The sequence below is a fragment of the Roseateles agri genome (assembly GCF_034043675.1).
GTDB lineage: Bacteria > Pseudomonadota > Gammaproteobacteria > Burkholderiales > Burkholderiaceae_C > KK5.
The window spans coordinates 111,790-335,677 of sequence record NZ_JAXCLA010000002.1; the positions used below are offsets into that span (position 1 = coordinate 111,790).

Here is a 223,888-nt window from a genome sequence, read left to right on the forward strand (position 1 = left end):
CGGGAAGATCACGAAGTCGGCATTGGCCCAGCCCTCGGTATCGCTGGGGCTGGTCAGCACGGTGAAGATGCTCGGGTCCGGATGGTCGAAGCTGATCGAGCCGATCGTCATGAAGTGCGCGGTGTCGTACTTGTACGGGCTCAGGTTGCCGTGCCAGGCGACGACGTTGAACGGCGTGTGCGCCTGCTCTGCGGTCCAGAGGCGGCCGCCGAACTTCTTGACGATCTCGTAGGCACCCTCTTCCGCTTCATAGGCGGCGACGGGGGCGAGGAAATCACGCGGGTTGGCCAGGCCGTTGGAGCCGATCGGGCCCAACTCGGGCAGGCGGAAGGCGGCGCCGTGGTTCTCGCAAACATAGCCGCGCGCGGGCCCGTCCACATCGATCTTGAAGACCAGGCCACGCGGAATCAGCGCGATCTCGCCCGGCTTCACATCGAGCAGGCCCAACTCGGTGGTGACGCGCAGCGCGCCCTGCTGCGGCACGATCAGCAGCTCGCCATCCGCGTCGACAAAGGCGCGGCGGCCCATCGACCGGTTGGCCAAGTACAGGTGCACGGCGATGCCGACCTGGGCGTCCGGGTCGCCATTGACGGCAAAGGTGCGCAGGCCGTCAACGAAGTCCAGCGGCTCGGTGGAGGCATCGGGGATGGCCGTCGGTGCCCAGCGCAGCGGATCCGGAGGCACGGACTGACCCTCGGCGGCGCCGCTCTTGAGGAAGCGGTGCTCCAGCGGCCGGTAGCCGCCGACGACGACCGAGGGCCGGCGGCGGTACATCCAGGTGCGCAGGTTCTCGGCGCGCGGCGCGGTGAAGGCGGTGCCGGACAGCAGCTCGGCGTAGAGGCCCAGCGCCACCTTCTGCGGGCTGTTGCGGCCGACCGGTAGCGCGCCGGGATGCGCCTCGCTGGCGTGCTCGTTGCCGAAGCCGGATTGATATTGCAAGGGACTCATGGGTTCACCGTGTTGTCTCGGGCGAGGGACAGTGCTTCGTCGAGCACGGCCCGGTCGCCGATGTGGTTGGCCAGGATCAGCACCAGCTTGGCGAGCAGCATGTCGGCCTGCTCGTCGCTCATGTTGCGCTGGCTGTCGATCAGGGCGGCGTAGAAGCCGTCGGGATCCGGGATGTTGGGCGTCAGGATCAGCGGCATAGCGCGCGCTCCAGTGCGGCATGCACCTTGTTCGCATCGAAACGGCGCCAGCGGGCGGCGACGACACGATCGGGGCGGATCAGGTAGCAGGTGCCAGGTCTTGCGTCATAACGCTCCCGGCCGACGGCATCGAGCTCGACGACCGGCAGCTCGGATGACACCGGCCCCGCGCTCAGCAGGGAGAAGCCCTCCGCCAGCCGAGTGAGCAGCCAGCCGCCGTCCTGAGGTGCATCGACACAGGGGCTGCCCGGCGCGGGGCCGCCGTCGAACCGGTCTTCGTCCGGGGTGTTCAAGGGCGAGCGGGCGTAGGGCGTGGGCATGGACAGGCGCCCGCTGTTGACGAGAGGCCGCGCGAAGGGCTGCGTGCGAGCCAGTTCCAGCACTGCATTGCGCAGGCGCAACGAGCTGCGGCTCTTGGGGCTGATGAAATCCGTCGAGCGGGTGGAGTGGCCGATGTTGTCGTCGGCCGCGGCCGCGCGCTCGGCGTGATAGCTGTCCAGCAGCGACTCGGGCGCACGGCCCGCGATCACGGCGGCGAGCTTCCAGGCCAGGTTATCGGCATCCTGCATGCCGCTGTTGGCGCCGCGTGCGCCGAAGGGCGAGACCTGGTGCGCCGCATCGCCCGCGAACAATACGCGGCCGTGGCGGAAATCCTTCATCCGCCGGCAGGCGAACTGGTAGACCGAGACCCACTCCAGCTCGAACTCGGCCTGCGGCCCGAGCATCGCGCAGATGCGTGGAATCACCCGCTCGGGCTTCTTCTCCTCGGCCGGATCGGCATCGCGGCCGAGCTGGAAATCGATGCGGTAGACGTTGTCGGCCTGCTTGTGGAGCAGCACCGACTGGCCGGGATGGAAAGGCGGGTCGAACCAGAACCAGCGCTCCGTCGGGAAATCGGCCTTCATCACGACGTCGGCGATCAGGAAGCGGTCGTGGAAGACCTGACCCTCGAAGTCCAGGCCCAGCAGCCGGCGCGTATCGCTGCCGGCGCCGTCGCAGGCGATCAGCCAGTCGGCCTCGAGCGTGAACGTCGCATCGGGCGTCTCGACCTGCAGTTCGACGCCGTCGGCCTTGCTCGTCAGGCCCACCAGCTTGTGCTTCCAGTGCAGCGCCACCAGCGGCTCGCGCAGGCAGGCGTTCACCAGCGCTTCCTCCAGGTGGTACTGCTGCAGGTTGATCATCGCCGGCTGCTTGTGCTGCGGCTGCGGCAGCAGGTCGAACTGGTAGGCCAGGCCCTCGCCATGGAAGACCTTGCCGATCTGCCACTTCACGCCCTGCTCCACCAGCGCTTCGCCCACGCCCAGGCGGTCCAGCAGTTCCAGCGTGCGCTTGGCGTAGCAGACGGCGCGCGAGCCGAGGCTGACGCGGTTGTTGTCGTCCAGCACCAGCACCGGCACGCCGCGCTTTGCCAGGTCCAGCGCGGCGGTGAGGCCGACCGGGCCGGCGCCGATGACGACCACCGGCCGGCGCTGCGGCGTGCAGCGTTCATAGGCGTACTCGGGCGCCTGGTAGGTCTTCAGCATCGCAGGATCAGTCGCGCTCGAGCGCCTGCCACATGGCGAGGTCGCGCTCGGCCGTCCAGATGCGTGGATCGGGGTAGCCGGTGGCCTCGTCGTAGGCGCGGGTCACGTCGAAGGGCATGCAGTGCGCGAAGATCACCCACTGGCCGTACTTCGGCGCCAGGCGCTCGTAGGTTTCGCGGTAGACGGCCTTGAGGTCACGGCCGGCGCCGGCACCTGCCTTGACGCTGGCGTACAGCTCACTGACGAAGGCCTTGGTGCCGGCCAGCCCGGCGCTGACTTCGTCCGGCGTGCGCAGCGCCGGGCCGCGGCCGGGCACCAGCTTCTCGGGCTGCAGCGCGGCGATATTGTCCAGCGTCTGCGGCCAGTCCTGGAAGTAGGCGTCGCCGGCATAGGGTGTGGCATCGAACTCGACCAGGTCGCCGCTGAACAGCACCTTGTCCTGCGGCAGCCAGACGACCGTGTCGCCCTTGGTGTGGCCGCGGCCGAGTTGCAGGATCTGCACCTCCAGCTTTCCGAACCACAAGGTCATCTTGCCGGTGAAGGTGATCGTGGGCCAGGTCATGCCGGGCGGCACCGATTCGACGTTCTGGAACAGGCGCGGGAAACGGCCGATCTCGCTGGCCTTGTCCTGCTCGCCGCGTTCGACGATCAGGTCATAGGTGTCCTGGCTGGCGATGATGTGCTCGGGCTGGTAGGCCGAGGCGCCCAGCACGCGCACCGCGTGGTAGTGGCTCAGCAGCACGTACTTGATCGGCTTGTCGGTGACTTCACGGATGCGGCGGATCACGTCTTGCGCCATCACCGGCGTGGCCTGGGTGTCGATCACCATCACCGCGTCGTCGCCGACGACGATGCCGGTGTTCGGGTCACCCTCGGCCGTGTAGGCATAGGCGTGATCGGAGAGCTTGTCGAAGCTGACCTTCTTGATCTCAAGGTCGGCATGCGAGGCGAAGGTCTTCATCGGATTTGTCTCCTGGGATGTCCTGGGCGCGATCCGGATAATTTAATCCAATACAAATTGATTTGTCTATTCCTAATTTTCTGATTCAATGACGGCATGGACGAAACGACTCCCGGCCCACGCGGCATCCAGAGCATCGAAACGGGCGGCCAGTTGCTGATCGCGCTGGCCAATCACGGCCGGCCGATGGCGCTGAAGGACCTGGCCGCGGCGGCGGACATGCCACCGGCCAAGGCGCACCCGTACCTCGTGAGCTTCATCAAGCTCGGCCTGGTGGAGCAGGAGGCAGTCAGTGGACGTTACGGCTTGGGGCCGCTGGCGCTTCAGCTGGGCCTGATCAGCCTGCAGCAGTACGAGCCGGTGCGGCTCGCGACGCCGCGCATCGAGGAACTGGCCGTCCTGCTGGGCCACACGGTGGCGATCGCCGTCTGGGGCAACCGCGGGCCGACGATCGTGCGCGTGGCGGAGGCGCCGAGCCCTGTGCACATCAGCATGCGCCATGGCACGGTGATGAGCCTGACGGGCACGGCATCGGGCCGGCTGTTCGCCGCGCATCTACCGGCAGCCGTCGTGAAGGGCAAGCTCGCCGGCGAGCGCATGCCGGACGCGGCGCTGCTGGCCGCCGTGCGCCGGAACGGCCTGGCCGATTCGCAGGATGGCGTGGTGCAGGGTGTCAGCGCGCTGGCGGCACCGGTGTTCGACGATGCGGGGCGCATCGTGCTGTCGCTGACCGCGATCGGGCCCAGCGGCAGTTTCGACCTGCGCCTGGACGGCGCCCTCGCACCGCAGTTGCGGCAGGCCGGCGAGGACTTGTCGCGTCAGCTCGGCTGGCGGCCGGCGGCGGATTGAAGCGAGACGCCTTCGCGCAGGCGTTCGAGGATGGCGGACTCTTCCTCGGGGGAATAGAAGTACGGGTACAGCGAACGGGTCTGGCCGATCAGTTCGGGGCGACCGCCGTAGGTTTCGACCTGCTCTTCCACGTAGCTGAAGTCCAGTGTCATCAGCACGGCCGGCGCCTGCACGCGCGGATTCGGCCGCGCCTCGGCGCAGACGCGGAAGCCCAACATGCGGCGGTAGTAGGCGACGTGGCGCGGATTGACCTCGATCACCAGCCACTCGGCGCCCTGGACATGATGGGCGTGGATGTAGGCGGTATGAAACAGCGCGGCCAGCACGTGCTTGGAAGGCGCCTCGTTCTCGTCCAGCGCAAGCTGCGTGAACTCGCACAGCGAGCGACCGGCATCGCGCATCGCGGCAATCTCGTCGGGGAAGACCAGGTCGGCGGCCAGGCCGTGCTCGGAATCGCTGCGGATGCCCATGGTGCCGACGATCTTCTGGTCGGCCTCGGCGCGCAGTGTCAGCAGGTGGCGTTCGATCTCGGGAGCGACCTCGCTGCACTGGTAGCCGCGCTGCGCGTAACGGCGCGCGGTCAGCGCGCGGGCGGCGCGGCGTTGCAGCAGATCGTGGGCAGCGTGGATCGCGAAGCCCTCGATCAACTCGCCGGTCACCGGGTTGAAATGCGGTGCAGCATGGCCGGGGCGGAAGGCACGCGTCCGGAGCGCCGGCAGACCCGCCAGGCAGACGGCCGAAGAGGCGTCAAGCGCCGGAATGGCCGGGGCCTGTTGGATCATCGGCAGCATCGCGCCGGGGGTGTTCATGAACCGCATCTACTACTTCCTTCCTCTCTTGCGGCGCGCCCATGCATCAGTACGAGCATCGGTGCGCCAGCTCTCCATTCAATGCTTGCCGCGAGTCCCCCGTTGTTCGGCGGCGCCACGTATACAAACAAACCTTCCGTCCCTGCGATCCAGCCCTTCTCTGGCATATCGGACAAGCCGTACCAGACTCAAGCGGCCAGACGATATTCCTCTTTCAACTTCACCAACATCTCGCTTTCCCTCTCAGACGATAGGAATAGCGGATTGAGGCTACGCACGTGTGCGGTCATCGCCGGATGGCCCGCGTAACGCGCGATCTGCTGCTCCCCACTGCACCGGCAAGCTGTTGTTCCAAGGCTTTGTCGGTCCGCATGGTGTCCTTGTGCAATGCCGCGTGTTTTAGTGAAAAGTTCCGAATTGGCGGGAGTCTATCTGCTCGACCCCCCTGAATGGGGGTAGAAAAGTCAACTCCAACAAATTACCAAAGAAACTTACATTTGCTATCCGGTATTTCGGAAAAAACCTCTTTAAGGCGACAGGCCGACCGGCCCATGTCCTGCAACGGTTTTGTGACATTCCCCAGGGAAATCACCCGAAAGCGACGCGCGACTGCAAGCGGATGCAGATGTTTCGACGTGCCAGGCCTGTAACGATGCGCAGCGATGGCGGCGCCCGTTGCCCAAGAATCCCGCAATGCGCCGTCAACACGGCTGAGGATGCAGGGCCGCCGACAAGCGTCTAGGCAAAAAAGCAAAGGCCGGCGCCTTTTGCAAGGGCCGGCCTCTTCACAAAATGCCGCACGAGGCGGCGCGCGTCGTCAGACCTTCGCGGCCTTGGCGGCGGCGTGCATGTTCGCCAGGCGGTTCATATTGCCCATCGAGACGCGGTGCATCTCGATCAGCGAGAGGATGCCGCTGCGGAACAGCTGCACCACCTTGTCGTCCGGCAGCTCGCCCATCTTCTTCTCGTCGACGGCCAGGAAGCCTTCGACTTCCATCTTCTCGCCGTCCGGCAGCGTGGCCTCGAAGCGCATGTCCTGCAGCAGGCCGGCGTCGACGATCTGCTCGCAGATCAGGCGGGTGCGCTCGGCTTCGGTCTCGAAGTTTTCGAGGAAGGTCCGGGCGTTCAGCAGGAACTCGGTCGGCTGGCCGTCGGCCGCAAACAGCGCGGTGCCTTCGGTCTGCGAGAAGCCGTGCCACTGCTCGTCATAGCAGACGGCGAGCTGGTCCTGGCCGTCGATGCGGGCCATCGCGAACGGATAGCGGCGCAGGTAGGCGGGAACGTAGTTGCCCTTCCACTTGTCACCGTCGACGAACAGATTGATGTCCTTCTTCAGACTGGTCACGGCCAGCGGGGCGACGATCATCTTGCCGTCCGCGGACGACTGGTCATTGACGCGGACGAAGACGACCGGGAATTCCTTGCATGCATCGGCGAACTCGACCACCGTCAGGAACAGCGAGTTCTGCGTCGCGGCACGCGAGGTCACCAGCGCATCGGTGCGCAGGCGCAGGTTCTTGTGACCGACGCGGTCCAGCGGGACCAGGTTGCCGTAGAGAGGGGGGTTGCTCATTTAGTCGTTCGCTCCATCGATGGCCAGTCGGCTGACCAGCACTTTGTCTACACGCTTGCCATCGAGGTCCACGACCTCGAATCTCCAAGCATTCCATTCCACCACGTCGGCCGTGCGCGGCAAACGCCCCAGCAGCAGCATGATCATGCCGGCCAGCGTGTTGTAGCGCCCACGGTCCTCCTCGGGCAGTTCCTTCAGGCCCAGGCGGTCCTTCAGTTCGGTCACCGGAATCAGGCCGTCCAGCAGCCAGCTTCCGTCCTCGCGCTGCACCGCCCAGGAATCGCCATCGCTCGGCGCATTGAATTCGCCGGCGATCGCCTCCAGCACGTCGCGCACCGAGATCACGCCCTGCACCTCGCCGTACTCGTCGACGACGAACACCAGCGGCGCGTCCGAGGCGCGGAACTGCTCCAGCAATTCCATGCCCGACAGGGTCTCCGGCACGAACACCGGCGATTCGAGATCGTCGACCAGCGACAGCGGCTGGCCGCTCAGCGCGCGCTGCAGCAGCGCCTGCGCGGAAATCACGCCGATCACGTCGCTGACGTCGCCGCGGCAGACCGGATAGCGGCTGTAGCCGTGCGCCTGCAGCACCGCCAGCACCTGCTCGGCCTGATCGTTCGCATCGAGCCAGGCGATCTCGGCACGCGGGATCATCATCGAGCCGATCTGGCGCTCGTCCAGGCGGAACACGTTGCGCACCATCTGGTGCTCGTGCTGCTCGATCACGCCGGCGTCCAGGCCTTCCTCGAGGCTGGCGGCGATTTCCTCTTCCGTCACGCCACGCTGCGCATTGGTGCGCAAGCCCATGGCGTTCAGCAAGGTGTCGGTCGTGACCGTCAGCACCCGCACCAGCGGCCGCGCCACCAGCGACAGGAATTCCATCATCGGCGCCACCAGGCGCGCCGCGGTCTCCGGATAGATCTGGCCGATGCGCTTGGGCACCAGTTCGCCGAACAGGATCGTCAGCACCGTGATGATGCAGACGACGAGGCCTGTGGCTGTCACCTCGGCCGCCCGCTGGCTCAGCGGAAAGGTCTCGATCAGCCAGTGCGACAGCGGCCCGGAGAAGGCCGCATCGCCGACGATGCCGTTCAACACGCCGATCGAGGTAATGCCGATCTGCACCACCGACAGGAACTTGGTCGGGTTGTCATGCAGGTCCATCGCGGCCTGCGCCCCCGCCTCCTTGTCCTCCACCATCACCTGCAACCGCGCTTTTCGGCTGGCCGTCAAAGCCATCTCCGACATCGCAAACAAGCCGTTGACCAGAATCAGGAAGAGAACTAGCGCCGTGTCCATTGACTGCGCATCAGGCCTGGAGCTTGCCCTGGCGATGCGCCTTCGGTTGTAAAGAAGGCCGCAAGCGTATCAGAAGCCCGTGTCATTTCAGACAGCACAATCCCCGTATGAACTACCTGATCGGCGACATCCAAGGCTGCTGCGGCGCGCTCGACGCCCTGCTGAAAAAGATCGACTTCTCCCCTTCGCGTGACCGCGTCTACCTGCTCGGCGACCTGATCAACCGCGGGCCTGCATCGCTGGCCACACTGCGCCTGATCCGGGATTTGGGCGATGCCGCCGTCTGCCTGCTCGGCAATCACGACCTGCACCTGCTGGCGATGGCCCACGGCGTGCGCAAGCCCCACAAGGGCGACACGATCGCCGAGGTGCTGGCCGCGCCCGACCGCGAAGCGCTGCTCGACTGGCTGAAGCGCCGCCGCATGGCCGTCCACGAGCAGGGCTGGCTGATGGTGCACGCCGGCGTCGTGCCCCAATGGAACCTGGCGCTTACGCTTCAGCTCGCCGGCGAGGTCGAGGCGCTGCTGCGCAGCCCCGAACTGCCCGACTTCCTCCACACGATGTACGGTGACGAGCCGGATCGCTGGTCCGCTGATCTGAAGGGCTATGCCCGCGCCAAGTTCACCATCAACGTGCTGACCCGGCTGCGCTTCTGCGACGCCACCGGCCGGATGGACTTCAAGACCAAGGACGGCGCCGACGGCGCGCCCGCCGGCTTCACCCCCTGGTTCGACGCGCCTGGCCGCAAGACCGCCGGCGTGCCGATCGCCTTCGGCCACTGGTCGACCCTCGGCTTCCTCGAACGCCCGGACCTGCTCTCGCTCGACACCGGCTGCGTCTGGGGCGGCAAGCTCAGCGCCGTGCGCGTCGACGGCGGGCGGCGCGAGCTGATCCAGGTCGACTGCGAGCAAGCGCAGAAGCCCGGCTAGAATTCGCGTCCTCAAGCGCCGGAAGCGTGGGAGAGCGGTTTAATCCAACGGTCTTGAAAACCGTCGAAGGTGTGAGCCTTCCGTGAGTTCGAATCTCACCGCTTCCGCCAAAACGCTAGTCCAACACTAGCGATCAATCGGCGCACGCGAGCGCCGCAGTGCCTCGCGATCCTCGACCTCCCGTTGCCGCGCGATGAGTTCGCCTTCGTTCGGGTCGGCCGCGCTGTGCATGGCCTCGCTGCGGCGGCGGGCGTCAGCAGCGCCCGTGAAGCTGCTTTGCGCGTCGACGGCTTCCTTGCTGATGGTCCAGTCAGCGGCGGAGTAGTTGCCCCGGCCCTTCTGGCATTGCCGTGCGCGGCGGATTTCATCCTGGACGAAGCGCTTGGATTCCGGGCTCAGGGTGATCGAGCTGGCCTTCGTTTCCATGCCGGCGATGTCGCCATTCGTCGGGCAGACGTTGGACGATGCCAGGGGCAGCTGTTCACTGCGCGCGGGTGGGATCGAGGCTCGACGCGTCGGCGCGGCTGCACTGGCATCCGTCGCGGTGTCGATCACGTTTCCCTGCAGTGATCGCGGCGTCATCGGCGCGCCCTTGGATTGGCAGGGCTGGTCGGAATACTCCAGCTTGCCGTCGACGGAGCACTTCCAGACCTCGGCCCGTACGGGCGCCGCGACGGCGATGGTGAGCATGAGCCCGGCGATGGCAGCTTGAACATTCGGCATGACTTGTCTCCCTGGATAGCGTCAAACGTACCAGGGAGAACAAGCGTTGACGCCGAGATTCCTCTCGTCGCTCGCCCTTGCAGTTCATCGGCCCCGGCCGGCGGTCCGTCGCCTTGCGATGGCGGCGCGCGGGCCACGCGCAGAAACTGCAATCACTGACTCAACAGAACAAGCCGGAGCCCACCATGAACACCACCGCCAAAGCCCTGATCTTCGCCATCGTTTCCGTCGCCAGCGCCGCAGCGATCGGCATGGGCCTGGCGGACCACGCGGCCCAGTCCACGGTGGCCAACAAGGCCGGTGTTGTCAAGCTGGAGCGAGTGGTGATCGTCGGCAAGCGCGTCCACGTCGTGGCCCAGTTGCCGCAAGTCGTGATCGAAGGCCGCCGCTCGGCAGCCTGAACTCAAGCGCGAACGACGGCGCCCGGCGTGACCCGGGACGGGGCTTCGGCATCGACCTGGGCGCCGAACGATTCGAAATCCCTCGGCACCATGCGCAGATCGCGCATGGTCGCGACTTCCAGGACCGTGAACGCCCGCACGCGGGTGGCAGGCCGATCGCTGGTGCGTAGCGCGCGTCGAGCCCGGTGGGCAAGGTCGAGCGCCGCATGAAGCAGGCGGGCGGCGGGTGAACGGTAGGTAGTGAGCGTCATGGCTGTGTCCTGAAGGAAGAGAAGCTGAGCTCACTGTCGTCGGCCCGTGTATCAAGCTCGCTTCAACGGCCACCCTTCGTGTTGCGTTCTTGTAGGCCATGTTGAAATGCGCCCGCATCAAGCAAGCATCTTGGGAGGAGCGGCGATGACGTGGGCTGGGCGATTCTTGGGTCTTGTTCTGGCCACGGTCTTCTTCCAGGCAGGCGCCTCGGCTCAGGACGCCACCGTCCACCAGGCCCAGGTCGAAGCGCGGATCCTGGCCGCACCGCAGGCAGTCACGGGAAGCGACGGCCAAAAGCACCTCGCCTACGAACTGCGGATCACAAGTTTCCAGGACGACGACGATCCGCTGAGACTGACACGGCTCGCAGTCTTCGCGGATGCCGGCGCGGTACCGCTGACGGTCATCGAAGGCGCCGCGCTCCAGCGGTTGCTCAATCACGCCGTCGCAGAAGGCAGCCCGGGCGACGGCGTCGCGATCGGCTCGGGTCGCTCGTTGACCCTCTTCCTGTGGCTGACGCTGCCCCAGGGACGACAGCCGGGCAGGCTGCGGCATCAACTGAGCTTCCTCACCGCGAAAGGCATCGTGCAACGCGCCGACGACGTGCAGACAGCCGTGGTCGGCGGCGCCCCCATCAGCATCGACGCGCCCCTGCGCGGCGGCCTCTGGCTGGCCGTCGAGGGGCCGGGCAATGCACTGTCGCATCACTGGGGCAGCCCGGTCGCCATCGATGGCCGACTCTCGGTGCCGCAGCGCTACGCCATCGATTGGTTCGGGCTGGACGAGGGGCGTCACTCGCTGCGCAGCCGGCATGAGAACCTCGCGTCAAGCGTGGACGAGGACTGGTTCGGTTACGGAAAGGATGTCCTGGCAGTGGCCGACGGCATCGTCGTCGATGCCCGCGATGGCCTCGCCAACGGCAAGCCGCTCGCCCCGCAGGAGGAGCCGCAGGACCTGACGGCCAGGACTCTGTACGGCAACTTCGTCATCCTGCGGATCGCGCCCGGCGTCTATGCCCATTACGCCCATCTCCAGCAGGGCAGCGTGACGGTGCGCATCGGGCAGCGCGTGCGGCGCGGCGCCATCGTCGGGCGGCTCGGCCAGACCGGCAGCGCCGGCGCACCGCACCTGCATTTCCACCTCAGCGACCTGCCTACGTTCGAGCGATCGGAAGGATTGCCCTTCGTCATCGACCGTTTCACCTGGCTCGGGCAGGGCAAGATCGAGGAGAGCTTCGATCCGACGGTGACAGCGAGCCCATCCGCAACCCAGGCGGCGGCACCACGCAGAAATGCAATGCCGCTCGACGGCGACATCGTCACTTTTCCGTGATGTTCCGGAGTGCTACTTGCCGGCCGGCGGTTCCCAGAGCTCGACGCGATTGCCCTCGGGATCGGTGACCCAGCCGAATTTTCCGTACTCGGACTCTTCGACCTTGTCGTCCACCGCGCAGCCCTCGGCCCGCAGCGCCGCCAGCAGCGCATGCAGGTCATGCACGCGGTAGTTGATCATCAGCGATGCGCCTTGGCCGAAATAGCTGCTGCCTTCCTCGAACAGCGTCCAGGCCGTGGAGCCGACGCCGTTGGGGTTGTCCGGCGACTGCCAGCTGAACTTGGCACCGCCCCAGGGCTGCAAGGGCACGCCCAGGTGATCGCGATACCACTCGCCCAGGGCCTTGGGATCCCTGGCCTTGAAGAAGATCCCGCCGATTCCGGTCGCTCGCTTCATCGATGTCTCCGCTGGCAATGATGGCGAGCGGACTCTAACCCCGATCGAACGGTTTTCAGTCCTTGTCAGCTTTCCTCGCCAGCACGCTTGTCGGCCTCCGCCACCTGCACCTCGGCGGCCGGCACGGCGCGGCCGGTGATCACCACCGTCGGCAGTTGCTCGACCATGGCCACGGCCCGCTCGGCCGGTGCGTGGGTGCGGAGCCCCTCGACGACCACCCGTTCCAGCTTGATCACCTCCGGCTGGGGCGTGCTGGTGAACACATTGGCCAATGCCACGCCGATCGAGGCGGCGCTGGCGACGGCGATGACGGCGGCGATCAGGGAGGTGGCGTTGGCGTTCATGGTGGGCTCCGGTTTCGGGGACGACTGGAATTGATCCAGTGATTGCAGTGTCTGCATCACGCCCCGCCCTCGCCAGCGCCGCGCGACGAAACGCCGCTTCGGCTGCGCCAGATGCCGTAAAGGCTGACCGTTAGCAGCCGGCCACGGTCATCGCCACCCCGTCGCTGCGCGGATCGTGGGCGCCTTGCAGCGTGCCGTCTTCGCCGATGGCGATCGCGCCCGGCTGCCCCATCAGCGGGCTGCGGCGCCCGACCAGCGCCAGCTCATGTCCCCGGCGCCGTAGCTCGGCCGCGACCTCCGGTCCCACGTCCTCCTCCAGCTTCAGCGAATCCTGGCTGTCGGAGAAGGTCCGGCCGAGCAGGAAGCGCGGCGCGGCCAGCGCCGCCGGCGGGTCCATGCGGTGGTCGATCAGCCGCGTCAGCACGGCCGCCAGCGTCTGCGGCTGGCCGTCCGCCCCCTGGGTGCCGTAGAGCAGCCGCACCTTGCCGTCGCGGCGGTAGATGCCGGGGTTCAGCGTGTGGAATGGCCGCTTGCCCGGCGCGAGCGCGTTGGGATGCGCGGGGTTCGGGGAGAAGGCTGCCCCGCGGTTGTGCCACAGCAGGCCGGTGTCGCCGGCCATCACGCCGCTGCCCCAGTCGTAGTAGATCGTCGCGAGCAGCGAGACGCTGTTGCCGGCCGCATCGGCGGCACCCACGTAGACCGTGTCGCCGTGCTGGTGGACCTGGGGCCAGGGCAGCGCTCGGTCCATGCGGATGGCCGCCGCGCGGCGGTCCAGGTGGCTGTCCGACAGCAGTTGCGCCACCGGCACCTCTGCATGTTCGGGATCGGCCAGCCAGCGATTGCGGTCGATGAAGGCCTGCTTCACCGCCTCGACCAGCAGGTGGTAGTGATCGGCGCCGCCCTGAGGCAGCGCCGCAAGCTCGAAGCGTTCGAGCACACCCATGATCTCCAGCGTCGTCAAGCCCTGCGTCGGCGGCCGGTGGGCCAGCAGTTCGCCGCCGCGGTAGCGCACGGCCAACGGCTGCTCCAGGCGCGCCCGCGTGCGCCCCAGGTCGGCGAGGCCCAGTGGCGAGCCGGCTTCGCGAAGCCCGGCAGCGATGCGCGCGGCGAGCCGGCCCTCGTAGAAATCTCGGGCACCACGCTCGGCGAGCGTCTCCAGGGTGCCGGTCAGTAACGGGTTATGTGGACGGATGAAGCCGGCGGGCGGCACCTCGCCCCGGTGCAGCGCGGCCGGAAAGACACCGGTCAGTTCGGCAGCGTCGCGCAAGCGGAAGTCCAGCCAGAAGCGCTCGGACGCCGTGATCTCGAAACCGTCGCGGGCCAGTGCAATCGCCGGCGCCAGCAGTTCAGCCCAGCTCCTGCGCCCGCCCCGCTCGGCGCGGCTGATGAGCCAGGCTTGGTGCAGCGCATCGACGGCCCCGGCCGAGGTCAGCGCCGAACGCGGGCCGCGCACGGGGATCGCGCCGCTGCCGTAGCCACCCAGCTCCGCGGCGGCCTGGCCGATGCCCGAGATCGCCTGCACGCCGCCCTTCGCATCGCCGATCAGCAGGAAGGCGTCGCCGCCCAGGCCGCAAAAGTGCGGCATCGTCACGCACAGGCTGAGCACGGTGGCGATGGCCGCCTCGATCGCGTTGCCGCCCTGGGCCAGCAGATTCGCGCCGCAGCGCGTGGCCACGGCGTGCGGGCTGGTGACGATGCCCTTCATGGCTGCGCCGGGGCCAGGCCTTGCGCGTGCGCGCAGATCGCGCCCGGTGTCGTGATCCACAGCTCGTCGCGCCGTTCGACGATGTGCCGCAGCGCGCGCCGCAGGTGGCGCAGCCGGTGCGGCTGGCCGACGATGTACGGGTGCAGCGCGATGCCCATCACCAGGCTCTGGCCGGCACTCTGCGCCAGCATCTCTTCGAAGTGGTCGATGATCAGTTCGGCGAAGGCGGGGCCCTCCATCTGGCGCCCCATGATCATCGGGATGTCGTTCAGCTCCTGCGGGTAGGGCACGGACCAGAGCGTGCGGCCGCTGCGCGTGCGCATCGGCACCGGCCGGTCGTCGTGGCACCAGTTGAGCGTGTAGTCGTAGCCTGTCTCCGCCAGCAGGTCCGGCGTCAGCGGGCTCTCCGATATCCAGGGCGAAAGCCACCCGCCCGGCAGCCGCCCGCCCTGCAGAGCGGCCAGCCGCTCGCGGCAGCCGGCCAGCAGCGCACGCTCGTCCTGCTCGCCCAGGTCCGACTGACGGAAGGAATTGCTGTGCCCGTGGCCCACCAGTTCGTCCCCCCGTTCCACCACCGCCTTCAATAGTTCCGGGCAATGGTCGACCAGCGCCGTGTTGACCAGCGCCGCAGCCGGCAGGCTCAGCGTGTCGAACAGTTCCAGGCAGCGCCAGGCGCCGACGCGATTGCCGTATTCGCGCCAGCTGTAGTTCAGCACGTCCGGCTGCGGCGAGGCGGGGCCGATACCGGCACCTAGACCCTGGCCGAAGGCGAAGTGCTCCAGGTTGAAGCCGATGTAGACGGCGAGCCGCCGGCCGCCGGGCCAATGGAAGTCCGGCCGTGCGCCGATCGCGCGGTAAGGGAAGCGGTCGTTATCGGGAACAGGGGCGAAGGCGCTCATCGCCGGTGCTTCGCAGGTTCCGTTCCATCGGCACGGCGCGGCGGCGAGTGCGCCAGCGCACCAGTTGCGCGCGGACCATGCGCGCGCGGCGGGCCGCGGCGCCCAATCTCAGTGCAATGCGTACATTCGAAACGCTCGATTGCATACAAATCGATTGGCACGGCGCTTGCGACACCGCCTGCCATATGAATGCAGATGCATCCACGGCCGTCCGGCCCGCCGCCATCGAGCTCGTCAGCCTCAGCAAGCGCTACGGCGATGCCAAGCCCGCCGTGGACGGCATCAACCTGCGCATTGCCAGCGGCAGCTACTGCTGCCTGCTGGGGCCCTCGGGCTGCGGCAAGAGCACGACGCTGCGGATGATCGCCGGCCACGAGTCGGTCAGCAGCGGTGACGTTCTGCTGGAGAACCGCAACATCACCGACCTGCCCGCCGCGGCGCGCGGCACCGCAATGATGTTCCAGAGCTTCGCGCTGTTCCCGCACCTCTCGGCGCTGGACAACGTCGCCTTCAGCCTGAAGATGAAGGGCGTCGCCAAGGCCGAGCGCCATGCGCGGGCGCAGGAGCTGCTGGCGCGCGTGGCCATGGGCGCGCTCGCGCAGCGCAAGCCGGCCGAACTCTCCGGCGGCCAGCAGCAGCGCGTGGCGCTGGCCCGCGCGCTGATCACGCAGCCCAAGGCCTTGCTGCTGGACGAGCCGCTGTCCGCGCTGGATCCCTTCCTGCGCATCCAGATGCGGGCCGAGCTGCGCCGCTGGCAGCAGGAGCTGGGCCTGACCTTCATCCACGTCACACACTCACAGGAAGAGGCGATGGCGCTGGCGGACACCATGGTCGTGATGAACCACGGCGTGATCGAACAGCAGGGCTCGCCGCACGAGATCTACAACCGGCCGGTCAACGAATTCGTCGCCCGCTTCATGGGCGGGCACAACGTGATCGAGACGCCGGCCGGCAAGGTCGGCGTGCGCACCGACCAGACGCTGATCGCCCGCGCAGGTGCCCCCGAGATCGCCGGCCTGCCGGGCATGCCCGCGCTGGTCACCGACGTCGAATACCAGGGCACCTACGTGCTGCTGGGCCTGCGCAAGCCCGGCGCGTCCCAGGCCGTCGTCAGCACGGCCGAGTTCTCGGTGATGTTGTCCGAGGCGCGCTTCGCCGCAACGCCTTTCGCCGTCGGCGACGAGGTGCAGCTCGCCTGGACACCCGAATCCGCCCACCCCTTGCAGTCCTAACCTTCCATCCACACGGAGCCCGCCTGCCATGAACGATCACGACAACAACACCCGCCGCACGCTGCTGAAAGGCACGGCCGGCATCCTCGCCGCCGGCATGTTCCCGGCCATCCACGCGCAGGAGAAGGTGGTGCTGCGCTACATCGGCACGGCGGTGAACCAGGACAAGCAGATCGCCGAGAAGTTCAAGGCCGACACCGGCATCGAGATCCAGTACGTGGCGCTGACGACCGACGACGTCACCAAGCGCGCCGTCACCGCGCCGAACAGCTTCGACCTGATCGACACCGAGTACTTCTCGCTGAAGAACATCGTGCCCACCGGCAATCTGAAGGGCATCGACACGAAGAGGATCAAGAACGCCGACAAGATCACCCCGCTGTTCACCAAGGGCGAGGTGGCGGGCAAGAAGGTCGGCGACCAGGGCACCGCGCCGAAGAAGACCATCTTCCTCGAAGGCGAGAAGAGCAAGGTGTTCGCGAAGGCGCCGACGCAGTACATGTCGCTGATCCCGACCGTCTACAACGCCGACACGCTGGGCATCCGCCCGGACCTGATCAAGCGCCCGATCTCTTCCTGGGCCGAACTGCTGAACCCGGAGTTCAAGGGCAAGGCCGCGATCCTGAACATTCCGTCGATCGGCATCATGGACGCAGCGATGGTCGTCGAGGCGATGGGCCTCTACAAGTATCCCGACAAGGGGAACATGACGAAGAAGGAGATCGACCTCACGATCAAGACCCTGATCGAGGCCAAGAAACAGGGCCAGTTCCGCAGCCTGTGGAAGGACTTCAACGAGTCGGTCAACCTGATGGCCTCGGGCGAAGTGGTGATCCAGTCGATGTGGTCGCCGGCCGTCACCGCCGTGCGCACCAAGGGCATCGCCTGCACCTTCCAGCCGCTGAAGGAAGGCTATCGCGCCTGGGCCTCGGGCTTCGGCCTGCCGGCCACGCTGTCGGGGAAGAAGCTCGATGGCGCCTACGAATTCATCAACTGGTTCCTCGACGGCTGGGCCGGCGCCTACCTGAACCGCCAGGGCTACTACAGCGCCGTGCTCGACACCGCCAAGGCCAAGATGGAAGCCTACGAGTGGGACTACTGGATGGGCGGCAAGCCCGCCGCGCAGGACATCAAGAGCCCGCACGGTGACCTGCTCGCGAAGAAGGGCGAAGTGCGCGACGGCGGCTCCTACGAGGCGCGCATGGGCGGCATCGCCTGCTGGAACGCCGTGATGGATGAGAACGCCTACATGGTCCAGAAGTGGAATGAATTCGTCGCAGCATAAACATGGAGCCCCTCGTCCAGCCTTGCCCCGCTGAACGCGGGCAAGTCTGGCCGGTCCCCCGAGGGGACGGCGAGGCTCGCGGCGTCGAGCCGCGAGCACCTCGCCATGTGGGCCGGCTTGGGAGCGGCCCGGCGCTCGGCCCGCCAACGCAACATCACGGACGACTGACTTGACGACGCTAACGCGCAAACCGAGCGGCAGAGGCATAGCGGCCTGGTGGCAGGCCCTGCCCCTCACCGCCGTCTTCGCCCTCTTCTTCCTGCTGCCGCTGGCCCTGGTGCTGATGGTGTCTTTCTGGGACTACAACCAGTACGAGATGCTGCCCGGCTTCACACTGAAGAACTACCTGAACGTGTTCGAGGGCTGCCTGGGAGGCGGCGACGGCGGGGACATGTGCGTCACCTTCAAGACCTATCTGTCGACACTGAAGTTCGGCGTGATGGTCTGGGCCTTGACGCTGGTGATCGGCTTCACCGTCTCCTACTTCCTTGCCTTCCATGTGCGCTCGACCGGCGCGCAGGTCGTGCTGTTCGTGATCTGCACGATCCCGTTCTGGACCTCCAACGTGATCCGCATGATCGCCTGGGTGCCGCTGCTGGGCCGCCACGGCCTGGTCAACGACGTGCTGCAGCAGCTGGGGCTGGTGCAGCAGCCAATCGAATGGCTGCTGTTCTCGAGCTTCTCGGTGGTGCTGGCCTTCGTGCACCTGTTCACCACCTTCATGATCGTGCCGATCTTCAACTCGATGATGCGCATCGACCGCAGCCTGCTCGAAGCCGCGGCGGACAGCGGCGCCAGCGCCTGGCAGACGCTGTGGAACGTGATCGTGCCGCTCAGCCGCACCGGCATCATCATCGGTTCGATCTTCGTCATCACCATCGTGATGGGCGACTTCGTGACCATCGGCGTGATGGGCGGCCAGCAGATCGCCTCGGTCGGCAAGATCATCCAGGTGCAGACGTCCTACCTGCAGTTCCCGCTGGCGGCCGCCAACGCGGTGATCCTGCTGAGCGTGGTGCTGATGATCATCTGGGCGCTGACGCGGATGGTCGACATCCGCAGGGAGCTCTGACGATGAAGGACGGCAAGCGCGGCGCGGGCTTCCTGCTGCTGGCAATCTTCTTCGCGGCCTACGTGCTGTTCCTGTACGGGCCGATGCTGGTCATCGTGGTGCTGAGCTTCCAGGGGCCCGAGGGCGGGCTCACCTTCCCGATGCGCGGCTGGTCGACGCACTGGTTCCATCAACTGGCCGAGGGCCTGGGCACCGTGGACATCAGCGCGGCGCTGCTGCGCTCGCTGGGCGTGGGCGCGGCCGTGATGGCGCTGACGGTGCTGCTGTCGGTGCTGGCGGGCCTGGCCTTCCGCAAGAAGCTGCGCGGCGGCAGTGTGCTGTTCTTCATCGTCGTGGCCAGCCTGATCATGCCGTCGATCATCGTGTCGCTGGGCATCGGGCTGGAGTTCCGCCTGCTGGACGGCGCCGTCAAGAAACTGCTGGAGCAATGGGGTTGGCAGGAGACGCTGGACAACTACGGCAGCGCCTTGGGCCTCTACACCTCGGTGCTCGGCGCACACCTGAGCTGGACCCTGCCCTTCGGGCTGCTGATCATGTTCGCCGTCTTCAACCGTTTCAATCGCAGCTACGAGGAAGCAGCGCGTGACCTCGGCGCCACGCCCTGGCAGAGCTTCCGCCACGTGGTGCTGCCGCTGATCGCGCCCTCGGTCGTCGGCATCGGCATGTTCGGCTTCACGCTGAGCTGGGACGAGATCGCCCGCAGCTCGCAGGCGATCGGCGACGTCAACACGCTGCCACTGGAACTGCAGGGACTCACCACCACCGTGACCACGCCGGCGATCTATGCGCTGGGCACCCTGATCCTGCTCGTCTCCTTCGTCGTGATGGGGCTGGCGGTGGGCTTGTCGGCACTGCTCAACAGGCGGCGCCGTGCTTGAAGACGAGATCTACGAGCGGATGGTCGACACCATCCGCAACCACCGGCTGCCGCCCGGCACCAAGCTCGTCGAGGACAGGCTGGCCACGGCCTTCGGCGTCTCGCGCACGCGCATCCGGCCGGTGCTGGTGCGGCTGGCGAACGAGCGCATCGTCACGATGGCCCTGAACCGAGGCGCCAGCGTGGCCCAGCCCGACGAGGCGGAGGCGCGCGAGGTCTTCGAGGTGCGGCGCCTGATCGAGCCGACGCTGCTCGCGCGCTTCGTCGAACGCGCCCGGCCCGCCGACATCGCGCAGCTCGCCCGCTGCATCGCCGACGAGGAGGCTGCGCGCGCCGCCGGCGACCTGCGCCGGGCCGTGCGCTGCTCGGGCGATTTCCACCTGCTGATCGCGGCCGCCAGCGGCCAGCAGACGCTGGACCGCATCCTGCGCGAACTGGTGTCGCGCACCTCGCTGGTCCTGATGGCCTTCGCGAGCCGGCCGCAGGCCGAGGGCTGCGGTTGCACCGCTCACCGTGCGCTGCTGGCCGCGATCCGCCTGCGCGATGCCGAGGCGGCGGGGCGGCTGATGCTGGAGCACCTGGCGCAGCTCGAAGCGCAACTCCAGTTCACGCCGGAGGAGCCGGCGGCGCCGGACCTGCTGGCGCTGTTCGCCGGGGCCTGAGGCGATGAGTGCCCTGCTGCTGATCAATCCGAACACCTCGTCGGCCATCAGCGAGCTGCTGCGCACGCACGCGCAGGCGGCCGCAGGGCCGGGGGTCGAGGTGCGCGTGCAGACGGCCCGCTTCGGCGCACCCTACATCGCCTGCGAGGCCAGCTACGCGGTTGCCACGCACGCCGCGCTGGACGGCTGGGCGCGCGCGCTGGTGCCCGGCGAGCGGCGCTTCGACACGGTGCTGATCGGCTGCTTCGGCGACCCCGGCCTGCACGCGCTGCGCGAGGCCGCCACGGTGCCGGTCACCGGCCTGGCCGAGGCCTCCTTCATCGCCGCGGCCCGGCTCGGACGCTTCGCCATCGTCACCGGCGGCGAGCGCTGGAAGCCGATGCTGGAGCGCCTGGCGCTGGGCCTGGGCTTCGGTGCCGCGCTGGCCGGCGTCGAGGTGGTGACGGCCACCGGCGCGGAACTGGCCGCCGATCCGCTCATGGCGCAGGAGCTGCTGACCGAGGCCTGCGCGGCGGCGCTGCGCCGCTTCGACGGCGTGCAGTCGCTGATCCTCGGCGGCGCCGGCCTGGCGGGCCTGGCGGCGCGGATCCAGCCGGACATCGCCGTGCCGGTGATCGACAGCGTGCTCGCCGGCGTCAGCCATGCGCTGGCCCTCGCCGCGCAGCCGGCTCCCGCGCCGCAGGCACTCCCGGCCTTCGACTTCGCCTGGCGCGGCGTCTCGCCGGAACTCGGAGCCACGGGAAGGTCTTAGATTCGCGCGACACTGCGGCACTCCGTTCGAGACCACAACAGGACCGCCGCATGACCATCGCCAGCCCCAACCTCAATCCCGTCATCGCGCTGCTGGGCCGCCGGCTGCGCCTGGCCGTCATCGGCGGCGGCCCCGGCTCCTTCATCGGCGCGATGCACCGCCAGGCCGCGCGGCTGGACGACGGCTACGAACTGGTCGCCGCCGCGCTCTCGTCGGACCCCGAGAAATCGGTGCAGGCCGGCGTCTCGCTGGGCCTGCCGGCCGAGCGGGCCTACGCCAGCGGGCTGGCGCTGCTGCAGGCGGAAGCACAGCGCACCGATGGCGCCGACGTGATCGCGATCATGACGCCCAACGACAGTCACTTCGAGCTGTCGGTGACGGCTCTGAAGCTGGGCTTCGACGTCATCTGCGACAAGCCGATGACCAACACGCTGGCCGAGGCACGCGAGCTGCACGCGGTGCAGCAGCAGAGCGGCCGCGTCTTCTGCCTCACGCACAACTACACCGGCTACCCGATGGTGCGCCAGGCCCGCGCGATGGTGGAAGCCGGCGAACTCGGCGAGCTGCGGCTGATGCAGGTCGAGTACGTGCAGGGCGGCCGCGCCGACGAGAGCATCCCGCCCGGCCAGAACAAGAAGCGCTGGAAGGAGGACGGCCGCGGCGGCCCGTCGCTGGTGATGGGCGACATCGGCACCCACGCGCACAACCTGCTGCGCTTCGTCAGCGGGCTGGAAGTGGCCGAGGTGGCGGCCGAGATCGGCCCGATCGTGCCCGGCCGCGTCGTGCACGACTACGCCGGCGCAATGCTGCGGATGGAAGGCGGCGCGCGCGGCAGCTTCTGGGTCACGCAGACGGCGGCCGGCGTCGAGAACTGCCTGCGCCTGCGCATCAGCGGCAACCGCGGCACGCTCGAATGGATGCAGGAGGTGCCGCAGGAGCTGCTGTTCAAGCCGCTGGGCGCACCGCAGCAGAAGCGCACGCCCAACGGCCCCGGCACCCTGCCCTTCGCCGCCCGCTCCTGCCGCATCGTGGCCGGCCATCCGGAAGGCTTCCACGAAGGCTTCGCCAATCTCTACAAGGACGCCGGCGAGGCCATCGCCGCGCGCCGTGCTGGCGCCGCACCCGACCCGCTGGCCCTGCACTTTCCGAACGCGCTGGACGGGCTGCGCGGCGTCGAGTTCGTCGACGCGGTGATGCGCTCCAGCGAGGCCAATGGGGCGTGGATGAAGCCGGGCGCTTGAAGCTCAGGCGCTGAGGATCCAGCCTTCCAGCGGATCGACATCGGCAGGCCAGCCGTAGCGCGGCTGCGCCGAGGCCCAGGCGGCCTGCATCAGGCACAGAACGGCATCGAGCCGGTCGCCGCTGGCGTCGGCCACCAGGTCGTCGCGCTGCGCATGGCTCAGCTTCAGGCGCAGGCCCAGGCGCACGCTGCGGCCCTGCTCCAGCGCCTCGACCAGGTCCTTGCGGGCGATCAGGCGCTCGGGCGTCTGCTTGGCGCGCTCATCGCTCTTGTAGCTGCGGCGGCCCAGTAGCTCGCGGGCCAGCAGGCCGGGATAGGCCTCCAGCGCCACGCGCTGTGGGTCACCGGCTTGCAGGCCTGGCAGCTCCGCGCCCGCGGCCAGCAGCAGCGGCACGCCGGCATGCAGCATCCAGGCGACGGGCGGATTGACCCATTTCATGCTGGGCGAGGCGCCGGCCGGCCCGTCGCAGGCGCGGTGCGCGAACTTGGCGCCGACCGGCCGCGCGGCACAGAACGCAGCGAAAAGCTCGCGGATCTCGGCACGCGGCAGCGCAGCGTAGTGCGCCATCAGCGCCAGCCACTGCTCGGGCCAGCCGAGCGCACGGACCAGCTCGCGCGGCAGGCAGAAGGGGAAATCGAAGCCGCCCAGCCAGTGGCCGGGCCGGGCCAGCCACTCGCCGAAGCCGGCCAGGGTGTCGAAGTGCTGCAGGCCGTCCAGGCGCACGATGGCGCCGTGGCGGCTGCCTAAAGCGAGGGTGATCGGCTTGCGCCGCGTCGGCGCGCTGCTGAAGTCGACGCCAAGCAACACCGGCCTGTCCGGGTTCGTTGTTTTCATCGGCGCACTGTACCGACAGCGGCCGCAGGGCCCGGCAGTGTGTAGCATCGACACCGCAACTCCGGCGTTTTCGCGCTGTCTGGCTGCCTGGATGCATGAACCCCCTTCCCCGATGAATCGCGCCTCGATCCCCGCAACGGTCTCCACCGATACCTACGATGAGCGGCTCGCCTCGGCGCAGATCGAGACCGATGCCGGCCGCTACCAGATGGCCACGCGGCTGCTCGACGAAGCGATCGCCGCCTGCCCGCCGGCCGAGTACGGCCGCCGCGCCCACGCTCTGGCGCTGCTGGCCCACCACTACCCGCGCCTGGGCAAGCTGCACGCGAGCGTGCGCTGCGCCAGCGAGGCGCTGGCCATCTGCGAAGCCCATGGCGGCGACGAATCGGTACGCGCCGACGCGATGAGCGCGCTCTCGTACAGCTACGCGCAGTTCCTGATGGGCCGCGACGCGCTCGAATGGGGACTGCGCGCGCTGGCCGTGGCGCGCGCCGCCGGCAACCGCAGGAGCGAGGCCTGGGCGCTGAACCGCGTCGGCGTGGCCTATTCGAGCCTGGACAACCAGCGCCAGGCCTGCGAGACGACTAGCCAGGCGCTGACGATCGCCAAGACCCTGCCGGACGGCGCGCAGGCCCTGTCCTTCTCCTGCCTGAACAACCTCGCCTACTGCTGGCTCTACCGCGTCAAGGAGGCACGCCGCGCGGGCGAGCCGAATTCGCCGGCGCTGCGCGAGGCGCTCGACCAGGCGCAGGCGCTGTCGGAGCAGGCCACGCTGGTGGCGCGCGAGGCGGGCAACCCCTTCCAGGTGGCCGTGGCCGTGTCCAACCTGGTCGATGCGCTGCTGCACCGCCAGGCCTTCAACGAGGCCGAGCCGCTGCTGGCCGAGTTCGAGGCGCTGTCGCAGCAGAACGGCTACCTGTCGCTGGAACTGCAGGCGGCGGCGCAGCGCGCGCTGATCCGCATGGCGCGCGGCCAGGTCGCCGGCGCCATCGCCGAGCTCAACAGCCTGCTGCTGCGCGACCACGAGGGCGGCCTGCCGCCGAAGCTGCGCCGCATCCTGATCCACGCGCTGTACGAGGCGCACAAGGCCTGCGGCGAATACCGCGAGGCGCTGGGCTACCTGGAGCAGCACATCGAGCTGGAGCGCCAGATCGCGCGCGACACGCAGACCCTGCAGAACGAGATCATGCAGATCCGCAACGAGGTGGACCAGGCGCAGGCCCGTGCCGAGACGGCGCTGCAGGCCGCCGCGCACGAGCGCGAGCGCGCCCGCCACCTCGAGACCGAGCAGCAGCAGTTGCGCGCCCAGGCGATGGCGCTGGACCGCGCCGCGCACGAGGACGTGCTGACGGGCCTGCACAACCGCCGCCATGCCGAGTACGCGCTGCCGCTGCTGGTGGAGGGCGCGCGCCAGGCCGGCTCGCAGATCTGCATGGCGATGCTGGACGTCGACCACTTCAAGCAGGTCAACGACCGCTTCGGCCACGGCGTCGGTGATGCGGTGCTGCACCAGCTCGCGGCCCTGCTGCGCAGCAAGATGCGCGGCGCCGACCTGCTGGCTCGCATCGGCGGCGAGGAGTTCCTCGTCGTGATGGTGGGCACGACGATCGACCTGGCCCTCGCGATCTGCGAGCGCCTGCGCGAAGCCGTGGCCGCATGCGACTGGGAAGCCACCGCGCCGGGCCTGGCCGTGCGCGTCAGCATCGGCCTGGCCGGCGACCGGCCGCCACCCGAGGCGCGGCTGCTGCTGGACCGCGCGGACGCGGCGCTCTACGCGGCCAAGCGCGGCGGCCGCGACCGCGTGCACGTGGATCACGATGCTGTAAACCCGGAATGACGACGAACAACCCCATCCTCGCCGAGGTGCTGCGCGGCAGCGCCGTCGAATCCCTTCACGCCGGCGCGCTGGCTATCGTCGATGCCGGCGGCGCCGTCCACACGGCGCTGGGCGACGTGGACCGGCCGATCTTCCCGCGCTCCGCCGTCAAGGCGCTGCAGGCACTGCCGCTGGTGGCCAGCGGCGCAGCGGAACGCTTCGGCTTCGGCGACGAGCAGCTCGCCATCGCCTGCGCCTCGCACAGCGGCGAGCCCGAGCACGTGGCCACCTCGGCCGGCATGCTCGCCCGGCTGGGCCTGGACGCCGACGCGCTCGAATGCGGCACCCAGTGGCCCAGCCGCGAACCGGTGCTGCGCGGCATGCTGGCACGCGGCGAGCAAGCCACGCCGCTGCACAACAACTGCTCCGGCAAGCACGCCGGCTTCGTCTGCGTGGCCTGCGCGATGGCGCTGGCGCAGGGCCGCGAGCCGGCCGAGTTCGCGCGCGGCTATGTGGCACCGAATCACCCGGTGATGCGCGAGGTGAGCGCGGCACTGCAGGCGACCACCGGCTTCGATCTGGCGAAGGCGCCGCGCGGCACCGATGGCTGCTCGATCCCGACCTATGGCATCCCGCTGCGCGCGCTGGCGCTGGCCTTCGCGCGGCTGGGCACCGGGCAAGGCCTGAGCCATGAACATGCGCGCGCCGCGCAGCGGCTGCGCAAAGCGGTGGCGGCCGCACCGTTCATGGTCGGCGGCAGCGCGCGCTTCGACACGCTCGTGATGGAAGCGCTGGGCGAAAGGCTGTTCTGCAAGGTTGGTGCCGAAGGCGTCTACTGCGCCGCCCTGCCCGAGCTAGGCCTGGGCGTGGCGCTGAAGATCGACGATGGCGCCGTGCGGGCGGCGGAGGCGGTGATGGCCTCAGTCGCGGAGCAGTTGCTGACCTTGCACGACGCTCAAGCCGCACTGCTGCGCGGCTACAGCAACATGCCGCTGAAGAACTGGAACGGGATCGAGGTCGGCACGGTGCGGGCCACGGTTGCCGCTCTCACTGCTGTTCCCAACCGCCACCCAGCGCCAGGAACAATCTGACCTGATCCTGCGCCAGCTCCGCATCGGTGCTGGCCAGCGTGACGTCGGCGCCGATCAACGTGCGCTGCGCGTCGAGGCTGCTGGCGTAGGGACGGCGGCCGGCCTCGAAGTAACGCTTCTGTTCGGCAGCGAGTTCGGCCGCCTTGTCGCGGGCGATCCGTTGTGCGTCGCGGCGTTCGAGGTCGCGGCGGTAGCGGCTCAGCGCCGTCTCGGTTTCGGCCAGCGCCTGCAGCACGACACCGTCGAACTGCGCCAGTGCCGCCTGCGAATCGGCCTCGGCCATCTTCACGCGGGCCTTCGCGCCCTGGTCGGGAATGGTCCAGCTCAGCAGCGGGCCGATGCCGAAGGTCTGAGTGGCCGGCTGGCCCAGGTGTTCGGCGATGCCGACGAGGCCAGCCGAGGCGCCGATGCTGATGCTCGGGTACAGCGAGGCCGTCGCCACGCCGATGCGCGCGCTGGCCACCGCAGCCTGGCGCTCGGCCTGGCGCACGTCGGGACGGCGCTTCAGCAGCGCGGTGCCGTCGCCGACGGGCAGCGGCGCGATCAGCTCGGGCAAGACCGCGCAGCGCACGCTGGCAGGGTCCAGCTCCTGCGGCGTGCGGCCCAGCAGCGCGGCGAGGCGGTAGAAGCCCGCTTCGCGCTCGGCGTCGAAGCGCGGCAGGCCGGCGCGCTGCGCCTCCAGCAGCCCTTCGGCACGCAGCACGCTGCTGTCGTCGCCGCGGCCGGCGTCGTCCATGCGGCGCGCGAGCGTCAAGGTGCGCTGCGCCAGCAGGAGCGAACGCTCGGCCACAGCCTTCTCCGTCTGCGCGTGGCAGACCTGCAGATAAGCCTGCACCGTCTGCGCGACGACGCTGACGCGGGCCACGTCCTGCGCGGCCTCGACGGCCTGCAGGTTTGCCTCGGCCGCTTCCTCGCCGCGCTTGAGCTGGCCCCACAGGTCGAGCTGGTAGGACGCATGCAGCGCCAGCTCGCCCTCGTTGGCGACCGGCAACTGTTCGGACAGCAGGTAGGCCTCGCCCGATTCACGCGCGCGCTTCACGGCGGCGACGGTGCCGACGTGCACGTTGCGCTCGGCATCCACCTGCGTGACCAGCGCGGCAGCGCGACGCAGGTGCGCCTCGGCCGCGCGCAGCGAGGTGTTGGCCTGCAGCGCCTGCGCCACCAGCGCATCCAGCTCGGCGCTGCGGTAGAGCCGCCACCACTGCGGCGGCAGCGGGTCGAGGCTCACGGTACCGGCCTGCGCCTGCTGGAACGAGGCCTGCGCGGCCGGGCGCTTCACCGCCGCGTCGGCCGGCACCTGATAGTTCGGACCGACGGTCGTGCAGCCGGCCACCAATGCAGCGGCGACTGCCAGCAGCAGCGGTCGCAGGACGGCGGGCTTCACGGCCGGCCTCCCTGTTGTTCCAGCACCGAGACGGTGGCGGTGCGGCCGATCGTCGGCCGTTCGCCGGCAGGCCAGGCATCGACGGCGATGCGCACCGGCACGCGCTGCGCCAGCCGCACCCAGTTGAAGCTGGGGTTCACGTTGGGCAGCATGTTGTTGCCGCTGGTGCGGTCGCGGTCCTCGATGCCGGCGGCCACGCTCTGCACATGGCCGCGCAAGGTCGCGTCGCGGCCCATCAGCCGGATGCTGACGGCTTGGCCCGGCTGCAGGTGGTCGATCTTGGTTTCCTCGAAGTAGCCATCGACGTAGACGGCGCCGCCGTCGACGACCGACAGCACCGGCCGGCCCGTGGCCACGTAGTCGCCGACGCGCGGCGCGCGGTCGTTCAGGTAGCCGTTGACGGGGCTGCGCACCGTCGTGCGTTCGAGGTTCAGCTCGGCCGTGTTCAGCGCGGCCGTGGCCGCCGCCTCGCTGGCCTGCGCCGCGGCCTGCTGGGCCTGGGCCAGCGCCACCGCGGCCTCGCCCTGATGGACCTTCAGGTCGCCCTGCTCCACCGTCTCCTGCGCGACCAGGTCGGACAGCTTGCGGTTGCGCGCGGCCTCGCGCTGCGCCTGCTCCAGCAGTGCGCGCTGGTTGGCCAGCGCGGCGCTCGCCTGGCCGCGGGCGGCGCGGCTCTGCGCGACGGCGGCGCGGGCCTGCGAGACGGCCAGCTCATAGCGCGCCGGATCGATGCGGAACAGCACGTCGCCGGCGTGCACGGCCTGGTTGTCGCGTACCTGCACCTCGGTGACGAGGCCGCCCACGTCGGGCGCGACCTGCAGCACGTCGGCGCGCAGGTGGGCATCGCGGGTCCAGGGTGTGTCGGCGTAGCGGGCCCAGACCTCGCGGCCGGCCAGCGCGGCGACGGCCACGACCACGAGCGTCAGCGCCACAGGCGCCAGCTTGCGGGCCATGCGGCCCAGGGACGATGAGTTTGATGAAGCTTTCATGAGGACCATCCAGCGCTCCAGCGCACGACGGCGCAGAGCACGATCACGTAGAGCGAGACATTGAAGAGCGAGCGGTGCCAGACCCAGCGGTACACGCCGAGCCGCCCGAAAACCCAGCGCAGGCCGGCCACGCCGATGTAGGCGAGCAGCAGCGGCAGCGCGAGCGCGGGCAGGTAGATGCCGTAGAAGGTGAGGTCGCCGATCATGGGGAAACAACTCCAGGGTTGGGCGAGGCCGCGTTCGCCGAATTCGCCAGGGTCAGGCGCAGTTCGACCAGTGCCTGCAGCGCGTCGCGGCCTTCGGGAAGGCCGGCGGCCAGCCCGTCGATCGCCGCCTCGATGCGCCCGCGCAGCACGGTGCCGGCCTGCAGCGGTTGGCCGACCGGCAGGCGCAGGCGCCGGCTGTAGTGCAGCTCCAGCGCATCGAGCACCGCCTGCACGCGGCGCGCAGCCTCGGGCGCGAGGCCCGGCAACTCGCGCTGCAGCAGCACCGCGCTGAAGCCGACGCGCAGTTCGGCCAGGCCGTCCGTGCCCTGCAGCCCGGTGCTGGCGGCCAGCCGGGGCAGCAGCTGCGAGAGGCGGTCGATCATGCGGGCGCGCAACGAGGCGATGTCGCTGCCGTGGCGGCCGCCGGCCGTGCGGGCCAGGTCGGCCCAGCTGGCGCGCAGCAGCCGATGCAGGCTCAAGGTCGCGCCGAAGGGCCGCGTCAGCAGGGTCCACACCAGCGCCAGCAGGTTGCCGGCGATGCTGGCGACGCTGCTGTTGACGAAGGCGCTGAAGTCCGCGTTGTAGGCATCGCTGAGGCCCAGGCCGGTGGCGAGCGTGACGCTCAGGCCCATCGCGGTGATGGCGAAGGCCGGCCGCGTCACCAGCGTGCCGATGACGAGGAAGATCGGCGCCAGCACAAGCACCAGCGTCTCGAACTCGTGCGCCGAGGGCATCACGACGAAGAGCAGCAGCACGCCCAGCACCAGGCACGCCGTATTGACCCAGAAGAAGGCGAGCTGCGAGGGCGCGGGCTCGTCCTGCGCGGCGAAGAAGCAGCAGCAGACGGCGCACATGATCACGGCGCCGGCGCCGTCGGCCCAGCCGCTGAAGATCCAGCCCAGGCAGGCCAGGAAGGTGACGGTGCAGACCGACACGGCCGAGAAGAGCTGCATGCCGTGGTCGTGGTGGCGCACGGAGGGGCTGAAGGTCCAGCGCTCGTAGGCCGGCACCCAGGCGGGATCGAGCCGGCCTTCGTCCATCATCCGCTGCAGCGCGCGGCAGTCGCGCCAGAGCTGAACCAGGCCTTCGAGCCGCATCAGCACGTGCCGATGCAGCAGCGGCAGCGCGGGGCCATCGGCCGGGCGGCGGCGCAGTGCCTGCTGCAGCTCGGTGCCGGCAGCGTCGGTGGCAGCCGAGGGCGGTGCGGCGATCCAGTCGGCGATCCCATCCATTTGCGCCGCCAGGCCCGCAGCGATGCCGCCGGGCTGCGCACCCAGCGCCCGCACCGCATCGCTGACGGAAGACAGGGTCGGCAGCAGCAGCGAAAGCCGCATGCGTAGCTCGCGGGCGATGCGGACGAGGTCGTCGCTGTCGGTGTCGTGGCGCAGGTGGCTGATGAACTGGTCCATCGCCAGCACGTCGGCCGCCAGCCGGTGCGCGCTGGAGAGGCTGCGCGCGTCGCGCGGCTGACCGTGGGCCTCGCTACGCAGCAGGCCGGTGGCCCAGATGCCGGCGTCGTCCAGCCAGGCGCGGAAGCGCGCCTGCAGCACCGGCGCCGCCTTGCCCGGCAGCACCAGCGCGGAGACGAGGCTGGCGCAGACGATGCCCAGCAGGATCTCCTCGGTCCGCGCCACGGCGAAGGTGAACACCTGGTCCGGCGCCTGCACCATCGGCAGCGCGATCATCGGCAGCGTGTAGGCGGCCAGCATGTAGACGTAGTTGCTGGGCAGCCGGTCGAGGAAGGACAGGTACAGCAAGGTGCCGGTCCACACCGAGATGAACAGGCTCAGCAGCACCGGCGTGTCCACCAGCAGCGGCAGCACCAGCACCGCCACGCTGGCGCCGATCAAGGTGCCGAGCACGCGGTACAGGCCCTTCGAGCGGGTCGCGCCGGTCAGCGGATTCGAAACGACGTAGACCGCCGCGAACGCCCAGTAGGGCCGCGGCAGGCCCGCCGCCAACGCCAGGTAGAAGGCCAGCATCGCGGCCAGGAAGGTCTTGCCGGAGAGCAGCCATTCGCGCGCGCTAGGCAGGTGCGAGAGCGCGCGATCGAGGCGGGCTTCGAAGCCGCCGATGGGGTTTGCTGCCGATGATTGCATGATGAAGGGAGGCTTCGGTGCTCAGCGGGCGCCGGTGAGCCAGGGATCGCGGTCGTCGTCGGGGAAGACCTCGAACAGGAAATCGAGAAAGGCGCGCGTCTTGGCCGGCAGGTACTTGCGCGAAGGCATGGCCGCGAACACCGAGATCTGGAACAGATGCCAGCCCGGCAGCACCCGCTCCAGCCGGCGCTCCGCGATCGCCTGCGCGACGGCGTAGCTGGGCATCGCGGCGATGCCCAGGCCGGCGGTCGTCGCGGACATCGTGATGTCGATCTGGCCGGTGGACAGCGGCGCGTTCAACGGCGTGAACTGGAAGGGCTTCGCGCCCTCCAGGCCGCGGTCGGGCTGCAAGGTCATGCTCTCGGTCAGCGGCGAGACCATCATCTCGTGCTCGCGCAGCTCTTCGGGCGCAGACGGGCGGCCATGGCGCGCCAGGTAGGCGGGCGAGGCGCAGAGGATCATGTGCGAGCGCGCCAGTCGCCGCGCGACGAACTCTCCGCCGTCGATGTTGTCGCCGCGCGCGGTGATCAGGCTGACGTCGAAGCTCTCATCCAGCGACTCCACCGGCCCGGGTGCCGACAGGCCCACCGTCAGCTTCGGATAGCGGCGCCGGAAGCCGACCAGCAGCGGTGCAAGCTGGTAGGTCGCGAAGGCCGAGGGCGCCAGCACCTTCAGGTGGCCGCTGAGCGAATGGCTGGCGGAGCGCACCGAGTTCTCGGCCTCTTCCAGCTCGCCGAGGATGCGCCGCACCTGCTCCAGGTAGGACTCGCCGGCCTCGGTCAGCACCAGGCGCCGCGTCGTGCGGTTGATGAGCCGCGCGCCCACGTGCGCTTCGAGATCGTTGATCAGCCGCGTGACGACCGAGGGCGAGAGGTTCATCTCGCGGGCCGCAGCGGCGAAGCCTTGCCGGTCGATCACACGGCAGAAGACTTGCAGGCTGTGGAGGCGGTCCATGAAAGCGGCAGACCCGGCCTGCAACGGGGCGGGCCGGGTCTGCCGGGGCCTGATGTTGCAGTCAGGACAATGACTGTTGAATCAGGTGCAACTTTAGATTCCCGCGCCCACAAGAACAATCGGACGTCAGGCAATGGATAGTTGCCATATCAGCAAGTATCGAGCGCTCGGGGCAATGATTGCCCCGGGGCGTTCAGGCCTTCCTGCGGCGGCTCAACTGGCGCCCACCCACGGCGAGCAGGCCCACGGCCAGCAGCGCGGCGCTGGTGGGTTCCGGCACCGGTGCAGCCAGCGCGATCGATACGTTGTCGATCGAGATCGAGCCCGGGTCGGTCGTCACGTAGGCGCTGCCGTTGTTGAACAGCGAGATCGCGATCTCGCCGGACACCGGCGCCGTGAACAAGGTCGTGACCTTGGTGAAGTCGATGACGTCGCCGTAGGGGCCGCCGACCGGCACGTTGTACGAAGTCTCCTGGTAGACCGTGGCGCCACCGTCGGAGAACATCACGTCCAGCAACGGTGCCTTGCCGCCATCGGAATCGGCGACGTACAGCGTCAGCGCGTAGGTCTGGCCGGCAACGAAGTTGTCGACGATCTGCGTGATGCCGGCGCGGAAGCCGGTGGTGATCGGGTCCAGGCCGACGTACTGGTTGCCGAAGGGCGTGACGCCGTAGGAGTTGCCGTAGTTGTCGATCAGGTCGCCGTTGACGAGCGCGATCGGGCCGTGGAAGGTCTTGATCCAGTCGGCGATCGTGCCGGTGGACGTGCCCGGACCGGCCAGCTGGTTGTCCTCGAAGCTGCCGTTGAGGATGGTCGGCGCGTCGGCGGCCGAAGCGGCGGCGGCCAGCGAGGCCAAAAGGAGGGCCAGGGAAACGGAAACGGTTTTCTTCATGGTCTTGGAAGCTCTGAAACGAATACGAGAAGAAGTCGGCGGCGCGGGTGCGCGCTTTCGACGATGACGGCGACCGCAGGTCGTGCGGATCACCGGTCAGGCCGCCACTTGAAAGCCGGGCGGCCCTTACTGCGCAGGCATCGAGATGAGTGCTCTTCTGGCTGTGCCGCGACGGGTCACGGCAACGACGAGGACCTCCTGTTGATTCACGAGCCAACGGCGAAATTCGACTCGCCTCGCAGCGAGTGCTTCCGCTCTTTGTGAATTAGTGCCGGAAAGTGTAGAAATGCCCGGAAGGGGCAACTTCCGGGCAATCCCGCTTGCTGCGGGCAGGCTCTACATGTCACGCGTGCGCGCGGCCTGCAGGGGGCCGTCCGCACTGCGCACAGTCGTCGCAACCGAGGCGGAGCCGCCTCGTAACGACCGTTCAACCGCCGACGTAGACGTACTTGAACAGAAACACCGCAGCAATGATCCACAGCATCCAGTTCACCTCGCGAGCGCGGCCGGTGAACAGCTTCAGCGCGGCGTAGGTGATGAAGCCGAAGGCCAGGCCGTTGGCGATCGAATAGGTGAAGGGCATCGTCAGCGCGGTGACGGTGGCGGGGATGACTTCCGTGGTGTCGGCCCAGTCCAGTTCGGTCAGCTCGCGCAGCATCAGGCAGGCGACGAAGAACAGCGCCGGCGCCGTGGCGTAGGGCGGCACCACGCCGGCCAGCGGCGCGATGAACAGGCAGGCCAGGAACAGCAGCGCCACGGTGATCGCCGTGAGTCCCGTGCGGCCGCCGGCCTGGACGCCGGCAGCGCTCTCGACGTAGGCCGTGGTGCTGGAGGTGCCCAGCAGCGCGCCGGCGAAGATGGCGCCGCTGTCGGCCAGCAGCGAGCGGTTGAGCCGCTCCATCTTGCCCGGCACCAAGAGGCCCGCGCGCTTGGCCACGCCCATCAAGGTGCCGGTGGCGTCGAACAGCTCGACCAGGAAGAACACCAGCACGACGTTCAGCACGCCGCCGGTGAAGGCAGCCTTGATGTCCAGTTGCAGGAAGGTCGGCTCGATCGAGGGCGGCGCCGAGAACAGGCCGTGGAACTGGTTGCCGGCGAAGAAGAAGGACGCGATCGTGACGGCGACGATGCCGATCAGGATTGCGCCGGGCACCTTCAGCCGGTCCAGCACCGCGATCAGCACGAAGCCGAGCACCGCCAGCACGGCCGGCGCCTTGTGCAGGTCCCCGAGGGTGATGAAGGTGGCCGGCGAGGCGGCCACGATGCCGGCGCTCTTCAGCGCGATCAGCGCGAGGAACAGGCCGATGCCGACGGTGATCGCATAGCGCAGCGAGACCGGGATCGCGCGGATGATCAGCGCACGCAGGCCGAACAGCGAGACCAGCAGGAACAGGCAGCCCGAGACGAACACGGCCCCCAGCGCCGCCTGCCAGGTGAAGCCCATGTGCAGCACGACGACGTAGGCGAAGTAGGCGTTGAGGCCCATGCCGGGCGCCAGCGCGATCGGGTAGTTCGCGTAGAGGCCCATGATCGTCGTGCCCAGCGCGGCGATCAGGCAGGTGGCCACGAACACGGAGTCCTTGGGCATGCCGGCATCGCCGAGGATGGAGGGGTTCACGAAGATGATGTAGGCCATCGTGAGGAATGTGGTGAGGCCAGCCACCAGCTCGGTGCGCACCGTGGTGCCGTGTTCCTGCAGCTTGAACACGCGTTCGGTCCAGTTCATCGGGATCTGTCTCCGTTGTCTCTTCGGATTTGTCTCAAGGTCCGCGCAGGCGGCACCAAGGAGCCGGGCGTCTTCTGTCTCGCCACTGTCCCGGACGGACCGGGGCCGATGATCCGCGCGCCGCATGCACGCCGGCATACGCTGCGGCGTATAGGCTCTATGCAGCGCGGATGATGACTCGGGCAAACCCCGAGAAACAAAGACTAGGCCAGTTTGAACACGGCCACTGACTTCGACAACTGGTCCGCCTGCTGCTGCAGGCTGGCCGCGGCGGCGGCGGACTGCTCGACCAGGGCGGCGTTCTGCTGCGTCATCTGGTCGAGGTTGGTGATCGCCAGGCCGATCTGGCTGATGCCGCTGCTCTGCTCGTGGGTGGCGTGGCTGATCTCGCCGACGATGCCGCTGACCCGCTGGATCGAGGCGACGATGTCGCTCATCGTCGAGCCAGCCCGCTCCACCAGTTGCGCGCCGTTCTCGACGTTCTCGCCGCTGATGCTGATCAGGGACTTAATCTCCTTGGCCGCCTCGGCGCTGCGCTGGGCCAGGGTGCGCACCTCGCCCGCCACCACGGCGAAGCCGCGGCCCTGCTCGCCCGCCCGCGCCGCCTCCACGGCCGCGTTGAGCGCCAGGATGTTGGTCTGGAAGGCGATGCCGTCGATCACCGAAATGATGTCGCCGATGCGGCTGGACGAGGCGCTGATCTTGCCCATCGTGCTGACCACCTCGCCGACGACATTGCCGCCGCGCTGCGCCACCTCGGCGGCGTCGCGCGCGAGCCGGTTCGCCTCGCGTGCGGATTCGGCGTTCAGGTTGACGCTGGCGGTGAGCTGCTCCATCGCCGAGGCCGTTTCTTCGAGGTTGGCGGCCGTCTGCTCGGTGCGCATCGACAGGTCCTGCGCGCCGGCCGCCACCTCGGCCGAGGCGGTGGCGATGCTGTCGGTGGCGCCGCGCACGCTGCTGACGACGCCGGCCAGCGAGTGCTGCATGTCGCGCACGCCGCGCATCATCGCGGCGGTCTCGTCGCGGCCATCCACCGAAACGTCGCGGCTCAGGTCATGCCCGGCGATGCGGCCGGCATGCTCGACCGCCCCCTGCAGCGGCTGCACGATCGAGCGGATGTTGAAGACCGTGTAGGTGCCGATCGCCGCGACGGACAGCGCCATCACCAGCGCCAGCGAGGTGCGGATCTCGCGCTCGGCGGCGTCCAGCGCGCGCACCTGCTCGGCCGAATGCTTGTCGATCATCTCGGTCATCGTGGCCAGCGTCTTGTCCATCGCGCGCACCGGGGCCTTCAGCGGCTCCATCGACTTGTTGGCCGTGGCGGTGTCCGGGAACTCGCCCTGCGCGATGCGGCCGGCAATCGCCTCGTAGCCGCTGCGGTACTGCTGCAGCGCCGTCGCCATCTCGGCGGGCAGGCGGCGCACATCGAGCGGGATGTCGAGCTTCTCGATCGCGCTGAGGCCCTGGGCGACCTTGCCGTAGGTCTCGGTCCAGTCGGCGCGGTATTTCTCGACGGCCTTGGCGTCGGCCAGGTTGATCAGCGTGTCCTTCTCGTAGCGCCGCAGATTGCCGACGCCGGCGCGCACGCCGGCGAGCTGCGTCAGCGCCTCGACGTCGTTGTCCACGTAGTGCGTCAGGTTGTCCTTGGCGCGGCTGAGGCTCAGCAGGCCGTAGCCGCCGATCAGCAGCATGGCGGCCACCGCCAGCGCGCTCAGCAGGTACAGGCGGGCACGGATGGAGTAACGGCGCAGGCTCGGCATCGCTCGCTCGCTTTCAGCAATATCGTCGGCTCCCCGCGATCGAGCCTAACAGCAAGCCTCGACGGATAGAAGCCCTGAGGAGCCTGTCGGACTTGGGCATGGCCCTGCGTTGTGCGACACAGCCCGCAGGCAAGGCGCACACCGCAAGCCGGGCTCGTGCCCGGCGAGGATGGGCAACGCCGAATGCGGGCTGTGTCGCACAACCCTTCGGGCCGCCGCCTGGGGCTGCCATGCGGCGTTGCCCGCTCGTTGTGTGGCCTGCCACACCGCCTCGCGTGCGCCTTGCCTGGCTGCCCCAGGCGACGGCGCAGGGCCATGCCCAAGTCCGACAGGCTCCTCTAGCGCCAGAGCTGTTGCATCAACGCGGCGAATTCGGCCGCGATCGCCGCGTCCTTCGGATGCCGGCCCTGGCTGAGCACCTGGCGGCCGGCGACGAAGACATCGCGCACGACCTGACCCTGGCCGCCGGAGAACACCAGGCCGTCCAGCAGGTGTTCGGTCGACAGGCCCAGCAGGCCCTCGGCCTGCTCGTCAAGCACGAGGAAGTCGGCCCGCGCACCGCTCTGCAGGCCCCAGGCGGCGAAGCCGGCCGGCGCGGCACTGCCCGCACGCGCGGCCTCGAACAGGCGCGCCGCCGTGCTGGGTGCGCGCGGCGGATCGGCGGCGACGTTGCGGCGCTGCAGCGCCAGGCGCTGGCCATACTCGAGCCAGCGCAACTCCTCCGGCCAGGCGCGGGTGACATGGCTGTCGGAGCCGATGCTGACGGGCACGCCGGCCGCGAGCCAGCCCGGCAGGTCGATCAGGCCGTCGCCGAGATTGCCCTCGGTGCCCGGGCAGATCACGACCGAGGCGCCGCGGGCCGCCACCTGCGCGATCTCGTCGCGCGTCGCGTGCGTCGCGTGGACGAGATGCCAGCGCGTGTCTGGCGCCGCCTCTTCGCAGAGCCAGGCGATCGGCCGACGGCCGGTGTGGGCCAGGCAGTCGCGCACCTCCTGCTGCTGCTCGGCAATGTGGATGTGGATCGGGATGTCGCGATCGCCGACCCGGCTGCGCAGCGCCGCGATGTCATCGGGGTTGGCGGCGCGCAGCGAGTGCAGCGCCACGCCGGCGTTGACGAGCGGCCGGCGCGCCGCCTCGATGCGCCGCGCGGCGGCATCGACCCAGGCGGCGTCGGTGGCGAAACGGCGCTGGTCCTCGCGCAGGCCCGCCTGGCCGAAGCCGCTGCGCGCATAGAGCACCGGCAGCAGGGTCAGGCCCAGCCCCGCCGACTCGGCCGCCTCGGCCAGCGCCCAGCTCATGGCCAGCTCGTCGTCCGCATGGGGCCGGCCATCAGGCTGGTGATGCAGGTAGTGGAACTCGCAGACCTGCGTGTAGCCGCCCTTCAGCAGCTCCACGTAAAGCCGCGCAGCGATCGTGCGCAGTTGCTGCGGGGAGAGCCGCAGCGCCAGGCCGTACATGCGGTCGCGCCAGGACCAGAAGTCGTCGTCACCGTCGCGGCGCTCGGCCAGTCCGGCGAAGGCGCGCTGGAAGGCATGGCTGTGGGTGTCGACCAGACTGGGGATCACCGGGCCGGCCAGCACCTGGGAACCGTCGGCCGGCGCGTCCGGCTCGATGCGCTGCCAGTGACCTCCGGCATCGGCGCTCAGCCGGACCTTGTGCTGCCAGCGCCCGTCGACCCAGGCCGCAGGCGCCCAGTAGGTCACCCCGGTCATCGGGCCGCGGGCTTGTAGGCCAGCAGCGTGGACAGCAGCCGCTGCAGCAGCGGCTGCACCTGGCCAGCCAGCGCTTCGTCGTAGCCGTAGGACTCGTCCTCGCTCATGTAGCAGCGCCAGCACATCTCGAGCTGCACGGCGTGCTGGCCGAGATCGGGCCGGCCGTAGTGGCGCGTGATGTAGCCGCCCTTGAAGCGGCCGTTGACGACCTGCAAGTAGTCGTCCTGCGCGGCCAGCAACTCCGACAGCGCCTGCGTGATCGCCGGGTCGCAGGAGCGGCCGTCGACGGTGCCGAGGTTCAGCGCCGGCAAGGTGCCCTCGAACAGCCAGGGCAGTTGCGACTTGATGCTGTGTGCGTCGAACAGCAGCACGTAACCGTGCAGTGACTTGAGGCGATCGAGCTCGGCCTGCAGCGCGTTGTGATACGGGCGCCAGTAGGTATCGATGCGGCGGCGCTTCTCGGCGGCATCGGGCTCGCGGCCCGGCTGGTACAGCGGCTCGCCGGTGAAGAAGCGGGTCGGGCACAGCTCGGTGTTGGACGCGCCGGGGTACATCGGTGTGTCCTCAGGCGGGCGGTTGAGGTCGATCAGGAAGCGCGAGTAGCGCGGCACGATGAGACTCGCGCCCAGCGCCTCGGCGATGCCGCCGTACAGGCGCTCCAGGTGCCAGTCGGTGTCCTCGGTGCGGCCGGCGCGCGGCTGGACATAGCGCTCGGCCTGGTCGTCAGGGATCACGGTGCCAACGTGCGGCATGCTGATCAGCAGCGGCGCGGTGCCGCGCTGGAATCGGAAAACTTGGTTGCTGCTCATGAGGGCTCGGGTTGGGTGCGCCCGCCGCGCACTCTGAGGCGCAGCGGGTTGCGGCCGAAGTAGTAGGCCAGTTCGTTCGGGTGCTCGATATCCCAAGCGCAGAAATCGGCGCGCAGGCCGGCGGCGAGCCGGCCGCGATCGGCCAGGCCCAGCGCACGCGCGGCGTTGACGGTCATGCCGCGCAGCGCTTCTTCCGGCGTCAGGCGGAACAAGGTGCAGGCCATGTTCAGCATCAGCAGCGGAGACAGCGTGGGCGAGGTGCCGGGGTTGTGATCGGTGGAGACGGCCATCGGCACGCCGGCTTCGCGCAGCGCGGCCACCGGCGGCAGCTTCGTCTCGCGCAGGAAGTAGTAGGCGCCGGGCAGCAGCACCGCCACGGTGCCGGTCTTGGCCATCGCCTGCACGCCCGCCGGGCTCAGGTGCTCCAGGTGATCGCAGGACAGCGCATCGAACTTGCAGGCGAGCTGGGTGCCGCCCTGGTCGCTCAGCTGCTCGGCGTGCAGCTTGACGGGCAGCTTCAGCGCGCTGGCCGCCTCGAACACGCGACGTGTCTGTGCGGGTGTGAAGCCGATGCCTTCGCAGAAGGCGTCGACGGCATCGACAAGACCTTCTGCCTGCAGCGCCGCCATCCAGTCGCAGACGGCGGCCACGTAGTCGTCCTGGCGGCCGGTGTACTCGGGTGGCAACGCATGCGCGCCCAGGTAGGTGGTGACGACGTCGGCCCCCTGCAGGCGACGGGCGACGCGCAGCGAGCGCGCCTCGGCCTCCAGGCTGAGCCCGTAGCCGGACTTGATCTCGACGGTGGTGACGCCCTCGCCCGCTAGCGCATCGAGCCGGCGCTGCGCCAGCGCCAGCAGTTCGCCCTCGCCCGCGGCGCGCGTGGCGGCCACCGTCGAGCGGATGCCGCCGCCGGCGCGGGCGATCTCCTCGTAGCCGGCACCGTGCAGGCGCATCTCGAACTCACGGGCACGCTGGCCGCCGTAGACCAGGTGCGTGTGGCAATCGACCAGGCCCGGCGTGACGACGGCGCCGCCGAGGTCCCGCACGCTATCGTGCGCCGGCGCCGCGCTGGCATCGCCGACCCAGGCGATGCGCTCGCCCTCGGTGAGCAGCGCGCCGTTCTCGATCCAACCCCAGGGCGCGGGGCCATCCAGCGAGGCGAGCCGCGCGTTGTGCCAGAGCACGCGTTCGCTCATTCGTTAGGGCTCCAGGCCATCCACCAGGCCGCACCGCTGCCCTCGAAACGCATCGGCTGCGCCGCCGGCTCTTCGCACCAGGCCAGGCTCAGCGGCGCCAGCGGCATGCGCCGGCCGCCATGGTCCAGCACGCCGCCATCGGCCGTGAACAGCAGCGCCAGCCGGCCGGCCAGCGCGCACGGCGCATCGGCCGGCTGCACCTCGACACGGCCGTGGCTGCGCAGGTGCATCAGGTTGAAGTCCAAGGTCGGGCCCTTGATCAGCTCGCAGTCGGGCCCCAGCGAGCCGTCGAAGCTCAGCAGCTCGCTGCCGGCGGAAAGTTCGTAGTCGTAGAGCCGCACGCCATTGCCGCGCAGCACGGCGAACCAGCGCTGCACACCGGGGAAGCTGGAGAACGGGCCATCGGCCTCGATGTCCGCCACGCTGACGCGCAGGATCCAGTCCGACGGATGCGGCCAGGCCAGCAGCTCGCGCGTGCGGCCCCCGCCGTTCTTCCAGGCCTGGGGCTGGACGTCGTCGGCGCTGATGCAGCTCCAGCTCATGCTTGAAATCCACCTTCGAGTAAATAGGTCGAGCCGGGGTGCGAGAGCTTCACCGAGGTCACCGCCACGCCGCGGCTGAAGGTGCGGCGCTTGACGACCAGGCAGGGCTCGCGCTTGGAGATGCACAGCAGCTTGGCCTCCAGGTCGGAGGGCAGCAGCGCCTCGATGGTGTACCGCGCCTCGGACAGCGGCGCAACCTTCAGCAGATATTGCGTCGGGGTCGTCTGCTGGAAGTCAACGTCCAGATACTCCGGCGCGGTGGCCGGGTTGACCAGGCGGTCTTCGCACTGGATCGACTTGCCGTTCTCGAAGTGCACGACGACGCTGTGGAACAGCTTGTCGCCCGCGCGCAGGCCGAAATCGCCGGCCTGCTCGGCCGTGGCCGCCACCGTCTCCAGCAGGTGCACGCGCAGCTCGTGCTTGCGGCCGCGCGCCTGCACCTCCTCGGCCAGGTCGCGCACGGTCAGGGTGGACGAGATCCGGTGCAGGTCGGCCACGAAAGTGCCCACGCCCTGCATGCGCTGGATCAGTCCGTCTTGATAGAGCTCGCGCAGCGCGCGGTTGACCGTCATTCGACTCACCTTGAACAAGGAGACCAGGTCCGACTCGGACGGCAACAGGTCTCCCGCCACCCAGCGACCTGAGGAAATTCCCTCGCGCAAATGGTTTTTGACCCGGAGATATTGAGGCGCCGGATCCGCCGTCGACAGTGCTTCAGACATGGTGCGAAATCGTATTTAACGGTATTTGACTGCACTTGTCTATACAAGTAGAGTCAGGATCAAGCGGGACAAAAAAGCCCGTCACTAACGGAGCCAGCGCCATGACGACATCGCCCCCCAATGCCACGCCGCGCCCCGTGCGCGCGCCTACGGGCACCACTCTGCATTGCAAGAGCTGGACCACCGAAGCCGCGTACCGCATGATCCAGAACAATCTGGATCCTGTCGTCGCGGAGAACCCGGACGCCCTGGTCGTCTACGGCGGCATCGGCAAGGCCGCGCGCAACTGGGATTGCTTCGAAGCCATCCTTTCCTCCCTGAAGGAGCTGAACGAGGACGAGACGCTGCTGATCCAGAGCGGCAAACCGGTGGGCGTATTCCGCACACATGCCGATGCGCCGCGCGTGCTGCTGGCCAACTCGAACCTCGTGCCGGCCTGGGCCACCTGGGAGCACTTCAACGAGCTCGACCGCAAGGGCCTGATGATGTACGGCCAGATGACGGCCGGCTCGTGGATCTACATCGGTTCGCAGGGCATCGTGCAGGGCACCTACGAGACCTTCGCCGAAGCCGGCCGCCAGCACTACGGCGGCTCGCTGAAGGGCCGCTGGGTGCTCACCGCCGGCCTGGGCGGCATGGGCGGCGCACAGCCGCTGGCCGCGACCTTTGCCGGCGCGTGCTCGCTGACCATCGAGTGCCAGCAGTCGCGCATCGACTTCCGGCTGAAGACCCGCTACGTGGACGAGCAGGCCGCGGACCTCGATGACGCGCTGGCCCGCATCGCCAAATACGCGGCCGCCGGCGAGGCCAAGTCGATCGCGCTGCTGGGCAATGCCGCCGACGTGCTGCCGCTGCTGGCCGCGCGCTGCCGCGCCGACACCGCGATCAAGCCCGACCTGGTCACCGACCAGACCTCGGCCCACGACCTGATCAATGGCTATCTTCCGGTGGGCTGGACCGTCGAGCAGTGGAAGGCCGCCGCGGCCGATCCGGCGCAGCATGCGGAGCTGAAGGCCGCCGCGTCGCGCGGCTGCGCGGTCCATGTGCAGGCGATGCTGGACTTCCAGGCCATGGGCATCCCGACGGTGGACTACGGCAACAACATCCGCCAGGTCGCCTTCGACCAGGGCGTGAAGAACGCCTTCAACTTCCCCGGCTTCGTACCCGCCTACGTGCGCCCGCTGTTCTGCGAGGGCAAAGGGCCGTTCCGCTGGGTCGCTCTTTCAGGGGACCCGGAAGACATCCGCAAGACCGATGCGAAGCTGAAGGAGTTGTTCCCCCACAACGAGAAGCTGCACCGCTGGCTGGACATGGCTGGCGAGCGCATCGCCTTCCAGGGCCTGCCCGCGCGCATCTGCTGGCTGGGCCTGGGCGAGCGCCACATCGCCGGCCTCGCCTTCAACGAGATGGTGAAGAGCGGCGAGCTGAAGGCACCGATCGTCATCGGCCGCGACCACCTGGACAGCGGCTCCGTCGCCAGCCCCAACCGCGAGACCGAGAGCATGAAGGACGGCTCCGACGCCGTCTCCGACTGGCCGCTGCTCAACGCACTGCTGAACACCGCCGGCGGCGCCACCTGGGTCAGCCTGCACCACGGCGGCGGCGTCGGCATGGGCTACTCGCAGCACAGCGGCGTCGTGATCGTCTGCGACGGCACGGAAGCTGCTGCACGACGCATCGAACGCGTGCTCTGGAACGATCCCGGCACCGGTGTGATGCGTCACGCCGATGCGGGTTACGAAAGTGCAGCAGCCTGTGCCCGCGAACAGGGCCTGAAGCTGCCGATGCTGGGCCGCTGAACAAGAAAGCCATGACGACTTCCATCGACATCATCCCCGGCGAGCTGAACCTCGCCCAGCTGCGCGCCATTCGCACAGGCGGCGTCGCGCTGCGCCTGCACGCCGGCGCCACCGAGGCGATCGAACGCAGTGCCGCCCTCGTGCAAGCCGCCGCGGCCGGCGACTCGCCGGTCTACGGCGTCAACACCGGCTTCGGCAAACTCGCCTCCAAGCGCATCGGCAAGGACGAGCTGGCCGCGCTGCAGCGCAACCTCATCCGCTCGCACTGCGTCGGCGTCGGCGCGCCGCTGGCGCCCGGTGTCGTGCGGCTGATGCTGGCGACGAAGGCGGCATCGCTGGCGCGCGGCTACTCGGGCGTTCGCATGGAAGTCGTGCACTGCCTGCTCGATGCCTTCAATGCCGGCCTCGTGCCCTTCGTGCCGGCACAGGGCTCGGTCGGCGCTTCGGGCGACCTGGCGCCGCTGTCGCACATGACCTTGGCACTGATGGGCGAAGGCGAGATGCTCGTCGACGGCCAGCGCCGCCCGGCGATGATTGAGCTAGAGAAGGCCGGCGTGAAGCCGCTGGTGCTGCAGGCCAAGGAGGGCCTGGCGCTGATCAACGGCACGCAGACCTCCACCGCGCTGGCGCTCGACGCGCTGCTGCGCTTCGAGGTGGTCTTCGAATCGGCGCTCGTCAGTGGTGCGCTGAGCCTGGACGCCGCACGCGGCAGCGACGGCCCCTTCGATCCGCGCATCCACGCGGTGCGCGGCCAGCCGGGCCAGATCGAGACGGCCGCCGTCTACCGCCAGTTGCTGGCCGGCAGCGCGATCCGGCAATCGCATCGCGAAGGCGACGAGCGCGTGCAGGACCCGTATTGCCTGCGCTGCCAGCCGCAGGTGATGGGCGCCTGCCTGGACCAGGGCCGCTACGCGCGCGACGTGCTGCTGCGCGAGGCCAATGCCGTCACCGACAACCCGCTGGTATTCAGCGATGACGGCGCGATGATCTCCGGCGGCAACTTCCACGCGGAACCCGTGGCGCTGGCTGCCGATGCCCTCGCCTGCGCCATCGCCGAAGTCGGCGCGATCGCCGAGCGCCGCATCGCGATGCTGATCGACACCGGCGTCTCGCGCCTGCCGCCTTTCCTGACCGGCAATGCCGGCCTCAACAGCGGCTTCATGATCGCCCACGTGACGGCCGCCGCGCTGGCCAGCGAGAACAAGTCGCTCGCCCATCCGGCCAGCGTCGATTCGCTGCCGACCTCGGCAAACCAGGAAGACCACGTCTCGATGGCCACCTTCGCGGCCCGGCGCCTGGGGCAGATGCTGGACAACACCGGCCACGTCGTCGCGATCGAGCTGCTGGCCGCCGCGCAGGGCATCGAATTCCTGCGTCCGCTGGTGAGCTCGGCAGCGCTGGAAGACGCTCACGCGCTGCTGCGCAAGACCTGTCCCCCGATGCCGGACGACCACTACCTGGCGCCGGACATCGAGCACGCAAAGACGCTGGTCGACGCGGGCGAGTTCGCCGCGCTGGGGCGTCGCGCGACCGGCTTCGCGTCCCTGGGCTAGTACCTGCCGCCTGCGCCAGCGACACGCAGGTAGACGTAGGCAATCCAGGCGACCAGGGCCCTGCCGGCCACAGCACGCAGGCCGCGGGCCGGCTGTTCGCGCACCTCGACCGAGGCGGCGAGCGCCGTCTCGATCTCGGCCCGCAGCGCGCCGGCGAAGCCCTCGTCCAGCACCAGCACGTTGGCTTCCAGGTTCAGCAGCAGCGACAGCGGGTCGATGTTGGAGCTGCCCACCGTGGCCCACTCGCCGTCGATGACCGCCACCTTCGCATGCAGGAAGGCCGGCGAGTATTCGTGGATCTGCACGCCATCGCCCAGCAGCTCGGCGTAGAGCGCATGTGCGGCGACGGCAGCGATGCGGTAGTCCACCTTGCCCTGCAGCAGCAGCCGCACGCGCACGCCGCGCCGCGCCGCCGCGCACAGCGCCTGGCGGAAGCGGTGGCCAGGGTAGAAGTACGGGCAGATCAGGTCGACGCTGGTGCGCGCGAGCCGGATCGCCTCGACGTAGGCGTGCTCGATCGTGCGGCGCTGGCGCAGGTTGTCGCGCAGCACCACGGCCACGCGCACGGGGCTCAGGTCCCGCCCACCGGGCGGCGGGTCGCGCGGCATGCGCAGGCTGCTCAGCAGGTTGCGCATGCGGCGCACCGGCGAGCCGCTGCGCGCCACCGCCAGCATCTCCTCGCCGAAATCGCGGCCCAGCCAGGCGCGGGTCCAGACGGCGCGCGCCGCTTGCGCTACCGGCGCCACCGCGTCGCCGCGCAGCTCCACCGCGAAGTCGAGCCGCGGCTCATCGCTGCGGCCGTGATGGATGTCGAGCCGGTCCTCGATGATGTTGACGCCGCCGACATAGGCCACCTCGCCGTCGACGACGCACAGCTTCTGGTGCAGGCGCCGCAGCTGCCCCGGCTGCAGCCAGCGCCACCAGCGGTCCAGCGGCCGGAACACCGCCAGCGCGACACCGCTGCCGCGCAGCGCCTCGGTGAGCCAGGCCAGCGGCGCCTTGGAGCCGAAGCCATCGACCACGACGCGCACCCGCACGCCGCGCGCTGCCGCGGCGCGCAGCACCCGTACCAGCTCCTCGCCAGCGGCGTCGTGGTTGAAGATGTAGGTGGCGAGCCAGACCTCGCTGATGGCGGCCTCGATGCGCGCGCACTGCGCCGGGAAGAGCTGGTCGCCGCCGCGCAGCAGGCGTACCTCGTTGCCGCCGCTGAAGCTCGGGTAGGCGGGGCCGTACCAGCTGGCGATGCGGGACAGTCGCTGGCGTTTCCCCATGCCCTATTCGAGTTCCAGCTCGACGACCAGGGGCAGGTGGTCGGACATGCGCGCCCAGGCCGGCCCGCGCGGGACCTGCATGGCCGCGCAGCGCAGCCCGCGCATGTAGACGCGGTCCAGCGCGAATAGCGGGAAGGACGAGGGAAACGTCGGCGGACGCGGCCGGCCGTGCGGCGGCTGCGCGCGGCGCAGGCCGTGCTTGTGCATCGGCGTGTCGAGCTTCTCGCTCCAGTCGTTGAAGTCGCCGGCAATCACCAGCGGCGCATCGGGCGGGATCTCAGCTGCGATGTAATCGGCGAAGCGTTGCACCTGGCGCACGCGGCCGCCGTGCATCAGGCCCAGGTGGGCGACGACGGTGTGCACCTCGACACCGTTCCACTGCACCGGCACGTGCAGCAGGCCGCGCTGCTCGAAGCGGTGGTCGGACACGTCGTGATGGCCGATCTCGCCGAGGCGCCAGCGCGACAGCAGCGCGTTGCCATGCTCGCCGTCCTTGGTGACGGCATTGGTGCGGTAGGCCACCTCGTAGCCCTCGGGCGCCAGGAACTCGGCCTGCCCCTCTTCAGGCCAACCGAAATAGGTGTGGTCGAAGTCCTTGGCGTGGCGGTGGTTGAACAGGCGCACCTCCTGCAGGAACACGAGGTCCGCTTTCAGCGCCTCGACGCCCAGGCCCAGGTTGTGGATCTCCAGCCGCTTGCGCGGCCCCATGCCCCGCACACCCTTGTGGATGTTGTAGGTGGCGATGCGCAGCCGCGGCCGGGCGAGGTCCGCCGGCGGGGCATCGACGGAATCGGCGAACTGGGTCTTCAGCGGTTTCGTCATGACCTGAATCGGGGCAATTGAAGTACCGCCTCCGCGTTCGAAGGCGAAAAGCACAGATCGGCGGCCTCGGCCCAGGGCAGCCAGCGGTACTGCAGATGCTCGCGCGGCGCCAGGCGCACGGCGCTTGCCTCGGGCACGGTCAGGCCGAACACGTGCTCCAGGTTGTGGGTGACGCCGGGCGCGTAGCGGTGGCGCCAGACGGGGTAGATCTCGTAGTGGTTGGCAAGCTGCCAGTCGACCAGTTCGCCGCCCTCGATGCCCGTTTCCTCGAAGACCTCGCGCCGGGCCGTCTCGACGAGCGGCTCGTCGATGCTGTCCTTGGAGCCGGTGACGCTCTGCCAGTAGCCGGGCTTGTCGGCCCGCTCCAGCAGCAGCACCTGCAGGTCGGGGGTGTGGATCACGACCAGCACCGATTCGGGGATCTTGTAGGGCTTGTTCTCGTTCTCTTGCATGACGGTGGTCAGGGCTGCGCCAGCGATTGGCCCAGGCGCTCGGCCTCGGCGGTGATCTGCGTGGCCAGCGCCAGCAGTTCGTCGCGGCGGATGTGTTCGCGGTTCAGCAGCTCGGCCATCTGGCGGCCGACGTCGGCCAGCGTGCGCAGGCCCTGCGTGGCGGCGCCGAGATCGGGGCCTGGGCCTGGATCGGCGGCGACATCGACGGCCACGGGCTCGGGGCCCGTGTGAGTGTCGAAGCGGGCCAGCGCCTCCAGTTGCGCCGGCAGGCGGCTCTGGCCCAGGGTGGACTCCAGGCGCTTGCGCTGCTGCTGGTGGTGCCAGCTGGGGCCCAGCTCGCCGTGCGCCTGCATCAGGTCGGCCAGACGGCCATGGGCCGCGGCTTGCAGCGCGCGCGACTGAATCGCCTCGGCCAGGGTCAGGGTCTGGCCGGCCCAGCCGAGCGCGACGTCGTCGCGGGTGAGTTCGCTGAGCAGCAGCGCGGCCTGCGCCTGCAGCCAGCGGTAGCCGCTGCGCTGCGCCAAGTCCAGCGCCTGCTGGGCCAATTGCATCGCTGGCGCGGTGCCGCCGCTGTCGCGGGCGCAGCGCGCCTGCTGCCAGATGGCCTCGGCCTGGTAGTCCTTGTGGCCGGCCTCGACGGCCGAGGCCACGGCCACCTGCAGGGTGGACAGCGCCGCCTGCGGCCCGGTCGTGGCGCGCAGACTGGCCGCGCGGTTCAGCGCGATCTTGGCGCGCATGTAGGGGTCGTGGGCAAGGCAGGGGCCGTAGTGCAGCTCCGCCTGGTCCAGCACGCGGCCGCCGCGTGCCCAGTCGCCCAGCGCGAAGCACAGGTGGGCCAGGCCGATGCGCGCCAGGCAGGCGCTGCGGGAATCGTCGTCGGCCAGGTCCAGCGCCTGGCTCCAGGCATTGCAGGCTTCCACGTAGTCGCCGCGCTGGTAGTGCATGCGCCCCAGCGCCTCGCAGAACTCGGCCGCCTCGCCGGCGGCAGCGCTGCCCTTCTTCGATCGGAGCTGGGTCAGCGCGACCTGCAGCTCGTCCTGCAGCTCGGCGCCGCGGCCCCAGCGCTCGAGGATGAAGAAGGCGCCCAGCAGTGCAGCACGGGCCCCGGCCGGATCGCCGCGCCGGCGCATCAGCGCCTGCAGGCGCGGCAGCACCAGGCTGGGCCGGCGCAGCACCACGCGCTCCCAGCGCGTCGCGTCGCTGCTGCCGGCGGCGCGCGCCGTCCTCGTTTCGGGATCCGTCATCTGCATGGGTATCGGTGGGACAAGGTCAGCAAGCATAGCCGCCACCAATGACAAGGGCGCCCCGCGGGGCGCCCTTTCTTCAGCCTTGCTGACGAACGCTCAGGCGGCCGTGCCGGCGCCCGCGTTGCGCAGGCGGATGTGCAGTTCGCGCAGCTGCTTCTCGTCCACATAGCTGGGCGCGCCGGTCAGCAGGTCTTGCGCACGCTGCGTCTTCGGGAAGGCGATCACGTCACGGATCGAATCGGCCTTGGTCATCATCGTGACGATGCGGTCCAGGCCGAAGGCCAGACCGCCGTGCGGGGGCGCGCCGTACTGCAGGGCATCCAGCAGGAAGCCGAACTTGAGGCGCTGGTCCTCGGGGCTGATGTTCAGCGCCTCGAAGACCTTGGCCTGCACCTCGGCGCGGTGGATACGCACCGAGCCGCCGCCCAGCTCCCAGCCGTTGAGCACCATGTCGTAGGCCTTGGCGATGCAGTCGCCCGGGCTGGTCGTCATCAGATCCTCGTGGCCGTCCTTCGGGGCGGTGAACGGGTGGTGAACAGCGGCCCAGCGCTTGTTCTCTTCGTCTTCCTCGAACATCGGGAAGTCGACGACCCACAGCGGTGCCCAACGGTCTTCGAACAGGCCCGTGGACTTGCCGAACTCGCTGTGGCCGACCTTCAGGCGCAGGCCACCGATGGCGTCGTTGACGACCTTGGCCTTGTCGGCGCCGAAGAAGATCAGGTCGCCGTCCTTGGCGCCGGTGCGCTTGAGGATTTCGGCGATGGCTGCGTCATGCAGGTTCTTGACGATCGGCGACTGCAGACCTTCACGACCCTTGCCGGCTTCGTTGACCTTGATCCAGGCGAGGCCCTTGGCACCGTAGATCTTGACGAACTCGGTATAGGCATCGATCTCGCCGCGGCTCATCGAAGCACCGCCGGGCACGTTCAGCGCCACGACGCGACCGCCCTTGGTGGTGGCGGGGGTCGAGAAGACCTTGAAGTCCACGTCGCCCATCACATCGGTCAGTTCGGTGAACTCGAGCTTGACGCGCAGGTCGGGCTTGTCCGAGCCGAAGCGGTGCATCGCTTCCGAGTACTTCATCACCGGGTACTCGCCCAGGTCGACGTTCAACGCCTTCATGAAGACGTGGCGGATCATGCCCTCGAACATCGCGCGGATCTCTTCTTCCGTCAGGAAGGATGTCTCGATATCGATCTGCGTGAACTCGGGCTGGCGATCAGCGCGCAGGTCTTCGTCGCGGAAGCACTTGGTGATCTGGTAGTAGCGGTCGAAGCCCGCCACCATCAGCAGCTGCTTGAAGAGCTGGGGCGATTGCGGCAGCGCGAAGAAGTGGCCGTCATGCACACGGCTGGGCACGAGGTAGTCGCGCGCGCCTTCAGGCGTGCTCTTGCCCAGCATCGGCGTTTCGATGTCGACGAAGCCGTGCTCGTCCAGGTACTTGCGCACTTCCATGGCCACGCGGTAGCGCAGCATCAGGTTGTTCTGCATGTAGGGGCGACGCAGGTCCAGCACGCGGTGCGTGAGGCGGGTCGTCTCGGACAGGTTCTCGTCGTCGAGCTGGAACGGAGGCGTGACGGACGGGTTCAGCACCTCGATCTCGTGGCACAGCACTTCGATCTTGCCGCTGACGAGGTTGGCGTTTTCGGTGCCGGCCGGGCGGGCGCGGACCTTGCCGACGATCTTCAGGCAGAACTCGTTGCGCACGTCGGAGGCGATCTTGAACATGTCGGCGCGGTCCGGGTCGCAGACGACCTGAACGATGCCTTCACGGTCGCGCAGGTCGATGAAGATCACGCCGCCGTGGTCACGGCGACGGTGGGCCCAGCCCATCAGGGTGACGGTTTGATCGAGCAGCTTCTCGCTGACTTGGCCGGCATAGCAGGTACGCATGATTTCTTCTTTCGGGGATCTTGATCGGGAGGCGGCAGGAGTCGCCGCTGAACGAAGGCGTTGGGTGGGCGCCGGGCCCTCAGGACTGAACGCGTGCCGGGGCGTTCAGCCCGGCAGATTATTGGGAGGGCCGTCGGGCGGCACGACACCCATCGAGATGATGTGCTTCAGGGCCGCATCCACGCTCATCGAGAGCGGCTTCACCTGCGAGCGCGGCATCATCAGGAAGAAGCCGGAGGTCGGGTTCGGCGTGGTCGGCACGTAGATGCTGACGTGCTCCTCCACCAGCGCCGCGGCCACCTCGCCGCCGGGCTTGCCGGTGACGAAGCCGATGGTCCACGAACCCGCGTGCGGGTACTGCACCAGCACGGCCTCGCGGAAGGCGTTGCCGTTGCTCGAGAACAGGGTGTCGGACACCTGCTTCACCGAGCTGTAGATGTTCTTGACGATGGGGATGTGCGTCAGCAGCCGGTCCCACTGGCGCAGCGCCCACTGGCCGAAGATGTTGGCGACGAACATGCCGGTCAGCAACAAGGTGCCGACGACGACCACGAGCCCCAGGCCCGGCACGTCCAGCAACCGCTCCAGCGGATCGTGGAAGACCGGCGCCACCGCCTGCGTCGCGCCGACCAGCGCGCCGAAGATGCCGTTGATGATGCCCAGCACCCACAGCAGCACCCAGATGGTGACCGCCAGCGGCATCCAGACCAGCAGGCCCGTGATCAGATATTTCTTCACGACGCGCTCAGTCCTTGGCCGCGGGAGGGGGAGTCGGCGCGGGAGCCGGTGCCGGTGCCGGGCTGGCGGCAGCCTCGGCGGGGGCCGGAGCCGGTGCGGTGGCGGTGCCGCTGTTGGCACCGCCACCATTGCCGCCGCGGAAGTCGGTCACGTACCAGCCCGAGCCCTTCAGCTGGAAGCCCGCCGCCGTCACCTGCTTGGAAAAGGTCTCGGCGCCGCAGGCCGGGCAGGTGCTCAGCGGGGCATCGGAGATCTTTTGCAGCACGTCCTTGGCGTGACCGCAGGAACTGCAGCGGTAGGCGTAGATGGGCATGGGGCTAAACCGTTGATCGAAAACCCGAAATTATAGTTCGGGGTGGTGACAGGCTCAGACGGTCGGCTCGTCCGCCAGGCCGGCCACGTGCAGCTTGTGGTCCTTGCGATCGCGCATCACTTGCGGCATCAGCGAGCCGACGATGATGCCGACGAAGGCCGCGATCAGGCCGGCGAGCTGGCCGGGGAACGTTTCGCCCAGGGTGCTGACCTGCGGCAGGAAGACGATCCAGACGCCGATGCCGGCCACCAGCGAGAAGATCGCGCCCTGCGTGGTCGCACGCTTCCAGTACAGGCCCATCACCAGCGGCACGAAGGCGCCGACCAGGGTCACCTGGTAGGCCGAGGACACCAGGTCGAAAATCGGCGTGCCCTTCATCACGATCGCGTAGGCCAGCACCAGCGCGGCGAAGATCACGATGGTCGTGCGCATGGCCAGCAGCTGCTGGCGGTCGCTGGTGTGCGGGCGGATGTTTTTCAGGATGTTCTCGACGAAGCTGGTGGACGGCGCCAGCAAGGTGGCCGAGGACGTGCTCTTGATCGCCGACAGCAGCGCGCCGAAGAACAGGATCTGCATGATCAGCGGCATCTTGCTCAGCACGAACAGGGGCAGCAGCTTCTGGTACTCGCCCTGCACCAGGTCCAGCGCCTGCTGGCCCATCACGACGACGGCGGCGGAGACGATAAACATCGGAACCGCGGCGAAGAGGATGTAGCTGGCGCCGCCGATCATCGCGCCGTTGCGGGCGGTCTTCTCGTCCTTGGCCGACATCACGCGCTGGAACACGTCCTGCTGCGGGATGCTGCCCAGCATCATCGTGAGGCCGGCGCCGATGAACATGACCACATCGGTCAGCTTGGGCTCGGGCAGGAACTTGAACAGGTCCTTGTTCTGCGCCATCGCGAAGACCTTGTCGGCGCCGCCGGCCAGGTCGGCAGAGAAGATCGCGATGATCGACAGGCCGACGACCAGCACGATCATCTGGATGAAGTCGGTCCAGGCCACGGCCAGAAAGCCGCCGATGACGACGTAGATCAGCACGGCCAGGGTACCGACGATCATGCCCATGGTCTCGCTCATCGCGCCGTTGGTCAGCACCGAGAACACCAGGCCCAGCGCGGTGATCTGCGCCGCCACCCAGCCCAGGTACGACAGGATGATGGTGGCCGAGCAGAACACCTCCACGCCCTTGCCGAAGCGCTGGCGGTAGAAGTCGCCGATCGTCAGCAGGTTCATGCGGTAGAGCTTGGTGGCGAACAAGGCACCGACCAGGATCAGGCAGGTGCCGGCGCCGAAGGGGTCCTCGATGATCGCGTTGAGGCCGCCCTGCACGAACTTCGCCGGAATGCCCATCACCGTCTCGGCGCCGAACCAGGTGGCGAAGGTGGTCGTGACGACCATGATCAGCGGCAGCGAGCGGCCGGCGATCGCGAAATCGCTCGTGTTCTTGATCCGCGTGCCGGCCCACACACCCAGGCCCAAGGTGCCCAGCAGGTAAAGAACGACGAAGACGATCAGCGTGATGTTCATGTTGTTGGAGAAGATCGTGCGGCGGCCGCGACGGGCCGCATTATCGTCAATACATATGGAGATATCGCTGGGCCAGCAGGGTCAGAACGACCCCGGCGACGCCTCCGGCCAACACCCACAACAGGGCCTGCAGCATCCGGTTGGTGCGGCGCTGCTCATGCAATAGCAATGCCAGGTCGCGCTCACGCTCCGGCGCGACCTGCAGCTTGAGCGCGTCGTGCACCAGGCGCGGCAGCGCGGGCATCAGCTGCGCATAGCGCGGCGCTTCCTTCTTCAGCGAATTCAAGAGCGCGCGCCAGCCGACCTGCTCGTTCATCCAGCGCTCCAGGAAGGGCTTGGCCGTGGCCCACAGGTCCAGCTCCGGATCGAGCTGGCGGCCGAGGCCTTCGACGTTCAGCAACGTCTTCTGCAGCAGCACCAGCTGCGGCTGGATCTCGACGTTGAAGCGGCGCGAGGTCTGGAACAGGCGCATCAGCACCTGGCCCAGCGAGATGTCCTTCAGCGGCCGGTCGAAGTGCGGCTCGCAGACGGTGCGCACGGCGCTCTCCAGCTCGTCCACGCGGGTCTGCGGCGGCACCCAGCCGGACTCGATGTGCAGCTCGGCCACGCGCTTGTAGTCCCGCTGGAAGAAGGCGATGAAGTTCTGCGCGAGGTAGTCCTTGTCCACCTCGGTCAGCGTGCCCATGATGCCGAAGTCCAGCGCCACGTAGCGGCCGAAGGTGGCGGGCTCGATGCTCACCTGGATGTTGCCCGGGTGCATGTCGGCGTGGAAGAAGCCGTCGCGGAAGACCTGGGTGAAGAAGATCGTCACGCCGTCGCGGGCCAGCTTGGGGATGTCGATGCCGGCGGACTGCAGGCGTTCCAGCTGCGAGATCGGCACGCCCTTCATCCGCTCCATCACGATGACCTCGGAGCTGCACAGCGACCAGATCATCTCCGGCACCAGCACGAGGCCCAGGCCGTCCATATTGCGGCGCAGTTGCGCCGCGTTGGCCGCCTCGCGCACCAGGTCCAGCTCGTCGTGCAGGTAGGTGTCGAACTCGGCCACCACCTCGCGCGGCTTCAGGCGCCGGCCATCGGCCGAGAGCCGCTCGATCCAGCGGGCGAACACGCGCAGCAGCGCCAGATCGTCGTCGATGATGTCCAACATGCCCGGACGCAGCACCTTGACGGCCACCTCACGGCCGTCCTTCAGCGTCGCGAAATGGACCTGCGCGATGGAGGCGCTGGCCACCGGCTCGACATCGAAGCTGGCGAACAGATCCTCGACCCGGCTGCCGAAGGCCTTCTCGACCAGCGCGCGCGACACCTCGGCCGGGAACGGCGGCACGCGGTCCTGCAGCCGCGACAGCTCGGCGACGATGTCGGCCGGCAGCAGGTCGCGCCGGGTGGACAGCACCTGGCCGAACTTGACGAAGATCGGCCCCAGGTGTTCCAGCGCCATGCGCAGGCGAACGCCGCGCGGTGCCTCCCAGTTGCGGCCGACAGTGAAGGCGCGGCGCAGCCAGACGAAGCGCCGGCGCCGGAAGCCGGACAGCGCCAGATCGTCCAGGCCGTAGCGCAGGACCGTCCAGGCGATGACGAACAGCCGGGCGACGAATCTCATCGGGGGCGCAGCGAGGACGCACTGCGCGCCAGGCCGGCGAGCGCCTGCGCCACCGCCCTGCCCCAGCGCGCCAGCTGGTGCGCCGGCGCCGGGCCGACCAGCGCGGCCAGGTCATCGGCGATGTCCCAGCGCAGGTTGGCGATCAGCCAGTTGATCTCGCCGGCGAAGGCGGCGTCACCCTGCACGCTGACCTTGGGCCGTTCGCCGGTCAGCGCGCCGAGCGCCGCCAGGGCGGGGTTGGAGGCGTCCAGGCCGATGCGCAGCGCGTCGGCGGGCGCGGCATCGAGCCGTTCCCACAGGCCGGCGGGCGTCACGGCCAGCACCAGGTCCGGCGCCGCGGGCAGCAGGCCCGGCCAGTTCTCCAGGTGCAGCACGACGGCGCGACCGGCAAAGGGCGCCAGGCGGGCGGTGGCCACGCTCTCGCGCGAGATCACGTGGTTCAGCAGCAGCACCAGGCGATCCTGCACCGCCGGTGCCACGAGGGCAGTCCATTCTTGAAGCATGGCGGGATTGTAGGCAGGGCCATCCTGTCGCCGGAGGAAAGGACGGCCGGAGCGCCCCGCTGAACCGTCATCGAATTGAGAGAGAATCTGCGCCCACGGGAGGGGTGGGCGGCCGCCACGCCGCAATAGGAACCTGAGGGACCCAGGAGAGATGTTCGAGGACCGAAGCTACAAGAGGACGTTCTACAGCGCACCGCAGTCGGTTGAATCCCTCGTCGCCGCGTTCCTCGAGCCGGGCCTCATCGTCCTGTGCTTCCTGTCCGTCAACGCCTGGTTCGGTGAGCCGGTGCTGCGCTCCACGCTGACCCTGTGCCTGCTGGTCTTCGCCCTGACCTTCCCCGGCCGCAACCGCTTTGCCGAGCACCCCGCCAGCGCCACCATCGACGTCATCTCGTCCTGGACGGTGCTGCTGGTCATCCTGGCGCTGTGTGGCTACGCGACGAACAGCCTCGGCTATTTCGAGGAGCCGGTGCTGCTCTGGTGGGCCGGCCTCACGCCGCTGGTGCAGGTGGCGGCGGTGGAGATCGGCCGCCAGGTGCGGCGCTGGCACTCGCGCAAGGCCGCCTCGCGGCGTTCGGCCGTCATCATCGGCGCCGGCGCGCTGGGCGCGAAGGTGGCCCATGCGCTGCGCGACATCGAAGGCGTCGAGTTCCTGGGCTTCTTCGACGACCGCTCCGAGAGCCGCCTGCATCCGGAGGCCGCGACCGAGCTGCGCGGCTCGCTCGGCGAGGTCAGCGACTTCGTCCGCGCCAAGAGCGTGCGCGAGGTCTACATCACCTTGCCGCTGGGCTCGCAGCCGCGCATCGTGCAACTGCTCGAGAACATCCAGGGCACGACCGCCTCGCTCTTCTTCGTGCCCGACGTGTTCGGCATCAGCATCATCCAGGGCCGGCTGCAGGACATCAACGGCGTGCCGGTCGTCGGCATTTGCGAGACACCGTTTACAGGCACTAACGAATTGGTCAAGCGGATCAGCGACATCGTTCTGTCCTCGCTGATCCTGCTGCTGATCTCGCCGATCCTGCTGGCCGTGGCGATCGGCGTGAAGCTCAGTTCCAGCGGGCCGGTGATCTTCAAGCAGCGCCGCAACGGGCTCGATGGCGAGGAGATCATCGTCTACAAGTTCCGCTCGATGCGCACCCAGGACAACGGGCGCGACGTCAAGCAGGCGATCAAGGGCGACCCGCGCGTGACGCCCTTCGGCGCCTTCATTCGCCGCACCTCGCTGGACGAGCTGCCGCAGTTCGTCAACGTGCTGCAGGGTCGCATGAGCATCGTCGGCCCGCGCCCGCACGCGGTGGCCCACAACGAGGAATACCGCAAGCTGATCAAGGCCTACATGGTGCGCCACAAGGTCAAGCCGGGCATCACTGGCTGGGCGCAGGTCAACGGCATGCGCGGCGAGACCGACACGATCGAGAAGATGCAGGCCCGCGTCGAATACGATCTGGAGTACCTGCGCAACTGGTCCCTGGCGCTCGATCTGCAGATCATCCTCCGCACGGTGCGGCTGGTGATCTCCGACCGGCATGCGTATTAATACCGCTCGGGGCCCGGAACTTTGCTCGCAATCCCCTGGTGCCCCTCAGGCACGGGGGCTGGTGCAGACAAGCCCGCCGCCACACTGCCGCCCGGCATACCTGCCGTCACCGCATCGAGGAATTTCATGGTTCACGCAATGACCCGCAACAAGACATCGAGGCTCGCCCGCATCGGCCTGGGCCTGAGCCTGGGAGTGGCGGGCACCGTCGTGCATGCAGACCCGAACCCGTACTACCTGGGCGGCTCGCTGGGCGTCACGCGGGTCTCCAACGTCTACCGCACGTCCACGGACGAGAACAGCGACACCGTCACCACGGCCAGCCTGCTTGCCGGGGTCGACCAGCAGATCGGCCGCCAGCATCTGACGGCTGATGCCACGTTGCAGCAGAATCGCTACGCTACCAACGACATCCTGAACAACAACGGCTACACGCTGCGCAGCAACCTGGACTGGGCCACGGCTGGGCGCATCTCCGGCACGCTGAGCGCCAGCGCGACGCGCCAGCTCGCCAACTACAACGCCGCAGGCGTCAGCCAGCCGGTGTTCGAGAAAAACATCGAGAACGACCGCCGGTACCAGGCGCTGATCCGCATCGGCCTGGTCACGCGCTGGTCGGCCGAGGCGAGCTACACACACAACAGCCAAGAGTTCAGCCTGATCGAATACAGCGCGCTGAACTTCAGCCAGAACGCGGGCTCGCTGGGCCTCGTCTACCGGCCCAGCGACCTGCTACGCCTGGGCCTGGCGTTCCGCCACACGGAAGGCGAGTATCCGCAATATCCGCTCAGCATCGGCGGCGGCGTCTTCTCCTTCTATGTGGACGACACCTTCAAGCGCAACGACGTGGATTTCACCGGAACCTGGCAGCCCACCGGGTCGAGTAACGTGACCACCCGGCTCAGCTGGACCAACAACCGACATGACCCGGCCGAGAGCCTCAGCTATCGGGGACTCACCGGCTCGCTCGGCTGGAACTACAGCCCTGGCGGTCGCTGGACCTTCTCCGCCCAGCTCACCCGTGACACCGGCGAGCAGGCCACGTTGCTGGGACCGAGCCAGAACCGCGTCGGCAACAGCGTCCAGCTCAACACCAGCTACGACCTGACCAGCAAGATCGCGCTGACCGGCTCAGCCAGCGCGCGCCGCGGTACCTACCGCAGCATCACCGACGCTCCGGACGCCTTTGACAACGACCACAGCGTCAGCCTCGGCACGCGATTTGCATATTCCCGCTCGCTGTCGCTGAGCTGCCAGGCCTATCGCACCGGCCGCTCCAGCAGCGTCAGCTACAACAATTTCAATGCGACCGGGGTGGGCTGCACCGCGCAGGCGCTGGTGTACTGACCCCTTCTGCGCAAGGACCCCATGAGCTCAGCACCGACGATCCTCCTCACCGGCGCCACCGGCTACATCGCCTCGCACACCTGGTTGGCCCTGCTGGCCGCCGGCTTCGAGGTGGTGGGCGTCGACGACTTCTCCAACAGCTCGCCCGAGGTGCTAAACCGCCTTGCCAAGCTCGCCGGCAGCGCGCCGGTATTCGAGGCCGCGGACGTCTGCGATCGCGAGACCATGCTGGCCGTGTTCGCGCGCCACCAGCCTGATGCGGTGGTGCACTTCGCGGCCTACAAGGCCGTCGGCGAATCGACCGCCAAGCCACTGGACTACTACCGCAACAACGTCGGCGGCCTCGTCAACATCTGCGAGGTGATGCTGCGCAACGGCTGCCGGCGCATGGTCTTCAGCTCCAGCGCCACCGTCTACGGCGTGCCCGAAAGCCTGCCGCTGCGCGAGGACGCAGCGCTCTCCGCCGTGAACCCCTACGGCCAGACCAAGCTGATCGGCGAGACCATCCTGCGCGACCTCGGCGCCGCCGACACCGCCTGGCAGACCGCCTGCCTGCGCTACTTCAACCCGGTCGGCGCGCACGAGAGCGGCTCGATCGGCGAAGACCCGCGCGGCACGCCGAACAACCTGATGCCCTACGTGGCGCAGGTGGCCGTCGGCCGCCGCCCGCGCCTGTCGGTGTTCGGCGGCGACTACCCGACGCCCGACGGCACTGGCGTGCGCGACTACATCCATGTGGTCGACCTGGCCGAAGGCCACGTCGCCGCGCTGCGCTTCCTGCTGGGCGGCAAGGAATCGATCACTTGCAATCTCGGCACCGGCCGCGGCTACAGCGTGCTGGACCTGGTCAAGGCCTACGAGAAGGCCAGCGGCAAGCCCGTGCCCTACGACATCGTGCCGCGCCGGCCCGGCGACGTCGCCGCCTGCTATGCCGACCCGGCACTGGCACGCGAGCGCCTGGGCTGGGAGGCGCACCACGACCTCGACCGCATGTGCGCCGACAGCTGGCGCTGGCAGAGCATGAACCCGCTGGGCTTCGAAGCCAGCTGACCGACAATCCCCGGCGGCCAACCCAGCCGCCTTTTTGCTTTTAGAAGACCTGCACGATGAGCAAGATCGAAGTCCAACCCGTCATCATGGCCGGCGGCAGCGGCACGCGCCTGTGGCCGCTGTCCCGCGCCGGTTATCCGAAGCAGTTCCTGGTCCTGGCCGGCAACACCAGCCTGTTCCAGCAGGCCACCACGCGGCTGGCCGCACTGGCCGATAACGCGATCACCGTCGCCGGACCGGTGGTCGTCGGCAACGAAGAGCACCGCTTCATGGTGCTGGACCAGCTGCGCGAGGTGCAGCTCGACCCCAGCGCGGTGCTGCTGGAGCCGATGGGTCGCAACACGGCGCCGGCATTGACGCTGGCCGCGCTGCAGGCGCTGGAAGGCGGCACCGATCCGGTGCTGGTCGTCACCCCGGCGGACCAGACGGTCACCGATGCCGCCGCCTTCACGGCCGCGCTGCGCCGCGCTGTCGCCGAGGCGGCCGAAGGCGCGATCGTCATCCTGGGCATCACGCCCGACCGCCCGGAAACCGGCTACGGCTACATCCGCACGCAGGAAGACGCCGCGGGCCTGGCCGTGGCGCAGTTCGTCGAGAAGCCCGACGCCGCCACGGCGCAGCGCTACGTCGACGAAGGCAACTACTTCTGGAACAGCGGCATGTTCGTGCTGCGCGCCAGCGTCTGGATGAAGGCGCTGGAGCGCTTCAGACCCGACATCGCCGCCGCGACCCGCGCCTCGTGGACGCCTCGCCAGAACGATGCCAAGTTCGTCCGCCCCGGCAAGGCCGAGTTCGCCGCCGTGCCCTCCGAATCGGTCGACTACGCGGTGATGGAGCGCTGCCCCGGCAGCGAGTTCCCGCTGCGCATGGTGCCGCTGGCCGCCGGCTGGAACGACCTCGGCGCCTGGGAAGCCGTCTGGCAAGTGGCCGACAAGGACGAATCCGGCAACGCCTTCAAGGGCGACGCGATCTTCAGCGACAGCCGCAACTCGCTGGTGCATGCGACGAGCCGCCTGGTCAGCGTGGTCGGGCTGGACGACGTCGTCGTCGTCGAGACGGCCGACGCGGTGCTGGTCAGCGACCGCGCGCGCAGCCAGGACGTGAAGAACATCGTCAAGAAGCTGGAAGCCGAGAAGCGCGGCGAGCAGACGCTGCACCGCAAGGTCCACCGCCCCTGGGGCTGGTACGACAGCATCGACAACGGCCCGCGCCATCAGGTCAAGCGCATCATGGTCAAGCCCGGCGCCTCGCTGAGCCTGCAGATGCATCACCACCGCGCCGAGCACTGGATCGTCGTCTGCGGCACCGCCGAGATCACCAACGGCGACAAGGTGATGCTGCTGTGCGAGAACCAGAGCACCTACATCCCGCTGGGTCAGACGCACCGTCTCGCGAATCCGGGCAAGGTGCCGCTGGAGATCATCGAAGTCCAGTCCGGCTCCTACCTGGGCGAAGACGACATCGTCCGATTCGAAGACACCTACGGGAGGAAGTAAACCTATGACCATTCTTGTCACCGGCGGCGCCGGTTTCATCGGCAGCAACTTCGTGCTGGACTGGCTGAAGCAGTCCGACGAGCCCGTCGTCACGCTCGACGCGCTGACCTATGCCGGCAATCTCGAGAACCTCGCCTCGCTGGACGGCGATGCGCGCCACAGCTTCGTCAAGGGCGACATCTGCGATCGCGCGCTGATCGACCAGTTGCTCGCCACGCACAAGCCGCGCGCCCTCGTCCACTTCGCCGCCGAGAGCCACGTGGACCGCTCGATCAGCGGCCCCGGCGCCTTCATGCGCACGAACATCGAAGGCACCTACACGCTGCTCGAAGCCGCCCGCGCCTACTGGTCGGGCCTGGGCGATGAAGCGAAGGCCGCCTTCCGCTTCCATCACGTGTCGACGGACGAGGTCTACGGTTCGCTGCAGGCCGACGATCCGCAGTTCGCCGAGACCAAGGCCTACGAGCCCAACAGCCCCTACTCGGCCAGCAAGGCCGCCAGCGACCACCTGGTGCGCGCCTGGCACCACACCTACGGCCTGCCGGTCATCACGACCAACTGCTCGAACAACTACGGGCCCTATCACTTCCCCGAGAAGCTGATCCCGCTGATGATCGTCAACGCCCTCGCCGGCAAGCCGCTGCCGATCTACGGCGACGGCCAGAACGTGCGCGACTGGCTCTACGTCACCGATCACGCCAGCGCCATCCGCGCGGTGCTGGCCGGCGGCCGGCTGGGCGAGACCTACAACGTCGGCGGCTGGAACGAGATGACGAACCTGGAGATCGTCAACACGGTCTGCGAACTGCTCGACGAGCTGCGCCCCGATGCCACTGGCAGCTACAAGCGCCTGATCACCTACGTGAAGGACCGCCCCGGCCACGACCGCCGCTACGCGATCGACGCCCGCAAGATCGAGCGCGAACTCGGTTGGCGCCCCGCCGAGACCTTCGCCACCGGCATCCGCAAGACGGTGCAGTGGTACCTGGACAACCCCGAGTGGGTGCAGCGCGTGCAGAGCGGCGCGTACCGTGAATGGGTTCAGGCTCAGTACGCCCAGGCATGAAGCTCCTCCTCCTCGGAAAGAACGGGCAGCTCGGCTGGGAGCTGCAGCGCGCGCTGAGCCCGCTGGGCGAGGTGGTCGCGCTGGATCGCCACAACGGCGGAGATCTTGCGAACACCGCTGCACTGCTGGCTGCCGTGCGCGCCGCCGCGCCCGACGTCATCGTCAATGCCGCCGCCTACACCGCGGTGGACAAGGCCGAGTCCGACGCCGACGCTGCGCGCCAGATCAACGCCACCGCTCCCGGCCTGCTGGCTGAAGAAGCCGCGAAGCTCGGCGCCCTGCTGGTCCACTACAGCACCGACTACGTGTTCGACGGCAGCGGCGATCAGGCACGCAATGAAGACGCCTCCACGGCGCCGCTGAGTGTCTACGGCAGCACCAAGCTCGCCGGCGAAGAGGCCATCCGCGCCAGCGGCTGCGCCCACCTGATCCTGCGCACCAGCTGGGTCTTCGCGGCACGCGGCGGCAATTTCGCCAAGACCATGCTGCGGCTGGCCGCGGAGCGCGAGCAGTTGAAGGTCATCGCCGACCAGATCGGCGCGCCCACCGGTGCCGACCTGCTGGCCGACCTCAGCGCGCACATGATCGTTGCGACCCGGGCCCGGCCCGCGCTTGGTGGCACCTACCACGCGGCGGCGGCGGGCGAGACCTCCTGGCACGCCTACGCGCAGCACGTGATCGAGTTCGCCCGCGCGCGCGGCACTGCCGTGAAAGTGGCGCCGGAGCAGATCCTGCCGATCCCCACGACCGACTACCCCACGCCGGCCCGCCGCCCGCTGAACTCGCGCCTGGACACGGCGAAGCTCGCACGCAACTTCGGCCTGCGCCTGCCGCCCTGGCAGCAGGGCGTGGACCGCATGCTCAACGAAATCCTCTGATCAGGAAGGCCCCGACCATGACGACGAAGACCCGCAAAGGCATCATCCTCGCCGGCGGCTCAGGCACGCGGCTGCATCCGGCCACGCTGGCCCTGAGCAAGCAGCTGCTGCCCGTCTACGACAAGCCGATGGTCTACTACCCGCTCAGCACCCTGATGCTGGCGGGCATTCGCGACATCCTGCTGATCAGCACCCCGCAAGACCTGCCCCGCTTCGAAGCGCTGCTGGGCGACGGCTCGCGCTGGGGCATCAACCTCAGCTACTGCGTGCAGCCCAGCCCCGATGGCCTGGCCCAGGCCTTCATCCTCGGCAAGGACTTCATCGGCGGCGCGCCGAGCGCGCTGGTGCTCGGCGACAACATCTTCTACGGCCACGACTTCGCCACGCTGCTGCGCGAGGCGGACGAAACGCCGACCGGCGCCTCCGTCTTCGCGTATCACGTGACCGACCCCGAACGCTACGGCGTGGTCGAGTTCGACGCGGCCAAGAAGGCCCTGTCCATCGAGGAAAAGCCCAAGGCCCCGAAGAGCAACTACGCCGTGACCGGCCTGTACTTCTACGACGAGCAGGTCTGTGACATCGCCGCCGCCATCAAGCCCAGCCCGCGCGGCGAGCTGGAGATCACCGACGTCAACGCCCAGTACCTGCGCCAGGACCAGCTCCAGGTGGAGATCATGGGCCGCGGCTACGCCTGGCTCGACACGGGCACGCACGACAGCCTGCTCGAAGCCGGCCAGTTCATCGCCACGCTGGAGAAGCGCCAGGGCCTGAAGGTCGCCTGCCCCGAGGAGATCGCCTTCCGCAGCGGCTGGATCGATGCTGAACAGCTCGCCGCGCTGGCCAAGCCGCTGGCCAAGAACGGCTACGGCCAGTACCTGCAGAAGATCCTCACCGAGACGGTGTACTAATAATGAAAATCACCCCCACCGCCCTGCCCGAAGTCCTGATCGTCGAGCCCAAGGTCTTCGGCGACGCCCGCGGCTTCTTCACCGAGAGCTGGAACGAGAAGGTCTTCAACGAGGCCGTCGGCGCTGCTGTCGGCTTCGTCCAGGACAACCACTCCCGCTCGGCCCGCGGCGTGCTGCGCGGCATGCACTTTCAGCTGGGCGAAGACGCCCAGGGCAAGCTGGTGCGCTGCGTCGCCGGCGCCGTGTTCGACGTGGCCGTGGACATGCGCCGCAGCAGCCCCAATTTCGGCCGCTGGGCCGGCGTCGAACTCACGGCCGAGAACCATCGCCAGCTCTGGGTGCCGCCCGGCTTCGCGCACGGCTTCCTGGTGCTGAGCGAGACGGCGGACTTCCTCTACAAGACCACGGCCTACTACGCGCCGCAGGCCGAAGGCAGCCTGCGCTGGGACGATCCGACGGTGGGCATCGAGTGGCCCGACCTCGGCATCGCGCCGCTGCTGGCGGACAAGGATGCGAAGGCGCCGGCGCTGGCCGACGCCAAGACCTTCGACTAAGGTCTTACCGCCCGGGTGTACCACGGCCAATGCCGTGGTGCTCGATGCCCAGCGCCTTCATCAACGAAGGCTCGTACTGGTTCCGCCCGTCGAACACCACCGGCTGCTTCAGCGCAGCCTTGATGCCGTCGAAGTCCGGGCTCTTGAATTCCTTCCACTCGGTGACGAGCAGCAGCGCATCGGCGCCTTCCAGCGCCGCGTCGGCCTTGTCGGCGAAGCTCAGGCCCGGGCGTTCGCCCAGGATCCGCTTCGCCTCGGTCATCGCCACCGGGTCATAGGCCGACAGCGTCGCGCCGCGGCTGAGCAGTTCCTCGACGATCACCAATGCCGGCGCCTCGCGCATGTCGTCGGTGTTCGGCTTGAAGGCCAGGCCCCACAGCGCGAAGCGGCGGCCCGTGAGGTCAGCACCGAAGCGCGTCACGACCTTGTCCACCAGCACGCGCTTCTGACGCTCGTTGGCCTCTTCCACCGCTGTCAGCACGCGCAACGGAATGCCCTCGTCCTGCGCGGCACGCACGAGCGCCTTCACGTCCTTCGGGAAGCAGGAGCCGCCGTAGCCCGCGCCGGCATAGAGGAAGCTGTAGCCGATACGTGGGTCGGAGCCAATGCCGCGGCGCACCAGCTCGATGTCCGCGCCGACCTTCTCGGCCAGCAGCGCCAGCTCGTTCATGAAGCTGATCCGCGTGGCCAGCATCGCGTTGGCGGCGTACTTCGTGAACTCCGCGCTGCGCAGGTCCATCACCTGCATGCGATCGTGGTTGCGGGTGAAGGGCGAGTACAGCGCGCGCATCAGCAGCGTGGCCTGCTCGTCGTCGGAGCCGACGATGATGCGGTCCGGCTTCATGAAGTCCTCGACCGCCGCGCCTTCCTTCAGGAACTCGGGGTTGCTGACGACGCCGAACTGCACCTCGACGCCACGCTTGGCCAGCTCCTCGTCGATCGCGGCCTTGACCTTGTCGGCCGTGCCCACCGGCACCGTGCTCTTGTCGACGATGACCTTGTAGTCCGTCATCCGCTGGCCGATCGAGCGCGCGGCGGCGATCACGTATTGCAGGTCGGCCGAGCCGTCTTCATCGGGCGGCGTGCCAACGCCGATGAACAGGATGGTGCCGTGCTGCACGGCCATGTCCACATTGGTCGTGAACTGCAGGCGGCCGGCTTCGACGTTGCGGCGCACCACCTCCAGCAGGCCCGGTTCGTGGATGGGGATCTCGCCCTCGTTGAGGATGCGGATCTTCTCCGGGTTCACGTCCAGGCAGACCACATGGTTGCCCATCTCGGCCAGGCAGGCGCCAGTGACGAGGCCCACATAGCCAGTGCCGATCGCAGTAACTTTCATCGAACTCTTTCGCTCAAACCTTGTAATAGTCGCGGTACCACGTGACAAAGCGTTGAATGCCCTCGGGCACCGGCGTCGCCGGGCGGAAGCCAGTCCATTCGGCCAATTCCTCGACATTCGCGTGCGTGGCCGGCACGTCGCCGTCCTGCAGCGGCATGAAGTTCTTTTGCGCCTCGCGGCCGGTGGCCTGCTCGATCGCCTCGATGAATTCCATCAGCTGGATCGGCGCATGGTTGCCGATGTTGAACACGCGGTAGGGCGCGTTCGAGCGGGCTGGGTCGCTCTTGATCGGGTCGTAGTCCGGATCGGCCGTGGCCGGGCGGTCCAGCACACGCACGACACCTTCGGCGATGTCGTCGATGTAGGTGAAGTCGCGGATCATCTTGCCGTGGTTGAACACGTTGATCGGCTTGCCTTCGAGAATGGCCTTGGTGAACAGGAACAGCGCCATGTCCGGACGGCCCCAGGGACCGTAGACGGTGAAGAAGCGCAGCCCCGTGGTCGGCAGGCGGAACAGGTGGCTGTAGGTGTGCGCCATCAGTTCGTTGGCCTTCTTCGTCGCCGCATACAGGCTCACCGGATGGTCGACGCTGTGGTGCTCCGAGAACGGCATCAGCGTGTTGCCGCCGTAGACGCTGGAACTGGACGCGTAAGCCAGGTGCTGCACGCCGCTGTGCCGGCAGCCCTCAAGAATGTTGGTGAAGCCGACGATGTTGCTGTCGATGTAGGCGTGCGGGTTCTCGATCGAGTAACGCACGCCGGCCTGCGCAGCCAGGTGGACGACGCGATCAAAGCCGCCTTCGGCGAACAGCTTGGCCATGCCGGTGCGGTCTGCGACGTCCATCTGCACGAACGAGAAGCCCGGCTTGCCGGCCAGTCGAGCCAAGCGGTTGTGCTTGAGCCGTGGATCGTAGTAGTCGTTCAGATTGTCCAGGCCGACGACCTGATCTCCACGCGCCAGCAGGATCTGGCTGACATGCATGCCGATGAAGCCGGCGGCGCCGGTGACGAGTACTTTCACGAGCGATCCCTTGTTGGTCCTTGGCAGCTCGCGGAGTCACGAGCGCCGGCAACTATTGTCACCCAGGGGAGTGACCGCCGGCGCCGCCCGCTGCGCCTTACGTCACGCTCCCTCGACACAATGGCGCCTCTAGAATCCGCGAGCCCCGGGTGGAACCCCGACAACGGCGCCCCGGCCCTTGTGTCGCATATCGCAGTCAACGTCTGATGAAAAACCAATCACCGCGCATAGAGCTCATGGGCTGCAAGATCGACAACCTGTCGATGGAAGAGACGCTCCAGACCATTGAAGGCTTCATCGCCAGCGGCGAGCCGCACCAGCACGTTGTCGTCAATGTGGATAAGCTGGTCAAGGCCCAGAAGGATCCGGCACTCCGTCAGATCATCAACGACTGCGCGCTCATCAACGTCGACGGCATGCCGGTGGTCTGGGCCTCTCGCCTGTTGGGCAAGCCGCTCAAGGAGCGCGTGGCAGGCGTTGACCTGTTCGAAAGCCTGATGCGGCGCTCAGCCGAAAAGGGCTGGCGGGTTTACCTGCTAGGAGCGAAAGAGGACATCGTCTCTCGCGTCCGCGACATCTACGCCAACAAGTACCCCGGACTGGTCTTCGCCGGCTATCGAAACGGTTACTGGAAGCCTGACGAGGAAGGCGCCATCGTGCAGCAGATTGCCGAGGCCAAGGCTGACCTGCTCTTCGTCGCCATCAGCTCTCCGAAGAAGGAGCAGTTCCTCGGCGCTTACCAGGCGACCATGAAGATTCCGTTCGCCATGGGCGTAGGCGGCACCTTCGACGTCGCCGCTGGGAAGGTCAAGCGTGCACCTGTATGGATGCAGAAGGTCGGATTGGAGTGGTTCTATCGATTCCTGCAGGAGCCACGCCGCATGTTTCGGCGCTACTTCATCGAAGACATGGCTTTCTTCGGATTGCTGTTGAAGGAATGGCGAAAACAAAGCAGTTGAACCGCCCCGAGAGGGGCACAACTCCTTTCTAATCAATCGTCAACACAATGGCGGCAGAATTCGCGCCGCAGTCTGTCCATTCTCAGAAGATCGCAGTTGCGCCTGCTTGGAGTGCCAGCATGAAGTTCTCGCTCGATCGCGTCGTCGCTCACTGGACCTTCGCCCGAACCGCATGCGTGCTGTCGGCCTTCATCGCAGCGTCAGCACTAGCGGCGACACAGGGCCTGTCGGTGACCACGATACGCGCCGGCACGGGCCTGTCAGAGGCCGATGAACCCGCCTGTGTGCCTGGTGAAGGCGATTTCATGGATCGTCTGCCTCTGCATGCGCGCCGCGTAGCGCCGCGCGACTGCGCAACCGTAGATAGCAAGACGCCTCAGTTTTCCTGGGCTCAGCCGGGAGACCGGGACCCATCCATACCGTGGGCCTTCACACTGCGCCGAGCAGGAAGCCACGAACTCGTCGCAGTGCGCACCATCCCCGTGCCGCGTATTTCACTCAGCCAGCCCAAACTTGCCCCTGGCAACTACGAATGGGACGTTGTCTACACGACCAAATCGGGTCGTCAAACGCGCAGCGGCGTGCGGCGGTTCCAAGTCGCTGGTGATGTACCGGTCGACTGGCCATCTGGTGCCGATGTGGCAGCCCGTGTCGCCGAGCGCCCCCATCCGAGAATGCTGCCGACGGGAACGAGCTTTGCACGCATCGGCGATTTGGCCAAGAAAGGTGAGTTGAAGGGCGCCTTTGCGGGTTTGACCAACACGGCCATGGCCGCCGCCACCGCCCCACCCCTGGTTGAGCCCACTGCCGGCCGCTCGGCCTATGCAACAGAAGCCGCCTATGCAGCCGCAGTCAACAACTCCAAAAATCTGCTCGCGCTTGAGCGGCGTCGAATTGAAGCGCTCGGGCTGCTCGGCCGCTTCGCAGGAAATGACAGCTATACGAGCAAGGGAGTAGCGCGGTTGATGTCGCTGGCAACTTGGAATCCCGACGGAATCACCAGCGAAGCGGCCCAGGATCAGTCGAATCGCGAGATTTACCTCGCGCTGGCGCAAGGACTGGATCTCTATGCCGAGCAACTTGGCCCGAGCGACGTCGCGCTGATCGTGAAGGCGCTCAGGAGCCGTTTGGCTCAGGCGCGCAGAAGCCAGTCAGCGGTTGACACCTATCCGTACAACCCCCACCCACTCACGGCTGGCCAGTACGTATTGGAAGCACTGCTGTATTCGGTCGGCACGCCAGGCTTCCCTGAAGCGTCCGCGTGGTTGTCCGAAGCCTACGAAGACCTCATCAACACCACAGACACCTTCATGACCGATGACGGTGGTTACGGCAATGGCGTGGCCTATGCGTGGTATGCGATGACAACGCTGCCCTATTCGATGGCGGCTTTGAAGATCATGGCCGGAGTTGACTTGACGCAGCATCCCGCCGTCGCCCAGTTCGGCGAGTTTTTGATCGCCTTCACTGCCCCAGCCGGCTCGCACATGAGCGCGTTCGGTGACGGTGCAGAGTTGACCGACAACTATCAGCGCTTTGCATGGGAGAGTTTCCGACTCTACGCCGCACTGATGCAGAAGCCGATGTACGACTGGTACTGGCGCTTCGCTGCAAGCAACGTCAACAAGACCGCCTATCCAGGAGCCTGGCCGTTCATGGTCCTTGGCTCGGAAGCCAAGACTGCTTCTACACCTAAAGCACCCACCCGCCAGTCCTGGGTCTTTCCCGATGCCGGTATGGCGGCCCTGCACTCGGACAGCGCCAGCCCGCAGCGCACCAGCATCTACTTCAGATCTAGCCGCTTTGGCAGCTTCAATCACTCACACGCAGACCAGAACAGTTTCGCGCTGGTCTCTCACGGTCGGAGTCTGCTGGTGAGCGGCGGCTACTACCCGTACTACATGTCCCCTCACCATGCGAACGTCACGCGAGCGACGCGCTACAAGAATGCATTGACCTTCGATGGCGGTATTGGCCAGGCTGAGCCTGTTACCGCGCCAACATCACCTGGACGGCCGTTGGAATCCATGGAAGCTAGCGGTCGACTGACAAACGCTTTCGACAACGGCGAGTGGGCCATAGTCACCGGTGACGCAACGAGGGCCTATCAGGGCTATGACAACCGAACCAAGGCCTGGGTGCCGCTCCTTAGCAATGCGATACGCACCGTGGCCTATCAGCGTCAGTTGCGGGTCGTGGTCATCTATGACTGGGCAACCAGTGGAAAGCCGCGGCGCTGGGAGCTGAATTTCAATGCACTGAACTCGATCGCAGTCGACGGCGGCACGGCGAGGATCACAAACGAGACGAGTTCGGCATGCATGGAAGTCTATGGGCCGGATGGCGCGTTTGCCACGACGAAGGGGTTCGCCATTGCACCCGAGGTCCCCTCGCCCGATCAATATCAGTTGCGCTTCACTGCAGCCGTCGCCAGCCAACAGTTGGGCGCTGTAACCGTTATCCGAGAGGATTGCCGCCCGCTCAAAGTTTCGGTGGACTGGAATGGAACTACTGCGAGTGTCAGCCTGGGCACTGAAAACGCGGCCTCGTTCAGTCGAGGCGAAGTGACGCTTCGCTAAGTCCTATCTACCCAATCGCGCGCCGGCTGACAACCGGCCACCTCAAGATCCCCGACGAACATGTCAATTTCGATGAGCCCATGGACTGCACTGCGAGCCGATGTCCACCGTCAATGCGGCCGATTCGGCTACGGTCTTCTGATAAGGGCGGCCCTGTCGAATCGAACATTTCGACCCGTCATGACGCTCAGGTTGTGCCAAGGCATCGCGGAATCTAGGCAGCCCCTTCGCTCGACGCTACCCGTCTTCAAACTAATGCATCGATTCACCACGCATTTGGCTGCCATGGATCTGCCCTGGAGTACTCAGATCGGGGCAGGTTTGGCGCTCACTCATGGCTGGGCTCTCGTCGTAAACGGTGGGGCCAAGATCGGATGCAACGTCACGCTGTTTCATGGCGTCACCCTAGGCCGCCGCGACAGAATTTCTCAAGACGGTGTTCGTGTGACCGAATATCCCGTCATTGAAGATCAGGTCTGGATCGGCCCCCATGCCATCGTCGTTGGCGGCGTCACCATCGGTCGCGGCAGCAGGATCGGCGGTGGTGCATTCGTTGCCGAGAATGTGCCACCATACTCGATCGTGATGGGGAATCCGTCGGCAATCGTGAAGAGCGGCTGTACACCAGACGTCATGAACCCGGCGCCCATCTGAACGTCACAGGCTAGTGCTCAGCTGAATCAGATGTTCCGCCAACTTCCAGAACTGTCAGCCACGATTGATTCCCCGCCACCTCGGCCTCAACGACGCAGCAGGTTGCAGCTTCACGTTGTAGATAGGAGCCCGAGTACCAGCCCTGCGGCATCGAGTCATCGCCGCGAACCAGCCACGCTTGACAATGCGCAGGTAGCGTCATAGTCAGAGCGCGATTCCCGACGGTAGCGACCAGCTCTTGTGGCTGCAAACGCACCTGGACGCCAGGTGCGAAGTGCCATGTCCATCGTGCTCGGTGCCCCGCTCGACATTCAAAGGTGTCAAGCACTTCTAGGCGTCGCTGCGTGGCTCGGTAATGCCACTTGCGTCGATGCGTGACCGGATCTTGAAGGCGTGAATAGCCATCGTGCTCTGCTTCGAGAATTTGCTCATGGTCGCCCTCGAACCACGCCTGCGTCGTGGTTCGAGCATGCCTGATCCACATGAACGGTCCGGCACTCAAGGATTGCTCCTCGTCGTCCAGCATCACGGTGTTGTGAGCCGCGGTCGAACGGAAGAAACGTCGCCACTCCGGATGAGCGCTGTAACAGCCAGTACCGGGGTCGACCAGGAAAGCCCGAGCTCCGACAGACAGCGTGAAGGAAAGCGCATCTGCATGCCCGTGAGCAGCGATCGACAGATAGCCGAGAGGGCCCACATCCGCGACGATGCGAATGGCATCGGATTGATCTCCAGCATCTCCAAGTACGACATAGCCGCCCCGGCGGAAATCGCGCCGTGGCGCCAGGCTGCCGGGCTGCAGCTCATTCCAGAGCGAGGGGCCATTCGGCCCCAACCACCAGAGCAGGGCATCCGGTTGCGCACCAGCACTTGTCTTGAAATCTGCCCGGCCTCTCAGCACGGCCGACACAGCCATCAACTCGCGCCACACAGGGCGCTCCGAAAGCGTCAGCTTCAGCGCCGCTCCATCGTCGGCATCCCCGAACTGAGGCAAATTGCCCGCCGCATCGGCGACATGAGCAGGAAATTCCACAGCACTTTCCAGGCGTTGCCAGAACTGGCTCGAGAACCGGTCTCTCGATTCGATCGGAACCAGTGCTGCTGCCAGGAAAAGCTCGTTGACAAAACTCTGGTAGGCAAATGCCTGTTCACGATTGACACCATCCTCCGTGTACTGCCGAGCCATCTCTCGCTCCAACAGCGCATGCGAGCGAGCCTGCCAAGCGGCACTCTCCGGCCACAGAGGCCATGTTTGCGCCGCAACAAACCAACCGGCGGCCTCGCCGACCAGATGATTGTTTGCGGAGGAATACAAGGAGAGATGACGCGAGATAAATCGTTGCTGGAGATACAACGCCTCATAGAAGCGCTCAAGCAACGCTGCATCTGCCTCGAATAGCAGACCTTCGGCACCGCCCGTCGCCCGCCAAATCCAAGCCCAATTGATCAGACGCAGCGCCGGCTCCAAGGCACTAGCCCAATGAGGGCCTCGTGGATATGGATTGGCATCGAGCCAAGAAATGAGTTGCTCACGAAGGCCTGCCAAATAGCGCGTATCGCCACTAATGAGCCAGGCTTGAACGAGCCACGGCCATTGCTGATGCCGCGCAGGTTCCCATACGCCTTTGATGTCGAACCCTGCTGCGTGCCCACCGATCGGCATCGTCGGGCCATAGACGAGCGGCAGGCTGATGCCCGTCAGCGGATCTTGCAACCATCTCGGCGGATGACCGATCTTCGCTGCGTGCTTGCTGAAAACATCAAGCTCTCCGCATAGGACAGCGTCGGCTCGGCGTAAGTACGAGGCAGCATCGATTGTCTCGACCTGCCCGCACCAGGGCTGCAGTTGGGCCGGCGTTGCTATGCGCGACGGAACTCGCACTTCTGGCAGCCATCCCGCCTTCTCCGTGTAATTGCGCACCTGAACGAATACTCTGTGCGCAAGCTCGCGGGCAGACATCAGGCGCAACCGCCTCCAGTACCAAGCCAGCCCAGTTCCACTCGAAGCCATTGCTAGAGCCTCCCCGCGCGCCTGCGTACACCGAGGCTCTCATAGAGGACGCCAAGCTTCCCGATCACTTGATCAGCCGCATAGCGCTCAAGAACTCGCGCCCTCGCTTGGACGCCAAGACGTCGACGCAAATCCCCGTCGCCCATCAGTCGACCAAGGGCCATCGCAAGCGAATCGACGTCGCCAGGTTGCACAAGCAGCGCATGGACTCCCTGCTCGACCGCCTCGGGAATGCCTCCCACCGGGGTAACAACAAGAGCCTTGCTTTCGGCCATTGCTTCCAGCATTGCCATCGGCAATCCCTCGTCGTACGACGGCAGCGCAAAGATGCCGGCGCGGGCCAGTTGATCACGCTTCTCGTCCGGTCCGAGCCAGCCGCAGATCTCGACCGCTTGCGCCACGCCCAGCGCACCTGCGCTTGCGCGCAAGGCGTCGAGATCGCCATCGCCACCGACTGCCAACTGGGCTGGCGTTCCGGCGCGCCGTAACTGCGCCACAGCATCGAGCAGATCAAACGTGCCCTTGGCTCGCGACACGCGGCCAAGATAGAGCACTCGATGAGGATCCACTGAATCAATTGCAGGCACAGCCGTCACAGACACTGGATTCGCAATGACCTCGACCCGTCCGCACGCGCCCAGGGACCGTGCTACATCCGCCCAACTTTCGGACAATGCAACGACCACCGAACTGCGCGTCAGGACCTCGCGGATACGGAGTCCTGTCCTATCACCTTGATGCGTAGTCGCATATTTAGCGAATCCGCCGCCGTGTAAATGGAAAATCGTAGGAACGCCAAAGCTGCGAGCCATCGAGAGGTAGCGGGACTTGCGCTGGAAGCTGGCGTTGGAAGCCGAATGCACGTGAACAATGGCAACGCGGCGCAACAGCAGTTGCCAGAACAGCGCAAAGCCCGCGCCTAACGCGCTCGTCAGCTTGCGCAGCCTGCTGTCCTCACTGTGCGAGACCAAGTAGCGAATCGGGAACTGATCGAACAGACCGGCCTGCTGATAAGCAGAGATGACCGAAGCAATACCACCCTTGCCGCGTGGGTCCGTGCCGATCATGACAACATACTTTGCCATCACGACGACTTGAGTTTATCTAGAACCGCGCCATCTTCGACGGGCTTCCATTTGCCGTCGCTGAAATACACCCAGCGGCCCCGGAATGAATAGAAGCGGTTGTCGACCTCCGCCCGCTCAAGCACGTTCTGCACTCCATTGACAACCACGCACTTCGACGGCACATCACGCGTAACCACGGCATTGGCCCCGATACGCACGTCGTCACCGATGGTGACTTTTCCAATAATCTTAGCCCCTGCCCCGATATAGCAACGAGTGCCGATGCGAGGTGCGCCAAACCGCTTCGCATCGCCCAGCGTATTCGATCCGATAGTCACCTGCTGAAAGATCACGCAGTCTTGACCTATAGACGCAGCTCCGGACACGAAGATGCTTTTCATGCCGTGTGGAAAGCAGGGCTCATTTGCGAACTTCGAATTCCACGCGATGGAACTGTTGTTCTCGTACTGAAGCCAGCTGTAGAGGGCGACGCGTAACCTATGAAGAATTCGAAACAGTGATTCAGTCGCGCAGCAATCCTTAAGTCGCCACTCGGTCCGATACAAGGTCCGTACGATCAGCCTCGCCAGCATTGCTGAACCTCCAATAAATCTCAGTGCGATCGCCATTCCTGAGATACCCACTTGAACTTGCCACTCGCCAAGGGAGGAATATCGTCGACCACGCGCAACCGGATACCGATTCTTTCGGTGACATGAGAAGCAATGTTGGCCAGCAATGCCTGGCCATCGGCATCGACGAATTCCCCATCTGGCACGACACGTACCTCCCAGATACCTCGCTCGGTTTGCGCCACCTGCGCCTTGCGAATGTTGGCCAACCCTTTGAACGCAAAAGTGATGATGCTGGCGCTGACCGGCGTGCCGTCGGCATCGTAGAGCTGGTCCTCAACCTTGCCGGAAGAAAGTTCAATCACCGGGTAGTGCCGACCGCACGGGCACGCTTCCTTCACCCACTTTGCCCGATCTGAGATCCGGTAGCGCAGCAATGGCATGACATGGTTTCGCAAGGTCGTGCCGACAATGTTTCCGAAGTCGTCGGTCGGCTGACCGGCGTCGTCAAGTATCTCGACGTAGGAATACTCCGGATTCAAGTGATATCGCCCATGCTCACACTGGCACGCGAAGGCGACACGCTCAGCCATGCCATACGAATCGAAAACGGGGCATCCAAGAGTCCGCTCGACTAGTTCTCGCTGCACGCCGAAGAGCGGCTCGGATCCTGTCACAACCGCGCGCAATCCGGAGCGCGCCACTGGACCGTCGACCATCCGACACAGTTCATAAATCGCTGAGGGATAGGCGCGCAACATGACAGCGCCGCGCGCGTGGACGGCTTCGAGCATCGACGCAGCTCTTGAACGATTCACGTGCCGCGTCGATAGCAACAGCTGCCGCCCGAATCGATCCCACAACCAAAAGGGTGGCTGATCCTGCGCTGGCCGGACGACTTGCTCCCCTCGCAGAACAGCTTGTGCCGAACCGTTGTGCCATCCCGCCCAGGACCAGCATTGCAAATGGAATGCCTCTTCCCAGACTACGGAGTCTATGCTGCGGAAAATTTCCAGAGGCGAACCCGAGGTACCGCTCGTCTTTCCCTGCGGCCACCAAAAACGACGCCGACCGTCATTGGGGTAATAGCGATCCCGGCCGCTGACCAAATCAGGTTTCGAAACGACGGGAACATGCGCCCGGAGCCAATCAAAAGGATCAGCGTCAGTAGGGAGTGACGGAAGATGCTTGTAGGCCGGCAGACGACGTCTGGCCGCAATGATCGTCTCCCTCAACAACGCTGCCTGAATTGCACGAGACTCCGATACCGGTTGCCTCTCCCTGGACAACAGCTTGTGCGTCCGGCCCCACGCCAATGGGTTGCGACGCACAAGGTGACGCGCCAGTAGTGAAAGTTGCTTGACTAGAGACAAGGCGTGTTCTCCATTGCTCGCGCTGGAATGCGGCCCGCCGTATCAAGCAACCGTGCTATGGCGCGTGAGCGCAGCGCGATAGGCTTGCTCTGTCGTGGCGGCAATCTGGCGCCACGATAGCGAACCCGAGCGTAGAGACAGCGCAGCGGCGGCCATCGAGCGCCAGCGCTCACGGTCAACAAGCAAGGACTTCATCGCTTCCGCGAGTTGATCGACGTCTCGCGGCTCGATCAGAACTCCATTGACTCCGTTATGAACCAATTCGGGAATGGAGCCGACGCGCGAAGCAATGACCGGGCGCCCATAGCCAAGCGCCAGCGCTGCGACACCACTCTGGGTGCCGTCGACATATGGCAGAACAACTGCGGTGGCCTCAGCAAAGAGCCGCTGCACATCTGGCTCGCTGATGTATCGATCCATGACTACAAACGCGCCCGGAGTCTGCTGCAGTTGAGGCAGGTTTGCTTGCAGATCTGAACCTCTTCCCGCGATGACACCGACGACGGGAAGCCCCTGTTCGTGAAGACGCTGGACAGCTTCCACGAAGTAGCGAAGTCCCTTGTATTCATGGATACGCCCGAAGAACAGAAAGTGCCCCAACTGCAACGGCTCGGTCAGAAGGATTTCATGGGGTGGGCCCAGTGGTCCGTGGGGTATCGAATAGATCCGCCCAACCAGCTTAGGCTGCATGCGCTGCAACTGCGCAACGAGCGAAGTACCGTGCGCGAACATCGCATCGACGCGGCGTCGCACCAAAGCCCTGTAAACGCGATAGCGGGAGAAGCGCAGCCGTCGTGCGTCCTGCCCGGAATGATTCGTTGGATCGTGGACTGTCATCAGCCAGGGATAGCGCCGTAGCATGGGCATCGCAAAGACCAGTTCGTCGCGCAACTCCTCCTGAGTATGCACAACCTCCGGCGAAAACTCCTTCACTGCCCGGACGATGCGGCGCGTGTTGCGGACGACGTCGGTAATAGCCTTCGGTCGGTCAAGCGTGACGATGGAAAGACGCGCCCTCGCAAATTCAACCTGCAGACGCTCGCCAAGCTCGTTGCGCGCATTGTCGGCGTAGAGAATTAGCAGGACATCATTGGACTCGGCCAATGCCGCCGCAAGATGGGCCGAATACTCAGCGAAGTGCAGGGCGAGGAAGGCGACCCTCATCGCAGCCTCTGGCCCAGCATGTAGGCACCCGGCAGCGGCACCTCGCGCGGACTGGTCAGCGGGCGAGCGCCACGGTCAACGACGTAAACCAGCAGCATCATGAAGGCGAAGAACTCTCCGCCCAGAACTGAATTCGGCTGCAGCGGCACCTCAACCATCGACCGCATGAAAAAGACGAGCATGAATGCCAGCGATCCGCCGCGGCTTGGGCCTGCAGCACGCCAGGCATAGGCGCACATCACGCCAAAGAACCACAAATAGGCCAACAAACCGATGGACCCAGAGCGACTGAACACCTGGAGAAACTCGTTGTGTGCGTGTGTCGCCCCAGTCAGGCCTGTTCGAAGCCGCGTTTCCAGGCCCCAGAAATCTCCGCCATTTCCGAAAATGGGGCTGTCCAGTCCCGACTGGATCGCGAATTTCCAGATATAGACGCGACCGGTGGCAGTGGACAGATCGTCCATGGCGCGCGCATTGAGCCGCCGGCTGAGCCCGCCGAAGATGTCAGGATCGGCAATGCTGACCCACACGCCCAAGGTGACGAAGACCAGCACAAGAATCAGCGACAACATTGCCGTCAGTTCACCGCGGCCGGCGCTGCCAGCCTTGCTCGCCTTGATCTTTTGAAGCCAACGCCACAGCAGCACGAGACCCACGCCCAGCGCAGCAGCCCCGATCGCAGCCTTCGATTGGCTCAGCACCATCGTCACCGCGGCAGCGCCCAAAAGCAGCCAATGCAGCCATTTCCGCTGCGCCGGCTCGCAGACCTCGATCATGAGCAGAGCAAGTGCAACCGACCCAAGCGTATTCGCCGTCGCAGTGATGCCCCAGAGACGCATGCTGAAACCAGGAATGAGCCCGAGATATCCGGGCTGCATCGCCAGGCTCGGATAAACCGCGCCAGCCACCAGACTGCCGAGAACCAGGACTGACAGGGTTTGCTTGACGACGACAACTGGATCGATCGCCGAGTACTGCATCCAAAGCAGCAGGGCCAAGAAAATGAAGAGTGGATAGACCAGAGAAATGTGGAAATAGTGCGCGTCCGTAAACACAAACGGCACGATGCTGAAGCAGACGTAGAAACACAACAAGGACCAAACTGCATCGCTGGGCGGCTTCCGGCCCCCGGCCGCGTACCGATTGACCGGCAGGCTCTTCCACCAGGGCCTGAACAGCCAGGCAACGCAGAGAGCCGTTGCGAAGCCCAGTGCCAATGCCAGCAGAATTTTGGCCCCAATAAAGCCGCCCACGTCACCCTGAGCCTCGATGGCAAGTGCATCCGCGATCAGTCGAAGCGATCGGCCTGACATCAGAATCGCCATCGCACTCGCGATGACCAGCATCCACATCAGAACCTGAAACATTCGCCCGGGCAGGGAGCTGGCTAGATGGCCGATGACCACTGTGGCACCAACTGCAAGCAGTCCGAGTCCGAACGCAATGAGCAGGTAGATGGAAAAAACGATCGCAATGTCCATCGCGGTCCCTTATAGATTGCCGTGTTGTGACGGATGCACCAGCCTCAGACGCGCCAACAGCCGACGTCCAGTAGCTGATCGTTCCAGCAACTCGGCGCTCGCTGGTGACACAACCCAGCGCGGAAAAAGCACGACCAGCACGAACACCAGAATCAGCGTCAGCACCACGCTGACGAGTTCCTGTTGAAGGTTCGAGCCCGGCAGGCGAAACCAAGTCGACAGCGGGAGCGCTGCTGCCACGGCAAGCAGCGCTGGACCACGCAAACTGGCCCACATGTCTGCACGGCTGATGGCGCCCACCCGTACCACGACGAGCAGTTGTTGGGCACAACGGGCCAAGTAGGCTACCGACACCGCCCAGCCTATGGCATTGACGGTATGACTGTGAGCAACAAACAGGCCCACGAGCATCAACGCAAGGCACAGAGCTTGTGACCTAACCACCTCGCGTTGATGCCCTGTCGCGGTCAAGACCGAACTGGTCACGGTACTGAGAGCCATCGCAACCATGCCAGGACTCAGCGCTGCCAATACAGCGCCGGCAGCCAGCCACTTGTGTCCGAAGACAAAACTGACAAGAAAGTCCGCATGTGCCCACACATAGGCATAGAGCGGGGCGACAGCAAACCCGATCATCGAGAGTGCGGTCAAGTACAGACGGCGTATCTTTGCTTCGTCCCGTTCAAGCGCTGATGCTGTCGAGAACAAAAGAACCTGCAGCGTTTGCACAAGTTGCAGCGCAGGCTGGCGCGCAAGTACCGAGGCGGCATTGAAATTGCCTAGTGCACCGGCACCCATGCCGCCGACAACGACGCCACTGGCATTGTCGACAGCCCAATTGAGCACGTTGATACCAGCGACTTGCCGTCCCAGAGCGCCCGCCGCGCAGGTCGCAAATGGATTCACCAGTCGCAGTGAATACTTGACGTAATACTGACCAATCAGGATCTGCAACAAGGCCTGCGTATACCAAGCGCCCAGCAAGGACCAGACACCAAAGCCGCACCACGCGAGGACCAGACCGACGCCAGGATAGGCGATGACATAGGCGCCGGTCGTCGCGTACTGCAACTCGCGAAAGCGCAAATCGCGCCGGAGCCTGGCATGCGACGCCGCATAGGGGCCAATCAATAGATAGGCAGGTGCGGAATAGCGCACGACTTGCCCGACCAGCGGATTGGCGAGCCAGATTTCCAGTGGGAAAGAACAAATAAATACGCCGACGCCACACAGCAAACCGGCAAGCATCATTCGGCTGTAGGCGATAGCCACTTCCTGCTCGGCAAAGCTGCTTTGAATCAGCGACCAGCCAAAGCCCTGATCAACAACAAGAGCAAGCACACCATTGAGCAGCGATACATAGCCGAACGCGCCGACCAAGTCGGGGCCAAGCTCGCGCATGATGAAAACTTGCGCGACAAGCTGTGCACCGACCCGAACCAGCGTCCCGAGATAGTTGCTCTTAATGGCCGCGAAGACCTTGCTCGTCAGGGTCATGGGCCCAACCCGTGCGTACGCGGTTCGCTCTTGGCCGACGAGGCCAATCAGCGGCTGCCGGCGCTGATGCCGAACACACGCGGCAGCCAAGCTGGATCAAAGGCATTACGCAGATCCTGCACGAAACGATTCTGCAGCGCATATGCGGCTGACGTGTCATTGCTGATGCTGGAAACGCGAACAAGCATGCCGTCAGCGATGATGCCTCGCAGTCCATACCTCATTTGCATCATTTTCTGATCCTGAGCTGAGAGCGCCACGTAGTCTCCGACCGTGAACCAGAAGGTGACAGGTTCAACGCGAGAACCCAACTTCGCCACCATGTGCCGTACCGGCAATTCCCGGCCGGTGACGGGGATGCTGCCGTTCACGTTGCTAAGAATTTCAAAACCTTGAGCGGGATAGCAAACATCCGGTCGGTGAGCGCGAGTTCCGTCGGACTGATCGCCACCATACGCGACAGACACCATGATGCGATTGCCCGAGCCATCAACGTAGGTGCGAGTCAGAACTTGGTTGTACAGCTTGTCGAGCATGGCCTGCACGTCCGGGGAGATGATCATCACCGGCTGCTGATCATCGACGCGCCAATTGCCAAATGCAGCCGGAAAAATCTTGTCGAGATCGACCTTGGCCTGGGAGTCGGCCCAATACGTATGCGGCCGCATCCAATGACCAAATGCCGCACCGCTCAAGAGGAGTGCACAGACCAAAAGTGCGCGCAGACGATAAGAGTTCATACAGCAACGACCCTGCGTTCCACGAAGAAGAAATTCAGCACGCGGTCGTAAAGCAGCATGAACATCAGCGCCACGAGGAACAGAACCATTCCCGCAAAGCCGTGCACGAAGCCCTGACCTGCTTCGTCACCAAAGTAGTAGGTCACCAGAACCAGGATGATCACCCGCACAACGTTGGCAACGAAAGCCGTGGGTATGAGGGCCAGGGCCAGGGCTACATTCCGACCGACGGACTTGTACTGCATCAGATTCATGTAAAGCATACCCAGTGCCTCAAGCGTGAACATTGAGTTCAGGCCTGCGCAGGCGTCAGCCACGAGCAACTGGTACTGGCCCACGGTCAAAGTCACACCGGAACGCCCGACGGGATAGCCCGCGTCATACAACAGCGAACTGGCAACCACCGAAACGGCAGATTTGAGCGGCGCCGTCACCGCGGCGACCAAGGCCGAGGGCAGCGGAATCATGAATATTAGGAAGAACAGCGGGAACCAAATCGTCCGCAATCCCGCAGGCCCCTTGAAGATCAAGGCAATTGCCGCAAGCACGACGATTTGCGATCCGATGCCCAGAAGCCAAACGTCCTGCGAATAGCCAACAGCGAAAGCGAAGCACCCCAAGACCAGCAAGGGATATCCGAGCCAGGGCGCGCCGGGCGAAGACAGTTCCGCAAGTTTGTGCCGGGCATTGAAAATCAGCCATAGGCTCACGGCAAGAATGATGGGCCCATGACCCTGCTCATCCGTTCGCCAGACGGTTTCGCTGAGATCGATGTAGGTCGGCACATACATCAGCAGCATGCCCACCAGTACAGCTGCTGCAGCTACCCGGTCCAAACTATCGGGCAGCCAAGGAACCGGCTTGATACTCTGAGCCATGGTCGAGGTCCGCGCCTGCACGCCGTCAATGTTCATTGAAGATCGCGCCGGCCAATTGGACGGAACCACCCTCAAAATTGGCAACCAGATCCTGCAGACCAGCCACCTTGGAGCTGCCCTTGCGAGCAACGACCAACGCAGCGCCGCAACGTGCAGCGATGACTGCCGAGTCAGCACCATAGCCCGCAGCTGGTGTATCGACGACGACTTGATCGAACTTGCTGCAAAGCTCGCGCATTAGCAGGCCAAAGGCGGGACGCTCGACCAGTTCCGAAGGATTGGGCGGTAAGGGGCCACCCGGCAGAACGAACAAATTCGTCACGCCATCGACCTGCTGAATCAAGTTTGATTCGGTCCGTCCCGACAAGACAGTCGAGAGTCCGCTGGTATTGCGCAGGCCGAACACCTCATGCTGGCGCGGGCCTCGCAAGTCTGCATCCACCAGCAGCGTACGGCCGCCGAGTTGGGCCATGACGATCGCGAGGTTGGCAGCGAAGAAGGTCTTGCCGTCGCCAATAGCAGGGCTCACGATAGCCAATGCCGCGCGCGGCTGACGCGTCGGATCAATCCGCATCGAAACCTGGCTTCGGATCGCTCGAAATGCCTCAGCTTGAACCGAAAACGGCTGATTCAGGGTAACCAGTTCCGGGTTGTTGTTGCGCTTGTCGGCAGCAGCGAGCGGATAGTGAAACTGCTGCGCAAGCGCGCTCAACACATCGTCCTGGCTGACCAGTCCCAAGGCAATCGCGGCTTCGCCAAAACGAACGCCCTTTTCGCGCTGATAACTTAGAACACGCTCGACTTCCTCAGTTGTCAGATTGCGTGCATCGCGAATGATGTCGCCGATGCTGCGTTCCTGCACGGCACTGGCCGGAGCGTCTTGGGTTTCAGTGTTTGAGGTCATCATGTTCGCTCGTTGGGGGCCGGCAATTGGCCAAGCAGCCGCTGTTGCATCAGACTATTGCGTGGTCCGCGGAACATGCGCTTTGCATTCGGCCGCGGAATCGTGCCCAGGACAGGCAGACCAATGGCCTGCACGACGTCTGCAGCGCTGCGGGTGCGGCGATCGCTCAGTTCGAGCACAAGCATCACGGCAGTTGCCAACAGCACGCCGACAAACACCGCCAGCATCGTGTTCAGCAAAACTCGCGGCGAACTCGGTTGGACAGGCGGCACAGCCGCTGTCAGCACCGACACATTGCTCTGCGTGGCTTGGCTTTCAAGGCTGGCCTGATTCAGACGCTGTGAGATCAGGTCATAGGCGTGTTGTGCATTCTCCGCATCGCGCACGAGCACCGCCCCCTCGTCCCGCAGCGCCTTCATCTGCTGGATCTTCTGGCGCTGTGCTTCGATCGAGGCACGTAGTTCACTGACACGTTGCTGATTGATGCTGTTGCTGACACCGACGCCGCTGGTGACCCTTTTGGTCTCCGCTTCGACTCGCCGCCGTGTCTCCTCGACGTTGGCCTTTGTCTCGACGACTTGCGGGTAAGAGTCGCCATACCGTGCACTGAGTTCCTTCAGTCGGGCTTCGCCACGGGCGAGATCGGACTTGAGCGTGCCAATCAGTGCGCTGTTCAAGACTTCCTGCATCTGGTCTCCGGACGAACCCGCAGCGGCTTGACGGCTGCCGGATTCCGAAGCAAGCGCCTGCACGGCAACCAGTTGGCTCGACAGTTCGTTCAGCCGTGTGTTCTCCACATCGAGCCGCTCGTCGGTCGCGATGATGCCTTTCTCGGTCTGAAAGGCGGAAACCTTCTTCTGCGCAACTTCCAGCACATCTCGGGCCTCTTTGGCCCGCTGATCAAAGAAGTTTGAATACTGCTTGGCAGGATCAACTTTCAATTCCAACGCCGTCTGCATGTACGCCTGGACGAACGCGTTGGCCAGACCTGCAGCGAAGCGCGGATCCTGGGCTTGATAGGAGACGTTGATGACATTGGACTCACGGCCGGGCTTGACGTCTAAGGCCTTCTGGAACGTGTCACTGAGCCACTGCTCAATCGTTCCTTCCCCGTCCGTTTGCTCTTGCCACTGCGCACGAATCTGAGGATTTTCATTCAGCTTCAAGTTGCGCACGACCCGGAACGCAACGCGGTCGCTCTGAATGATGTCAATCTGAGTCTGAATCAATCCTGGATTCATGCCGTTGTACAGCACGGCCGCCAGGGGATCAGGCTTGACGTCGAGAACAACCGAAGCAACCGCGGTGTACTTCTTCGGCAGTACAAGGCTGACACCGACGACCAGCACGATCACACCAAAGAAGATCGACAGGCAGATCTTCCAGCGCGCGCGCAGGATCGCAAAAAACTGAGAAATGCTCATTGGTTACCTCACGCGCTCAGAACAAGCTTTCCTTGACGTACACGACATCGCCATCCTTCAGCGCCTCGTCCATCGTCGGCTGAATGGACTGCACCTTGCCCTCGGCGTCCTTGCGGTTCACACGGATACCGCGCTCGGTGCCGCGCTGGGTCAGGCCGCCGCCGCTGGCGAGTGCCTGCATCAGCGTCATACCGCGTTCCAGGCGCATCGGGCCGGGGCGTTGAACTTCGCCGTAGATGTAAACCAGCGGTGCGCGGTCGACCCACAGCACGTCGCCGTTCTGGATCAGCACGTCGTTGGCACGGCCGCCGGGGGCGAAGATGCCGGGCAGGTCGACCTCGACGCGATACGGTTGGCCGTTGCGCGTGCCGGTGAGCACCATCACATCGGCACCCGTCTGCGTGATGGCGCCGCCGGCATTGGCCAGCAGGTCGGTCAGGTGCATGTCGGCGGTCTCGATCGGGTAGCGGCCCGGACGGTTGACCTGGCCGAGCACGCTGGCCTGGTTGCCCTTGACGGCCAGCACGAGGATGGTGACCTGCGGGCTCTTGACGAAGTTGCCGTTCTTCAGGCCGTCCGCGATGAGCTTCTCGGCCTGGCCAACGGTCAGGCCACCCAGGCGGATCACGCCCAGCAGCGGGAAGGACAGCGTGCCGCCCTCGGACACGTGCGTTTCGAGCAGCAGGTCCGGATTCTGGAAGACGGTGATGCGGATCACGTCGCCCGCGCCGAGCTTGTACTCGGCCGTGGGGCCGGCCAGCGGTGCGGCAGACGAAGTCTGCTGCTGTTGAGCCTGCGCGCTCAGCGGGCCCGCCGCCAGCAACGAGGCCACCAGCAGGGCTGCCAACGGCGCACCTGATCGACGGAGCTTGCGGGTCATCATCGTCATCGTCATCCTCATTTCAGGCCCATGCCCTTGGTAATCGCAGAACTGTCGAGCCCGCTGGCCGCAGCGGAGGCGGGCTCTGCGGCGGGCGCAGCGACCGGGGCCGACGCGGTTTCGGTCGCAGGCGCCGCGACCGGTGCGCTCGCTGCTGCACCTGCAGCACCCGGCGCACCTTCGGCGAACTTGCCCACGTATTCGATCTTGGCAGCCTCGCGCAAGGCCTTGATGTCCTTCTGCACCAGTTCGCCCTTGCGCTGGTTCATCAGGAAGGCTTCGATCGCGGGCTTGGCGTGCGCTTCGTCGACCGGCTGGCTGCGCGAGCCGACCAGGAACAGCACGGTTGCGCCATTGGCCGTCTGGCTGAGCGCCGAGTCACCGTCCTTCATGCGGGCGATGGCATCCAGGCTGTTCAGCGGCAACTGCTCGGCGGCGCGGACGGCCTGGTTGCCGTTGAAGCGCAGGCCCGTGCCCTTCAGGTACTCGACGAATTCGGCGACTGACTTGGAGGCGCGCAGCTTGGCCTGGATGTCCTGGACCTGCTGCGGCTGCGCCTCGATCTGCAGCTCTTGCAGGCTGTAGATGCGGCGATCCTTGAAGAGGTTCGGCTTCTCGTTGTAGTACTTGCTGACTTCATCGGCGCCCGGCTTTGCGACGGCTTCGCCGACATGTTCCACGTAGGAGCGGGCAATGATTTCGCGCTTGGCCGCTTCGATCTGCTGCACGACGCGCGGATCGCGGTCGAGCTTCAGGTCCTGCGCCTTCTGCACGGCCAGTTCCTGGTCGATCAGACGTTCCAGGACTTGGCGGCTCGCTGCCTCGGCCTGCTCGGGCTTGAGGCCCTGCTGGCGCTGCAGCACGAAATTGATCTGGTGAACGGTGATCTCTTCCTTGTTCACCTTGGCTGCCGTCTGCGAGGCCTTGTCGGACTTCTTGTCTCCGCAGCCAGCCAGCAGGACGGCCACGGCGGCGACTGCCAGCAGGGTGACGGCGCCGCTACGCAGCGTGCGGCCTTTGTTGCTCAGATTCATAACCTTACCTTGTTCTACTCAGCAAGACGTCGAAGCGACGCTCTCCACACACACCGATGTTGCACCACAGCAGACCGCCCTCTGGAGCCGATCGAGTGTAGCTTTTCAATTCCACGGAATTGAGTCACCGGGCCGATGATTGGCTGCGGAATACCCGGAGGTTTTCGCAGCGCCAGACCACACAGACCCGCGATCGTCGCTGGAGTTCCTGACATCCCCGTGAATCCGGGGAGGGGAAAACGCTAGGTAGAACCTGAGCCCCTCAAGCTTGGGGGTTGGTCAGCACTTGATGCCGGCGTGCAACGCGACGACGCCGGCGCTGAGGTTGTGCACGTCCACATGGCCGAAGCCGGCCGTCTTCATCATGGCCTTCAGCTCCTGCTGGCCCGGATGCATGCGGATCGATTCGGCCAGGTAGCGGTAGCTGTCGGCATCGCCGGCGACCAGCTTGCCGATCTGCGGCAGCACCTTGAACGAATACCAGTCGTAGGGCTTGCGCAGCGGCCGCGCCACCTTGGAGAACTCCAGCACCAGCAGCCGGCCGCCGGGCTTGAGCACGCGGCACATCTCGGCCAGCGCCTGGTCCTTGTGCGTCATGTTGCGCAGCCCGAAGGCAACGCTGACGAGATCGAAACTGGCGCTCTTGAAGGGCAGCTTCTCCGCGTCGCAGAGACCGGTGGGCAGCACCAGGCCTTCGTCGAGCAAGCGATTGCGCCCCTGGCGCAGCATGGCCTCGTTGATGTCGGTGTGCACCACCATGCCGGTCTCGCCGACCTTGCGGGCGAAGGCGCGCGAGAGGTCGCCGGTGCCGCCGGCAATGTCGAGCACCCGCTCACCGGCCTTCAGATTGGCGACGGCGACGGTGTAGGTCTTCCAGGCGCGGTGCATGCCCATGGACATCAGGTCGTTCATGACGTCGTACTTCGACGCCACCGAATCGAACACGCCGCGCACACGGGAAGCCTTGTCGCGTTCCTCGACGGTTTCGTAGCCGAAATGGGTGCTGCTCATAGGTCGGTCGATTCCAGCGAGGAGTTCAGTGATGGTGGTGGCCGCAGGCGCCGCCGGAGGGCTTGGCCGGGGTCGCAACGTCGCGGGAGGCGCCGGCAGCTTTCAGCCGCATCTCGTACTGCAGCCACAGCTCGGCTTCGCGCGCACCGAGGCTGTACAGGTAGTCCCAGCTGAACAGGCCGCTGTCGTGCCCGTCAGAAAACTGCGGCTGGATCGCGTAATGCCCCACCGGCGCCAGGCCGGTGATCAGCACGTCGCGCTTGCCGGTCTGCAGCACTTCCTGGCCCGGGCCGTGACCCATGACTTCCGCCGACGGACTGTAGACGCGTAACAGTTCGAAAGGAATGCGGAAGCGCGCACCGTCGGAGAACGCCACCTCCAGCACGCGCGATTGCTGGTGCACGGTGATTTCGGTGGGTGTGGGAGATGAGGCGCTGAGACCGGCCATGGCGGGCGGATGGATTGCTGCGGAAACGACCTCCAGTGTAGCCGTCTCGCTCGCGCACAATGACGCCATGCACCGTGCCCTGTTCGCCTTCGCCGCCCTGAGCCTGGCCGCCTTCGGGGCGATGGGCGCCGAGTGCGTGAAGACGCTGCGCTGGAACGACGATCCGCCGTTCAGCATGCGCGCAGCGGACGGCGAGGTCGTGGGCATCCACGTCGAGCAGGTGCGCGAGGCGCTGCGCCGCATGGGCTGCGAGGTGCGCCTGGTCGAGATGCCTTGGGCGCGCGCCTTGACGGAACTGCAGGCCGGCCGGCTTGATATCGTCACCGGCGCCGTCCGCACAAGCGACCGGGAAGCCTACGCCTGGTTCGCCGCGCCCGGCCCGCAGTCTCGCAACGTGTTGTGGATACGGGTCGATCCGACGAAAACCTGGCGCATTGCCCGGCTCGATGATCTGCGGCAGAACGGCTTCAGGCTCGGCGCGCAGATCGGCGTGCGCTACGGCGACGACTACGACGACCTGATGCGCGACCCGGAGTTCGCCGCCACCGTGCGGCACGTGTCCACGCGCCGCAACCTTTGGCTGATGGCCAGCGCCGGCCGGATCGACGGCCTCATCGCCGACGAGATCACCGGCCGCACCGAACTGGAGCAGATGGGCCTGCAGGACCGCATCCGCAACAGCGGCATCGTCATCACGCGCCGCTCGCCCGCCGGCACGGCCTTCAGCAAGAAGTCGGTCGACCCGGAATTCGTCGAGCGCTTCAACAAGGTGAACGAAGCGATGGTGAAGGACGGCAGCCTCGCCGCGATCTTCCAGCGCTACGGCGCGGCACCCTGAGCCGTACAGGCTCTCACCTCATTTCGTCGCACGCAGCGCCGTTCAGCGGCGAAATCCGTGCACTCATCCGACCGACAACGCATTCTGTCGGCCCGGCCTTGGACCGATCGCAGCGGCCACCTAACCTCGAATTCGATCAGACAGCAAACCCGCCTCTGGTCGGCATTATTCAAATCGAGGAGTCCTCATGAAAAACGTGAAACCTGCTCTCGCTGTCATCGGTCTGCTGGGCGCCGCGGCCACCATGACTTTCTCCACCCCCACTGCTTTCGCGCAGCAGGCCGCATCAGGCCTGCAGCGCGTCGAGATCAGCGGCCACAAGCTGCCCGACCTCACCCGCCACGATGTCAGCAAGGTCTGCCCGAGCGCGGCGCAGTCGCTGCAGGAGGCGCTGGCCCTCACCGCCTATCGCGAAGGCACGGCCGCCACGGTGCGGATGCAGTTCAGCCTGAAGGGCAATCAGATCGAAGACGTGAGCGCCACCAATGGCCCGTGGGAATACCGCAGGGCAGCGCGCCACGCGGTGGGCAAGCTGGACTGCGTGGACACCGCCAGCACCAATCAGCCGCAGCAGTTCAGCTTCCTGATCAGCTTCAACGCGCCGGAGGAAGAGCGCGCAAGCCGCAGTTCAACTGTCGCGCTGCTGGAGCGCTGAGGCGATCCGCGCGTCCAGCGCCGCCAGCGGCAGGGCCAGACGGCTCTCCGCGCCGCCCGGCACCTCGCGCCGGGCGGTACCCCAGACCGGGTTCGGGAAGTGACTGTCCCAGTCGAAGCGGGCGATCACGTGCCAGTGCAGGTGCGGCACGACGTTGCCCAGTGTCGCGAGATTGATCTTCGTCGGCTGCAGTGCGGCGCGCAGTTCGCGCTCGATGCGGGTGACCGCGTCCATGCATTCGTGACGCTCGGCATCGGACAGATCGCTGAACTCGGCCACGTGCGCGGTCCAGATCAGGCGATAGAAGGCGGGGAAGTTCGCGTCCTCGGTCGCGCGGATCACGCGCCAGTTCGCCGACTGGGCGACGGGAACCCCGCCGCTGGTGTTGCACAGGGGGCAGTTCGCGCTCATCGAATGGATCCTGACGAAATGAATAAAGAGTGAAGCAAGCCGATAGGCCGGATTCTGTGCAAGACCTGACCCTTGCGGGCCCGGTCCCGTGACCGCCATTCCTCTTGGCCGGGCATCACTGCCCGGCTCGGTGCCACCTACCCGCCAGCTCTGCGAGCCGCATCAACGCTGGCCTACTTGGTGTTGCTGCGCGTAGAGATTGCCCGTTTCACCTGAAATGGGCTTTGGCCCATTTCAGGTGGCTTCGGCCTTGCGGCCGAAGAGCACCCGTTACGGAACCCATTCCAACTCGTCTCTGTTGCTCTGATCCTCGGCTTTCGCCGGACAGCCGTTAGCTGCTACGCCGCTCTATGCAGTCCGGACCTTCCTCCAGCCCCTTGTTTCCAAGATCGGGCCAGCGGCGGTCTGGCTTGCTTCACGGGCGCATTATCGTCTAAGGCTCAGCAGTGCCGCAGCCATCAGGCCGACGCCGGCGAGTTGCAGCGTGTCGAGCGCATGGCCGTAGACGAGCCAGTCCACCAGCACCGCGCCGCCTGGATAGACGAACTGCAGCACTGCTACCTGCGCCGCCGACAGCCGCGCCATGCCGGCGTACAGCAGCACGTAGGCCAGGCCCGTGTGCAGCAGGCCCAGGCCGATCAGCCAGCCCCAGGCAGGCCCGGCCGCGGGCAGGCCGTGCAGCAGCGGCCACCAGGCAAGCACCAGCGCGCCGACGGCGCACTGCCACCAGGCCAGCGCGAACGAACTGGCGCCTCGGGCCGCCGAGCGGGCGATCAGCGTTACGCCGGCATAGCTCAGCGAACCGCCCAGACAGAGTGCCAGGCCGGTCATGTACTCGGGCGACCAGGCCTCGCGCGCCTCGAACAGGCCGGAGGCCAGGGCCAAGCCGGCGAGCGCCACGGCCGCTGCCAGCATCTGACGGCGCGACACGCGCTCGCCCAGCAGCAGCGCCGCCAGACCGATCACCCACAGCGGCTGCACATGGAAGACCACCGTCGCCACGCCGATCGGGCAATGCTCGATCGCAGCGAAGAACAGACTCCAGTTCAGGATCATCAGCAGGCCGGCCGCCAGCGCCATCGCGCAGAAGCGCGGCGCCAGCCTCAGTTCGCCCAGTTGCCCGCGCCAAGCACCCCAGGCCGTCAAGGCCAGCCCGCCGAACAGACAGCGGAACCAGACCGCCGCCAGCGGCGGCTGGCCGGCACGCTCCAGGAACACGCCCACCGTGGCCAGCAACAGGCCGCCGGCCACCATCAAGCCCTGGCCGGCACGGGCCGCGGGCATGCCATCAACTGCTGCGAGCGCTGCGGAATTCGTCGTCATGCCGGCATGCTGAAGGCCGGTCGACGAACGGTAAAGCGGATAGTTCGAAGCATTACCATCTGGTTTCCGAATGATTGAGCGAGCCACACCATAAACACGCCGATGCGAGACCTGCAGATCGACTGGCTGCGCGCCTTCGTGGCCGTGGTCGATGCCGGCTCGCTGTCGGCCGCGGCGCCGCTGGTCCATCGCTCGCAGCCGGCGGTCAGCAGCCAGTTGCAGAAGCTCGAAGACACGCTCGGGCGCCAGCTGCTACGCCGCGGGCCGCGCCACCTGTCGCTCACGCCGGCCGGGCAGGAACTGCTGGGCTTTGCGCGGCGAATGCTGGAACTGCACGCGCAGGCCTGGCAGACGCTGCAGGACCGGCCACTGAGCGGTCGCGTGCGCCTGGGCGTGCCGGACGACTACGCCGCCAGCTACCTGACGCCGGTGCTCCGCCAATTCGCGGGGCGCCATGCGGGCGTGGAGATCGAGCTGTTCTGCGAGCAGTCGACGGTGCTGATCCCGCGCATCGGGCGCGGCGAGCTGGACCTGGCACTGGTCTCGCGTGACCGCGCCTCCCGCGGCACCTTGCTGTTCCTGGAACCGCTGGTGTGGGTGGGCGCGGCACAACATGAAGCCTGGCGGCGCGAGCCGCTGCCGGTGGCCGCCTACGAGGACGGCAGCCAGGCTCGTAGTGGCGCGCTGGGCGCGCTGAAGGCGGCCGGGCGGGCTTACCGCGTGGTCTACAACAGCGCCAGCATGGCCGGGCAGTTGGCTGCTGTGGAGAGCGGCCTAGCGGTCGCAGCGCTGACCCGCTGTTGCGTGCCGCCCGGCCTGCTGGTGCTCGGCGAGCGCCAGGGCTTGCCGGCGCTGCCGGCCATGCAGGTGGCGTTGCTGCGCAGCGCCGGTTCGCGGCGAGATGCGGCCACGCAGGCGCTTTACGAGCTGGCGCTGCAGACGCTGCGCCAGCAGCCGGTGGACGGCTGAGCGCCTGCGGCTACTACTCCTCGTCCTCGCTCGGCGTCTGGTCGTCGTCCTTCGCCGCCTGGCGGGCGAGCTTCTCGCGCAGCGGCTTCAGCTCGTCGATCAAGGCCTCGGGCGGCTTCGGCGACGCGAGCCGTAGGGTCGGCGGCGGCAGTGCACTCAGGTAGTTGGGTCCGAGCCAGTACTGCTGCTCCTGGCGGCGCGCGATCGTGAGGCCCATGCCGAAGACAAGCAACACGCCCAGCACGATGGCCAGGCGGCGCCGCGCGCGCGGCCAGACGACCACCGCATGCCACCAGATCAATGCGGCGGAGCCGACCGCCATGACGACCTCCTCCACCGCCATCAGCCGCGGCAGCGAGAACGCATAGGCAAGACCCGGCACCACGATGCCGATGACGTAGACCGCGAGCAGCCAGGCCAGCACACGGCGCAGGTGGGTGCCGAACGGGAAGCGATGCTGGAACAGCTGCGTCACCAGCGCCCACAGCGCTGCCCAGGCCACGACCGCGCCGAGCGGCCCCAGGACCGGCGTGGCGTAGTCGATCAGCGGCGTGCCCGGGTCGGAGCCGAGCCATTGCTCGAAGACCAGCGACAGCAGCCACAGCGGCAGCGCGATCGCCAGCCATAGTGCGCTGGGCTTGACGACGCGGTGCTGGTGGCGCTCCAACGGCAGTTCGGGCGGCAGCGGCTCGGCCGTGCTGCGCCAGCGCAGCTGCGTGACGCCCAGCTGGAACAGTGCCGCGCCGCCGAGAGCCGACACCTCGCCAGCAGCCAGCCGGCGGTCGCCGTGCCAGCCGCCGTTGACGCTGGGCAGCAGGCGCAGTTGCGGGCCGGTCTCGTCGGTCCAGTCCAGTTCGGCGTGGGCGCCGGCCATGTGTGCGTCGTCGAGCACGACATCGCACTCCGGCGAGCGGCCGATCGTCGCGGGCCAGCCGTGGATCTTGTGGACGCTGCGCACCTGGCCATCACGGCCCAGCACCTCGATCACTGCGGCGCGGCTCATTGGGGAGCCTTGGCCTTGTTCGTCGCCGTCCAAGCGAAGCCCTCCAGGTAGTGCGCGGTCAGTTTCAGCGCGTTGTCGAACGAGACGCCGCGGGCATCGAAGCGGCCCAGCGCGCCTTCGGTGGACGAGTCGACGGTAGTGACCAGGATGCTCAGGTCGTTGAGGCCGTCGAGCTTGCGATAGGCCCGCAGGCACACGACCGCGCGCAGCGGCAGGCCCTGGCGATCGATGAAATCTTCCTTGCAGAAGGGCGCGGTGCGGGTCTTGTCGCTGCGGCCGATCGCCTCGTTGCGGAAGCTGCCGGAGTACTGCTTGGCGAAGCGCAGCGCGCCGAGCTTGCGGCCGTCGTAGGCCTCGTGCGACATCTCCAGCCAGCCGGTCTGCATCGAGCCGCTGATGAACAGCGCATGCTCCATGCGGCATTGCGAACGCTGGAACTCCAGGCCCTTGGTGTCGTCCGGCGTACCGCGGCCCCAGCAGCGCATGAACTGCTCCTGCGGCACCGGCAGCTGATAGTGCGCATGGCCTGCTGATTGCCACGGCTGCGCGATGAAGCGCTGCGTCAGCTCGTCCTGATAGGCCATCAGTTGATCGCGCACGCGGCTCCAGACCGGTTTGGTGATCGGCTTGGCATCGCGGCTGCGCTCGTAGAGCGCCTGCGCGTACTGGCCGGGCACGAGGAAGCTCATCTGCTGGGCGAACACCATCATCGACACATTGATGCCGACGACGCGACCGGTCTCGTCCACCACCGGGCCGCCACTCATGCCGGGGTTGATCGCGCCCGAGTAGTAGATCAGGCCATCGAAACTGCGCTCCACCAGGCCGTTGTAGGTGCCCTCGACGACGGCGAAGGCCACGTCGTGCGGGTTGCCCATCGAATAGATCCTGTCCCCCTTGGAGAGCGGATCGCTCTTGACGCGGAAGCCCAGTTCGCCGCGACCGGACAGGTTCTTGGCTTCGGCCGGCACGGCGCGCAGCAAGGCCAGATCCCGACGGATATCGAAATCAAGCAGCTCGAGCTGCCCTTCCTGGCCGTCCGTCGTCGCGTAGCGCAACCGGTAGCGTTCCGGCTCCAGCGCGAACTGGCTGATGACGTGGTAGTTCGTGATGATCCGGCCATCCTGGCTGACGAGGAAGCCGGAGCCGACCGAGGCCTGGCTGTCCTGCGTCTTCAGCAAGGTGCGGATCTGCAGCAGCTGGGAGCGAGCACCGTCGTACAGGCGGCGGGCCGCGGCGGAGACGGCCACCGGTGGCGTACCAGCCGCCGCCGAAGCCGCCTCGGCGGGTGGCGGCGCGGACACCGGCGCCGGTGCAGCCATCACAGCTGCAGCGGACAGCCAGCTTGCGATGAGGAGCAAGAGCCGCATGGGCATGGATGAGATGGACATCTGCTGAGAGGGCAATCGGTACTCCTGCGTTCGGATCCGGCGCGGTCAGTTGCCGGCGTCGGGCCAGAACTGCACCTTGTTGGGCTGCAGTTCGGGTGAGAGCACGAAATGCTCGGCGTGCTTCCTGAACAGGCGGGTGGAAGCCGCCGTCTTGCCCAGCATACCGGCTTGGCGCAGCGCCTGCGCCGCCTCGCCGAGTTCGACCCGGTCGCCGCCGCGCAGCTGCGGCACGGCCTGGAGGATGGCCTCCACCTCCGCCGGCAGCACGGGCTCGGCCACTGGTTGTAACTGCTTGGACACTTGCGCTGCGACCGGCTCGGCAACCTTGGCGCGTGAAGCGCGCTTGCGTGCCGGCTTCTTCGCTTCTACGACAGGCACGGGAACGGGGGCGGGGGCAGGCGCTGGAACAGGCGCGAGTACAGGCACGGGGACAGGCGTGGAAACAGGAGCCGGCACGGGCACCGGCTTGGGCATCGCCTTCTGCACAGGCTTCGGTGCCGGCTTGGCCTGGGCGCGCTTGGTCGCGGCCTTGGCGTCGCGGTGCGACAGGTCGTCGTACTCGTCGTAGGCGGCCTGCACGCCCTCGCTGGTCTTGCCCTGCTGGCCGAAGCCGCGCAGCCAGGCGCCCTTCTCGCGCAGGCGGCCGACCAGCGGCGTGAAGTCGGAATCGGAGGACACGATGACGACGACGTCGGGCCGCTCGGCGATCATCAGGTCCATCGCATCGACGGCCAGCGCGATGTCGGTCGAGTTCTTGCCGACCGACAGGTTCACCATCGGCCGCAGCGACAGGCGCTTCATGAAGCCAGCGTTGTGCTGCGCATGCTCGGCCGTGCAGTAGGCGCGGCGGACGTGGACGGCGCCGTAGTCGCGCAGCGTGATGTCGAAGGCCTGGGCGATGACGTCGGGCGAGACGTTGTCGAAATCGACCAGCAGCATGATGCGACGCGGGCGGCCGCTCACAGCAGCCTCCAGCTCAGGCTTTCGCCGCCGCGCAGCGGCTTCAGTTGCGCATCGCCGAAGGGTACGGCCTCGGGCAGCGTCCATTCCTGCTTGGCCAGCGTGACGGTGCCGGTATTGCGCGGCAGGCCGTAGAAGTCGGCGCCATTGAAGCTGGCGAAGGCTTCGAAGCGGTCCAGCGCGCCCATCGCCTCGAAAGCCTCGGCGTAGAGCTCCAGCGCCGAAAGCGCAGTGAAGCAACCGGCGCCACAGACCGAGTTCTCCTTCAGCTGCGAGGCGTGCGGAGCGCTGTCGGTGCCGAGGAAGAACTTCGTGCTGCCGGACGTGGCCGCCTGGATCAGCGCCAGGCGGTGCTCTTCGCGCTTCAGGACCGGCAGGCAGTAATAGTGCGGGCGCAGGCCGCCGGTGAAGATCGCGTTGCGGTTGTAGAGCAGGTGCTGCGGGGTCAGCGTGGCGGCGGTGTACTTGTCGGCCCCGGCGACGTACTGCGCGGCTTCCTTGGTCGTGATGTGCTCGAAGACGACCTTCAGCTCGGGCATGTCGCGGCGCAGCGGCGTCATCACGCGGTCGATGAAGACGGCCTCTCGGTCGAACACGTCGATGGCCGGATCGGTCACCTCGCCGTGGACCAGCAGCAGCAGGCCTTCCTTCTGCATCGCCTCCAGCGTCTTGTAGGTCTTGGCGATGTCGGTAACACCGGCATCGCTGTTCGTCGTGGCGCCAGCGGGGTAGAGCTTCAGCGCGACGACGCCGGCATCCTTGGCGCGCTTGATCTCGTCGACCGGCGTGTTGTCGGTCAGGTAGAGCGTCATCAGCGGCTGGAACGAGGTGCCGGCCGGAACCGCGGCGAGGATGCGCTCGCGGTAGTGCGCTGCCTGGGCCGCCATCGTCACCGGCGGGCGCAGGTTGGGCATGACGATGGCGCGGGCGAACTGGCGCGCCGTGTAGGGCACGACGCTCTGCATCGCGGCTTCGTCGCGCAGATGCAGGTGCCAGTCGTCGGGTCGGGTGATCGTGAGGGTGGTCGATGCGGTGCTCATGGCGCCGCATTGTCTCCTCAATGCTGGAGGATCTTGGCCAGGAAGTCCTTGGCGCGGGGCGAGCGCTCGTCCGGCTTGCTGAAGAAGTCGGAGCTGGTGCAGTCCTCGATGATCTTGCCGGCGTCCATGAAGATCACGCGGTTGCTGACCTTCTTGGCGAAGCCCATCTCGTGGGTGACGCACATCATCGTCATGCCTTCCTGCGCGAGCTTAACCATCACGTCGAGCACTTCACCGACCATCTCGGGGTCCAACGCCGAGGTGGGTTCGTCGAACAGCATCACGATCGGGTCCATCGACAGCGCGCGGGCGATCGCCACGCGCTGCTGCTGGCCACCGGAGAGCTGGCCGGGGAACTTGTCCTTGTGAGCCGACAGGCCGACGCGGTCCAGCATCTTCAGGCCGCGCGTCTTGGCGTCGTCCGCGCTGCGGCCGAGCACCTTGATCTGGGCCAGGGTCAGGTTCTCGGTGACGCTGAGGTGCGGGAACAGTTCGAAATGCTGGAACACCATGCCCACGCGCGAACGCAGCTTGGGCAGGTTGGTCTTCGGGTCAGTGATGGAGGTGCCGTCGACGATGATGTCGCCCTTCTGGATCGGCTCCAGCGCATTGACGGTCTTGATCAGCGTGGACTTGCCCGAGCCCGAAGGGCCGCAAACGACGACCACCTCGCCCTTGGCGATCTTGGTCGTGCAATCGGTCAGCACCTGGAACGGGCCGTACCACTTGGAGATGTCTTTGATTTCAATCATGGTGGTTCAAATCCTCAGCGGATGATCGCGATCTTCTTCTGCAGACGGCGCACCAGCATCGACAGCGAGAAGCAGATGACCAGGTAGACCAGCGCGGCCAGCAGGTAGGTCTCGACCGGGCGGTTGATGTTCTTGCCAGCCGACTCGAAGCCCTTCAGCAGGTCGTAGGCATTGATCGCGTAGACCAGCGAGGTGTCCTGGAACAGCACGATGGTCTGCGTCAGCAGCACCGGCAGCATGTTGCGGAAGGCCTGCGGCAGCACGACGAGCTGCATCGTCTGCCGGTAGCTCATGCCCATGGCGTAGCCGGCGAAGACCTGCCCGCGCGAGACCGACTGGATGCCGGCCCGCATGATTTCCGAGTAGTAGGTCGCCTCGAACAAGGTGAAGGTGATCAGCGCGGAACGCTCCGAGCCGAGCTCGATGCCATAAGGCCGGACCAGGTTCGGGATCAGCAGGTAGAACCACAGGATCACCATCACCAGCGGCACCGAGCGCAGCGTGTCCACATAGATGGCAGCGGGCGCTTCGAGCCAGCGCTTGCCGGACAGGCGCATCAGCGCCAGCAAGGTGCCGAGCAGGATGCCGCCGATCATGGCGGTCAGCGTCAGCTGGACGGAGAACAGGAAGCCCTTGCTGACCCAGTTGCGCAGGAATTCCCAGTCGAGGAAGGAGAAGTCGAGATGCAGCATGTCACTTCGCTCCCAGGATGCCGGGCACGCGCACGCCGCGTTCGATCAGCTTGGCCGCGCGATTGATCGCGAAGCCGGAGATGAAGTACAGCAAGGTAACCGGCAGGAAGATCTGCAGGAAGTTCGACTGCTCCGACGCCTGCTGCGCGTACTGCGCCAGCTCCGGAATGCTGACCGCGAAGGCCACGGCCGAGTTCTTGACGATGTTCATGCTCTCGCTGGTGAGCGGCGGGATGACGATGCGGAAGGCCATCGGCAGCAGCACGTAGCGGTAGGTCTGCGGCAGGGTGAGGCCCATGGCAAGGCCCGCGTAACGCTGGCCCTTGGGCAGGGTCTGGATGCCGGCCTTGACCTGCTCGGCGATCCGCGCCGAGGTGAAGAAGCCGATGGCAACGATCACCAGGATCGCCGACGGCACGTCGCGCAGCACGGTGAACAGCTGCGGCATCACATGGTACCAGAGGAAGACCTGGACGATCAGCGGGATGTTGCGGAAGAGCTCGGTCCAGATCTCGCCGATCATCGCGAGCTTGCGGTTCGGCACCGTGCGCAGCACGCCGATCAGCGAGCCGACGGCCAGAGCAACCGCCAGGCCGGCGATCGACACGTACATCGTCCAGCCCCAGGCGTGAATCATCGCGTCCAGGTAGGTGTCATAGCCCGGCGCGCCGAAGCATTTCGGCGCCGCCTCGTTCGTCACCATGTCGGTGCAATAGAGCTGCCAATCCCAATTGGTGGCCATCGTCCAAACTCCCCGCTACAAAAAGCGGGTGCGCAAGGGCACCCGCTGTCGTCGTGCGGCGCGCTGCCCCATGGCGGCGCGCCCGTTCATCACCGCTTACTTCTTGACGTACTCTTCGACCGGCTTGTCGTTTGGGTTCGCCCAGGCGTTCTTGGTCGCCTCCGTTGCCGGCAGGCCGACGCGGGTGTTCGTCGGGGGGATCGGCTGAACGAACCACTTGTCGTACAGCTTGGCGATCTCGCCGGACTTCATCATGGCCTTGATGCTGTCGTCCACGGCCTTCTTGAAGGCCGGGTCGTCCTTGCGGATCATGATGGCGATCGGCTCGACCGACAGCACTTCGCCGACGATCTTGTAATCGGCCGGAGCCTTGGACTTGGCGATGTTGCCGGCCAGGATCTGGCCGTCCATCACGAAGGCATCGGCGCGGCCCGATTCGAGCAGCAGGAAGCTGTCGGCGTGGTCCTTGCCGAAGACTTCCTTGAAGTCGACCCCGTTCGCGCGCTCATGTTTGCGCAGCAGTTGCACCGAGGTGGTGCCGGTGGTGGTCGCGACGGTCTTGCCGTTCAGCTGCGAGATCGAGGTGATGCCCGAGTTGGCCTTGACGGCGATGCGCACTTCCTCGACGTAGGTCGTCACGGCGAAGGCGATGTCCTTGGCGCGAGCCGAGTTGTTGGTCGTCGAGCCGCACTCGATGTCCACGGTGCCGTTCTGCACCAGCGGCACACGGTTCTGCGAGGTCACCGGCAGGTACTTGATCTCGAGCTTGGGCATACCCAGCTGCTTCTGCACGTCGGCCAGCACATGCTGGCAGATCTCGACGTGATAGCCGACGTACTTGCCGTCGCCCAGCGTGTACGACAGCGCGCCGGAAGACTCGCGCACACCCATCGTTGCCGCGCCGCTGTCCTTGATCTTCTTCAAGGTGTCTTCAGCGTGCACCGCCCCGGCCAGCAACGCCAGGCCAACGACGAGCAGTGTTTTCTTGTACATAGAACGCTCCAAAGTCAGTAACAAATCAAGGGAGAGAGCAGACCACGGGCGCTGACCGCCCCGAATACGGGTTTGCACTCATTTTGGTCGATTGACCATATGCGAAAGACGCATGACGCAATGTACATGCCACCATGCCGAAAACGCGTGCGCTGAGCCTTGGAGTTAGGGTCAGCCGACGGGGTCTTAGGCCGTGCGCGGCGCCATGTCGGACAGGAAATCCCACAGCGCCAACGCCGCTGGCTTGTTGCGGCGGGACTGCTCCGGCCGCTCGCGGTAGATGCGAAGCTCCATGCTCAGCTCGTACTCACCCGCCGCTGCCGCGCGGGCCAGGGTGCCGGCCTTCACTTCCTTCTTCACCGAGCTGGCGGGCAGGAAGGTCAGGCCGTGGCCCTCCATCGCCATCGCCTTGAGGCTCTCAGCCATGTCGGTCTCGTAGATCGCGTCGAGGTTCAACGGCGTCGCCGATTCCTTGGCGATCAGTTCGACCAGCCGCCCGAGGTAGGCGCCGCCGGCATAGCTGAGGAACGGGATCTTTTGGCCCGGATGCCCCGGCAGCCGGAACAGCGGTTCACCTTGCGGGCCCGCCTTGGCATAGGCCGCCAGCGTCTCGTGGCCCAGCGAGGCCATCTGGTAGCGCTCGGGATCCAACTGCAGCGGTTGGCTCGCGTGGTGATAGACGATCAGCAGATCGCAGTTGCCTTCGCTGAGCTGCAGCATCGCGTCGTGGACGTTCAACGCATTGAGCCGGCTCTTCAGCGCACCGAAGCGCTGGCGCAACTCCATCAGCCAGTGCGGGAAGAAGCTGAAGGCCAGCGAATGCGGGACGGCGAACTCGATCATGTCCTGGCTGGCGGACTGATGGCTGCGCAACATGTTGCGCGTGGACTGCAGATTCCCCAGGATCTCCACCGCCTGCGCCAGCAGCGTCTCGCCGGCGCCGGTCAGCCGTGTCGGATAGGAGGATCGATCCACCAGATCAACCCCGGCCCAGGCCTCGAGCGCCTGGATGCGGCGCGAGAACGCCGGCTGGGTCACATGTCTCAGCTGAGCGGAGCGCGAAAAGCTGCGCGTCTCGGCCAGGCTGACGAAGTCTTCAAGCCATTTGGTTTCCACGCGCAGGAGTGTAGTCGTGCCGTTGTAGGACGACCTCCAGCGACGAAGCTGCGACCGTTACCAGACTTACCCGAACACCCAGTCATTACCCCCTCAACTCGAGGGGATGATCAAGCCGTCAAACATGTAACGGATGATTAAAGTCACACGCAAGATCATTTTCAACCGACCACCTCGGGAGCGAGCCTGTGAAAACCATCAAAACCGCGCTGGCCTGTTTGACGCTGGCCACCGCGTTGCCGGCTGCGGCGACGGTCGTCGTGAACTTCGACACAGAGGCTGCCCAGAATCTGTCGGCCTTCGTCGATGCGACGAAATTCACCTACGCGCAAGGCGCCGTCACGATCGGCGGCGTGCCGTCCCCGATCACTGGCCCGGTGACCAACGACGCCGTGCTGCTGGCGGCCAGCAAGACCGTTGGCGGCCGCGGCTCCTTCTACGGCAGCACCGACCCGACAGCGCCACCAACGTCAAACGTCGGCGCGCTGACGCTGGTTGCGGACTCCTTTCTGATCAGCATTGCCGATGGCTTCAACGGCCTGTTCACGATCGACTTCGCCGGCCAGGGCGAAGCCCACCTGGCGGCATTCGACCGCGCCGGCAACATGATCGGCGACCCGTTCGCCTCAAGCAGCACAGACAACAGCGGCTGCGTCTATCAGTCCGATTCCGACTATTCGTGCAACTGGAAGACGCTGAGCTTCGACCTCGGCGCTGACACACAGATCTACTCGGTCGAGGTGTTCGGGGCCAGCGACCTCGAGTGGTTCGACAACATCACCATCGCCCACGTCGGCCCGAACGACACGGACACCGTGCCCGAGCCGGGCACCATCGCGCTGAGCTTGGCAGCACTAGGCGCGCTGGGCTGGAGCCGCACGCGCATCGCCTTGCGCCGCTGAGTTTCCGCCCTTAGGCGAGTTGGCTCGGCCAGCCGTCAGCGCCGCTCAGCTGCAGCCGCCACATCCGCGTGTAGACGCCCTGCTTCGCGAGCAGATCCTGGTGATGACCGCGCTCGACGATGCGGCCGGCCTCCAGCACCAGGATCTCGTGCGCGTCGACGATCGTGGACAGGCGGTGCGCGATCACCAGCACCGTCTTGTTCCGGCCGACCGATTCCAGCTCCGCCTGGATCGCACGTTCATTGCTCGAGTCCAGCGCCGAGGTCGCCTCATCGAAGATCAGTAGCGGCGGGTCCTTCAGCAAGGTGCGGGCGATGGCGACGCGTTGCTTCTCGCCGCCGCTGAGCTTCAGACCCCGCTCGCCCACCATCGTGTCATAGCCCTTCGGCGTGGCGGCGATGAAGCCGTGCACATGAGCCGCGCGTGCCGCCGCCTCGACCTCCTCCCGCGATGCGCCAGGCCGGCCGTAGGCGATGTTGTAGGCCACCGTGTCGTTGAACAACACCGTATCCTGCGGAACGATACCGATCGCGCGGCGCAAGCTGGCCTGCGTGATCGCGCGCAGATCCTGCCCGTCGATCGTGATCGCGCCGCCGTCGACGTCGTAGAAGCGGTAGAGCAGGCGGGCAAGCGTGCTCTTGCCCGAACCGCTGGGCCCGACAACGGCCACCTTCTTGCCAGCAGGGATCTCGAAAGACACATCGTGCAGGATCGGTCGCGTCGGGTCGTAGGCGAAGTTGACGTGCTCGAAGCGCACCGCGGCGCCGACAACATCCAGCGGCAGCGCAGACGGCACATCGGCCACCTCACGCTCGCGCTCCAGCAGGCGGAACATCTTGTCCAGGTCGGTCAGGCTCTGCTTGATCTCCCGGTAGATCACACCGAGGAAGTTCAGCGGGATGTAGAGCTGAATCATGAAGGCGTTGACCATCACCAGGTCGCCCAGGCTCATCGTGCCGGACACGACACCCTGCGTCGCCCGCCACAGCATCGCCACCAGCGCCAGCGCGATGATCAGTTGCTGGCCCGTGTTCAGCATCGACAAGGTGGACTGCGACTTCAGCTGAGTCCGTCGCAGCCTCTCCAGGCTTTCGTCGTAGCGACGCGCCTCGAAGTCCTCGTTGTTGAAGTACTTGACCGTCTCGTAGTTCAACAGCGAATCGATCGCCCTGCTGTGCGCCACCGAATCCAGCTCGTTCAGCAAGCGACGGTACTGGGTGCGCCACTCGGTCACCTTGACCGTGAACGTGATGTAGAAGGCCAGTGCCGCAAAGGTAATCCAGGCAAACCAGGCATCGAACTTGACGCCCAGCAAGGTCAGCACCAGCACGACCTCGATCAAGGTCGGCACGATGCTGTAAAGCGAATACGAGATCAGCGACTGCACCGCGCGTGTGCCGCGCTCGATGTCGCGCGTCATGCCGCCGGTCTGCCGTTCGAGGTGGAATCGCAGGCTCAGGTCATGCAGGTGCCGGAACACCTGCAGCGAGATCGAGCGCGACGTCCCCTCGGTTGCCTTGGCGAAGATCAACTCGCGCAATTCGGTGAACAGACTGGTCGACAGCCGTAGCCCGCCATACGCCAGCAGCAATCCCAGCGGAACGACGGCCAGGCTCTCGGCCGAGCCGGGCTTGATCGCCATCCGGTCCACCAGGGTCTTCAGCAAGACCGGCACGCCGACATTGCTGAGCTTGGCACCGAGCATGAACAGCAGCGCGAGGCTCACACGCCAGCGATAGCGCCAAAGATACGGCAGCAGCTTGGCGATCGTGTGCCAGTCGCCGCCCGGCGTGGCAGAGGGAGAAATATCGGTCGTGGCGCTGCGTCGCATCGTTTGGTCGAGAATGGCGCCTGATTCTCTCAGTTCAAGACCAAGCGCATGACCGACGCCACTTCCGACCCTTCCGCCAGTCCCCGCGAGCTCGTGATGCGCGTGATGCCGATGCCCGCCGATGCCAACGGCAACGGCGACATCTTCGGCGGCTGGATCATGGCGCAGGTCGACCTGGCCGGCTCGGTGCTGCCCTTGCGGATCTCACGAGGCCGCGTCGCCACCGTGGCGGTGAACGAGTTCATCTTCAAGCAGCCTGTCTCGGTGGGCGACCTGCTGTCCTTCTACGCCCGCGTCGTGCGCATCGGCCGCACCTCCATTACCGTGCACGTCGAGGTGGAGGCCGAGCGCAACCCGGCGGACCCACAACTCGTCAAGGTCACGCAGGCGAACCTCACCTACGTCGCGATCGACCGCGACGGCAAGCCGCGGCCGTTCAACACGCCCTGAGTTCGCTCGCCAGACGCTCCGCCAGCGTCTCGGCCCACAAGGCGTAGCCGGCCGGGTTCGGATGGAAGCCATCCGGCGCCATCAGCTCGGCGGCGCGTTCGCCCTGCAGCTCCGCCGGCAGCGCCTGCATCGCACGGCCCGGCCCCAGGTCGGCCGCTAACGCAACATTCAAGCGGCGGGCCTGCGCGCCCAGCAGCCAGCGCAGCGGCTGCGGCAGCAAAGGGAACTCGTGCATCGGCGGCACGGCGCTGTGCAAGGTGAAGCGCACGCCGGCACGCTCGCGGGCCAGCGCGTCGATGGCGCTCAGTTGCTCCAGCCAGCGCCGCGGCGCGACCTGGCCGACTGCATCGTTGACGCCCAGTGCCGTGACCAGCACATCGGCAGGCCTCAGGCCCGCGTGCTGCATCCCATCGAGCGCGTCGCGCGTCGTGTGCCCGGTCGTCGCGAGCAATTGCCATTCGACCCGACCGCCCAGCCGCTGCGCCAGCGCCGTGGCCAGGCGCCCGGCCAGCGCCTCGTCCTGATGTGCAGCACCGACGCCCGCCCCGGACGAGTCACCGACGATCAGCAGCCGCAGCTGCAAATCGTCTTCGCCCACCGAGCCTTCGCGCGGCCCCGCCGCTTCCGGCAAGCGCAGCGCCGTGCGCCGCACGCGGGCACCTTGCCAGACGAGCAGCGGCGCCAGCGCCAGCTTGGCGGCCAGAAGCCTCACTTACTGGAACTTGCTGAAGTCCGGCTTGCGCTTCTGGAAGAAGGCCTGGAAGGCTTCCGTAGCCTCGGGCGAACGCAGTCGCGCGCCGAACACCTCGGCCTCGGCCTTGTAGACCTCGCGCAGCTGCGCGCGCTGCGGCTCGCGCATCAGGCGCTTGCTGTCGCGCACCGCGCCGGGCGCCAGGCTGTTGAAGCGCTCGGCCACGCGGCGCGCGTGCTTCAGCACCTCGCTGGCGGGCAGCACCGCATTGGCGATGCCGCATTCCACGGCCTGCTCGCCAGTGAACGGGTCGCCCAGCAGGATCCGCTCGGCTGCGCGGCGGTTGCCCATCAGCTGCGGCACGATCACGCTGGACGCGAATTCGGGCACCAGGCCCAGGCTGACGAAGGGCATCGCCAGGCGCGCGTCGTCGGCCACATAGACGAAGTCGCAGTGCAGCAGCATCGTCGTGCCGATGCCGATCGCCGCACCGGTGACGGCGGCGATCACCGGCTTGTCGCAGCCGATCAGCGCTTCCATGAACTGGAACACCGGCGCGTCCAGGCCCTTGCGCGGGCTGTTCATGAAGTCCTCGATATCGTTGCCCGAGGTGAAGATGCCCGGCTGGCCGGTGATCAGGATCGCGCGCACTTCGCCATTGGCGGCTGCTGCGTTGATGCCGTCAGCCATGTCCTGGTACATCTGCTGCGTCAGCGCGTTCTTCTTCTCGGGGCGGGCGATCTCGATCGTCGCGACGCCGTCGACGATGAATGTCTTGATGCTCATGGGGAGGGTCTCCTAGGGATTCAGCGGGATTGTTGCAGCCAGGCCGGCACCTGCGGCCACAGCGTCGCGGCGAAGCGCTCGCGGAAGAAGCCGAAGTGGCCGATGCGGCGCGCGCCGACGTCGGTGGGCGCGATGCGGCGCATCTCCGGCCGCGCGCCAGCGTAGAAGCCGTGCAGCGACTCCATATTGCGGCGGGACATGAACTCGTCGTCGGTGAAGCCCAGCGACAGCATCGGCAAGGTCAAGGCGGCATAGTGCTCGCGCAGCGCCGTGCCACCCTCGCCCATCATGTAGTCGCGGTCCAGGCACCAGCGCCGCCACTGCGCCATCACGCCACGCGGCAGGTCGCCGACCTTGCGCAGCCGGCGGCCTGGAAAGTAGTCGAACAAGGGCAGCGCCAGCGGCACGACGACGTACCACAGCCACCAGACATAACGCCGCAGCGCAGCGGCGTTCTCGCGCCAGTAACCGCTGCCGCAACCGACGGTGACGACGCGCGACACCCGCTCGCGGTTGGGCAGCATGCCGAAGATCTGGCCGCCGAGCGAATGGCCCACCCAATGGATCGGCCTCTCGCCCAGCCTGCCGGCCAGTTCATCGAGCGCCGCGGCGGCGTCCAGCCGCGCCCAGGTACCGATGTCCGCCTGCAGGCCCTTCAACGAAGCCGGTCGCGAAGCGCCCATGCCGCGGTAGTCGAAGCTCAACACCAGCCAGCCCTGCTCGGCCATCCACTGTGCGAAGCCCGCGTAGTAGCGCTGCTCGACACCCATCGCCGGGGCGATCAGCAGGCCGGCGCGGGCCCGGCCCGGATCGCCGTAGAGCATGCCGCTCAGCGTGAAGCCGTCGGCGGCCTGGAAGCTGAGCGGCGTGCCCATCGGGTCAGAGGCGCTCGATGATGCCCGCCGCGCCCTGGCCGGCGCCGACGCACATCGTCACCATGCCGTACTTCGCGCCGGTGCGGCGCAGGCCGTGCACGACCGAAGCCGCGCGGATCGCGCCGGTGGCACCCAGCGGGTGGCCCAGCGCGATCGCGCCGCCATTCGGGTTGACCTTGCTGCGATCCAGCACGATGCCCTTGCTGTCCAGGTCGTTCAGCACGGCCAGCGATTGCGCGGCGAAAGCCTCGTTCAGCTCCACCCAGCCCAGGTCCTCGGCTTTGATGCCGGCCAGGCGCAGCGCGGCGGGGATCGCCTCGATCGGGCCGATGCCCATGATCTCCGGCGGCACGCCGCGCACGGCGAAGGAGACGAAGCGCGCCAGCGGCGTCAGGCCGAAGCGCTTGACCGCGGCCTCGGACGCCACGATCAGCGCACCCGCGCCGTCGGACGTCTGCGAGCTGTTGCCGGCGGTGACGCTGCCCTTGGCGGCGAACACCGGCCGCAGCTTGGCCAGGCCTTCCGGCGAGGTGTCCGCGCGCGGGCCCTCGTCGATGTCGACGATGCGCTTCTTCACGGTGATCGAACCATCCGCCAGATTGGGCGAGCGGGTAACCAGCTCGAACGGCGTCATCTCGTCCTTGAAGTGGCCGGCCTCGATGGCGGCCAGCGCGCGACGGTGCGATTCCAGCGCGAAGGCGTCCTGCTGCTCGCGCGAGACCTTCCACTGCGCGGCCACCTTCTCGGCCGTCAGGCCCATGCCGTAGGCCAGGCCGATGTTCTCGTCGCGCTCAAAGATCGCGGGCGGGAAGGACGGCTTGTTGCCGCCCATCGGCACCATGCTCATCGACTCGACGCCGCCGGCGATCATCACCTCCGACTCGCCGACGCGGATGCGGTCCGCCGCCATCGCCAGGGCCGTGATGCCCGAGGCGCAATAGCGATTCACCGTCACGCCGCCCACCGTGTTCGGCAGGCCCGACAGCACGGCCGCCACGCGGGCGATATTCATGCCCTGCTCGGCCTCGGGGAAGGAGCAGCCGATGATCGCGTCCTCGATCACGCTGGGGTCGAGGCCCGGCACCTGGGCCATCGCGGCCTGGATGGCGCGGCTCAGCATCTCGTCCGGCCGCGTGTTCTTGTAGTAGCCGCGGCCCGACTTGCCGATCGGCAGGCGGGTGGCAGCGCAGATGTAGGCTTCTTGAACTTGCTTGCTCATGATCTTCGGTACTCCTTAGTTGCGCACCGGCTTGCCGGTCGACAACATGCCCATGATTCGCTCTTGCGTCTTCGGGTGCTCCAGCAGGCCGCAGAAGTGCTGGCGCTCCAGCGTCATCAGGTATTCCTCGCTGACCAGCGAGCCGGCCTCGACGTCGCCACCGCAGACCACATCGGCGATCAGCGCGGAGATGTGGAAGTCGTGCGCGCTGATGAAGCCGCCATCGCGCATGTTCGCGAGCTGGGCCTTCACCGTGGCGATGCCCGAACGGCCCGCCACCGGGAACAGCGCCTTCGCCGGCGGGCGGTAGCCAGAATCGGCCATCGCCTTGACCTGGGCCGAGGCGACGAACAGCAGTTCGTCCTTGTTCGGCACGATCACGTCGCCGTCGATCAGGAAGCCCATCTGCTTCGCTTCCAGTGCCGAGGTCGCGACCTTGGCCGTGGCGGCGCTGGTGAAGCCGTCCTTGAGGAAGGCGAAGATGTCCGCAGCGGCGTTGCCGGCGTTGGCCATCTCGGCCGCGCGGCGTGCGATGTAGGTCAGGCCGCCGCCGCCGGGCAGCAGGCCCACACCCACTTCCACGAGGCCGATGTAGCTCTCCATGTGGGCCACGCGGCGCGCACTGTAGACGGCCAGCTCGCAGCCGCCACCCAAGGCCAGGCCACGCATCGCGGAGACCACTGGCACCTGCGCGTAGCGGATGCGCAGCATCATGTCCTGCAGCTTCTTCTCTTCCGGCAAGATGCCCTTGGCGCCCGACTTCATGAACACCGGCATCAGCGATTCGAGGTTGGCACCGGCCGAGAACACATCGTCCGGCGACCAGATCACCAGGCCCTTGTACTTCGCCTCGGCGATCTCGACGGCCTTCAGCAGGCCCTCGGTCACCGTCGGCGAGATCAGGTGCAGCTTGGCGGTGATCGAGGCGATCAGCACCTCGCCGTCCAGCGACCAGACGCGCACTTCCTCGTTCTTGAACTCCTCGGTGCCGGCCTGCAGCGGCGCAATCGAGCCGTCGCCGACCAGCGATTCCGGGAAGGCTTGACGGGCATAGACGGGCAACGCGGCGCGCGGCTTGAAGCGGCCTTCCTTGGCGCTCCAGGAGCCGGCCTTGCTGTGCACGCCGCCGTTCTCGGCCACCGGGCCTTCCGTCACCCAGGCGGGCAGCGGCGCGCTGGACAGCGTCTTGCCTTCGGCGATGTCGGCGGCGATCCACTCGGCCACCTGCTTCCAGCCGGCGGCCTGCCACAGCTCGAACGGCCCCTGCTGCGAGCCAAAGCCCCAGCGCATCGCAAAGTCGATCTCGCGCGCCGTGTCGGCCACATCGGCAAGGTGCACGGCCGCGTAGTGGAAGCCGTCACGCAGGATCGCCCACAGGAACTGCGCCTGCGGGTTCGTCGATTCGCGCAGCAGCTTGATGCGGTCGGGCGCGGGCTTCTTCAGCATGCGGGCGACGATCTCGTCGGCCTTCTTGCCGCCGGCCACGTACTCGCCGCTGGCAAAGTCCAGGCGCTGGATGTCCTTGCCGACCTTCTTGTAGAAACCGGCACCGGCCTTCTGGCCCAGCGCGCCCGCCTCGATCAGCTTGGCCAGCACCGGCGGCGTGGCGTACATGCCGTAGAACGGATCGCTCTGCAGGTTGTCCTGCATCGTCTTCATCACGTGGGCCATCGTGTCCAGGCCCACCACGTCCGCGGTGCGGAAGGTGCCGCTGGAGGCGCGGCCCAGCTTCTTGCCGGTCAGGTCGTCGACCACATCGACGCTGAGGCCGAACTTCTGTGCCTCGATCATCGTGGCCATCATGCCGGCCACGCCGATGCGGTTGCCGACGAAGTTGGGCGTGTCGTTGGCGCGCACGACGCCCTTGCCCAGCGCGGTGGTGACGAAGCTCTCGAGCTGGTCGATCACCTCGGGCTGCGTGGTCGGCGTGTTGATCAGCTCGACCAGGTACATGTAGCGCGGCGGGTTGAAGAAATGGATGCCGCAGAAGCGCGGCTTGATCTCTTCGGGCAGCACTTCGGACAGCTTCGTGATCGACAGGCCCGAGGTGTTGGACGCGACGATCGCATGCGGCGCGACGAAGGGCGCGATCTTCTTGTAGAGATCGAGCTTCCAGTCCATGCGCTCAGCGATCGCCTCGATGATGAGGTCGCAGTCCTTCAGCAGTTCGAGGTGTTCCTCGTAGTTGGCCTGCTGGATCAGCGCGGCATCGGCGGCGTTGCCCAGCGGCGCGGGCTTGAGCTTCTTCAGCCCGTCGATCGCCTTGGTGACGATGCCGTTCTTCGGGCCTTCCTTGGCCGGCAGGTCGAACAGCACCACCGGCACCTTGACGTTGACCAGGTGCGCGGCGATCTGCGCGCCCATCACGCCCGCGCCGAGCACGGCGACTTTGCGAACTTGGAATCGACTTGTCACGAAACTTCTCCTAACTTTGAGTTCACTCGGCTCTTTACTCGGCTTTTTGCCAGACCTGGGTCCGGTACAGGAAGCCGATGTAGCCACGCACGTTCAGCGTCTTGCCGCCGTCCTCGGTCCAGATCTTGGTCTTGTAGGTCTTGCCGTTGGAGGGGTCGAGGATCTCGCCGCCGCTCCATTGGGCCTTGTCATCGCCGTCGGCCTTGACGCCGCGGATGATGGTCATGCCGACGATCGGCTTGTCCTTGCGCTCGTCCTTGCACTGGTCGCACTTGGCGTCCTGCTTGCCGGCGTCGAAGATCTTCTCGATCGTGCCGCTGAGCACACCGCCGCTCTCGGTGATGCGCACCAGCGACTTGGCGGTCTTGCCGTCGTCGTCGATCGTCTTCCACAGGCCCACCGGGCTGGCGGCCTGTGCGAACGCCGCGCCGGCTGCCAGGAAGAGCGTCGCTGCCGCGATGAGTTGCTTCTTCATCATCATGGGAGCTCCGGTCAGAACAGGGCCTCGTCCATCTCCATCAGCGGAGACAGGCCGGAGCGGGCGGTGCGGATCAGCGAGGCCGTTTCCGGCAACAGCTTGGCGAAGTAAAAGCGCGCGGTGTAGAGCTTCGCGGTGTAGAAGCTGTCGCCCGAGTCCTTCTTCTCCAGCGCGATCTTGGCCATGCGGGCGAAGAAGTAGGCGAACACCATGTGGCCGGCCACGCGCAGGTAGTCCACCGCGGCGGCGCCGACTTCATCGGGGTTCTGGAAGGCCTTCATGCCGATCTCGGTCGTCAGCTTGGTGACCTTGTCGCCGATGTCGGCCAGCGGGTTGATAAACTCCTGCATCGCCTCGTTCGTACCCTCTTCCTCGACGAAGGCGGCGATCTTCTTGCCGAACTTCTTCAGCACGGCGCCGTTGTTCGACAGGATCTTGCGGCCCAGCAGGTCCAGCGACTGCACGGTGTTCGTGCCTTCGTAGGTCATGTTGATGCGCGAGTCGCGCACGAACTGCTCGACGCCCGACTCGTGGATGTAGCCGTGGCCGCCGTACACCTGCATGCAGTGCGAGGTGGCGATCCACGCGTTGTCGGAGATGAAGGCTTTAACGATCGGCGTCAGCAGCGCGACCTCGTCGTCGGCTTCCTTGCGTTCATCGGCGTCGCCCGAGGACAGCGCCTTGTCCAGCGTCAGCGCCACGTACATCGACAGCGCACGGCCGCCTTCGGCGTAGGCACGCGCGGTCAGCAGCATCTTGCGCACGTCGGGGTGAACGATGATCGGGTCGGCCGGCTTGTCCGGCGCCTTCGGGCCGGACAGCGCGCGCATCTGGATGCGGTCCTTCGCGTAGGCCGCGGCGTTCTGGTAGGCCACCTCGGTCAGGCCCAGCGACTGGTTGCCGACGCCCAGGCGGGCGGCATTCATCATCACGAACATCGCCATCAGGCCCTTGTTCGGCTGGCCGACCAGCGTGCCGACGGCGCCGTCCAGCGCGATCTGCGCGGTGGCGTTGCCGTGGATGCCCATCTTGTGCTCCAGGCCCGTGCAGAACACCGGGTTGCGCTCGCCCAGCGAGCCGTCGGCGTTGACCTTGAACTTGGGCACGACGAACAGCGAGATGCCCTTGGAGCCTTGCGGTGCATCCGGCAGGCGCGCCAGCACCAGGTGGACGATGTTGTCCACCATGTCGTGCTCGCCGGCGGAGATGAAGATCTTCGAGCCGGTGATCTTGTAGCTGCCGTCGCCCAGCGGCTCGGCCTTCGTGCGCAACAGACCCAGGTCGGTGCCGCAGTGCGGCTCGGTCAGGCACATGGTGCCGGTCCACTCGCCGCTGGTCAGCTTGGGCAGGTAGGTCTTCTTCTGCTCGTCGGTGCCGTGGGCGTGCAGCGCCTCATACGCGCCGTGCGACAGGCCGGGATACATAGTCCAGGCCTGGTTGGCCGAATTCAGCATCTCGTACAGCGCCTGGTTCAGCAGTACCGGCAGGCCCTGGCCGCCGTACTCCGGGTCGCAGCCCAGCGCGGGCCAGCCACCTTCGATGTACTGGGCGTAGGCTTCCTTGAAGCCCTTCGGCGGCTTGACCTCGTGCGTGGTCTTGTCGAGCGTGCAGCCTTCCAGGTCGCCACTCAGGTTGATCGGCGCGAGCACCTCGGAGGCGAACTTGCCGCCCTCTTCCAGCACGGCATTGATCGTGTCCACGTCGATGTCGGCGTGCGCGGGCAACTGCTTCAGTTCGTCGACCGCGTTGAGCAGCTCGTGCATCACGAACTGCATGTCGCGCAGCGGCGGGTTGTACTGGGGCATGTCGGTCTCCTGGAGGACGGGTGAGTGTGGAAAGGAAGTAACGGTTTACCTGGACGGCACGCGGCGATGCTCTGCATCGGCCGCGATACCCGCCGCGGTGGCGTAGAACTGGACCATGCGCTCGAAGCCTGTGCCGGCCCGCGGCAGGGCGCCGGGTATGCGCATGAAGCGGGCGTCGTGGTGCAGCGAGAGGATCAGGCCGTGCAGTTCGAACAGGATCTGTTCAACGTCGGCATCGGCGCGCAGGTGGCCTTCGTCCTTGGCCATGCCGATGGCCTTGCTCATCGCCGAGTGCCAGGCATGGACCATGGCCACCAGCGCATCGCGCACCGGGCCCGGGCGGTCGTCGAACTCGACGGCGCCGCTGATGTAGATGCAGCCGGAGTCGATCTCCTGCGAGACGCGGTACACCCAGCGCTCGAACATCGCGCGCAGCCGCGGCAGGCCGCGCGGCTCGCGGATCGAGGTGAAGAACACCTCTTCCTCGAACTTCCGGTGGTATTCGGTGACGACGGCGATCTGCAGTTCCTCGCGCGAGCCGAAATGGGCGAACACGCCCGACTTGCTCATCTTCGTCACGTCCGCCAGCGCGCCGATCGACAGCCCTTCCAGGCCCATGTGCGAGGCCAGCGCCAGCGCGGCGTCGAGGATGACGGCGCGGGTCTGCTGGCCTTTCTGGAGCGAACGGGCCACGCGCACCGGCTTCGGTCGCGGAGCGGCTACGGAAGGCTTGCTGGCACTGGGCAGGGCTGACACGGCGTCGTCGTTCGGGCTGAATTCGGAGCGCGAATAATAAAACGAACGGTCGTGCTTTTTTATTAAATTTTTTCGAGCGCTGCAAAAAGCAGAGCCGCCGTGCATTCGCGGGATCTTTCGATGACATGTCGATGAACGCCTCGCCGCCATGCGGGAATTCCCCAGTGACCCCCGCCAGATCTTGAGTTAGCGCGCACTATTGCAGTACCCTAGCCGCTGGAGGTCAACGCTGTGGACGTGCTTCAACTGGATGTCTCTGGCCGGCCGCAAGCCTGGATCACGACCCGTGAAGCCGCCGTGATCTACGCGAGCGACGGCATTGCCTGGACGCTTGGCGACCCGTGCCAGACGCTGCGCGGTGGCCTGCAGCGCCGCACCGGCCAGCAGTCGCGCATCGAGGTCCACCCGATCGTGGCGGTGCGCGGCGCCGTCCCCAGCCGGGCCTGGCGTCAGGCTCCGGCCCTCTCCAACAGCAAGCTCTTCCTGCGTGACCGCCACGTTTGCGCCTACTGCGGCCACACCCATCATCTGGACGACCTGACCCGCGAGCACATCCAGCCCACATCGCGCGGCGGCCAGGACACGTGGATGAACTGCATCACCGCCTGCCGTGGCTGCAACGGCCGCAAGGGCAACCGGCTGCCGGAGGAGGCGAACATGAGCCTGCTCTACCTGCCCTACGTGCCCAGCCTGCACGAAGACATGATCCTGCGCGGCCGCCGCATCCTGGCCGACCAGATGGAGTTCCTGCTCGCCAGCGTGCCGCGCTCGAGCCGTCTGCATGGCTGAACCGACACATAAGCTGCGGCTCGTTGCTTGAAGGTAAAGACGTCTTGGCCGCGTCAACGTCGGCACAATATGCCCCGTTGGGCGCTCATCGCCCCCGTGGAGTTCGCATCATGTTGAAGAAGATTTTGATCGTCGCCAGCGTCGTCGCCCTGAGCGCCTGCGCCACCAGCAGCCCCGACGTCGTGCAGTACCGCGACACCCAGCGCATGTCGACCGTGCAGGACGCGACGGTCCTCTCGGTCCGCCCCGTCACGGTGGATGGCTCGCAGAGCGGCATCGGCGCGGTCAGCGGCGCGATGGTCGGCTCGGTGGCCGGTGGCGGCGTCGGCGGCAACTGGCGTGACCGCCAGGCGGGCAGCGTCGTCGGCCTGATCGCTGGCGCGCTGATCGGTAACGCGGTCGAGCGCAGCTCGACCCGCCAGGATGGCTACGAGATCCTCGTGCAACTGCGCAATGGCGAGCGCCGCTCGGTGATCCAGGGCCGCGGCGAAGAGACGCTGGCTGCGGGCGACGCGGTGATCCTGACGACCACCGCCGGCAAGACCCGCATCACGCGTGCGCCGGTCGTCGTCGCGCCCGACAGGAGCTGATCGCTCCCTCGGCGAACAAGCCGCAGCCTCGCTGCGGCTTTTTTCATTTCGGCTTGCGGATCAGCGTGCGCTGGAACCAGGCCTCGTTCATGCGTTGCAGGAAGACCGCGTTGATCGGGAGGCCCGACTTGTCTGCCAGCACCGCCTCGGCCCCGCAGTAGGGGCACATCGCCGTCTGCTGCTCCACCGCGCTCGGGTCGTTCATGTTGTCCATGGTCAGGCCCAGCCAGCCGACGATCTCCTCGGGCGGGAAGACCTCCATGCAGTTGCAGCAGCCGCAGCGTTTGCTGGCCTGGATCTGCCCAAAGTTGTTGGACAGGTAACGATAGGCGGCGAGCAGCTCGTTCATGCGCCGAGTGGAATCGATCGGCGCATGCCGGTCAATCGAGTAACTCGTTATGTCAGCGGTTCCTCCACAAGGGAGTGGAACCGGCGCCGCGCGCCGCAGCGTATAAGTCGGGCCGATGCAGAACATCTTCATCAGCTACCGGCGCGACGACACCGAAGGCCAGGCCGGCCGCCTGTTCGAGGCGCTGCGCAGCGAGTTCGGGGCGGAGCATGTGTTCATGGACGTGGCGACGATCGAACCCGGCGTCGACTTCCGCCGCGCGATCGAGCGCAACACCGCCGACTGCGGCGTGCTGCTGGCGCTCATCGGCCGAGGCTGGCTCACCCTGACGGACGAACAGGGGCGGCGCCGCATCGACGACCCGGACGATTTCGTGCGCCTGGAGACCGCGGCCGCGCTGAAGCGCGACATCCCGGTCGTGCCGGTACTGGTGCACGGCGCGCAGATGCCGCGCGCGGATCAGCTGCCGGCCGACCTGCACGACCTGGCCTACCGCAACGCCGTCGAGCTGAGCCACGCGCGCTGGGATTCCGACGTGCAACTGCTGATCACCGCGCTGCGGCGCGTGCTCGAACGCACGCCGGGCGGCGAGCCCTCGCCGCGGCGACGCTGGCTGCCGCTCGGCGCCGTCGGCGCGCTGGCGGCCGCGACATTGGCCGGCATCCATTTCTGGCCGGCTGCGAAGCCATCCGTCGTGCCGCCGGTGGTCCTGTCGGCCTCGACACCGCTGACGCTGCCGGCGACCGGCGCCGGTCCCGCCTCGGCCCCGGCTTCCACGCCGACGCCCGCTCCAGCCCCCGCACCGACGCAACCCACGGCCCACGGCAGCGGCATCTGCGTCAACGGCTATGTGTGGCGCGAGGCGCGGCCGGGCGACATCGTCTGCGTCACGCCCAAGCGCCGCTCGATCACGGTCAACGAGAACCAACAGGCCGACAGCCGCCGACGGCCGAAGGGCGGCGCCAGCGGGCCGGACACCTGTGTCGTCGGCTTTGTCTGGCGAGAGGCCTTCGATGGCGACCATGTCTGCGTCAAGCCGGCCTCGCGCGAGGCCGCTGCCGAGGACAACCGCGAAGGCCCGTCCCGCGTCGTGCCCTGAGCCGCGCTGAACGGCAGGCCGGCGCTCAGAACGACTTCTTCGCCACCTTCTGATGCTCGGTGGGCACCAGCATCAGCGCCGCCGAGCCGTAGTACTTGTGGAACTCGGCCACCATCTCGCCCTTGGCGATCACCGGGTCGCTGGCCGTCAGCGCGCGCGCCTCGTCGATGTCCTTCACCGCGAAGATGAACATGCCGCGCCAGCCGTCCGTGCCGTCGAAGGGACCGGCCACCGCCAGCTTGCCTTCGTCGGCCAGGCGCTTGATGTTGGCGAAGTGGCCTTTGAACATCTCGTCGCGCTCGGGCCCGGCGGGCATCTTGTTCGGCCCGGTCTTCAGGATCACCAGCACATAGGCACGCATGCCGTGCTCGTCGGCACCGACGCTCTTGGCCAGGGCCTCGTCGAAGGCCGGTGCCTGGGCCAAGGCGGCCGGCATGGCGCAAGCCAGCAGCGCGGCGATTGCGATTCGAAACATCGTCGTCTCCTTCAAGCGGCATGCCATCGTAGCGGCGGCCTCCACAATGCCCCTCCATGAAAACACGCCCCCTGACCCTCCTTCTTGCTGCCCTGCTCGCCGCCGCCAGCGCCCGCGCCGCCGATGACCTGCCTCAGCTCAAGCCCTACCTCGCCCAACCCGGCTGGCTGACGCCGATCGCGCCGCTGCGCATCGCCGACCACACCTGGCAGGTCGGCGCCGCGGGCATCACGGCGCTGCTGATCAAGACCGAGGCCGGCGCGGTGCTGATCGACGGCGGCATGCCGCAGGCGGCCGAGCTGCTGCTGGCCAACATCCGCAAGCTGGGCCTGCAGCCGGGCGACGTGAAGCTGATCCTGAACACCCATGCCCACGCCGACCACGCCGGCCCGCTGGCCGCAGTCAAGCGCGCCACCGGCGCCACGCTGGTCGCGAACGCCGAATCGGCCGCGCTGATGGCCCGCGGCGGTACGCACGACATCCACTTCGGCGACGACATCGCCTACCCGCCGGTGCAGGCCGACCGCCTGATCCAGGACGGCGAGCTCATCCAGCTCGGCGCCATCACCTTCACGCCCACCTTCACCCCCGGCCACACGCCCGGCAGCACCAGCTGGACCTGGACAGACACGCAGGGCGGCAAGCCGCTGCGCATCGCCTATGTCGACAGCCTCAGCGCGCCCGGCTACCAGTTGGTCGGCAATCTCGGCTACCCGCACATCGTCGAGGCCTACACGGGCAGCATCGCGCGGATCCGCACCCTCCCCTGCGACCTGCTGCTGACCCCACACCCCGACCAGAGCGGCTGGAACTATGCCGACACGGCGAACCCGCATCCCCAACCGATGAGCTGCCGCGCCTACGCCGACGAGGCCGAAGCAAACCTGAAGTCGCGCCTGCAATCCAAGCAATAAAACCCAAAACAGGTCAAAGTTCGCTCTTGTACGGCTGAAGTCCCGCTCCTACCATCCGCGCACACCGCCTCAGAGCGGTTCGCAGAAGAACACAGGAGACAGGCCCCGGCCATGAGAAGCACGCGAGCCCCCGCGTTGTCCGCCACCGAGCTTGCGGTGCTCGAGGGCGTGATGTGGTCGCACGGCCCGTCGCGCGATGCGCTCTGCTCGCACCTGAATTCCTCGAAGACGCGGGCCAACGCACTGGTCGCCGGCCTGATCGAACAGGGCTGGCTCGACGAGATCGGCCCGCGCGCCTCTTCCGGTGGCCGCCGCGCCGAGACCCTGCAGCTGCACCGTGGCCTCGGCGTGCTGCTGGGCGTGGACCTCGGCGCCACCGGCGTGGACATCGCCGTGCTCGGCACCGACCTGCAGGTGCTGGCCCGCCATGCCGAACCGGTCGACGTGCGCGAGGGTCCCGGTGTCGTCTTCACCTTGATCCGCACGCTGATGCGCCGCCTGCTCGCGCAGCTGAAGCTCAAGCCCAGGGACGTGCTGGCGATCGGCATCGGCGTGCCCGGCCCGGTCGATTTCGAGAGCGGCCAACTGGTCGAGCCGCCGCTGATGCCGCTGTGGGACCGCTACTCGATCCGCGACGACCTGCGCGCCGAGTACGAGGCCCCGGTCTGGGTGGACAACGACGTCAACCTGATGGCGCTCGGCGAGCTGTGGCGGCTCAAGCGCACGCTGCCGAACTTCCTCGTCATCAAGATCGGCACCGGCATCGGCTGCGGCATCGTCTGCCACGGCGAGGTCTACCGCGGCGCCAACGGCTCGGCCGGTGACGTCGGCCACATCTGCGTGGACCCGGCCGGCCCGCGCTGCCGCTGCGGCAACCTCGGCTGCGTGGAGGCGATGGCCGCCGGCCCGGCGATCGCGCGGCTGGGCCAGGAAGCGGCGCAGGCTGGCGAAAGCGAATGGCTGGCCCGCACGCTGGCCGAGCGCGGCGGCGAGCTGACGCCCGAGGACGTGGGCAACGCCAGCCGCCACGGCGACGCCGCCGCGAACGCGATCGTCCAGCGCTCGGGCGCCCTGGTCGGCCAGATGCTGGCCTCGGTGGTGAACTTCTTCAACCCGTCGCACGTGTTCATCGGCGGCGGTGTCACCGGCATCGGGCCACTGTTCCTCGCCTCACTTCGGCAGAGCGTCTACCAGCGCTCGCTGGCCCTGTCGACGCGGCACCTGGAGATCGTGCTGTCGCCGCTGGGCGAGAACGCCGGCGTGATCGGTGCCGGGGTGCTGGCGCTGCAGGAGGTGCTGCGCTTGTCGGTGTCGTCCAGACGGGAAAGGGTGGCAGCATGACTTTCACGGTGAGCTTCGACCAGATCACCAAGAGCTTCGGCCCGGTCCAGGTCCTGCACGGCGTTTCGTTCGAGCTGGAGCCCGGCCGCGTGTACGGCCTGCTGGGCGAGAACGGCGCCGGCAAGAGCACCCTGATGAAGATCCTGGCCGGCTACGAATCGCGCAGCGGCGGCCGGCTGCTGCTGGCGGGCCGCGAGGTCAACTTCCAGGGGCCGCGCGACGCCGAGACCGCGGGCATCGCGATGATCCACCAGGAGTTCGCGCTGGCCGAAGACCTGACGATCATGCAGAACGTCTTCCTCGGCCACGAGAAGACCAAGGGACTGTGGCTCGACGACGCCGCGATGCGCGCCGAGACCGCGCTGGTGCTGAAGGAAGTGGGCCTGCAGGCCGCGCCGGACACGCCCGTGCGCCGACTGATCGTGGCCGAGAAGCAGCTCGTCGAGATCGCCAAGGCGCTGCAGCGCGAGGCGCGCCTGCTGATCATGGACGAGCCCACCGCCACCTTGACGCCCGGCGAAACCGAGCGCCTGTTCGCGCTGATGGCCCGGCTGAAGGCACGCGGCGTGACCATCATCTACATCTCGCACAAGCTCGACGAGGTCGAGCGCGTCACCGACGACATCGTCGTGATGCGCGACGGCCGCTTCGTCGCCCGCGACCACACGTCCCAGGTCTCGCGCCAGCAGATGGCCACCTTGATGATCGGCCGCGAGCTGGCCGACCTCTACCCGCGCAAGGACCCGCGGCCCGAAGGCGCGCCGCTGATCCGCGTGCAGGGGCTGAACGTGCCCGGCTGGGCGAAGGACATTTCCTTCGAGGCCGCGCCCGGCGAGATCCTCGGCTTCGCCGGCCTCGTCGGCGCTGGCCGCACCGAGCTGTTCGAGGGCCTGCTGGGCCTGCGCCCCGCCACCGTGGAGCGGGTGGAGATCGCCGGCCACGCGGTGCGCATCCGCAGCCCGCGCGAGGCGGCCGACCTGGGCCTCACCTACCTCAGCGAAGACCGCAAGGGCAAGGGCCTGCACGTCAACTTCCCGCTGCGGCAGAACCTGACCCTGATGGCGCTGAAGCAGTACTGCCGACCCTGGCTCAGGCCCGATGCCGAGCAAAAGGCGCTGCGCGAGGCGGTGGACGCCTTCGGCATCCGCACCGGCTCGCTGACGATCAAGGCGGCCTCGCTGTCCGGCGGCAACCAGCAGAAGCTGGCGCTGGCCAAGGTGCTGCATCCGAATCCGAAGGTGATCGTGCTGGACGAGCCGACGCGCGGCGTCGACGTCGGCGCCAAGCGCGACATCTATTTCCTGATCCAGCGCCTGGCCCGCGAGGGCCGCGCCGTGATCGTGGTCTCCAGCGAGCTGATGGAGCTGATCGGCTGCTGCCACCGCATCGTCGTGATGCGCGGCGGCGTGCAGCAGGCCACGCTCGCATCCGACGAGAAACTGACAGAAGAGGTCTTGATCCGCCATGCAACAGGAACGCACTGACTCCACCTCGGCCACGCCCTGGTGGGTGCGGCTGCACGGCCTCGGGCCCTTCGCGGGCCTGGCGCTGCTGTGCATCGCCGGCACCTTGCTGAACGGCGATTTCGCCACGATCGACAACGCGATGAACGTGCTCACCCGCACGGCCTTCATCGGCATCATCGCGGTGGGCATGTGCTTCGTGATCATCAGCGGCGGCATCGACCTGTCGGTCGGCTCGATGGCGGCGCTGATCGCCGGCTGCGTGATCTGGGTGATGAACGCGCTCGGCACGCGCGGCCTGCCGCCGCTGGCGATCGTGGCGCTCGGCGCGGGCTTCGCCGTGCTGCTCGGCGCGGTCTTCGGCCTCGCGCACGGCCTGCTGATCACGCGCGGGCGCATCGAGCCCTTCATCGTCACCCTGGGCACCCTGGGCATCTTCCGCGCCTACCTGACCTACCTGTCCAACGGCGGCGCGATCACGCTGGACGACAAGCTGGCAGACGTCTACGCGCCGGTGTACTACGGCGCGCTGCTGGGCGTGCCGGTGCCGGTGTGGGTGTTCCTCGTCGTCGCCGTGCTCGGCGCGCTGCTGCTGAACCGCACCGCCTACGGCCGCTACGTGCAGGCCATCGGCTCCAACGAGCAGGTGGCCCGCTACGCGGCGGTGGACGTGGACCGCATCAAGCTGCTGACCTACGTGCTGCTGGGCGCCTGCGTCGGCATCGCGACGCTGCTCTACGTGCCGCGCCTGGGCTCCGCCTCGCCGACCACCGGCCTGCTATGGGAGCTGGAGGCCATCGCCTCGGTGATCGTCGGCGGCACCGCGCTGAAGGGCGGCGCGGGCTCCATCACCGGCACCGTCGTCGGCGCCGTGCTGCTCTCGGTCATCAGCAACATCCTGAACCTCACCAGCATCATCAGCGTGTACCTCAACGCAGCCGTCCAAGGCTTCGTGATCATCGCCGTCGCATTCACTCAACGGCGTCGTTCCTAGCAGTGCTGTAGCAGTTAGTTCCCACCCCAACCAACGGAGACAAGACGAGATGAACAAGATCACCCGCAGAACCGCAGTGGCCGCCCTCCTCGCCGCCAGCAGCGTCGGCGCCTTCGCGCATAACAAGATCAACCTGGGCGTGTCGATCCCGACGGCCACGCACAGCTTTGCCGCCGGCATCGTCTTCTGGGCCAACGAGGCCAAGAAGGAGCTGGAAGCCAAGTACCCGGACATCAAGGTGACGGTGAAGACCGCCGCCAATCCCGCCGAGCAGGCCAACCAGTTGCAGGATTTCATGACGGTCACGAAGATCAACACGCTGGTCGTCTTCCCCTTCGAATCGGGCCCGCTGACCAAGCCGGTCGAGCAGATCCACAGCAAGGGCGTCTACGTCACCGTCGTCGACCGCGGCCTGACGAACCCCTCGGGCCAGGACGCCTACGTGGCCGGCGACAACACCGCCTTCGGCAAGATCCCGGCCGAGTACATCGCCAAGCAGCTGGGCGGCAAGGGTGAGGTCGTCGCGCTGCGCGGCATCGCCTCGACGCTGGACAACGAGCGCATGGACGCCTTCAACGCCGTGATGAAGAACTATCCCGGCATCAAGGTGCTGGACGCCAAGTACGGCAACTGGAACCGCGACGACGCGTTCAAGGTGATGCAGGACTACCTGACCCGCTTCAAGCACATCGACGCCGTCTGGGCCGCGGACGACGACATGTCCGTCGGCGTGCTGAAGGCGATCGATCAGGCCAAGCGCACCGACATCAAGCTGGTGTTCGGCGGCGCCGGCGCCAAGGGCAGCATCAAGACCTTGATGGACGGCAGCGACCCGCGCATCCAGGCCAACGTCTCCTACTCGCCGAAGTTCATGTACGACGCGATCAAGATGACCGCCGAGGCGCGCCTGAAGGGCGAGAAGCTGCCGGCCAACAACATCGTGCCCTCGGTGCTGATCACCAAGGAAAAGGCCAAGGACTTCTACTTCCCGGATTCGCCGTTCTAAGCAGGAGCGCCCCATGACCCGCCCCATCACCCTCTTCACCGGCCAGTGGGCCGACCTGCCGCTGGCCGAACTCGCGCCGCTGGCCAAGCGCATGGGCTACGACGGCCTGGAGCTGGCGTGCTGGGGCGACCATTTCAACGTGCAGCAGGCGCTGCGCGAACCCGGCTACTGCGCGGCCCAGCACGCGATCCTGGAGAAGCACGGGCTCAAGTGCTTCGCGATCGGCAACCACCTGGTCGGCCAGGCCGTGTGCGACCTGATCGACGCACGTCATGAGGCGATCCTGCCGGCCCACGTGTGGGGCGACGGTGATCCCGAAGGCGTGCGCCAGCGCGCCGCCGCCGAGCTTGCCGACACCGCACGCGCGGCCAAGGCCTTCGGCGTCAAGACCGTCACCGGCTTCACCGGCTCATCGATCTGGCATTCGATCTACGCCTTCCCGCCGACGCCGCAATCGTTCTGGGACGCCGGCTTCGCCGACTTCGGCCGCCGCTTCACGCCCATCCTCGACGTGTTCGACGACTGTGACGTCAACTTCGCGCTGGAGGTCCACCCGACCGAGATCGCCTTCGACATCGCGTCGAGCGAGCGCGCGCTGGACGCCGTCAACCAGCACAACCGCTTCGGCTTCAACTTCGACCCCAGCCACCTCGGCTACCAAGGCGTCGACTACATCCGCTTCATCCGCCAGTTCGGCCCGCGCATCTTCAACGCGCACATGAAGGACGTCTGGTGGGGCAAGGGCGACGGCACCGTCGGCACCTTCGGCGGCCACACCAGCTTCGGCGATGCGCGTCGCACCTGGGACTTCCGCAGCGTCGGCCGCGGCATGATCGACTTCGAGTCGCTGATCGTGGCACTCAACGACGTCGGCTACCAGGGCCCGCTGTCCGTCGAATGGGAGGACAGCCGCATGGACCGCGTGCACGGCGCGACCGAGAGCGCGGCCTTCTGCCGGCGCCTCGACTTCGAACCGGCACACGGCGCCTTCGACGCCGTCTTCGACAAATCCAAGCAGGGAGGCATGGCCGGATCATGAATCCCGCGCGACTGAGAAAGCTCCGCTACGCGATGGTCGGCGGCGGGCGCGACGGCTTCATCGGCGCCATTCACCGCCACGCGATGGCGCTGGACCAACGTTACGAGCTGGTAGCCGGTGCGCTCTCCTCCACGCCCGACAAGGCCCGCGCCTCGGGCAAGGATCTAGGCCTGGCCGACGATCGCAACCACGGCTCCTGGCGGGACCTGCTGGCCGACGAGCTGCAGCGCCCGCCGGAAGAGCGCATCGACCTGGTCAGCATCGTCACGCCCAATCATGTCCATCACGAGGTGGCCCATGCCTTCGCCGATGCCGGCTTCCACGTCGTCTGCGACAAGCCACTGGTGCATACCAGCGCGCAGGCGCAGAGCCTCGTGGACATCGTCGCGCAGCGCGGCACCGTGTTCGGCGTGACCTACAACTACACCGGCTACCCGATGGTGCGCCAGGCGCGCGAGATGGTGGCCGGCGGCGTGCTCGGGCCGCTGCGCAAGGTCATCGTCGAGTACAACCAGGGCTGGCTTGCCACCGCGCTCGACGACAACAAGCAGGCTGGCTGGCGCACCGACCCGGCGCGCAGCGGCATCGCTGGCGCGATCGGCGACATCGGCTCGCATGCCGAGAACCTGATGCACACGGTCACGGGCCTGGAGATCGAGAGCCTCTGCGCCGACCTCACCAGCTTCGTGCCCGGCCGCAAGGTGGACGACGACGGCAACCTGCTGCTGCGCTTCGCAGGCGGCGCCCGCGGCGTGCTGATCGCCTCGCAGATCGAGGTGGGCTGCGAGAACGACCTGCGGCTGCGCGTGTTCGGCGAGAACGGCTCGCTCGAGTGGCACCAGGAAGACCCGAACCGCCTGATCCACGCGCCGATCGACGGTCCGCGCGTGACGCTGACCCGCGGCTCACCCTGGCTCGGCGAGGCCGCCAAGAAGGCGACGCGCACGCCGGCCGGGCATCCTGAAGCCTTCATCGAGGCCTTCGCCAACGTCTACATGGGCGTGGCCAACGACATCCACGCACGCCTCGCCACCGGCCAGCCGGCGGCGCGCAGCGAGGCCGACTACCCGAGAGTCGAGGACGGCGCACGCGGCGTGCGCTTCATCGAGAAGACGGTGGAGTCGTCGAAGTCCGATCTCAAGTGGACGCCGTTCAATTGACGGCGGCCAGCGCGTAGCCGATCGCCGCTCGCACCGCCGCCACCTGCGCGGCGTTGCATTGCGCGGGCGAGGTGCGCGGGCTGTCCGGGTAGACCTCGGTGGTCGTCGTGAAGCGTGCGCCCGTCATCGCAGCGCACAGGTGCGAGCGCGACACAGCGAAGGCGATCACGCCGTGCTGCTGCAGCGGGCAGTCGATGATGTTGCCCTTCGCGTCCGGCTCGGCGATGTGGGTCACGGGCGCCACGGCCTCGATCACCGCGCGCTGGAAGCCCGGCTGCGGGCGTTCCGAGTCATCGACGAGGTAGAAGCCATCGGGGATCTCGCCGGGCTCGAAGGGCTTGCCGTCACGTGCGGCCAGCGCCGGGCGGAACTCGGACTCGTCGGTGTCGGTGGTCTCGTGCAGGTCGATGTGCATCAGCACCCGGCCTTGCAGCGGCGCGAGCAGGGCCAGCAGCGCGGCCGACTCGGCCGCCTTCGTGCCGGCGAAGAAGTTGCGGTTCGGGTCCAGTGCATCGAAGTTCCAGCGCTGGATGCGCTCGTAGCCCCAGGGGCTGACGCAGGGCACGACCAGCAGGTTCGCGCGGCTGGACCAATCCTCGCCATGCTCGCGCAGGAACTGCAGCGCCCCCTGCACGCCGCTGGTCTCGTAGCCGTGCACGCCACCGGTCACCAGCATCGTCGGCAGCTCGTCGCGCCAGCCACGGCTGCGCAGCGCCAACAGCGGGAACTGCTGGCCGTCGTAGTCGAGCCGGCCATAGGTCTCGACGTCGAAGCGCGCGGCCAGCGCCTCGATCGGGGCCACGACCTCGTCGGCATGGCTGCGCTGCTTGCGTTGGGCTGCGCGCCAGGCGGCGCGTTCGGCCTCGCCCCAGGGCTGGCCCGGCGTGCCGATCGGATAGGAAGTGCTCATGGAATCTCTGCTGCGAAAGCGTGGCGAAGCCGGAACCTTACTCCAGCCAGCGCCCGATCAGCCCCATCGCCACCGTCGTCCGCACGAGGTTGCGATGCGTCGTGCCGTCGAGCCGCTGCACTTGCACCGCGCAGCCTGCCGCGCGCAATGCCGTGGCCAGCGCCATCGAATGCGCATGCGGCACCTGGCGATCACGCTCCGCCAGCAGCATCAGCACAGGGCAGCGCAGGCCCGCGGCCGCGGCCAGCGAATCGAGCGGCGAGCGCAGCAGCGGCAGCAAGGGCAGGAGCCACCAGGATCGGGCCAGCACCGCGCGCAGGCTCTGCGGCGGCGTGATAAGCATGAGGCTCTCGGCCGGCCGGCCCTGCGCCGCCAGCCGTGCGGCCAACTGCATCGCGACACCGCTGCCGATGCTGCGGCCGGCCAGATGCAGCGGTGCCGATTCTCCGAAGCGCTCGCGCGCCCAGTCGGCGATCGCAGCGGCATCGGCCACGCAGGCACGCTCCGAGGGCCAGCCACCGCTGTCGCCGAGGCTGCGGTAGTTGAAGGCCAGCAGCGCACAGTCGTCGGGCAACCAGCCGCCGAGGTCCGGCGTCCAGCCCACATGTTCGTTGCGGCCGCCGAACCACAGCAGCACACGCCGCGGCGCCGCACCGTCGGTGAGGCTCAGCCAGCCCTGCAGCCGCACGCCGCCGGGTCGCTGCAGCAGCACCGGCTCGGCCGTGCGTCGCTGCGCCGCCGGGCCGGCCGGTGCGCGGCGCAGGATCCAGGTGCGGCCGAACAGCAGCTTGCCCTGCAGCAGGGCCGCGGCCATGGCGATCAGGCCCAGCGGCAGCGCGACGGCGAAGCCGGCCGCCGCGAGCAGGCTCACGCTGTTTCCAGTACCGCCAACGGGCGGCTCCAGGCCTCGAAGCGCTCGATGTCCATCGGCTTGGCGAGCAGGTAACCCTGCACCAGGTCGCAGCCCAGGCGCTTGAGCACCGCCAGCTCGGCCGTGTTCTCGACGCCCTCGGCGCTGACCTGCAGGCCCAGGCCGTGGCCCAGCATGATGATGGAGCCGAGCAGTTCCTCGCGCTTGGCATCCTGATCGACACCGTCGACGAAGCTGCGGTCGATCTTCAGCTCGTGCACCGGCAGCCGCTGCAGATAGGCCAGCGAGGACTGGCCGGTGCCGAAGTCGTCGATCGCCAGCCGCACGCCCAGGCGGCGCAGCGAATGCATCACGTGGATCGGGTCCTGCGTGCTGGCCATCAGGCCGGTCTCGGTGAGTTCCAGCTGCAGCAGCTCGGCGGGCACGTTGGCGCGGCGCAGCAGCGCCTCGATGCGCGCGGGCAGCAGGCCGTCCTGCACGTCCAGCGTGGAGATGTTGACCGAGATCGGCGGCACGCCGTCCGGGAAGCGATCCTCGGCGCGCCAGCGGGCCAGCGTGTCGACCGCCTGCTCCAGCATCCACTGCGTGATCTGGCGGATGCGGCCGGTGCTCTCGGCGAAGGGCACGAATTCGCTCGGCGGCAGCCAGCCGCGTTCCGGGTGCTGCCAGCGCACCAGCGCTTCCACCCCAGCCACGACCGGCTCGCCGCCGACCAGGCTCAGCTTGGGCTGCACGAACTGCCGCAACTGGCCCTGCGTGATGGCCGTCTCCAGCTCGGACAGCAGGCTCAGGTGCGAGAGCCGGTCGGCCTCCAGCTCGGGGTCATACAGCGAGACCTCGTTGCGCAGGCGCTTGGCCTCGAACATCGCCTGCTCGGCGCGCTGCAGCAGGGTCTCGGCCTTGTGGCCATGCGCGGCGTACAGCGCCACGCCGATCGACACGCTCAGGTCCAGCGCCTGGCCGTGCCACAGCTGCCGGCGGTTCAGCGCCGCCTGCAGTACCGAGATCTCGGCACGCCAGGCCTCGGCGTCCTGCAGCGGCAGCAACGCGACGAAGGTCCCGCCGGCCAGGCGCCCGCACAGCACGCCCTCGCTGCCGAGCAGGGCCAGGCGCTGGGCCAGCCCGACCAGCATCGAATCGCCGGCCTCGAAGCCCAGCACGCCGTTGACGGTCTTCAGCCGGTCCACGTCCAGGCACAGCAGCGCGGCTGCACCGTCCGGGTGTTGCGCGAGGTGCCGGTCCACCGCGGCGGCGAAGCGTGTGCGCAGCGGCAGGCCGGTCAGCGAATCGGTGCCGGCCATCTCCAGCAGGCGGCGCTGGCGCTCGTCCACCGCCATCGCGAGCACGTTCATCGAGGCAGCGAGCTGGCCCAGTTCGTCACGCCCGTCGACCACGATGCGGTGGCCGTAGTCGCCCTCCGCAATCGCACGCGCGCCTGCCTCGACCTGCTCCAGCGGCCGCAGCACGCTGCGCGACACCAGAACCGCCAGCAGCGCGCCCCCGGCCAGGGTGGCGACGCACAGCAGCTGGATCAGGCTCACTCCCTGCCCGAGCTGCTTGAACTGCTCCGCCGCCAGGGCCACCAGCAGCAGCGGCAGCGCCAGCAGCAGGGCGAACAGGACGCGCAGCCGGGTGGCGATGCGCAGCCTGGACAGCAGGCGGATCAGGCGCTCGGCGAACATTCGGGCCGCCCGCTCAGTGTGCGTCCGCCAGGCCCGCGCGGACCTGGTTGCGGCCGCCGCGCTTGGCCTCGAACAGGGCCTCGTCGGCGCGCGCGTAGGCGTCGCCGAAGGCGCCGTTGCCAGGTGTCCAGCTGACGCCGAAGCTGGCCGTCACGACGCGGCCCGGAAGACAGTCGAACGGGCGGCCGGCGATCGCCTGGCGCATCGCCTCGGCCTGCCGCACCGCGCCGTCGATATCCACCCGCGGCAGCAGGATCGAGAACTCCTCGCCGCCGACGCGGCCGATCTCGGCCGGTCCCGCGTGCGCCGACGTGGCACTGCGCAGCCGGTTGACCACCTCGCAGATCACCGCGTCGCCGGCCGGATGGCCGAAGGCGTCGTTGATGCTCTTGAAGAAGTCGATGTCCAGCACCACCAGCGACAGCTCGCCGCGCTGCAGGTGCAGGCTCGCGCGTTCGAAGATGGCGCCGCGGTTCAGCGCGCCGGTCAGCGAGTCGTGACGGGCCTTGTATTCGAGCTGGGCGGCGAGCCGGTGCAGCTCGTCGTTCAGCACGTTCAGCTCGCGTTCCTCGCGGTCGCTGCGGCGGATCAGGCGGCGGCTCTCGCGCATCAGCCGCTCGAAGTGGCCGACCAGGTCGGACAGCGCGGCGCGGTACTGCTCGGCGGGCAGCGCCGGATCGTCGCGCGCGGCCAGCGCGCGTTCGAGCGCCGCGGCTTCCTGCTCGAACAGATCGGGGGCCGGCTTCATCGCGAGGATCTCAGCTGTCGACGGCATGGAGCTCGACGTCGAGGTTGGGGAAATCCGCCATCAGCTCTTCACCGAACTCGCGGATCGTGTCGTCCTCGGCGTCGTGCAGCCACAGCAGCAGCACGCGGCGGCCATCGGCGGCGGCGCGGTCCAGCAGGTCGAACAGCGTGAACAGCATCTTGGTGCTGGAGCTGTTGAAGTAGGTCAGCGAGACCTCGATGGTCAAGGTGGACTCGGCGGCCGGCTGGGCGAGGAACTCGCGCAGCGCCGCGATCACCGGGTTGTAGAACGCGGCCGCGTTCTCGGGGAAGGACTCGCCGCGCAGCGACAGGCGCTGCTCCGCGAAGCGGAACTCCACCTCGGGCGAACTGGGCGTGGCCGGGATGTGCAAGGGGCTCATGCTCATGGCTTAGATCGTGGTCTTGAGGACGAACATGGCCGTGGCCGCATCCCCGTTGGTCTTCTGGAACTCGAACTCCAGCGGTTCGCTGGCGTCGCGGGCCATCGTCAGGAAGCCCAGGCCCGCGCCCTTGCTGTCCTCGGGTGTCTCGCTGCGCAGTTGCTCGCGGTAGCTGGCCTTGATCTCGTCCAGGGTCATCGTGCGCAGCGTCTCCAGCCGCTCGCGCAGCATGTCGGCCACTTCCAGGTCGACCGGGTTGGCGCACAGCAGGAAGTAGCGGCCCTCCTCGTCCATGCCGATGCAGACCGAGCCGTGGCGCAGTTCGTCGCGGTCCTGCTGCGGCGGGGTCAGCGCATCGGCCGAGTAGTGGATGATGTTCTGCGCCATCTCGACGAAGCAGGAGAACAGGCGCCGGCGGATCGGCCCGGCCGTGCCGGCCTGCTCGAAGCGCAGGCGCACCGCCTCGGCCATCGCGCTGACGATGTTCTGCGAGAAGTAGCCGACGTAATAGAAGATCACGTTCTTCTGCCGCGCCAGTTCACAGAACTCGCTGTACTGCGTGTAGCGCTCTTGTTCTTTTGGATGGGTGCTCATGAGGGAAGTCGGAAACCGAAAAGCGTGAGGTCGTCGCGGCGGAACTGTCCGCCCTGGTAGTCGGCCAGCTCGGCCATCAGTGCGGCGCCGAGGCGAGGCATCGGCAGCTCGCGGTGGCGCACCAGCGCGTCGCGCAGCCGGCGCTTGCCGAAGGCGATGGACTTGGGGCCGCCGATCTGGTCGATCAGGCCGTCGGTGCAGGTCATCAAGAGCGAGCCGGGCTTCAGCGCGATCTTCTTGCTGGTCCAGCGCGCGTCGGACGGCGTGTCGGCATAGCCCATGCCGAGCCGGTCCGCGTCCACGATCTCGACGCCGGCCTGCCCCGGTTCCAGCAGCAGCAGCGGCGTGCGCGCGCCGGCGTAGGAGAGCGTCTGCGTGGTCGCGTCGAACCACAGGAAGGCTGCGTCCAGGCCGTCGTTGGAGGCCGTGGTGACACCGTCCTGCTGGGCCAGCGCGCTCTTGATGGCCAGGCTCACCTCAACCATCAGCGCGGCCGGGTCCTGCGGGCCCAGCTTGTCCAGCGCCTGCTTCAGGGCCGAGAAGGCGATCAGGGTCAGGAAGGCGCCCGGCACGCCGTGGCCGGTGCAGTCCGCCACCGCGGCGAACCAGCCATCCGGGAAGTCGACGAACTGATAGAAGTCGCCGCCGACCGTGTCGCGCGGCTCCCAGACCAGGCAGGCATCGCCCAGCCGGTTGGAAAGCGCATCGGCCGAGACGCTCAGCATCGAGCGCTGCAGCACGCTGGCGTACTCGATGCTCTGCATGATGTGGCGGTTGCGCTCGGCCTGCTGTTCGGCGATCACGCGCATCAGCTCCAGGCCGTAGCCCAGGCCCTTCAGCTTGCCGTCCTCGACAACGAGAAAGCCGTCGGCCAGGGCCTTCTCGCCCGACTCGACCGTCAGCAGCGCGAGCTGCTCGATCGTCGTGGCCGCATCGACGATCAGCGGTTCCTTGTCCATGAAGGCGATGCAGCTCTTCTTCTCGAACAGCTCCTTGTAGAAGGGCTTGGAGATCTGCGAGAGGAACAGCGAGCGGTTGATCAGGCCGATCGGGCGGCCGTCCTCGACCACCGGCAGGCTCACCATGTCGCGGTGACGGCCGAGGATCTCGTAGACCTGCGCATTCGTGTGCTCGGGCGTGGCGGCGACGCAGGCGGCCGCGAGGTCGCCAGCCACGGGCTGGGCGAATCGCGCACGCGGCGGGGCCAGGGTTTGGGCAAAGCTCAAGAGTGGTGCTCCCAACGACGATGGAGTAACGAGTTATTTGTACGGAGCGTACGCACGCGCGGCGCCGGCTCTATGACAGAACGTTGACAAGACGTGTCCCCCGTGCCGAAGCTCACGAAATGGGCGCGAAGCTAGACTGCGCCGATGGCATCGCCCAACACGCAACCCGAGTTCTTCGAAGGCCCCGAGGCACTGCGCCGCTGGCTGGCCGCGCATGGCGCGGAGGCGACCGAGCTGCACGTGGGCTTCGTCAAGGCCGGCACCGGGCGGGCCAAGCTGAGCTGGCCGCAGGCGGTGGACGAGGCCCTGTGCGCCGGCTGGATCGACGGCGTGCGCCACCGCATCGACGACGAGCACTACCGCATCCGCTTCACGCCGCGCAAGCCCAGCTCGCACTGGAGCGCCATCAACATCGCGCGCATCGCCGAACTGCGCGCGCAGGGCCGGATGACACCGGCCGGCGAGGCGGCCTTCGCCGCGCGCAGCGAGGAACGGTCGGCCCGCATGCCCCACGAGCAGAAGGACGAGTTCATCGCCTTCGGGCCGGCCGAGCTGAAGGCCCTGCGCGCCGACAAGGCGGCCTGGCGCTACTTCGAGGCCTCGCCGCCCGGCTACCAGCGCGTGGCCATCTGGCGCGTGATGAGCGCCAAGCGGCCCGAGACGCGCGAGCGCCGCCTGGCCGACCTGATCGCCGCCTGCGCGAAAGGCCGCCGGCTGGAGTCCGCGCGCAGCAAGACCTGACCCCGGTCAGCCATCCTCCCCCGTCGTGCGGATACAGGGGACGCCGGGTCAGTTGACGGTCAGGATACGGCGACCACGCTGAGGGCCTGCGAAAGGAGTTCATCGTGGCCAAACCCAAGACCAATGCCCGCTTCGGCTGGGTCCCCGACCTGCCCGACCATCGCGACCACACCTTTGCCGCGCCGGTGGCCGTGCAGGCCAACCTTCCGCCCAAGGTCGACCTGCGGCCGCTGTGCCCGCCCGTCGTGGACCAGGGCCAGCTCGGCAGCTGCACGGCCAACGCGATCGGCAATGCCCACCGCTTCGACCAGATCAAGCAGGGCGCGCCGAAGAACTTCATGCCCTCGCGCCTGTTCATCTATTACAACGAACGCGCGATGGAAGGCACGGTGAACAGCGACTCGGGCGCGCAGATCCGCGACGGCATCAAGAGCATCGCCAAGCTGGGCGTCTGCGACGAGGCGGACTGGCCCTACGTGATCACCAAGTTCAAGACCAAGCCGCCCGCCCCGCTGTTCAAGAAGGCGCTGGCCAACCAGGCGCTGACCTACCGGCGCCTGACGCAGAACGCCTCGCAGATGAAAAGCTGCCTGGCCTCGGGCTATCCCTTCGTGTTCGGCTTCACCGTCTACGAGAGCTTCGAATCGCAGGTGGTGGCCAAGAGCGGCGTCGTGCAGATGCCCGCCGCCAGCGAATCGGTGCTGGGCGGCCACGCGGTGATGGCGGTCGGCTACGACGACAAGAGCCAGCGCTTCATCGTGATGAACTCCTGGTCCACCAGCTGGGGCCAGAAGGGCTTCTTCACGATTCCCTACGCCTACCTGATCGACACCGGCCTCGCATCCGACTTCTGGACGATCAGCACCATCGCCACCTGAACACCCGCCCGCACCCAGATAACTGTCCGGTGACATCGGCACATAACGCTCTACCTCGGTGGATTCCCTCGGGGGCATGCGTTGTGGTTACTTAGGACTATCATTTCCTCGGCATCACAAGGGAGCGAGGAAAAAACAATGGGTGAGAAGATGGCATTCCGGGCCCGCAACCCGGAGCAGACGCGGGCCGACATCCTGGCCGCGGCACGCGCGGAGTTCGCAAAGCTGGGCCTGGCCGGCGCGCGGGTCGACACGATCGCCGACGCCTCGGGCGCGAACAAACGGATGATCTACCACTACTTCGGCGGCAAGGAACAGCTGTTCGAAGCGGTGATCGAGGAGGCCTACGTCGGCATCCGCGCTGGCGAGAGCGAGCTGGGCCTCGACGAGATGACCCCGACCGACGCGCTGCATGCGCTGGTCGTGGCGACCTGGCAGTACTACCTGGACAACCCCGAGTTCATCACGCTGGTGAACAGCGCCAACCTGCACCAGGCGCGCCACATCGCCGGCAACAAGCAGCTGCGCAAGCTGCAGAAGGCCTATGTCGAGCGGGTCGCCGGGATCCTGCAGCGGGGCGAGGCGCAGCGCAAGTTCCGCAAGGGCATCGACCCGGTGCAGCTCTGCATCACGATCGCCGCGATCGGCTTCTACTACCTGACCAACCGCCACACCGGCGGCGTGCTGTTCGGCTTCAACTTCATGAGCCGCGACGCCCTGGCCAAGCGCCTGCAGTTCAACCTGGACACGGTGATGCGGCTGGTGCTGGTCTAGCGGCCGTCCGCCACGCCGTCTGCAGCGATTTCCAGCTCGCGGCGCGGCAGCCGCGCCAGCCAGTGCGCCTCGATCTCCGCCACCGACAGCGGTCGTGCGAAGTGGAAGCCCTGGACCTGGTCGCAGCCCTTGCGCTTGAGCAGGTCGGCGGCGACCTGGGTTTCCACGCCCTCGGCGACGACCGTCATGCCGAAGCCGTGGGCCAGCTGGATCGAGCTGCGCACGATCCGGCGGTCGCCCTCGTCGGTGTCCAGATGGGTGACGAACATCCTGTCGATCTTCAGCGTGTCCACCGGCAGACGCTTCAGGTAGGCCAGCGAGGCATAGCCGGTGCCGAAGTCGTCGATCGACAGCCGCACGCCGATCGCGCGGATGTCGTGCAGGCGCTTGAGCATCAGCTCCGGATAGCGCATCACCGCGCTCTCGGTGACCTCCAGCTCCAGCAGCTGCGGCGGCACATCGGCATCGGCCAGCAGGGTGCGCACCGTGTCGGCGAAGTGCTGCTCCAGCAGGTTGTTGGCGCTGATGTTGACGGCCACCGGCATCTCGTGGCCGATCGCGCGCCAGCGCGCCACCTGGCCGATCGCCTTCCTCAGCACCAGCTCGGTGAACGGATGGATCAGCTCGGTCGTCTCGGCCAGCGGCAGGAAGCTCACCGGCGGGATCGGGCCCTTGGTCGGATGCGTCCATCGCGACAGCACCTCCAGCCCGACCAGCGCGCCGTCCGCCAGCCGCAGCTTGGGCTGGTAGACCAGGGTCAGGGTCTCGTCGCGGATCGCCTTGGCGAACTCGGCCCGCATCGCCAGCGCCTCGGGCGTGAAGTGGTCCAGCGTCTCCTCGTACGCGCGGTGCGAGGCGAGGTCCTGCTTGGCCCGGTACATCGCGATGTCGGCGCAGCGCAGCAACTCGGTCGAGGTGCGCGCGTCCGCCGGATGGGCCGCCACGCCAATGCTCGCCGTCACGGCCAGCTCGACGCCGTGGATGATCATCGGCGTGTTCAGCGCGGCCTGGATTTCCTCGCACAGGCGCGTCACCGCGCCGGCTTCGTTGCCAGCTTCGTTGCTGTCGGCCGGCAGGTCCGGCACGCAGATCGCGATCTCGTCGCCGCCCAGCCGCGCGACGCAGGCGCCGCGCCCCTCGACCAGCGTCTTCAGCCGCGCGCCCAAGGTCTTCAGCACGGTGTCGCCGGCCGCGTGGCCCAGGGTGTCGTTGATGTCCTTGAAATTGTTGAGGTCCAGCAGCAGCACGTGGAAGCTCTCGCCGACCAGCGCGCGCCCGATCAGGCCGTCCACGAAGGCGCTGAAGGCGTAGCGGTTGGGCAGGTCGGTCAGGAAATCGTGGCGGAGCATGTACTCCTGCCGGTCCATGTGGTCGCGCTGCTGCAGCAGCGCGCGGCGCAGGCGCAGGCCGAACACGAGTACCGCCAGCACGCCCACGCTCAGCACCATCAGGGGCCCCATCGCCAGGCTGCGCCACTGGGCCTCCAGCGCCGTCTCGGGCACGCCGGTGGAGGCGATCAGCGGCAGCACGGCCGAGTTGGAGTAGCCGAAGATCGTCGGCCGGCCGTCCACCGTGCTGGCACGCGCGAAGCTGCCGCTGGGCGTGGCGGCGCAGATCTTCAGCACCACCTCCGGGACCGGCTTGCCGTTGGCCTCCAGCACGCCTTCCTCGGTGCGGTAGCGGATCAGGCGGCGGCCGTCGGTGGTGAACACCGTGACGAAGCTGCCCGGCAGCACGCGCAGGCTGGACGCGTTGGACAGCAGCCGGGTGGCCGGCACCAGCGCGAACACGACGCCGCCGGCGTCGAGGCTGGCCGGCGCGGGGATCTCCACCGGCATGTACCAGATCTCGCTATCCGGCAGCCGCACCAGCGAGCCCAGGCGCAGGCCGCCGGCCGGCACGTCGAAGCTGAGGGTTCTCGCGGCGGCTGCGCTCAGGTGGATCTCGCCGGCCGCATCGACCAGCAGCAGGCCCTGCTCGGTCCGCATGCCCAGGTAGGTGGACAGCGTGTCGTAGCGCATCGCGACGCGCAGCGCGTCGAGCCGGTCCTGGCGCGAGACGACGGTGCGGCCGCTGAGGTCCGCCGCGACGTTCTGGACGCTGAAAATCGGCTGCGTCAGCAGCTCGGTGATCGAGGACTGCATCGCGACCGCCAAGTCCTCCTGGTTGCGATGCGCCGTGCTCCAGACCTGGGTGCGGTCCCGCACGACCAGGTAGACCGCCGTGCCCACCAGCAGCAGCATCGCCAGGCCCAGCATCAGGGCCGAGCGCCGGTAGCGCCGGGCGAACTGGGCGCCGCGCTGCGGACTGATCAGGGGGTCGGCGCTGCTGCTCATCGTGAGGGAAATCGAGGTCGGGGCGGCGGGAGCTACGGTCAGGGGGGCAACGGTAGCGGATCCTCCTCGGTCCTCAGCCACAGCAGGCCCAGCAGCCGCGTCATCAGCGCGAACAATTGCTCGTCCTGCAAGGGTTTGCGCAGCATTTCGTCACAGCCGGCGTCCAGGATGGCCTGGCGGTCCTCCTCGAAGGCGCTCGCCGTCAGCGCGGCGATGCGCACTTCGCGCCCGCCCGGCAGTGCGCGGATCGCACGGGTGGCCGCGTAGCCGTCCATCACCGGCATGCGGATGTCCATGCAGATCAGCGCGGGCTGCCAGGCCTGGAACATGCGCACCGCCTGCTGGCCGTCGTTCGCCGTGCGCGTCTCGATGCCGACCCGCTCCAGCATCTGCTGCACCAGCTCGCGATTGTCCGAGCGGTCGTCGACGACCAGCACCCGCGGCTTCACCTGGCCCGGCGCCAGCGCCCGCACGCGGCCCGGCCGCGCGACCCGCGGCGCGGCGCCGCTGCGCACCACCGGGAGCGGCACCCTCAGGGTGAACACGCAGCCGTCCGGCGGCTCGCTGAACAAGGCCAGCGCGCCGCCCATCAGCCGCGCGTACTCCTGGCTGATCGTGAGGCCCAGGCCCGTGCCCTCGCCCTTGGCCATCGCGCCGTCGGTCTGGAAGAAGGCCTGGAAGATCTTCTCCTGGTCCTCGGCGGCGATGCCGGGGCCGGTGTCAGCGATCTCGAACACGATCTCGTCGCCCATGCCGACGCGCACGCGCAGCTCCACCCGGCCCTGCAGCGTGTACTTCACCGCATTGCCCAGCAGGTTGATCAGTACCTGGCGCAGTCGTGCGCCGTCGCCGCTGACGTAGGCCGGCAGCCCCGCCGCGCGCTCGACCTCGAAGGCCAGGCCCTTGCTGTCGGCACGGCCGCGGATCAGCTCGGCCACGCCGTCCACCAGCTCGGCGAGGTCGAAGCTCTCGACCTGCAGCACGCTGCGGCCCGCCTCGATCCGCGAGAGCTCCAGCACCTCGTTGATCAGGCCCAGCAGGTGGCGACCGGCGCGGTCGATCGTGGCGAGGCGGCGCTGGCTCTCCTCGGACATCTGGCGGTAGAACTGCAGCAGCTGCACGAAGCCGAGGATCGCGTTCAGCGGCGTGCGCAGCTCGTGGCTCATCTTCGAGAGGAAGGCGCTCTTGGCCCGGTTGGACGACTCGGCCAGCTCCTTGGCGATCGCCAGCTCGTGGGTGCGCTCCTCGACGCGCCGCTCCAGCTCGTCGCGATGGTTCGCCAGTTCCTGCTCGCGCTGGATGCGCTCGGTCACGTCGCGGAAGCTCCAGACCAGGCCGGCAGCGCGGCCGCCGACCCGCATCGGATGCGCGGTGCGCTCGAGCACGCGGCCGTCCTTGAATCGCAGGGCGGTGACCCGCGCATAGCCGCGCGGGTCGGCGTAGGCGGCCTCCACGTCCTGGAGAAACTGCGCGGGGTCGCTCAGTTGCTCCAGCACCCGCTCCAGCAAGGTCTGGTCACTCGCCCCGGGCACGATCATGGCCTCAGGCAGATTCCACAGCTTCGCGAAACGCTGGTTCGCGTGAAGCATCCGGCGCTGTTGGTCGAGCACGAGGATGCCGTTGTCGGTCGCCTCCAGGGTGCTGTGCAGGATCGCCAAGGTGCGCAACTGCTCGCGCGAGCCACGGCCGAGCTGCCAGCCGGCGATGCCTGTCGCGCCGGCGAACAGCGCCATCACGAGGGCCGCCAGCGCCAGTTGCTGGCGCCAGGGTCGCAGTTCGTCGTGCGTGCTCAGGCCGACGGCGATCCAGTACGGATGCGAAGGCAGCTTGCGCAGCGCGAACAGGCGCTCGATGTTGTCGAAGCGCGATTCGAAGGTCATCGTGACCGCCGACTGCCCGCCCTTCATCAGCTCGACCAGCCCCCCTCTCGGCAGGCTCTGGCCGATCACGCTCGCCACCGGCTCCGCGGGGTAGCGCGCGAGCATCAGGAAATCGCCATCGGAAACGAGGCTGATCGTCGAGTTCGGGCCCAGCTGGAGCCCACCGAACAGCGTCGAGAAGCGGCTCAGCTCGATGCTGGCGTAGACCACGCCGGCGAAGCGGCCCGTCGCATCACGGTAGCTGTGCGCGAAGACGAGCACCTGGCGTCCGGCGCTGCGGCCCGGCAGCGGCCGCGAGGTGACCAGCGCGGTGTCGTTGTGCTCACGCAGCTGCTGGAAGTACTCGCGGTCGGCGATCGAGGTGGCCGGTGTGCCGCGCGGCAGGCCATCGCCTTCGCGCACGCGGCCCGCGGCATCGGAGAAGCGCACCGCGTCCAGGCCCGGCACATCGCGCAGCAGACGCTCGATCGTGGCATTGATGCGGCCGCGCTCGACCTGACCCGACTTCTCGCCGAGTTCCTGCTCCAGCTCGTCGACTGCCGCGTCGAGCAGCAGGTCGATCTGGTCGATCACGCCGCCGACCGTGCCGCCCAGCGCCACGGCCGTGCTGTCGGCGCGCTCGTGCGCATGTTCAAGTTGTTGCGCGTGGCTCATCCACAGCGCGGCCAGCAGGCCCAGCGCGAACAGCAGATTGGCCAGCCAGACGATCCGGCCGAGGCCGCGAGACAGATCGGGGAACTTCACTGAGGGGGATTACTGCGTCGAAGTATCCAAACCGGTCTCTGGTGGACCGTACCCTGCTCCGGCCCCAATGATCGCAGAAGTCAGTTGTCGCCCTGTTCGAAGGGCAAGGCCTCGGCACGCCAGCGCAGCATGCCGCCGGCCAGGTTCGCGACCCGCGCGAAGCCGGCCTTGCCCAGCAGTACGCTGGCCTGCGCCGAGCGCGCGCCGGAGCGGCAGATGGTGACGACCGGGCGCGCCGCGTCGAGCGCGGTGGCGGCCTGCGCGCCGAGCTGCGCCAGCGGCAGCAGGCGCGCACCGGGGATGTGGCCCAGGCCGCTGGTGAACTCGGCGGGCTCGCGCACGTCCAGCAGCTGGATCTCGTGCGCGCGGTCGCCGGCCAGCGCCTCGTCCAGCGCCGCGGGCTGGATCTCCCAGATGCCGCCGAAGCTGAAGGTCAGCGGCGCCCAGGTGGGCGCGGCGGCGTCGGCCGGCTCAGCGTCAGGTCGGCCGCAGCGCAGGTTGGCCGGCACGGCGATGTCCATCAGCTTGGGGTGCGGCAGGCCGAGGTTGTCCATGTAGCCGGTGAAGTCGCCCTCGTCCACGTCGCCGCCCAGGCGCGGGTTGTAGCGCCGCTCCTCGGCGACGCTGGTGACCGTCAGGCCGCGATAGTCGTGCGCCGGGTACAGCAGGCAATGCGCCGGCAGCGACAGGATCTGCTGCTGCACCGAGCGGTAGAGCTGGCTCGGGCTGCCCTGCTGGAAGTCGGTGCGGCCACAGCCGCGGATCAGCAGCGCATCGCCGGTGAAGGCCATGCTCTGGTCGTCCAGCACATAGCTGAGGCAGCCGTTCGTGTGGCCCGGCGTCGCGCGCACCTCCAGCCAGCGGCGGCCGAAGGCGACCCGGTCGCCGTGCTTCAGCGACCGGTCCACATTGGCCGCGCCGGCCGCGTCCGACAGCAGGATCTCGCTGCCCGCCGCCTGCTTGACCAGCCAGGCGCCGGTGACGTGATCCGCATGGACGTGCGTGTCCAGGGTCGCCACCGGGCGCAGGCCCAGCTCGCGCAGCAGCGCCAGGTCGCGGCGCGTCTGCTCGAACACCGGGTCGATCAGCAGCGCCTCGCCGGAGGCCGTGTCGCCCAGCAGGTAGGTGTAGGTGGACGACTGCGGATCGAAGAGCTGGCGGAAGACGAACATCAGCTCGGCTGTTTCGTCGTGCGCAGGTAGGGCTTGATCGTCTTGAAGCCGGGGAAGGACTTCTCGGCCTCTTCGTTCGACACGGCCGGCGTGATGATCACGTCGTCGCCATGCTTCCAGTTCACCGGCGTGGCCACCTTGTGCTTGGCGGTCAGCTGCATCGAGTCGAGCACGCGCAGGATCTCGTCGAAGTTGCGGCCCGTCGTCATCGGGTAGGTCAGCATCAGCTTGATCTTCTTGTCCGGGCCGACGATGAAGACCGAGCGCACCGTCGCGTTGGTCGCGGCCGTGCGGCCATCCGAGCCGACTTCCTCGGCCGGCAGCATGTTGTAGAGCTTGGCCACCTTCAGGTCGGCGTCGCCGATCATCGGGTACTTGACCGCGGCGCCTTGAGTCTCCTCGATGTCCTTGGCCCAGTCGGCGTGGCGCGCCACCGGGTCGACCGACAGGCCGATCAGCTTGGCGTTGCGCTTGGTGAACTCGGGCTCGATCTTGGCCATGTAGCCCAGCTCGGTCGTGCAGACCGGCGTGAAGTCCTTCGGGTGCGAGAACAGGATGGCCCACTGGTCGCCGATCCAGTCGTGGAACTTGATCGGGCCCTGGGTGGTTTCGGCCGTGAAGTCGGGGGCGATATCGTTGATGCGGAGGGACATGGCGGATCTCCAGAAAGTGTTGCGTGGGGACGGATCAAAGCAGCGAAGAAGTATGCACTAACGACGTGCTTTGACGGGGTCAACCGCAGAGAGAACGGGCGAGTTGGCCGAGCGTCTTCAGCGCCGCCTCGGTGCGCCCGCCTTCGGGGTGGCCGTAGTTGATACGCAGGTGATGGCGGAAGCGCTGGTCGGCCGAGAACAGCGCGCCCGGCGCCACGCTGATCCGGTGCGACAGCGCGAGCCGGTGCAGCGCCAGCGCATCGACCGCGGGCGGCAGTTCGACCCAGCAGAAATAGCCGCCCTCGGGCCGCGTCACCCGGGTGCCCGGCGGAAAGTGCTTGTCGATCGCGCGCAGCGCGCGGGCCTGGCCATCGGCCAGGGTGCGGCGCAACTGGCGCAGGTGGCGGTCGTAGGCGCCGTGGCGCAGGTACTCGGCCAGGCCCTCCTGCGAGGGCACGGCGGCGGACAACGAACTCATCAGCTTGCGCCGCGCTACCTCCTGCGCATGGCGCCCCGCCGCGGCCCAGCCGACGCGGTAGCCCGGCGCCAGCGATTTCGAGAACGAGCCGCAGTGCAGCACCAGGCCTGCCTCGTCGAAGGCCTTGGCCGGCGGCGGCCGGCGCTCGCCGAAGTACAGCTCGCCGTAGACGTCGTCCTCGATCAGCGGCACGCCGCGCTCGCGCAGCAGCGCCACCAGCGCACGCTTGTTCTCGACCGGCATCAGGCTGCCCAGCGGATTCTGGAAGTTCGGCATCAGCCAGCAGGCCTTGATCGGATGGCGCTCCAGCAGCGCCGCCAGCGAGCCGAGGTCAACACCGCCGCGCGGGTCGGTCGCCACCTCCACCGCGCGCAGGCCCAGCCGCTCCAGCGCCTGCAGCGCGCCGTAGAAGCAGGGGCTCTCCACGGCGACGAGATCGCCCGGCCGCGTCACCGCCTCCAGGCACAGGTTCAGCGCCTCCATCGCGCCGTTGCAGATCACCAGCTCGGCCGGATCGAGGCTGAAGCCGGCACCGATGTAGCGGATCGCGATCTGCCGTCTCAGCCCCTCGTGGCCCGGCGACAGGTCTTCCACCGTGCGCCAGGGATCGAGCACGCGCATCGCCCGGCCCAGTGCACGCGACAGCGTGGCTAAAGGGAACAGCGCCGGGCTCGGAAAGGCCGAGCCCAGCGGCGCCAGGTCGCGCTCGCGCGCCAGGCCCAGCAGCTGCTGCACGCGCTCCGCCACGGCCACGGCCTGCACCTCGCCCACCGGCTGCGCCGGCTCGGGCATGCGCTGTTGCGCCACCGGCTGCGCGGCAGTGACGTAGTAGCCCGAGCGCGGCCGTGCGGCGATCAGGCCGCGCGCCTCCAGCAGGTAGTAGGCCTCGAACACCGTCGACGGGCTGACCCGCCGCGCCGCGCTGGCCTGGCGCACCGAGGGCAGGCGGTCACCGGCGCGCAGCGCGCCGCTGCGGATCGAGGCGGCGATCTCGTCGGCCAGGGCCTCATAGCGCTTCGGGAGCTTCTGATCCGGTGTTTCGTCCATCTGGTGAACTGTACTGATACGGTAAATTCAGCGCCAACTGAGTCTGACGCTGGCGTCGCCGTTCAGGCACAGTCCGGGCTGACATGAACAAGAACGTCCTGCTGCTGGCGCTGCTGAGCGCGCTGGCCCTCCCCTCCGCGCACGCCGCCGACAACGACGACCTCGCTCGCCGACTGCAGGCCTGCGCCGCCTGCCACGGCAAGGAAGGCCGGGCAGCGCCCGACGGCTACTACCCGCGCATCGCGGGCAAACCGGCCGGCTACCTGTTCAACCAGCTCGTCAACTTTCGCGACGGCCGGCGCAAGAACGCCGACATGGCGCACCTGACCGCGCAGATGTCGGACGCCTACCTGCGCGAAATCGCGGGCTACTTCTCGGCGCTGGAGCTGCCCTACGCCGAAGCGCCGCCGCAGCCGGCCACCGCGGCCGAACTGGCACGCGGCGCCACGCTGACCCGCGACGGCGACAAGGCGCTGGGCATTCCCGCCTGCGCCGCCTGCCACGGCCAGAAGCTGACCGGCACGCTGCCCGCCGTCCCCGGCCTGCTGGGCTTGCCGCGCAGCTACCTGGGCGGCCAGCTCGGCGCCTGGCAGACGCACATCCGCGCGACGCGCAAGCCCGACTGCATGGCCGACATCGCCAATCGCCTCAGCCCCGCCGACGTCGCCGCCGTCTCCGGCTGGCTTGCGCAGCAGCCGCTGCCGGCGGACACGCGGCCGGCACCCGTGCCGAGCGAGCCGCTGCCGGTCGAATGCGGGAGCGCACGATGATCAAGCGCATCGTCTCGATCGTCCTGGCGCTGCTCGTCGCCACCGTCGCACTGGTCGCCTGGCTGAACCTGCGCGGCGAGGACGGGCTGGATTCACCCTCGCCTGCCCCGACCGCCGACACCGTGGCCCGCGGCGCCTACCTCGCCCGCGCCGGCAACTGCATGGGCTGCCACACCACGCAAGGCGGCGCGGAATACGCCGGCGGCCGTGGCATCGACACGCCCTTCGGCACCGTCTTCGCGCCCAACCTAACGCCCGACGAGGCCACGGGCCTCGGCCGCTGGACCGAGCCCGAGTTCTGGCGCGCGATGCACAACGGCCGCGCCAAGGACGGCCGCCTGCTCTACCCCGCCTTCCCGTACACGAACTTCACCCAGGTCAGCCGCGCCGACTCGGCCGCGATCTACGCCTTCCTGCGCAGCCTGCCGCCGGTGTCGCAGGCCAACCGCCCGCACGAGCTGCGCTTCCCCTACGACAGCCAGCTGTCGCTGGCCGTCTGGCGCGCGCTGTACTTCCGCCCCGGCAGCTTCGAGCCCGATCCGCGCCAGGCCGCCGACTGGAACCGAGGCGCCTACCTGGTGCGCGGCCTCGGCCACTGCAGCGCCTGCCATGCGGAGCGCGACGCTCTGGGCGGCAGCGTCGACGAGCTGCGCCTGGCCGGCGGCCTGATCCCGGTGCAGAACTGGTACGCGCCGGGTGTGGGCGGCGGCGATCCGGCGCGCTTCGCGGCGCTGATGAAGGACGGCGTCAGCAAGCACGGCAGCGTGATGGGGCCGATGGCGGAGGTCGTCTACCTCAGCTCCTCGCACCTGGAGGGCAGCGACGTGCAGGCCATGGCCCGCTACGTCGCCAGCCTCGAGCCCGCCGAACCCGTCAAGCGCAAGTCCAAGGGCATCGACGCCAGCGTGCTCGACCTCGGCCAGCGCATCTACGACAAGCACTGCGCCGACTGCCACGGCGCGCACGGCGAAGGCCGCGACGGCATCTACCCGCCGCTGGCCGGCAACCCGAGCGTGCAACTGTCCGCCGCACAGAACACGGTCCAGGCGATCCTGCACGGCGGCTTCGCACCCGCCACGCCGGGCAACCCGCGCCCGGCCGGCATGCCGCCGTTCACCCATGCGCTGGACGAGGCCGAGATTGCCGCGGTGGCCAGCTTCGTGCGGCAGGCCTGGGGCAACAGCGCGCCGCCGGTGTCGGCGCTGGAAGTGATGCGCGTGCGCTGAGCGCCCGGGCTCCGCTCAATCTCGGTAGTAGCGAGCATGGGCGGCGGGCACCGCCCGCCCTAGTCTCCCGTCATCACCGACAAGAACGAGGAGACCCGATGGACCGACGCTCGATGCTCAACACCTCGCTGGCCGCCGCCACCGGCGCCGTCGCCGGCTGTGCCCTTCCGGGCCAAGCGGGACAGGCCGCCGACAGCAGCCGGCCCGCCACGCCCTTCGAGGTGCCCGCCAGCACGATCGCGATCGTCGGCAGCACGCAGCGCTTTCCGGTGCGGCGCATCTACTGCATCGGCCGCAACTACGCCGCCCATGCGCGCGAGATGGGCAGCGACCCGACGCGCGAGCCGCCGTTCTTCTTCCAGAAGCCGGCCGACGCGGTGCAGAACGTCGCGCCCGGCACCGTCGCCGACCACCCCTACCCCACGCTCACGAAGAACTACCACTATGAGATCGAGCTGGTCGCCGCGCTGGACAAAGGCGGCCGCAACCTCACGCCGGAGCAGGCGCTGGGCCTCGTCTACGGCTACACGATCGGCCTGGACATGACACGGCGCGACCTGCAGCGCGGCATGGGCGACCAGAAGAAGCCCTGGGAGATCGGCAAGAGCTTCGACATGAGCGCGCCCATGGGCCCGCTGCACCGCGTGGCCGACACGGGCCACTTCAAGGAAGGCGCGATCTGGCTGAAGGTCAACGGCCAGCTCAAGCAGAGCGCGGACCTGAAGGACATGATCTGGAGCGTGGCCGAGCAGATCAGCCAGCTCTCGCAGGCCTTCGAGCTGAAGCCGGGCGACATCGTCTACAGCGGCACGCCGGAGAACGTCGGCCCCGTGGTGCGCGGCGACGTGATCGAAGGCCATATCGATGGATTGCCCAACCTGGGCATCCGCATCGTGTAACGCGGAGCAAGCGGGGCTTGCCGCCCCGCGCCCGCTGCTGCACGATGGCCGCGGCACACAAACACCCAGCAGGAGACAGTCATCATGATCAAGGTCAGCGTCATGTATCCGAACAAGCCCGGCGCGCGCTTCAACCACGAGTACTACCGCGACAGCCACATGCCGCTGGTCAAGGCGCGCATGGGCGACACCTGCCGTTTCTACACGGTGGACAAGGGCCTGGCCGGCGGCGCGCCGGACACCCCAGCGACCTACGTCGGCATGTGCCACATCTTCTGCGACTCGGTCGAGGCCTTCCAGGCCGGCTTCGGGCCACACGCGGCCGAGATCATGGGCGACATCCCGAACTACACCGACCTGCAGCCGATCGTGCAGATCAGTGAAGTGGTGGTCGGGAACGCCTAGCTAGCGAGGCAGCGGCCAGTATGCAGGCCGGCATCCGGCTTGCCATAAGGCCGCATGATGCTGAAACGAACTGTCTACGCCGTCGCCCTGCTGGCCGCCGGCTGTGCGCTGGCCGCCGATCCTCCGGACACCGTGCCGACCTCCCCGGCTTCCAGCTTCGGCCCCGCACCCGCGCTGCCCAAGCCGAACAAGAAGCTGATCCCCACCGTCAAGATCGCACCGGCCGTCGGCTGGCCCCAGGGCGGCAAGCCGCGCGCGGGTGCGGGGCTTGCCGTGAGCGCCTTCGCGACGGGGCTGGATCACCCGCGCTGGGTCTACGTGCTGCCCAACGGCGACGTGCTGGTGGCCGAGACCAATGCGCCGACGCGGCCCGACGACGGCAAGGGTCCGAAGGCCTGGGTGCAGCGCCAGCTGATGAAGAAGGCCGGCGCGCAGACGCCCAGCGCGAACCGCATCACCCTGCTGCGCGATACCGATGGCGACGGCATCGCCGACCAGAAGAGCGTCTTCGCCGAGGGCCTCAGTTCGCCGCTGGGCATGGTGCTGGTCGGCGACAGCTTCTATGTCGCCAATACCGACGCAGTCGTCCGCTTCCCCTACCAGACCGGCCAGGTCAAGCTCGAAGGCCCGCCGCAGCGCGTGGCCGATCTGCCGGCCGGCACGATCAACCACCACTGGACCAAGAATCTCGTGGCCAGCCCCGACGGCAAGAAGCTCTACGCCAGCATCGGCTCCAACAGCAATGCGGGCGAGAACGGCATCGCGGTGGAGGCGAACCGCGCGCAGATCGTCGAGATCGACCTGCAGAGCGGCGCCACACGCGCCTTCGCCATGGGGCTGCGCAATCCCGTCGGCATGGCCTGGGAGCCGGGCGGCGGCCAGCTCTGGGTGGCCGTCAACGAGCGCGACGAGCTCGGCGACGACCTCGTGCCCGACTACATCACCAGCGTGCGCGACGGCGCCTTCTACGGCTGGCCCTACAGCTACTACGGCCAGCATGTGGACGAACGCGTCAAGCCGGCCCGCGCCGACATGGTGGCCAAGGCGATTCCGCCGGACTACGCGCTGGGCGCCCACACCGCCTCGCTGGGCCTCGCCACGGCCGATGGCAACAGCCTCGGCCCGGCTTTCACCCACGGCATGTTCGTCGGCCAGCACGGCTCGTGGAACCGCAGCACGCCGGCCGGCTACCGGGTGATCTTCGTACCCTTCAACGGCGCCAGGCCGCAGGGCGAACCGCTGGAAGTGCTGGGCGGCTTCCTGAACGACAAGGGCGAGGCGCAGGGCCGGCCGGTCGGCGTCGCGCTCGACAAGCGCGGCGGGCTGCTGGTGGCGGACGACGTGGGCAATGCGATCTGGCGGGTCAGCATGACGCCTTGACGAGGCGGGCTGTCACAGAATCGGGGCCTGCAACGTCTACAGGCCATGAACGACACCACGCCTCGCAATCCCGACGACGACAGCTTCAACCGCCTGCGCCCGCGGCTGCAAGGCATCGCCTACCGCATGCTGGGCGCCGCCGCCGAGGCCGAGGACGTGGTGCAGGACGCCTGGCTGCGCTGGCACGGCACCGACCGCGCCAGCATCGACAACACCGAGGCTTGGTTGGTCGCGGTGACGACGCGCATCGCGATCGACCGGCTGCGCAGCGCCAAGACGCAGCGCGAGCACTACGTCGGCACCTGGCTGCCGGAGCCGCTGATGGACGCGCCGGACGACTTCGGCCAGCACACGCCCTCGCCGGAACAGCTGCTGGAGCGCGCCGACAACCTCTCGGTGGCCTTCCTGACCCTGCTGGAGCGGCTGGCACCCGAGGCGCGCGCCGCCTACCTGCTGCGCGAGGTCTTCGATGCCGACTACGCCGAGGTGGCCGAAGCGCTCGGCAAGAGCGAGCAGGCGTGCCGCCAGATCGTCCATCGCGCCAAGGCGCAGCTGAAGGACGAGAAGCGCCCGCGCCAGGTGGTGCCGCACGAGACCCATCTGAAGCTGCTGCGCGGCTTCGCCGACGCCGCGACGCGTGGCGAGTTCGCCGCACTGAAGGCAATGCTGGCCGAAGAGGCGCAGCTGGTCGGCGACGGCGGCGGCTTCGTGCCCAGCTTCGGCCGGCCGCTGGAAGGCGGCCAGCGCATCGCCCAGCTCTACCTGGCGCTGAGCCTGCGCCACCGCGAAGGGCTGCGCTACGAGGTGGTCGTGCTGAACGGCGAGTGGGGCCTGCTGCGCTTCGTGGACGGCGCGCTGGAATCGGCCCAGTCGCTGGAGACCGATGGCGAGCACATCGTGCGCATCCATTCGCAGCGCAACCCGGAAAAGCTGGCCCGCATCGCGCGCATGCTGGGCCGCGAGCTGCATGTCGTCACGCCCCCCGTCACAAACACGGAGCCTGGTTCGTCTTGAGGATGTAGACGCAAACATCAACCCTCAAGCGAAAGGTGAACGACATGAGCAACCACAACCAACCCCGCCTCCCCTGGACCGCGATCGCGCCGAAGGCTTACCAGGCGATGGCCGGCGTCAGCGCGACGCTGAGCACTTCGACGCTCGGCCGCGTGCTGATCGACATGGTCCAGACCCGCGTTTCGCAGATCAACGGCTGCGCCTTCTGCGTGGACATGCACGTGCGCGACCTGCGCAAGGCCGGCGAAGGCTGGCAGCGCATCAACAGCCTGATCACCTGGCGCGAGTGCGGCTTCTACAGCGAGCGCGAACGCGCTGCGCTGGACTGGGCCGAGGCGCTGACCCGCGTCAGCCACGGCCATGACCAGCACGACGCGAAGTTCGAGGCGCTGAAGCTGCAGTTCAGCGATCAGGAGATCGTCGAGCTGAATTGGGCCATCGCGACGATCAATGCCTGGAACCGGATGGCGATCGGCATGCAGGCGCCGGTGGTCGAGAAGCCGATCGAGTAAAGGGATCGATCAGGCCGGCGCGAACATCTTCATCCGCCTGAGGATCCAGGCGAGCAGTTCGTCGCCGGCCGCACCCAGCGGCCGGCCGGCCTTCACCAGCAGCCGCGCTTGCGTGCCGCGGAACAGCGGGTGGTCGATGGGCACCACGGCCAGTTCGCCCGCATCGAGTTCGCGGCGCGCGGCGAACTCGCCGATCAGCGTCGCGAAGCGGCCGGTGGCGACGAGCCGCTTCAGCGCCGTCAGCGAATTCGTCATCAGCGCCGGGCGGATCTCGACGTTCTCGGCAAAGGACAGCATCTCGGTCGCCTTGCCGATGCCGAAGGCCGAGGGCATCGAGGCCAACGGATGCTCCAGCAGATCCTGCACGCTGGCCGGGCCGCCGCGCCGCGCCAGCGGATGCGTCGGATGCACCATCAGCACGACCGGCTGCAGCGAACTCGCGCGCCACTCGATCTGCTCGTGCGCCGGCGGGTTGTAGGCCAGGCCGATGTGGGCGCGGCCTTCGGCCACGCTCGCCATCATGTCCTCGACGGACACCATGTCGATCGCGATCTCCAGCTTCGGATAGCGCGCGCAGAAATCGGTCAGCACCTCGTTGACGAGCACGTCCACGAAGCCCTCGCTCATCGCCAGCCGCACGTGGCCGTGCTGCAGGCCCTTGATCGCCTGCAGGCGCTCTTCCAGATGCTCCTGGTGCGAGCGGTAGCCGCGCCAGAACTCCAGCAGGTGCGCAGCGGCCTCGGTCGGCCTGACGCCGCGGGCCTCGCGTTCGAACAGCCGCGTGTCCAGTTCCTCCTCCAGCAGGCGGATCTGCCGGGTGATGACCGAGGGGGCGGTGTTCAGGCTGTCCGCCGCGCCGCGGATCGTGCCCTGTGCGTAGACCTCGCGGAAATAGCGCAGGCGCTGCTGGTTGATCTCTCGCATCGGAATCCTCTGCTTCGTTGCCCGTTACGTTGCCAACCAGGCAACGATGTGTGATTTTAGTTGCTCTTGTTCGATTGGCGCCATCGGCGGACCATCTCGCCAACGACACAAGGAGCCCACGATGACGACCACTCGACGCAACTTCCTCGGCGCCAGCGCTCTCGGCCTCGGCGCGTTCGCCAGCCTGTCGCTGGCCACGCCGGCCCGTGCCGCTACGGCCGCCGCCGATGCCGATGCCGCCGCGGCCACGTCCTTCGGCCCGCTGCGCCAGATCGATGCCGGCCTGCTGAACGTCGGCTACGCGGACCTGGGCCCGGCGAACGGTCCCGTCGTCGTGCTGCTGCACGGCTGGCCCTACGACATCCACAGCTTCGTCGAGGTGGCGCCGCGCCTGGTGGCGGCCGGCTACCGGGTGATCGTGCCGCACCTGCGCGGCCACGGCAGCACGAGCTTCCTCTCCGCCGACACCTTCCGCAACGGCCAGCCCGCCGCCGTGGCGACGGACATCATGGCCCTGCTCGACGCACTGAAGATCCGCAAGGCCGTGTTCGCCGCCTTCGACTGGGGCGCCCGCACCGCCGGCATCATCGCGGCGCTGTGGCCCGAGCGCTGCGAGGCGCTGGTCTCCGTCAGCGGCTACCTGATCGGCAACCCCGCCACGGTCAAGGCCACGGCGCTGCCGCCGGAGGCCGAGTACGCCTGGTGGTACCAGTTCTACTTCGCCACCGAACACGGCCGCGCCGGCTACGAGAAGAACCGCCACGACTTCGCCAAGCTGATCTGGCGCACCGCCTCGCCGAAGTGGGCCTTCGACGACGCCACCTTCGAGCGCAGCGCCGCCTCGCTGAACAACCCGGACCACGTGAACATCGTGATCCACAACTACCGCTGGCGCCAGGGCCTGGCCGACGGCGAGCGCATCTACGACGCGCTGGAACAGCGCCTGGCCGCCGGCCCCGTCATCACGGTGCCGACCATCGTGATGGAGGGTGACGCCAACGGCGCGCCGCACGCGGTCGGCGATGCACCCTTCCGCAAGAAGTTCACCGGCAAGTACGACTACCGGCTGCTCACCGGCGGCATCGGCCACAACCTGCCGCAGGAAGCCCCGGCCGCGTTCGCGCAGGCCATCCTCGACGTCACCTGTCTCTGATCCATCCATCAAGCTCATTCATTCAAGGAGATTCGCAATGTCCCGCATCGACAAGGTCCTCTACACCGGCCGCACCACCACCCGCGGCGGCCGCGACGGCAGCGCGCGCAGCGACGACGGCCGCCTCGACATCGCCCTGACCCCGCCCGGCAGCAGCCACGGCGCCGGCACGAACCCGGAGCAGCTGTTCGCGGCCGGCTGGTCGGCCTGCTTCATCGGCGCGATGGGCCACGCAGCGCGCGCCGCCAAGGTGGCGCTGCCGGCCGACGTGTCGGTGGCCGCCGAGGTGGACCTCGGCACCGGCGAAGGCGGCTACTTCCTGCAGGCACGGCTGATGGTCAGCCTGCCCGGCCTGGACCTGGCGGTTGCCCGTCAACTTATCGACGCCGCCCACGCGACCTGCCCCTATTCGAAGGCGACGCGCGGCAACATCGACGTCACGATCACGCTCGCCTGAGGTCTGCCATGAGCTTCCCGCGCCTTGCTGCCGTCGTCGGATCCGCTGCGCTGGCCTTCGCCGCGCTGCATCCGCTGGAGACCCGCGCCGAGTGGCTGTCCGCGCCCTCGGCCCTGACTCCACAGCCCCTGCCCCCGCTGGACGGCGCAACCGCGTGGATCAACTCGCCGCCGCTGAACGCGCAGGCGCTGCGCGGCAAGGTCGTGCTGGTCGATTTCTGGACCTACTCCTGCATCAACTGCCTGCGCACGCTGCCCTACCTGCGCGCCTGGGCCGAGAAGTACGGGCCGTCGGGCCTGGTCGTGATCGGTGCGCACACGCCGGAGTTCGACTTCGAGCACTCGCTGCCCAACGTACAACGCGCGGTGAAGGACCTGAAGATCGACTACCCGGTCGCCGTCGACAGCCGGCGCGCGATCTGGAATGCCTTCGGCACGCGCGCCTGGCCCAGCTTCTACTTCGTCGACGCGAGCGGCCGCGTGCGCTCCCGCCAGCTCGGCGAAGGTCGCTACGACCAGGCGGAGCGGCTGATCCAGCAGCTGCTGCGCGAGGCCGGTCGCCCGAACGTGCCCACCGACCTCGTCACTCCACAGGCGGACGGCACCCAGGCCGCCGCCGGCGCGCGGCAACCTGCCTCCGACGAAACCTATCTGGGCACCGCCCGCGCCGAGGGCTTCACCACGGCCGGTGGCGACCTGCGGGCTGGCGGCCCGCGCAGCTTCACGCCCTCGTCACGCCTGGGCCTGAACGAATGGACCCTGTCCGGCCGCTGGACCGCCGACCCTGAGGAAGTGGAACTCGCACAGCCCGGCGGCCGCATCGCCTACCGCTTCCGCGCCCGCGACCTGCACCTGGTGCTGGGCACCCGCCAGGACGGCCGCCCGGTGCGCTTCCGCATCACCATCGACGGCAAGCCGCCCGGCGTCGACCACGGCAGCGACGTCGCCCCCGACGGTACGGGCCGCGTCGATGCCTACCGGCTGTACCAACTGGTGCGCCAGGCCTCGCCGGATGCGCCGGAACGGGTGTTCGAGATCGAGTTCCTCGACGAGGGCGTGCGGGCGCACGCGTTCACCTTCGGTTGAACGGCTGCCTGCTCAAGACACCTTGTTGCGTGCGAACTGCGCCTGCAGCAGCGGCTCGACCGGCGAGTTCTCGAAGGCCCAGCCTTGCGTGAAGTCGGTGGCGACGCCCCAGCCGTCGTACTGGAAGTACACGAGATCGTGGCCCGCGGCATCGGCCACCGCCAGCACGTCGGCCGTCCAGGCCGCGCGTTCGGCCGCTGGTGCGCCACGGGATGAGCCGAATTCGCCCAGCATCACGCGCACGCCATGCGCGCGGCCGAAGTCCTCGGCGGGTTTCATCTCCGCCGCGATGCGGGTCTTGTCCCAGGTGGCGGGAGCCTGCCACGAGGCGTCCTGCGTGACGCCGGGGTAGTGCACCGTTCCGGCGGCCGGCCAGCCGCTGACACCCTGGTGGGTGAAGTAGTGCGGACCGTAATAGTGGAAGCTGTAGATCGTCTTCGCGTCGCCGTTGGTCGACAGATCCGCGAAGTTGGCCGCGTCGCCCCAGACCGGCTCGACGATCAGCCAGCGCGCCGGATCGATCGCGCGGACGGCGTTCAGCGTGCGCAGGTGCAGCGCATTCCACACCGACTTCGGCAAGGCATGGTTGCCGGCGATCTCGTCGTCGGTGATGCCGTGCGGCTCGTTCAGCAGGTCGAAGACGATGCCTGCCCGGCCGGCGTATTGCGTGGCCAGCGCCGTCCAGGCGGCGACGAACTCGTCCTGCGCCGACGCATCCTTCCACAGCGAACGTCCGTCAGAGGGCCAGACACCGTAGGCCGGATAGCTGATCTCCAGATTGATCGCGAGGATCACGTAGACCTTGCGCGACAGGCACCAGTCGACCATCGCGCCCCACTGCTTCATCGACTCGGCGATCGCCTGGGCCAGCGACTGGCCCGGCAGCAGCGATGCGCCATCGGCGAACGAGAAGGGTTGCAGGAACAGGCGCACGGCATTGGCACCGGCGCTTGGCAGTTCCTCGATATGGGTCCAGCGCGACGAAGTGGCCACGGCCCAGTCGGTGTCCGGCAGGACGCTAGTGCCACGCAGGCGCGGCAGCGTGTCGGCGACGATCGGCGGCAACTGCGGCTGGGCGGGCGGGACGACCGGGCCGTCATCGCCGCCTGATCCGTCACCTCCGCCACCGCCACCGCCACCGCAGGCACCGAGCGTGCCGCCCAGCGCTGCATATGCCAGGCCCCGGCCAATCCACCGCCGGCGCGAAATTTCATCGATGCGCTTGTCCATCATGTCTCCCTGTCGTTTTATTGGCGAGGGAGTCTAGCAACGGTCCAGCAACGGATTTGCCTCAGGCCCAGACCTTGACGTCACAGTCGATGCACCCGTCGCGATAGGCCACCGCCGGCGTGCAGTCCTGCGCCAGGATCGTCGGCCCGTCGAGGTCGACGACGTCGCAGAGCTGGCCCAGCACGAAGGCCGGCGCCATCGCCAGGCTGCTGCCGCCCATGTTTCCGACCATCACCTGGAGCCCCAGTTCGCGGGCGCGCCGGGCGATCATCAGGCCCTCGGTCAGCCCGCCGCATTTGTCGAGCTTGATGTTGACCATGTCGAACAGGCCGGCGATGCGTTCCAGCTCGGCGAGGTCGAGGCAGCTCTCGTCGGCCGCGGTCGGCACCGGGAAATCGACCGCACGCATGTCTTGTTCGCGGCCGCGGGCGAAGGGCTGTTCCAGCAGCGCGATGCCGCAGTCCACCAGCGCGGGCAGCAGCTCGGCGATCGTGTCCAGCGCGTAGCCCTGGTTGGCGTCCACGCCGAGCCAGGCGTCGGGGCGGGCGGCGCGCACGGCGCGGACGCGGGCGACGTCGAGCGCGCCTTCGCCGGTGAGCTTCAGCTTCAGCGCGCCGGCGGCGGCATAGGCGAGCGCGCCGGCAGCCATCGCTTCGGGTGCGGCGGCGCCGAGCGTGAAAGTGGTCTGCAGCGGCCGCGTGCCGGGCAGGCCGGCCAGTTGCCAGACGGGCACGCCGGCGCGCGATGCCTCCAGTGCCCACAGCGCGCAATCGAGCGCGTTGCGGGCGCCGCCGGGCGGCAGCAGGCTGCGCAGCCACTGGCGGTCGAAGCCGCCGGCCTCGATGGCGGCGCGCACCGATTCGACGCGGCGCGCCATGCCGGGCGGTCGGTCGTCCAGGTAGTAGACGCCGGCCGCCTCGCTCCTACCCTCGTAGGGGCCATCGCGCAGGCGCAGTTGCAGCACGGGCACGTCGACGAATCGGTGGCCGGCGATCTGGAAGGGCTCGCGCAGCGGCAGCGCCTCCACGCGGTAGGCGAGAGCAAGGGGCATGGGAAAGATCCGGGAAAAGGGTCAGGTGTTGCGGAAGCGGGCGGGCGAGAGCTGCCGCGCCTGGACGCCCAGCGCGAGCAGGTCGTCGGGCAGCGGCGCGCCGAGGGCCAGCGCGGCAGCGGCGCGGCCCATCGCCGGCGAGGTCTGGATGCCGTAGCCGCCCTGGCCGGCGCACCAGAAGAAGCCAGGCACCTCGGGCTCGAAGCCGAGCACCGGCGTGCGGTCGGGGCTGAACACGCGCAGCCCGGCCCACTGGTGGCGCAGGCGCCGCACGGGGCGGCCGGTCAGCGTCTCGAAGCGGTCGACGGCAATGGCCACGTCCAGTTCATCGGGCTGCGCGTCGCAGGGCGGGCTGGGCGTCTCGTCGGCGGCCGAGATCAGCAGCAGGCCGGCGTCAGGCTTGAAGTACTGGCTCTCGTCGACAGCGATGACGGCCGGCCAGGCCGAAGCGTCCAGCCCCTCGGGCACGTCGATCAGCACGGCCGTGCGGCGCAGCGGCTGCAGGCCCAGCGGGGCGATGCCGGCCAGCGCCGCGACCGGGTCGGCCCAGGCGCCGGCCGCGTTGACGACGACCGGTGCACGGAAGCTGCCCTGCGCGGTCTGCGCGATCCAGACGCCACCGTCACGCGCGAGTTCGAGCAGCGGCGCACCCAGGTGCAGCTCCGCCCCGTTGGCCCGGGCCTGGCGCAGGAAGCCCTGGTGCACCAGATCCACCTCGATGTCGGCCGAGCCCAGGTCCAGCAGCGCGCCGGCCACGCGCTCGCGCTGCAGGATGGGCACGCGCGCCATCACCTCGTCGGCACTGAGGGCCACGGTCTGCTCGCGGATGTCGGCATCGGCGGCAAAGGCCTCGGCGGCGGACTGCTGGCCGGCGCCGATCAGGAACAGGGTGTCGCGCTTGCACAGGTAGGGCTGCTCGCGCGGCTCGCGGAAGAAGCCGAGGCTGGCCCGGGTCAGCGCCCGCACCGGTGCGTTGCCGTACAGCGCGGAGTACAGCGCGGCGGAGCGGCCGGTGGAGTGATAGCCGGCCTGCGCCTCCGCTTCGAGGATCACGACCGAGGCTTCGGCCGACAGCGCGGCAGCGGCCGAGGCGCCCGCCATGCCGGCCCCGATCACGATGCAGTCCACGTTTCTCGTCGTCTTCGTTTCGCTCGACATCTCTGAATTTTCCATTTTGGAAAATCAATGTACCATCCAGACAATCGATGAGCAATATCGTGGAGAACCCGTGATCCCTTCGACGACAGCCCCTGGCGGGCGCAGCAGCACGCTGTTCGGCCAGCCGCGCGGACTGACCGTGCTGTTCCTGACCGAGATGTGGGAGAAGTTCTCCTTCTTCGGCATGCGCGCGCTGCAGGTCTACTACATGATCAAGCAGCTGCACTTCTCGCAGGCCGACGCCTCGCTGGTCTACGGCCTGTATGCCGGCGGCGTGTACCTGACGCCGATCTTCGGCGGCTACGCGGCCGACCGTTGGCTCGGCCGGCGCCGCGCGATCCTGATCGGCGGATCGCTGATGGCGCTGGGGCATTTCGCGATGGCGTTGGAGGCCTTGTTCTTCCCGGCGCTGACCTTGATCGCGGTGGGCAACGGCCTGTTCTTGCCGAACCTGCCGAGCCAGGTCGGCGATCTCTATGCCGCGGACGATCCGCGCCGCGGCGGGGCCTACAACATCTACTACGTCGGCGTGAACCTCGGCGCACTGCTGGCGCCGCTGGTGTGCGGCACGCTGGGCGAGCTGTATGGCTGGCACGTGGGCTTCGGCGCGGCGGGTGTGGGCATGTGCCTGGGGCTGGCGATCTATGCGCTGAACGGCAGATACCTGCCGCCGGACATGCCACGGGCAGTCGCTGCACCAAGAGTCGCAGGCAGCAAGACCGGCAGCTTCCTGCCGCTGCTGCTGGTCGGGCTGGCCGTGATCGTGTTCCGCAGTGCCTACGAGCAGAGCGGCAACACGCTGGCCGTCTGGGCCGATACGCAGGTGGACCGCCACCTGCTGGGCTTCCTCGTGCCCGTCACCTGGATGCAGTCGCTGAACCCGCTGTTCGTCTTCCTGTTCACGCCGCTGGTGGTGGCCGGCTGGCGGCGTGCCGCGACGCGCGGGCGCGAGCCCTCGTCGCTCGTGAAGATGGCGCTGGGCGCGGGTGGCGTGGGCCTGTCCTACCTGCTGCTGGCGCTGGTGGCGGCGGGCGGGCAGACCGTAGCGGGCAAGATGGTTGACGGGATTTGGTTGCTGGTGTTCTTCGCGCTGTACACCTTGGGCGAGCTGTACATCCTGCCCGTGGGGCTGGGCCTGTTCGCGCGGCTGGCGCCGGCCGGCATGGGTGCGACGGTGATTGCGGCCTGGTTCCTCGCCTCTTTCGGCGGCAACCTGCTGGCGGGCGTGGTCGGGCGAGGCTGGGACGCGCTGGGGCCGAGCGGCTTCTTCGTCGCGATGGCCGTGTTGAGCGGCTGCGCCGGCGCGGCGCTGCTGGCCGTGGCGCCGATGCTGCGGCGCGCGGAGGCCTGACTGATCAGCGCTTCGCCGGCGTGCGTGCCTTGGCGGCGACCTTCACCGCCGGCCGCTTCGCCTTCGCCACGGGCGCTTCGGCCTGGCGCTGCGAGACCTCCATGAACCGCTGCGCCAGCGGCATCTCGCCCGCGCCGGAGCGCGGTGCGCAGCTCGCGACGAGCCGGCAGGGGGCGTCGGCCGCCTTCAGGTAGGCATGGCCCATCTCGCTGTCGAAGTAGATCGAGTCGCCGGCCTTCAGGACGACCGGCGCGTACAGGTCGGAGTGGAAGGCGATCTCGCCTTCGATCACGTAGGCGAACTCCTCGCCGGGATGGCGGATCAGGTCGCCGAACTCGGCCTTGAACTCCTCGATCGTGCGCGCATGCACCTCGACGACCATCGGCGTGAAGCGCTTGCTCAGCAGCTCCGAGGCCAGGTAGAGCTGCCGGTAGCTCTGCGTCTCCACCAGTTGCCCCTCGCCCGCGCGATGCACGACGCGCCGGCCGCTGCCGCCGCTGTTCGCGGGACGCGCGCCGGGCGCATCGCTGAGCAGTTCGGCCATGTCCACGCCGAGGCCCCGGCTCAGCAGCATCAGCTTGTCGTAGGACAGCGACACATTGCCTTTTTCCAATTTGGAAAGCGTGGAGACCGCCAGGCCCGTGCGCTCCCCGAGTTCGCTCAAGGTCAGTCCGAGGCGCTTGCGGACATTGCGGATGTGATCGCCGGGATTGGGAGTGGCCATGTCTCTCGATGGGTGTGCGGGAACCATCATAGGGCAGCCGCGCACCGCGCCAGGACCACGCAGCGCCTAGTTTCCGTATCCATCTAAGGTTTACACCAATGGGAAAGAATTTTCCGAATTGGAAACTATCGTCATCAAACAACGTCCCATGTATCCGCCAAACCTGGAGATGCAGATGCGCCGGTCCTCCTTCCCTCCTCCCGTCCTCAAGCTCCGCAAGCTTGCGACGCTCCTCGCCCCCTGCCTCAGTGCGCTGTGCGCGCCGGCAGCCTGGGCGCAACAGGCCGGAGGCGATGCGCCCGCGGCCAGCAAGCCCGCCGAAGCGCGCGACACGCTGGACGTGGTGACCGTCACCGCCACGCGGCGCCGCGAGCCGCTGCGCGACGTGCCGCTGCGCGTGGAAACGCTCAGCGCCACCGCGCTGGAGCAGTCCGGCGCCAACTCGCTGGCGGATTACATCGGCGGCCTGCCCGGCATCGATGTGAAGACCGACGGCGGCCCCGGCCGCGGCTCGGTGACGATGCGCGGCGTCAGCAACGGCGAGCAGCAGATCGCCACCGTGGGCATGTACGTGGACGAGGTCGCCTTCGGCTCCAGCAGTGCCTTCGTGCACGGCGGCGTGCAGGCGCTGGACCTCTCGCTGCTGGACCTGAACCACGTCGAAGTGCTGCGCGGCCCGCAGGGCACGCTGTACGGCGCCGGCGCGATGGGCGGCCTCCTGAAGTACGTGACCAACGAGCCGGACACCTCCACCTTCTCCGGCAAGGTGGGCCTGGGCGTGCGCAGCATCCAGGACGGCGGCATCGGCCACACCGAGAACGTGGTGCTGAACGTGCCGCTGTCCACCGACGTGGCCGGCCTGCGCATCGCCGCCTTCAACGAACACGATGGCGGCTTCATCCGCGCCACGGGCCTCGCGGCCGGCGACAAGACGAACGCCGGCGACACCCGCGGCGCACGCCTGTCGCTGCTGCTGGAGCCCACATCGAAGATGAAGGTGCGCCTGGCCGCGACGACGCAGGACATCAAGCGCGACGGCACCGACACCGTCGACTACGACGCGACGACCGGCCGGCCGGTCGTCGGCGACCTGGCGCGCGCGCTGGCCACCCGCGAGCCCTACACGGTGAAGACGCGGCTGGTGTCGGCCGACGTGGAGTACGACTTCGGCTGGGCACGGCTGAACGCGATCGCCTCGACGCAGCGCCTGGACATGGACACGGCCCAGGACGCCACCGCGCTGCTGGGCGCGAGCGCAGCCGCCTTCGACTATGCCCGGCTGGACAACACGATCGGCCTGCATAAGAAGACTCAGGAACTGCGGCTTACATCAGGGCGCGGTGAGGTCGAATGGATCCTGGGCCTCTATCACGACGAGGAGCGCGGCAACGTCGGCCAGCTGCTGTTCGGGCAACTGGCGGGCAACGGCGGCGACATGGACCTGCAGGCCAATAGCCAGCCGTCCACCTACCGCGAAACCGCCGTCTATGGCGACATCACCTGGAACATCGGCACCGCCTGGTCGCTGACGGCCGGGGCGCGCTTTGCGAAGAACAAGCAGCACTACGCCGTCGTCGGTGCCGGCCCGCTGGATTCCGACAATCATTCGGACGACGACTCCAAGACCTATCTCGCCACGCTGCGTTATTCGCTGGACAAGACCAGCAGCGTCTACTTCCGCGCCGCCAGCGGCTACCGCCCGGGCGGCCCGAACCCGCCGGCGCTGGACGGCAATCTGCAGGTGATCCCAGGCACACCCTCCAGCTTCAACCACGACACGCTGTGGAGCTTCGAACTCGGCTACAAGGCCGACCTGCTGGACAGGCGCCTGAACCTCGAAGCCGCCCTCTATCAGATCAACTGGAACGATCTGCAGCAGCCGATGGCCTATGGCGTCAGCACCCTCGTCGGCAACGCCGGCAAGGCACGCGTGCGCGGCCTGGAGTTGGCCGCCCGCTACCGGGCCAGCGCCGACTGGGACCTGAACGGCAGTCTCGCCTACACCGACCCGAAGCTGACCGAGGACGCACCGGCGCTCGGCCCGGCCGGCTCGCGCCTGCCCAACGTCGCCAAGATCGCGCTGACCGCGGGCCTGCGCTACAGCTTCCCGCTGGCCGGCCACGAGTCCTACGCGGGCCTGAACCTGCGCCACGTCGGCCAGCGTAATGCCGGCTTCGATGCCGAGGGCAGCTCGGTGCCGAACTTCAGCCTGCCGGCCTACACGATGGTTGACGCCAACTGGGGCCTGGACCTGGGCCGCTGGCAGGTCTCCGCCTTCATCCGCAACCTGACCAACAAGCAGGCCCTGCTCGGCGCCGACACCGCGCTCACCGCCTTCGGCCTGCCGCTGCACGCCACCGTCGCGCAGCCGCGCACGATCGGCGGCACGGTCAGCTTCAATTTCTGAGGAAGAACATGAACAAGAAGAGGACGTCGTTGTCTTTTGCGAAGCCGCTGCTGGCCGCGCTGGCGCTGTGCGCCGGCGCGCTGCTGCAGCCTATCGCTGCCCAGGCCGCACCCGAGGCCGCCCATGACCTGAACGCCACCGATGCCGAAGCCTGGCTCGACGGCCTGATGCCCAGCGCGCTGAACATGGCGCATGTGCCGGGCGCCGTCGTCGTGCTGGTCAAGGACGGCAAGCCACTCGTGCAGAAGGGCTACGGCTATGCGGACTGGGACAAGCGCACCCCGGTCGACGCCGAGCGCACGCTGTTCCGCCCCGGCTCCGTCTCCAAGCTGTTCACCTGGACCGCGGTGATGCAGCTGGTCGAGCAGGGCAAGCTGGACCTGGATGCCGACCTGAACAAGTACATCGACTTCAAGATCCCCGCCGGCAAGGGCGGCACCGCGCTGACGCTGCGCCACGTGATGACGCACACGACCGGCTTCGAGGAAGTGGCGCGCGACCTGCTCACCTACGACACCGCTGCGCCCGATCTGGGCGGCGTGCTCAAGCGCTACATCCCGCCCTACGTCTATGAACCCGGCACGACGCCGGGCTACTCGAACTACGCGACCTCGCTGGCCGGCTACATCGTCCAGAGAGTCAGCGGCCAGCCCTTCGACGACTACGTCGAGCAGCACATCTTCAAGCCGCTGGGCATGAAGGATGCGACCTTCCGCCAGCCGCTGCCCAAGGCGCTGGAGGCGCAGATGTCGCGCGGCTACAAGAGCTCGGACGACAAGCCGCTGGGCTTCGAGGTGATCTCGATGCCGCCGGCCGGCAGCCTCTCGGCCACCGGTGCCGACATGGGCCGCTTCATGCTGGCCTATCTGCAGCAGGGCAAGCTGGGCGACGCACAGATCCTGAAGCCCGAGACCGTGCAGCTGATGCACACCAAGCTGACCAAGCCGCTGCCCGACCTGCTGGGCATTGGCCTCGGCTTCTATCAGCAGGACGTCAACGGCCATCGCGTCGTCGGCCATGGCGGCGACACCGTGCTGTTCCACACCGACCTGCTGCTGTTCCCGGACGACGGCGTCGGCATCTACATCTCGGTCAATTCGCCCGGCGAGGGCGGCGGCCACGGCCAGGGCAAGTGGCTGCGCGACCGCCTGTTCGAATCCTTCGCCGACCGCTACCTGCCCGACCAGCGCCCCGCCGCCAAGCCGCAGGTGGACGAAGCCACCGCCAAGCAGCATGCGCAGCAACTGGCCGGCGCCTACCGCAACACGCGCCGTGAGGACTCCACCTTCCTGTCGCTGCTGCAAATGGTGAGCCCGCTGCGTGTGCAGGCGCTGGACGACGGCCGCATCGCGATCGACCTGGCCGGCTCACGCAGCGTGTTCCGAGAGATCAAGCCCTACTACTGGGAAGAGGACCACGGCAAGCGCCGCCTGCAGGCCGTCGTCGACGCCAGCGGCAAGGTCGTCCACTGGGGGCTGGAGCCCTATGTGTTCGCCTTCATCTTCGAGCCGGTGCCCGCGATGGCCGGCACCACCGCGCTGGTGCTGTTCTGCGCCGCACTCGTCAGCGTATTGCTGACCGTGCTGCTGTGGCCGGTGGCCGCGGTGCTGCGCCGCCGCCATGGTATCGCTGCGAAGCCGCCGAAGGCCGTCAGCTGGGTGCGCGTCGCCAGCGTGCTGGCCGTCGTCGCGCTGGGCCTGTGGGGCGTCGTCGTGGCCGGGCTGGAAGACCTGAAGGACACCAGCACCTCGCTGCCGGCCGCGCAGATCGTCACGCTGATCGCCTTCGTCGGCGGCCTGCTGGCTGCGCTGTGGCATGCGAAGACGGCGCTGATGCAAGGCGGCAAGGCATCCCGGTTGCTGTCGCTGGCCTGGCTGCTGAGCTTCCTGGTGCTGGTCGTGCTGGGCACGTATCACCACATGATCAGCTTCAACCAGTGGTATTGATCGATTGACCATGCGCATCTTCGTCGCCGGCCTCATCCACGAGACCAACAGCTTCTCCCCGATCCCCACCAGCGTGCAGTCCTTCGAGGAGGGCCTGCTGGTCCGCCGCAGCGAGCCCGATGCACTGCGGAAGATCGAGGCGCAGGCGATGCTCTCCGGCGTGTTCGCTGCAGCGAAGCGCGCCGGCGACACGCTGCTGCCGGGCCTGTTCGCGGTGGCCGAGCCCTCGGGGCCGCTGTCCCGCCCGGGCTACGAGCGGCTGCGCAATGAACTGCTGGCCGACCTGGCCGCAAGCGGCCCGGTCGACGCCGTGGTGCTGATGCTGCACGGCGCGATGCTGGCCGATGGCTATCCGGACTGCGAGGGCGACCTGCTGCAGCGCGTTCGCGCGATCGTCGGCGCCGAGACGCCGATCGGCGCGCTGCTGGATCTTCACTGCAACCTCAGCGCGGCGATGGTCGAGTCCAACGCGCTGCTGATCGCCTGCAAGGAATACCCGCACATCGACTACCCGGCGCGCGGCGAGGAGTTGCACGCGCTGGTCACCCGCATGCAGCGCGGCGAGCTGAAGATCCGCGCGCACCGCCGCCGCGTGCCGATGGTGGGCATCTTCGGCACCACCGAATCGCCGATGCGCGAGTTCGTGCAGAGGCTGCAGGCCAGCGAGGCCCTGCCGGACGTGCTGTCGATCTCGGCGCTGCACGGCTTCGCCTGGTCCGACACACCGCACACCAGCGCGGCGATCCTGGTCTACACCGCGGACACGCCGGGCGCCGATGCCGGCGCCGCCGCACTGGCGGAGGAACTCGGCTCGACCTTCTACGCGCTGCGCGAACAAGCCGGCTCGCGCCGCCTCCCACTGGCTGCTGCGCTGGACGCGGCGCAGGCGGCGATGGCCCGGCGCGAGGGCCGCCCGGTCGTGCTGGCCGACACCTCCGACAACCCCGGCGGCGGTGCCGCCTGCGACAGCACCTTCGTGCTGCGCGCGCTGCTGGAACGCGGCATCGAGGGCGTAGCGCTGGGCATGGTCTGGGATCCGCAGGCGGTGGCGCTGGCAACGGCCGCCGGCGTCGGCGCCCGGCTGCCACTGCGCATCGGCGGCAAGGTGTCGCCGATGTCGGGCGACCCGGTGGACCTGGAGGTCGAGGTGCTCGCCTGCCGCGCCGACGGCCGCCAGCGCGGCTTCACCCCCGGCGCCTTCGATCCGCTGGGCGCCGCCGTGGCGGTGCGCGGCGCCGGCATCACGATCGTGCTGAACAGCATCCGCCAGCAGATCTTCTCGCCCGACTGCTTCACCGAGCTGGACGTGGACCCGGCGGCCCAGGCGCTGCTGGTGGTCAAGTCCACCCAGCACTTCCGCGCCGGCTTCGACCCGATCGCCGCGGCCACCATCTACGCCGACACGCCGGGCTCGCTGCAGGTGGACCTCAGCGCCCTGCCCTACCGACACCTGCGGCGGCCGGTCTGGCCACTGGATTAGGGCTATTGGGGCTATTAGGGAGCCGCAAGCGCTTTGGTCGTCCATGCGATAAAGTCGCATGCGATGAAATCAGGTGAGTATTACCCATGAGCAAGCCTTCGGCCTCCAGTCGCGCCGAGCTGTTCCCGCTTGCCGACTACATGTGCTTTGCCGTCTATTCGACGAACCTCGCCTTCGGCAAGGCCTACAAGACCATGCTCGACCAGCTGGGGCTCACCTACACGCAGTACCTGACCCTGATCGCCCTGGCGGAGCAGGACATGCTGACCGTGAGCAGCCTCGGCGAGAAGCTGTTCCTGGCCTCGAACACCCTGACGCCCATTCTCAAGAAGCTCGAAGCCATGGGCCATGTGGAGCGCCAGCGCGACACGCAGGACGAGCGCGTCGTGCTCGTTCGCGTGACCAAGAGCGGCCGCAAGCTGCGTGACCGCGCGGTGGAGATGAACGCCTCCGTCGCGGCAATGACCGGCCTCACGCCGGACGATTTCGCCAGGGTGCAGAAGGGCATCGTCGCGCTGCGCGACACGCTGATCGAGTCGACCGGCCAGGATCCGGAAGCCTAGTTTCAACTACCCTCGGGAATACCCCTACTCCTCGCTCGAAAATATCGATCGCATACGATTTACCCGCATACGAAGGTTGTCGGCAAGCAGTACACGTCGGCTCATCCATCGGTTCACGAACGGACGGGGGCGAGTTCCATCATGACGGGTAGGACAGGACTGGGTGTCGACATGGCGCTGGTGCGCGAGTTGGCACGTGTGGGCAATTTGCTGCGGCAGTTGACCGATGCGGTGCAGCGCGGCGCGCTGTGCGGCGAACCGGCCGATGCGCACGAAGTGCTGCGGGTGCTGCAGCACATCGAGTGCAACCTGGGCCAGTTGGCGCGGGCGGAGGTCGAGTGATGGTGGCGATGATGAGCGGGCCCGAGGCGGATGCGATCGGCGCCGCGCTGGCGCCGCACCAATTCGACGAAGAGAAGCGCCTGGACGCGCTGTACCGCTACCTGCAGCTGGACAGCGCACGCGACGAGGCCTTCGACCTGCTGATCGAAGCCGCCGCCGAGATCTGCCAGGTGCCTTACGCGACGGTGTCGCTGGTCGACCGGGACCGGGTCTGGACCAAGGCCGGCATCGGCATGGCCCAAGGCAGCGAGGTGCCGCGGACGCAGGCCATCTGCGCGCACACGATCGTCGAGGGCGATTTCCTCGAGATCCCGAATCTCGCCAGCGACGCACGCACCGCCGGACTGAGCCGCCAGCGCGAGGAACTGGGCGCGCAGATGTACGCCGGCGCGAGCCTCGTCACCGGCGACGGCTTTCGCATCGGCACGCTATGCGTGATGGATCGCGAGCCGCGCCAACTGAGCGAACGCCAGCGACGCATCCTCGGCGGGCTGGCTCGCCAGGCGATGGCGCTGATCGAGCTGCGCACGCACGAGCGCCAGCTGAAGGACGCGCTCGAACGCGCCGAGCACCTGGCCTCCACCGACACCTTGACCGGCCTGCTGAACCGCCGCGTGCTGTTCGAGCGGCTGGAGCAGGAAGCCGCGCGCTCGCACCGCTACGACACGCCGCTGTCCGCAGTGCTGATCGACCTCGATCACTTCAAGCGCATCAACGATGGCTACGGCCACGCGGCCGGCGACGCGGTGCTGCGCAGCGTAGGCAAGCTTATCCGCAGCGCGGTTCGCTCAGCCGACGTCGCGGCGCGCTACGGCGGCGAGGAGATCTGCGTGTTGCTGCCGCAGACCGGCGCGGAGGGCGCGCAGCGCTTTGCCGAATCGCTACGGCGCAAGATCGGGGCGATCGTCCACGAGTTCGACGGCCATCGCCTGAGCGTCACCGCCAGCCTTGGCGTGGCCAGCACGGCTCCCGGCCTGGCGACCGTCGACCCGCAGGCGCTGCTGAAGGCGGCGGACATCGCGCTGTACCGCGCCAAGCGCGAAGGGCGTGACCGGGTCGTGATTGCCGACTAGTTGTTCAAATAGCGCTTGGCCGGCTGCGCGTGCGACAGGTTCGGCGCCAGCGCCTTGCGCGCGGCGTCGAAGCGGTCCCAGTCGGCCGCGTCGGGCAGCGAGGGGATCGTCACCAGCTCGCCCCGGTCGAGTCCCACCAGCGCGGCGTCGACCATGTCCTCGGCCGACATCACGATCTGCTGCGGCAGCTTCTCCACGGGCTTGCCGGCGATGCCCCAGAAATCCGTGCTGGTGGCGCCGGGCAGCACGGCCTGCACCTGCACGCCCTTGGCGGCCAACTCGTGCTGCAGCGACTGCGTGAGGCTCAGCACGAAGGCCTTGCTCGCCGCGTAGACGCCGTTCAACTGTTCCGGTGCCAGCGCGACGGCGGAGGCGATGTTGATGATCGTGCCGCGGCCGCGCGCCACGAAGGCGGGCGCCACCATGCGCGTCAGGTGCGTCACGGCGACGACGTTCAGCTGCACCATCTTGCACAGCCGGTGCACGTCGGATTCGACCAGCGGCTGCGTCGCACCGACGCCGGCGTTGTTCAGCAGCAGCGTGATCCGCGCATCGGTTTCCAGCACCTGGCCGACGCGCTGCCGCCCGTCCAGCGTCGTCAGGTCCGCGCCGATGAACTCGACGCTGCGGCCCGTGCTCTTTTCCAGCCGCTCGGCCAGCGTCTGCAGCTTGGCGAGATCGCGCGCCACCAGGATCAGGTCATAGCCGCGCCGCGCGAGGCGGTCCGCGTAGACGGCGCCGATGCCGCTGGAGGCGCCGGTGATCAGCGCCACGCCCTGCTTCGTTGTCGTGTTGGATGTGCCGGCCATGGGGCAGCCCTTCGATGTTTTTCGATGCCTCCACTCTAGGCGCGCACGGTGAGCAGATTAAGACCGGCCGCGGCAGCAGGCTTTTCAGGAATCCGGAACAACGCGAGGCGGTGCCCTCGATACTGCGCCCCTGAGGAACAAGAGGCTGGGGAAACCGCGATGGACCGTATCGCCGCGATGAACGTCTTCGTCCGCGTGGTCGAGGCCGGCACTTTCACGAAGGCCGCCGACACGCTGGACCTGCCGAATGCCACGGTCACGCGGCTGGTGCAGCAACTGGAGCAGGAACTGCAGGTGCGGCTGCTGCATCGCACCACGCGCCGCGTCAGCGTGACGCCCGAGGGCGCGACCTACTACGAACGCATCGTGCGCCTGCTGGCCGAGCTGAGCGACATCGAATCGACGACACGCCAGTCGATGGCCAAGCCCTCCGGCAAGGTCAAGGTGGAAACCGTTCCGGGCCTGGCCAACACCGTCATCATCCCGGCGCTGCACGAGTTCTACCGCGAGTATCCGGACGTGGACATCGAGCTGGGCGCCAGCCACCGGCATGCGGACCTGATCGGCGAAGGCATCGACTGCGTGATCCGCGCCGGCTCCGTCAACGAGCAGCTGATGGTGGCCCGCCGCATCGGCAGCGTGGCCTTCATGACCTGCGCCACGCCGGGCTTCATCAAGACCCACGGCCTGCCGAAGACGCCCGAGGACCTGAAGGAGCTGCCGACGATCGGCATGATGACCGCCAGCGGCCGCCCCTCCGCATTCAGCTTCGAGCGGGACGGGGAGGCGCTGGAGCTGAACCTGCAGCACCGCCTGGTCGTCGGCGACTCCAACGCCTACATCGCCGCCTGCTGCGCCGGCCTCGGCATCGCCCAGCTCCCGGTCTACGCCGCCGCCGATGCCCTGCGCGACGGCCGCCTGCAGCAGGTGCTGAAGGACTGGAACAACAGCGTCACGCCGATCCACGTGCTCTACGCACCCAACCGCTTCCTGAGCGCGAAGGTGCGCGTCTTCATCGACTGGGTGGCGGCGCTGTTCGAGCAGCATGAGGAGCTGCGGCGGGGATAGATTGCGAACTTGTAATGTGGATGTGCGTTTCGCGTGCGCGGTCGGTTTCTACAGTTCATGAACCGATTCACCTTCAAGCGAAACCGACACCATGAACCGCAAGACCTTCCTGGGCCAGATGCTGGCCGCAAGCTTCGTTGCCACCCTCTCCATCGGCGCGCATGCGCAGGCCACGGCCGACATTCCCGCACCGGTGGCCGTGCACAACGTCGTGCTGGTGCACGGCCTCTTTGCCGATGGCTCCAGCTGGGGCAAGGTGATCCCGCTGCTGCAGGCCAAGGGCTTGCACGTCACCTCGGTGCAGAACCCGCTGACCGGCCTGCAGGACGATGCCGCCGCCGTGAAGCGCGTGCTGGCGCAGCAGGACGGCCCGACCCTGCTGGTGGGCCACTCGTACGCCGGCATGGTGATCACCGAGGCCGGCGACGATCCGAAGGTGAGCGGCCTGGTCTACATCGCCGCCCGCGCGCCGGACGCCGGCGAGGACTATCCCGCGTTGACCCGCAGGTTCGCCGCCGCGCCCGCGTCCGCCGGCATCCGCTGGAGCGGCGACTGGGCGAGCCTCACGCAGGACGCCTTCCTGAAGGACTTCGCCGGAGACCTGCCACAGGCCGAGGCGCTGAGCTACTTCGCCGTGCAGCAGCCATTCGCCCGTGCGATCACGACGGCCAAGACGACCGTCGCCGCCTGGCGCCTGAAGCCGACCTGGTATGCCGTGTCGACGCAGGACCACACGATCGACACCGAGCTGCAACGCTTCATGGCCAAGCGCATGGGCGCATCCACGATCGAGCTGAACGCCAGCCATGTCTCGCTGCTGTCGCAGCCGCAGGCGGTCGCGGACCTGATCGTCAAGGCAGCGCAAGGACAGCGCTAAGCTTGTCCGCGAGCCAGGTGCTCAAGGAGCCGATATGCGTGTTCTCGTCGTCGAGGACGAACCCAAGCTGGCGGGCTACATCCGCAAGGGCCTGACCGAGAACGGCTACGTCGTCGACGTGGCCCAGGACGGCATCGACGGGCGCCACCTGGCGCTACACGGCGAGTACGACCTGATCGTGCTCGACGTGATGCTGCCGGGCATCGACGGCTTCGGCGTGCTCAAGGCGATCAAGGCCGAGAAGGACATCGCCGTGCTGATGCTGACCGCCCGCGACGAGGTCGAGGACCGCGTCCGCGGGCTGCAGGAAGGGGCCGACGACTATCTCGTCAAGCCCTTCGCCTTCTCCGAGCTGCTGGCGCGGCTGACCGCCCTGCGCCGGCGCGGCGTGCGTTCGGGTTCGGGCGCAGGCGGCCCGCACGACACGACGACCCTGACCCTGGGCGACCTGCAGCTGGACCTGGCGCGCCGCAAGGTCTCGCGCGGCGGCAAGGCGATCGAGCTGACGAACAAGGAGTTCCTGCTGCTGTCGCTGCTGATGCGCCGCCGCGGCGAGGTGCTCTCGCGCACGACGCTCGCCGAGCAGGTCTGGGACATGAACTTCGACAGCGACACCAACGTCGTCGATGTCGCCGTGCGGCGCCTGCGCGCCAAGCTGGACGACCCCTTCGACACCAAGCTGCTGCGCACCGTGCGCGGCATGGGCTATGTGCTGGAGATGCCGCAGCCATGAGCCCGGCGCGCCGCCACGGCTCCATCTCCGCGCGGCTCGTGTTCATGCTGGCGCTGGTGGCGGTGGCCGTGTTCTCGGTCACGGGCCTGCTGCTGCACAAGGTGCTGGAGCAGGTGCTGATGGACGACGAGGGCGCGGACCTGCGCGGCAAGATCGACGTCGTCAAGCACTTCATCAAGGAGACGCCCGACGCCGGCGAGCTTCCCATGCTGAGCCGCCACCTGGCCGCGACCAGCATCGGCGGACGCTTCCGCTGGAACGTGTGGCTGGTGGGGCGGGACGGCCAGATGCTTTACGGCGCCGAGCCGATGCCCCCCACGGTGCAGCACGAGGGCGACAAGGTGCTGCTGCGCCGCCAGGACGGCATCGCCCTGCGCGGCGCCAGCTTCCGGCTGCCGGACGACGCGGTGTTCCCCGATGCGCAGGTCTTCATCGGCATGGACCCGCGGCCGCGCCAGAACATGCTGGCCACCTACGACGCCTGGGGCATCGTGGTGGGCGCCGCGGGCGTGCTGTGCACGATCGCGCTGGCCTGGCTGGCCACGCGGCGCGGGCTGCGCGCGCTGTCCGAACTGTCGAGCGAGGCGGAGCAGATCCAGCCCGGCACGCTCTCGCGGCGGCTGACCCCGCCCGAGCACAGCGCCGAGCTGATGCCGCTGGCCGAGCGCTTCAACGACGTGCTCGCGCGCATGGAGGAAGCCTGGCACCAGCTCGAAGGCTTCAACGCCAACGTGGCGCACGAACTGCGTACGCCGCTGGCCATCATGATCAACGGCGCGGAAGTCGCGCTGGCGCGGGATCGGCCGGCGGACGAGATGCGCGACGTGCTGGAGTCGCACCTCGAAGAGCTTCGCGGCATGGCCTCGATGATCAACGACATGCTGTTCCTTGCGCGGGCCGACCAGGGCGACGCGGCCAAGGACCTGGCCGAACTGTCGCTGCGCGAGGAGGCGCTGGACGTGGGCGAGTACGTCGAAGTGCTGCTGGACGAGAAGCAGCAGCGCTTCAGCGTGGAAGGCGAGCAGCGGATACCCGCGAACCGGGCACTGCTGCGCCGTGCGCTGGTCAACCTGCTCACCAACGCATCGCGGCATGCGCCAGCGGGCACGACGCTGACCGTGCGCATCGAGCCCTGGGAGGATACGGCCGGCGCGCGGATGTCCGTGCTCAATCCCGGCGAGCCGATCCCGGAGGAGGTGCGGCGACGCATGTTCGACCGCTTCTGGCGCGGCGAGGTGTCCCGCGCGAAATCCGGTGACCGCTTCGGGCTGGGCCTGGCCATCGTCCGGGCCGTGGCCCGCATGCATGGCGGCGAGACCTTTGTCGGCACCGACGGCGCCGATGGCCGGACCCAGATCGGCTTCACCTTGCGGCCCGCTTCAAGCCCAAGTCCTACAGACAGGCCGCTCCCGACAGCGAAGACTGGCTAGCGTCATTGAACAGCGACGCCCATGGCCAACGACGACCTGATCATTGCCCGCCCGGAAGGCCTTTACTGCCCGCCCGGTGATTTCTTCATCGACCCCTGGCGGCCGGTCGAGCGCGCCGTCATCACCCACGCGCACAGCGACCACGCGCGGCCCGGCCACGGTCACTACCTCGCGCATGAACTCGGGAGCGGCGTGCTGCGCCGCCGGCTCGGCGCGGACATCGCGCTGCAGGCCGTGCGCTACGGCGAGGTGGTCGAGCACCACGGCGTGCGCCTGTCGCTGCATCCGGCCGGGCATGTGCTTGGCTCGGCGCAGGTGCGGGTGGAGCACGGCGGCCGGGTCTGGGTCGCGTCCGGCGACTACAAGCTGCAACCCGACCCGACCTGCGCGCCGTTCGAGCCGGTGCGCTGCGAGGTGTTCATCACCGAGTCGACCTTCGGCCTGCCGATCTATCGCTGGCCGCCGGCCGAGCAGCTGTTCGCCGAGATCGCCGGCTGGTGGCGGCATAACGCCGAGGCCGGACGGACCTCGGTCGTCTATGCCTACGCGTTCGGCAAGTCGCAGCGGTTGCTGGCCGGCCTGCACGAGCTGGTCGGCGACGGCATCGGCCCGTTCGTGTGCCACGGTGCCGTCGAGGTGCTGAACGAGGCCTACCGCGCCGCCGGCGTCGCGCTGCCGCCGACCTTGCGCGCCGACGATCCGGCACTGGATGCGACGGCACGCGGCCGGGCGCTGGTCGTCGCGCCGCCCTCGGCCGCGGGCACGCCGTGGCTGCGCCGCTTCGGCAACTACTCGGATGCGATGGCCAGCGGCTGGATGCAGCTGCGGGGCCGGCGCCGCAACCGCGGGGTCGACCGCGGCTTCGTGATGTCGGACCACGCCGACTGGCCGGGCCTGCAGCGCGCGATCGCCGCCACCGGCGCCGGCCGCGTGTTCGTCACCCACGGCAGCGTGCCGGTGATGGTGCGTTGGCTGCGCGAGGAACGCGGGCTCGACGCGCAGGCCTTCGCCACCGAGTACGGGCACGAGGACGAAGGAACGCCCACCGACACGCCACCCGCGGAAGCGTCCGCATGAAGGCCTTCGCCACGCTCTACCGCGCACTGGACGCCTCCACCTCCAGCCTCGCCAAACAGGCCGCGCTGCAGGCCTACCTGCGCATCGCGCCGCCGCGCGACGCGGCCTGGGCCGTCTACTTCCTGGCCGGCGGCAAGCCGCGCCAGCTGGTGCCGGTGAAGCTGCTGCGCGAGCTGGCGCGCTCGCGTGCCGCGATTCCCGAATGGCTGTTCGACGAATGTTATGAAGCGGTCGGCGACCTGGCCGAGACGATCGCGCTGCTGCTGCCAGCGCCAGCCGCGCCGCAGGAACGGCCGCTGGCCGACTGGCTGGACGAATCGCTACTGCCGCTGCGCGGCCTGCCGCCGGAGGAACTGATGCCGCGGCTCGCCGCGCAGTGGGACGCGTTGCCGACCGAGGACCGCTTCGTGCAGCTGAAGCTGATCACCGGGGCCTTCCGCGTCGGCGTGTCGAAGCTGCAGGTGACGCAGGCGCTGGCCGCCGTCAGCGGCGTCGACGCCAAGCTGATCGCGCAGCGGTTGATCGGCTACACGCACCTCGGCGCACGGCCTAGTGCCGACGACTACCTCGCGCTGGTCGCGCCGCCCGATGCGGCGACGGCGGCCAGCGGCGTTCATCCATTTCCGTTCTTCCTCGCCCACCCGATGAACCTGCCGGTCGGCGAACTGGACGCGGCGCTCGGCCCGCCGCGGGACTGGCTGGTCGAATGGAAGTGGGACGGCATCCGCGCACAGCTCGTGAAGCGTGGCGGCGAAGCGGCGCTGTGGTCGCGCGGCGAGGAACTGATCAGCGAGCGCTTTCCCGAGCTGATCGCGCTCGGCGAAGCGCTGCCGGACGGCACGGTGCTCGATGGCGAGGTGCTGATCTGGCACGCGGGCGCCGACCAGCAGGCACGGCCGTTCGCCGATCTGCAGCAGCGCATCGGCCGCAAGACCCTGTCGCCGAAGCTGTTGCGCGAGCTGCCGGCGGTGCTGTGCGCCTACGACCTGCTGGAACTGGACGGCCAGGACCTGCGCGGCCGGCCACAGCACGAGCGCCGCGCGCTGCTGGAGGAACTGCTGGCCGCGCACCCCTTGCTGCCGGCGCTGCGCCTGAGCCCGCTGCTGAGCGGCGAGAGCTGGGCCGAACTCGCGCGGCAGCGCGAGCAGTCGCGGGCGCTGGGCGTCGAAGGCATGCTGCTGAAGCAGCGCGAGGCGCGCTACGGCGTCGGCCGCACGAAGGACGCCGGCACCTGGTTCAAGTGGAAGATCGACCCGCTGTCGGTGGACGCTGTGCTGGTCTACGCACAGCGCGGCCACGGCCGCCGCGCGAGCCTCTACAGCGACTACACCTTCGCCGTCTGGAACGGCCCTGCCGACGATGCGGCGCGCCAGCTGGTGCCCTTCGCCAAGGCCTACTCCGGGCTCAGCGACGAGGAGATGCGCAGAGTCGACGCGATCATCCGCCGCACCACGATCGAGAGCTTCGGCCCGGTGCGCAGCGTCACGCCGACCCTGGTGTTCGAGCTGGGCTTCGAGGGCATCGCGCGCAGCAGCCGGCACAAGAGCGGCATCGCCGTGCGCTTCCCGCGGATGCTGCGCTGGCGCGAGGACAAGCCGGTGGCCGAGGCCGACACCTTGCAGACGCTGGCGGCGCTGCTGCCGGGCGCGGAGCCGTGAACCGCGGCAGCGTCACGCTGGCCGCCGTCCAGGGCTGGCTCGCCACGAAGGGCTGGCGGCCGTTCCCGTTCCAGCGCAAGGTCTGGACTGCGATGCGCGCCGGCCGCAGCGGCCACAGCGGCCTATTGCACGCGAGCACCGGCACCGGCAAGACGCTGGCCGTCTGGCTCGGCGCGCTGCAGGCGCTGGCGACGCCACCCGGGAAGACCGCCCCGCCGCTGACGGTGCTGTGGATCACGCCGATGCGCGCGCTCGCCGCCGACACCTTGCGCGCGCTGCGCGAACCCTTGCCGACCTTGGCGCCGCACTGGACCAGCGGCCTGCGCAGCGGCGACAGCACCAGCGCCGAGCGCAGCGCGCAGGACCGCCGGCTGCCGACCCTGCTGGTGACGACGCCGGAGAGCCTGTCGCTGCTGCTGGCCCGCGCCGATGCGCCGGACACGCTGCGCAGCGTGCGGCTGGTCGTCGTCGACGAATGGCACGAGCTGATGGGCAACAAGCGTGGCGTGCAGGTGCAGCTCGCGCTGGCGCGGCTGCAGCAGTGGCAGCCGGCGCTGCTGCGTTGGGGCGTGTCGGCGACGCTGGGCAACCTGGACGAGGCGCTGGCGACCTTGCTCGGCACGCCGCAGTCCGCATCGGCCGTGATGGTCCACGGCGAGACGCCGAAGCAGCTCGACGTGGACACGCTGCTGCCGCCGCGCGTCGAGCGCTTCGCCTGGGCCGGACACCTGGGTCTGACGATGCTGCCCCAGGTCGTCGATGCGATCGCCGCGAGCCGTTCCACGCTCGTCTTCACCAACACCCGCTCGCAGGCGGAGCGCTGGTACCAGGCGCTGCTGGACGCGCGGCCGGACTGGGCCGGTGTGCTGGCGCTGCACCACGGCTCGCTGGACCGCGCGCTGCGCGAATGGGTGGAGCTGGGCATGAAGAACGGCACGCTGCTGGCGACCGTCTGCACCTCCAGCCTGGACCTCGGCGTGGATTTCCTGCCGGTCGAGCGGGTGCTGCAGATCGGTTCGGTCAAGGGCGTCGCGCGGCTGGTGCAGCGGGCCGGCCGCTCGGGCCATGCGCCGGGCCGTGCGTCGCGGATCACGCTGGTGCCGACGCACAGCCTCGAGCTGGTGGAAGCCGCCGCGGCGCGCGAGGCCGTGCATGCCGGCCGCATCGAGGAGCGGCAGTCGCCGCGTGCGCCGCTGGACGTGCTGGTGCAGCACCTCGTCACCGTGGCGCTGGGCGGCGGCTTCACGCCCGAGGCCTTGTACGAGGAGGTGCGCACGACGCGGGCCTACCGCGAACTCGCCCCCGCGGACTGGCAGTGGTGCCTGGACTTCGTGCGCCAGGGCGGCGCCTCGCTCGCCGCCTATCCGGACTACCGCCGCGCCGAGCCGGACGAGCATGGCCTCTGGCGCGTGCCGGACCGGCGCCTGGCGCGACGGCATCGCGCCAACATCGGCACCATCGTCAGCGATGCCAGCATGAGCGTGCAGTTCGTCCACGGCGGCGCGCGCATCGGCAGCGTCGAGGAAAGCTTCATCGCGCGGCTGGCGCCGGGCGACTGTTTCCTGTTCGCCGGCCGCCTGCTGGAGCTGGTGCGCATCGACCAGATGACCGCGCTGGTGCGCCGCGCCGCCGCTGGCAGCGCAGCACTGCCGCGCTGGAACGGCGGGCGCATGCCGCTGTCGAGCACCTTGGCCGACGCGGTGCTGCGCCAGTTCGACGCCGCTGAACATGGGCGTTATGACAGCGCCGAGATGCGCTGCGTGGAGCCGCTGGTCGCGCTGCAGCGCGCCTGGTCCGCGCTGCCCACGCCGCAGCGGCTGCTGGCCGAAACCTGGAAGAGCCGCGAAGGCTGGCACCTGTTCCTCTACCCGTTTGCCGGCCGCACCGTGCATCTGGGCCTGGCCGGCCTGCTCGCCTGGCGCGCGGCACAGCCCGCGCGGGCCACCTTCTCGATCGCGCTGAACGACTACGGCTTCGAACTGCTGAGCGCCAGCGCCATCGACTGGGCCGCGCGGCTGCCGGAGCTGCTCGCGCCGACAGCGACGCGGGAGCAACTTCTCCAAGAGGTGCTGGCCAGCCTGAACGCGACCGAGCTGGCGCGGCGCCGCTTCCGCGAGATCGCGCGGATCGCCGGTCTGATCTTCCAGAGCCATCCCGGCGAGCAGCGCAGCAACCGCCAGCTGCAGGCCTCGGCCTCGCTGTTCTACGAGGTGTTCCGCCAGCACGATCCCGGCAACCGGCTGCTGCACCAGGCCGAGCAGGAACTGCTGAGCCAGGAGCTGGACGTCGACCAGCTCGCGCAGACGCTCGCGCGGATGGGCACGCAAGAGCTGACCCTGCGCGTGCTGAAGAAGCCGACGCCGCTGGCCTTCCCGCTGCTGGTCGAACGCTTCCGCGAAAAGCTCAGCAACGAGACGCTGGCCGAGCGGATCGCGCGGATGGTGGCCGAGCTGGAGGGTGCGGCGCCACAGGATGCGGAGGCGGTGGACGCGGCGCTGGCGCTCGATGGCGCAGGCGCGGAGGCGGTGCCTGCGCGCGATGACAAGCGGCAACGGAGGCGCCGATGAACGAGCTTCCGACGCAGACGATCTCCTTCGGCGGCGAGACGCTCAAACTGCTGCCCGAGCGCGCGCTGTGGCGGCCGGCCGCGCGCACGCTGTTCGTGGCCGACCTGCATTTCGGCAAGGCCGCCAGCTTCCGCGCGCTGGGCCAGCCGGTGCCGCACGGCACGACCGCGGACAACCTGCAGCGTCTCGGCGAACTGATCGCGCGGTACGAGGTGCGGCGCCTCGTCGTGCTCGGCGACCTGCTGCATGCCGCGCCGGCACGCCGGCCGCGCCAGATCGAACCGCTGCGCCAATGGCGCGAGGCGCACGCCGCGCTCGACTTCATCGCTGTCCGCGGCAACCACGACCGCCACGCCGGTGACCCGCCGCCGGAGCTGTGCATCCGCGTCGTTGACGAGCCGTGGCCGCTCGATACAGCAAGCTCGTCGCTGTCCGCCTGCCACCACCCGCAGCACCTGCCCGGCCGCGCCGTACTGGCCGGCCACTGGCATCCCGCCGTGGCACTGCGCGGCCCGGCGCGCGACCGGCTGCGGCTGCCCTGCTTCTGCCTCGTCGGCGGTGATCTGCTGGTGCTGCCGGCCTTCGGCGCCTTCACCGGCAGCAGCCTGCGCGAGCCGCCGGAAGACGCGATCTGCTATCCAGTGGGCGACGGACGCGTGTGGCCCGCGCGCCGTTCCTGAATGGCTTCTTACTTCCCGAATCGCCGCCGGCCGATAAGCACTGCCATGCCCGCGAGCGCCAGCAGCGCCGTCGCCGGCTCGGGCACGGCCGAGACGCTCACGGCGACGTTGTCGAGCTGCAGGTAGCCGTTGTCGTTGTAGGCCGCGAAGCTCAGCAGGGTCGAGGCCGAAGTGGCCGTGAAGGCGAACTGCTTGTGCGCGTAGTCCTGCACGCCCAGCCCGCTTGCCGTGTCGACGGCCACGCCGCCGATGCTCATCGTGAAGCCGTTGGCCGCGGCGCCGTCGCCGTTGTCGTTGGCGATGTCGAAGCTCAGCAGATAGCTCTGGCCGGCCACAGTCGGCAGCAGTTGCGAGATGGACGAACCGCCCGCCGCCTGCGTCGTGCCGAAGTAGGCCGACCACAGGCCGTCGCTGGCTTGGCCCGGATGCGAGCCCGTCTGGCCGCTGCTGTCGACGAAGGTGGTCGGGTCGCCGAGGCTCACCGGCCAGCCGGCGAAGCTGCCGATGCCGGCTAGGCCCAGCTCGAAGCTGCCGTTGGTGACCAGGTTGGTGGCGGCCTGGGACAGACCGGCGGTGGCGAGCGCCGCGATGGCGACGATGGCTTTGATCTTGTTCATGGCGAGTTCCTCCTGCTTCAGCGCTTGATGCTGGCCCTGACGTTGGCGACCGCGGCGGCGGCCGCATGGCCGTAGCAGCTCGTCAGCCGGGTGTATTCGTAGTAGTGGCTGGCGCTTCCGGCGAGGTAGCGCGCCGCTTCGCAGGCGGGTGGGAAGTCGGTTTCCTTTTCGTTGTAGTACATCTTCACCAGCAGCGTGCCGCTGCCGTTGGTGAAGACGTCCCACTGCACGTTGGCGGCCAGCGGCGCCACGCGCTCGCCGCGCCAGTCGTTGGTTTCGTAGCGGTAGTCCTGGGCCTGCGGCACCGCGGTGGAAGCCCAGGGCAGGCCCAGCCGCGTCGCGAAGGGGATGATGATCTCGGCGTGCGTGAAGCGCAGCTTGGCGGCATGCGCGAGATTGCCGGCGGCGATGGCATCGACCTCCTTGAAGAAGTCGTCCAGCAGGGCCTGGCTCATCCGCGAGTTGATGTCGCCGGCCTCGGCGATGCCGGGGCCCTTCTGGTAGAAGTCCTGCAAGTCGGAGACGTAGGCCAGCGTCTGCAGCGGCACGGTCGGCAGGTACTTGGCGAAGCTCACCGGCACTTCCTTGACCATCGCCGGAGTGATCGCGTAGACGCCGTAGAGCGCGTTGGCCGCGTCCACGAGATTGGCCAAGGTGGTGCCGCCGTCGCCGGTCACGGTGGTCGTGAACAGGCCGTCGTCCGAGGTGAAGGTGTAGCTGCCGGTGTTGGCGTAGTGCGTGGTGCCGGCATCCAGCGCATCGAGGAAGCTGGCGGTGAAGATCGTCGCCAGCGCGGCGCGCGCGGCGGCCTTGGACGCTGCGCCGTAGACGAGGCCGTTGACCTTGCCGTTCATCGTCGCATCCGAGGCCAGGTAGCTCTGGTAGGCGCGGCTGGACTGGTAGACCGGGTAGTAGGCATCGGTCGTCGCGGGCAGGTCGGTGCCCGCGGCCAGCTTGTGGAAGTAGAGCTCGAAGCGATTGACGCCGGCCGCCTGAGCCACGGGCTTGTTGGTCGGGTACGCCGTCAGCGCCGGGCTCTTGACGATCAGCGGCGCGATGCCCGGCACCGTGGCGGCGAGGGACTGGGTGAAGAAGTTCGAGCTGTCGATCGCACGATTGACGCCGGAGGTCGACACCACGATCTGGCGCGGCGCCGTCTGCGCCTGCGCGGCGGCCGCGGCGGCATTACCGAGCAGCGGCGACACGCGTGCGGCCATCCGGGCGGCGAGGCCCTGGTGCTCGGCGATGCCGACCTGCGTCAGGTTGCCGTAGCCCGGTGCGCTGATGCCGCTGACGCCGTAGCCCAGCAGTGCGTTGGCGCGGGTGACACGCTGCAGGTCGGGTCCGAGGCTCTTGCCCAGCTTGGTCAACGCGCCGGCGGCATTGGCCGCGGTCCACATGCTGTACAGCGCCAGGTCGCTGGACGCGCTCGACAGGCCGCGGGAGCCGTGGCGGGCGACGATCTCGGTGTAGATCGGTGCGAAGCCCGTGGGCGGCGCTTCGTAGCTCGCGGGATCCTGCCCCGGGGCGTAGGTGGACTTGCTGCCGAGGTAGAGGCTCGCCGCCGTCTGCGCGTCGGCATGCGCTATCGCCCCCAGCAGCAGCGCCGCAGCGCAGGCGGTGAGCCGGAAGTTTCTGAACGGTGCGGCCATGGCCTGTCTCCTGGTGATCCGTCGTGCACGCAGTCTTGTGCGAACGGATGACAGGGACGTGAAGGCCGCAGGCCTCACCGTCCCTTGGACAGGCGACCGTGCGTCAGCTCATGGCCGCACGCTTCAAGCGGCGTAGGCCTTGACGGCGGCCTGCCGAGCCACAAGGCGCTTGGCCTGCGGATCGCCGTGGGCGGCTTCCTGCTCGGTCTGCGCGGGTGTTTCACGGGCCTCTTCCGTGTTGGCGGCCGCGGCCTGGGCGGCGGCGCTGAGCGACACCTGGGTCGATGTGGAGGCCGCTGCCGGCGCCGGGGCCGGTTTCGCATCGGTGGTGGGCCGGGCTCGACCTTGTGAGGCGGCCGTGCCCGAGGAAGCCAGGGCGGAGAGTGAACTGACCATGAGACGCTCCTGCGAGGTTGATGTATCGGCCGAACGCACGCTGCCTCGATCCCGATGCCATCAATGTGCAGGCCCAGACTTAGATCTCACATAGCGCCCCTCATTGCGAGCTAAGTCGAAGCGCATAACCTTCCAGGTACTGTCCGTTGAAACGGCACACTAAAACCCTCATGAGGCCCGGAGCCCTCGATGCGAATCCTGCTGGTTGAAGACGATCCGATGATTGGCGAGGCCGTGCAGGCCGCGCTGCGTGACGCCACCCATGCGACGGACTGGGTCCGCGATGGCCTGGTGGCGCTGTCCACCCTGGCCAGCCAGCACTACGACCTGGTGCTGCTGGACCTCGGCCTGCCCGGCAAGGACGGGCTGGCCGTGCTCTCCGCGATCCGCGCCCGCGACAACCCGGTGCCGCTGCTCGTCATCTCGGCCCGCGACGGCCTCGACGACCGGCTGCGCGGCCTGGACGGCGGGGCGGACGACTACATCGTCAAGCCCTTCGAGATGGCCGAGCTGCTGGCCCGCATGCGCGCGGTGCTGCGCCGCAAGGGCGGGCAGGCGAACCCGGTGCTCGGCAACGGCATCGTCACGCTGGACCCGGCCACGCGGGAGGCCTCCGTCCAGGGCGCCGCGCCGCTGCAGCTCTCCAACCGCGAGTTTGCGCTGCTGCATGCGCTGCTGGTGCGGCCCGGCGCGATCCTGTCGCGCAGCGATCTGGAGGACCGCATCTACGGCTGGGGCGAGGAGGTCGAGAGCAACGCCGTCGAATTCCTCATCCATTCGGTGCGGCGCAAGCTCGGCAGCAACATCATCAAGAACGTCAGGGGGGTCGGATGGGTGGTTTCCAAAGGCGGCTGAGCGGGTCGATCCAGCTGCGGCTGTCGCTCACGCTGTCGGCCTGCATCATCGTGGTGGCTGCGGCAGCGGGCATCGTCTCGTTCAAGGCCGCCTTCAACGAAGCACACGAGCTGCAGGACGACGTGCTGCGCCGCATGGCGCAGCTGCTGCAGCTCCAGTCCTCCGTGCTGAGCACGGCCACCGCCCGCATCGAGCTGCGGCAGGACGACGAGGACGCGCGGATCATCGTGCAGCAGGTCGGCGCGCCCGGCCCGAGCACCGCGGACGTCGACCACGGCGGCCCCCTGCCCGTGCCCATCACGGTGCCGGACGGCCTGCAGACGCTGGAGGTCGCGGGCGAGTCCTACCGCATGGTCGTCACGCGCACGGCCGCGGGCCAGCGCGTGGCCGTGGCGCAGGAATCCGACTTCCGCGACGAGATCGCCAGCAGCAGCGCGATGCGCACCGTGGCGCCGATCCTCGTGCTCGTGCCGCTGCTGCTGCTGGCCGTCGCGCACCTGGTGCGCAAGATGTTCCGGCCGATCGCCGCGCTGTCCACCGAGATCGACCAGCGCGCCGGCATGGAGCTGCACCCGATCGAAGGCCGCCATGTGCCGGACGAGGTGCGGCCCTTCGTCGTGGCGATCAATCACCTGCTCGCACGCGTCGCCGAGGGCGTCGGTGCCCAGCGCCGTTTCGTCTCCGATGCCGCGCACGAGCTGCGCTCGCCGCTGACGGCGCTCTCGCTGCAGGCGGAGCGGCTTGCCGATGCCGAGATGTCCGCCGCCGCCCGCGAGCGGCTGGACGCGCTGCGCCGCGGCATCGCGCGCAACCGCAACCTGCTGGAGCAGTTGCTCACGCTGGCCCGCGCGCAGACCTCCGCCAGCCAGCCGCTCGGGCCGGTGTCGGTGCCCAGCGTCTTCCGCCGCGTGCTGGAAGACCTGATGCCCCTGGCCGAGCGCAAGGGCATCGACATCGGCGTGGAGGGCGCGCAGGAGGTCTGGGTGCTGGCGCCGGCACTGGACCTGAGCTCGCTGGTCAGCAACCTCGTGGACAACGCGCTGCGCTACACGCCGGACGGCGGCCGCGTGGACCTGTCGGTCGTCGAGACGGGTGGCCAGGTCACGCTGTGCGTGACGGACTCCGGACCCGGCATTCCGGCCAACGAGCTGCCACGCGTGTTCGATCCTTTCTACCGCGTGCTGGGCAACGAGCAGATCGGTTCGGGCCTGGGGCTCTCGATCGTTCGCGCCATCACCGACCGGCTCGGCGCCGTGATCGAGTTCCGTCCGGTCAGGCCTGAGCCGCCATTCGGCCTGCAGGTCATCGTCCGCTTTCTGGGCACGCCTGGGGCGGCAGGCGCCACAGCTGCCACTCGCCTTGCGTCGCCACCAGCGCCGGATGCGCGAGGCCCTTCAGCAGCTTGATCGAATCGCGCTGCGTCACCGCCCAGGCGGCGTGCCCCCGGCACAGCAGGGCCGGCACCTGTTGCGGCGCCAGCAGCAGCTCGCCGCCGCGGCGCGGATCGAACAGCGACGCATCGGCCAGCTCGCGGGCCCAGTCGTCGCGCTGCCGCATCAGCTCCGGCCGCCAGTCGTCGACGGCCAGCACCGGCTCGTGCAGGCCCGCGTACTGCGGCACGTCGTAGGCGAAGGCGCCCACCATCAGCACCGGCTCGCCAGGCTGGCGACTCGCCGCCAGCGCGCGGCCGATGGCTCGGGCACTGTGCGTGTGCCTGATCGCCAAGGTCGCGACGATGGCCAGGCAGCAGGCCAGCGCGAGGCCTTGGCTCCATCGCCAGCCGGTGCGCTGCGCCCGCGTCGGCTCGTCGCTGACATGCAAGGCCGCGGCTGCCCAGTAGGCCAGCGGCGGCACCGCCGGGAGGATGTAGCCGATCAGCTTGGACTGCGGCAGCGAAAAGAACAGCAGCACCACCGCCGGCCAGGCCCACATCAGCACGTTCACCGGATGCTGCGGCACCGGCGGCGGCGAGCCCAGGTCGCGGGCCGCATCGCGCAGATGCCGCAGCATCCAGTACAGCCATGGCAGGCTGAACGCCGCCAGCACGGCCGGGTAGAACCACAGCGGCTGCACGTTGTTGAAGCCCGTGCCGGCGAAGCGCTGGAACTGCTGCTCCACGAACACATAGTGCAGGAAGCCCGGATAGCGCTGCTGCTCCAGCACGAACCACGGCGCCGCCACCAGCAGGAAGGCCAGCCAGCCCGGCAGCCACAGCAGGCCGACGATCTGGCGCCAGCGCCCGCGCGCAAGCAGCCAGGCGATCACGACCAACCCCGGCAGCGCCAGGCCGATCAAGCCCTTGGCAAGCACGCCCAGCGCGGCGAGCAGATAAGCCGCCAGCAACGCCGCGCGGTACGGCAGGCCCTGCTCCCGGCAGAGCTGCGCATGGGCAAGCGCCAGCACGGTCACCGTGATCGCACCGGCGACCAGCATGTCGAGGTTCGCGAACTGCGCGCCGCAGAACAGCATCGGCTGCAGCGCCAGCGCCAGCAGGCTCGAGCGGGCCAGGCGCGCATCGGCCCAGCGGCGCACGAAGAGGAACAGCGCCAGGCAGGCCACCCAGGCCGCCAGCAGCGAAGGCAGGCGCGCCGCGAACTCGCTGCCGCCCAGCAGCGCCATCGAGCCGGCGCTGAGCCAGTAGAACAACGGCGGCTTGTGGAAGAAGGGCAGCCCGTCGAGCATCGGCGTGAGCCAGTCGCCCGAATCGAGCATGTGGCGCGCGACGCCGACATAGCGCCCCTCGTCCGGCAGCATCAGCGGGCGCAGGCCGGCCGTGCAGCCCAGCCACAGCAGCAACAGGCCGGCGGCGACCCAGGTCCGTTCCGATAAGGCCTGAAGACGCGCCCATGCGCCCGGGCTGCGACGCGCCGCCACCGGCGTGGCGCCACTCAAGGTTTCGGCCTGCATGCGAATGCTCCCCGTGCGTTCAATCATCTCGGCGCGGCCAGGGCCGCGCCTGGGTCCATCACTTGCCGGCAAGGCCGTCGAAGGTCTGCAGCAGTTCGTCCATCGCGGCCTTGCAGGCTGCCGCATCGGGCTTGCGGGCACGCAGTGCCTCCAGCGCGCGGTCGATGGCCTTGTCGGCGCGATGCCAGTCGGCGGCGGCGCGCGGCTTCAGGCCGGCCTCGGCGGCGTCCCAGCTCGTTTCCAGGTCCTTGATGCGGGCCTTGGCGCCGGCGAGGTCGCCCTTGTCGACCCGGCCGGCCACGTCGGCCGCGATGGTGCGGAAGCTGGACAGGTCGCCGAGCCGTGAGGCCGCGGCATGGGCGCTACCGATGAACGAGAAGCTGGCCGGCACGAGCCAGCCGGCGGCAATGGCGGTCCCCGAGAGGACCAGGCTGAGGGCGAGGGAGGCAGTCTTCATGGACATGTCCGTCAGGCTGATGCCGGCGAGCGGCCGGCCACGCGTTGGGCCGCACCGACCAGGATGGCGATGACAGCGAGGAAGAGTGCGCTGGTGCGCAGCGCGCCGAGGCCGAGGCCGCCGTAGGCCGGCGCCTGGGTCAGGTAGTCGCCGAGTGCGGCGCCGAGCGGGCGCGTCAGGATGTAGGCGCCCCAGAAGCACAGCACCGAATCCACGCCGGCCAGGCCGACGATGGTGAAGAAGGCGATCAGGCCGCCGAACAGCGCGATGCCGCGCTGGAAGCCCAGGCCCAGCGCTTCGGTGGCCAGGTCGCCCACGGCGGTGCCCAGCGCGAAGGTGCAGAGGATCGCTGCCCAGTAGAAGATCTCGCGACTGCGCGTGTCGATGTGGCGGATCGACAGCGTGCCCTCGTGCCAGCGCCAGCCCAGGAAGATCGCCGCCAAGGTCAGCGCGAACACCGCGCTGCTGAGGAACAGGCTCACGCCGAGGCCGTCGGTGAGCAGGTCGGTGAGCTGCGTGCCGACGATGCTCACGAACACGACCGTCAGCCAGTAGATCCACGGCACGTAGCGCCGCGCCTTCATCTGCACCGCGAGCATGACGGCCAGCGCGAGCGCCATCAGCGTGGTGGTGAGCGCCTGGCCCAGCTCGGCATTCACGGCCAGGAAGTCCGCGCCGGTCTCGCCGACCGTGGTGGACAGGATCTTGATGATCCAGAAGCCGAGCGTCACCGCCGGCACCTTGTTGAGCATGCTTGGGGCTTTCATGGCTTCGCATGCTGGCCGCGCCGACTTAGCCCAGCCGTAGCGGCAGGCCGCGCGCAGAATCCAGGGGCCGGCACCTGCCCGGCTTGCCAAGGAGTTCCATGCTCGCATCCACCCAATGGCTTTCCTGGGCCCTGCTCTCGGCCGGCTTCGCCGCGGCCACCGCCGTGCTTGCCAAGATCGGCATCCAGGGCGTCGATTCCGACATGGCCACGCTGGTCCGGACGGTGGTGATCGTCGTCCTGCTGGCCCTCTTCGTGAAGGCGACCGGCAAGTGGAGCAACCCGGTCGATCTGCCGCCGCGGACGCTGCTGTTCCTCGCGCTCTCCGCCGTCGCGACCGGTGCCTCCTGGGTCTGCTACTTCCGGGCGCTGCAGCTGGGCCCGGCCTCGCTGGTCGCGCCGGTGGACAAGCTCAGCGTCGTGCTCGTGGTGATCCTCTCCGTCGGGTTCCTCGGCGAACGACCCAGCCTGCGGGACTGGTGCGGCCTGGCGATGATCGCCGGCGGCGTCCTGCTCCTCGCCCTGCCCCGCAAAGGAAGCTGACTCAGGTGGCGGCGTGCACAACGTCTTGGCGCTCGCGCGCGCCGCCGAACCGGTCGAGCCAGAGGTAGAGCACCGGCGTGATGAACAGCGTGATCGCCTGCGAGACCAGCAGGCCGCCAACGATCGCCACGCCCAGCGGCTGCCGCAGCTCGGCGCCTGCGCCGGCGCCGAACGCGATCGGCAGCGCGCCCATCAGCGCGCACAGCGTCGTCATCATGATCGGCCGGAAGCGCAGCAGGCAGGCCTTGCGGATCGCGTCCAGCGCCGACAGCCCCTCCTCGCGCCGTGCCACCAGGGCAAAGTCGATCATCATGATCGCGTTCTTCTTCACGATGCCGATCAGCAGCAGCACGCCGATCATCGCGATGAAGCTCACCTCCATGCCGCAGATCCGCAGCGCCAGCAGCGCGCCCACAGCGGCCGACGGGATGCCCAGCAGGATCGTGAGGGGATGGATCCAGCTCTCGTACAGCATGCCGAGGATCACGTAGATCACGGCCACCGCGATCAGGATCAGCCAGAGCTGCGAGGTCTGCGACTGCTGGTACAGCGCGGCCTGGCCGCTGAAGGCGCCGAAGATCGTCTCGGGCATCTTCAGGCTGCTCATCGCCGCGTCGATCGCGGTGGCCGCGTCGGACAGCGATTTGCCCGGCACCAGATCGAAGGACAGGGTCACCGCCGGCAACTGCGACTGGTGGTTGATCGCGATCACCCCCGGGGCGCGGGTGACGGTGGCGAAGGCGCTCAGCGGCACGGCCTTGCCGGTGGCGCTGCGCACCTCCACGCGCAGCAGGTCGGATTCGTCGCGCTTGTACTGGTCGGCCACTTCCAGGATCACCTGGTAGCTGTCCTCCGGCGCGTAGATCGTCGACACCTGGCGGCTGCCGAAGGCGCCGTACAGGGTGTTGCGGATCGTAGCCGCGTCGATGCCGAGCTGCGATGCCTTGTCGCGATCGATCTGCAGCCGCGCCTCCAGGCCGTCTTTCTGCAGGTCGCTGTTGACGCCGACGAACACCTCGGGCCGGGCGCGCAGCGCGGCGACGAGCTTGTCGGCCCACGAGTCGAGCGCATTCGACCCGACCGACTGCAGCGTGTACTGGTAGGTGCTCTTGGACGCGCGGCCGCCCACGCGCAGGTTCTGCACCGGGCTGAAGTAGACCTGGATGCTCGGCAGGATGCGCGTCTCCTTGCGCAGTTGCGCCAGCACCGTGTCGAGCGGCGGGCGCTGGCTGCGGTCCTTCAGGTCGATCGTGAGCGCCGTGGTGTCGTGGTCGACCTTGGTCACGGCCGAGGCCACGCTCGGGTCGGCCAGCACGATCTTCTCGATCCGGCGCATCACGTCGAGCCGGCCGGCATAGGACATGTCCTGCGGCGTGTCCACGTTGGCGCTGAGCTGGCCGATATCCTCGCGCGGGAAGAAGCCCTTCGGCGAGGCGAGATAGAGCACGACCGTCAGCGCGAACATGGCGGCGCCGAGCAGCAGCATCGCCGTGCGATGCCGCAGTGCCCGGTCAAGCCAACGTTCGTAGCCCGCCAGGCTGCGGTCGAACGCGGCCTCGAACAGGCGGCTCCAGCGGGCCGGCTCGCGGTGCGGCGCCTTCATCACCAGCGGCACCATCAGCGGGATCAGGGTCAGCGCCACCGCGGCCGAGACGAGGATGGCCAGGGACACGACGATCGCGAACTCGTGGAAAAGCCGCCCGATCGTGCCCGGCATGAAGAAGATCGGGATGAACACCGCGATCAGGGACAGCGAGATCGACACCACGGTGAAGCCGACCTCGCCCGCGCCGACGACCACCGCGCGCCGCGGCGCCATGCCCTCCTCGATGTGCCGCATGATCGTCTCCAGCACGACGATCGCGTCGTCCACCACCAGGCCCACGGCGATCGTCAGCCCCATCAGCGAGATGTTGTTCAGGCTCAGGCCGAGTGCGGCCATCAGCCCGAAGGTGCCGAACAGCGACAGCGGCACGCTCAGCGCCGGAATCAGCGTGACGGGCAGGCGCCGCAGGAACATCAGCATCACGAGCACCACCAGCGCCACGGTGAGCAGCATGGTGAGGTTCACGTCGTGGATGGACGCGCGGATCGAGGTGGAGCGGTCGCTGCGCAGCTTGACCGCCACGGAGGCCGGCATCGCCGTCTGCAGCTTCGGCAGCAGCGCACGGATCTGGTCCACAACCGCCACCGTGTTCGCATCGGGCTGTCGCTGGACCTGCAGCAGGATGGACGGCTCGCCGTCGATATCGCTCATGTTGCGGACGTTCTCGATGCTGTCGCTCACGTCCGCCACGTCGGCCAGCCGGATCACGCGGCCCTCGCGCGTCGCGACCACGACGCGGGCGAAGTCGGCGGCGCGCATCAGGTTGCCCGGCAACTGAACGGTGAGGAACTGGCGCTGGTTGTCGAGCTGGCCGATCGGCGCGTTGGAGTTCGCGTTCTTCAGCGCGGTGGCGATCTCGCCGAGCGTGAGGTCCACGGCAGCGAGCCGGTCCGGGTCCGCCTGGATGCGCACCGCGTAGCGCTTCTGGCCGGTCACGACCACCTGGGCCACGCCGTTGATGGCCGACAGCGCGGGGATCACCAGGTTGTCGCTGTAGGCGTTGAGGTCGGACAGCGCGAGCGTCGGGGAGCTGAGGCCGATCAGCAGGATCGGTGCGTCCGCCGGATTGACCTTCTTGTACGACGGCGGCGCGGGCAGCTCGGCCGGCAGCGCGCGCGAGGCGCGGAACAGCGCGGCCTGCACGTCGGCGGCAGCGGCATCGATGTCGCGGCTGGCGTCGAACTCGAGCTGGATCTTGGTCTCGCCCTGGATGCTCGACGAGGTCGTCGTCACCAGGCTCGGCAGCGCGGAGAACTGTTTTTCCAGCGGCGTGGCCACGGAGCCGGCCATGTTCTCCGGGCTCGCGCCGGGCAGCGTGACGGAGACCTCGATCGTCGGCGTGTCGTACTTGGGCAGCGCCGCGATCGGCAGCTGCGACCAGCACACCAGGCCCGCGACCAGCACGCTGAGCCAGAACAGCGTGGTCGCGATCGGGCGCTGCAGACAGAGTTCGGACAGCTTCATGGCGCCACCTTCACCGCCGAGCCGGGCTTCAGGCCCTGCCCGCCCTCGGCGACGACGCGCTCGCCACCTTTCAGGCCTTGCACGACGGCGAGCTGGTCCTGGATGCGCAGCAGCTCGACCGGGTGCACCTGCGCCCGGCCCTCGCGATCCAGCGCGAACACGAAGCGGCCCTGCGGTCCATCCAGCACCGCCTGCGGCGGCAGCACGATGGCGCCGGGGCTGGTGCCGGCATCGACCTCCAGCTCCACGTATGCGCCGGGCCAGAGCGTCCGAGCCGCGTTCGGGAACGAGGCCTTCAGCGTGATGGTGCCGCTGTCGGTGTTGACGGTGTTGTTGACGAAGACCAGCGTGCCCGGCTGCGAGATACCCGCAGTGCCCGCGGCATTGCGCAGCGTGATCCGCACGCTGCCCGCGGCGCGCGCGGCCAGCAGACCCGCGAGCTGCGACTCCGGCAGCGTGAACTCCACGCCGATCGGGTCGATCTGCACCACGGTCACCAGCGCCGCCGTCGCGCCGGGCTGCGCCAGGCTGCCGGGGTGCACGGCCAGCGCGCCGGTCAGGCCGGACATCGGCGCGGCGATGCGGGTGCGCTCCATCAGCAATTTGGAAGCCGCCACGTCGGCCTGCGCGGCCTTGAGCTGGGCCTGCAGCGATTCGAGCTTGCTGGCGCTGGTGTCGACGGCGCTGGTCGAGTAGAAGCGCGACTGGGCGAGCTGGCGCGTGCGGCCGAGGTCGCGCGCGGCGTCATCCACCTGCGCCTCGATCTGCGCGAAGTTCGCCTCCGAGCGCATCAGTTGGGCGCTGGCGTCGCTGGCATCGATGGTGAAGAGCTGCTGGCCCGCGCGCACTTCGTCGCCTTCGCGGAAGTGCACGCCGCGGATCGTGCCGCCGAGCTGCGGCCGCACGTCCACCTGGTTCAGTGCCACGACGTGGCCCTGGGCCGCCAGCTTGACAACCAGGTCGCGCTGCTCGGCCCTCACGACGCTGACAAGGGGCGCGGGCCGGGCCGCCGGCACGGACGCATCCGCCGACCGGCTCAAGGGAAAGCCGGCCATTGCAGCGATGAGCACCACGGCGCCGACGGCCAGCACGGCACCGGCGAAGAGGATCCAGGGTGATGTCACGCGCTTCATTGGGCGCCTCCGGTGGTGGCGTCAAGCGCGGCATTGGTGTGAGCGAGCGCCGTCTCGTCGAGCGCGCCCGCGGCGGCCGCGAGCTGCAGTTCGCTGTAGAGGTAGTCGGCCCGCGCGGCGGTCAGGCTGGAGAGCGTCTGGTAGTAGTTCTGCTCGGCGTTGAGCACGTCGATCACCGTGCGCACACCGACCTCCTGGCCGAGCTTGCTGGAACGGATCGACGACTCGCCGGAAACCCGCGCGCGCTCGAGCGCTCGGACCCGATGGGCGCCGTCGCGCAGCGCGGTGAAGTACTGGCGCGTCGCCCGCTCGATCTCGCGCTGCCCTGCCTCCAGGGTGTACTGCTGCTGCTCCCGCGCCGCGTAGGCCTGCCGGAGTTGGGACTGGCGCAGGTGGCCGTCCAGCAGCGGGATGGTCAGCAGCAGGCCGACGGCGCCGGTGCTGGTGACATCGCGTCCGCCGGAGGTGGAGATGCTGCCCGCCTGGTACTGGCGGCCAAGGCTGGCGCTCAGCGACACGACCGGCGCGCCCTGCCACTTGTACTGGTCGATCTGGCCGGCAGCGATGGACACGCCCAGCGCGAGCTGCCGCAAGGTCGTGTTGTCGTGCAGGGCCTGGTCCTGCCAGCGGGCCAGTTCCGCGGGCTCGGGCGCAAGCACGGGCAGTGAGGCCGAGAGCGGAGCCACGTCGCCGGCGTCCAGTCCGGTCAGCACCGAGAAGGCATCGGACTTGTTGGCCAGGTCGTTCGCGTTCGTGACCTCGGCGGCGAGCAGGCTGTCGTGCCGCGCCTGCGCATCGTCGGTGTCGGTGATCGGCGCGAGGCCGAGCGCGTACTTCTCGCGGGCCAGCGCGAGCTGTTCGCCGACGGCCTGGGCCTGCGCGGTAGCCAGCGTCAGGTTCTCGCGGGCGAGCAGCACGTCGAAGTAGGCGCGGGCGACGCGCAGCATCAGGTCCTGCACCGAAGCGACGTACTGCTGGCGCGCCTGTTCGGCCTCGCGATGAAGGCGGTCACGGGCGGCGCTGGAGGCGGCGTCGTAGAGCGGCTTCGTCAGGACGAGGTCGGCACCGTAACCCTGTCCGTTCAGGCCGCTCGGCGGATGGGCGGCCACCGTCTCGCCCGGGCGGTACAGCTGCGCGGACTGGCCGGCGTTGGCCGTCAGGTCCAGGCGCGGCGCGAGCAGCGCATCGCCCTGGGGGATTTTTTCGAGCGCGACGCGCAGCGCGGCGTCGGCGGCCATCAGGCCGGCGTCATGCAGGCGCGCGGCGCGCCAGGACGCGAGCAGGTCGACAGCGGACGCGGGCGCGACCAGCCCGGTCGACAGCACAACGAGCAGCGCAAGGTGGGGGATCGGCATCGGCGATAGGAACGAGAAGGCAAGGGCCCGCACCGTACGAGGCCCGCCTTAGCAGCGACTGAGCCTCGGTCGCCATACGCCAATCCGCCGTCGGAGTTGCGCCACGCATCCGTATCGCCTCTCGAAAGTAGAACTTGACAGTACTACTTCTCCGCACATAAATTCGCGCCTTCGTTAAGAACGATTCGCATTTCCCAAGCAATATTCCTTCACCCTCCGATACGCCGTGAACCCAATTCGCCCCCCGCACACTTCGTTCCCTACCCGCCCGACATCCACCGCAGTTCAGGCGCTGATCGCCGTCGCGGCCTTCGCGCACCTCGCTCCGGCCGCCGCGCAGACGGCTCCGGCTGCGCCCGACAACAAGACACTGCCGACCGTTCGCGTGTCCGCTGACGCAGAGAACGACAAGTACACGGTCAAGAGCATCAGCTCCGCCGTGAAGACGGACACCGCGCTGCTGGACACGCCGCAGACCGTCACCGTGATCACCGAAGCGCTGATCAAGGACCAGGCCATGCAGAGCATGGCCGACGTCACACGCTACGTGCCGGGCATCGGCATGGCCAATGGCGAAGGCAATCGCGACTCGCCCGTCTTCCGCGGCAGCAACAGCGCCTCCGGCGACTTCTACATCGATGGCGTGCGTGACGACGTCGAGTACTACCGCGACCTCTACAACGTCGAGCGCGTGGAAGCCCTGACCGGCCCGAACGCGATGATCTTCGGCCGCGGCGGCTCGGGCGGCGTGATCAACCGCGTGACCAAGCAGGCGAACTGGCGCACCGTGCGCGCTGCGGACCTGACTCTGGGTTCCTACAAGAATCGCCGCCTGACGGCCGACGTGGGCCAGGCCTTGAACGACACGGTGGCCTTCCGCGTCACCGGCATGGCGGAAGACTCGGGCGGCTACCAGCGCGACTTCAGCCTCAAGCGATCGGGCATCAACCCGACCGTGGCCATCCGCGCCGACAGGAACACCAGCATCGTGCTGGGCTTCGAGCACTTCAATGACGAGCGGACGACCGATCGCGGCATTCCCTCGCGCAACGGCCGCCCGCTGGATCTGCCGGTGGACGCCTTCTTCGGCGACCCGAACCCGGATGGCCGCCAGACGCGCCTGAAGTCGAACGCGGTGACCGGCGTCATCGACCATGACTTCGGCGGCGGCGTCCACCTCACCAACAAGACGCGCTACACCGACTACGACAAGTTCTATCAGAACTACAACGCCGGCGCGGTCAACGCCGCCGGCACGCTGGTGCCGATCAGTGCCTACAACAACCACCAGTGGCGCAAGAACTTCTTCAACCAGACGGACGTGACCTTCGACGTCGTCAGCGGCTCGGTGAAGCACAAGATCCTGGTGGGCATGGAACTCGGCCAGCAGGACACCGACTACCTGCGCATGACCGGCAAGTTCAACAACGGCACGGTCACGTCAATCAACGTGCCGCTGGCCACGCCGGACGGCCCGCTGCCGACCACCTACGTGCTGGGCGGCAGCACGGCCGACCGCGATGGCAAGAGCAAGGCCAAGATCGCGGGCTTCTACGCCCAGGACCAGATCGAGCTGTCGCCGCAGTGGCAGCTGATTGCCGGCCTGCGCTACGACAGCTTCAAGCTCAGCTATCACAACAACGTCACGACGGGCATCCTGGCGCCGACGGCCACCGCGCCGGCCAACCTGTCCAGCGATGACAAGCTTCTTTCTCCCCGCGCCGGCGTCCTCTTCAAGGCGATGCCCAGCCTGTCGCTGTATGCCAACTACAGCATCGCCTCCTTCCCGCGCGGCGGCGACCAGCTCAGCAGCCTGACGAACGTGAACCAGGGCCTCAAGCCCGAGAAGTTCGTCAACACGGAGTTCGGCGCCAAGTGGGAGATCAAGCCTGACCTGCTCGCCACCCTGGCCGTCTACAAGCTCGACCGCAAGAACGTCGCCGTCACCAACCCGGCAACCGGCATCGCCGATCAACTGGTCGACGGTGCGCGCACCTACGGCGTGGAACTCGGCATCGGCGGCAACGTGACCCGCGACTGGAGCATCAACGGGGGCTACGCCTACCAGGATGCCAAGCTGAAGGCCACGGCTTCCGCCACGGCGCTGGCCGGTGCCACGGTGCAGAACGTGCCCAGGAACACCTTCTCGCTGTGGAACCGCTACGACTTCAACTCGTCCCTCGGTGCCGGCCTGGGCGTGATTCGTCGCGGCGACAGCTTCACGTCGACCTCCAACGCGGTCGTGCTGCCGGCCTACACCCGGGTGGATGCGGCGCTGTTCTATGCGATCAACACGAACTACAAGGTTCAGCTGAACGTCGAGAACCTGACGGACAAGAAGTACTACGCCGTCGCCAACGGCGACAACAACATCACCCCGGGCTCGCCGCGTGCGTTCAAGGTGATGATGAGCGTCAAGTACTGAGCGCGGCAGGAGTTGTCGCAAGCATCGGCGGAGTCGTCTGAGGCGACTCCGCCTTCAATTCTCGAAGCCCGGTTCAGGTCCAGCGGCCTGAGGGTCACGGGCGCCCGGCTCCGGATCCTCAGGTTCTTCCAGCGGGCGCACCAGCGCCACTGGAGCGCGGAGGAGATTTTCCGGGACCTGATGTCCGAGCCGGATGCGGACCTGGGCCTCAGCACCGTGCACCGCATCCTGATGCAGTTCGAGCAGGTTGGCCTGCTCACCCGGCATCAGTTCAAAGGGTCGAGAGTCGTCTACGAACTCGACGACCGCGGGCATCACGATCACATGGTCTGCCTGATGTGCGGCGCGGTGGAAGAGTTCGCCGACGAGACCATCGAGCGGCGCCGGAACGAGATCGCCTCGATGCGCGGATTCGAGCTGCGCCGCCACGCGCTCACCTTGTTCGGCTGCTGCTGTCGCGCCGAGTGCCGTGCCGCCTGGCGCAGCCGGAGGTGATCTTCAGTGCTCGTCCGCCGATTTCTCGACCAGCGCGCTGCGCACGCCGCTGATCTGGCCGCGAACCACCTTCCAGAAATTGGCCGTGCCATCGACCAGCCGCCATGCGTTGGAGCGATGGGCCAGTTCGCCGACCTCGGGCGCCACGTCCCGCAGGTTCTTGAGCCCGAGGATCTTCAGGTACTTGCGCACGGTGTTCGGACTGTGGATCAGCAGCACGACGCGCCAGCCGTAGCGACGAGACAGCATCACCATGCCGATGGCGCTGCCCAGGTCATTGAGGTTGCCGTTGAAATCCTCGATGGCCCGGTCGATCAGACCCTGAATTTCCTTCTCGTTCATGCGTGGCTCAAGCTGTCCTCGTCGAATCCGCGCGAGTGTCGCACGCGTCCCGCCGGTTGAATTTGTCGATAATGCGAATCGTTTCTGCATCAATCGTGAATCGAGGAAAAGGCCGTGTTCAATGCGTTTCTGGTGACGCTTCGCGAGATCGCCGAACTGCTGGTGATCGCGGAGGGGCTGCGCGCCTACCTCCGTCACGAGAATCAGCGGCACCGGCTGCGGCAGGTCCACGTGGGCATGATCTCCGGCGCCTTGCTCGGCGTGGGGCTGTCCACCTGGCTGATCGAGCTGTCGTGGGACGCGATGCCGCGCGCAGCGATCTCCGCCGCGATCGGCGCGACGGTCCTGATGCTGGCGACCGGCATGCTGTCTTCGGTACGAAGCCTGCAATCGAAGGTCCAGGACGCCCTTGAACGCTGGGGCGAACGCACGGCCATGCCGGCGGCGATCATCGGCGTCGCCGCATTCGCGGCCTGTCGGGAAACGGTCGAGTTGTCCCTGTTCCTCGACGCCACCTGGCCGGTGGCCGGAACCACGGCGACGCTGGCCGGTGCAGCCCTGGGTGTCGGCTGCGCCGCGGGCCTGGCCCTGGTCTACCGCCAAATCGCCACGCGCGTGAATCTCCTGCTGCTATTCCAGTTGTCGACCCTGATCCTTGCCTTGATGGCGACCGAGCTGCTGCTGGGTGGCTTGGGTCGTTGGCTCGCGATCGCGACGGCCGACGACGCGCAAGGCAGTGCGGTCCGCAGCATCGCCACGCCCTTCCTGGAAGGCGGGCGATGGTACGTCGGCGTCTGCATGACGCTGATGCTGCTGCCCGGCGCCGCCGTGGCCCGGGCGTGGTGGCGCGAGTCGGCGATTCGTTGATACCCAGTGGATGCAAGGCTCTTGAACCGTCACCGGCCGCCCCTATAATTTGCCTGCTAGCACTCAACACCCACGAGTGCTAATATCTCAGGAGCCCGAGCCAATCGGGCTCTTTGAATACCGGGAAGGCCTGCGACGCCGCAGGCTTTTCACTTGTGGCACCGAGAAATCTCAAGGAGATCCATCCATGAAACTGCGTCCCCTGCACGACCGCGTGATCGTCAAGCGTCTGGAACAAGAAACCAAGACTGCCTCCGGCATCGTCATCCCCGACGCCGCCGCCGAGAAGCCGGACCAGGGCGAAGTCCTGGCCGTCGGCCCGGGCAAGCGTGACGACAAGGGCGCCTTCATCGCCCTGAACGTGGCCGTCGGTGACCGCGTGCTGTTCGGCAAGTACTCGGGCCAGACCGTCAAGGTCGACGGCGAAGAGCTGCTGGTCATGAAGGAAGACGACCTGTTCGCAGTGGTCGCCAAGTAAAGCTACTGCGCGGGCGCCATGCGGCGTTGGTGCGGTGCTCGGGATCCTCACGTACAGAAGTACGTTCCGGTCCCTCCGCTCCGCCCGCCTTGCCTGGCACCCGCTCGCTACGCTTTCCTTGGCAACCACTGACGTGCCTGGAAAGCGTGGTCAACCTCACATACTGAATTCGGAGAAAAGAACATGGCAGCAAAAGACGTGATCTTCGGCGGCGAAGCCCGTGCCCGCATGGTCGAAGGCGTGAACATCCTGGCCAACGCGGTCAAGGTGACCCTGGGCCCCAAGGGCCGCAACGTGGTGCTGGAGCGCTCGTTCGGCGCCCCGACGGTGACCAAGGACGGCGTGTCCGTGGCCAAGGAAGTCGAGCTGAAGGACAAGCTGCAGAACATGGGCGCGCAGATGGTCAAGGAAGTCGCTTCCAAGACCAGCGACAACGCCGGTGACGGCACCACCACCGCGACCGTGCTGGCTCAAGCCATCGTCCGCGAAGGCATGAAGTACGTGGCCGCCGGCATGAACCCGATGGACCTGAAGCGCGGTATCGACAAGGCCGTCACGGCCCTGGTCGCCCAGCTGAAGGCCGCTTCGAAGGCCACGACGACCTCGAAGGAAATCGCCCAGGTCGGCGCGATCTCCGCCAACAGCGACGAATCGATCGGCAAGATCATCGCCGACGCGATGGACAAGGTCGGCAAGGAAGGCGTCATCACCGTCGAAGACGGCAAGTCGCTGGACAACGAGCTGGACGTCGTCGAAGGCATGCAGTTCGACCGCGGCTACCTGTCGCCGTACTTCATCAACACGCCGGAAAAGCAGTCCGCTCTGCTCGACAACCCGTTCGTGCTGCTGTACGACAAGAAGATCAGCAACATCCGTGACCTGCTGCCCACGCTGGAAGCCGTGGCCAAGGCCGGCCGTCCGCTGCTGATCATTGCCGAAGAAGTCGACGGCGAAGCGCTGGCGACCCTGGTCGTCAACACGATCCGCGGCATCCTGAAGGTCGTCGCCGTCAAGGCTCCGGGCTTCGGCGATCGTCGCAAGGCCATGCTGGAAGACATCGCCATCCTGACGGGCGGCAAGGTCATCGCCGAAGAAGTCGGCCTGACGCTGGAGAAGGTCACGCTGGCCGACCTGGGCCAGGCCAAGCGCGTCGAAGTGGGCAAGGAAAACACCACCATCATCGATGGCGCCGGTGCTGCTGCCGACATCGAAGCCCGCGTCAAGCAAGTGCGCATCCAGATCGAGGAAGCCACGAGCGACTACGACCGCGAGAAGCTGCAAGAGCGCGTGGCCAAGCTGGCCGGCGGTGTTGCCGTGATCAAGGTCGGCGCTGCCACCGAAGTCGAAATGAAGGAAAAGAAGGCCCGCGTCGAAGACGCGCTGCACGCCACGCGCGCAGCCGTTGAAGAAGGCATCGTGGCCGGTGGTGGCGTGGCTCTGCTGCGCGCCAAGCAAGCTGCTGGCACCATCAAGGGCGACAACGCCGACCAGGACGCCGGCATCAAGCTGGTCCTGAAGGCCATCGAAGCCCCGCTGCGCGAGATCGTCTACAACGCCGGTGGCGAAGCCTCCGTCGTCGTGAACGCCGTGCTGGGTGGTTCGGGCAACTACGGCTTCAATGCCGCCAACGACACCTACGGCGACATGATCGAGATGGGCATCCTGGACCCGACGAAGGTGACGCGCACTGCCCTGCAGAACGCCGCTTCCGTCGCTTCGCTGATGCTGACGACCGAGGCGATGATCGCCGAGGCTCCGAAGGAAGAAGCCGCTGCCGGCGGCATGCCCGGTGGCATGGGCGGCATGGGTGGCATGGGCGACATGGGCATGTAATTGCCTGCGCCGCTTCCGGGCTTCACGGTCCGGAAACAATACAGAAAGGGCCGCAGCGATGCGGCCCTTTTTTCGTTTGTGCACAGTTACCGCTGGCCCTGCAGAAACACCGCAGATAAGGGGCCTCAAGTCATGCGCCACGAGGGATTGACGCCCGGCGGGCGGCCGATAATGACGGGATCATGTCCGTCGCCCTGAACCACAACTCCCTGCTCGATGAAGCGCTGGCCCAGATCCCGGCGCTGAGCCGCAACCTGTCCGAGCGGACGCACGACGAGTTGTCCGGCAAGCCGCAGTATTTTTCGCTGCTGTCCGACTGGCGGCGGCTGCGTCCGCGCTTCGCGGGCGACTTCGAGACGGCGCTGAGCCAGTTGCTGCAGACCGCCAGGCGCGGCGAGGATCCGCTAGCGCAGCTGCAGCGGCAGACCCCGCCCGCCGGCATCAGCAGCGGCTTCGGCGGCCTGAGCCTTGTCGACGAGCGCCAGGCGCTGCAGGACGTGGCCATCGCCCACGTGATCCAGATGATCGAGCAGCAGAGCAAGCCCGAGCTGCACCAGCTGACCAACTTCTTCGCCGCGCTGCGCGGCACCGCCCGCGCCCGCGCCAGCGACAACCCGGTGCGGCCCGCCCTGTTCGCCCATGCGCTGTACCGCTCGCTGTTCGGCGTCGAGCTCGATGCCGAGCGCCGCTACGCGCTGATGCAGGCCGCCGCCACCCCGATGGCGCAGGCGCTGCATCGCATCATGTACGAGCGCCTGTGCGCGCAGCTGCGGGCGGCCGAGCTGACGCAGCTCGTCGAGAGCCACGCCGCCAAGGTTCAGGACCCCGACGCCGACCTGCGCCTGCGCCAGGCCCGCCTCGGCAATACGGCGCCGGCCACCCTGGACAACGTGGCGCGCCGCGTGCAGGCACACAACGCCCGGCCGGGCGCCCTCAGTGCCCTCGCGGGCGGGCCGAGCCCCGACATGCTGAGCCGGCTCTACGACCAGATCCTGGCCGACCCGCGGCTGCTGCCACCAGTGAAGGCGCTGCTCTCGCGGCTGCAGATCGCCATCGTGCGGCTGTCGCGCGCCGACACCACCCTGCTGCGCCACAAGGACCACCCGGCCTGGCTGCTGCTGGACCGCGTCGCCGCCCAGGGCATGGCCTTCGAGCGCGGCGACGATCCGGAGCTGCAATCCTTCGTCGGCTTCATGGACGCCGAGGTGCAGCTGCTGATCGACAGCCCGATGCCCGGCCCGTCGCTCTTCGAACAGGTACTGGCCCGCGTCGAGCGCCATCTGGAGCGCCAGGCCCAGCAGCGCAGCACGGCAAGTGCCGGCGCGCTGGCCGCGCTGGAGCGCGAGCAGCAGAAGCCGCAGTGGCTGGCCGTGGTGCGCGAGCAGATCGAGGAGCAGATCGTCGGCGCGCCGCTGGGCCCGCACCTGCAGGCCTTCCTGCTGGAAGTCTGGCCCGAGGTGATCGCCCATTCGATGGTGACCGAGGGCCAGGACGCGCCGCAAGCCACCGCCCAGATCGAGCTGGTGGACCGCCTGCTGCAGAGTCTGCACGCGCCGGCCGACGAGGCCGGCCGCACGAAGCTGCGCGACAGCCTGCCCGGCCTGATCAACGACCTGGAGGCCGGCTGCGACTCGATCAAGGTGTTCGAGAGCCAGCGCAAGGAGGCCCTGCAGGAGCTGATGCGGCTGCACGCGCGGCTGCTGAGCGGCCAGCCGATGCCGCCGCAGCCGACGCCGGCACGCTCGGCCCCCGCGCCGCACGAGCAGGTCAAGCAGTTGCTGATCGAGCGCGAGTCGGTCGAGCCGGAGCACTGGGCGCATGTCAGCGTCGACCGCGGCCACCTGCCGACGGTGCCGGTGCAGCTCTACGAATCGACCTTCGCCGAGACGGCGGTCAAGTCCTGGTTCGACGGGCTTACCGTCGGCAGCTGGTTCCACCTGTTCGTCAAGGGCGAGTGGCTGACCGCGCAGGTGGCCTGGGTCAGCGAAAGCCATCAGTTCTTCCTCTTCATCGGCCAGGACGCCGACGTGCGCGTCTCGCTGACGCGCGGTGCGATCGAGCAACTGCTGGCCAACGGTCTGATCACCTCGCTGAGCGAGAACGGCGTGGTGCAGCGTGCGCTGGACACGTTGATGTCCGAGCTGGTCGACGGCGCCGAGGATGAGCGCTAGGGCACGGGGCGTCGCGGCACTGGTCCTGGTGCTCGCGGCTTCCCTGGCTCCGCCGGCCCGCGCGCAGGCGGATACCGCGTCCCCGCCGCAGCCGAAGATCGGCCTCGTGCTGTCCGGCGGCGGCGCGCGGGGCCTGGCCCACGTCGGCGTGCTGAAGGTGATGGAGCGCGAGCACATCCCGGTGGACGTGATCGCCGGCACCTCGATGGGCGCCATCATCGGCGGGCTCTACGCCAGCGGCATGTCGGCCGAAGACCTGGAGCGCGAGCTGCTGAAGATCTCCTGGGACGCGATCTTCGCCAGCCGCGTGGCGCGACAGGAGCTGTCGCAGCGCCGCAAGGAGGAGGACTTCGAGTTCTCGCCACTGCTGGAATTGGGCATGCGCGACGGCGAGCTGCGCGCGCCGCAGGGCACGATCTCCAGCCGCGGCCTGGAGATCCTGCTGCGGCGGCTGACCCTGCCGGCCCGTGGCATCGACCAGTTCGACAAGCTGCCCACGCCCTACCGCGCCGTCGCCACCGACATGGAGCACGGCTCGGAGGTCGTGCTGTCCGAAGGCGACCTGGCGCTGGCGATGCGCTCCAGCATGAGCGTGCCCGGCGTGTTCGCGCCGACGGACGTGAACGAGCGCATCCTCGGCGACGGTGGCCTGGTGAACAACCTGCCGGTCGACATCGCGCGCGGCATGGGCGCGCAGCGGGTGATCGCCGTCAACGTGGGCACGCCGCTGGCGGGCAAGGAATCGCTGTCATCGCTAGTCGGCCTCACGGCGCAGATGATCAACATCCTCACCGAGCAGAACGTCCAGCGCAGCATCGCCTCGCTGCACGAGGGCGAGGACCTGCTGATCACGCCGAACCTCGGCACGCTCACCGCCAGCGATTTCGACAAGGCCAAGCAATTGATCGCCGCGGGCGAGGCGGCCGCCGAGGCGCTGCTGCCGCAACTGCGCCGCTACGCCGTCAGCCCGCTGGCCTTCGCCGACTGGCAGCTGCACCGCACCCGCCAGGCCGGCAGCGTGCCGCAGATCAAGGCGATCGCCTTCGAGGGCAGCGAGAACACGCACCCGGAGCGCATCCAGAACCAGCTTGAGAGCAAGCCCGGCCAGCCCTTCGACACCGCCAAGGCCGAGCGCGACGCGCGGCTGCTGGCCTCCTCGGGTGACTACGAGCGGGTGGACTATCACGTCGAGCAGAAGCCCGATGGCGACACGCTGGTCTTCGCGATGGACGACAAGCCCTGGGGGCCGAACTACTTCCGCGTCGGCCTGGACCTGTCCACCGATTTCTCCGGCGACAGCTCGTTCAACCTGCGCCTCTCGCACAACCGCCACTGGCTGACGGAATCGGGCACCGAGTGGCGCAACCAGGTCTCGATCGGCCAGACACCGCGCATCTACTCCGAGCTCTACCAGCCGCTGGGCTTCAAGCTGGGGCCGTCGAACGACTGGTTCGTGTCTGCCTGGGGCGAGGCCGAGCACCGGATCATCAACCTCTACAACGCCGACACCGGCGACCAGCTCGCCCGCCTGGGCCGCCAGTCCGCCACAGTGGGCCTGGACATCGGCCAGCCCTGGGGCCGCATCGGCGAGGTGCGGCTGGGCCTGGTGCATCAGGAGTGGCGGATCACGCCCAAGCTGATCGCCGCCAATGTCACGACGACGGGCGATGTCTTCAACCAGCGCTGGCAGGAAAGCGGCATCCGGCTGCACGTCGTCGTCGACCAGCTCGACTACGTCAACTTCCCGCAGAGCGGCTACCGGCTGGAATTCGAAGCCACCGACGGCCAGCAGACCGGCGGCCCGACCGTGCAGCACGCGAGCTTCAACCGCACCGAGCTGCAGAGCACCTACGTGACGAGCTGGGGCGTGCACACGCTGAACCTGCACGCCCGCGCGCTGGTGGCGCGCCAGCCCGAGGACTCGGCGCAGGGGCCCTACACACTGGGCGGCTTCCAGCAGCTCTCGGGCTACCAGCAGGGTCAGCTGACCGGCAACACGCTGGCCTTCGCCCGCGCCACCTACTACCGACGCCTGCATGAGATCCCGGTGCTGACGCGCGGCTACTTCGTCGGTGGCTCGCTCGAAGCGGGCAATGCCTGGGCGCGCCGCGGCGACGCTTCCTTCGGCGACCTGCGCTGGGCGATGAGCGCCTTCGTCGGCACGGACACCGGCTTCGGCCCGCTCTACGTGGCGCTGGGCCGCGCGCAGAAGAGCGACACGGCCGTCTACCTCTTCATCGGCCGGCCCTGACGTGGCGCCCCTCGCCCAGCGCCAAATGCGCGCTGGTCGGTCCCCCAGGGGGACGGCGATTGATTGCGGGGGTGCCCGCAATCAACATCGCCAGGTGGGCCGGCTTGGGGCGGCCCGGCGCTCGGCCCGGAATTCGCACATCCCAAGCGCTCTTATGCCCTGAGCGCGTCGGCGATCAGCCCGGCCACCCGCGCCGGCTGCTCATGGACGATCCAGTGCGTGGCTCCCGGCACGCGCGCCAGCTTCATCTGCGGCACGTACTCGTCCAGGCCATCGAGCAGGTTGGGCGGGAGTGCCGTGTCGCCCTCACCCCAGATCACCAGCGTCGGGATCTTCACGGTGACGAAGGCGGGCGCGAAGTCCAGCGCCAGCGCGCCGGGATCGGTGGCCGTGGGCGGCCGCATCGGCGAGGCGCGGTAGTAGTTCAGCGGGCCGGTCAGGCCCTGGCCCCAGACCTGCCGGTACTTGGCCCGCGTGGCCTCGTCGAGCCAGGTGGCGCCGCCCATGCCGGTCAGGAAGGGCCACAGCCGCGCGTAGTCGTCCGCGGCCAGCAGCGCCTCGGCGTCGGGCCGGCAGAAGAAGTTCATGTACTCGCTGGCCTCGCGCTGCGCGGGGTTGTGCTTCAGCTCGCGCAGGAAGGTGCCGGGATGGGGCGAGTTGATGACGATCAGGCGATCCATCAGCTCGGGTTTCTGCACGGCCAGGTTCCAGGCCACGGCACCACCCCAGTCGTGCGCCACCAGCGCGGCCAGTGGCCCGTCTCCGGTCGCCGCGACCAGTGCCGCTATGTCCTGCATCAGGTGTTTGGCGCGGTAGGCCTCGACCTCGGGCGGCGCGCTGGAGCACTCATAGCCACGCAGGTTCGGCGCGATGCAGCGCCAGCGCTCGCCGAGCGTCGCCATGATCTCGTCCCAGACGAAGGCGGCCTCCGGAAAGCCGTGCAGGAACACGAGGCGAGGCGCGTCCCGCGGCCCGCAGGCTCGGCAGGACAGCGTGATGCCGTGCGGCAGCGGGAGGTCGAAGGTCTCGATGACGGGGGTGCTCATCGGCCCAGCATAGGCCGGCCCGCGGCGGGCGGACAGTCAATCCGGCGACAGTTCGCTTTCGTCCGCGTCTTCATCCGGCATCGGCGGCAGATCGCCGATGGGCGGCAGCACCGGCGCCGAGGCGACCCATTCCTGCAGGATCATCGCCACGTCGCCCACGCCCTGCTTCTTCAGCGCGGAGAACAGCGTCACCGACACGTCCGAGTCCTCGGTGCACAGGCCGCCCAGGTACTCCTGGCATTCGGCCAGCGAGGCATTGGCTTCCTTGCGGTTGAGCTTGTCGGACTTGGTGAGCAGCACCAGCAGGCGGATCTCGCCGGTGGAGATGCGGCTGGCGACAAACTCGAGCAACTGCTTGTCCAGATCGGTGAGGCCCAGCCGCGAATCGACCATCAGCACCACGCCCGACAGGCTGCGGCGGATCTTCAGGTAGTCGGCCATCACCTTCTGCCAGCGCACCTTGGCGGCCTTGTTCACGGCCGCGTAGCCGTAGCCCGGCAGGTCGGCGAAGTAGGCATTGGGCGCGTCCTTCGGGCCCAGGGCGAACAGGTTGATGTGCTGCGTGCGGCCCGGCGTCTTCGAGGCGAAGGCCAGGCGCTTCTGCTGCGCCAGCGTGTTGATCGCGGTGGACTTGCCGGCGTTGGAGCGGCCGACGAAGGCGATCTCGGGCAGCTCGTTGGGCGGCAGGTGGACCAGCTGGGCAGCCGTGGTCAGGAAGCGCGAGGTGTGCGTCCAGGCCAGTGCCTGTTTTTCGCGCGCGGCCTCGGTATCAACCCTGAGAGACGCATCGACAGGGGCGTCGCTATCACCGTGGTTTTCTTGCGGCGTCGGGGTTTTGCTGGTCATTTGGAGGGGCGGGCACCTTAATCGGGCATTGTAAGATCGACGGGTTGCGCCTAACGAATCAATAAATTCATGAAGACTGCCGCCCTCCTGTTCTCTGGTGTCGTGATCGCATGTGCCACGTTGACCTCCGCTTTCGCGAATGAAGAACCGGCAGCAGCCGCCAAGCCGGACCTGACCAAGGGCGCAACCGTGGCCCAGGTCTGCGCCTCCTGCCACACCAGCGACGGTTCCCGCGGCGCCCCGGCCTACCCGATCCTGCAGGGCCAGCACGCCGACTACCTCGCCAAGCAGCTCCATGACTTCAAGTCCGGCAAGCGCAAGAACGCCGTGATGAGCGGCATGGCCGCCCCGCTGTCCGACGAGGACATTCGCAACGTCGCCGCCTTCTACGCCTCCAAGAGCGCCAAGCCCGGCTTCGCGAAAAACAAGGAAATGGCCGCCCTGGGCGAGAAGATCTACCGCGGCGGCATCGCCGACCGCATGATCCCGGCCTGCGCCGGCTGCCACAGCCCGACCGGCGCCGGCATCCCGGCCCAGTACCCGAAGATCGGCAGCCAGCAGGAAGACTACGTGCTGGCCCAGATGCTGGCCTTCCGCTCCGGCGAACGCACCAACAGCCCGCAGATGACCGGCGTGGCCGCGAAGATGAATGACAAGGAAATCAAGGCCGTGTCCGACTACATTGCCGGATTGCGCTGAAACAAGTCGTTAGGTAACAAAAGGCCGGTGACACCCACCGGCCTTTTTGCATTCTTATGATCCCGCCCATGTCCGAAGCGTCCGCCACCGCCAGCCCCCCCGCCCCGCCCCCGGTCGTCCCCGGTAATTCGACCCTGCGGGAACTGGTCGACCTGCTCTCCTCGATGCGCTTCGCGATCGCGGTGTTCGTCGTGATCATCATCGCGTCGATCACCGGCACCGTGGTGCGCCAGCACGATCCGCTGCCCAACTACGTCAACCAGTTCGGGCCCTTCTGGGCGGAACTGTTCGGCAAGGTCGACCTGTACACCATCTACGGCGCCTGGTGGTTCCTGCTGCTGCTGGCCTTCCTGGTCACGTCCACCAGCCTGTGCATCGCGCGCAATGCGCCCAAGATCGTCCATGACCTGCGCACCTACAAGGAGCACGTGCGCGAGCAGTCGCTGCAGGCCCATCATCACAAGGCGATCGGCCACCTGGCGCTGGCGCCGGAGGCGGCGCTGACGCAGGTCTCCACGGTGCTGGATCACTTCGGCTGGAAGGCCAAGGCGCAGGTGCGCGACAAGGGCGTGATGGTGGCCGCGCGCAAGGGCATGGCCAACAAGATCGGCTACCTGTCCGCGCACTCGGCGATCGTGCTGATCTGCCTGGGCGGCCTGTCGGACGGCGACATCGTCGTCAAGGCGATGATGTGGCTGCAGGGCAAGTCGGTCTACACCGGCGCCGGCCTCGTCAGCGACGTGAAGCCCGAACACCGGCTCTCGCCGAGCAACCCGAGCTTCCGCGGCAGCCTGCCGGTGCCCGAGGGCGGCCGCGCCGCAACGGCCATCATCAACATGCCCGACGGCGTCGTGCTGCAAGACCTGCCCTTCGACGTCGAGCTGAAGAAGTTCATCGTCGAGTACTACTCGACCGGCATGCCCAAGCTGTTCGCCAGCGACATCGCGATCCGCGACCACGCCACCGGCCAGGTCACCGAGCACACGGTCAAGGTCAACGCGCCGGTGATCCACGACGGCATCGCGATCTACCAGAGCAGCTTCGACGACGGCGGCTCACACCTCTCGCTGACCGCTCTGCCGCTGCGCAGCGCGCAGGCCCAGCCTTTCAAGGTCGAAGGCGCGGTGGGCGGCAGCACGGTGCTGGGCAACGACACCGAGAAGCTGCAACTGGAGTTCAGCGGCCTGCGCGTGATCAACGTCGAGAACCTCTCCGGCACCAAGGACGAAGGCAGCGCCACCGACGTGCGCAAGGTCGACCTCGCCGACACCCTGCACCAGCACCTGGGCAGCGGCGCCAAGTCCAGCACGCCCAAGCAGCTGCACAACGTCGGCCCCTCGTTCAGCTACCGGCTGCGCGACGCCGCCGGCCAGGCGCGCGAGTACAACAACTACATGGTGCCGATCGAGCTGGACGGCCAGCGCGTGTTCCTCGCCGGCGTGCGCGACAGCCCCAACGATTCGTTCCGCTACCTGCGCATCCCCGTCGACGAGAACATGTCGATGGACGGCTGGCTGCGCATGCGCCAGCACCTGATCGATCCAGTGATGCGCGAGGGCGCGGCGCACCAGTACGCGATCGCCGCCACGCCTGCCAACAATCCGGGGATGACGAAGCAGCTCGAGGAAACCGCCAAGCGCGCGCTCGCGCTGTTCGCCGGCGTCGAGGGCGTGAAGCCGGGCGACAAGCTGCCCGCCGACGGCTGGGGCGGCCTGGCAGCGCTGTCGCAGTTCGTCGATTCGGAGGTGCCGCAGGCCGAGCGCCAGCGTGTCTCCGAGGTGCTGCTGCGCATCCTCAACGGCAGCCTCTACGAGCTCTACAAGCTGGGCCGCGAACGCGCCAACCTGCCGCCGCCTGCCGCCGACGAGGCCACGCAGGCCTTCATGACGCAGGCCGTGCTCTCGCTGTCGGACAGCATGTACTACCCCGCGCCGGTGCTGCTGCGCCTGGACGATTTCAAGCAGATCCAGGAGAGCGTGTTCCAGGTTGCGCGCGCGCCGGGCCAGAAGCTGGTCTATCTCGGCGCTATCCTGCTGATCATCGGCGTGTTCGCGATGCTCTACATCAAGGAACGCCGCGTCTGGATCTGGCTGGAACCGACGCCAGGCGGCGAGACCCGCGTGCGCATGGCCCTGTCCAGCACCCGCGATTCGCCGGACACCGCCGCCGTCTTCACGGAACTGAGTTCGGCGCTGCAATTGAAGGAATGACGAGGAAGCGATGAATACCGCCACGATCACCCTGCCCCGCCGCGGCGCGCTGCACAACCGCAGCCTCACCGACTGGCTGTTCGCCGCCCTCGTCGTCGCCGGCGGCATCTATGCCTTCGCCCGCTACGCGCCCGCGATGGACGTCTACGAGAAAGGCATCCTCGCCTGTGCGATGCCCGCGCTGGTCGCGCTGGGCTGGTTCTGGCGGCCGATGCGTCTGCTGGCAGTGCTGGTGGCCGCCTTCAGCCTGCTGGCGATCGAGCTCTACAGCCAGCACCCCGGCAACTTCGGCGCGGACCTGGGCGCCGGCGACAAGGTCTTCCTGCTGAAGTACATGCTCTCCAGCCAGAGCGCGATCATGTGGATGGCGGTGCTGTTCTACATGAGCACCCTGTTCTACTGGGGCGGCATGTTCACCAAGAGCGGCGCCAACAGCACGGCCGAGGTGATCGGCTCCAAGCTGGCCTGGGGCGCCGTCTTCATGGCGCTGACCGGCACGATGGTGCGCTGGTTCGAGAGCCACCAGATCGGCCCGGACATCGGTCACATCCCCGTCAGCAACCTCTACGAGGTGTTCGTGCTGTTCGCTTGGATGACGGCGCTGTTCTACCTGTACTACGAGGCGCGCTTCAAGACCCGCGCGCTGGGCGCCTACGTGCTGCTGGTCATCTCGGCGGCCGTCAGCTTCCTGCTCTGGTACACGCTGGCCCGTGACGCCCAGGAAATCCAGCCGCTGGTGCCGGCGCTGCAGAGCTGGTGGATGAAGATCCACGTGCCGGCCAACTTCGTCGGCTACGGCTCGTTCTCGCTGTCGGCCATGGTGGGCTTCGCCTACCTGCTGAAGTCCTCGCCGCCGCGACCGCTGGTGATCGGCCTGGTGGCCGTGCCGACCGGCGTGGTGCTGGCGATCTTCGCAACGCGCTTCGGTGCCAGCCTGGAGCCCGACGTGGCCGCCGGCCTGCAGAGCTGGGCCACGAAGCTGATCGGCCTGGTCGTGTTCTTCGCGCTGGCCGTGGCCCTGCGCAAGCCGCTGACCGCGCGCCTGCCCAGCCTGGAACAGCTCGACGACGTGATGTACAAGTCGATCGCGCTGGGCTTCGCCTTCTTCACGATCGCCACCATCCTGGGCGCCTTCTGGGCCGCCGAGGCCTGGGGCGGCTACTGGAGCTGGGACCCGAAGGAGACCTGGGCGCTGATCGTCTGGCTCAACTACGCGGCCTGGCTGCACATGCGGCTGATGAAGGGCCTGCGCGGCGCCGCGGCGGCTTGGTGGGCGCTGGTGGGCCTGGTGGTGACGACCTTCGCCTTCCTGGGCGTCAACATGTTCCTGTCGGGCCTGCATTCTTACGGCACGCTTTAAACGAAGGTTTTAATCGCGGCTTCAGCGGTGGACCGTAAGCTCCAGGCCTCCTTGTCCGACACACGGACATCCTCATTGCCGAGCCTCATCACCATGTACCGCGATCCCCTCATCGCCCCCTCCGAGATCACGCCCCGGGCGCTCTACCAGAACCGGCGCGAGTGGCTGAAGCTGGCCGCCGCCGGCGCAGCCTTCGCGGCCGGCGGCGACGTCTTCGCCCAGGCCACAACGGGCGGTGGCAAGCTCGCCAAGCTGCCCGGTGCCAAGAGCGCCGTGGCCGGTGCGCTGACGATGGAGAAGCCGACGGCCTACCAGGACGCGACGACGTACAACAACTTCTACGAGTTCGGCACCGACAAGGCCGATCCGGCCCAGCACGCGCAGACGCTGCGCCCGCGCCCGTGGAGCGTCAGCATCGAGGGCGAGTGCAACAAGCCCCAGACGCTGGACATCGACGCGCTGATGAAGCTCAGCGCCATGGAAGAGCGCATCTACCGGCTGCGCTGCGTCGAGGGCTGGTCGATGGTGATCCCCTGGGTCGGCTACTCGCTCGCCGAAGTGATCAAGCGCGCCGAGCCGAATTCGCGCGCCAAGTACGTGGAGTTCACGAGCCTGGCCGATCCCAAGCAGATGCCCGGCGTGCGTTCGGGCGTGTTGGACTGGCCCTACATCGAAGGCCTGCGCATCGACGAGGCGATGCACCCGCTGGCGCTGCTGGCCTTCGGCATGTACGGCGAGGTGCTGCCGAACCAGAACGGCGCGCCGGTGCGTCTCGTCATGCCCTGGAAGTACGGCTTCAAGTCGGCCAAGTCCATCGTCAAGATCCGCTTCGTCGAGAAGCAGCCGACCAGCAGCTGGACCAAGGCCGCGCAGCAGGAATACGGCTTCTACTCGAACGTCAATCCGAACGTCGACCACCCGCGCTGGAGCCAGGCCACCGAGCGCCGCATCGGCGAAGGCAGCGGCGGTCTCTCGGGCCTGTTCGCCAAGCGCCGGCCCACCTTGATGTTCAACGGCTACGAAGCCCAGGTCGGCCAGCTCTACGCGGGCATGGATCTGAAGAAGAACTTCTGACGCGATGCCCCGCCCGATCCTGCTGCACGGCGCCACCAAGCCGCTGCTGTTCGTCCTGTGCTGCCTGCCGCTGGCCTACGTGGTCTGGAGCCTAGCCACGCAGCCCCATCCGAACCCAGCCGAGTACCTGATCCGCGCCCTGGGCGACTGGACCTTGCGCGGCCTGTGCCTGACCCTGGCGATCACGCCGCTGCGCGTGATGCTCAAGCAGCCGGCGCTGGCGCGCTTCCGACGCATGCTGGGCGTCTGGACCTTCGCCTACGGCTGCCTGCACCTGTTCTCGTACGCCTGGCTGGACAAGAGCCTGGACTTCGCCGAGATCGCCCGCGACATCGCCAAGCGTCCCTTCATCCTGATGGGCTTCGCTGCGTGGCTGCTGATGCTGCCGCTGGCCCTCACCAGCTTCAACCGCGCGATCAAGGCTCTGGGCGCCAAGCGCTGGCAGGCACTGCACAAGGCCGTCTACGCGGTGATCGTGATCGGCCTGCTGCACTTCATCTGGCTGCGCGCCGGCAAGAACAACTTCGCCGAGCCGGCGGTCTACGGCGCCATCATCGCCGTGCTGCTGGGCTGGCGAGTCTGGCAAGGGCTGCGCAGGCGCCAAACGGCCTGAACGGCGATAATCGCGGGCTTTGATACCGAAGCCCGCCATGCCCACCCCCACCGCCCCCGTCGTCGACACCGCCATCCTCGGCGGCGGTCCCGCCGGCTGCTCGGCGGCCAGCTGGCTGGCCCAGCTGGGCCACACGGTGGCGCTGATCGAACGCGCGCCGGCCCTGTGCGCCAGCCTGGAAGCGCTGGACTTCACGCAGAACTGGCTGCTGGGCGACCCCGGCCAACCGCTGTCTGCCCTGGCGCGGCGCTATGCCGCGCACGTGGCAAGCGAGCCGGCCGTGCGCCTGTTCCTCGGCCAGACCGCCCAGGCGATCGACTGGCAGGACGACCGCTGGCACCTGCAGTGCGGCAGCGAGCAGATCCAAGCGCGCAGCCTGCTGATCGCGACCGGCCTGCGCGCCCGCCGGCCGACCAATTTCTTCCCGGCCGAGACGCACGGCCGCGTGATGGACGCCATCTCGCTGACCGCCCGGCGCGACCACCTGCCGCCGGCCAGCCGCATCCTGCTGCTGGGTGGCGGCGACAACGCGGTCGAGAACGCGCTGCACCTGCGAAGGCTGGGCCATGCGGTGACGATCTGGTCACGCTCCGACTGGCGCTCGCAGACCCACTTCACCCAGGCCCTGCAGGCGGATGCCTCCATCGCCCAGCGCCCGGCCACGCCGCTGCCGCGCAGCGTGCAGGCCAGCGCCGGGGGCGTCTGCGTCGACTCCGCCGCTTTCGGCATCGAACACTTCGACCAGCTCGCCGTGCTGCTCGGCTACGAGCCCGAGCCCTCCGCCTGGCGGCTCGCGGCCGACGGCCTGCGCCGCGCCGGCCTGCCCAGCCAGCGCTTCGACGAAGACGCGCCGCACGGCATGTTCCTGGCCGGCGACGCCAGCCAGCGCCAGCATCCCTGCGTGCAGACGGCATTGGGCGACGGCGTCGACGCCGCCAAGCGGATCGAGCGTTTCCTGCAGGCCGGCCCGCAGGACCCCGGCACGCGCGTGCTGCGCAACGACCGGCAGGTGGTCCACATCGCCGGCCTGCGCTTCGGCGCCAAGCTGGGCGTGCTGGACTTCGAGCGCGACGGCCCGCAGCCGGTGCAGATCGACGCGCAGGTCAACCTCGGCCCGCAGGCCATCGTCTCGCGCGACGCCGACATCGGCCATGTGCTGGACTACCGCCGCATCCGCCAGGCCATCATCGACGAGTGCACGACCGAGCACACCGACCTACTCGAAGCGCTGATCGGCAAGCTGTGCACGCGGCTGATGAAGCTGCCGGGCGTCGTCGGCGTGCGCGTCAAGCTCGCCAAACTCGAAATCTTCCCCGACTGCGAAGTCGCAATCTCCGCCGAAGTCGGCCAATGGTGAACCCGATGAATACCGAAGTCCTCCTCCAGCCCGCCATCGACGCAGACACCAAGGCTGCAGAAAAGAAGGCCGAGCACGAGATCAACAAGCTCAGCAAGCGCCTGCATCGCCAGGTGGGCCAGGCCGTCACCGACTACAACATGATCGAGGACGGCGACAAGGTGATGGTCTGCGTCTCCGGCGGCAAGGACAGCTATGCGCTGCTGGACATCCTGATCAACATGAAGCAGCGCGCGCCGATCAAGTTCGACATCGTCGCCGTCAACCTCGACCAGAAGCAGCCCGGCTTCCCCGAGGATGTGCTGCCCACCTACCTCAAGTCGCGCGGCGTCGACTTCCACATCGAGACGCAGGACACCTACTCGATCGTCAAGCGCCTGATCCCCGAGGGCAAGACCACCTGCAGCCTGTGCTCGCGCCTGCGCCGCGGCATCCTCTACCGCGTGGCCGGCGAACTGGGCGCCACCAAGATCGCGCTGGGCCACCACCGCGACGACATCGTCACCACGCTGTTCCTGAACATGTTCTTCGGCAGCCGCATGAAGGGCATGCCGCCCAAGCTGGTCAGCGACGACGGCAAGAACGTCGTCATCCGCCCGCTGGCCTATGTGCGCGAACCCGATCTCGTTCGCTGGGCCGAGCACCGCGAGTTCCCGATCATTCCGTGCAACCTCTGCGGCAGCCAGGAGAACCTGCAGCGCGTCCAGGTCAAGGCCATGATCAACGACTGGGACCGCCGCTTCCCCGGCCGTGTCGAGAACGTGTTCACCGCCATGGGCAGCATCGTGCCCTCGCACATGATGGACAAGAAGCTGTTCCCCTTCGAGACCATCAAGGCCAGCGGCGCGCCGGTCGAAGACGGCGACATCGCCTTCGACGAGGACGAGGCCTGCGGCACGCCGGCGGAGGCTTCGCCTTCTGTCATCCGCCTACACCCGAACGAGTGAGCTGCTTAAGGCTCGGGCAACAATGCCGGCGCAGAATATGTGACCGGCAGTCACGTTCAGGAGGCATGCCATGACATCCCGCCGTTCCTTCATCGTCACCGGCCTCGCTGCCACGGCAGCCGCAGCCGGCCTGGCCGCGTGCAGCGGCCCTTACACGCTGGCCGTCGACGTCACCAGCTTCGGCAACTGGCCCGCCGGCCGAGCGCCCTTGAGCTATGCCTTCGAGCGCCTGCCCTCGCAGCAGGAAGGCGAAGCCAGCCAGCGCCAGCAGGATCTCGAAGAAAACGCCCGCGCCGCGCTCGAGAAGGCCGGCTTCCAGCCGGCGGCAGACCCGAAAACGGCGGACATCCTCGTCTCGCTCGGCGCTCGCCTCTCGGCCACCGACTACGCCCCTTGGGACGACCCGACCTGGTGGCGCTGGCATGGCCGGCTCGGCTGGGGCGGCGCCTGGCGCTATGGCGGCGCGCGCGGCTGGGGCCCGTATCCGTACGGCTGGGGCGGCCCGCCGCTCGATCGTCGCTACGACCGTGAAGTGGCCGTGCTGATGCGCGACCGCGCCACCGGCGAGCCGCTGTACGAGGCGCACGCCAGCCATGAGAGCCTGTCGATCGGCGATGGCGGCACCGTCAGCGCGCTGTTCGCCGCGGCGCTGGTGGACTTCCCCAAGGCCGAACCCAAGTCGCACCGCGTTACCGTTCAGGCCATGCGCTGAACGCGCGGCTTGCGTATGCTCCTGCGGCCGGCGACGTGCCGGCATCGCGGGAGCATTCCATGATCAAGCAAGGGGCTGCTGCAGCAGCATCAGCACTCCTCCTCGTCCTGGCGGTCGGCGCAAGCAGCGCTGCCAGGGCCGCCGAAACCACCGTCACCTTGCGCGCCGCCACGGCCCAGGGCGATGGCGCAACGCTCGGCACCGTCCGCATCGTCGAGACGCCCTACGGCCTCGCCTTCTATCCCGCCCTCACCGGCCTGCCACCGGGCCTGCACGGCTTCCATGTGCACGAGAACCCCTCCTGCGCGCCCGGCGAGGCGAACGGCGCCCCCGTGCCTGCGTTGAAGGCCGGCGGCCACCTCGACCCGGCCGGCACGAAGAAGCACGGCGAGCCCTGGGGCGATGGCCATCTGGGCGACCTGCCGGCGCTCTACGTGGCGCCGGACGGCACCGCCGCCAACCCGGTGCTGTCGCCGCGGCTGAAGACCCTGGCCGACGTATCCAAGCGCTCGCTGATGGTCCACGCGGGTGGTGACAACCATGCCGACCATCCGATGCCGCTGGGCGGCGGCGGCGCGCGCTACGCCTGTGGCGTGATCGACGTTCAGTAGTCGATCGACTCTAACGCGCGCGGCTCGTGCATCGGGCAACGGCCGCGCGTCGAGCGGGCCTGCGCCGAGCCCTCATAGGCACGGCGGCGCGCCCGGTTGATCGAGCCCAGCGGCCGGTGCGCCGCGAGGCCATGCCAGGGCGAGAACGCCAATCCATCGTCCATCCGCGCCGAGAGTTCCGGACTCCACGACAACTGCGGCGGTACGACGATGCGCGCCACCGTCACGAAGGGACTCTGCGTCTCGGGCCAGCGCACGCTGGCGTCCTCGATCGGCATCGTCGTGAGATCGGTGCAGAGCTGCACGCGCAGGTCCCACTCGCCGCCGTGCTCGGCGAAGTAGTCGGCCACGGCCTCGCGCAGGCCGTCGGGCCGATCGTTCAGATCCACGGGCTGCCCGGTCAAGGCCTGCAGCGCCGGCGAGATCGGCGCCACCTGCCACTTGGCCATGTGCTGGCCGTACAGATAGGGTACGGCGCTGTAGAAGGTCTCGCCGAGCAGATGCGTCTGCGGATGGCCGCCCAGGCCCTTCAGCGCGCCACTCTCGCCGCCCAGCGCTTCCAGCGCCTTCTCGGTGCCCTGCAGCAACGCGGAGAAGGCGCGCTTGAGCCGGGGCACGCGATCGGTCGTCGCGGCCAGCAGCTTCAGGCTGCTGAGGAAGCTGCGGGCATCGGGAGCGAGGAAGCTCGGGCCGTTGACCAGCAGGAAATCCTGGGTGCGCGCCTCCTCGCTGCCGGGCAGGCGATCGCCTTCGACACCCACGACCTTCATCGCGAAGCCGCGTGGCGTGGAGACGCGGTCGTCCAGCAGGTCGCCCGGCGTCGTCGACAGCCGGATCAGCACCGGATAGCTCTTGCGCGGCTCGGCGAACAGGCCTTGCAAAAACGGCGACTCCAGGTCCAGCACCGTCATCGTGCCCTGCAGCAAGCCATGGCTCTTCGCGTGCACGCTGCGCAGCGCCAGGCCGGTGTCCTCGTAGGTCTTGTCGGAGATCTCCAGCAGCGTCTGCAGCAGTTGCTCGGCGGTCTCGGCCTCTTCGGGCGCGATGCTTTCGCAGGAGCTGTCGTAGGGGATCGGCGCATTGATCGGCAGGGAGTAGTCCATGGTCTCAGGCCTCCGGGTCGATCGTGCGGTCGTGCTCGGGGTCTTCGGGGATCAGCGGCGGCACGAGGCCGTTGTCGGGCTCGATCGGCATCTGGCCGGGGATTTCCTCGTCGTCGAAATCGAGATCCTCGACGTCGACGCGATGCGGTTTGTGCGGTGTCATGGCGGGCTCCTGCTGGGGTCGCAATCGATGCTCCCAGATCGGCCTTGCCGGGGGTCTCGGACAGCGCGCGGATCGGGTGTCGGCGCCGTCCGACAGCGCGCCGATAATCGCGGCTCTTCAAACAGAACGAAGCACGATCACATGGCGCCGTTGAACATCGTCATCATGGCCGCGGGCAAGGGCACCCGCATGAAGTCGGCGCTGCCGAAGGTCCTGCACAAGCTGGCCGGCCGCTCGCTGCTGGGCCATGTGCTGGCCAGTACCGAAACGCTGGGCGCGGCGCGCCGCATCGTGATCACCGGCCACGGCGCCGAGCAGGTGGAAGCAGCCGTCGCCGGCGCACCGGCCATCGCCTTCGTGCGCCAGATGCCGCAACTGGGCACCGGCCATGCGGTGCAGCAGGCCGTGCCGGCGCTGGAGGGTGATGACGGCATCACGCTGGTCCTCAACGGCGACGTGCCGCTGATCCGTCCCGAGACCGCCGCCCGGCTGGTCGAGGCCTGCGCCGGCGAGCGCCTGGCGCTGCTGACGATCGAGCTGGCCGACCCGAGCGGCTACGGCCGCATCGTGCGCGACGGCGAGGCCGTCAAGGCCATCGTCGAACACAAGGACGCCACGCCCGAGCAGCGCCGCATCCGCGAGGGCTACACCGGCATGATGGCCGCGCCCACCGGCGCGCTGAAGCGCTGGCTGTCGCAGCTGAAGAACGACAACGCCCAGGGCGAGTTCTACCTGACCGATGTTGTCGCGATGGCCGTCGCCGACGGCGTGCCGGTGCTGGGCATCGCCGCGCCGGACGAGACCGAGGTGCTGGGCGTCAACAGCCCCGTTCAGCTCGCCGACCTGGAGCGCCGCTTCCAGCGCCAGCAAGCCATCGCGCTGATGGACGGCCACGGCGTGCGCATCGCCGATCCGGCCCGGTTCGACGTGCGCGGCACGCTGGAGTGCGGCAGCGACGTCGAGATCGACGTCAACTGCGTCTTCGAGGGCACGGTGCGCCTCGGCGACGGGGTGCGCATCGGCGCCAACTGCGTGATCCGTAATGCCGACATCGCCGCCGGCGCGCGCATCCACGAGTTCAGCCACATCGACGGCGAGAAGGCCGGCGGCGCCAGCGTCGGCGAAGGCGCCCTGATCGGCCCGTTCGCACGGCTGCGCCCGGGTGCGCGGCTGGGCGCCGAGGTCCACATCGGCAACTTCGTCGAGGTCAAGAATTCGACGCTTGCCAAAGGCGCCAAAGCCAACCACCTGGCCTACCTGGGCGACGCGACCGTGGGCGAGCGCGTCAACTACGGCGCCGGCTCGATCACGGCCAACTACGACGGCGCCAACAAGCACCGCACCGAGATCGGCGCGGACGTGCACGTGGGCTCCAACTGCGTGCTGATCGCGCCGGTCACGATCGGCGCCGGCGCCACCATCGGCGGCGGCTCGACGATCACCAAGACGGTGGAGCCTGGCACGCTGGCCGTGGCTCGTGGCAAGCAGGTGGCGATCAGCGGCTGGGTGCGGCCCGTGAAGGGCGGCTCGAAGTAAGGGTGCCCATCTTTGCAGCAGGGCAAGGAAAGCCCTGCCGGATCAAGCACTTGCGCAGGGGCTCGACTGCTTGCCCACGCACTTGTCCACAGACGGCGTGGATAGCTGGAGCTAGTGAACCGCTGATTGGGACTGCTCGAAGCCCGCGATCAGCCGGCTGACGCGGGAGACCGACAGGCCCAGCGTGTCCGCCAGCGTCGTCATCGACACGCCGCCCTCGGTGTGCGCGCGGTACAGCGCCTGTTCGCGCGAGTTGCTGTCGCGCAGCCATTCGCCGAAGGCGCGCGGCCGCACGGCCCGGCGCGGCGCACGGGCGGCCAGCGCCTGCATGCGGCCGGCAAAGGCCTCGTCGCCCAGGAAGATCTGGTGGCGCAGGTGCTTCCACAGGTCCAGCTGCGGTTCGCTGGCCATCAGCTTCGCATAGCGCTCGGCGGCCTTGCGGTGCTCCGCCGGCGTGGCCGCGGCGCGGCCGAGCAGGTAGCCGTGCAGGCCATCCACATCCAGCCACTCCGGCGCGGCCACCTGGCCCGCATGAGCGCGATAGCTGGACCAGACGTAAGCCTCGGGCGTCGTCGCCAGGCCCAGGCGTACGGGGCTCTGCTCGACGTAGCGGCAGACATCCAGCAGCAGCGCCTCGCGGTCCACCAGCACCGCCTTGAAGCGGCCCTGGAACAGCGCGCCGCTGCCGCCGTGGCGGCGGTTGTGATACTGGGTGTAGACGCCGTTGACGTGGCGCATCAGGCGCGACAGGTTCGCCTGCCGCGTGTAGAGCACGACGTCGTAGTGGTCCGGCAGCAGGCAGTAGGCCAGCACCTGCGCGTCGAAGCGCTGCGCGGCCTGGGCCAGAAGATCCAGCAACGCGCGCCGGTCGTCATCGTCGGCAAAGGCCGACAAACCGTCGCTGCGCCGCGAACTGACGTGATAGACGGCGCCGGGGAATTCGATGCGGGGAGGACGTGCCATAACGTCAAAGTTAGACGCATAGCGCACAAAAGGCAATGCCTGGCCCCACTTTCGGACAAACGGGCTCCGGTCAGCTCTTGCCGTGCAGGTCCTGCAGCACCTTCAGAACCGCTTCGTCGCCCATGCTCCGGGCATCGGCCAGCTCACCACCGCCGGTGGCCTTCAGCACGTCTCCGTCGGACTTCAACACCGCGGCCGCCGGGATGCCCTTCTTCAGCGGCACGCCCATCTGCTCGGCCAGGTCGGTGTTGCGGTTGAAGCGGCCCACGTCCACCTTCAGCAGCACGAAGCGCTTGTCCACCAGCGAAGCCAGCGCGCCCGCCTTCATCTTGCCGTCCAGCGCGCGGCAGTCGGGGCACCAGTTCGCGCCGAACACGACCAGCACGTTCTTGTGCTGCGCGCGGGCCGCGGCCAGCGCCTGGTTCAGCTCGGCGCGGGCATCGGCGTGCTCGTCGTAGACCGATACCGGCGCGGCGGGCGCGGCAGCCTGGGTCTGCGCCGTCGCGACATTGGCAAGCGCCAGGCAGGCGCTGATCATCAAGCTTAGGGAGAAAGTCTTCATCGCGTAGCGGCAGGTGTTGCGTAAGCGCCAGTTTGCCATGCGGTACAAACGCGCGTTGACGACAAGGACACGACCCCGATGGCCTCCAGCCTGCTTGCACTGATCGACGATATCGCCACGCTGCTCGACGACGTGGCCCTGCTCTCCAAGGTGGCCGCGCAGAAAACCACCGGAGTGCTCGGCGACGACCTGGCGCTGAACGCCGAGCAGGTGTCCGGCGTGGCGGCCGAGCGCGAGCTGCCGGTGGTCTGGGCGGTGGCCAAGGGCTCGGCGCGCAACAAGGCGATCCTGGTGCCGGCGGCGCTGGCGATCAGCGCCTGGGCGCCCTGGGCGGTGACGCCGCTGCTGATGGTCGGCGGCGCCTACCTGAGCCTCGAAGGTTTCGAGAAGGTCGCGCACAAGTTCCTGCACTCCCCCGCGGAGGACGCGGCCGAGCACAGCAAGCTGGCCGACCCGGCGGTGGACCTGGTGGCGCTGGAGAAGGAGAAGATCGCCGGCGCCATCCGCACCGACTTCGTGCTCTCGGCCGAGATCATCGCGATCACCCTGGGCACCGTCGCCGACGCGGTGTTCCTCACGCAGCTGATCGTGCTCAGCGGCATCGCGGTGGTGATGACGATCGGCGTCTACGGCCTCGTCGCCGGCATCGTCAAGCTGGACGACGCCGGCTTCTACCTGGCCCGCCAGCCCGGCGCGCTGGCGCAGCGGATCGGCCGGGTGCTGGTTTCGGCAGCACCCTGGCTGATGAAGGCGCTGGCCATTGCCGGCACCGTGGCGATGTTCCTCGTCGGCGGCGGCATCCTGGTGCATGGCCTGCCCTTCCTGCACGGCGCGGAAGAGGCGGCCGCCACCGTGCTCGGGCATGGGCCGGCCGGGCTGCTCGTCAACTTTGTGACCGGCGTGGTGGCCGGCGGGCTGAGCCTCGCGGTCGTCAGCGTCGTGCAACGCCTCTTGCGCCGACAGCGTCAACCATGACCGCGAAGGCAGCTCTCGCCGCCCTGATGCTGGCGGGTGCCGCGTCGACGGCGTCCGCTGATCCTTACAGTTATGTCCTGGTGCCCTACATCGATCCCGGCAAGCTGGAGATGCGCGCCAGCTGGGGCATGCAGGACGAACGCGACGGCAGCAGCGCCAACGGCCAGGCTCTGGCGATCGGCTACAGCCCGACCTCGTGGTGGTACACCGAGTTCTGGGTCGCGCAGGAGCGCCAGCGCGGCGATCCGCTGGAATACGACGGCTGGTACTGGAGCAACCAGCTGCGCCTGGGCAGCAGCGGCCGCAGCGACTTCGCGCTCTACGCCAGCTACTGGAAGCCGCGCCCGGGAACCGATGGCTGGAATTGGACGATCGGTCCGATGTGGCAGTACGCCGGCGATCATTTCGACCTGAACCTGAACGTGTTGCTGAGCCGCTGGGTGCATCCCTCGTTCCGCCAGCGGCCGACCGACCTCTCGTACCAGGCGCAGATCAAGACCCTGCTCGCGCCCGGCTGGGAATGGGGTGCGCAGCTCTACGGCGACCTCGGCGCCCTGTCGAATCCGGACGGCTTCCACGACCAGGAACACCAGCTCGGCCCGGCGATCTTCGGCCATCGCGCCAGCGGTTTCGGCGGCGTCTGGCGTTGGGATGCGGCGCTTTTGCTCGGCCTCAACACGGCCTCGCCGCGGGCAGCATTGAGGGCCGAACTGGGTTATCAGTTCTGACAGGGGACAATCGCGCCATGAAAGTCCACACGCTAGAGATCAACAAGTTCAAGTCCGCGTCCAACTCCGTGAACGGCCTCGTGGTGTTCAAGGTCGACGCGCTGGTCACGCCGAAGGAGCCGCTGGAGGGCATCGAACCCAGCTCCATCATCACGATGACCGAGGCGAACGCGCGCGTGCTGATGCAGTTGCTGAAGGCACAGCTCGCCGAGTTCGACAACAAGAAACCGAAGAGCCGCCACGGCCGCCACGGGTGATCGCATGGAATATCCGAACTACAACCCCCAGTCCGACAACCGCCCGCTGAGCGACGACGAACTGTCCGACCTCGACGACCTGCTGGCCGAGCTGCCCAGCGACGGCGCGATGAACATCGAGGCACTCGACGGCTACCTGGCCGGCCTGCTGCTGAGCCCGCAAGCGCTGGCCGAACTGCCCGGCGCCGACTGGCTGCCGCTGGTCTGGGGCGGCGATGGCGAGGACGGCGGCAATGCCCCGTTCGCCAGCGGCAAGCAGAAGAAGAAGGTGATGATGCTGGCGCTGCGTCACCTGCAGTCGATCGCCTGGCAATGGCAGCACAAGCCCGAGCTGTGGGAGCCGATCTTCAGCGTCGCCGAGGTCGACGACGACGAGGAACTGACCGACGCCGAGGACTGGGCCCTGGGCTTCATGAGCGCGGTGGACCTGGCGCAAGAGGCCTGGGCACCGCTGTTCGCACAGCATGCCGCGCTGCTGACGCCGATGCGCGTGCTCGGCAGCGACGAGAGCGAACTCAGCGAAGCCGAACGCGCACAGCTGGCCGACCCGCATCAGCGCGACGAACTGAGCCGCGCGATCATGGACGCCGCGCTGCAGCTCTACGCGCAGCGCAGCACCAAGTAACGACAAGCCTCAGCGCACCTCGCCCAGGTGCGCCAGCCAGAAGGCCTCCATCTTGCGATGCAGGCCGACCGGCTTCACCGTGCCGCCCAGCGCGTGCACTCCGTCCGGGTCCAGGTACAGGTCGACCAGCGCGTCCTTGCCGCTGGCGAGCAGTTCGCGGTAGACGTTGACGGTGTCCTGGTAGAGCACGTTCGGGTCCTGCATGCCGTGGATCAGCAGCAGCGGCTTCTTCAGGTGGCGCGCCATCGGCAGCAGCGAGTACTTGCGCAGCACCGGCTTCGTGCGGTCGACCTTGCCGATCGTGCGGCCGCTGTACCAGCTGTTGTAGTTCTCCCATTCGGTCGGGCCGGCGCCGGCGATGCCGGCGGCGAACAGATCGGGCTTGTTGTACAGCGTGTACTGCGTCTCGTAGCCGCCGAAGCTCCAGCCGGTCAGGCCCACGCGGGCCGGGTCTACGCCCAGCTTCGCGTCCATGTAGGCCTTCAGGTCTTCCAGGTCGTCGGCCTGCGAGGCGCCGGGGTTCTCCCAGTTCGCATCGCTGAACTTGCGGCCGTAGTTCGAGTGGCCGCGCGGGTCCACGGCCACCATCACATAGCCGTGCTTCACGGCCATGTACATCGCGAACACGTAGCCGGTCTGCTGGAAGGAATCCAGCTCGACGATATGGCGATCATTCAGCGGGCCGCCGTAGGTGTAGACGACCGCCGGGCGCTTGTCGCTCGCCTGCCAGCCGGCGGGCTTGAAGACATAGGCCTGGATCATGTCGCCATGGCGGTTCGCGTAGCTGAAGCGCTCGGGGTGGAGCTGGTCCACCGCGGCCCAGCCGGCGGCATCGTTGCTGGCGGTCAGCACGCGGGCCGGCGCCGCTTTGTCCGCATTGAGCAGCTTCAGCTCGGGCCGCGCGGCCCAGTTGCCCGCGTTGGCGGCGAGTTCATGGCCGTCGTAAGAAACGACGGCATCGCGGTGGTAGTCGCCGACCTCGCCCAACGCCGTCATCGCGCCGCTGGCCATGTCCACGCGGAAGACGTTCATCGACGCGAAGTCCTGCTTGTTGGCGGTGACGAACATCGTCTTGCTGTCCGGCGTGAAGCCCAGCACGTTGGTCGACTCGAAGTCGCCGCTCAGCAGCGGGCGAACGGCATGCGTGGCCACGTCCAGCGCATAGGGCTGGCGGAAGCCGCCCTCGTCCAGGCCCAGCACCAGCGTGCGGTCATCCGGCGTGAACACCGGCTCCAGCACGTTGACGACCTCATGGCCGACGTCGCCGCGGCGCTCCAGCACCACCTCGGGTTTCGCATCGCCCGGCTTGCCCAGGTAGACGCGCAGCAGCTCCTTCTCGCGCTCCCAGGTGGCGAAGGCGTAGCGGCTGCCGTCCTTCGTCCAGGCGATGGGGCTCAGCTCGACCGCCATCAGCGAAGACGGGCGCTGGATGGCGCTGGTCGCCCGTGCGCCGCTGAAGACTTCTCGGCGATTTCCTTCTTCACGCGCTTGATGCCGGCGTTCTCCCACTGGTCCATGTCGACCGCATCCCCGCGCAAGTAAGCCTGCTGAGCGACCTCCTTCGCCTGGCGCTGGGCCGTCTCGTCCTGCTTCTGCTTGAACTTGCGCTCGAAGCGCTCGATGTCCTCCGGCGCGTCGAAGCGAGCCATCACGGCCGGCGTGGTCACGCGCAGGGTCTTGCCGGTCTTGGTGTCATGCACGTAGAGATCGGTGCCGGGCTCGCCGAACGAGTTCCAGCGGTAGGCGAGGTAGCGGCCGCTGCGGCTGAACTGGGCGTCCTTCGCACTCTCGCCCTTGTAGGGTTGTGCGCGGAACACCTGCTCCAGCGTCAAGGTCGATGCGGCGGGCACGCTGTCTGCCCCCGCCACGCCGAAGGCGCCAAACAAAGCCGCTGCGAGACAGCTTGCGCGCAGCCAGCGGCCCGCTACATTCTTGCTTCCTGTGGACAAAATCACGCTCCAGTTCCTTCCCGGTTTTGGGCAACCGGGCATTCTAGGAAGCGCTATCGGGTTACCCGTTCGTCACGGCGGAAATGGGAGCAAACTACCGAAGCGGACGACCGCTCGTCGTCGTCTTCAGCCGAAGCATCATGTTTGAAAAAGTCATCGCCTTCGTCGTCCTGATCGCCTGCGTGGTGCTTGCCATCCACATGGCGATGCCTGCCGCACGGCAGCGCTGGATGGAGGCGCGAGCCCGCCAGGCCTGGGCGCGCACGCGCCGCGGCTGGCACTGGCTGGCCGGCTGGCGCCAGCGCCGCGACTTCCGCAAGGTGGCCGAGACCGAAGCCGCCGCCGCCATCAAGCGCGCCCGCAGCGGCAGCCGCATGGTGGAAGGCGAATGGGACGGCAACGTCTACCGGCCCAAAAGCTTCGACGGCAAGAAGCGCGACAAGCGCGATTTGCACTGAGCCCGAGCTGGGCCTGATGCTCAGGCGAAAGCCGGCTCCCGCTCACCGATCTTGAAGCCGGCGACGATGCCTTCCAGGCGCAGTGCCTGGTCCTTCAGGCTTTCCGCGGCAGCAGCCGATTCCTCCACCAGCGCGGCGTTCTGCTGCGTCATCTGATCGAGCTGGCCGACGGCGCCGTTGACTTCGGCGATGCCCTGGCTCTGCTGGCGCGAGGTGGTGCTCAGCTCGGCGATGATGTTGGTCACGCGCTCCACGCTGTGGACGATGTCGTTCATGCTGGTGCCGGCTTCGGACACCTGGCGCGAGCCCTCTTCCACCCGCTCGACGCTGGCGCCGATCAGGCTCTTGATCTCCTTCGCGGCCTCGGCCGAGCGCTGCGCCAGCGAGCGCACTTCGCTTGCCACCACCGCGAAGCCACGGCCCTGCTCGCCGGCGCGCGCAGCTTCCACCGCTGCGTTCAGCGCCAAGATGTTGGTCTGGAAGGCGATGCCGTCGATCGTTCCGATGATGTCGCTGATGCGGCGGCTGGAGGCGTTGATCTGCTCCATCGTCGCGACCACCTGAGCCACGACCTCGCCACCGCGGCGCGCTGCGCCGGAAGCACCGCCGACCAGTTCGTGCGCGCTGACGGCCGCGTCGGCACTGTGCTGCACGGTGCTGGTCAGTTGCTCCATCGAGCTGGCGGTCTGCTGCAGGTTGGTCGCCGATTCCTCGGTGCGCTGGCTCAGGTCCTGGTTGCCGACGGCGATCTGCCGCGAGGCGACGGCGATCGACTGGCTGGTCGAGCGCACATCCACCATCACCGCCTCGATCTTGCCGACGAACTGGTTGAACGAGCGCGCGATGTCGGCGATCTCGTCCTGGCCTTCGGCCTGCAGGCGCTGCGTCAGGTCACCGGTGCCGGAGCCGATCTGGTCCATCGCGTCGCGTACCTGGCCGAGACCCTTCAGCAGCAGGCCGATCGCCAGCGCCGACAGTAGGGCCGCGCCGGCGGCGATCAGCACCAGCGCCACGCCGGCGGTACTCAGCATGTCGCTCAGCGCGGCCAGCGCCTCGCCGCGCTCGGCGGCCAGCACCAGCGTCCAGCCGGTGCCGGGCACCGGTGCGGACTTCAGGAAGAAGTCGTGTTCGCCGATGCGGGCCTGGGCCAGCTCCGTGCCGGCGGCGCGCGCCAGCAGTGCCGCATCCAGCTCGGCCGAGATGTCCTTGGCCGGCTTCAGAGTCAGCGCGGCATCGGGGTGGGCGATGACCTTGCCGTCCTTGTCGACCAGAAAGGCCAGGCCGCTGGCGGTGGGCTTGATCGACTTCATCGTGTCGATGACGTCGTCCAGCGCCACGTCGGTGCCGCCGACGGCGGCGAGCTTGCCGTCGGCGCCCTTGATCGCGCGGGCGAAGGTCACGACCAGCTTCTTCGACGAGGCGGCGATGTAGGGCGCCGTGATGATCGGCGCCTCGGTCTGCTCGGCCAGCTTGTACCAAGGGCGTGCGGTCGGGTCGTAGTCCGCCGCGCGCTGGCGGTCGGGGAAGGAGACCATGCGCTTGTCGGCGCTGCCGATGTAGGCCAGGTCCAGGCGGCCGGACGTCAGGGCCTGCTCCAGCGGCGCGGCCGGGTCGGCCAGCGCGGCGGCGGGCGCCAGCGCGGTGACGATGTCCTGCTGCTTCTTCACCCAGGCACCCATCGCGGCGGCATGCGCCTGGCCGAGGTCGGTCAACTGGGCCTGCAGCTGGGCGCGGGCATGCGAGCGGACGGTCAGGTAGCTGGCCAGCGTGGCAATGCCCACGGCGGCGACGACGATGAGCATGCAGATCGCGATCAGGCGCTGCTTGATGGTTTTGAACATGGGTCCCTCGCGCAGCATCGGATGCCGCTGAATCTTGGCGTTAGGCGAAAGCGCGGATTCTATGGAGCGCCACTCCGCAAACCAAGGGTTAACCCTCAATTGCTCGGCGATTTCATGTGATGAATCACGAAAGGCGAGGTGCACTTACCCCTAGGCCGACAGAGGCGCCCGGCGAGGACCGTTCAGACAATCGAATTCCTTTTGTCGTCAAGCAGTCCTGTCCCCATGAGCATCGTGAACAAGCGTCGGGCGCTGGCCCTCACCGCAGCCCACCTGGCACTCATCGCAGGCGGCTCCGCCGTCGCCCAGGAGGTCGAGCAATGTCAGCGCAAGCTCGGCGTCATGGCCGTCATCGAGCCGCCGCAGGGCTGGAACCACCTGTCGAGCTACGGCCTCGGCTCGCCGGCCTCGCTGCTGCGGCTGATGATCCAGAAGTCCGGCTGCTTCGACGTCGTCGAGCGCGGCCAGGCGATGCAGACGCTGCAGCAGGAGCGCGCGCTGGCCGGCAGCGGCGAGATGCGCCAGGACAGCAATATCGGCAAGGGCCAGATGCAGGCCGCCGATTTCGTGATGACGCCCGACGTGCAGGTCCGCGCCAACGACACCGGCGGCCTCGGCGGCATGCTGGCCGGCAAGCTCGGCATCGTCGGTTCGCTGGTCGGCGGCATGAAGTTCAAGGAGGCGAGCACCAGCCTGCTCGTGGCCGACGTGCGCTCCAGCATCCAGGTCGCCGCGGCCGAGGGCAAGGCGAGCAAGACGGACTTCAACCTGGGCGCGCTCGGCTGGGCCGGCGGCGCCGTGGCCGGTGCCAACGGCTACACGAAGACGCCCGAGGGCAAGATGATCGCGGCCAGCTTCCTCGACAACTACAACAACATCGTCCGCCAGGTGCGCGACCAGGGCAGCCTCGTCCGCACCGGCAGCGCCGCGGGCGAAACCAATGCCGCCGCGTCCACGCAGGCGGGCGCGGCGCCACCGGCCGGAGCGGTGCTGCGACCCAAGATCGCCAACGTCAAGCTCTATGCGGAGCCCAGCCGCTCGGCCAAGGTCGTGGCGACGCTGCAGCGCAGCGACGACCTCGTCGCCAACGGCCAGTTGAAGGACGGCTTCGCCTACGTGGACGCGGCCGACTTCAGCGGCTGGGTCCAGCGCACGCTGCTCAGCCCCTGAGTCACGGCAGGCGCGCAGAATCGGGCGCCATGAATCTCCACCGCCTGGACCTCGTCTCGCTGCAACTGTTCAATCTCGTCGCCCGCAGCGGCAGCATCAGCAAGGTCGCCGAGCTGGCGCTGCTGGCCGTGGGCGCGGCCAGCAAGCGCATCAGCGACCTGGAGGCCGCCGTCGGCGCGCCGCTGCTGGAGCGGCACTCGCGCGGCGCGACCTTGACCGTCGCCGGCTTGGCGCTGCAGCGGCATGCGCAGCGCATCCTCGCCGACGTAGACCAGTTGGAAGCCGACCTCTCCGACTACGCCTCGGGCCTCGTCGGCGTCGTGCGCCTGTGGGCCAACACCTCAGCGGTGACGCAGTTCCTGCCCCAGGACATCGCCGGCTTCATCGCCGCGAACCCCGAGATTCGCATCGAGCTGGAAGAAGAAGACAGCAACGAGATCGTGCTGGCCGTGCTGGACGGCCGGGCCGACTTCGGCATCTTCGCCGACCGCACGCCGGCCATGGGCCTGCAGCTGATGAACTACCGCGACGACCAGTTGGTGATGGTCGTGCCCCCGGGCCACGCGCTGGCCGGCAAGCGCGCGGTGCGCTTCGAGGAAGCGGTCGACTACGACTTCGTCAGCCTGCCCAAGAACACCTCGCTCGCGCGCCGCCTGCAGACCGAGACCGACGCGCTGGGCCGCCGCCTGAAGATGCGCATCCAGGTCCGCAGCTTCGACGCGATGTGCCAGATGGTCGCCGCCGGCCTGGGCGTGGCCATCCTGCCCCGCGAGGCAATCCGCCCGCACCTGAAGTCCATGCACCTGAAGCAGATCGCGCTGGACGATGCCTGGGCGAAGCGGAGGCTGCTGATCGGGGTGCGAGATGCGGCGGCGGTGCCGAAGCATGTGAGGCTGTTGATCGATCATCTCTGTGGATGAGCTCTGCGGTGGAAACGCTCCGCCGGCGCTATCGGAGCCGCGCGACTGAACTTCCGTGCTGCCTAAATCTATTTGTTCGTCGACAAACAGCGAGTTGATAGCCCCGACCCGTTGCAGTCCTATGGTTACCCTGACTGGACGCCCCAAACCTGCAGTTCAACGCCAAAGCGGAGTGTAGATCGCGGCTTGCCGAGGGGACGTCGGCTCGAACGACCAATTGGCCCCTTGGCACTGATCCATTAGGCCTTCTTTCTTGACTGAAAAGTCGAGCCCAAAACTGCCCAGGCTGCCCGTATCCGTGATCGGAACTGCTACCTGAGCGCGATCCACCGTATCCGAAGTTCCAAGCGTAGTTGAGACCGCGGCCCCCCGTGGCCTAGGCCGTCAAATTGACCGGCTCCGCGCGCACGGACGATGCAGATGCGACGCGGCGCTGCTCCTGGCGACTTGCCTATGGC

Annotated in this window: 209 protein-coding genes, 1 tRNA gene, 1 other RNA gene and 1 pseudogene (1 of these 212 cut by a window edge); 98 read left to right on the forward strand and 114 right to left on the reverse strand. The window is 67.9% G+C overall.

Translation table 11 applies throughout. The features are described 5' to 3' along the window. The 4 genes in view from hmgA to SNE35_RS04705 are tightly spaced (at most 7 nt apart) and all read right to left on the reverse strand, a layout consistent with a single transcriptional unit that may run on beyond the window. On the reverse strand, positions 1-948 hold the 5' portion of the coding sequence (gene hmgA / locus SNE35_RS04690; protein ID WP_320421704.1) for a homogentisate 1,2-dioxygenase. The gene continues 348 nt to the left of window position 1, outside the view; 948 of the gene's 1,296 nt are visible here — the first part of the coding sequence; the start codon lies at positions 946-948; its stop codon lies off the left edge, out of view. Then, positions 945-1,145, reverse strand: coding sequence for a DUF2783 domain-containing protein (locus SNE35_RS04695; RefSeq protein ID WP_320421705.1), 201 nt, complete (start codon positions 1,143-1,145; stop codon positions 945-947). The genes hmgA and SNE35_RS04695 overlap by 4 nt, the downstream gene beginning before the upstream one ends. Next, positions 1,136-2,668: an FAD-dependent oxidoreductase gene (locus SNE35_RS04700; protein WP_320421706.1), complete on the reverse strand. Its 1,533-nt coding sequence runs from the start codon at positions 2,666-2,668 to the stop codon at positions 1,136-1,138. Before SNE35_RS04700 ends, SNE35_RS04695 begins: the two co-directional genes overlap by 10 nt. Positions 2,669-2,675: 7 nt before the next feature. Next, positions 2,676-3,629, reverse strand: a complete 954-nt coding sequence (locus SNE35_RS04705; protein WP_320421707.1) for an MBL fold metallo-hydrolase — start codon at positions 3,627-3,629, stop codon at positions 2,676-2,678. A gap of 96 nt (positions 3,630-3,725) precedes the next feature. Between SNE35_RS04705 and SNE35_RS04710 the strand changes: the two genes are divergently transcribed. After that, entirely contained in the window at positions 3,726-4,478 is a 753-nt protein-coding gene (locus SNE35_RS04710) for an IclR family transcriptional regulator (protein WP_320421708.1), read from the forward strand. Here the strand turns inward: SNE35_RS04710 and SNE35_RS04715 are convergent. The 3 genes from SNE35_RS04715 to SNE35_RS04725 all read right to left on the reverse strand — a co-directional run bounded on the left by SNE35_RS04715 (position 4,448) and on the right by SNE35_RS04725 (position 8,162). Continuing rightward, a complete protein-coding gene (locus tag SNE35_RS04715; RefSeq protein ID WP_320421709.1) occupies positions 4,448-5,287 on the reverse strand; it encodes an N-acyl amino acid synthase FeeM domain-containing protein in 840 nt (279 codons plus the stop codon). The two genes, SNE35_RS04710 and SNE35_RS04715, sit on opposite strands and share 31 nt — an antisense overlap. An 817-nt stretch (positions 5,288-6,104) precedes the next feature. Further along, the gene (locus tag SNE35_RS04720) at positions 6,105-6,860 is read right to left on the reverse strand and encodes a SapC family protein (protein ID WP_320421710.1); all 756 of its coding nucleotides are present in this window, start codon (positions 6,858-6,860) and stop codon (positions 6,105-6,107) included. After that, positions 6,861-8,162 (reverse strand): hemolysin family protein, encoded by a 1,302-nt coding sequence (locus SNE35_RS04725; RefSeq protein ID WP_320421711.1) that lies wholly within the window; start codon positions 8,160-8,162, stop codon positions 6,861-6,863. 107 nt (positions 8,163-8,269) lie between these two features. Here SNE35_RS04725 and SNE35_RS04730 point away from each other — a divergent pair, with 107 nt between their 5' ends. Together SNE35_RS04730 and SNE35_RS04735 are read left to right on the forward strand one after the other, a co-directional pair. Beyond that, positions 8,270-9,091, forward strand: a complete 822-nt coding sequence (locus tag SNE35_RS04730) for a symmetrical bis(5'-nucleosyl)-tetraphosphatase (RefSeq protein ID WP_320421712.1) — start codon at positions 8,270-8,272, stop codon at positions 9,089-9,091. Between the two features lie 20 nt (positions 9,092-9,111). Then, positions 9,112-9,201, forward strand: a tRNA-Ser gene (locus tag SNE35_RS04735). Positions 9,202-9,217: 16 nt separating this feature from the next. Here the strand turns inward: SNE35_RS04735 and SNE35_RS04740 are convergent. Next, a complete protein-coding gene (locus SNE35_RS04740; RefSeq protein WP_320421713.1) occupies positions 9,218-9,814 on the reverse strand; it encodes a DUF4124 domain-containing protein in 597 nt (198 codons plus the stop codon). A gap of 185 nt (positions 9,815-9,999) precedes the next feature. Between SNE35_RS04740 and SNE35_RS04745 the strand changes: the two genes are divergently transcribed. Then, positions 10,000-10,215, forward strand: a complete 216-nt coding sequence (locus SNE35_RS04745; protein WP_320421714.1) for a hypothetical protein — start codon at positions 10,000-10,002, stop codon at positions 10,213-10,215. A gap of 2 nt (positions 10,216-10,217) precedes the next feature. Here SNE35_RS04745 and SNE35_RS04750 read toward each other — a convergent pair whose 3' ends face one another. Then, positions 10,218-10,466, reverse strand: coding sequence for a hypothetical protein (locus SNE35_RS04750; RefSeq protein ID WP_320421715.1), 249 nt, complete (start codon positions 10,464-10,466; stop codon positions 10,218-10,220). A 166-nt stretch (positions 10,467-10,632) separates the two neighbouring features. On the opposite strand from SNE35_RS04750, the gene SNE35_RS04755 reads away from it, so the two are divergent. Continuing rightward, on the forward strand, positions 10,633-11,799 hold the full coding sequence (locus SNE35_RS04755) for a M23 family metallopeptidase (protein ID WP_320421716.1): 1,167 nt from the start codon (positions 10,633-10,635) through the stop codon (positions 11,797-11,799). Positions 11,800-11,811: 12 nt separating this feature from the next. Here SNE35_RS04755 and SNE35_RS04760 read toward each other — a convergent pair whose 3' ends face one another. The 4 genes from SNE35_RS04760 to SNE35_RS04775 form a co-directional block, all read right to left on the reverse strand. Further along, a complete protein-coding gene (locus SNE35_RS04760; protein ID WP_320421717.1) occupies positions 11,812-12,195 on the reverse strand; it encodes a VOC family protein in 384 nt (127 codons plus the stop codon). A 65-nt stretch (positions 12,196-12,260) separates the two neighbouring features. After that, positions 12,261-12,539, reverse strand: a complete 279-nt coding sequence (locus tag SNE35_RS04765; protein WP_320421718.1) for a hypothetical protein — start codon at positions 12,537-12,539, stop codon at positions 12,261-12,263. Positions 12,540-12,669: 130 nt separating this feature from the next. After that, positions 12,670-14,244: a gamma-glutamyltransferase family protein gene (locus SNE35_RS04770; RefSeq protein ID WP_320421719.1), complete on the reverse strand. Its 1,575-nt coding sequence runs from the start codon at positions 14,242-14,244 to the stop codon at positions 12,670-12,672. After that, positions 14,241-15,143 (reverse strand): polysaccharide deacetylase family protein, encoded by a 903-nt coding sequence (locus SNE35_RS04775; RefSeq protein ID WP_320421720.1) that lies wholly within the window; start codon positions 15,141-15,143, stop codon positions 14,241-14,243. The genes SNE35_RS04770 and SNE35_RS04775 overlap by 4 nt, the downstream gene beginning before the upstream one ends. Positions 15,144-15,328: 185 nt before the next feature. Between SNE35_RS04775 and SNE35_RS04780 the strand changes: the two genes are divergently transcribed. The 7 genes from SNE35_RS04780 to SNE35_RS04810 all read left to right on the forward strand — a co-directional run bounded on the left by SNE35_RS04780 (position 15,329) and on the right by SNE35_RS04810 (position 22,263). Continuing rightward, positions 15,329-16,375, forward strand: a complete 1,047-nt coding sequence (locus SNE35_RS04780; RefSeq protein ID WP_320421721.1) for an ABC transporter ATP-binding protein — start codon at positions 15,329-15,331, stop codon at positions 16,373-16,375. Between the two features lie 28 nt (positions 16,376-16,403). Further along, on the forward strand, positions 16,404-17,660 hold the full coding sequence (locus tag SNE35_RS04785; RefSeq protein ID WP_320421722.1) for an ABC transporter substrate-binding protein: 1,257 nt from the start codon (positions 16,404-16,406) through the stop codon (positions 17,658-17,660). 169 nt (positions 17,661-17,829) lie between these two features. Further along, entirely contained in the window at positions 17,830-18,732 is a 903-nt protein-coding gene (locus tag SNE35_RS04790; RefSeq protein ID WP_320421723.1) for an ABC transporter permease, read from the forward strand. A gap of 2 nt (positions 18,733-18,734) precedes the next feature. Next, positions 18,735-19,610: an ABC transporter permease gene (locus SNE35_RS04795; RefSeq protein WP_320421724.1), complete on the forward strand. Its 876-nt coding sequence runs from the start codon at positions 18,735-18,737 to the stop codon at positions 19,608-19,610. Next, positions 19,603-20,271, forward strand: a complete 669-nt coding sequence (locus tag SNE35_RS04800; protein ID WP_320421725.1) for a GntR family transcriptional regulator — start codon at positions 19,603-19,605, stop codon at positions 20,269-20,271. The genes SNE35_RS04795 and SNE35_RS04800 overlap by 8 nt, the downstream gene beginning before the upstream one ends. Positions 20,272-20,275: 4 nt before the next feature. Further along, the gene (locus tag SNE35_RS04805; RefSeq protein ID WP_320421726.1) at positions 20,276-21,022 is read left to right on the forward strand and encodes an aspartate/glutamate racemase family protein; all 747 of its coding nucleotides are present in this window, start codon (positions 20,276-20,278) and stop codon (positions 21,020-21,022) included. Between the two features lie 50 nt (positions 21,023-21,072). After that, positions 21,073-22,263, forward strand: coding sequence for a Gfo/Idh/MocA family protein (locus SNE35_RS04810; RefSeq protein WP_320421727.1), 1,191 nt, complete (start codon positions 21,073-21,075; stop codon positions 22,261-22,263). A 3-nt stretch (positions 22,264-22,266) separates the two neighbouring features. Here SNE35_RS04810 and SNE35_RS04815 read toward each other — a convergent pair whose 3' ends face one another. Continuing rightward, positions 22,267-23,097, reverse strand: a complete 831-nt coding sequence (locus tag SNE35_RS04815; RefSeq protein ID WP_320421728.1) for a DUF429 domain-containing protein — start codon at positions 23,095-23,097, stop codon at positions 22,267-22,269. A gap of 112 nt (positions 23,098-23,209) precedes the next feature. Here SNE35_RS04815 and SNE35_RS04820 point away from each other — a divergent pair, with 112 nt between their 5' ends. Together SNE35_RS04820 and SNE35_RS04825 are read left to right on the forward strand one after the other, a co-directional pair. Continuing rightward, entirely contained in the window at positions 23,210-24,934 is a 1,725-nt protein-coding gene (locus tag SNE35_RS04820) for a GGDEF domain-containing protein (protein ID WP_320421729.1), read from the forward strand. After that, entirely contained in the window at positions 24,931-26,004 is a 1,074-nt protein-coding gene (locus SNE35_RS04825; protein WP_320421730.1) for an asparaginase, read from the forward strand. The genes SNE35_RS04820 and SNE35_RS04825 overlap by 4 nt, the downstream gene beginning before the upstream one ends. Here the strand turns inward: SNE35_RS04825 and SNE35_RS04830 are convergent. From SNE35_RS04830 to hutC, 13 genes are all read right to left on the reverse strand, one after another. Further along, on the reverse strand, positions 25,961-27,388 hold the full coding sequence (locus SNE35_RS04830) for an efflux transporter outer membrane subunit (protein ID WP_320421731.1): 1,428 nt from the start codon (positions 27,386-27,388) through the stop codon (positions 25,961-25,963). The two genes, SNE35_RS04825 and SNE35_RS04830, sit on opposite strands and share 44 nt — an antisense overlap. Then, positions 27,385-28,377 (reverse strand): HlyD family secretion protein, encoded by a 993-nt coding sequence (locus SNE35_RS04835; protein WP_320421732.1) that lies wholly within the window; start codon positions 28,375-28,377, stop codon positions 27,385-27,387. The genes SNE35_RS04830 and SNE35_RS04835 overlap by 4 nt, the downstream gene beginning before the upstream one ends. Next, positions 28,374-28,583, reverse strand: a complete 210-nt coding sequence (locus tag SNE35_RS04840) for a DUF1656 domain-containing protein (RefSeq protein WP_320421733.1) — start codon at positions 28,581-28,583, stop codon at positions 28,374-28,376. The genes SNE35_RS04835 and SNE35_RS04840 overlap by 4 nt, the downstream gene beginning before the upstream one ends. After that, positions 28,580-30,682 carry an FUSC family protein gene (locus SNE35_RS04845; protein ID WP_320421734.1) on the reverse strand — a complete coding sequence of 701 codons (2,103 nt, stop codon included), beginning with the start codon at positions 30,680-30,682 and terminating at the stop codon, positions 28,580-28,582. Before SNE35_RS04845 ends, SNE35_RS04840 begins: the two co-directional genes overlap by 4 nt. 21 nt (positions 30,683-30,703) lie before the next feature. Then, on the reverse strand, positions 30,704-31,636 hold the full coding sequence (locus SNE35_RS04850) for a LysR family transcriptional regulator (protein ID WP_320421735.1): 933 nt from the start codon (positions 31,634-31,636) through the stop codon (positions 30,704-30,706). 193 nt (positions 31,637-31,829) lie between these two features. After that, the gene (locus tag SNE35_RS04855; protein WP_320421736.1) at positions 31,830-32,528 is read right to left on the reverse strand and encodes a PEP-CTERM sorting domain-containing protein; all 699 of its coding nucleotides are present in this window, start codon (positions 32,526-32,528) and stop codon (positions 31,830-31,832) included. A 427-nt stretch (positions 32,529-32,955) separates the two neighbouring features. Beyond that, complete coding sequence (locus tag SNE35_RS04860) at positions 32,956-34,254, reverse strand: NCS2 family permease (protein WP_320421737.1); 1,299 nt, start codon at positions 34,252-34,254, stop codon at positions 32,956-32,958. Between the two features lie 203 nt (positions 34,255-34,457). After that, positions 34,458-36,014 (reverse strand): methyl-accepting chemotaxis protein, encoded by a 1,557-nt coding sequence (locus tag SNE35_RS04865; RefSeq protein WP_320421738.1) that lies wholly within the window; start codon positions 36,012-36,014, stop codon positions 34,458-34,460. A 338-nt stretch (positions 36,015-36,352) separates the two neighbouring features. After that, positions 36,353-37,726, reverse strand: a complete 1,374-nt coding sequence (locus SNE35_RS04870) for a formimidoylglutamate deiminase (RefSeq protein ID WP_320421739.1) — start codon at positions 37,724-37,726, stop codon at positions 36,353-36,355. Continuing rightward, positions 37,723-38,535: an N-formylglutamate deformylase gene (gene hutG, locus SNE35_RS04875; RefSeq protein WP_320421740.1), complete on the reverse strand. Its 813-nt coding sequence runs from the start codon at positions 38,533-38,535 to the stop codon at positions 37,723-37,725. The genes SNE35_RS04870 and hutG overlap by 4 nt, the downstream gene beginning before the upstream one ends. Then, a complete protein-coding gene (gene hutI, locus SNE35_RS04880; protein WP_320421741.1) occupies positions 38,532-39,731 on the reverse strand; it encodes an imidazolonepropionase in 1,200 nt (399 codons plus the stop codon). The genes hutG and hutI overlap by 4 nt, the downstream gene beginning before the upstream one ends. Continuing rightward, the gene (locus tag SNE35_RS04885; protein ID WP_320421742.1) at positions 39,728-40,273 is read right to left on the reverse strand and encodes a HutD/Ves family protein; all 546 of its coding nucleotides are present in this window, start codon (positions 40,271-40,273) and stop codon (positions 39,728-39,730) included. Before SNE35_RS04885 ends, hutI begins: the two co-directional genes overlap by 4 nt. Beyond that, positions 40,270-40,995 carry a histidine utilization transcriptional repressor HutC gene (hutC, locus tag SNE35_RS04890; protein ID WP_320421743.1) on the reverse strand — a complete coding sequence of 242 codons (726 nt, stop codon included), beginning with the start codon at positions 40,993-40,995 and terminating at the stop codon, positions 40,270-40,272. The genes SNE35_RS04885 and hutC overlap by 4 nt, the downstream gene beginning before the upstream one ends. A 101-nt stretch (positions 40,996-41,096) precedes the next feature. On the opposite strand from hutC, the gene hutU reads away from it, so the two are divergent. Both hutU and hutH read left to right on the forward strand, forming a co-directional pair. Next, positions 41,097-42,794, forward strand: coding sequence for a urocanate hydratase (gene hutU / locus SNE35_RS04895; protein WP_320421744.1), 1,698 nt, complete (start codon positions 41,097-41,099; stop codon positions 42,792-42,794). Positions 42,795-42,805: 11 nt separating this feature from the next. Beyond that, entirely contained in the window at positions 42,806-44,347 is a 1,542-nt protein-coding gene (gene hutH, locus SNE35_RS04900) for a histidine ammonia-lyase (RefSeq protein WP_320421745.1), read from the forward strand. On the opposite strand, the gene clsB is transcribed toward hutH, so the two are convergent. From clsB to SNE35_RS04950, 10 genes are all read right to left on the reverse strand, one after another. Continuing rightward, a complete protein-coding gene (clsB, locus tag SNE35_RS04905) occupies positions 44,344-45,618 on the reverse strand; it encodes a cardiolipin synthase ClsB (RefSeq protein WP_320421746.1) in 1,275 nt (424 codons plus the stop codon). The two genes, hutH and clsB, sit on opposite strands and share 4 nt — an antisense overlap. Positions 45,619-45,621: 3 nt before the next feature. Continuing rightward, entirely contained in the window at positions 45,622-46,440 is an 819-nt protein-coding gene (locus tag SNE35_RS04910; RefSeq protein ID WP_348539325.1) for an endonuclease/exonuclease/phosphatase family protein, read from the reverse strand. Next, the gene (gene nudB / locus SNE35_RS04915) at positions 46,437-46,892 is read right to left on the reverse strand and encodes a dihydroneopterin triphosphate diphosphatase (RefSeq protein WP_320421747.1); all 456 of its coding nucleotides are present in this window, start codon (positions 46,890-46,892) and stop codon (positions 46,437-46,439) included. Before nudB ends, SNE35_RS04910 begins: the two co-directional genes overlap by 4 nt. Before the next feature lie 8 nt (positions 46,893-46,900). Next, positions 46,901-48,136: a tetratricopeptide repeat protein gene (locus SNE35_RS04920; protein ID WP_320421748.1), complete on the reverse strand. Its 1,236-nt coding sequence runs from the start codon at positions 48,134-48,136 to the stop codon at positions 46,901-46,903. A gap of 99 nt (positions 48,137-48,235) precedes the next feature. Next, positions 48,236-50,032, reverse strand: a complete 1,797-nt coding sequence (gene aspS, locus SNE35_RS04925) for an aspartate--tRNA ligase (RefSeq protein ID WP_320421749.1) — start codon at positions 50,030-50,032, stop codon at positions 48,236-48,238. 105 nt (positions 50,033-50,137) lie between these two features. Then, positions 50,138-50,770 carry a DUF502 domain-containing protein gene (locus SNE35_RS04930; RefSeq protein ID WP_320421750.1) on the reverse strand — a complete coding sequence of 211 codons (633 nt, stop codon included), beginning with the start codon at positions 50,768-50,770 and terminating at the stop codon, positions 50,138-50,140. 7 nt (positions 50,771-50,777) lie between these two features. Beyond that, entirely contained in the window at positions 50,778-51,083 is a 306-nt protein-coding gene (locus tag SNE35_RS04935) for an FmdB family zinc ribbon protein (protein WP_320421751.1), read from the reverse strand. Between the two features lie 54 nt (positions 51,084-51,137). After that, complete coding sequence (locus tag SNE35_RS04940; protein WP_320421752.1) at positions 51,138-52,613, reverse strand: high affinity choline transporter 1; 1,476 nt, start codon at positions 52,611-52,613, stop codon at positions 51,138-51,140. Between the two features lie 46 nt (positions 52,614-52,659). Beyond that, positions 52,660-54,219 (reverse strand): ubiquinone biosynthesis regulatory protein kinase UbiB, encoded by a 1,560-nt coding sequence (gene ubiB / locus SNE35_RS04945; protein ID WP_320421753.1) that lies wholly within the window; start codon positions 54,217-54,219, stop codon positions 52,660-52,662. Beyond that, entirely contained in the window at positions 54,216-54,722 is a 507-nt protein-coding gene (locus SNE35_RS04950; RefSeq protein ID WP_320421754.1) for a hypothetical protein, read from the reverse strand. The genes ubiB and SNE35_RS04950 overlap by 4 nt, the downstream gene beginning before the upstream one ends. 151 nt (positions 54,723-54,873) lie before the next feature. Here SNE35_RS04950 and SNE35_RS04955 point away from each other — a divergent pair, with 151 nt between their 5' ends. The 8 genes from SNE35_RS04955 (at position 54,874) to rfbC (ending at position 63,561) form a co-directional block, all read left to right on the forward strand. Then, complete coding sequence (locus SNE35_RS04955) at positions 54,874-56,262, forward strand: undecaprenyl-phosphate glucose phosphotransferase (protein WP_320421755.1); 1,389 nt, start codon at positions 54,874-54,876, stop codon at positions 56,260-56,262. A 138-nt stretch (positions 56,263-56,400) separates the two neighbouring features. Further along, positions 56,401-57,609 (forward strand): outer membrane beta-barrel protein, encoded by a 1,209-nt coding sequence (locus tag SNE35_RS04960; RefSeq protein ID WP_320421756.1) that lies wholly within the window; start codon positions 56,401-56,403, stop codon positions 57,607-57,609. A gap of 21 nt (positions 57,610-57,630) precedes the next feature. Then, on the forward strand, positions 57,631-58,659 hold the full coding sequence (gene galE / locus SNE35_RS04965; RefSeq protein WP_320421757.1) for a UDP-glucose 4-epimerase GalE: 1,029 nt from the start codon (positions 57,631-57,633) through the stop codon (positions 58,657-58,659). A 56-nt stretch (positions 58,660-58,715) separates the two neighbouring features. Further along, a complete protein-coding gene (locus SNE35_RS04970) occupies positions 58,716-60,155 on the forward strand; it encodes a mannose-1-phosphate guanylyltransferase/mannose-6-phosphate isomerase (RefSeq protein ID WP_320421758.1) in 1,440 nt (479 codons plus the stop codon). Between the two features lie 4 nt (positions 60,156-60,159). Then, positions 60,160-61,221 (forward strand): dTDP-glucose 4,6-dehydratase, encoded by a 1,062-nt coding sequence (gene rfbB / locus SNE35_RS04975; RefSeq protein WP_320421759.1) that lies wholly within the window; start codon positions 60,160-60,162, stop codon positions 61,219-61,221. Further along, a complete protein-coding gene (gene rfbD / locus SNE35_RS04980; protein WP_320421760.1) occupies positions 61,218-62,099 on the forward strand; it encodes a dTDP-4-dehydrorhamnose reductase in 882 nt (293 codons plus the stop codon). The genes rfbB and rfbD overlap by 4 nt, the downstream gene beginning before the upstream one ends. Positions 62,100-62,116: 17 nt before the next feature. Continuing rightward, entirely contained in the window at positions 62,117-63,007 is an 891-nt protein-coding gene (gene rfbA / locus SNE35_RS04985) for a glucose-1-phosphate thymidylyltransferase RfbA (RefSeq protein WP_320421761.1), read from the forward strand. Between the two features lie 2 nt (positions 63,008-63,009). Then, a complete protein-coding gene (rfbC, locus tag SNE35_RS04990; protein WP_320421762.1) occupies positions 63,010-63,561 on the forward strand; it encodes a dTDP-4-dehydrorhamnose 3,5-epimerase in 552 nt (183 codons plus the stop codon). Positions 63,562-63,565: 4 nt separating this feature from the next. Here the strand turns inward: rfbC and SNE35_RS04995 are convergent, their stop codons facing one another. Together SNE35_RS04995 and SNE35_RS05000 are read right to left on the reverse strand one after the other, a co-directional pair. Continuing rightward, the gene (locus tag SNE35_RS04995) at positions 63,566-64,900 is read right to left on the reverse strand and encodes a UDP-glucose dehydrogenase family protein (RefSeq protein WP_320421763.1); all 1,335 of its coding nucleotides are present in this window, start codon (positions 64,898-64,900) and stop codon (positions 63,566-63,568) included. Between the two features lie 13 nt (positions 64,901-64,913). Further along, positions 64,914-65,921, reverse strand: coding sequence for an NAD-dependent epimerase (locus SNE35_RS05000; RefSeq protein WP_320421764.1), 1,008 nt, complete (start codon positions 65,919-65,921; stop codon positions 64,914-64,916). A 236-nt stretch (positions 65,922-66,157) separates the two neighbouring features. On the opposite strand from SNE35_RS05000, the gene SNE35_RS05005 reads away from it, so the two are divergent. The 3 genes from SNE35_RS05005 to SNE35_RS05015 all read left to right on the forward strand — a co-directional run bounded on the left by SNE35_RS05005 (position 66,158) and on the right by SNE35_RS05015 (position 70,113). Next, a complete protein-coding gene (locus tag SNE35_RS05005; RefSeq protein ID WP_320421765.1) occupies positions 66,158-66,880 on the forward strand; it encodes a WecB/TagA/CpsF family glycosyltransferase in 723 nt (240 codons plus the stop codon). Positions 66,881-66,999: 119 nt separating this feature from the next. Further along, positions 67,000-69,459 (forward strand): heparinase II/III domain-containing protein, encoded by a 2,460-nt coding sequence (locus SNE35_RS05010; protein WP_320421766.1) that lies wholly within the window; start codon positions 67,000-67,002, stop codon positions 69,457-69,459. 285 nt (positions 69,460-69,744) lie between these two features. Beyond that, on the forward strand, positions 69,745-70,113 hold the full coding sequence (locus SNE35_RS05015) for an LbetaH domain-containing protein (protein ID WP_320421767.1): 369 nt from the start codon (positions 69,745-69,747) through the stop codon (positions 70,111-70,113). Positions 70,114-70,123: 10 nt separating this feature from the next. Here the strand turns inward: SNE35_RS05015 and SNE35_RS05020 are convergent, their stop codons facing one another. The 15 genes from SNE35_RS05020 to SNE35_RS05090 all read right to left on the reverse strand — a co-directional run bounded on the left by SNE35_RS05020 (position 70,124) and on the right by SNE35_RS05090 (position 86,597). Further along, positions 70,124-72,073: a heparinase II/III family protein gene (locus SNE35_RS05020; RefSeq protein ID WP_320421768.1), complete on the reverse strand. Its 1,950-nt coding sequence runs from the start codon at positions 72,071-72,073 to the stop codon at positions 70,124-70,126. A 53-nt stretch (positions 72,074-72,126) separates the two neighbouring features. Next, positions 72,127-73,209, reverse strand: a complete 1,083-nt coding sequence (locus SNE35_RS05025; RefSeq protein WP_320421769.1) for a glycosyltransferase family 4 protein — start codon at positions 73,207-73,209, stop codon at positions 72,127-72,129. Further along, positions 73,209-73,592, reverse strand: a complete 384-nt coding sequence (locus SNE35_RS05030; protein ID WP_320421770.1) for a serine O-acetyltransferase — start codon at positions 73,590-73,592, stop codon at positions 73,209-73,211. The genes SNE35_RS05025 and SNE35_RS05030 overlap by 1 nt, the downstream gene beginning before the upstream one ends. 212 nt (positions 73,593-73,804) lie before the next feature. Further along, on the reverse strand, positions 73,805-74,557 hold the full coding sequence (locus SNE35_RS05035) for a phenylacetate--CoA ligase family protein (RefSeq protein WP_320421771.1): 753 nt from the start codon (positions 74,555-74,557) through the stop codon (positions 73,805-73,807). Between the two features lie 621 nt (positions 74,558-75,178). After that, positions 75,179-76,300 carry a glycosyltransferase family 4 protein gene (locus SNE35_RS05040; RefSeq protein ID WP_320421772.1) on the reverse strand — a complete coding sequence of 374 codons (1,122 nt, stop codon included), beginning with the start codon at positions 76,298-76,300 and terminating at the stop codon, positions 75,179-75,181. Further along, the gene (locus tag SNE35_RS05045) at positions 76,297-77,781 is read right to left on the reverse strand and encodes an O-antigen ligase family protein (protein ID WP_320421773.1); all 1,485 of its coding nucleotides are present in this window, start codon (positions 77,779-77,781) and stop codon (positions 76,297-76,299) included. The genes SNE35_RS05040 and SNE35_RS05045 overlap by 4 nt, the downstream gene beginning before the upstream one ends. Before the next feature lie 9 nt (positions 77,782-77,790). Beyond that, positions 77,791-79,278, reverse strand: a complete 1,488-nt coding sequence (locus tag SNE35_RS05050; protein ID WP_320421774.1) for an oligosaccharide flippase family protein — start codon at positions 79,276-79,278, stop codon at positions 77,791-77,793. 47 nt (positions 79,279-79,325) lie between these two features. After that, positions 79,326-80,018: an exosortase-associated protein EpsI, B-type gene (epsI, locus tag SNE35_RS05055; protein ID WP_320421775.1), complete on the reverse strand. Its 693-nt coding sequence runs from the start codon at positions 80,016-80,018 to the stop codon at positions 79,326-79,328. After that, positions 80,015-80,932 (reverse strand): exosortase B, encoded by a 918-nt coding sequence (gene xrtB, locus SNE35_RS05060; protein ID WP_320421776.1) that lies wholly within the window; start codon positions 80,930-80,932, stop codon positions 80,015-80,017. Before xrtB ends, epsI begins: the two co-directional genes overlap by 4 nt. Beyond that, positions 80,922-81,803, reverse strand: a complete 882-nt coding sequence (locus SNE35_RS05065) for a polysaccharide biosynthesis tyrosine autokinase (RefSeq protein ID WP_320421777.1) — start codon at positions 81,801-81,803, stop codon at positions 80,922-80,924. Before SNE35_RS05065 ends, xrtB begins: the two co-directional genes overlap by 11 nt. Next, positions 81,800-83,224, reverse strand: coding sequence for a chain length determinant protein EpsF (epsF, locus tag SNE35_RS05070; protein ID WP_320421778.1), 1,425 nt, complete (start codon positions 83,222-83,224; stop codon positions 81,800-81,802). Before epsF ends, SNE35_RS05065 begins: the two co-directional genes overlap by 4 nt. 16 nt (positions 83,225-83,240) lie before the next feature. After that, positions 83,241-84,113 carry a polysaccharide export protein EpsE gene (gene epsE / locus SNE35_RS05075; RefSeq protein ID WP_320421779.1) on the reverse strand — a complete coding sequence of 291 codons (873 nt, stop codon included), beginning with the start codon at positions 84,111-84,113 and terminating at the stop codon, positions 83,241-83,243. 8 nt (positions 84,114-84,121) lie between these two features. Continuing rightward, positions 84,122-85,138 (reverse strand): EpsD family peptidyl-prolyl cis-trans isomerase, encoded by a 1,017-nt coding sequence (locus SNE35_RS05080; RefSeq protein WP_320421780.1) that lies wholly within the window; start codon positions 85,136-85,138, stop codon positions 84,122-84,124. Between the two features lie 279 nt (positions 85,139-85,417). Beyond that, positions 85,418-86,149, reverse strand: coding sequence for a bifunctional demethylmenaquinone methyltransferase/2-methoxy-6-polyprenyl-1,4-benzoquinol methylase UbiE (gene ubiE, locus SNE35_RS05085; RefSeq protein WP_320421781.1), 732 nt, complete (start codon positions 86,147-86,149; stop codon positions 85,418-85,420). A gap of 25 nt (positions 86,150-86,174) precedes the next feature. Next, positions 86,175-86,597 (reverse strand): gamma-butyrobetaine hydroxylase family protein, encoded by a 423-nt coding sequence (locus tag SNE35_RS05090; RefSeq protein WP_320421782.1) that lies wholly within the window; start codon positions 86,595-86,597, stop codon positions 86,175-86,177. A gap of 67 nt (positions 86,598-86,664) precedes the next feature. On the opposite strand from SNE35_RS05090, the gene SNE35_RS05095 reads away from it, so the two are divergent. Further along, complete coding sequence (locus tag SNE35_RS05095; RefSeq protein WP_320421783.1) at positions 86,665-87,435, forward strand: substrate-binding periplasmic protein; 771 nt, start codon at positions 86,665-86,667, stop codon at positions 87,433-87,435. Positions 87,436-87,622: 187 nt separating this feature from the next. Next, positions 87,623-88,090: a hypothetical protein gene (locus SNE35_RS05100; RefSeq protein ID WP_320421784.1), complete on the forward strand. Its 468-nt coding sequence runs from the start codon at positions 87,623-87,625 to the stop codon at positions 88,088-88,090. On the opposite strand, the gene SNE35_RS05105 is transcribed toward SNE35_RS05100, so the two are convergent. The 3 genes from SNE35_RS05105 to SNE35_RS05115 all read right to left on the reverse strand — a co-directional run bounded on the left by SNE35_RS05105 (position 88,064) and on the right by SNE35_RS05115 (position 89,824). Beyond that, a complete protein-coding gene (locus SNE35_RS05105) occupies positions 88,064-88,501 on the reverse strand; it encodes an HIT family protein (RefSeq protein ID WP_320421785.1) in 438 nt (145 codons plus the stop codon). The two genes, SNE35_RS05100 and SNE35_RS05105, sit on opposite strands and share 27 nt — an antisense overlap. A gap of 27 nt (positions 88,502-88,528) precedes the next feature. Beyond that, an RNA gene (gene rnpB, locus SNE35_RS05110) (RNase P RNA component class A) lies at positions 88,529-88,918 on the reverse strand. A gap of 9 nt (positions 88,919-88,927) precedes the next feature. Then, positions 88,928-89,824, reverse strand: a complete 897-nt coding sequence (locus SNE35_RS05115) for a DMT family transporter (protein ID WP_320421786.1) — start codon at positions 89,822-89,824, stop codon at positions 88,928-88,930. Between the two features lie 102 nt (positions 89,825-89,926). Here SNE35_RS05115 and SNE35_RS05120 point away from each other — a divergent pair, with 102 nt between their 5' ends. Beyond that, the gene (locus SNE35_RS05120; protein WP_320421787.1) at positions 89,927-90,793 is read left to right on the forward strand and encodes a LysR family transcriptional regulator; all 867 of its coding nucleotides are present in this window, start codon (positions 89,927-89,929) and stop codon (positions 90,791-90,793) included. Positions 90,794-90,806: 13 nt separating this feature from the next. Here SNE35_RS05120 and SNE35_RS05125 read toward each other — a convergent pair whose 3' ends face one another. From SNE35_RS05125 to SNE35_RS05165, 9 genes are all read right to left on the reverse strand, one after another. After that, the gene (locus SNE35_RS05125; protein ID WP_320421788.1) at positions 90,807-91,796 is read right to left on the reverse strand and encodes an FHA domain-containing protein; all 990 of its coding nucleotides are present in this window, start codon (positions 91,794-91,796) and stop codon (positions 90,807-90,809) included. Then, positions 91,793-93,166 (reverse strand): S1 family peptidase, encoded by a 1,374-nt coding sequence (locus SNE35_RS05130; protein WP_320421789.1) that lies wholly within the window; start codon positions 93,164-93,166, stop codon positions 91,793-91,795. Before SNE35_RS05130 ends, SNE35_RS05125 begins: the two co-directional genes overlap by 4 nt. A gap of 66 nt (positions 93,167-93,232) precedes the next feature. Beyond that, positions 93,233-94,150: an NYN domain-containing protein gene (locus SNE35_RS05135; RefSeq protein WP_320421790.1), complete on the reverse strand. Its 918-nt coding sequence runs from the start codon at positions 94,148-94,150 to the stop codon at positions 93,233-93,235. After that, positions 94,147-95,187 (reverse strand): dihydroorotase, encoded by a 1,041-nt coding sequence (gene pyrC / locus SNE35_RS05140; protein WP_320421791.1) that lies wholly within the window; start codon positions 95,185-95,187, stop codon positions 94,147-94,149. Before pyrC ends, SNE35_RS05135 begins: the two co-directional genes overlap by 4 nt. A 17-nt stretch (positions 95,188-95,204) precedes the next feature. Beyond that, entirely contained in the window at positions 95,205-95,939 is a 735-nt protein-coding gene (locus SNE35_RS05145; RefSeq protein WP_320421792.1) for an amino acid ABC transporter ATP-binding protein, read from the reverse strand. A 14-nt stretch (positions 95,940-95,953) separates the two neighbouring features. Then, complete coding sequence (locus tag SNE35_RS05150; protein ID WP_320421793.1) at positions 95,954-96,631, reverse strand: amino acid ABC transporter permease; 678 nt, start codon at positions 96,629-96,631, stop codon at positions 95,954-95,956. Position 96,632: 1 nt separating this feature from the next. After that, positions 96,633-97,373 carry an ABC transporter permease subunit gene (locus tag SNE35_RS05155; protein ID WP_320421794.1) on the reverse strand — a complete coding sequence of 247 codons (741 nt, stop codon included), beginning with the start codon at positions 97,371-97,373 and terminating at the stop codon, positions 96,633-96,635. Between the two features lie 96 nt (positions 97,374-97,469). After that, on the reverse strand, positions 97,470-98,366 hold the full coding sequence (locus SNE35_RS05160) for an amino acid ABC transporter substrate-binding protein (RefSeq protein WP_320421795.1): 897 nt from the start codon (positions 98,364-98,366) through the stop codon (positions 97,470-97,472). Positions 98,367-98,552: 186 nt separating this feature from the next. Next, on the reverse strand, positions 98,553-99,482 hold the full coding sequence (locus SNE35_RS05165) for a LysR substrate-binding domain-containing protein (RefSeq protein ID WP_320421796.1): 930 nt from the start codon (positions 99,480-99,482) through the stop codon (positions 98,553-98,555). Positions 99,483-99,670: 188 nt separating this feature from the next. Here SNE35_RS05165 and SNE35_RS05170 point away from each other — a divergent pair, with 188 nt between their 5' ends. Next, positions 99,671-100,384, forward strand: a complete 714-nt coding sequence (locus SNE35_RS05170) for a PEP-CTERM sorting domain-containing protein (RefSeq protein ID WP_320421797.1) — start codon at positions 99,671-99,673, stop codon at positions 100,382-100,384. 10 nt (positions 100,385-100,394) lie between these two features. On the opposite strand, the gene SNE35_RS05175 is transcribed toward SNE35_RS05170, so the two are convergent. Next, positions 100,395-102,215 (reverse strand): ABCB family ABC transporter ATP-binding protein/permease, encoded by a 1,821-nt coding sequence (locus tag SNE35_RS05175; RefSeq protein WP_320421798.1) that lies wholly within the window; start codon positions 102,213-102,215, stop codon positions 100,395-100,397. Between the two features lie 48 nt (positions 102,216-102,263). Between SNE35_RS05175 and SNE35_RS05180 the strand changes: the two genes are divergently transcribed. Beyond that, the gene (locus SNE35_RS05180; protein ID WP_320421799.1) at positions 102,264-102,665 is read left to right on the forward strand and encodes an acyl-CoA thioesterase; all 402 of its coding nucleotides are present in this window, start codon (positions 102,264-102,266) and stop codon (positions 102,663-102,665) included. Here SNE35_RS05180 and SNE35_RS05185 read toward each other — a convergent pair. The 8 genes from SNE35_RS05185 to SNE35_RS05220 form a co-directional block, all read right to left on the reverse strand. Then, a complete protein-coding gene (locus SNE35_RS05185; protein WP_320421800.1) occupies positions 102,652-103,377 on the reverse strand; it encodes an SGNH/GDSL hydrolase family protein in 726 nt (241 codons plus the stop codon). The genes SNE35_RS05180 and SNE35_RS05185 overlap by 14 nt on opposite strands. Next, on the reverse strand, positions 103,378-104,142 hold the full coding sequence (locus tag SNE35_RS05190; protein ID WP_320421801.1) for an enoyl-CoA hydratase: 765 nt from the start codon (positions 104,140-104,142) through the stop codon (positions 103,378-103,380). Between the two features lie 20 nt (positions 104,143-104,162). Beyond that, positions 104,163-105,017 carry an alpha/beta hydrolase family protein gene (locus tag SNE35_RS05195; protein ID WP_320421802.1) on the reverse strand — a complete coding sequence of 285 codons (855 nt, stop codon included), beginning with the start codon at positions 105,015-105,017 and terminating at the stop codon, positions 104,163-104,165. Between the two features lie 4 nt (positions 105,018-105,021). Beyond that, positions 105,022-106,236: an acetyl-CoA C-acyltransferase gene (locus tag SNE35_RS05200; protein ID WP_320421803.1), complete on the reverse strand. Its 1,215-nt coding sequence runs from the start codon at positions 106,234-106,236 to the stop codon at positions 105,022-105,024. A 15-nt stretch (positions 106,237-106,251) separates the two neighbouring features. Then, positions 106,252-108,600 (reverse strand): 3-hydroxyacyl-CoA dehydrogenase/enoyl-CoA hydratase family protein, encoded by a 2,349-nt coding sequence (locus SNE35_RS05205; RefSeq protein ID WP_431312719.1) that lies wholly within the window; start codon positions 108,598-108,600, stop codon positions 106,252-106,254. An 85-nt stretch (positions 108,601-108,685) separates the two neighbouring features. After that, positions 108,686-109,126, reverse strand: a complete 441-nt coding sequence (locus tag SNE35_RS05210; protein WP_431312710.1) for a DUF2147 domain-containing protein — start codon at positions 109,124-109,126, stop codon at positions 108,686-108,688. Positions 109,127-109,143: 17 nt separating this feature from the next. Then, positions 109,144-110,934, reverse strand: a complete 1,791-nt coding sequence (locus SNE35_RS05215; protein ID WP_320421806.1) for an acyl-CoA dehydrogenase C-terminal domain-containing protein — start codon at positions 110,932-110,934, stop codon at positions 109,144-109,146. A 45-nt stretch (positions 110,935-110,979) separates the two neighbouring features. Next, positions 110,980-111,633, reverse strand: coding sequence for a TetR/AcrR family transcriptional regulator (locus SNE35_RS05220; protein WP_320422358.1), 654 nt, complete (start codon positions 111,631-111,633; stop codon positions 110,980-110,982). A 288-nt stretch (positions 111,634-111,921) separates the two neighbouring features. Here SNE35_RS05220 and SNE35_RS05225 point away from each other — a divergent pair, with 288 nt between their 5' ends. Then, the gene (locus tag SNE35_RS05225; RefSeq protein WP_320421807.1) at positions 111,922-112,479 is read left to right on the forward strand and encodes an HNH endonuclease; all 558 of its coding nucleotides are present in this window, start codon (positions 111,922-111,924) and stop codon (positions 112,477-112,479) included. Positions 112,480-112,589: 110 nt separating this feature from the next. Beyond that, entirely contained in the window at positions 112,590-113,069 is a 480-nt protein-coding gene (locus SNE35_RS05230) for an outer membrane lipoprotein (protein WP_320421808.1), read from the forward strand. Positions 113,070-113,112: 43 nt separating this feature from the next. On the opposite strand, the gene SNE35_RS05235 is transcribed toward SNE35_RS05230, so the two are convergent. Further along, positions 113,113-113,418 carry a hypothetical protein gene (locus tag SNE35_RS05235; protein WP_320421809.1) on the reverse strand — a complete coding sequence of 102 codons (306 nt, stop codon included), beginning with the start codon at positions 113,416-113,418 and terminating at the stop codon, positions 113,113-113,115. Between the two features lie 115 nt (positions 113,419-113,533). Here SNE35_RS05235 and SNE35_RS05240 point away from each other — a divergent pair, with 115 nt between their 5' ends. Further along, positions 113,534-114,517 carry a toll/interleukin-1 receptor domain-containing protein gene (locus SNE35_RS05240; RefSeq protein WP_320421810.1) on the forward strand — a complete coding sequence of 328 codons (984 nt, stop codon included), beginning with the start codon at positions 113,534-113,536 and terminating at the stop codon, positions 114,515-114,517. A 25-nt stretch (positions 114,518-114,542) separates the two neighbouring features. On the opposite strand, the gene SNE35_RS05245 is transcribed toward SNE35_RS05240, so the two are convergent. Further along, positions 114,543-114,992 carry a YciI family protein gene (locus SNE35_RS05245; protein WP_320421811.1) on the reverse strand — a complete coding sequence of 150 codons (450 nt, stop codon included), beginning with the start codon at positions 114,990-114,992 and terminating at the stop codon, positions 114,543-114,545. Between the two features lie 56 nt (positions 114,993-115,048). Between SNE35_RS05245 and bla the strand changes: the two genes are divergently transcribed. The 7 genes from bla to SNE35_RS05280 all read left to right on the forward strand — a co-directional run bounded on the left by bla (position 115,049) and on the right by SNE35_RS05280 (position 122,909). Continuing rightward, a complete protein-coding gene (bla, locus tag SNE35_RS05250; protein WP_320421812.1) occupies positions 115,049-115,906 on the forward strand; it encodes a subclass B3 metallo-beta-lactamase in 858 nt (285 codons plus the stop codon). A gap of 111 nt (positions 115,907-116,017) precedes the next feature. Further along, on the forward strand, positions 116,018-117,247 hold the full coding sequence (locus SNE35_RS05255) for an ROK family protein (protein ID WP_320421813.1): 1,230 nt from the start codon (positions 116,018-116,020) through the stop codon (positions 117,245-117,247). After that, positions 117,244-118,731, forward strand: a complete 1,488-nt coding sequence (locus tag SNE35_RS05260; protein WP_320421814.1) for a sugar ABC transporter ATP-binding protein — start codon at positions 117,244-117,246, stop codon at positions 118,729-118,731. Before SNE35_RS05255 ends, SNE35_RS05260 begins: the two co-directional genes overlap by 4 nt. Beyond that, positions 118,712-119,704 (forward strand): ABC transporter permease, encoded by a 993-nt coding sequence (locus SNE35_RS05265; protein ID WP_320421815.1) that lies wholly within the window; start codon positions 118,712-118,714, stop codon positions 119,702-119,704. Before SNE35_RS05260 ends, SNE35_RS05265 begins: the two co-directional genes overlap by 20 nt. Positions 119,705-119,753: 49 nt before the next feature. After that, positions 119,754-120,710: a substrate-binding domain-containing protein gene (locus tag SNE35_RS05270; RefSeq protein ID WP_320421816.1), complete on the forward strand. Its 957-nt coding sequence runs from the start codon at positions 119,754-119,756 to the stop codon at positions 120,708-120,710. Between the two features lie 13 nt (positions 120,711-120,723). Next, entirely contained in the window at positions 120,724-121,749 is a 1,026-nt protein-coding gene (locus SNE35_RS05275) for a sugar phosphate isomerase/epimerase family protein (protein ID WP_320421817.1), read from the forward strand. Next, positions 121,746-122,909 (forward strand): Gfo/Idh/MocA family protein, encoded by a 1,164-nt coding sequence (locus tag SNE35_RS05280; protein WP_320421818.1) that lies wholly within the window; start codon positions 121,746-121,748, stop codon positions 122,907-122,909. The genes SNE35_RS05275 and SNE35_RS05280 overlap by 4 nt, the downstream gene beginning before the upstream one ends. Here the strand turns inward: SNE35_RS05280 and SNE35_RS05285 are convergent. The 7 genes from SNE35_RS05285 to SNE35_RS05315 are packed head-to-tail and all read right to left on the reverse strand — an operon-like array spanning position 122,902 to position 129,340. After that, complete coding sequence (locus SNE35_RS05285) at positions 122,902-123,819, reverse strand: M14 family metallopeptidase (protein WP_320421819.1); 918 nt, start codon at positions 123,817-123,819, stop codon at positions 122,902-122,904. The two genes, SNE35_RS05280 and SNE35_RS05285, sit on opposite strands and share 8 nt — an antisense overlap. A gap of 37 nt (positions 123,820-123,856) precedes the next feature. Then, entirely contained in the window at positions 123,857-124,690 is an 834-nt protein-coding gene (locus SNE35_RS05290; protein ID WP_320421820.1) for an alpha/beta hydrolase family protein, read from the reverse strand. Further along, positions 124,687-126,372, reverse strand: coding sequence for a putative bifunctional diguanylate cyclase/phosphodiesterase (locus SNE35_RS05295; protein WP_320421821.1), 1,686 nt, complete (start codon positions 126,370-126,372; stop codon positions 124,687-124,689). The genes SNE35_RS05290 and SNE35_RS05295 overlap by 4 nt, the downstream gene beginning before the upstream one ends. 13 nt (positions 126,373-126,385) lie before the next feature. Beyond that, a complete protein-coding gene (locus SNE35_RS05300) occupies positions 126,386-127,120 on the reverse strand; it encodes a GGDEF domain-containing protein (protein ID WP_320421822.1) in 735 nt (244 codons plus the stop codon). A 10-nt stretch (positions 127,121-127,130) separates the two neighbouring features. Next, positions 127,131-127,520 (reverse strand): DUF1987 domain-containing protein, encoded by a 390-nt coding sequence (locus tag SNE35_RS05305; RefSeq protein ID WP_320422359.1) that lies wholly within the window; start codon positions 127,518-127,520, stop codon positions 127,131-127,133. A 9-nt stretch (positions 127,521-127,529) separates the two neighbouring features. Beyond that, on the reverse strand, positions 127,530-128,114 hold the full coding sequence (locus SNE35_RS05310) for a SiaB family protein kinase (protein ID WP_320421823.1): 585 nt from the start codon (positions 128,112-128,114) through the stop codon (positions 127,530-127,532). Then, a complete protein-coding gene (locus SNE35_RS05315) occupies positions 128,111-129,340 on the reverse strand; it encodes a SpoIIE family protein phosphatase (RefSeq protein ID WP_320421824.1) in 1,230 nt (409 codons plus the stop codon). Before SNE35_RS05315 ends, SNE35_RS05310 begins: the two co-directional genes overlap by 4 nt. Positions 129,341-129,484: 144 nt before the next feature. Between SNE35_RS05315 and SNE35_RS05320 the strand changes: the two genes are divergently transcribed. From SNE35_RS05320 to SNE35_RS05330, 3 genes are all read left to right on the forward strand, one after another. Then, the gene (locus SNE35_RS05320; protein ID WP_320421825.1) at positions 129,485-130,081 is read left to right on the forward strand and encodes a YdeI/OmpD-associated family protein; all 597 of its coding nucleotides are present in this window, start codon (positions 129,485-129,487) and stop codon (positions 130,079-130,081) included. A gap of 104 nt (positions 130,082-130,185) precedes the next feature. Next, a complete protein-coding gene (locus SNE35_RS05325) occupies positions 130,186-130,959 on the forward strand; it encodes a C1 family peptidase (protein WP_320421826.1) in 774 nt (257 codons plus the stop codon). A 150-nt stretch (positions 130,960-131,109) separates the two neighbouring features. Next, positions 131,110-131,733 carry a TetR/AcrR family transcriptional regulator gene (locus SNE35_RS05330; protein WP_320421827.1) on the forward strand — a complete coding sequence of 208 codons (624 nt, stop codon included), beginning with the start codon at positions 131,110-131,112 and terminating at the stop codon, positions 131,731-131,733. On the opposite strand, the gene SNE35_RS05335 is transcribed toward SNE35_RS05330, so the two are convergent. From SNE35_RS05335 to SNE35_RS05355, 5 genes are all read right to left on the reverse strand, one after another. Further along, positions 131,730-134,069, reverse strand: a complete 2,340-nt coding sequence (locus SNE35_RS05335) for a putative bifunctional diguanylate cyclase/phosphodiesterase (protein ID WP_320421828.1) — start codon at positions 134,067-134,069, stop codon at positions 131,730-131,732. The two genes, SNE35_RS05330 and SNE35_RS05335, sit on opposite strands and share 4 nt — an antisense overlap. A 38-nt stretch (positions 134,070-134,107) precedes the next feature. Then, a complete protein-coding gene (locus tag SNE35_RS05340; RefSeq protein WP_320421829.1) occupies positions 134,108-136,693 on the reverse strand; it encodes an ATP-binding protein in 2,586 nt (861 codons plus the stop codon). Between the two features lie 80 nt (positions 136,694-136,773). Next, positions 136,774-137,865 carry an MBL fold metallo-hydrolase gene (locus SNE35_RS05345; protein ID WP_320421830.1) on the reverse strand — a complete coding sequence of 364 codons (1,092 nt, stop codon included), beginning with the start codon at positions 137,863-137,865 and terminating at the stop codon, positions 136,774-136,776. Further along, on the reverse strand, positions 137,865-138,518 hold the full coding sequence (locus SNE35_RS05350) for a peroxiredoxin (RefSeq protein ID WP_320421831.1): 654 nt from the start codon (positions 138,516-138,518) through the stop codon (positions 137,865-137,867). Before SNE35_RS05350 ends, SNE35_RS05345 begins: the two co-directional genes overlap by 1 nt. A 79-nt stretch (positions 138,519-138,597) precedes the next feature. After that, positions 138,598-140,043, reverse strand: coding sequence for an aminotransferase-like domain-containing protein (locus SNE35_RS05355; RefSeq protein WP_320421832.1), 1,446 nt, complete (start codon positions 140,041-140,043; stop codon positions 138,598-138,600). Between the two features lie 83 nt (positions 140,044-140,126). Here SNE35_RS05355 and SNE35_RS05360 point away from each other — a divergent pair, with 83 nt between their 5' ends. The 7 genes from SNE35_RS05360 (at position 140,127) to SNE35_RS05390 (ending at position 146,249) form a co-directional block, all read left to right on the forward strand. After that, positions 140,127-140,813 (forward strand): c-type cytochrome, encoded by a 687-nt coding sequence (locus SNE35_RS05360; RefSeq protein WP_320421833.1) that lies wholly within the window; start codon positions 140,127-140,129, stop codon positions 140,811-140,813. Continuing rightward, positions 140,810-142,039, forward strand: a complete 1,230-nt coding sequence (locus SNE35_RS05365; RefSeq protein WP_320421834.1) for a c-type cytochrome — start codon at positions 140,810-140,812, stop codon at positions 142,037-142,039. Before SNE35_RS05360 ends, SNE35_RS05365 begins: the two co-directional genes overlap by 4 nt. Before the next feature lie 98 nt (positions 142,040-142,137). After that, the gene (locus SNE35_RS05370) at positions 142,138-142,938 is read left to right on the forward strand and encodes a fumarylacetoacetate hydrolase family protein (RefSeq protein WP_320421835.1); all 801 of its coding nucleotides are present in this window, start codon (positions 142,138-142,140) and stop codon (positions 142,936-142,938) included. Positions 142,939-143,022: 84 nt separating this feature from the next. Further along, positions 143,023-143,343, forward strand: a complete 321-nt coding sequence (locus SNE35_RS05375) for an EthD family reductase (protein ID WP_320421836.1) — start codon at positions 143,023-143,025, stop codon at positions 143,341-143,343. 57 nt (positions 143,344-143,400) lie between these two features. Then, the gene (locus tag SNE35_RS05380) at positions 143,401-144,723 is read left to right on the forward strand and encodes a PQQ-dependent sugar dehydrogenase (RefSeq protein ID WP_320421837.1); all 1,323 of its coding nucleotides are present in this window, start codon (positions 143,401-143,403) and stop codon (positions 144,721-144,723) included. Positions 144,724-144,768: 45 nt separating this feature from the next. Next, entirely contained in the window at positions 144,769-145,737 is a 969-nt protein-coding gene (locus SNE35_RS05385; RefSeq protein ID WP_320421838.1) for an RNA polymerase sigma-70 factor, read from the forward strand. A 44-nt stretch (positions 145,738-145,781) separates the two neighbouring features. Continuing rightward, positions 145,782-146,249: a carboxymuconolactone decarboxylase family protein gene (locus SNE35_RS05390; protein ID WP_320421839.1), complete on the forward strand. Its 468-nt coding sequence runs from the start codon at positions 145,782-145,784 to the stop codon at positions 146,247-146,249. A gap of 9 nt (positions 146,250-146,258) precedes the next feature. On the opposite strand, the gene SNE35_RS05395 is transcribed toward SNE35_RS05390, so the two are convergent. Beyond that, complete coding sequence (locus SNE35_RS05395; protein WP_320421840.1) at positions 146,259-147,173, reverse strand: LysR family transcriptional regulator; 915 nt, start codon at positions 147,171-147,173, stop codon at positions 146,259-146,261. Between the two features lie 121 nt (positions 147,174-147,294). On the opposite strand from SNE35_RS05395, the gene SNE35_RS05400 reads away from it, so the two are divergent. Genes SNE35_RS05400 through SNE35_RS05410 form a run of 3 tightly spaced genes read left to right on the forward strand, consistent with a single transcriptional unit; the run spans position 147,295 to position 149,868 of the window. Then, positions 147,295-148,326 (forward strand): alpha/beta fold hydrolase, encoded by a 1,032-nt coding sequence (locus SNE35_RS05400; protein ID WP_320421841.1) that lies wholly within the window; start codon positions 147,295-147,297, stop codon positions 148,324-148,326. A 37-nt stretch (positions 148,327-148,363) separates the two neighbouring features. Further along, positions 148,364-148,783 (forward strand): organic hydroperoxide resistance protein, encoded by a 420-nt coding sequence (locus SNE35_RS05405; RefSeq protein WP_320421842.1) that lies wholly within the window; start codon positions 148,364-148,366, stop codon positions 148,781-148,783. Positions 148,784-148,791: 8 nt separating this feature from the next. Next, positions 148,792-149,868 (forward strand): redoxin family protein, encoded by a 1,077-nt coding sequence (locus SNE35_RS05410; RefSeq protein WP_320421843.1) that lies wholly within the window; start codon positions 148,792-148,794, stop codon positions 149,866-149,868. Positions 149,869-149,880: 12 nt separating this feature from the next. On the opposite strand, the gene SNE35_RS05415 is transcribed toward SNE35_RS05410, so the two are convergent. The 3 genes from SNE35_RS05415 to SNE35_RS05425 all read right to left on the reverse strand — a co-directional run bounded on the left by SNE35_RS05415 (position 149,881) and on the right by SNE35_RS05425 (position 153,307). Beyond that, positions 149,881-151,098: a glycoside hydrolase family 5 protein gene (locus SNE35_RS05415; protein ID WP_320421844.1), complete on the reverse strand. Its 1,218-nt coding sequence runs from the start codon at positions 151,096-151,098 to the stop codon at positions 149,881-149,883. Positions 151,099-151,159: 61 nt separating this feature from the next. Continuing rightward, positions 151,160-152,149 carry a dipeptide epimerase gene (locus SNE35_RS05420; RefSeq protein WP_320421845.1) on the reverse strand — a complete coding sequence of 330 codons (990 nt, stop codon included), beginning with the start codon at positions 152,147-152,149 and terminating at the stop codon, positions 151,160-151,162. A 21-nt stretch (positions 152,150-152,170) separates the two neighbouring features. Further along, positions 152,171-153,307, reverse strand: coding sequence for an NAD(P)/FAD-dependent oxidoreductase (locus SNE35_RS05425; RefSeq protein WP_320421846.1), 1,137 nt, complete (start codon positions 153,305-153,307; stop codon positions 152,171-152,173). 70 nt (positions 153,308-153,377) lie between these two features. On the opposite strand from SNE35_RS05425, the gene SNE35_RS05430 reads away from it, so the two are divergent. After that, a complete protein-coding gene (locus tag SNE35_RS05430) occupies positions 153,378-154,658 on the forward strand; it encodes a peptide MFS transporter (protein WP_320421847.1) in 1,281 nt (426 codons plus the stop codon). A 4-nt stretch (positions 154,659-154,662) separates the two neighbouring features. On the opposite strand, the gene SNE35_RS05435 is transcribed toward SNE35_RS05430, so the two are convergent. Further along, the gene (locus SNE35_RS05435; RefSeq protein ID WP_320421848.1) at positions 154,663-155,382 is read right to left on the reverse strand and encodes a helix-turn-helix domain-containing protein; all 720 of its coding nucleotides are present in this window, start codon (positions 155,380-155,382) and stop codon (positions 154,663-154,665) included. A gap of 148 nt (positions 155,383-155,530) precedes the next feature. Here SNE35_RS05435 and SNE35_RS05440 point away from each other — a divergent pair, with 148 nt between their 5' ends. The 6 genes from SNE35_RS05440 to SNE35_RS05465 all read left to right on the forward strand — a co-directional run bounded on the left by SNE35_RS05440 (position 155,531) and on the right by SNE35_RS05465 (position 163,193). Beyond that, complete coding sequence (locus SNE35_RS05440) at positions 155,531-157,789, forward strand: TonB-dependent receptor (protein WP_320421849.1); 2,259 nt, start codon at positions 155,531-155,533, stop codon at positions 157,787-157,789. Positions 157,790-157,797: 8 nt separating this feature from the next. After that, positions 157,798-159,735, forward strand: coding sequence for a serine hydrolase domain-containing protein (locus tag SNE35_RS05445; protein ID WP_320421850.1), 1,938 nt, complete (start codon positions 157,798-157,800; stop codon positions 159,733-159,735). Between the two features lie 10 nt (positions 159,736-159,745). Continuing rightward, the gene (locus tag SNE35_RS05450) at positions 159,746-161,215 is read left to right on the forward strand and encodes a M81 family metallopeptidase (RefSeq protein ID WP_320421851.1); all 1,470 of its coding nucleotides are present in this window, start codon (positions 159,746-159,748) and stop codon (positions 161,213-161,215) included. Between the two features lie 86 nt (positions 161,216-161,301). Next, positions 161,302-161,778, forward strand: a complete 477-nt coding sequence (locus SNE35_RS05455; RefSeq protein WP_320421852.1) for a MarR family winged helix-turn-helix transcriptional regulator — start codon at positions 161,302-161,304, stop codon at positions 161,776-161,778. Between the two features lie 141 nt (positions 161,779-161,919). Beyond that, the gene (locus SNE35_RS05460; protein WP_320421853.1) at positions 161,920-162,120 is read left to right on the forward strand and encodes a hypothetical protein; all 201 of its coding nucleotides are present in this window, start codon (positions 161,920-161,922) and stop codon (positions 162,118-162,120) included. Further along, a complete protein-coding gene (locus SNE35_RS05465; protein ID WP_320421854.1) occupies positions 162,120-163,193 on the forward strand; it encodes a GGDEF domain-containing protein in 1,074 nt (357 codons plus the stop codon). The genes SNE35_RS05460 and SNE35_RS05465 overlap by 1 nt, the downstream gene beginning before the upstream one ends. On the opposite strand, the gene SNE35_RS05470 is transcribed toward SNE35_RS05465, so the two are convergent. Then, positions 163,190-164,002 (reverse strand): SDR family NAD(P)-dependent oxidoreductase, encoded by an 813-nt coding sequence (locus tag SNE35_RS05470; RefSeq protein WP_320421855.1) that lies wholly within the window; start codon positions 164,000-164,002, stop codon positions 163,190-163,192. The two genes, SNE35_RS05465 and SNE35_RS05470, sit on opposite strands and share 4 nt — an antisense overlap. Positions 164,003-164,161: 159 nt before the next feature. On the opposite strand from SNE35_RS05470, the gene SNE35_RS05475 reads away from it, so the two are divergent. From SNE35_RS05475 to pdeM, 8 genes are all read left to right on the forward strand, one after another. Continuing rightward, on the forward strand, positions 164,162-165,070 hold the full coding sequence (locus SNE35_RS05475; protein ID WP_320421856.1) for a LysR family transcriptional regulator: 909 nt from the start codon (positions 164,162-164,164) through the stop codon (positions 165,068-165,070). A 91-nt stretch (positions 165,071-165,161) separates the two neighbouring features. After that, the gene (locus SNE35_RS05480) at positions 165,162-165,947 is read left to right on the forward strand and encodes an alpha/beta hydrolase (RefSeq protein ID WP_320421857.1); all 786 of its coding nucleotides are present in this window, start codon (positions 165,162-165,164) and stop codon (positions 165,945-165,947) included. A gap of 34 nt (positions 165,948-165,981) precedes the next feature. Further along, positions 165,982-166,680: a heavy metal response regulator transcription factor gene (locus tag SNE35_RS05485; RefSeq protein WP_320421858.1), complete on the forward strand. Its 699-nt coding sequence runs from the start codon at positions 165,982-165,984 to the stop codon at positions 166,678-166,680. Continuing rightward, positions 166,677-168,110: a heavy metal sensor histidine kinase gene (locus tag SNE35_RS05490; RefSeq protein WP_320421859.1), complete on the forward strand. Its 1,434-nt coding sequence runs from the start codon at positions 166,677-166,679 to the stop codon at positions 168,108-168,110. The genes SNE35_RS05485 and SNE35_RS05490 overlap by 4 nt, the downstream gene beginning before the upstream one ends. Positions 168,111-168,131: 21 nt before the next feature. Beyond that, positions 168,132-169,187, forward strand: a complete 1,056-nt coding sequence (locus SNE35_RS05495) for a ligase-associated DNA damage response exonuclease (protein WP_320421860.1) — start codon at positions 168,132-168,134, stop codon at positions 169,185-169,187. Further along, a complete protein-coding gene (locus SNE35_RS05500; protein WP_320421861.1) occupies positions 169,184-170,845 on the forward strand; it encodes an ATP-dependent DNA ligase in 1,662 nt (553 codons plus the stop codon). The genes SNE35_RS05495 and SNE35_RS05500 overlap by 4 nt, the downstream gene beginning before the upstream one ends. Further along, positions 170,842-173,412 (forward strand): ligase-associated DNA damage response DEXH box helicase, encoded by a 2,571-nt coding sequence (locus SNE35_RS05505; protein WP_320421862.1) that lies wholly within the window; start codon positions 170,842-170,844, stop codon positions 173,410-173,412. The genes SNE35_RS05500 and SNE35_RS05505 overlap by 4 nt, the downstream gene beginning before the upstream one ends. Next, on the forward strand, positions 173,409-174,092 hold the full coding sequence (gene pdeM, locus SNE35_RS05510) for a ligase-associated DNA damage response endonuclease PdeM (RefSeq protein WP_320421863.1): 684 nt from the start codon (positions 173,409-173,411) through the stop codon (positions 174,090-174,092). The genes SNE35_RS05505 and pdeM overlap by 4 nt, the downstream gene beginning before the upstream one ends. 8 nt (positions 174,093-174,100) lie before the next feature. Here the strand turns inward: pdeM and SNE35_RS05515 are convergent, their stop codons facing one another. The 3 genes from SNE35_RS05515 to SNE35_RS05525 all read right to left on the reverse strand — a co-directional run bounded on the left by SNE35_RS05515 (position 174,101) and on the right by SNE35_RS05525 (position 176,757). Continuing rightward, positions 174,101-174,709, reverse strand: coding sequence for a PEP-CTERM sorting domain-containing protein (locus SNE35_RS05515; RefSeq protein WP_320421864.1), 609 nt, complete (start codon positions 174,707-174,709; stop codon positions 174,101-174,103). A gap of 17 nt (positions 174,710-174,726) precedes the next feature. After that, entirely contained in the window at positions 174,727-176,361 is a 1,635-nt protein-coding gene (locus tag SNE35_RS05520; protein ID WP_320421865.1) for a histidine-type phosphatase, read from the reverse strand. A 123-nt stretch (positions 176,362-176,484) separates the two neighbouring features. Beyond that, on the reverse strand, positions 176,485-176,757 hold the full coding sequence (locus SNE35_RS05525; RefSeq protein ID WP_320421866.1) for a hypothetical protein: 273 nt from the start codon (positions 176,755-176,757) through the stop codon (positions 176,485-176,487). 189 nt (positions 176,758-176,946) lie between these two features. Here SNE35_RS05525 and SNE35_RS05530 point away from each other — a divergent pair, with 189 nt between their 5' ends. Next, positions 176,947-177,612: a response regulator transcription factor gene (locus SNE35_RS05530; RefSeq protein ID WP_320421867.1), complete on the forward strand. Its 666-nt coding sequence runs from the start codon at positions 176,947-176,949 to the stop codon at positions 177,610-177,612. Then, a complete protein-coding gene (locus SNE35_RS05535; RefSeq protein WP_320421868.1) occupies positions 177,588-179,018 on the forward strand; it encodes a sensor histidine kinase in 1,431 nt (476 codons plus the stop codon). The genes SNE35_RS05530 and SNE35_RS05535 overlap by 25 nt, the downstream gene beginning before the upstream one ends. Here SNE35_RS05535 and SNE35_RS05540 read toward each other — a convergent pair. From SNE35_RS05540 to SNE35_RS05550, 3 genes are read right to left on the reverse strand one after another with little or no spacing between them, the layout of a single operon-like run. Continuing rightward, positions 178,915-180,519 (reverse strand): ArnT family glycosyltransferase, encoded by a 1,605-nt coding sequence (locus SNE35_RS05540; RefSeq protein WP_320421869.1) that lies wholly within the window; start codon positions 180,517-180,519, stop codon positions 178,915-178,917. The two genes, SNE35_RS05535 and SNE35_RS05540, sit on opposite strands and share 104 nt — an antisense overlap. Positions 180,520-180,577: 58 nt before the next feature. Next, positions 180,578-180,976 (reverse strand): hypothetical protein, encoded by a 399-nt coding sequence (locus SNE35_RS05545; RefSeq protein WP_431312711.1) that lies wholly within the window; start codon positions 180,974-180,976, stop codon positions 180,578-180,580. Positions 180,977-180,987: 11 nt separating this feature from the next. Further along, positions 180,988-181,743 (reverse strand): COG4705 family protein, encoded by a 756-nt coding sequence (locus tag SNE35_RS05550; RefSeq protein WP_320421871.1) that lies wholly within the window; start codon positions 181,741-181,743, stop codon positions 180,988-180,990. 98 nt (positions 181,744-181,841) lie between these two features. Here SNE35_RS05550 and SNE35_RS05555 point away from each other — a divergent pair, with 98 nt between their 5' ends. Next, complete coding sequence (locus SNE35_RS05555; RefSeq protein ID WP_320421872.1) at positions 181,842-182,285, forward strand: EamA family transporter; 444 nt, start codon at positions 181,842-181,844, stop codon at positions 182,283-182,285. Between the two features lies 1 nt (position 182,286). On the opposite strand, the gene SNE35_RS05560 is transcribed toward SNE35_RS05555, so the two are convergent. The 3 genes from SNE35_RS05560 to SNE35_RS05570 are packed head-to-tail and all read right to left on the reverse strand — an operon-like array spanning position 182,287 to position 187,843. Continuing rightward, positions 182,287-185,355: an efflux RND transporter permease subunit gene (locus SNE35_RS05560; RefSeq protein WP_320421873.1), complete on the reverse strand. Its 3,069-nt coding sequence runs from the start codon at positions 185,353-185,355 to the stop codon at positions 182,287-182,289. After that, entirely contained in the window at positions 185,352-186,488 is a 1,137-nt protein-coding gene (locus SNE35_RS05565; protein ID WP_320421874.1) for an efflux RND transporter periplasmic adaptor subunit, read from the reverse strand. Before SNE35_RS05565 ends, SNE35_RS05560 begins: the two co-directional genes overlap by 4 nt. Further along, positions 186,485-187,843 carry a TolC family outer membrane protein gene (locus SNE35_RS05570; RefSeq protein WP_320421875.1) on the reverse strand — a complete coding sequence of 453 codons (1,359 nt, stop codon included), beginning with the start codon at positions 187,841-187,843 and terminating at the stop codon, positions 186,485-186,487. The genes SNE35_RS05565 and SNE35_RS05570 overlap by 4 nt, the downstream gene beginning before the upstream one ends. Positions 187,844-188,069: 226 nt before the next feature. On the opposite strand from SNE35_RS05570, the gene SNE35_RS05575 reads away from it, so the two are divergent. Then, entirely contained in the window at positions 188,070-190,268 is a 2,199-nt protein-coding gene (locus SNE35_RS05575) for a TonB-dependent receptor (protein WP_320421876.1), read from the forward strand. 57 nt (positions 190,269-190,325) lie between these two features. Then, positions 190,326-190,763, forward strand: coding sequence for a transcriptional repressor (locus tag SNE35_RS05580; RefSeq protein WP_320422360.1), 438 nt, complete (start codon positions 190,326-190,328; stop codon positions 190,761-190,763). Positions 190,764-190,766: 3 nt separating this feature from the next. On the opposite strand, the gene SNE35_RS05585 is transcribed toward SNE35_RS05580, so the two are convergent. Continuing rightward, on the reverse strand, positions 190,767-191,105 hold the full coding sequence (locus SNE35_RS05585; protein ID WP_320421877.1) for a hypothetical protein: 339 nt from the start codon (positions 191,103-191,105) through the stop codon (positions 190,767-190,769). A 114-nt stretch (positions 191,106-191,219) separates the two neighbouring features. On the opposite strand from SNE35_RS05585, the gene SNE35_RS05590 reads away from it, so the two are divergent. From SNE35_RS05590 to SNE35_RS05610, 5 genes are all read left to right on the forward strand, one after another. Then, positions 191,220-191,972, forward strand: a complete 753-nt coding sequence (locus SNE35_RS05590; RefSeq protein ID WP_320421878.1) for an FTR1 family protein — start codon at positions 191,220-191,222, stop codon at positions 191,970-191,972. A gap of 187 nt (positions 191,973-192,159) precedes the next feature. After that, positions 192,160-192,450: a co-chaperone GroES gene (locus SNE35_RS05595; RefSeq protein WP_320421879.1), complete on the forward strand. Its 291-nt coding sequence runs from the start codon at positions 192,160-192,162 to the stop codon at positions 192,448-192,450. Between the two features lie 183 nt (positions 192,451-192,633). Continuing rightward, entirely contained in the window at positions 192,634-194,283 is a 1,650-nt protein-coding gene (gene groL, locus SNE35_RS05600; protein ID WP_320421880.1) for a chaperonin GroEL, read from the forward strand. Between the two features lie 182 nt (positions 194,284-194,465). Then, a complete protein-coding gene (locus SNE35_RS05605) occupies positions 194,466-196,454 on the forward strand; it encodes a DUF1631 family protein (RefSeq protein ID WP_320421881.1) in 1,989 nt (662 codons plus the stop codon). After that, positions 196,444-198,705, forward strand: a complete 2,262-nt coding sequence (locus SNE35_RS05610; RefSeq protein ID WP_320421882.1) for a patatin-like phospholipase family protein — start codon at positions 196,444-196,446, stop codon at positions 198,703-198,705. Before SNE35_RS05605 ends, SNE35_RS05610 begins: the two co-directional genes overlap by 11 nt. A 152-nt stretch (positions 198,706-198,857) precedes the next feature. Here the strand turns inward: SNE35_RS05610 and SNE35_RS05615 are convergent, their stop codons facing one another. After that, positions 198,858-199,751 carry an alpha/beta fold hydrolase gene (locus SNE35_RS05615; protein ID WP_320421883.1) on the reverse strand — a complete coding sequence of 298 codons (894 nt, stop codon included), beginning with the start codon at positions 199,749-199,751 and terminating at the stop codon, positions 198,858-198,860. 36 nt (positions 199,752-199,787) lie between these two features. Beyond that, positions 199,788-200,597 carry a ribosome biogenesis GTP-binding protein YihA/YsxC gene (gene yihA, locus SNE35_RS05620; RefSeq protein WP_320421884.1) on the reverse strand — a complete coding sequence of 270 codons (810 nt, stop codon included), beginning with the start codon at positions 200,595-200,597 and terminating at the stop codon, positions 199,788-199,790. A gap of 69 nt (positions 200,598-200,666) precedes the next feature. On the opposite strand from yihA, the gene SNE35_RS05625 reads away from it, so the two are divergent. The 10 genes and pseudogenes from SNE35_RS05625 to sodC all read left to right on the forward strand — a co-directional run bounded on the left by SNE35_RS05625 (position 200,667) and on the right by sodC (position 210,180). Beyond that, positions 200,667-201,296 (forward strand): c-type cytochrome, encoded by a 630-nt coding sequence (locus SNE35_RS05625; protein ID WP_320421885.1) that lies wholly within the window; start codon positions 200,667-200,669, stop codon positions 201,294-201,296. Positions 201,297-201,364: 68 nt separating this feature from the next. Beyond that, on the forward strand, positions 201,365-203,506 hold the full coding sequence (locus tag SNE35_RS05630) for a cytochrome c biogenesis protein ResB (RefSeq protein ID WP_431312712.1): 2,142 nt from the start codon (positions 201,365-201,367) through the stop codon (positions 203,504-203,506). A gap of 10 nt (positions 203,507-203,516) precedes the next feature. Then, positions 203,517-204,866, forward strand: a complete 1,350-nt coding sequence (ccsB, locus tag SNE35_RS05635; protein ID WP_320421886.1) for a c-type cytochrome biogenesis protein CcsB — start codon at positions 203,517-203,519, stop codon at positions 204,864-204,866. A gap of 93 nt (positions 204,867-204,959) precedes the next feature. Then, positions 204,960-205,940: a protein-methionine-sulfoxide reductase catalytic subunit MsrP gene (gene msrP / locus SNE35_RS05640; protein WP_320421887.1), complete on the forward strand. Its 981-nt coding sequence runs from the start codon at positions 204,960-204,962 to the stop codon at positions 205,938-205,940. Between the two features lie 4 nt (positions 205,941-205,944). Beyond that, positions 205,945-206,553 carry a protein-methionine-sulfoxide reductase heme-binding subunit MsrQ gene (msrQ, locus tag SNE35_RS05645; protein WP_320421888.1) on the forward strand — a complete coding sequence of 203 codons (609 nt, stop codon included), beginning with the start codon at positions 205,945-205,947 and terminating at the stop codon, positions 206,551-206,553. 37 nt (positions 206,554-206,590) lie between these two features. Continuing rightward, positions 206,591-207,172 (forward strand): annotated as a pseudogene (locus SNE35_RS05650) (FAD-dependent oxidoreductase); the annotation flags it as partial. Between the two features lie 369 nt (positions 207,173-207,541). After that, positions 207,542-207,910, forward strand: coding sequence for a dihydroneopterin aldolase (locus SNE35_RS05655; RefSeq protein ID WP_320422362.1), 369 nt, complete (start codon positions 207,542-207,544; stop codon positions 207,908-207,910). Positions 207,911-207,915: 5 nt separating this feature from the next. Further along, on the forward strand, positions 207,916-208,857 hold the full coding sequence (gene ttcA / locus SNE35_RS05660) for a tRNA 2-thiocytidine(32) synthetase TtcA (protein ID WP_320421889.1): 942 nt from the start codon (positions 207,916-207,918) through the stop codon (positions 208,855-208,857). Between the two features lie 70 nt (positions 208,858-208,927). Beyond that, positions 208,928-209,569, forward strand: a complete 642-nt coding sequence (locus SNE35_RS05665; RefSeq protein WP_320421890.1) for a DUF4136 domain-containing protein — start codon at positions 208,928-208,930, stop codon at positions 209,567-209,569. A gap of 59 nt (positions 209,570-209,628) precedes the next feature. Then, on the forward strand, positions 209,629-210,180 hold the full coding sequence (gene sodC / locus SNE35_RS05670) for a superoxide dismutase [Cu-Zn] SodC (RefSeq protein WP_320421891.1): 552 nt from the start codon (positions 209,629-209,631) through the stop codon (positions 210,178-210,180). On the opposite strand, the gene SNE35_RS05675 is transcribed toward sodC, so the two are convergent. Both SNE35_RS05675 and SNE35_RS05680 read right to left on the reverse strand, forming a co-directional pair. Further along, positions 210,174-211,283 (reverse strand): catalase family protein, encoded by a 1,110-nt coding sequence (locus SNE35_RS05675; protein WP_320421892.1) that lies wholly within the window; start codon positions 211,281-211,283, stop codon positions 210,174-210,176. The genes sodC and SNE35_RS05675 overlap by 7 nt on opposite strands. A gap of 4 nt (positions 211,284-211,287) precedes the next feature. Continuing rightward, a complete protein-coding gene (locus SNE35_RS05680; RefSeq protein WP_320421893.1) occupies positions 211,288-211,446 on the reverse strand; it encodes a hypothetical protein in 159 nt (52 codons plus the stop codon). Positions 211,447-211,587: 141 nt separating this feature from the next. Between SNE35_RS05680 and glmU the strand changes: the two genes are divergently transcribed. Further along, the gene (glmU, locus tag SNE35_RS05685) at positions 211,588-212,982 is read left to right on the forward strand and encodes a bifunctional UDP-N-acetylglucosamine diphosphorylase/glucosamine-1-phosphate N-acetyltransferase GlmU (RefSeq protein WP_320421894.1); all 1,395 of its coding nucleotides are present in this window, start codon (positions 211,588-211,590) and stop codon (positions 212,980-212,982) included. Between the two features lie 111 nt (positions 212,983-213,093). Here glmU and SNE35_RS05690 read toward each other — a convergent pair whose 3' ends face one another. Beyond that, on the reverse strand, positions 213,094-213,945 hold the full coding sequence (locus SNE35_RS05690) for a transposase (protein ID WP_320421895.1): 852 nt from the start codon (positions 213,943-213,945) through the stop codon (positions 213,094-213,096). 70 nt (positions 213,946-214,015) lie between these two features. Beyond that, positions 214,016-214,507, reverse strand: coding sequence for a thioredoxin family protein (locus SNE35_RS05695; protein ID WP_320421896.1), 492 nt, complete (start codon positions 214,505-214,507; stop codon positions 214,016-214,018). A gap of 78 nt (positions 214,508-214,585) precedes the next feature. Between SNE35_RS05695 and SNE35_RS05700 the strand changes: the two genes are divergently transcribed. From SNE35_RS05700 to SNE35_RS05715, 4 genes are read left to right on the forward strand one after another with little or no spacing between them, the layout of a single operon-like run. Further along, complete coding sequence (locus SNE35_RS05700) at positions 214,586-215,482, forward strand: DUF808 domain-containing protein (RefSeq protein ID WP_320421897.1); 897 nt, start codon at positions 214,586-214,588, stop codon at positions 215,480-215,482. Further along, positions 215,479-216,210 carry a hypothetical protein gene (locus SNE35_RS05705; RefSeq protein ID WP_320421898.1) on the forward strand — a complete coding sequence of 244 codons (732 nt, stop codon included), beginning with the start codon at positions 215,479-215,481 and terminating at the stop codon, positions 216,208-216,210. Before SNE35_RS05700 ends, SNE35_RS05705 begins: the two co-directional genes overlap by 4 nt. Positions 216,211-216,227: 17 nt before the next feature. Then, on the forward strand, positions 216,228-216,467 hold the full coding sequence (locus SNE35_RS05710; RefSeq protein ID WP_320421899.1) for a hypothetical protein: 240 nt from the start codon (positions 216,228-216,230) through the stop codon (positions 216,465-216,467). A gap of 4 nt (positions 216,468-216,471) precedes the next feature. Then, on the forward strand, positions 216,472-217,092 hold the full coding sequence (locus SNE35_RS05715; RefSeq protein ID WP_320421900.1) for a UPF0149 family protein: 621 nt from the start codon (positions 216,472-216,474) through the stop codon (positions 217,090-217,092). A 9-nt stretch (positions 217,093-217,101) separates the two neighbouring features. Here SNE35_RS05715 and SNE35_RS05720 read toward each other — a convergent pair whose 3' ends face one another. Together SNE35_RS05720 and SNE35_RS05725 are read right to left on the reverse strand one after the other, a co-directional pair. After that, positions 217,102-218,502, reverse strand: coding sequence for a S9 family peptidase (locus SNE35_RS05720; RefSeq protein WP_320421901.1), 1,401 nt, complete (start codon positions 218,500-218,502; stop codon positions 217,102-217,104). Next, entirely contained in the window at positions 218,502-218,960 is a 459-nt protein-coding gene (locus SNE35_RS05725) for a hypothetical protein (RefSeq protein ID WP_320421902.1), read from the reverse strand. Before SNE35_RS05725 ends, SNE35_RS05720 begins: the two co-directional genes overlap by 1 nt. Positions 218,961-219,181: 221 nt before the next feature. On the opposite strand from SNE35_RS05725, the gene SNE35_RS05730 reads away from it, so the two are divergent. After that, positions 219,182-219,499, forward strand: a complete 318-nt coding sequence (locus SNE35_RS05730) for a hypothetical protein (protein ID WP_320421903.1) — start codon at positions 219,182-219,184, stop codon at positions 219,497-219,499. A 20-nt stretch (positions 219,500-219,519) separates the two neighbouring features. On the opposite strand, the gene SNE35_RS05735 is transcribed toward SNE35_RS05730, so the two are convergent. Beyond that, positions 219,520-221,340, reverse strand: coding sequence for a methyl-accepting chemotaxis protein (locus SNE35_RS05735; protein WP_320421904.1), 1,821 nt, complete (start codon positions 221,338-221,340; stop codon positions 219,520-219,522). Between the two features lie 225 nt (positions 221,341-221,565). Between SNE35_RS05735 and SNE35_RS05740 the strand changes: the two genes are divergently transcribed. Beyond that, positions 221,566-222,510 (forward strand): CsgG/HfaB family protein, encoded by a 945-nt coding sequence (locus SNE35_RS05740; RefSeq protein ID WP_320421905.1) that lies wholly within the window; start codon positions 221,566-221,568, stop codon positions 222,508-222,510. A 29-nt stretch (positions 222,511-222,539) separates the two neighbouring features. Next, on the forward strand, positions 222,540-223,430 hold the full coding sequence (locus SNE35_RS05745) for a LysR substrate-binding domain-containing protein (RefSeq protein ID WP_320421906.1): 891 nt from the start codon (positions 222,540-222,542) through the stop codon (positions 223,428-223,430). Positions 223,431-223,888 lie beyond the last annotated feature (458 nt).

What these genes read in the sequence shown, in the direction of transcription:
- SNE35_RS05465 (WP_320421854.1), top strand. Translation starts at nt 162,120, where the DNA reads ATGGTGGCGATGATGAGCGGGCCCGAGGCGGATGCGATCGGCGCCGCG.
- SNE35_RS05120 (WP_320421787.1), top strand. Translation starts at nt 89,927, where the DNA reads ATGCGAGACCTGCAGATCGACTGGCTGCGCGCCTTCGTGGCCGTGGTC.
- SNE35_RS05675 (WP_320421892.1), bottom strand. Translation starts at nt 211,283, where the DNA reads ATGGACTACTCCCTGCCGATCAATGCGCCGATCCCCTACGACAGCTCC.
- SNE35_RS05470 (WP_320421855.1), bottom strand. Translation starts at nt 164,002, where the DNA reads ATGGCCGGCACATCCAACACGACAACGAAGCAGGGCGTGGCGCTGATC.
- SNE35_RS04695 (WP_320421705.1), bottom strand. Translation starts at nt 1,145, where the DNA reads ATGCCGCTGATCCTGACGCCCAACATCCCGGATCCCGACGGCTTCTAC.
- galE (WP_320421757.1), top strand. Translation starts at nt 57,631, where the DNA reads ATGAGCTCAGCACCGACGATCCTCCTCACCGGCGCCACCGGCTACATC.
- SNE35_RS05535 (WP_320421868.1), top strand. Translation starts at nt 177,588, where the DNA reads ATGGGTGGTTTCCAAAGGCGGCTGAGCGGGTCGATCCAGCTGCGGCTG.
- SNE35_RS05545 (WP_431312711.1), bottom strand. Translation starts at nt 180,976, where the DNA reads ATGAAGACTGCCTCCCTCGCCCTCAGCCTGGTCCTCTCGGGGACCGCC.
- SNE35_RS04710 (WP_320421708.1), top strand. Translation starts at nt 3,726, where the DNA reads ATGGACGAAACGACTCCCGGCCCACGCGGCATCCAGAGCATCGAAACG.
- bla (WP_320421812.1), top strand. Translation starts at nt 115,049, where the DNA reads ATGAAAACACGCCCCCTGACCCTCCTTCTTGCTGCCCTGCTCGCCGCC.
- SNE35_RS05160 (WP_320421795.1), bottom strand. Translation starts at nt 98,366, where the DNA reads ATGTACAAGAAAACACTGCTCGTCGTTGGCCTGGCGTTGCTGGCCGGG.
- SNE35_RS05010 (WP_320421766.1), top strand. Translation starts at nt 67,000, where the DNA reads ATGAAGTTCTCGCTCGATCGCGTCGTCGCTCACTGGACCTTCGCCCGA.
- SNE35_RS05400 (WP_320421841.1), top strand. Translation starts at nt 147,295, where the DNA reads ATGACGACCACTCGACGCAACTTCCTCGGCGCCAGCGCTCTCGGCCTC.
- hutU (WP_320421744.1), top strand. Translation starts at nt 41,097, where the DNA reads ATGACGACATCGCCCCCCAATGCCACGCCGCGCCCCGTGCGCGCGCCT.
- SNE35_RS05555 (WP_320421872.1), top strand. Translation starts at nt 181,842, where the DNA reads ATGCTCGCATCCACCCAATGGCTTTCCTGGGCCCTGCTCTCGGCCGGC.
- SNE35_RS04910 (WP_348539325.1), bottom strand. Translation starts at nt 46,440, where the DNA reads ATGACGAAACCGCTGAAGACCCAGTTCGCCGATTCCGTCGATGCCCCG.
- SNE35_RS05100 (WP_320421784.1), top strand. Translation starts at nt 87,623, where the DNA reads ATGAAAAACGTGAAACCTGCTCTCGCTGTCATCGGTCTGCTGGGCGCC.
- msrP (WP_320421887.1), top strand. Translation starts at nt 204,960, where the DNA reads ATGTACCGCGATCCCCTCATCGCCCCCTCCGAGATCACGCCCCGGGCG.
- SNE35_RS05125 (WP_320421788.1), bottom strand. Translation starts at nt 91,796, where the DNA reads ATGAGCCGCGCCGCAGTGATCGAGGTGCTGGGCCGTGATGGCCAGGTG.
- SNE35_RS05480 (WP_320421857.1), top strand. Translation starts at nt 165,162, where the DNA reads ATGAACCGCAAGACCTTCCTGGGCCAGATGCTGGCCGCAAGCTTCGTT.
- SNE35_RS05450 (WP_320421851.1), top strand. Translation starts at nt 159,746, where the DNA reads ATGCGCATCTTCGTCGCCGGCCTCATCCACGAGACCAACAGCTTCTCC.
- SNE35_RS05205 (WP_431312719.1), bottom strand. Translation starts at nt 108,600, where the DNA reads ATGGGCGCGCAGATCGCCGCGCACCTGGTCAACGTCAAGGTGCCGGTG.
- SNE35_RS05310 (WP_320421823.1), bottom strand. Translation starts at nt 128,114, where the DNA reads ATGAGCACCCATCCAAAAGAACAAGAGCGCTACACGCAGTACAGCGAG.
- SNE35_RS04835 (WP_320421732.1), bottom strand. Translation starts at nt 28,377, where the DNA reads ATGAAAGCTTCATCAAACTCATCGTCCCTGGGCCGCATGGCCCGCAAG.
- SNE35_RS05715 (WP_320421900.1), top strand. Translation starts at nt 216,472, where the DNA reads ATGGAATATCCGAACTACAACCCCCAGTCCGACAACCGCCCGCTGAGC.
- SNE35_RS05180 (WP_320421799.1), top strand. Translation starts at nt 102,264, where the DNA reads ATGACCGACGCCACTTCCGACCCTTCCGCCAGTCCCCGCGAGCTCGTG.
- SNE35_RS05690 (WP_320421895.1), bottom strand. Translation starts at nt 213,945, where the DNA reads ATGGCACGTCCTCCCCGCATCGAATTCCCCGGCGCCGTCTATCACGTC.
- SNE35_RS05615 (WP_320421883.1), bottom strand. Translation starts at nt 199,751, where the DNA reads ATGAGCACCCCCGTCATCGAGACCTTCGACCTCCCGCTGCCGCACGGC.
- SNE35_RS04745 (WP_320421714.1), top strand. Translation starts at nt 10,000, where the DNA reads ATGAACACCACCGCCAAAGCCCTGATCTTCGCCATCGTTTCCGTCGCC.
- SNE35_RS04720 (WP_320421710.1), bottom strand. Translation starts at nt 6,860, where the DNA reads ATGAGCAACCCCCCTCTCTACGGCAACCTGGTCCCGCTGGACCGCGTC.
- SNE35_RS05520 (WP_320421865.1), bottom strand. Translation starts at nt 176,361, where the DNA reads ATGGCCGCACCGTTCAGAAACTTCCGGCTCACCGCCTGCGCTGCGGCG.
- SNE35_RS05300 (WP_320421822.1), bottom strand. Translation starts at nt 127,120, where the DNA reads ATGAAGCCGGCCCCCGATCTGTTCGAGCAGGAAGCCGCGGCGCTCGAA.
- glmU (WP_320421894.1), top strand. Translation starts at nt 211,588, where the DNA reads ATGGCGCCGTTGAACATCGTCATCATGGCCGCGGGCAAGGGCACCCGC.
- SNE35_RS05040 (WP_320421772.1), bottom strand. Translation starts at nt 76,300, where the DNA reads ATGAGGGTCGCCTTCCTCGCCCTGCACTTCGCTGAGTATTCGGCCCAT.
- SNE35_RS05215 (WP_320421806.1), bottom strand. Translation starts at nt 110,934, where the DNA reads ATGCCCCAGTACAACCCGCCGCTGCGCGACATGCAGTTCGTGATGCAC.
- SNE35_RS05175 (WP_320421798.1), bottom strand. Translation starts at nt 102,215, where the DNA reads ATGCGACGCAGCGCCACGACCGATATTTCTCCCTCTGCCACGCCGGGC.
- SNE35_RS05015 (WP_320421767.1), top strand. Translation starts at nt 69,745, where the DNA reads ATGGATCTGCCCTGGAGTACTCAGATCGGGGCAGGTTTGGCGCTCACT.
- SNE35_RS05065 (WP_320421777.1), bottom strand. Translation starts at nt 81,803, where the DNA reads ATGATGACCTCAAACACTGAAACCCAAGACGCTCCGGCCAGTGCCGTG.
- SNE35_RS05230 (WP_320421808.1), top strand. Translation starts at nt 112,590, where the DNA reads ATGTTGAAGAAGATTTTGATCGTCGCCAGCGTCGTCGCCCTGAGCGCC.
- SNE35_RS04765 (WP_320421718.1), bottom strand. Translation starts at nt 12,539, where the DNA reads ATGAACGCCAACGCCACCTCCCTGATCGCCGCCGTCATCGCCGTCGCC.
- SNE35_RS05275 (WP_320421817.1), top strand. Translation starts at nt 120,724, where the DNA reads ATGACCCGCCCCATCACCCTCTTCACCGGCCAGTGGGCCGACCTGCCG.
- rfbD (WP_320421760.1), top strand. Translation starts at nt 61,218, where the DNA reads ATGAAGCTCCTCCTCCTCGGAAAGAACGGGCAGCTCGGCTGGGAGCTG.
- SNE35_RS05710 (WP_320421899.1), top strand. Translation starts at nt 216,228, where the DNA reads ATGAAAGTCCACACGCTAGAGATCAACAAGTTCAAGTCCGCGTCCAAC.
- SNE35_RS05390 (WP_320421839.1), top strand. Translation starts at nt 145,782, where the DNA reads ATGAGCAACCACAACCAACCCCGCCTCCCCTGGACCGCGATCGCGCCG.
- SNE35_RS05445 (WP_320421850.1), top strand. Translation starts at nt 157,798, where the DNA reads ATGAACAAGAAGAGGACGTCGTTGTCTTTTGCGAAGCCGCTGCTGGCC.
- SNE35_RS04960 (WP_320421756.1), top strand. Translation starts at nt 56,401, where the DNA reads ATGACCCGCAACAAGACATCGAGGCTCGCCCGCATCGGCCTGGGCCTG.
- SNE35_RS04770 (WP_320421719.1), bottom strand. Translation starts at nt 14,244, where the DNA reads ATGAAGGGCATCGTCACCAGCCCGCACGCCGTGGCCACGCGCTGCGGC.
- epsE (WP_320421779.1), bottom strand. Translation starts at nt 84,113, where the DNA reads ATGACGATGATGACCCGCAAGCTCCGTCGATCAGGTGCGCCGTTGGCA.
- SNE35_RS04815 (WP_320421728.1), bottom strand. Translation starts at nt 23,097, where the DNA reads ATGAAAACAACGAACCCGGACAGGCCGGTGTTGCTTGGCGTCGACTTC.
- SNE35_RS05240 (WP_320421810.1), top strand. Translation starts at nt 113,534, where the DNA reads ATGCAGAACATCTTCATCAGCTACCGGCGCGACGACACCGAAGGCCAG.
- SNE35_RS05190 (WP_320421801.1), bottom strand. Translation starts at nt 104,142, where the DNA reads ATGAGCATCAAGACATTCATCGTCGACGGCGTCGCGACGATCGAGATC.
- hutI (WP_320421741.1), bottom strand. Translation starts at nt 39,731, where the DNA reads ATGAGCGAACGCGTGCTCTGGCACAACGCGCGGCTCGCCTCGCTGGAT.
- pdeM (WP_320421863.1), top strand. Translation starts at nt 173,409, where the DNA reads ATGAACGAGCTTCCGACGCAGACGATCTCCTTCGGCGGCGAGACGCTC.
- SNE35_RS05365 (WP_320421834.1), top strand. Translation starts at nt 140,810, where the DNA reads ATGATCAAGCGCATCGTCTCGATCGTCCTGGCGCTGCTCGTCGCCACC.
- SNE35_RS04820 (WP_320421729.1), top strand. Translation starts at nt 23,210, where the DNA reads ATGAATCGCGCCTCGATCCCCGCAACGGTCTCCACCGATACCTACGAT.
- SNE35_RS05130 (WP_320421789.1), bottom strand. Translation starts at nt 93,166, where the DNA reads ATGCGGCTCTTGCTCCTCATCGCAAGCTGGCTGTCCGCTGCAGCTGTG.
- groL (WP_320421880.1), top strand. Translation starts at nt 192,634, where the DNA reads ATGGCAGCAAAAGACGTGATCTTCGGCGGCGAAGCCCGTGCCCGCATG.
- SNE35_RS04810 (WP_320421727.1), top strand. Translation starts at nt 21,073, where the DNA reads ATGACCATCGCCAGCCCCAACCTCAATCCCGTCATCGCGCTGCTGGGC.
- msrQ (WP_320421888.1), top strand. Translation starts at nt 205,945, where the DNA reads ATGCCCCGCCCGATCCTGCTGCACGGCGCCACCAAGCCGCTGCTGTTC.
- SNE35_RS05360 (WP_320421833.1), top strand. Translation starts at nt 140,127, where the DNA reads ATGAACAAGAACGTCCTGCTGCTGGCGCTGCTGAGCGCGCTGGCCCTC.
- SNE35_RS05050 (WP_320421774.1), bottom strand. Translation starts at nt 79,278, where the DNA reads ATGACCCTGACGAGCAAGGTCTTCGCGGCCATTAAGAGCAACTATCTC.
- ubiE (WP_320421781.1), bottom strand. Translation starts at nt 86,149, where the DNA reads ATGAGCAGCACCCATTTCGGCTACGAAACCGTCGAGGAACGCGACAAG.
- SNE35_RS05095 (WP_320421783.1), top strand. Translation starts at nt 86,665, where the DNA reads ATGCACCGTGCCCTGTTCGCCTTCGCCGCCCTGAGCCTGGCCGCCTTC.
- SNE35_RS05460 (WP_320421853.1), top strand. Translation starts at nt 161,920, where the DNA reads ATGACGGGTAGGACAGGACTGGGTGTCGACATGGCGCTGGTGCGCGAG.
- SNE35_RS05020 (WP_320421768.1), bottom strand. Translation starts at nt 72,073, where the DNA reads ATGTCTGCCCGCGAGCTTGCGCACAGAGTATTCGTTCAGGTGCGCAAT.
- SNE35_RS05735 (WP_320421904.1), bottom strand. Translation starts at nt 221,340, where the DNA reads ATGTTCAAAACCATCAAGCAGCGCCTGATCGCGATCTGCATGCTCATC.
- hutC (WP_320421743.1), bottom strand. Translation starts at nt 40,995, where the DNA reads ATGTCTGAAGCACTGTCGACGGCGGATCCGGCGCCTCAATATCTCCGG.
- SNE35_RS05490 (WP_320421859.1), top strand. Translation starts at nt 166,677, where the DNA reads ATGAGCCCGGCGCGCCGCCACGGCTCCATCTCCGCGCGGCTCGTGTTC.
- SNE35_RS05045 (WP_320421773.1), bottom strand. Translation starts at nt 77,781, where the DNA reads ATGGACATTGCGATCGTTTTTTCCATCTACCTGCTCATTGCGTTCGGA.
- SNE35_RS05385 (WP_320421838.1), top strand. Translation starts at nt 144,769, where the DNA reads ATGAACGACACCACGCCTCGCAATCCCGACGACGACAGCTTCAACCGC.
- SNE35_RS05415 (WP_320421844.1), bottom strand. Translation starts at nt 151,098, where the DNA reads ATGGACAAGCGCATCGATGAAATTTCGCGCCGGCGGTGGATTGGCCGG.
- SNE35_RS05200 (WP_320421803.1), bottom strand. Translation starts at nt 106,236, where the DNA reads ATGAGCAAGCAAGTTCAAGAAGCCTACATCTGCGCTGCCACCCGCCTG.
- SNE35_RS05345 (WP_320421830.1), bottom strand. Translation starts at nt 137,865, where the DNA reads ATGTTCGTCTTCCGCCAGCTCTTCGATCCGCAGTCGTCCACCTACACC.
- SNE35_RS05540 (WP_320421869.1), bottom strand. Translation starts at nt 180,519, where the DNA reads ATGCAGGCCGAAACCTTGAGTGGCGCCACGCCGGTGGCGGCGCGTCGC.
- nudB (WP_320421747.1), bottom strand. Translation starts at nt 46,892, where the DNA reads ATGCAAGAGAACGAGAACAAGCCCTACAAGATCCCCGAATCGGTGCTG.
- SNE35_RS05355 (WP_320421832.1), bottom strand. Translation starts at nt 140,043, where the DNA reads ATGGACGAAACACCGGATCAGAAGCTCCCGAAGCGCTATGAGGCCCTG.
- SNE35_RS05105 (WP_320421785.1), bottom strand. Translation starts at nt 88,501, where the DNA reads ATGAGCGCGAACTGCCCCCTGTGCAACACCAGCGGCGGGGTTCCCGTC.
- clsB (WP_320421746.1), bottom strand. Translation starts at nt 45,618, where the DNA reads ATGGGGAAACGCCAGCGACTGTCCCGCATCGCCAGCTGGTACGGCCCC.
- SNE35_RS04775 (WP_320421720.1), bottom strand. Translation starts at nt 15,143, where the DNA reads ATGAGCGCCTTCGCCCCTGTTCCCGATAACGACCGCTTCCCTTACCGC.
- ubiB (WP_320421753.1), bottom strand. Translation starts at nt 54,219, where the DNA reads ATGAGATTCGTCGCCCGGCTGTTCGTCATCGCCTGGACGGTCCTGCGC.
- SNE35_RS05745 (WP_320421906.1), top strand. Translation starts at nt 222,540, where the DNA reads ATGAATCTCCACCGCCTGGACCTCGTCTCGCTGCAACTGTTCAATCTC.
- SNE35_RS04855 (WP_320421736.1), bottom strand. Translation starts at nt 32,528, where the DNA reads ATGAAGAAAACCGTTTCCGTTTCCCTGGCCCTCCTTTTGGCCTCGCTG.
- SNE35_RS05550 (WP_320421871.1), bottom strand. Translation starts at nt 181,743, where the DNA reads ATGAAAGCCCCAAGCATGCTCAACAAGGTGCCGGCGGTGACGCTCGGC.
- SNE35_RS04920 (WP_320421748.1), bottom strand. Translation starts at nt 48,136, where the DNA reads ATGACGGATCCCGAAACGAGGACGGCGCGCGCCGCCGGCAGCAGCGAC.
- SNE35_RS05440 (WP_320421849.1), top strand. Translation starts at nt 155,531, where the DNA reads ATGTATCCGCCAAACCTGGAGATGCAGATGCGCCGGTCCTCCTTCCCT.
- SNE35_RS05145 (WP_320421792.1), bottom strand. Translation starts at nt 95,939, where the DNA reads ATGATTGAAATCAAAGACATCTCCAAGTGGTACGGCCCGTTCCAGGTG.
- SNE35_RS05305 (WP_320422359.1), bottom strand. Translation starts at nt 127,520, where the DNA reads ATGAGCCCCTTGCACATCCCGGCCACGCCCAGTTCGCCCGAGGTGGAG.
- SNE35_RS05370 (WP_320421835.1), top strand. Translation starts at nt 142,138, where the DNA reads ATGGACCGACGCTCGATGCTCAACACCTCGCTGGCCGCCGCCACCGGC.
- SNE35_RS05265 (WP_320421815.1), top strand. Translation starts at nt 118,712, where the DNA reads ATGCAACAGGAACGCACTGACTCCACCTCGGCCACGCCCTGGTGGGTG.
- SNE35_RS05255 (WP_320421813.1), top strand. Translation starts at nt 116,018, where the DNA reads ATGAGAAGCACGCGAGCCCCCGCGTTGTCCGCCACCGAGCTTGCGGTG.
- SNE35_RS05680 (WP_320421893.1), bottom strand. Translation starts at nt 211,446, where the DNA reads ATGACACCGCACAAACCGCATCGCGTCGACGTCGAGGATCTCGATTTC.
- SNE35_RS05495 (WP_320421860.1), top strand. Translation starts at nt 168,132, where the DNA reads ATGGCCAACGACGACCTGATCATTGCCCGCCCGGAAGGCCTTTACTGC.
- SNE35_RS04760 (WP_320421717.1), bottom strand. Translation starts at nt 12,195, where the DNA reads ATGAAGCGAGCGACCGGAATCGGCGGGATCTTCTTCAAGGCCAGGGAT.
- SNE35_RS05035 (WP_320421771.1), bottom strand. Translation starts at nt 74,557, where the DNA reads ATGCTCGAAGCCGTCCACGCGCGCGGCGCTGTCATGTTGCGCGCCTAT.
- SNE35_RS05235 (WP_320421809.1), bottom strand. Translation starts at nt 113,418, where the DNA reads ATGAACGAGCTGCTCGCCGCCTATCGTTACCTGTCCAACAACTTTGGG.
- SNE35_RS05115 (WP_320421786.1), bottom strand. Translation starts at nt 89,824, where the DNA reads ATGACGACGAATTCCGCAGCGCTCGCAGCAGTTGATGGCATGCCCGCG.
- SNE35_RS04955 (WP_320421755.1), top strand. Translation starts at nt 54,874, where the DNA reads ATGTTCGAGGACCGAAGCTACAAGAGGACGTTCTACAGCGCACCGCAG.
- SNE35_RS05195 (WP_320421802.1), bottom strand. Translation starts at nt 105,017, where the DNA reads ATGGGCACGCCGCTCAGCTTCCAGGCCGCCGACGGCTTCACGCTGAGC.
- SNE35_RS04860 (WP_320421737.1), bottom strand. Translation starts at nt 34,254, where the DNA reads ATGAACTGGACCGAACGCGTGTTCAAGCTGCAGGAACACGGCACCACG.
- SNE35_RS05405 (WP_320421842.1), top strand. Translation starts at nt 148,364, where the DNA reads ATGTCCCGCATCGACAAGGTCCTCTACACCGGCCGCACCACCACCCGC.
- ttcA (WP_320421889.1), top strand. Translation starts at nt 207,916, where the DNA reads ATGAATACCGAAGTCCTCCTCCAGCCCGCCATCGACGCAGACACCAAG.
- SNE35_RS05695 (WP_320421896.1), bottom strand. Translation starts at nt 214,507, where the DNA reads ATGAAGACTTTCTCCCTAAGCTTGATGATCAGCGCCTGCCTGGCGCTT.
- SNE35_RS04970 (WP_320421758.1), top strand. Translation starts at nt 58,716, where the DNA reads ATGAGCAAGATCGAAGTCCAACCCGTCATCATGGCCGGCGGCAGCGGC.
- SNE35_RS05585 (WP_320421877.1), bottom strand. Translation starts at nt 191,105, where the DNA reads ATGAACGAGAAGGAAATTCAGGGTCTGATCGACCGGGCCATCGAGGAT.
- SNE35_RS05395 (WP_320421840.1), bottom strand. Translation starts at nt 147,173, where the DNA reads ATGCGAGAGATCAACCAGCAGCGCCTGCGCTATTTCCGCGAGGTCTAC.
- SNE35_RS05665 (WP_320421890.1), top strand. Translation starts at nt 208,928, where the DNA reads ATGACATCCCGCCGTTCCTTCATCGTCACCGGCCTCGCTGCCACGGCA.
- SNE35_RS05420 (WP_320421845.1), bottom strand. Translation starts at nt 152,149, where the DNA reads ATGCCCCTTGCTCTCGCCTACCGCGTGGAGGCGCTGCCGCTGCGCGAG.
- SNE35_RS05335 (WP_320421828.1), bottom strand. Translation starts at nt 134,069, where the DNA reads ATGAGCAGCAGCGCCGACCCCCTGATCAGTCCGCAGCGCGGCGCCCAG.
- SNE35_RS04730 (WP_320421712.1), top strand. Translation starts at nt 8,270, where the DNA reads ATGAACTACCTGATCGGCGACATCCAAGGCTGCTGCGGCGCGCTCGAC.
- SNE35_RS05030 (WP_320421770.1), bottom strand. Translation starts at nt 73,592, where the DNA reads ATGAAAAGCATCTTCGTGTCCGGAGCTGCGTCTATAGGTCAAGACTGC.
- SNE35_RS04825 (WP_320421730.1), top strand. Translation starts at nt 24,931, where the DNA reads ATGACGACGAACAACCCCATCCTCGCCGAGGTGCTGCGCGGCAGCGCC.
- SNE35_RS05595 (WP_320421879.1), top strand. Translation starts at nt 192,160, where the DNA reads ATGAAACTGCGTCCCCTGCACGACCGCGTGATCGTCAAGCGTCTGGAA.
- SNE35_RS04850 (WP_320421735.1), bottom strand. Translation starts at nt 31,636, where the DNA reads ATGGACCGCCTCCACAGCCTGCAAGTCTTCTGCCGTGTGATCGACCGG.
- SNE35_RS05625 (WP_320421885.1), top strand. Translation starts at nt 200,667, where the DNA reads ATGAAGACTGCCGCCCTCCTGTTCTCTGGTGTCGTGATCGCATGTGCC.
- SNE35_RS04780 (WP_320421721.1), top strand. Translation starts at nt 15,329, where the DNA reads ATGAATGCAGATGCATCCACGGCCGTCCGGCCCGCCGCCATCGAGCTC.
- SNE35_RS05270 (WP_320421816.1), top strand. Translation starts at nt 119,754, where the DNA reads ATGAACAAGATCACCCGCAGAACCGCAGTGGCCGCCCTCCTCGCCGCC.
- SNE35_RS05245 (WP_320421811.1), bottom strand. Translation starts at nt 114,992, where the DNA reads ATGTTTCGAATCGCAATCGCCGCGCTGCTGGCTTGCGCCATGCCGGCC.
- rfbA (WP_320421761.1), top strand. Translation starts at nt 62,117, where the DNA reads ATGACGACGAAGACCCGCAAAGGCATCATCCTCGCCGGCGGCTCAGGC.
- SNE35_RS04935 (WP_320421751.1), bottom strand. Translation starts at nt 51,083, where the DNA reads ATGCCCATCTACGCCTACCGCTGCAGTTCCTGCGGTCACGCCAAGGAC.
- SNE35_RS04795 (WP_320421724.1), top strand. Translation starts at nt 18,735, where the DNA reads ATGAAGGACGGCAAGCGCGGCGCGGGCTTCCTGCTGCTGGCAATCTTC.
- SNE35_RS05080 (WP_320421780.1), bottom strand. Translation starts at nt 85,138, where the DNA reads ATGAATCTGAGCAACAAAGGCCGCACGCTGCGTAGCGGCGCCGTCACC.
- SNE35_RS05375 (WP_320421836.1), top strand. Translation starts at nt 143,023, where the DNA reads ATGATCAAGGTCAGCGTCATGTATCCGAACAAGCCCGGCGCGCGCTTC.
- SNE35_RS04885 (WP_320421742.1), bottom strand. Translation starts at nt 40,273, where the DNA reads ATGAGCTGGAGCTGCATCAGCGCCGACGACGTCCAGCCCCAGGCCTGG.
- SNE35_RS05730 (WP_320421903.1), top strand. Translation starts at nt 219,182, where the DNA reads ATGTTTGAAAAAGTCATCGCCTTCGTCGTCCTGATCGCCTGCGTGGTG.
- SNE35_RS04740 (WP_320421713.1), bottom strand. Translation starts at nt 9,814, where the DNA reads ATGCCGAATGTTCAAGCTGCCATCGCCGGGCTCATGCTCACCATCGCC.
- SNE35_RS05530 (WP_320421867.1), top strand. Translation starts at nt 176,947, where the DNA reads ATGCGAATCCTGCTGGTTGAAGACGATCCGATGATTGGCGAGGCCGTG.
- SNE35_RS05410 (WP_320421843.1), top strand. Translation starts at nt 148,792, where the DNA reads ATGAGCTTCCCGCGCCTTGCTGCCGTCGTCGGATCCGCTGCGCTGGCC.
- SNE35_RS04785 (WP_320421722.1), top strand. Translation starts at nt 16,404, where the DNA reads ATGAACGATCACGACAACAACACCCGCCGCACGCTGCTGAAAGGCACG.
- hutG (WP_320421740.1), bottom strand. Translation starts at nt 38,535, where the DNA reads ATGAGCAGCAACCAAGTTTTCCGATTCCAGCGCGGCACCGCGCCGCTG.
- SNE35_RS05295 (WP_320421821.1), bottom strand. Translation starts at nt 126,372, where the DNA reads ATGTTCGCCGAGCGCCTGATCCGCCTGCTGTCCAGGCTGCGCATCGCC.
- SNE35_RS04940 (WP_320421752.1), bottom strand. Translation starts at nt 52,613, where the DNA reads ATGAACATCACGCTGATCGTCTTCGTCGTTCTTTACCTGCTGGGCACC.
- sodC (WP_320421891.1), top strand. Translation starts at nt 209,629, where the DNA reads ATGATCAAGCAAGGGGCTGCTGCAGCAGCATCAGCACTCCTCCTCGTC.
- SNE35_RS05090 (WP_320421782.1), bottom strand. Translation starts at nt 86,597, where the DNA reads ATGGCCGGTCTCAGCGCCTCATCTCCCACACCCACCGAAATCACCGTG.
- SNE35_RS05320 (WP_320421825.1), top strand. Translation starts at nt 129,485, where the DNA reads ATGGCATCGCCCAACACGCAACCCGAGTTCTTCGAAGGCCCCGAGGCA.
- SNE35_RS05455 (WP_320421852.1), top strand. Translation starts at nt 161,302, where the DNA reads ATGAGCAAGCCTTCGGCCTCCAGTCGCGCCGAGCTGTTCCCGCTTGCC.
- yihA (WP_320421884.1), bottom strand. Translation starts at nt 200,597, where the DNA reads ATGACCAGCAAAACCCCGACGCCGCAAGAAAACCACGGTGATAGCGAC.
- SNE35_RS04865 (WP_320421738.1), bottom strand. Translation starts at nt 36,014, where the DNA reads ATGCCGAGCCTGCGCCGTTACTCCATCCGTGCCCGCCTGTACCTGCTG.
- SNE35_RS05720 (WP_320421901.1), bottom strand. Translation starts at nt 218,502, where the DNA reads ATGGCGGTCGAGCTGAGCCCCATCGCCTGGACGAAGGACGGCAGCCGC.
- SNE35_RS05260 (WP_320421814.1), top strand. Translation starts at nt 117,244, where the DNA reads ATGACTTTCACGGTGAGCTTCGACCAGATCACCAAGAGCTTCGGCCCG.
- SNE35_RS04840 (WP_320421733.1), bottom strand. Translation starts at nt 28,583, where the DNA reads ATGATCGGCGACCTCACCTTCTACGGCATCTACCTGCCCGCGCTCGCG.
- SNE35_RS04700 (WP_320421706.1), bottom strand. Translation starts at nt 2,668, where the DNA reads ATGCTGAAGACCTACCAGGCGCCCGAGTACGCCTATGAACGCTGCACG.
- SNE35_RS05330 (WP_320421827.1), top strand. Translation starts at nt 131,110, where the DNA reads ATGGCATTCCGGGCCCGCAACCCGGAGCAGACGCGGGCCGACATCCTG.
- SNE35_RS05570 (WP_320421875.1), bottom strand. Translation starts at nt 187,843, where the DNA reads ATGCCGATCCCCCACCTTGCGCTGCTCGTTGTGCTGTCGACCGGGCTG.
- SNE35_RS04725 (WP_320421711.1), bottom strand. Translation starts at nt 8,162, where the DNA reads ATGGACACGGCGCTAGTTCTCTTCCTGATTCTGGTCAACGGCTTGTTT.
- aspS (WP_320421749.1), bottom strand. Translation starts at nt 50,032, where the DNA reads ATGCGTACCTGCTATGCCGGCCAAGTCAGCGAGAAGCTGCTCGATCAA.
- SNE35_RS05150 (WP_320421793.1), bottom strand. Translation starts at nt 96,631, where the DNA reads ATGCTGCATCTCGACTTCTCCTTCCTCGACTGGGAATTCCTGCGCAAC.
- SNE35_RS05700 (WP_320421897.1), top strand. Translation starts at nt 214,586, where the DNA reads ATGGCCTCCAGCCTGCTTGCACTGATCGACGATATCGCCACGCTGCTC.
- epsI (WP_320421775.1), bottom strand. Translation starts at nt 80,018, where the DNA reads ATGAACTCTTATCGTCTGCGCGCACTTTTGGTCTGTGCACTCCTCTTG.
- SNE35_RS05155 (WP_320421794.1), bottom strand. Translation starts at nt 97,373, where the DNA reads ATGGCCACCAATTGGGATTGGCAGCTCTATTGCACCGACATGGTGACG.
- SNE35_RS05380 (WP_320421837.1), top strand. Translation starts at nt 143,401, where the DNA reads ATGCTGAAACGAACTGTCTACGCCGTCGCCCTGCTGGCCGCCGGCTGT.
- SNE35_RS05025 (WP_320421769.1), bottom strand. Translation starts at nt 73,209, where the DNA reads ATGGCAAAGTATGTTGTCATGATCGGCACGGACCCACGCGGCAAGGGT.
- SNE35_RS04805 (WP_320421726.1), top strand. Translation starts at nt 20,276, where the DNA reads ATGAGTGCCCTGCTGCTGATCAATCCGAACACCTCGTCGGCCATCAGC.
- SNE35_RS05485 (WP_320421858.1), top strand. Translation starts at nt 165,982, where the DNA reads ATGCGTGTTCTCGTCGTCGAGGACGAACCCAAGCTGGCGGGCTACATC.
- SNE35_RS04870 (WP_320421739.1), bottom strand. Translation starts at nt 37,726, where the DNA reads ATGACCGGGGTGACCTACTGGGCGCCTGCGGCCTGGGTCGACGGGCGC.
- SNE35_RS04715 (WP_320421709.1), bottom strand. Translation starts at nt 5,287, where the DNA reads ATGAACACCCCCGGCGCGATGCTGCCGATGATCCAACAGGCCCCGGCC.
- SNE35_RS05610 (WP_320421882.1), top strand. Translation starts at nt 196,444, where the DNA reads ATGAGCGCTAGGGCACGGGGCGTCGCGGCACTGGTCCTGGTGCTCGCG.
- SNE35_RS05435 (WP_320421848.1), bottom strand. Translation starts at nt 155,382, where the DNA reads ATGGCCACTCCCAATCCCGGCGATCACATCCGCAATGTCCGCAAGCGC.
- epsF (WP_320421778.1), bottom strand. Translation starts at nt 83,224, where the DNA reads ATGAGCATTTCTCAGTTTTTTGCGATCCTGCGCGCGCGCTGGAAGATC.
- SNE35_RS05425 (WP_320421846.1), bottom strand. Translation starts at nt 153,307, where the DNA reads ATGTCGAGCGAAACGAAGACGACGAGAAACGTGGACTGCATCGTGATC.
- SNE35_RS05630 (WP_431312712.1), top strand. Translation starts at nt 201,365, where the DNA reads ATGTCCGAAGCGTCCGCCACCGCCAGCCCCCCCGCCCCGCCCCCGGTC.
- SNE35_RS05005 (WP_320421765.1), top strand. Translation starts at nt 66,158, where the DNA reads ATGGGCTGCAAGATCGACAACCTGTCGATGGAAGAGACGCTCCAGACC.
- SNE35_RS05560 (WP_320421873.1), bottom strand. Translation starts at nt 185,355, where the DNA reads ATGAAGCTGTCCGAACTCTGTCTGCAGCGCCCGATCGCGACCACGCTG.
- pyrC (WP_320421791.1), bottom strand. Translation starts at nt 95,187, where the DNA reads ATGAGCACCGCATCGACCACCCTCACGATCACCCGACCCGACGACTGG.
- SNE35_RS05210 (WP_431312710.1), bottom strand. Translation starts at nt 109,126, where the DNA reads ATGAAGAAGCAACTCATCGCGGCAGCGACGCTCTTCCTGGCAGCCGGC.
- SNE35_RS04950 (WP_320421754.1), bottom strand. Translation starts at nt 54,722, where the DNA reads ATGCTTCAAGAATGGACTGCCCTCGTGGCACCGGCGGTGCAGGATCGC.
- SNE35_RS04995 (WP_320421763.1), bottom strand. Translation starts at nt 64,900, where the DNA reads ATGAAAGTTACTGCGATCGGCACTGGCTATGTGGGCCTCGTCACTGGC.
- SNE35_RS05740 (WP_320421905.1), top strand. Translation starts at nt 221,566, where the DNA reads ATGAGCATCGTGAACAAGCGTCGGGCGCTGGCCCTCACCGCAGCCCAC.
- SNE35_RS04750 (WP_320421715.1), bottom strand. Translation starts at nt 10,466, where the DNA reads ATGACGCTCACTACCTACCGTTCACCCGCCGCCCGCCTGCTTCATGCG.
- SNE35_RS05285 (WP_320421819.1), bottom strand. Translation starts at nt 123,819, where the DNA reads ATGAGCACTTCCTATCCGATCGGCACGCCGGGCCAGCCCTGGGGCGAG.
- SNE35_RS05280 (WP_320421818.1), top strand. Translation starts at nt 121,746, where the DNA reads ATGAATCCCGCGCGACTGAGAAAGCTCCGCTACGCGATGGTCGGCGGC.
- SNE35_RS05525 (WP_320421866.1), bottom strand. Translation starts at nt 176,757, where the DNA reads ATGGTCAGTTCACTCTCCGCCCTGGCTTCCTCGGGCACGGCCGCCTCA.
- SNE35_RS05350 (WP_320421831.1), bottom strand. Translation starts at nt 138,518, where the DNA reads ATGTCCCTCCGCATCAACGATATCGCCCCCGACTTCACGGCCGAAACC.
- ccsB (WP_320421886.1), top strand. Translation starts at nt 203,517, where the DNA reads ATGAATACCGCCACGATCACCCTGCCCCGCCGCGGCGCGCTGCACAAC.
- rfbB (WP_320421759.1), top strand. Translation starts at nt 60,160, where the DNA reads ATGACCATTCTTGTCACCGGCGGCGCCGGTTTCATCGGCAGCAACTTC.
- rfbC (WP_320421762.1), top strand. Translation starts at nt 63,010, where the DNA reads ATGAAAATCACCCCCACCGCCCTGCCCGAAGTCCTGATCGTCGAGCCC.
- SNE35_RS05565 (WP_320421874.1), bottom strand. Translation starts at nt 186,488, where the DNA reads ATGAAGCGCGTGACATCACCCTGGATCCTCTTCGCCGGTGCCGTGCTG.
- SNE35_RS05475 (WP_320421856.1), top strand. Translation starts at nt 164,162, where the DNA reads ATGGACCGTATCGCCGCGATGAACGTCTTCGTCCGCGTGGTCGAGGCC.
- SNE35_RS04705 (WP_320421707.1), bottom strand. Translation starts at nt 3,629, where the DNA reads ATGAAGACCTTCGCCTCGCATGCCGACCTTGAGATCAAGAAGGTCAGC.
- SNE35_RS04845 (WP_320421734.1), bottom strand. Translation starts at nt 30,682, where the DNA reads ATGCAATCATCGGCAGCAAACCCCATCGGCGGCTTCGAAGCCCGCCTC.
- SNE35_RS05705 (WP_320421898.1), top strand. Translation starts at nt 215,479, where the DNA reads ATGACCGCGAAGGCAGCTCTCGCCGCCCTGATGCTGGCGGGTGCCGCG.
- SNE35_RS05500 (WP_320421861.1), top strand. Translation starts at nt 169,184, where the DNA reads ATGAAGGCCTTCGCCACGCTCTACCGCGCACTGGACGCCTCCACCTCC.
- SNE35_RS05515 (WP_320421864.1), bottom strand. Translation starts at nt 174,709, where the DNA reads ATGAACAAGATCAAAGCCATCGTCGCCATCGCGGCGCTCGCCACCGCC.
- xrtB (WP_320421776.1), bottom strand. Translation starts at nt 80,932, where the DNA reads ATGAACATTGACGGCGTGCAGGCGCGGACCTCGACCATGGCTCAGAGT.
- SNE35_RS05605 (WP_320421881.1), top strand. Translation starts at nt 194,466, where the DNA reads ATGTCCGTCGCCCTGAACCACAACTCCCTGCTCGATGAAGCGCTGGCC.
- hutH (WP_320421745.1), top strand. Translation starts at nt 42,806, where the DNA reads ATGACGACTTCCATCGACATCATCCCCGGCGAGCTGAACCTCGCCCAG.